Raw genomic sequence first — 230,686 nt, 5'->3', positions numbered from 1 at the left:
ATCCCCGTGGTCGTCGTCCGCCGGCCACCGGTCCCCGAGGGGGGCGCGGTGGCCGGCAGCCCGGAAGAGGCCCTGGCCTGGCTGACGGATCAGCCCTCCGGGTAGCGGCGCGGCGTCCACACGATCTGCGTGCCGTCGCCCCGTCGCCCCCACCGGGTCTGCGACGACCCGACGATGAGGAGCGTGCGCATGTCCACCTCGTCCGGATCGAGGTCCCCGAGGCGCACCGTACGTACGCTCTCGGCCGGCCCGCCGACGTCCCGGCCGAGGACCACCGGGGTGTCCGGCGAGCGGTGTTCGAGGAGCAGGTCCCGTGCCTTGCCGACCTGCCACGTCCGGCTCCGCGAACCGGGGTTGTACAGCGCGAGCACCAGGTCCGCCGAGGCGGCGGCGGACAGCCGGCGGGCGATGACCTCCCACGGCTTGAGCCGGTCCGACAGCGAGACCGTCGCGTAGTCGTGGCCCAGCGGCGCACCCGCCCGGGCCGCCGCCGCGTTCGCCGCCGTCACCCCGGGCAGCACCCGCACCGGCACGTCCGCGTACTCCTCCTGCGACGCGACTTCGAGGACCGCCGTCGCCATGGCGAAGACTCCCGGGTCGCCGCCGGACACCACGGCGACCCGCCGCCCGCGCCGGGCCAGGTCGAGCGCGAACTCCGCCCGTTCCGACTCCACCTTGTTGTCCGAGCCGTGCCGTACCTGCCCCGGCCGGACCGGCACCCGGTCCAGGTACGTCGTGTAGCCGACCAGGTCGTCGGCGGCGGCCAGCGCCCCGCGCGTCTCGGGCGTCAGCCACAGCGGACCGGCCGGACCGGTGCCGACGACCGCCACCTCACCGTCGCCCGGGGCGCGCTCCGGGCGGGCGTCGATCCGGCTCGGCAGTACGGCGACCGCGAAGTACGGAACCGAGGCGGCGTCGGTGTCCGCCAGGTCGCCCAGCCGCTCCCCGGCCATGGTGGCGCGCTCCACATAGCGTGCCTCGGGCAGCCGGCCCGACGCCTCGAACGCCCGGCGCACGGCGGGGAAGGTCCGGCCCAGCTTCATCACCACCGCGGCGTCGGTCGCGGCAAGCCGGGCGGTCAGCTCCTCCTCGGGCAGGGTGCCGGGCAGGATCGTCAGGACCTCCTCGCCCTCCGCGAGCGGGGTGCCGAGCCGCGCGGCGGCGGCGCTGACCGAGGTCACCCCGGGGATCACCTCGGTGGGGTAGCGGTCGGCCAGCCGCTTGTGCATGTGCATGTACGAGCCGTAGAACATCGGGTCGCCCTCGGCGAGCACGGCGACCGTGCGGCCCGCGTCCAGGTGCACGGCGAGCCGGGCCGCCGCCTCGGTGTAGAAGTCCTCCATCGCGCCCCGGTAGCCGCCCGGGTGGTCCGTGGTCTCCGTCGTGACGGGGTAGACCAGGGCCTCCTCGATGTGGTCGGCGCGCAGGTGCTCCGCCGCGATGGACCGGGCGATGGACCGCCCGTGCCGGGCGCTGTGGTAGGCCACGACGTCCGCCTCGGCGATGACCTCCGCCGCGCGCAGGGTCATCAGGGCGGGGTCGCCGGGACCGAGCCCGACGCCGTAGAGCCGTCCCGCCCGCCGCTCGTCCGGCTGTCCCGCCCGCTGCTCGTCCGGCCGTCCCGTCTGCTGCTCGCTCACGGTCACTCTTCCTCGCTGGCGATGGCGTTGAGCGCGGCGGCCGCGATGGCGCTGCCGCCGCGCCGGCCGCGCACGATGAGGTGGTCGAGCCCCGACGGGTGGGCGGCCAGGGTGTCCTTGGACTCGGCGGCGCCGACGAACCCCACCGGGACACCGATGACGGCGGCGGGGCGCGGGGCCCCCTCCTCGATCATCTCGAGCAGCCGGAACAGGGCGGTCGGCGCGTTCCCGACGGCCACGACCGCCCCGTCGAGCCGGTCCCGCCACAGTTCGAGGGCGGCCGCCGAGCGGGTCGTGCCCAGCTCCTTCGCCAGCCCGGGCACCGCCGGGTCGGACAGGGTGCACACCACCTCGTTGTCCGCGGGCAGCCGCTTGCGGGTGACCCCGCTGGCGACCATGGCCACATCGCACAGGATGGGCGCCCCGGCACGCAGCGCCGCGCGGGCGCGGGCGACCGCGTCGGGCGTGTAGCCGAGGTCGCGTACGAGGTCGACCATCCCGCAGGCGTGGATCATCCGGACCGCGACCTGGCTCACGTCCGCGGGCAGCCCGGCGAGGTCCGCCTCCGCCCGGATGGTGGCGAAGGACTGGCGATAGATGGCCGGTCCGTCCTTCTCGTACTCGTACACAGTGGTGTCGCTCTCTTCTCAGGGCGGGGGGTCGGACAGGAAAGTGTGGGGAGGCAGGCGGATACGGCGATCAGGTGTGAGGAGCACGGGCCGCCGTCACGGCGTCCGCCAGCGCGCCGGGGTCGTCGGCGACGCGCACCGGGGCCTCGCGCTCGCCGTCCCGTACGACGGACACCCGGTAGCCGCCGTCCGGTCCTGCGAGGACGTCGACCCAGGTACCGCGCGGGTGCCCGCACCGCCGCTCGCACCCGGACCAGTGGACGGGCAGGGCGTGGTCGGGCGACCCGGCGTGCAGGGCTGACGCCGCGTCACCCCGTACATCGGCCAGGGACTTCGCGCACCCCGGCCGCCCGATGCACGCGTTCACGCCGGACCACGGCGAGCCGGGCCCGGTGACGAGACCCGTAGCCTCCAACGCGTCGAGCGCCCCGGACACCCGCTCCCGCCGGACTCCGGGCACGACGACTCCGCGCCACGGGGTGAGCCGCAGTTCGCCGGCGCCGTGGTCCCGGGCGAGGTCCGTCAGCGCCCGCCACCGCACCGCGTCCGCCCGCCCGAGGGGCAGCCCGACCGACAGCGCGTCCACGGCCCCGGGCCCCGCCACCACACCGGGTGCCGGGGGAGCCCCGGCCGGTACCGGTACGGTCCTGAGGGCGACGAGCAGCCCCGCCGCACCCAGCCTCCGTACCACCTCGGCGAACAACGGACCGGCACCCCCGGAGAGGTCGGCGACCCGCCACGCACCGGAACCGGCCGCCGCGGACAGGAACACCGTCGCCGCCAGCAACGCGGCGCGCGGCGCCTCGTCACCCGGAATCCGGGCCACCGACTCCAGCGCCCCGATGCGCAGCTCCGCGTCCCCGTCCGCCCGTGCCCGCAGCGTCACATCGGCGCCCAGCGCGTCCACATCGCCGCGCCCGTCGTCCAGCGCGAACAGGAACCGGCCCGACAGGCCGACCGCCTCCTCGCTCGCGCACACCAGCGCGTCCAGCGCGGACAGCCACGGGCGGACATCCCGCTCGCCGCGACCGTCGAGCCCGGACAGCGGAGAGGCCACCACGTTGCGGACCCGCTCATGCCGCCCGGAGGGCAAAAGACCCATTTCGTACATCCGGGAGGCCAGTGCACCCCCGCACTCCGCGTCCAGGCCGCGCAGCTGCACATTGCCGCGCGAAGTGAGATGCAGCTCACCATCGCCCAGCTCCGCGGCCAACTCCCGCAGCGCGTCCGCCTGGTCCGCGCCGAGCACGCCACCGGGCACCCGGACCCGTGCCAACGCCCCGTCGTCCGCCCGGTGCAGGCGCAGCGCACCGGGGCAGGCGTCGCCGCGGGACCGGAAACGGGCGTCGTCGGGCTGGGCGAAATGGGGGGCTGGGGGAGGCATGGCGGCGAGCATACCGACCATCTCATCCGATCCGTATGACCCGTCGGGCGCCCCGGCCCGTACTATGCCTGCGGGGCCCGTCTTCGCGGACGGACCCCGGCGGACCTCCGGGTCCGTCGTCGCCACAGACGGCGACAGGGGAGGAAGCCCGGTGCGATTCCGGCGCGGTCCCGCCACTGTGAGCCCGGCCCCACCAGGCCGGGCGAGTCAGGAACTCCCTTCCCCGCACGTTCGGCAGGTCCGAGCAGGGGAACTCGACACCGCCCGGGGCGTGGACACCCCGAGGAAGGCCAGACGCCGCATGATCCTGCTCCTGTCGACGTCCGACACCGACCTGCTCAGCGCCCGCGCCTCCGACGGACCGGTCCGCTACCGGTACGCGAACCCCTCCCGCCTCCCGCTCCAGGACCTGCCCGCCCTCCTGGACGGCACCGACCTCGTCGTCGTACGCCTCCTCGGCGGCATCCGCGCCTGGCAGGACGGCCTCGACCAGCTCCTCGCCACCGGCCGCCCCGTCGTCGTCCTCACCGGCGAACAGGCCCCCGACGCCCAGCTGATGGCCGCCTCAACCGTCCCCATCGGGATCGCCGCCGAGGCGCACGCCTACCTCGCGCACGGCGGCCCGACCAACCTGGACCAGCTGGCCCGCTTCCTCTCCGACACCGTCCTGCTCACCGGCCACGGCTTCGAACCCCCCGCCGCCGCGCCCTCCTGGGGCCCGCTGGAACGCACACCCCGCGAGACCCCGGACGGCGCCCCCACGGTCGCGGTGCTCTACTACCGCGCCCACCACATGAGCGGCAACACCGCGTTCATCGAGACCCTGTGCCGGGCCGTCGAGGCCCAGGGCGCCCGCGCCCTCCCGCTGTACGTCGCCTCGCTGCGCACCCCCGAACCCGCACTCATCGAGACCCTGCGCGACGCCGACGCGATCGTCACCACGGTCCTCGCGGCCGGCGGCACCCGGCCCGCCGAGGCGTCGGCCGGCGGCGACGACGAATCCTGGGACGCGGGCGCGCTCACCGCGCTCGACGTGCCGATCCTCCAAGCCCTCTGCCTCACCGGCTCCCGCACCGACTGGGAGGGCAACGACGAGGGCGTGTCCCCGCTCGACGCCGCCAGCCAGATCGCCGTGCCCGAGTTCGACGGCCGCCTGATCACCGTCCCGTTCTCCTTCAAGGAGATCGACGAGGACGGCCTGCCCGCCTACGTCGCCGACGACGAACGCGCCGCCCGCGTGGCCGGCATCGCCGTACGGCACGCCCGGCTGCGCCACATCTCGAACGCCGAGAAGCGCGTCGCGCTCGTGCTGTCCGCGTACCCGACCAAGCACTCCCGTATCGGCAACGCCGTCGGGCTCGACACCCCGGCCAGCGCGGTCGCCCTGCTGCGACGACTGCGCGAGGAGGGCTACGACTTCGGTACGGAGGAAGTCCCCGGCCTCGCCTCCGGCGACGGCGACGAGCTGATCCACGCCCTCATCGAGGCGGGCGGCCACGACCAGGCATGGCTCACCGAGGAACAGCTCGCCCGCAACCCGGTCCGCATCCCCGCCGCCGACTACCGCCGCTGGTACGCCACCCTTCCCGCCGAACTCCGTGAGGCGGTCGAGGAGCACTGGGGCCCGCCGCCCGGCGAGATGTTCGTGGACCGCTCCCGCAATCCGGAGGGCGACATCGTGCTCGCCGCCCTGCGCCGGGGCAACCTGCTCATCCTCATCCAGCCGCCGCGCGGCTTCGGCGAGAACCCGATCGCGATCTACCACGACCCGGACCTGCCGCCCTCGCACCACTACCTGGCCGCCTACCGATGGATCGCCGCCCGCGCCGACGACAACGGATTCGGCGCCGACGCGATGATCCACCTCGGCAAGCACGGCAACCTGGAATGGCTGCCCGGCAAGAACGCGGGCCTGTCCGCCTCCTGCGGCCCCGACGCGGCCCTCGGCGACCTCCCGCTGATCTACCCGTTCCTCGTCAACGACCCGGGCGAGGGCACCCAGGCCAAGCGCCGGGCGCACGCCACGCTCGTGGACCACCTGGTGCCGCCGATGGCCCGGGCCGACAGCTACGGGGACATCGCCCGCCTCGAACAACTCCTGGACGAGCACGCCCAGATCGCCGCCATGGACCCGGCCAAGCTGCCGGCCGTCCGCGCCCAGATCTGGACCCTGATCCAGGCCGCGAAGCTCGACCACGACCTGGGCGTCGAGGACCGCCCGGAGGACGAGGGCTTCGACGACTTCATCATGCATCTGGACGGCTGGCTCTGCGAGATCAAGGACGTCCAGATCCGCGACGGCCTCCACGTCCTGGGCGCCGCGCCGACCGGGGCCGCCCGCGTCAACCTGATCCTGGCCATCCTCCGCGCCCGCCAGATCTGGGGCGGCACGACGTCCCTGCCGGGCCTGCGCGAGGCGCTGGGCCTGGACGAGTCTGCGGCGACGCGCACGGACGCGGACGCGGTGGAGGAGCAGGCCCGCGCCCTGGTCCAGGCGATGGAGGACGCGAACTGGGAGCGGTCGGCCGCGCGCGGGGTCGCAGCGACCGCACCCGGCCCGTCGGCAGGGGGCTCCGCCCCGGACCCCGCCGCTCAATCGCCGCAGGGGCTTGATTCCGTCGCCGCCATCCTCGACTTCGCCGCCGAAGAGGTCGCCCCCCGCCTGGCCAGGACCACCGACGAACTGGACCACTGCGTCCACGCCCTCAACGGCGGATTCGTGCCCGCAGGGCCGTCCGGCTCACCCCTCCGGGGACTCGTCAACGTCCTCCCCACCGGCCGGAACTTCTACTCCGTGGACCCGAAGGCCGTCCCCTCCCGCCTCGCCTGGGAGACCGGCCAGGCCCTCGCCGACTCGCTCCTCACCCGCTACCGCGCGGACAACGGCGACTGGCCGGTGTCCGTCGGCCTCTCGCTCTGGGGCACGAGCGCCATGCGGACCGCGGGCGACGACGTCGCGGAGGCGTTCGCCCTCCTCGGCGTGCGCCCGGTCTGGGACGAGGCCTCGCGCCGCGTCACCGGCCTGGAGGCGATCCCGGCCGAGGAGCTGGGCCGCCCCAGGATCGACGTCACCCTCCGCATCAGCGGCTTCTTCCGCGACGCGTTCCCGCACACCATCGGCCTCCTGGACGACGCCGTGCGGCTGGCCGCCTCGCTGGACGAGCCCGCCGAGCTCAACCACGTACGGGCGCACGCCCAGGCCGACCTGGCCGAGCACGGGGACGAGCGCCGGGCCACCACCCGTATCTTCGGCTCGCGCCCCGGCACGTACGGCGCCGGGCTGCTCCAGCTCATCGACTCCCGCGACTGGCGCACCGACGCCGACCTCGCCGAGGTCTACACGACGTGGGGCGGCTACGCCTACGGCCGCGACCTGGACGGCTGCCCGGCCCGGGAGGAGATGGAGACCGCGTACAAGCGCATCGCGGTCGCGGCGAAGAACACCGACACCCGCGAGCACGACATCGCGGACTCCGACGACTACTTCCAGTACCACGGGGGAATGGTCGCCACGGTCCGCGCGCTGCGGGGCACCGCCCCGGAGGCGTACATCGGGGACTCGACCCGCCCCGAGACGGTCCGCACGCGCACGCTGACCGAGGAGACCTCCCGGGTCTTCCGCGCCCGGGTCGTCAACCCCAAGTGGATCGAGGCGATGCGCCGCCACGGCTACAAGGGAGCCTTCGAGCTGGCCGCGACCGTCGACTACCTCTTCGGTTACGACGCCACGACGGGCGTGGTCGCGGACTGGATGTACGACAAGCTGACCGAGACCTACGTCCTGGACCCGGCCAACCGCGCCTTCCTCGAACAGGCCAACCCCTGGGCCCTGCACGGCATCGCGGAACGTCTCCTGGAAGCGGAGTCGCGCGGGATGTGGGCCAAGCCCGACCCGGCGGTGCTCGAAGCGCTGCGCCAGGTGTTCCTGGAGACGGAAGGAAACCTGGAGGGCGAGGAGTAGGTCCTCAGCCGGCGGTCCCGGGCTTCACACCCCAGACGTACACGACGTCGTCGAGCGCGAGCAGATCCCACAGTTTCGCCGCGTCGTCCACGGTGAGGTTGACGCAGCCCGCCGACCCGCCGCCGTCGTACAGGTCGCCCGGGTGCCCGTGCAGCGCCTGACCGCCGTCGAAGAACTGCGAGTACGGCATGGGGGCGTCGTCGTAGAGGTCGGAGACGTGGTCGCGGTCGCGCCAGTAGATGGTGTGCCGGCCGGGCCGCGTCTCCTCCGCGTCGCGGCCGGTGCGGATGGGCACGGGCCCGAAGACGACCTTCTTCCCCTTCTGCACCCACAGCAGTTGGCGGTCCATGTCGACGCAGGCCACCCGGCCGCTCTCGACGGGGCAGTTCCCGGCGGCGTTCGGATTCGGCGTGGCTTCGACCACGAGCATCGCGCGGTACGTGCCGAGGTCGGCGAGCCCGTCCGGGTGCGGGCGGCCCTGCTCGGTCTGGAACGACCGGATCGCCCGGCAGTCCGCGTCGGACTGACGGCCGTCCACGGGCAGTCCGAGGTGCTGCTCCAGCTGCCGCTGGTACGGCCCGGCCGGCGCGGTGCACGCGGCGTCGCGGCCGGGCGACGCGGCCGAGGGGGCCACGGTGCAGAGCAGCGCCATGGCCGTCGTGGCGACGGCGGCACCGATGAGGCGGTGGGGACGGGACACGGCCGGACCTCCTGCGGGATCAACGGGAACGGTGTAGTGCCGAGCCAAGCAGCGAAAACGCCCGGCCGCCCACGAGTGGGCGGCCGGGCGGGTGACCGTGTCAGCCGCGAGCGGCCTTGTGCGTGTCGTCCTTGCAGTCCTTGCCCTTGCACGGCTCACCGCGGTCGTTGGCCAGCTCCACGGTGACGCCCTCGGAGCTGTTCTCCGCGGTCACCTCGAACGGCCCCGAGACGGGGTTCGCCGGCAGGACGTAGCCCTCGGGGACGGCGATCTCGCGGAGGTAGTACTCACCGAGCGGCAGGTCGTCGAACGTGCACTGCCCCTCCTCGTCGGTGGAGCAGCCGGCGTCCGCCAGGGTGTCGGGGTTCGCCCCGCCCGTCTGGAGCCCCGGCACGTCGTTGCTCTCGCGCCACAGCTCGAAGACGGCCCCGGGCAGCGGCTCGCCGTTCTTCGCGTCCGTCTTGTCCAGCGTCAGCGAACCGGTCACCGGCGGTACGGGCGTCCGGCTGTTGACGGCCTCGACCTCGACGCCGTCCTCGGCGTTGTCCTCGGTGAGGGTGAGGGGTCCGAAGACGTTGGGGTCGGGGAGGTCGTAGCCGTCGGGGGCTTCGGTCTCGCGCCAGTAGTAGGTGCCGGGGATCGTGGTCGCGGTGCAGACGCCGTTGGCGGGGGTGGTGCAGTCCGAGACGTGGGTGTCGGGGTCGGCGCCGTTGGTCTGGAGACCCGGGGTGTCGTTGGTCTCGCGCCACAGCTCGAAGTCGGCCCCGGCCAGCGGGGCGCCGGTGTCACCGTCGATCTTGTGGACGCTCACCTCCCCGGTCACGGGCGGTACGGGCGTCCGGCTGTTGACGGCCTCGACCTCGACGCCGTCCTCGGCGTTGTCTCCAGTGAGGGTGAGGGGTCCGAAGACGTTGGGGTCGGGGAGGTCGTAGCCGTCGGGGGCTTCGGTCTCGCGCCAGTAGTAGGTGCCGGGGATCGTGGTCGCGGTGCAGACGCCGTTGGCGGGGGTGGTGCAGTCCGAGACGTGGGTGTCGGGGTCGGCGCCGTTGGTCTGGAGACCCGGGGTGTCGTTGGTCTCGCGCCACAGCTCGAAGTCGGCCCCGGCCAGCGGGGCGCCGGTGTCACCGTCGATCTTGTGGACGCTCACCTCCCCGGTCACCGGCGGTACGGGCGTCCGGCTGTTGACGGCTTCGGTCTGGACGCCCTGGTCCGCGTTGTCCTCGGTGAGGACCAGCGGCCCGAAGACGTTGGGGTCGGGCAGTTCGTAGCCGTCCGGGGCCGCGGTCTCGCGCCAGTAGTACGTGCCCAGGGTGGTGGTGTCGGTGCAGAGGCCGTCCGCCGGGGTGGTGCAGTCCGAGACGTGGGTGTCGGGGTCGGCACCGTCGGTCTGGAGGCCGGGCACGTCGTTGGTCTCGCGCCAGAGCTCGAAGTCGGCCCCGGCCAGCGGGTCACCGGTCTCGGCGTCGGTCTTCAGCACGCCCACCGCGCCCGTCACCGGCTGCGGACCACCGCAGTCCGGGAGGTCGCCGTTGAACGGGTAGGCGTGGAACTCCACCCCGGCGCTCTCGCTGGTGTGGGTGAGCGAACCGGTGGTGAAGAACCTGCCGTTCATGCCGGGCAGGCTCACGGTGCTCATGGACGCCTGCTCGCCCACCAGCACGCTGCCCTGGAACTGCCCGGACCCCTCGAAGGACGCCGTGGTGGCGTCCGGCAGGTTCCACAGCAGCCGCTCGCGGTACTGGCCCAGCGTGTCGCTGCCGCTGGTGGTGTTGATGACGCGGTTCTCCCCGATCACGTTGACCAGGATCGTCGCGTCAGCGGGGATGCCCTCGAACTCGATGGACTGGCTTCCGTTGGGGGAGTTCGGGTTGACCAGGTCGAAGTCGACGTTGAACACCTGGAGGCCGGACGTCCCGTCGCCGGTGAACAGCGTCCGGTAGCCCTCGTTGACCGCGGTTCCGGTGGGCGTCCGGGTCTCGCCGTCCGGCCGTGCGTAGCACTGGCTGGCCGCCGTGAGCTCGTCGCGCAGACCCACGTACGGGGCCGTCGCGTCGTCGTCCTGGATGGTCCTCCCGGTGACGGTCCCGGTCAGCTCGCCCGCGTAGCGCACGGTGCCCAGCTCGTCGACGAGACCGCCCGTCGTGTCCAGGGTCTGTCCGGCGGCGATGGTCACGTCCCCGCCGGCGGCCAGGAAGTCCGAGTCGACGGGAGGCGCGACGCGCGACCCCACCCCGACGATCCCGAGGTTGTACAGCCCGCCCGCTTCCGCGTCCTTGTCCTGGTCGAAGTCGTCGAGCACGACGACCCGGCCCTCGGCCTCCGCCGCACGCCCCCGGACGAGGAAGTCGTCGCCCACGAAGATGTTGATCGCGTCGTCCCGGCCCGCGATGTCCCCGTTGTTGACCGGCGGGAACGGGTCCGGGCAGTCGCCCGGCACACACGGCCCGAGACCCCCGGGCAGCGTGGCGGCGGCGGCCGGCGTCGCGCCCAGGCCGAAGGTGAAGGCGGGGACGACGGCCGCCAGGACGGCACAGGCCGCACCCGTGGTGCGAGCGCGCGAACGCAGCGCGGCTAGGCGCTGGGGCATGGGTTTCATGGCGGCATCCTGGGCGGCCGGGACCCCCGCTCCGCGCGCGCGACACGAGGCGTTGCGCCATGCGGCGGGGCGGGGGCACCCGGACGGCGGGGCGGTTGCGGCGGGAGGCGGGCCACCCGGCCCCCGCTCAGCCGGGACCGCCGCTCCCGCCCCGTTCAGGCCGGGCCGGTCCAGAGCTGGTTGTCACTGCCGTAGCAGGTCCAGAGCTGGAGCCGGGTGCCGTTGGCCGAGCTGGGTCCGGTCGCGTCCAGGCATTTCCCGGACGCGGGATTCACCAGCTCGCCGGTGCTCCGGTGCTGCCAGACCTGCGCCCCGGAGCCGTTGCAGTCGTAGAGCTGCACCTTCGTGCCATTCGCGGTTCCGGCCTCGGTGACGTCCAGGCACTTGCCGAGCGCCCTCAGCGTGCCGTCGGAGCCGGCCGTCCAGCGCTGGGCCCCGGAGCCGTTGCAGTCGTAGAGCTGGACCGCCGTGCCGTTGGCGGAACTCGCGCCCGCCACGTCGACGCACTTGCCGCCGTAGCCGGTGATCCGGCCGGTGGCGCCGCCGGGCGGGGTGACCGGGCCGCCGTCCTGCCCGGCGGCCCAGGCGATCTCCTGGAGCAGGAGCTGGTTCTGCCGGTCGCTGGCGAAGGTGGAGGAGAGGGCGGTGTCCGTCGCGTAGTCCATCGCGTTGTGGCCGAAGTTGTTGTAGACCATCCGGTAGTCGCGGTTCGACCACACGATCGGGTAATCCCCGCTGTACCAGGTCTGGTTGGGGTCGGTGCCGATGGGGAACGTCGACGGAGCCATGGACGCGAGGACGTCGATCGCGGGGTTCTTCCGCAGGTCGTTCTGCCAGCTGTACCACTCGCTGACCGACGAGGTGATGGTGGCAGGAAGCCCCGCCGTCGCCGGGTGCCCCGGGTCGTCCACGCGCAACGTCTCCTGCGTGGGGCCCCAGGTGTTGGACCGGAAGGTGCCGGTGCCGAGGAAGGTGTTGTGGTACCAGGGCCAGTCGCTGGTGTCCGTGGTGAACGCGGACACGTGGAATCCGACGAAGCCGCCGCCGTTGCGCACGTACGTCTGGAAGGCGGAGCGCTGCGAGGCGGTGTGCGGGTAGTCGTCGAGGAACATCACGACCTGGTAGCCGGCCAGTTCGCTGCTGTTGAGCCGGTTCCAGTCGGTGGTGGCGGTGTACGTGAAGCCGTGGGCGGCGCCCTGCTGGGCGAACCAGGTGTTGGCCTCGTGGTCGAAGCTGATGTGCGCCGCGTCGTACGTGCCGTCGTAGAAGGCCAGCACCCGGAACGTGCCGGCGGCGGGGGCGGAGTGGGCCGGGGCGGTCTGCAGGCCGAGCACGAGGGCGGCCAGGGCGAGGATCCGGAGCAGGAGTGCGGTGCCGTGTCTGACGCGCATGGGGGACTCCCGAGGTGAGCGGTGGAGAGCGCAGCGGCTGAGCAGACCGGAGTCTGCGCGTGTACACGACAGCCCGTCAAGGCATCTGTCAGGAAACTTTCCTGGCAGAAAATCGCGCATAACTCGAACGCTGCACATCGGTGCAGCTGACCTGCGAATTCAAGAGACGTACGAGGGTCCTGCGGTTTCCCGCGAGCATGGGCGAAGTGTCTACAGAGGGTGAAATACCGGGCCATGCACAGGGGTTGACGGGTGGTCGGTGGCGCCTCTAGCTTCACGGCTTGAAATAAGGCCGGACGTGTTTCCTGTCATGCCCCTGACTACTCACTCCCCGCCCGCCACAGGAAGGCCCCCCATGCCTCATCCGCCCCACCGCCGCCGCAGACGGCGAACCGCCCCCCTGGCCATGGCGCTGTCCGCCACGCTGGCCGCCGCCGGGGCCCTGGTCGCCCTCGGCTCGGGGACCGCCGGCGCCGCGACCCCCGGCGCCCTGACCAACACCGGCAACGGCAAGTGCCTCGACGTCACCGACGGCTCGACCGCCGACGGCACGCCCGCCCAGATGTGGACGTGCTACCCCGGCAGTCAGAACCAGAGCTGGACCCTGAACAGCGACGGCTCGCTGACCGCGAGGGGCAAGTGCCTGGACCTGGCCGCGAACGGCACGGCCAACGGCACCGCCGTCCACCTGTGGACCTGCTACGGGAGCGTCGCCACCCAGAAGTGGCGGCTGACCTCGGCCGGTGACCTGGTCAACACCGCCGCGGACAAGTGCCTGGACATCAAGGACAACAGCAACGCGGACGGCGCCCGCCTCCAGGTCTGGGACTGCGCGGGCACCGGCAACCAGAAGTGGAGCTTCTCCGGCGCGGTGGACCCGACCGATCCCACGGACCCGCCCACGGGCGACGACCCGGACCTCGGCCCGAACACGGTGATCTTCGACCCGTCGATGTCCGCGTCGGCCATCCAGTCCAAGCTCAACAGCATCTTCAGCCAGCAGCAGTCCAACCAGTTCGGCTCCCAGCGCTACGCGGTCCTGTTCAAGCCGGGCACGTACAGCGCGGACGTCAACGTCGGCTTCTACACCCAGGTCGCCGGCCTCGGCCTCTCCCCGGACGCGGTGAACATCAACGGCGCCGTCCACGCGGAGGCCGACTGGTTCCAGGGCAACGCCACCCAGAACTTCTGGCGTGACGCCGAGAACCTCTCCGTCACGCCGACCGGCGGCAGCGACCGCTGGGCCGTCTCGCAGGCGGCACCGTACCGGCGCATGCACGTACGCGGGAACCTCAAGCTGGACGACGGCGGCTGGTCCAGCGGCGGGTTCATCTCCGACTCGAAGATCGACGGCCAGATCCAGTCCGGCAGCCAGCAGCAGTTCCTGACCAAGAACACCAAGATGGGTTCCTGGTCCGGCTCCAACTGGAACATGGTCTTCGTCGGCGACCAGGGCGCACCCGCCCAGTCCTTCCCGACCTACACCACTGTCGCCTCCGCCCCGGTCAACCGTGAGAAGCCCTTCCTGTACGTGGACGACGCGGGCGCCTGGAAGGTCTTCGTCCCCGCCGCCCAGACCAACGCCTCGGCCACCACCTGGAGTGGCAAGAACCAGGCGGGTTCCTCGCTCCCGCTGGACGACTTCTACATCGCCAGGCCCGGCGCGAGCGCGGCCGACATGAACGCGGCCCTGGCCGCCGGCAAGAACCTCCTCGTCACCCCCGGCGTCTACCACCTCAACCAGACGCTCAACGTCACCCGCCCCGACACCGTCGTCCTCGGCATGGGCCTCGCCACGCTCATCCCGGACAACGGCCTCACCGCGCTGACCACCGCCGACGTGGACGGCATCAAGATCGCGGGCGTCCTGGTCGACGCCGGTACGACCAACTCCCAGACGCTGATGCGGATCGGGCCCGACGGCTCGTCGGCGAACCACGCCGCCAACCCCGTCACGCTCAACGACGTGTTCTTCCGCATCGGCGGCGCGACCGTCGGCAAGGCCACCCAGTCGCTGGTCGTCAACACCAACCACACGATCATCGACCACACCTGGATCTGGCGCGCCGACCACGGCAACGGCGGCACCGTCGGCTGGAACACCAACACCGCCGACACCGGGCTCGTCGTCAACGGCCAGAACGTCACCGCGTACGGGCTGTTCGTGGAGCACTACCAGAAGACCCAGGTCGTCTGGAACGGCAACGGGGGCCGCACGTACTTCTTCCAGAACGAGCTGCCCTACGACCCGCCCAACCAGAGCGCCTGGAAGAACGGGAACACCAACGGCTACCCGGCGTACAAGGTCGGCGCGTCCGTGACCAGCCACGAAGCCTGGGGCCTCGGCAGCTACGCGTACTTCAACGTCAACCCGTCAGTGGTCGAGGACCATTCCTTCGAGGTGCCCCAGACCTCCGGCGTGAGGTTCCACGACATGGTGACCGTCGTCCTCGGCGGCGCCGGAACGATCAGCCACATCATCAACAGCACCGGGGCGGCGGTCACGCCCAGCAGCAACGTCGCGTACCTCACCACCTACCCGTAGACCGGAGGGACCCCCATGCCCAGATCCCGCAGCAGATGGCTCACCACCCTGCTCGGCGTCGTTCCCCTGGCCGCCGCCGGCCTGGTCGCCACGGCCGCCGCTCCCGCCTCCGCCGCTGCCAACCCCGGCCCCGGCTTCCCCGCGCACTACGCCGCTCCGTACGCGGAGATGTGGAACAGCCCGTCCAGCCTGATGAACGCGTACAACGCGACCGGCAACAAGTACTACACGCTCGCCTTCATCGTCAGCCAGGGCACCTGCAACGCCACCATCAACGGCGACACCCCGGTCACCGACTCCGGCTGGAACAACGCGATCAACAGCCTCCGCGCGGTCGGCGGCGACGTCATCGCCTCGTTCGGCGGCGCGAGCGGCAGCGAACTCGCCTCCTGCGGCACGGTGTCCGCGATGCAGGCCCAGTACAAGAAGGTCATCGACCAGTTCAACCTGACCCGCATCGACCTGGACATCGAGGGCGGCACCCTCGACAACACCGCCGCCAACGACCGCCGCAACCAGGCGCTGGCCAACCTCCAGAAGGACTACGCGGCCCAGGGCCGGAAGCTGGATGTCGACTTCACCCTCCCGGTCAGCCCGAGCGGCCTCGAATCCAACGGCATCGCGCTCCTGAAGAACGCCAAGAGCCACAACCTGAACGTCAACCTGGTCAACATCATGACCATGGACTACGGCCCCGCCATGGACATGGGCCAGGCCGCGATCAGCGCCGCGAACGGACTGCACAGCCAGCTCGGCCAGATCTGGACCGACAAGTCCTCCGCCCAGCTGTGGGCGATGGAGGGCAACTGCCCGATGATCGGCGTCAACGACACCGCCGCCGAGGTCTTCACCGTCCAGGACGCCCAGGAACTCGAAGCCTTCGCCGCGAGCAAGGGCATCCAGGAGCTCACCTTCTGGTCCCTGGGCCGCGACAACCAGGGCCAGAGCGGCACCCCGCAGAGCACCTGGCAGTTCACCAACACCTTCAAGGCCATCACGGGCGGCGGCGGCCCCGTCGACCCACCGGCCGGCACCACCGCCATCAAGGGCTACGGCGGCAAGTGCGTCGACGTCGCCGGCGCCAACAGCGCCAACGGCACCAAGGTCGACCTGTACACCTGCAACGGCACCTCGGCCCAGCAGTGGACCCGCAACGGCAGCACCTTCCGCGCCCTCGGCAAGTGCCTCGACGTCGCGGCGGCGGGCACGGCCAACGGCACCAAGGTCCAGCTCTACGACTGCAACGGCTCCGGCGCCCAGTCCTGGACCACAGGCGCCAACGGCAGCCTGGTGAACGCCGGTTCGGGCAAGTGCCTCGACGTCACGGACTGGAGCACCACGGACGGCAACCAGCTCCAGATCTGGACGTGCGGCGGCACGGCGAACCAGTCCTGGACGCTGGCGTAGCACCTGTCGCCCCGGTCCGGCGCGATCGGACTCACCCGCAGCGGTGATGCCGATCCCGCCAGGCCCGGGGCGACAACCCGTACGCGTCCTTGAAGACCTTGCTGAAGTGGGCGGCGTTCACGAAGCCCCAGCTCCGCCCGATCGCCGCCACGGTCCGCACCTGCCCGGCAGCCCCGGCCAGCTCCCGCTTGCACGCCTCCAGCCGCCGGGCCCGTATCCAGTCCCCGAGGCTGATCCCCGCCCGGGACAGCACGGTGTACAGATGCCGTACGGAGATGGAGTGCGCGGCCGCGATCCGCGCCGCCGAGAGGTCGGGCTCGACCAGGTGCTCCCGGATGTAGTGCGTGATCCGCAGGGCGAGCGTCGCCTCCATCGGCTCCTTCGCCGTCGCGGCGTCCGCGTGCCGGGAGGCCAGGGCGGCGCGCAGCAACTCCACGCTGGGCGCCAGCACGGCCTCGGCGCGGTCGCTGCGGTGCAGTTCGTCGCTCCGGGCGAGCTGCGTGAAGTACGTGTACGCCAGCCGTGCGAGCGGGTCCCCGGCGCCGAACGTGAGCGTGGTGGTGTCCCGGATCAGCCGGTCCGGCAGCGCGAGCGCGGAGAGGGGCAGCCGCAGGAAGTGGTGGTCGACCCCTTCGTCGAAGAGCAGTGTGTACGGGGCGTTCGACCGGAACACAGCGAACTCACCGGGCCCGACGACGCATTCGCGCCCGTTCTGTGCGCCCATGCTGGTGCCCGTCACTTGAAGGCTGAGGAAGAGCGAGGGCTCCTCGTCCTTCCGTACCAGCCGCTCGGTCCGCCGTAACGTCACCGCCGTCGACCGGGCCGATGACACGCGCAGCGCTCCGACCGACCTCACCTCCATCCGGGCCCGGATCTCCCCGTCGGGTGCCCGGTGATCGATGTCCACCGGCACCACGGAGTCCCACACCGCGTGCCGGATGATCTCCTCGCGGTCCCGCGGCGGTATGTACGCGGTGTCCAACGCCGGACTCATGTGCGCCCCCTCGACATGAACGGTCGCAGACGAGTGTGGAGTACACGCTCCCATGGCGCAACGGCTGTGGCGCGGGATGCGCGTGTGCGCTCCGAGGCGGCGCACTCCTGGCAAAGAGCCGTGCACGGCGGGCGAAGTCGGCCACCGACGGCGACCCTAAGGTCCCTCAGCGAGACCATCACGCACTGCCGAAGCAGGAATGGGAGCCCGATGTCGCTGAAGACCAAACTCACCGCAACCCTGTTCGCCCTGGGTGTCGCCGCCGCCGCGCTGCCCCTGGCGGCATCACCGGCCCAGGCCGCCAGCATGTACGGATGCAGCTACCCGAATGTCTGCCTGTACAAGGGTTCCTATACGTCGGGCACCATTTGGGGCCGCTACCAGGACCCGGGCTACCAGCCGATGCCGACCGCCTACCGGAACGTCACGGACGCGGTGGTCAACACGCGTAACGACGACTCCGTCTGGCTGCTCGACACCGGCCCCTCCCCGGACCGGTACATCTGCATTCCGCGGAAAACCGCCGTGAACCTCGGCGCCTACGCCCACCCCAACGGCGGTACGTGGGCGAACGACGTCGACGTGATCAACATCTGGCAGCCGTCCGACAACGGCCTGTGCAGTGGCACGACCCAGGTCCGCCAGGGCAGCAAGCCGGACGGCTGGCGCCCCTGACCCGATACGCGCACGGAAGAGCCCTGCCGGTCCGCCTCGGCCCGGCAGGGCTCTCGTGCGTACAAGGGAGACCTGTACTACTTGGCCGTGGCGAGTCCGACGAACCCGGCCCAGGCGTTCCGCGATACGTGGAGGACGGGTCCGGCCGCGTCCTTGGAGTCACGTACTGCACGGCTCCGCAGCTGGCTGCGCGCTGGGGCTGGTACCCGAGGACGCAGGCACCGGGGAAGACGGTATGGGCGAAGCACGAGATCTCCGCCGCGCGGACAGGCACGCGCTGAGACCGTGCCCGCGCTACGTTCACTGGATGCGAAAGCCTTCGGAACAGGTTCCCACGCTCCTCGACGGCCCGGCCGTCGACGTTTCCGGCGCCCATGAGCTGCTCCTCGGCTATCTGGAGTGGTACCGCGAGGCGTTGATGCGGAAGCTCGCCGGGCTCTCCGACGACCAGCTCCGTACCGTTGTCGCACCACTCGGATGGTCGCCACTCGGACTGGTTCAGCACCTCGGCTGGGTCGAACGACGCTGGTTGCGTTGGGGGTTCGTCGCGGAGGAGGTCGTCGCCTATCCGCCGGGCGGGGACGCCGAGGAGTGGACGGTCGCTGTCGGCACCTCCGCCGCGCAGGTCATCGCCACCTACCAGGCGGAGGCGACCGCCGCCAGATCCGCCGCGGGATCAGCGGACCTGAACGACAAGGCATCCCTCGGGGGCCGCTTCAAGACGCCCGCCCAAGCGCCCACGCTCGGGCGGATTCTTTTCCACCTGCTCCAGGAGTACGCCCGCCACCTCGGCCACCTCGACATCGCGCGCGAGCTCATCGACGGCCGGACCGGCGAATGAGCCGCCCACGCGCCGGCCCCGGCCTCGGTCCGGACGAAGTCGCCTTGTGGCTGACGTAAGGGAAGCTTCTACGGTCCTGGGACAGGGCCGGAACCACCGGCTCGGTACGGCGAGAGCGCGGGGTGAAGGCGATGGAGTGGCCGACCGCCGAGGTGGCCCGGATGTCCGGGGTGACCGCGCGGACGCTGCGGCACTACGACGCGGTCGGCCTGCTGCCGCCCGCCCGTACGGGGGCGGGCGGGCTGCGGTACTACGGCGAGCGCCAGCTCCTGCGGCTGCAGCAGATCCTGGTCCTGCGGGAGCTGGGGCTCGGGCTGGAGGACATCGGCCGCGTCCTGGCCGAGCAGGTCGACGCGGTGGAGGCCCTGCGCGGCCACCACCGTCGGCTGCTGGCCGAACGGGACCGGCTCGACACGCTGGCCACCACCGTCTCGCGCACGATCGCCGAACTGGAACAGTCCAGGAAGGACGACGCACCCATGACCATCAACCGACCGGAGAACCTGTTCGAGGGCGTACAGCCGACCCAGTACCAGGAGAGCCTGCGCGACTTCCCCGCCCACGCCGAGCGGGTCGCCCAGCACGTCGCCGCGATGAACCCGGAGGACATCGAGGCCGGGCAGCGCGACCGCACGGCCCGGATGATCCGCCTCGCCGAGCTCCGGGCCGCCGGGCACACGGCCGACTCCGCGCCGGTCCAGGCCGAGACCGACGCCCACTACCGGCTGCTCTCCGCGCTGCGACCGGTCACCGCCGACGAGCACCTGGCCATGGGGCGCTCCATCGTGGACAACCGCGAGTGGCGGGCGGCCTACGAGGCGATCGCCCCCGGCCTCGCCGCGTTCCAGCGCGACGCCGTCGAGGCGTACACGGCCGAACGCCTCACCTGAAGACGGACGGGGGCCGCCCCGGCGGACAGGGCGGCCCCTCGGAGCCGTAAAGCCAGACGCGGGGCCATGTGCGACGATCGCTCGAATGACGGGCGTGAGCGGGGATTTCGAGCTGTCCATGGGCGAGCTGCGCGTCGTGGCGCGGTACGCCGCCGAGGCGGCGCAAGGCGTCCTGGCGGTGTTCGAGGACGCCCACCCCGACGACGGCAGGCCGCGCGCCGCCCTCGCGGCGGCCCGGGAGTTCATCGACGGCGCGCCCCGGACCAGGCTCCAGCGCGTCGCGTCGATGGACGCGCACCGCGCGGCGAGGGACGTGGCCACCGAAGCCGCACGCCTCGCCGCGCAGGCGGCGGGCGACGCCGCGTCCGCCGCCTATCTGCACCCCATCGCCAAGGCCCACCAAGTCGGCCACATCCTGCGGGCCGCCGCGAACGCGGCCCGCATCGCGGAGATCGAGGCGGGGGAGGACCCCGAGGCCGGGAACCGGGTGCTCGAAGGGGCCTGCGAACGGGCCACCCCCGCCCTGATCGACGTCCTCCGCCGCTACCCGCCCGCGCCCGGCGGCGGGAGCCGCGCCGCGCACCTCATGGCCGCGCTGGACGCCTCCCTCCGCCGGACACCGTGACCCCGTGCCCGTGTCTCCCCTCAGCAGCTGACGCTGCCCCGCCGCAGGGCGTGCCCGCCGTCGTTGGCGTCGTCGGACCAGTACACCGGCTTCGACCCCGCCACGCACGCGTCCGCGCCTGCCAGGGCGAAGCCCTCGTTGTTGTAGTTCGGCATGCCCGAGGGGCGGTTGTACGTCGTGGTCGGGGCGAACACGCCCGTGGTGCTGACCGCGAGGGTCTGGTGGCGACCGTCGCAGGTGTCGTCGCAGACCGCCCAGAGGCGGGACGCCTGGGGCTCCCACTGGAGCTCCATCACGCCGGACAGGCCACTGCTGAAGGAGGCGATCCGGGTGTACGAACCGGAGTCGGCGAGGACGTAGCCGTACACCATGCCCGTGCCCTCGACGCCGACGAGGAAGACGCCGTCGCCGTGCGCGCCGTAGTGGGCCGGGTCGTACGCGGCGCCCGTCGAGGCGTCCTTCAGACCGGCGCCCGTCAGCGACGCGTCCGGCACCCAGGTGATCGCTTCGAGGCCCAGGTTGGAGCCGGTCGAGGGGAGGTCCGAGGTGAGGTTCCACTCCTTGGTGGCCGTCAGCGACGTGCCCGTACCGCTCACGTCGTACCGCAGCACCGACAGGCGGCTCGTGCCCGAGGCGTCCCCGTTGCGCTCGCTCGCGACGAAGATCCCGCCCGGGGTCGCGGTCACCCCCTCACTGTCCGGGCTGCCGGAGCCGCCCGGGAAGCGCAGGGACTTGCCCGAGGACCAGCCGTTCGCGGTGTCCGGCTTCCAGCCGCCGGACCCGTCCGACACCAGGCGCCACAGCGTGCCGCTGTTCTGCGCCGCCCACAGCACCCCGCCGTCCTGGTAGAGGCCGCTCAGGTCCTCGCCGAAGACGTTCAAGCCGTCCGCGGTGGCGACCGCGCTGCCGCCCGGCCACGCCACGGGGGTCGTCGGGCCCCCACCCGTACCGCAGTCGTTCGCGGCGCCCAGCGTCACCGAGTCCGCCTGCGCGAAGGACCCCGTGCCGTCGCCGCAGCGCGACCAGGACGGGTCCGAGTGCTTGCTCCACGAGAAGCCGTCCACCTGGGTCTTGCCGTCCGCCAGGTACAGCCGGGCCTGGTCCGCCGAGCCCAGCCCGAACGCGCCGCTGACGTCGAACGCCCGGAAGCCGCCGGGTGCCAGCGCCGTTCCGGAGGGGATCGTGTACGAGTGGTCCTTGTCGTCGTCCTTCAGGATCCAGCCCGACACGTCGACCGACGCGGTGCCCTTGTTGTACAGCTCGACCGAATCGTTCACATCGCCGGTGGTCACCACCTCGTTGATGCGCACGTCGTCCGCCGGGGCCGCGTGTGCCGCCGGCACACCGGTCAGCGCCCCGGCGGCCAGCAGCGGCGCGACGACGAGGAAGCGGGCGAGAGCGCGGGGCCGCCGGGAGCGGGAGGGCGATGTGGTCACGGAATCCATCCTGAGGTGGTCGTCGGGCGGGCGGCCCGACGTTCTCGGCCCAGCCCGAACGTGATGCCCCCTTCCGGGAGATGGCTCGCGAATGCCGGGCGAATTCCGTGGGGCCGGGACCCAGGAGGACGCCGCCCTCCGATCCCGCGAAGTGGCCTCCCGCCAGTCGGCCGTCCAGACCAAGGGCTACCTCGAGATAGTCCTCGATCAGCTGAATGCACGGTGCACTCCACACCGGGAACTAGGTTCCACACCGGAACCCTCCGAGTGCACCGCTGAGTTGGTGCAAGATGGCATGGTGTCAAGCCTCCGCACCGACCCTCGTACCTCCGCTGCTGTCCGCGGCAGCGGCTGGGTAGGCAACTCACCACAGGCCGAGCAGTTGCTGACGCATCTGGCGCCTGGTGAGCGGGTCGAGTCGCTTTTCACCACTCTCCGGTTCCACGGTGCGCTGACCGGCCGGCGTCTCCTCCTGTGGAGGGGCGCCTTCAAGGTGGAACGCATGGAACTGCGCCGTCCCCTCACCGTTCTGGGGACTGGGAGCCAGTCGCGGTTCGTCGAGGCGGTCGTGCTCGATGGCCCAGAGGGGGCGATGGAGCTCAAGCCCCTTTCGCCGTTGGTGGCCCGTGCTTTGATGGACGCCGGTCGGCCTGGCGGTGACGACGGCCCGGGCACTTCTCCGTACCTCCCGCAGGGCGACAGCGACGCCTCCGGGTTCCCCCGAGCACACCCGGGGAATCCCGGCCGGGCATCCACACCTCCGCACGCGAAGGAATGCACCGGCTCCCAGGAGAGGCTGTTCCGCGGGAGAGCCATCCGCACATGGCAGGACGCCGAGCTCGCCGCCGTCGACCACATGCGCAGTATCGGATTCGCCGATGCACAGGTGACAGGTTCCGGCGCGGACGGGGGTATCGACGTGATCGCCCACGATGCCATCGCGCAGGTGAAACACTACGGTCAGCCGATCGGTGTCGGCCCCATCCGAGAACTGCGGGGGGTGGCGGACGCGCACCATCACCTGCTGTTCTACGCGTCCGGTGGCTATACGGCCAGTGCCCTGAGGTTCGCGGACGAGAGGGGGATCGCCCTGTTCTCCCTTGTGGAGCCCGGCCACATCACTCCAGTGAACGCGGCAGCGTCTCGGCTGACTGCTCGCCGTGACCGGACCGCCGGGTGGATCCGGACGACGTCCAGCGAGGATCAAGTGGCTTCCGGACGCCGTCAGTTCCCGGACTCGCGCGCGATCCAGCGCGCTGCTGAGCTGGAGGCCCAGCGCCAGACCGTGCGCCGCCTGATCACCAGCGTCCGTGTGCTGACGAGTGTGGTTCACGCGCTGCCGTCCAATCGGTATACCAAGGACCGCATCAAGACACTGAACGCAGCGCACAAACTGACGGAGCGAGCGGAAGTCCTCCTCGCCAAGTCGCAGGCGGACTTCCAGACCCACGGCGGCCGGAAGCGACTTATCGCCATGGCCGACGAGAAGGCCCGCGAAGCTGCCCTGAAGCTGGGGATGCGAGTCTGAGGGCATGGCAGGCAGGAGATTCCGTCGTCCGCATGGCGCATCAGGGGCTTGACCGGAAGGCCTTCTCCCTGGTGCGCAGCGCGAGTCCCACCGGGCATGGAGGCTCTGCTGCTGAGGCAGATCTGGCCCTCCCGGCGGCGAGTGGACGGTTGATCGACGTCTGAACCGAACTCGCAGAAGTTCGTGGGACCCAGGGTGGGTACCCTGATCACTTCTTCGACTTCTGCAGCCGGGTGGCAGGGACGCGTTTCCTCCCCATCTCGATGATCAGGCCGGCGGCCTTGAACGTGAGGTTGAGGGCGACGCTGTCGGGGACCTGTTGGTCGGGGCCGAGGTGTCCGGTGATGTAGTCGCCCATCTGGACATTCGGGTCCAGCCGCCTGAGGACCATGTAGGCGATGGACTCGGCCTCGACCTCGTTGCGGGCATGGGCCGTGGCGCGTTCCTCGTCCGAGCGGGGCCGCGACCGACGATCGGGCCAGGTCTCCCCAGGACCTGCGCCGAGGTGTCCGCAGAACAGGTGCCCCAGCTCGTGGGCCAGCGTGGCGTACCGGTCCAGCAGGGGCAGATTCCGGTTGACCTCGATCTCGAACAGCGTCGGGTAGGTCTCCGGTCGATCCCCGGGCCTGCTGCCAGAACGCCCTACGGAACCGCCGGACCTGCTCGGGTACGTGCGCCCGCAGGAGGAAGCCGCGTGGTCGACCAAGGTCAGCCGGATTCCCAGCGGCGCCAGGTTCGACTTCGTGTGGTGCCAGACCTCGGCGACTTCCTTCTCACCGGCCCGCGATGACACCGACACAGGGGCGGTGACCTCCTTGGGCAGTGCCCGGGCCCCCGGCAGGGCTTCTGTGTCCCCGACGTCGTAAACGAGCATGTAGGGCCCGCGGGGTTGGAAGATCAACAGCGGTTGTGCGCCGGGTCTGAGTACCCGCCGGTACTTCGACTTCCACTCGGAGGAGGACAGTACGTAACGCGCGCCCGGCCTCTGGATATGGACAACCATCGCATTGAACGGGGCGTACCGTCTGAAGCGTCCGACGAACTCGAGCATCCGCACGTAGTCGGCGGACGAGCGATAGCGCTGGGCGCCTCGGACGAGATCGTCGATCGACGCCTTGGCCAGGTCCGCCTGAGAGACCTCGACCTCCTCGTCCCAAGGAAGATCCAGCCCGAACTGGGCGATCACCGGTTCTTCGTGCTCCAGCGGAATCTCACGCAGCCGCTTCCAGGCCGCGAGCTGTTTTCCGGCCCAGCCGGGTTCGACCATGTGCGCGAAGGACAGCAGCCCGGTGACATGAGCGTCCAGCGCGGCCAGATCTCCGAACTTCTGATGATGGCAATGCTGCACGACACCGAACGACGCGGCCCCTCGCACATGTTTGGTGATGCGGCGCTTGTACGCGCGCGTCAGGCGAGGAGTCGGGCCGTCGACGACGATGCCCAGTACGCTTCGGCGAGCACCGGGTCGAGCCACATAGGTCTTCTTCGCGTTGAGTCTCATGCCCAGCGGTTCCAGGGCCCTCTTCACCTCGGCGACGAGACGGTCCACGCGATCGTGGCTCACGGGACCACGGCTGGAGAAGTACATGTCGTCGCTGTAGCGGGTGTAGCGCAACCCCAGGGACTCGGCCCGGTGCGAGACGACCTCGTCGACGTCGCGCATGACGATGTTCGACAGATACCCACTGGTGGGAGCGCCCTGTGGCAGGAAACCCTCGCGGGTGTGCCTGTGGACCAGGGCGGGCCGGCGGACGGAGAAGTGCTGCCCGGTGGTCTCCAGGTACACGTCGCGGTGGCCGGTGCCACGGTTCGTCCAGGTCTGGTCCGACGCAGGCGGTGACACGGTGACCAACCGGGCCGTGGTGTAGGCACCGAAGGTGCGGCCGACACGGCGCAGGCCGATCTCCGGGCAGCCGTCGTTTCCCACGAGTTCGATTCGGTACTCAGGCCCCGCCGTGCGGGGCCACGCGTCCTTCAGAGCCGCGTGGACATGCCGCTCCCGGATGCTTCCGAAGAAGTCGGCGATGTCCAGGCGGAACACTGTGTGGGCCCGCAGATGGACTGCTGCGCAGTCCACGACCGAGCGGCCCCGCCGATACGCGAACGCGGCCGGGTGTGGCTGGAACCTGGCTGGAAGAGCGCCCAGACGGACCAGGATCTCCTGCTGCACCCACGCCAACCGGGGGATGGGGGCATGCAAGGTCCGCAGCCCGCCACGAGGCTTGGGTATCCGGTGCTCTGCGTACGGGTAGATCGAGCCGCTGACCACCGCGCGGAGGAACTCCGCGGGGCTGAGATCCGCGTAGTCGTCTGCCGTCGTCATCGAACCGTCCCGTCCCCCGTCAATGAGACGCAAGCCGACGAGCCTCACCTTGAGCTGTTTCACCGCCCCTGTACGGGCGGCCGCTGTATCCCTCCGCCACCCTGTGACAAGCACAGGGCTCGACCCCGAACATCCGGTGTGATCAGCACCCGGACGTCAGGACCGGAGGGCCCATCGCAAGGGATGGGTTCCTGAGACCCGTCGACTGCGCTGAGGAAGATCGTAACTGCCCGACGTATCGACCCCACCGGTTCAGGTCACCTGACGAAGCATCGAACTCGCTGGCTCCCTGCAGCGTTGGGCAGGAAGGATTCCCTCATTGGTTGTGAGCTCGGAGGTTCACAGATGCGGGCTGCTGACAACGTGGCCCGGACGGACGTGCCACCGGGTGGGTGGGGGACACATTCCCACCGGGCGGAGCACGGGCAGCGAGCCACAGGCCACGTTCGCCGGCGCGGTCGGAGTGACCCGGCCCACATCGGGCTGAGGTGTCGTGCCCCTGGGCTCAAGGGGCACGACACCCCACCCCTCAGATGTCCCGGAAAAGACTCGGCAGCCCTGTGAGCTGCGCAGACTCGTGACGCAGGGTCTCTGACCTGGGGAAACACCCTTTCCTTTCTTTCACCCTCGTACCCCTTGATGCAGCCGAAAGTCCCAGGAAAGTCCCAGAGGAGTCCCACGCGCGAGTCGCTGTAATGACAGAGGCAGATGTGCCGCCATGCGGGGCGGAGTGGAGCGTCACGGCCGGGGAGGGGGCGGTCAGGACGCCCCTCCGTGCCCGTCAAACGCCGCGCTCTGTTGAGTCGGTGGCCCATGGCTGCCTGGTGCGCGTGCTGCAGAGAGAAGGTGCCGATAGGAGAAGGGCGCTGCCGCAGACTTGAAGTGCACAGGCTCCGGAGGCCGTCGGCGTTTCCGGCGCCTTCCCAAACCAGTAGCTTAGATGGCGGCGTGTCAGGGGCTCGGTCCCGCGTATATCCCGTGAAAATGAAATGTTCTGTTTGTTTGCCGTTCTGTGTCGTTGTCCTTGCGTCGAGGTCCCGCGGCGCGACGTGGCAGCCGTCACGAAGGCCTACCACGCGCGAGGACGGACGGCCCCGTCTCGGGTGCTCGAAATGTCGCGGTGACCAAGTGCTTCCGAACGCCCGGAACGCGGCTGCCCGCCGGGCGGCCGTCGGGCCGGACGCCGTTCGAGCGCTGGCCGCACCCGAGGGAGTGCGCGGCCTGTCCGCGGCCGAGGCTACTTCCGGCCAGGTGTCCATTTCATGCCGAGCCGGTACGCCCGGGAGATCACGTCCTGGACGCCGGGGCCGTCCGCCGGCGTGAACCAGCGCACCTCGCGTTCGATGACGAGTTCGCCCTTCTGTCGTTTGATGAGGGCGATGGCACACGCGTGCGCCATCGGCGGACACTCGTCCAGAATCACGCGGAACCGGTCACCGCGGTCGGAGGTCAACGTCACCACCGCGTCGAGGCCGCGGAAGTCGCCGGATCCCTCGTAGATGTAGACGAAGAGCAGGAGCTTCTGGAAATCGGCCTGGTGGTCCAGGTTGATGACGAGGTTCTCTCCCGTCTCCCGGGCCCCGGTCCGGTCGTCCGAATCGAGGGCGACGTAGGGGGAGCGGTCCACCGCGCCGAAGGCGTTCCCCAGCGCCTGCACCACGGTCTTGGAACCGTCGGTACAGCGGATCATGCAGCCGAGGTCGAGGTCCACCGTCCTGGCCGAGGCCGCGCGCAGCGAGGCCCGGATCCGGCCGAACAGGCCACGCGCCTCGCCGGCCGCCCGCTGGGCGGCGGCCTGTGGCGAGGTCCAGTTGAGGTTGACCTTGATCAGCCCCGAAGTCACGCCGTGCTTGTCCAGGGAGACCGTGTGCGAAGTCTTCGTCAGGTCCACGGCGGTGGGCTTGCTCATACGGCACCTTTCCGAAGAGGGAGGGCGGGGGACGACAGTACAGGTGGAGGCACGGGATCGCAGAGGGGCGGCCGGAGGGCTGCCGGTAGGACCGGGAGGGCGGCTCGAAGAACCGGAGGCATCGACTCGTGGGGGTGGCGCCGTTCTGATCTCTGGAGTCGTCCGGCCTGACGACCTCTAACATGAGGGTCGTCGGAGGGGGCCTGGGCCGGAGCGGAGCACGGAGAGTCGTGGGCGGTCTTACGGAAGCGACGCTGAGGGCGCTGGCCGGGGGGGCGATCGTTCGAACGTGGACTCGGTTATGTGGATGAGGTGTCCGGAGTCGAGTTCGGTGACGGCTGGATCAGAGCGTCGGTGCGCGGCACGGAGCGGTACGAGGTGGAACTGCTCCTCGGTGGCAGCAGGAAGCTCGCAGGCACGTGTGACTGCCCGTACGGCCAGGAGGGCAACTTCTGCAAGCATCTGGTCGCGCTCGGCTTGACGGTGATCGCTCGGGGGGCCGACCTGCCCCGCCTGAGGAAGGCGGCCAGGGGCCGGACCCGAAGCCTCGAAGCCTGGCTGACCGGCCTGTCACGGGGCGATCTGCTCGCTCTCGTGCGGGAAGAGGCGGCCGAGGACCGGAGCCTGCGGAGGCGTCTGGAACTGCGGGCGGCGACCGCCCACGGTGACATGGCCGGGATCCGTTCCCGTATCCGCGAGTTGCTCGACATCGGCCCTTTCGCGCAGTACGGCTACGTCGAGTACGCCGATGCCCGTGCCTACGCCGACCAGGCCGGGCAGGTGGTCACCGCGATCCGGTCGCTGACGGCCTCCGGTCGGGCGGCTGATGCGACGACCCTGGCTCAGGAGGCGATCGGCCTGCTGGCCTCCGTGGTCGAAGGTGTCGACGACTCCGACGGCCGACTCGGCCAGGTCGGCGCCGATCTCGCCGACGCCCACCACGAGGCCTGCCGCGCGGCCTGCCTGGATCCGGAGGAGCTCGCGCACTGGCTGGTGACCCATGCCCTCGACGAAGCGGCCGACCTGACGGACTTCGACCCTCTGGATTACGGGGACGTGCTCGGGGAGCGGGGGACGGCCGCTTTGCGCCGGTACGCCGCCGAGGCATGGCAGGCGAACCGCACCGGCTGGGCCGAGAAGCACCTGATGCGGCACCTCGCGAAGTCCGGTCGGGACGTCGACACGGTGATCGCCGTGCACGCCGCCGACCTCGCCCCGGACGGCCACACCCACCTGCTCGTCGCCCGCGAACTCGACGCCGCTGGCCGTACCGCCGAAGCCCTGGAATGGGCCGAGCGCGGCATCCGGGAGGCCGAGGACCTGACCGGCGTCGACACCGCCCTGGTCGACCACCTTGCCGACCGCTACACCCGCACCGACCGGCTTGCCGACGCTGTCACCCTGCGCCGTGACCACTTCGCCGCCCGCCACACTCTGCTCACCTACCAGCAGCTACGTGTCGCAGCCGTGACCGCCGACTGCTGGCTGACCGAGCGGGAGGAGGCACTGGAGCTTCTCCGCGCCGATGTCGAACAGGCTGGCGCATACGGTGGCCGGGTCCTCGTCGACGTCCTGTTGGACGACAAGGACCTCGACGCCGCCTGGCAGGCAGCCCACGAGCACGGCGCCCACGACGGCCAATGGCTCACCCTTGCCGACCAGTCCCGCCCGACCCGCCCTGCGGATGCCCTTCCCGTCTACCTTCGCCTGGCCGCCCGCCTCGCACGCGAGACCGGCAACCGCGCCTACGAACAACTCGTCAGCCTGCTCCTGAGCATCCGCGACTGCCACCACCGCCTCGGCACGCCGGACGACTTCACCACCTATGCCGCCGACCTGCGCGCCGCCCAGAAGCGCAAGCGGAATCTGATGCGACTGATGGGCGACTGTGGGCTATGACTCGCCAGCATGTCATGTTGACATCGTCAACGAACCTCGCTGTTGTTTACGATTGAACTCTCGTGTACGCTGCTCGCGGGGCTGGGGGTCTGCCCGCGTCGCGAGACGGGGCGTTCTCCCGTGGGGAGTCGTGTGCTCGCAGGGCCACGCGAAAACGCAAGGGAATGGGCTGTGGCGACGGAGATGATCGCGGGGCGGTTCCGGCTCCTGGGGGCTGTGGACTCGGGCAACATGGGCGAGGTCCACAGCGCCGAGGATCTGGAGGCCGCTCCAGGCGACGCCGATCGCGTCGTGGCGGTCAAGCTGATCCTCCGGCGTCGGTCCGGCCTGCAGATCGACACGCACGGCGACGCCAAGACCGTGGAACGGTTCGCCCGCGAGGTCCGGATCATGCAGACCTTCGCCCGGCACCCCAACCTCCCGCGTACGATCGCCGGCGGTGTGGACGACACGAACGGCGGCCTGCCCTACCTCGCGATGGAATTCCTCGACGGCCATCCTCTGGCCGACCTGGTCGCCGACGAGCCGCAGCTGCCGATCTCCTGGGCGGCGGCCATCGCGGCGCAGATGGCGGAGGGGCTCAAGGCCGCCCACGTCGAGGGTGTCGTGCACCGCGACCTCAAGCCCCGCAATGTCATGCTCACCCGCGGTGGCCTCGTGAAGGTCCTCGACTTCGGCATGGGCCGGATCGTCGACGACCCGGACGGTACCAAGCTCACCAGCACGGGTGTCACCGTCGGCACCGCCCGCTACATGGCACCCGAGCAGTTCCAGGGCGGAGCCGTAACCCCGGCGGCGGACCTCTACGCCCTCGGCTGCGTCCTGTACGAGATGCTCCTCGGCGTACCGCCGTTCGTCGGCACCTCCGCGTACGAACTCGGCGAGAAGCACGTCCGTCAGGCACCGAACCCGGTCCGGCTGGTCCGGCACGACGTCCCCGAGGCGCTCGCCCGCCTGGTCGACCGCCTCCTCGCCAAGGACCCGGCGGACCGCCCCGAGAGCGCCGCCGCCGTACGGGACGCCCTGCTGCCGTTCGTCGCGCCCGCCGAACCACTGCCCGCCTGGCGCGAGTTCGACCCGGTGGGCTGCCTCCTCCAGAGCCGGTCCGCGCTCTCCACGTCCACGGCGCGGCAGGCTCCGGCCGACCAGCCGCCCGCCCAGACCCGCCCACACACGTCCGGTATGGACGTCTTCGGCGTCCACCGGGACCTGATCGACGAGTACCGCGCCTTCACCCAGGGCGGCACGATCATCCGTGACGAACGCGTCGCCGACTTCGTCCGGCGCGACCTCGACGCCAAGTCCCAGTGGCCCAACCCGTGGATCTCCCTCAACCCCTTCTTCGACTCCGCCGGCACCGTTGCCGAGCTCGTTTCCCAGGGCGTCCTCCACCCCGAGTGCGCGCGGATCTTCCAGGCGAAGAAGGCCAGGGGCGGCACCGTCTGCGACGGCCGCCCGCTCACCCTCCACCAGCACCAGCGCGAAGCCGTCGACGCCGCCCGGTCCGGGGCGTCCTACGTCCTCACCACCGGCACCGGCTCGGGCAAGTCCCTCTCCTACATCGTGCCCATCGTCGACAAGGTCCTCAGGGACCGGGAGACGGAGCCGCGAGGGACGGCCAAGAGAGTCCGCGCGATCATCGTCTACCCCATGAACGCCCTGGCCAACAGCCAGCTCAAGGAGCTGGAGAAGTACCTGAGGGACGGCTACGGCGCAGGACGCGAGCCCGTCACCTTCGCCCGCTACACCGGCCAGGAGGACGACGCCGCCCGCAGGGAGATCCGTGACAACCCGCCGGACATCCTGCTCACCAACTACGTGATGCTGGAGCTGATGCTCACCCGCCCCGACGACCGCGACAGCCTCGTCCGGATGGCCAAGGGCCTCGAATTCCTCGTCTTCGACGAACTCCACACCTACCGAGGCCGCCAGGGCGCCGACGTCGCCCTGCTCATCCGCCGCGTCCGCGAGGCGTGCCAGGCCGACCGTCTCCAGTGCGTCGGAACCTCCGCCACCATGTCCACCGAGGGCACGATCGACGAGCAGAAGAGCGTGGTCGCGGGCGTCGCCTCCAAGCTCTTCGGCACGAGGATCCGCACCGAGCACGTCATCGGCGAGACCCTGGTCCGTGCCACCGACCCGGCCCCCGACACCGTCCCCGCCGAGCGGCTGCGTACCACCGACGCGCCCCGTGCGTACGCGGACCTGGTCCGAGACCCGCTCGCCCGCTGGATCGAGACCCGCTTCGGCCTGGCCACCGACACCCTCACCGACCGCCTCGTCCGCCAGAAGCCCGCCAAGATCGAGGACGCGGCCGAGGACCTCGCCCGGGAGAGCGGCGTGTCCGTCGATGACTGCGCCGCGGCTCTGCGCGCCACCCTGGAGGCCGGCTCGCAGGCCCGTCACCCCGTCACGGAACGCCCCCTCTTCGCCTTCCGCCTCCACCAGTTCCTCTCCAAGGGCGACACCGTCTACGTCACCCTGGAGGACCCGGACAGCCGCCACCTCACCCGTGACTACCAGCAGGTGCAGCCCGGCACCGACGGCAAGCTCCTCATCCCGCTGGCCTTCTGCCGGGAGTGCGGCCAGGAGTACCTGACGGTGTGGCGCACCGAGAAGGACGGAGAAGTCCGCTACGAGTCCCGCCGCGACACCTCCGCCACGGGCGGCAGGGCCGGCGACGGCTACCTCTACGTCGGCCGCCCCTGGCCCCGCTCGCTCGACGAGGCCGTCGCCGAGCGCAAGCTGCCGGAGTCGTGGCTGGAGCTCGACGACCGTGGTCAGGAAGTCGTCAGGAAGTCGTACCGCGAGCGAGCGCCCCGCGCCGTGACCGTCGACCCCTACGGGTACGAGGGACGGGGCGACCTGGACGCCGCCTTCATCCCGGCCCCGTTCCGCTTCTGCATCCAGTGCTCGGTGTCCTACGAGCAGCCGCGCGGCAAGGACTTCGCGAAACTCGCGACCCTCGACCAGGAAGGCCGGTCCTCCGCCACCTCCCTGGTGTCGGCGGCCGTCGTCCGCTCCCTCAAGGCCGTTCCCGAGGAAGCCCTCGACAAGGAGGCGCGCAAGCTCCTCACCTTCGTCGACAACCGCCAGGACGCCTCCCTCCAGGCCGGCCACTTCAACGACTTCGTCCAGATCACCCAGCTGCGCGGCGCGCTCTACCGGGCCGCCCTGGACGCCGGGGAAGAGGGCATCCACCACGAGGAGCTGGCCACCCGCGTGGCGAACGCCCTCGCCCTGGACCCCGTCGAGTACACCGGCCAGTCGGACCTGCCGCCCGCCCTCGCCCGCAACGCGGCCAAGACCCTGCGTGACGTCATCGCCTTCCGTCTCTACCTCGACCTGGAGAGCGGCTGGCGCATCACCATGCCGAACCTGGAGCGGACCGGTCTGCTGACGATCGACTACGCGGACCTCCAGTGGGTCGCCGAGCGTGACGAGCGCTGGCAGGACACGCATGCGGCGCTCCGCGACGCCGACCCCGCCCTGCGCGCTGAGATCACGCGGACGCTCCTGGACGACATGCGCCGCGAACTCGCCATCGACGTCCAGTACTTCCGCGACGACTTCGACGCCCTCCAGCGTGCCAGCGAGGAACGCCTCATCGACCCGTGGGTCCTCGGCAGGTCCGACGCGCCCAGGGTCAAGACCGCCTACCCGCAGCCCTCCAGCCCCGGCATGGACCGGTCCGGGCACTTCCTCTCGGCCCGCGGCAAGTTCGGCAAGTACCTGCGCCGCACCGCACCCACGGTCTTCGACGTGCGCGACGGCGTGAAGCTGGACAACACCGATCTCCAGAAGATCATCGAGGACCTGCTGAAGGTGCTCGCGAAGGCCGGCCTGGTCACCGAGGTCAGCGCCGCCCCCCAGCGCGCCGGCCGCTTCCGCGCGCCGACCGGTCCCGCCGCCACCGGCTACCGGATCTCCGCCGCCTCCCTCATCTGGCGGGCCGGCCCCGGCGAGTCCGGCGCCCACGACCCCCTCACCCGCACCTACGCCAGCGGCGACGGGCCGCGCGTCAACACCTTCTTCCGTGACCTCTACCGCAACGCCGCCGCCGAACTGTCCGGCCTGTTCGCCCGTGAGCACACCGCCCAGGTCGACCCCGCCGAGCGTGAGCGCCGCGAAGAAGCCTTCAGCAAGGCCGAACTGAAGCTCCTCTACTGCTCCCCGACCATGGAGCTGGGCGTCGACATCTCGTCCCTCAACGCGGTCATGATGCGCAACGTGCCGCCCACCCCGGCCAACTACGCACAGCGCAGCGGACGCGCCGGCCGGAGCGGCCAGCCCGCCCTCGTCACCACGTACTGCGCCACCGGCAACAGCCACGACCAGTACTACTTCCGTCGCTCCGAGCGCATGGTGGCGGGCGCCGTCGCCCCGCCGCGCCTCGACCTCGCCAACGAAGACCTCGTCCTCTCCCACCTCCAGGGCATCTGGCTCGCCGAGGCCGGGCTGAAGCTCGGCCGGGCCATTCCGCAGATCATCGACATCGCGTACGACGAGAGCCTCGGCCGCCCGAACCCGGCGCTCCACCTCCACGACGACCTGTACGCGGCCTCCCGCGACGCCGACGCGCAGGCCCGCACGGTGGCGGCGGCCCACCGGGTCCTCGGCCCGTTGCTCGCCGACTTCGCCACGACCGTCTGGTGGGACGAGCGCTGGATCGAGGACCGCGTCCGGACCGCCCCCGACCGCTTCGACCGCGCCTTCGACCGCTGGCGAGACCTCTTCCGGGCCGCCCTCGTCGACCAGTACGTCCAGAACAAGCGGGTCCTCGACCACACCCTCACGGAAGGCGACCGGCGGCGCGCCGTCGCCCGCCGCAAGGAGGCCGAGACCCAGCTCAATCTCCTCAAGAACGAGACCCCGGACAGCAGGTCCGTCCTCTCCGACTTCAATCCCTACCGCTACCTCGCCTCCGAGGGCTTCCTGCCCGGCTACTCCTTCCCCCGCCTGCCGCTGGCCGCCTACATCCCGACCACCGGCCGCCGCCACGGCGACGGCGACTACCTCCAGCGCCCCCGTTTCCTCGCCATCCGCGAGTTCGGCCCCGGCGCGCTGATCTACCACGAGGGCGCCCGCTACCAGGTGACCCGCGTCCAGCTGCCCCCGGACTCCTCCGGTGACATCGCCACCACCGCGGCCACCCGCTGCAAGCACTGCGGCTACCACCACGATCCCGAGCAGCGCGCCGACGTCTGCGACATGTGCAAGGAGCCGCTCGGCGCCGCCGCCTACAACCTGCTGCACCTGCACACCGTCTACACCCAGCGCCGGGAGCGGATCTCCTCCGACGAGGAGGAGCGCCGCAGGGCCGGATTCCGGCTGGAGATCTCGTACCGCTTCCAGGACCACGGCATCCGCAAGGGCCGCCAGGACGCCCACGTCTCGGACCCGGCGGGCAGTCTCGCCACGATCTCGTACGGCGACTCGGCCACCGTCCGCATCACCAACAAGGGACGGCTGCGCGCCAAGGAGAACGAGCAGGACGGCTACTGGCTCGACCCCGCAAGCGGCCACTGGATGAACGAACGCGATGCCGCCGAGGCGTCCGGTGACTCCAGCGAGATGCCGGTCATCGACCCGGACGGCAACGAGAAGCGCCGCAAGAAGCGAGTCGTCCCCTTCGTCGAGGACCGCCGCAACATCCTCGTCGTCACCCTCGACGAGCCGCTGCCCGAACCCATCGCCCTCACTCTCATGTACGCCCTGGAGCGGGGCGTCGAGGCTGCGTTCGAGCTGGAGGACTCCGAGCTCACCAGCGAACTGCTCCCGCCCGACGACGGTCCCCGCAACCGCTTCCTGCTCACCGAGGCCGCGGAGGGCGGCGCCGGAGTCCTGCGCCGCCTCCAGGCCGAGCCCGGAGCGCTCGCCGTCGCCGCCCTCCGCGCCCTGGAGATCTGCCACTTCGACGAGCACGGAGTGGACCGGGCCAAGCAGCACTGCGCCCGCGGCTGCTACGACTGCCTGCTCACCTACGGCAACCAGCTCGACCACGCGGCGATCGACCGCCACACCGTCGTCCACCTGCTGCGCCGCCTCGCCTCCGCCGTGTCCGAGCCCGACGGGCGGGGCGAGTCCCCGACGGAGCAGCACCGGCGGCTCGTCGAGGAGCTGGGGCGAACGGCCCCGAAGCTCGCCGACACGCCCGCCGACGATGCCGACGACATGGCGAACACTCCCCTGGAGCAGACCCTCGTCAACTGGCTCAGGGACCACGGCCTGCGCCTGCCCGACGAGGGCCAGACCCTCGTCGGCACCGTCCTCCCCGACTTCGTCTACCACCTGCCCGGAGTCAACCTCGCCGTCTTCGTCGACGGGCCGGACAGGGAGGAGGACGCCACCCGGGACGAGGACGCCGAGGAGCGCCTCTACGACGCCGGCTGGGGCGTCGTCCGCTTCCCGGCCGACCCCGCCGACTGGGACGCCGTCGTCGCCCGTCACGCCCGCTACTTCGGCGGCCCCGCCGCCTCCTGACCACGGAACCGACCGACCGCCCGAGGACCCCGAGGACTCACCCGATGACGCTCACCTACTCCGCCGGTTCCCTGGTCACCGCCCGAGGCCGCGAATGGGTCGTGCTCCCCGAGAGCGCCCCCGACATGCTCGTCCTGCGCCCGCTCGGCGGTTCCGACGACGACATCGCCGCCGTCTTCCCCGCCTTCGAGGACGTCAGCGGCGCCGAGTTCGCCCCGCCGTCCGCGGCCGACCTCGGCGACCACCGCGCCGCCGGACTGCTGCGCTCCGCCCTCCGCATCGGCTTCCGCTCCGGCGCCGGCCCCTTCCGCTCCCTCGCCGGCATCGCCGTCGAACCCCGCGCCTACCAGCTCGTCCCGCTCCTCATGGCGCTGCGGCAGAGCACCGTACGACTCCTCATCTCCGACGACGTCGGCATCGGCAAGACCGTCGAGGCCGGCCTCATCGCGAGCGAACTCCTCGCCCAGGGCGAGGCACGCGGCCTTGCCGTCCTCTGCTCGCCGGCCCTCGCCGAGCAGTGGCAGGAGGAGCTGCGCACCAAGTTCGGCCTCGACGCCGAACTCGTCCTCGCCTCCACCGTCTCCCGCCTGGAGCGCGGCCTGGACCTGGGGCAGTCGCTCTTCGACAAGTACCCCCACGTCATCGTCTCCACCGACTTCATCAAGTCCACCCGCCACCGCGACGACTTCGTCAAGCACTGCCCCGACCTGGTGATCGTCGACGAGGCCCACACCTGCGTCGTCGCCGACGACACCACCTCCACGCAGAACCAGCTCCGCTACGAGCTGCTGCGCCGCGTAGCCGAGGACGCCGAGCGTCACCTGCTCCTCGTGACCGCCACCCCGCACAGCGGCAAGGAGTCCGCCTTCCGCAACCTTCTCGGCCTGGTCAGGCCCGAACTGGCAGGCACGGACCTGGACTCCGACCGGGGCCGGCGACTCCTCGCCCAGCACTTCGTCCAGCGCAAGCGCGCCGACGTACGCCAGTACCTGACGACCGAGGACGGCCTCGGCGACGACAGCCTGGCCGAGCGGACCGCGTTCCCGTCCGACCGCTTCTTCAAGGACGAGACCTACAAGCTGTCACCGGCCTACCGCGCCCTCCTCGACGACGCCATCGCCTATGCGAGCGAGCGCGTCGAGGCCGCCGGCAGCCAGGGCAAGCGCGAGGCCCGTATCGCCTGGTGGTCCGCGATCGCCCTGCTCCGCTCCCTCGTCTCCTCCCCCCGCGCCGCCGCCCAGACCCTCCGTACGCGCTCCGCCGCCGCGGCCGCCGCCAGCGCCGAGGAAGCCGACCGCTTCGGCGCGCCCCTCACCCGTGACGCGGCCGACAGCGACAGCCTGGAGGGCATGGACGTGGCCCCCGGCGCCGGGACCGACGACGCGGGCGCCCGCCTCGCCGAACTCGCCGGCCGGGCCGCCGCCCTGGAGGGCCCGGAAGGCGACCTAAAGTTGAAGGCCCTGGTCAAGCACCTCAAGGCGCTGCTCGCCGACGGCTACCACCCGATCGTCTTCTGCCGCTACATCCCCACCGCCGAGTACGTCGCCGAGCACCTGGGCGGCAAGCTCGGCAAGAAGACCGTCGTCCGCGCCGTCACCGGCACCCTCTCGCCCCAGCAGCGCATCGAGCGGATCGAGGAGCTGGCGGAGGAGGCCGGGCAGGACCCCGCCGCCCGCCGCGTCCTCGTCGCCACCGACTGCCTCTCCGAGGGCGTCAACCTCCAGCACCACTTCGACGCCGTCGTCCACTACGACCTCGCCTGGAACCCCACTCGCCACGACCAGCGCGAGGGCCGCGTCGACCGCTACGGGCAGCAGCGCGACGAGGTCCGGGTCATCACCCTGTACGGCAGCGACAACGGCATCGACGGCAAGGTCCTCGACGTCCTCATCAAGAAGCACCGCCAGATCAAGAAGGACCTCGGCATCTCCGTCTCCGTCCCCGACGAGACCTCCTCCGGCGTCACCGACGCCATCGTGGAGTGGCTGCTGCTGCGCGGCCGGGAGGGGGAGCAGGGCACCCTCTTCGAGGCAGACTCCTTCCAGCAGAGCTTCGCCGACCTGGAGGCCGACTGGAAGTCGGCGGCCGAACGCGAGACCCGCTCCCGCTCCCGGTTCGCCCAGCGCTCCATCCACCCGGAGGAGGTCGCCCGCGAGGTCCTCGCCATCCGCGACACCCTCGGCCGCGCCGACGAGGTGAACGACTTCGTACGGACCTCCCTCGCCGCCCTGGAAGCCCACCTGGTGGAGGCGGGCGACGGCTCCGGCGACTTCACCGCCGAGGTCAGCGGCACCTCCGCCGGCCTGCGCGACGCCCTCGCCCCCGTCGTCGGAGCCACCGCCGTCGAAGGCGCCCGCCCCATCCCGTTCCGTACGACCTCGGCCGTGGCCCGGGGCGAGGCCGCCCTCGTCCGCACCGACCCCGTCGTCGGTGCCATCGCCGCCCACGTCCTGAACTCCGCCCTCGACAGCCAGGCCGACGGCCGCCGCCCCGCCCGCCGCTGCGGCGTCGTCTCCACCCGCGCCGTCGACACCCGCACGACCCTGCTCCTCGTCCGCTACCGCTTCCACCTCACGCTGCCCTCCCGGCAGGGGGAGAAGCAGCTCGTCGCCGAGGACGCCCGCCTCCTCGCCTTCCAGGGCTCCCCGAAGAACGCCGTGTGGCTGCCCGAGGACCAGGCCCATGCCCTCCTCACCGCCCAGGCCGCCGACAGCGTCGACCCCGACCACGGCGAGGCCATGGTGACCCGCGTCCTCGGCCAGCTCCCCGCCGTCACCGACCACCTGGAGCAGTACGGCGACACCCTCTCCGCCGAACTCCACGAGTCCCACCGGCGGGTCCGCCGCGCCTCCGACGAGATCGTCCGGGGCCTGCGGGTCACCGCCCAGAAGCCGGCCGACGTCCTCGGCGTCTACGTCTACCTGCCCGCCGCGTCCGGAGAGGCCGCCGTCTGATGTCCGCCACCACCCGCAACCAGGTCTTCTCCGCCGTCCACACCGTCGGCGGCCTGCTCCCCGCCGACATGCTGCTCCGCATCGCCGACGGCAAGGACGTCAAGGGCTCCGCTCCCGCCGACTACCAGGTCATCGGCGCCCGCTCCGTACGCGACGAGGCCGAACGCCACTGGGACTACCTGAAGTCCGTCTGGCGCGAACTGCGCGAGAAACTGCCGGTCGCCCCGGACGCCGAGAACCCGGCCGACCCGACCGGCCTGGCCGTCTCCCAGTGGCTGGAACCGCTCTTCGCCGAGCTGGGCTTCGGCCGCCTGACCCCGATCGGTGCCACCGGCATCCCGGCGGACAGCGACCCCGACCGCGTCTTCCCCATCAGCCACCGCTGGAACCACGCCCTCCTCCACATGACGGCCTGGAACGCCGACCTGGACAAGCGCACCGGCGGAGCGGGCACGGTCCCGCCCCAGTCCCTCGTCCAGGAGTGCCTGAACCGCACAGAGGCCCACCTGTGGGGCGTCCTCACCAACGGCCGCCGACTCCGGATCCTGCGCGACTCCAGCGCGCTCGCCACCGCCTCGTACGTCGAGTTCGACCTCGAAGCCATCTTCGACGGCGAACTCTTCAGTGAGTTCGTGCTCCTGTACCGCCTCCTGCACGTCTCCCGCTTCGCGGTGCCGGAGGGCGCGGCCCCGTCCGCCTGCTGGCTGGAGAAGTGGCGTACGGAGGCGATCGCCTCGGGCACGCGCGCCCTGGACCAGCTCCGCAAGGGCGTCCAGGAGGCCATCACCACCCTGGGCACGGGCTTCCTGCGCCACCCGGCGAATACGGCCCTGCGCGAGGACACGGACGTCAAGGCCCTCCACGGGGCGCTGCTGCGACTGGTCTACCGCCTGCTGTTCGTCTTCGTGGCGGAGGACCGCGATGTCCTGCACGGCCCGGAGGCGACCGACCAGGCCCGGGACCGCTACACGACCTACTTCTCGTCGGCTCGTCTGAGGCAGCATGCCCACCGCCGCCGGGGAACGGCCCACGGCGACCTCTACCAGGCCCTCCGGATCGTCCTGGACGCCCTCGGTGACGAGAACGGCCGCCCGGAACTGGGCCTGCCGGGCCTCGGCGGCATCTTTGACGAGACGGAGACGGACGCCCCACTGAAGGGCCTGTCCCTCTCGAACGAGTACCTCCTCACGGCCGTACGCCACCTCTCCCAGGTCCGGGACGCGGGCTCGCGGCGGTGGCGCACGGTCGACTACCGGCACCTGGACGCCGAGGAACTGGGCTCGATCTACGAGTCCCTGCTCGAACTGGTCCCGCAGCACAGCGCGGCCGACCGCACCTTCGAACTGGTGGAGCTGGCCGGCAACACGAGGAAGACGACGGGCTCGTACTACACCCCGTCCTCGCTCATCGAGTGCTTGTTGGACTCCGCCCTGGACCCGGTCCTGGACGACGCGGTCAAGCGCGGTGAGCAGACGGCGAGCGCGGCGGGTGACCCGGACCCGTCGGACGCGATCGTCCGCGAACTCGTTTCCCTCACGGTCTGCGACCCGGCCTGCGGCTCGGGCCACTTCCTGGTGGCGGCGTCGCGGCGGATCGCGAAGCGGGTGGCGGCGGTACGGGAACGTAACCCGGAGCCCACGCTTGAGGCCGTCCGCCACGCGCTGCACGAGGTCGTGGCGCGGTGCGTCTACGGCGTCGACCTCAACCCGATGGCCGTCGAACTGGCCAAGGTGTCGCTGTGGCTGGAGGCCCTGGAACCGGGCAAGCCGCTGGGCTTCCTGGACGCCCACGTGAAGCACGGCAACGCGCTCATCGGGGCGACACCGAAGCTGCTGCGGGGCGGGATCCCGGACGAGGCGTTCAAGCCGATCGAGGGCGACGACAAGAAGTACGCCAAGACCCTGGAGAAGCAGAACAAGGCCGAACGGGGCGGCCAGCGGGGCCTCTTCGACCTCGGGGGCGAGGCGAAGATCGCCAACACGGTCTTCGCGACGGGCCTGCGCCGCATCACGGGTGCCGCCTCGGATACTTTGGCCCAGGTGCGCCGCCAGGAAGCCGCCTACCAGGATTGGGCGGAGTCGACGGAGTACGTCCGCGCCCTGCACGTGGCCGACGCCTGGTGCGCCGCCTTCATGTGGCGCAAGAAGGCCGACGCCCCGATGGCGGTCACGGAGGAGGTCTTCCGGAATCTCCAGGACCCGTCGTCGGACGCGGCCCCGCAGTCGACGCACGACGAGATCGTTCGGCTGCGGACGCAGTATGGCTTCTTCCACTGGCACTTGGAGTTTCCGGAGGTGTTCTCCGTCCAGGAGTCATGGGCGGGGGCCGATGAAGCGACGGGGTGGGCCGGCGGCTTTGACTGTGTGGTTGGGAACCCGCCGTGGGAACGCATCAAGCTGAAGGAGCAGGAGTTTTTCGCACAGAGGGACGTCAACATTGCGACGGCTCCCAACGCGGCAGCCCGGCGGGCTCTGATTGCGGAATTGCCCTCAGTGAGGCCCGAGTTGGCGGCGGAGTTCGGAGTGGCCAAGCGGCGTGGAGACGGCGAGGCTCGCTTCATCCGGGATTCGGATCGATACCCACTCACTGGCATCGGAACGGTGAATACGTATGCCGCATTCTCGGAGGCGGGTCAATCTATCACGGGCTCGCGCGGGCGCATGGGTGTAATCGTTCCGACGGGAATCGCGACGGACGTGACCACACAGTACTTCTTCAAGGACCTGGTGCAGAAGGGCTCGATCGGGGCGCTGTACGACTTCGAGAATGCGGCGCCGGTCTTTCCTGGCGTGCACCGCTCGTTTAAGTTCAGCGTTCTGTCCCTGGTGGGCCGGGCCCTGCACGAGCCGGCAGCCCGGTTTGCCTTCTTCCTCCACGACCCGGCAGAGCTGGATGACGCGGACAAGACGTTCACGCTGACTCCTGAGGAGATCGCCCTCCTCAATCCGAACACAGGAACCTGCCCGGTCTTCCGTTCCCGCCGCGACGCCGAGATCACTCTGGGCATCTACCGTCGAGTTCCTGTCCTGATTGAGAGGGGGGACTCGAAGGGGAACCCTTGGGGTGTGGAGCTTGGGCGCATGTTCCACATGACCGACGATTCGCACCTTTTCAAGGTGCGTCCGGATCTCGAAACTGATGGTTGGCATCTAGACGGAAACGTCTTCAGGAAGGGCGAGGCATTGATGCTTCCCTTGTACGAAGGGCGGATGGGGCATCAGTTCTCCCATCGGTTTGCCGATTCCACCGGATCTCACGAGTCCTCCCTAAGTGAGCTGGGAAACCCTGGATTTGTCGTGCAGCCGCAGTACTGGGTGTCGAAGGAAGATACCCAAGCGCGTATCGCCCGTCGCAGATACGGCTGTACGTCCGCGCTGCTTGGACATCGAAGGGTTGCCCGGAATAACGATGAGCGTACGGGAATCGCCACCCTGATTCCTTGGGGTGCGGCATCTTATGGATGGACCATTTCGTCTGGACCTTCGGCGTCTCGTCTCGCGCTTCTATCGGCAACGTTCAATTCATTTGTCTACGACTACGCACTGCGGAATAGTTTCAGTCAGCCAAGTATTCCGCAAACCACCTCCGAACAAGTAGCTGTGCCGGGTCCTGACCTGCTCGGAGCTCACACTTTGTTCGTTGTGCCGAGAGTGCTGGAACTGAGTTGCACGGCGGACGACATGGTGGCGTTCGCCCGCGATCTCGGCGACACCGGCGCCCCCTTCATCTGGGACGAAGACCGCCGCACCGTCATCCGTGCCGAGCTCGACGCGCTGTTCTTCCACCTCTACGGCATCACCCGCGACGACGTCGACTACATCCTCGACAGCTTCCCCATCGTCAAGCGCAAGGACGAGGCCAAGTACGGCACCTACCGCACCAAGGACCTCATCCTCGCCGAGTACGACCGGATGGCGGCGGCCGGCGTCAGCCTGACGACGCCCCTCGTGGACGGCGAGAACTACACCTCCACCCTCACCCCGCCCCCGGGTCACGGCCCCCGCCACCCGGCAGTCTGACGCGCACCACGCCTACGCGGCCCGGACCGGCGGAGAGTACGACGGTCCGGGCCGCGACTCGAAAGGAGTGACCATGGATGACGAGATCCAGCTGATCCGGGACGGCGATGGCCTGGCGGTCATCGGGGATCAAGCGGCGGTCGAACGCTTCCTCATGTCGGAAGGGCTGCCGTCGCAGGCCCTGCGACCGCGCCCGTTCCGGTCCGCCCTCGGCAACGCGGCTGGATTCGCACAGACGGGTTCCGACATCGCCGCCAACTCGGGCCGCTGGGTGAAGCTGACCAGGGAGTCCGCGCGGCGCATGGACAAGTACGGGCTGAGGGAGAGCGCCAAGACGGGTTTCAGCACCGGCGTGCTGAAGGGCGACAAGGGCCAGATCAAGGGGTTCGTCGAGTTCGCGAAGGGGCGGGGACCCCTCCGAGGGAACCCGGCGCAGATGGCCAACGTCGCAGCGGTCATGGCGCAGCTCGCGATGCAGCAGGCCATGGACGAGATCACCGACTATCTCGCCGCGATCGACGAGAAGCTCGACGACGTGCTCCGCGCCCAGGAGGACGACGCGTTGTCGAAGATGATCGGAGCGGAGCTCGTGATCGAGGATGCCGTGACCATCCGGGACGAGGTCGGCCGGGTCTCCGACATCACGTGGTCGAAGGTGCAGGCCACGCCGGAGACGATCGCGACGACTCAGGCGTACACGCTCCGCCGACTCGACGCGCTCGCGGAGAAGATGGAACACAAGGCCAAGATCGGTGAGCTCGCCTCGGCGGCCGAGCAGGCCGAGTCCAAGGGCAGGCAGTGGCTCGCCGTCCTGGCACGTTGCTTCCAGCTCCAGGACGCGATAGCCGTGCTCGAACTCGACCGGGTACTGGACACGGATCCGGAGGAACTGGACCGGCATCGTGAGGGGATCCGGATCGCCCGGCGGAATCGGCTGGAGCTCATCTCGCGGAGCACCGAGCGTCTGGTGGCCCGGATGAACGCGGCCGCCGACGAGGCTAACGCGAAGGTGCTGCTGCACCCGACCAAGTCCCCGGCCGTGGTCCGGTCGAGCAACCAGGTCGTGGCGGGCGTCCACGACTTCCACGGGCGGCTCGGGATCGAGTCCGGTCGCCAGTCGTCTGAGGCGAGACGATGGACGGTCGCGGCGACTGAGGTGCGGGACAAGGCGCTTGAGACAGGCGCCAAGGGGCTTGGCGCCGCCAGGAGCCTCGGCAACGAGACCCTCGACAGGGCCAGTTCGGTCAAGGACAAGATCGCCGACGGGATCGCCGAGCGAGCGCGCCGCCGGCGTGGGGACGGGAACGGCGACGAGAAGGAGCGCGACACGGAAGGCTGAGCGAGCAGCGCCGACCGCGCGGGCTCCCGCCCAACCGCACCAGCGACCCTCTCTGCTTCGCACCCTCGACCCCGATGAGCCTCGAAACAGCCCCGCCCGCCCCGGACGGGTGCGCACCTCAGGAGTCTTCTGCCATGATCCCGCCCAAGCCTACCGACGAGCCCGCCTTCCCCGCCGCTCCTGTCGCCGCGCCCGCCAGAGGCCGGCTGTCCCGGCGCGCCGCCGTGCTGCTCGCCGTCTGGACGGTCGTGGTCGCCGGGGTGTCCTCCGCCGTCACCGTCGCCATCGTGGGCAACGGCGGCGCCGAAGTCACCGGCACCGCCGCACCGACGTCCAGCCCATCCGTATGGCAGGACACGCGCACGTACCCCGACGACGCCGCGCAGGGCCCGGAGGAACTGGCCAGCCCGTCTCCCACCGCCAAGAGCTACGCCATGGGGGAGAAGGCCAAGAGCAGTGGCGCGACCGTCGTGGTCAAGAAGGTTCGCGAGTCCGCGACGGTGACCATCAACGACCACGACTCCGAGACGACGAAGACCCTCAAGGCAGGCGCGGAGGCGAAGTACGTCATCGTGGAAACCACCGTCTACAACGACGGGACCGAGTCCTTCGACCCTGCGTGTGCCGATGGGATCTCGCAGGGGCTCATCGACGCCGAGGGCCGGAATTTCGACCCCATCGAGAACCAGTACCAGGTCAAGGGCAACGAGAAGGCGTGTAGCGGTGAGGAAGTACAGCCGGGGTTCAAACGTGACGCGGTGTTCGTCTACAAGGTCCCTGCTGACGCGCGCGCCGTCCAGTGGGCGTTCTCCGGTTCCGAGGGTCGGGTCCCGGACGACCTGGCCATCGTGACGATCACCGGCACCAGCTCCAGCTGACCATCCGTTCTCCCGCGCCCTGACCCACCGCCCGCCCGGAGCCGCGCCATGACGCCGTACGCCAACGAGGAAGACACCCGCAAAGTCCAGACGGCCGTCCTCGGGCGCGCCGACTCCGACGACCCCGTCTTCCTTCCGTACGACCACGACGAGTTCGACCTCTTCATGCGGGGCCGTTCCCGTGACGACTTCTACTGCGGCACCCTCCTGGGCGGCTGCGGCAAGAAGCTCAGTGCCAAGCGCTACACCGAGAAGAAGTGCCACTTCGCGCATCGCCCACCCGTCCACTGCCGCCGTACCGCGAACGGCGAGTCCAGCGCCGACCACCTCTACATCGGCCAGGCCCTGACCTGCTGGCTCGCCGGACAGAACCGGCGGAATGCCAAGGCGTCGTACCGCACCGTCGAGGACAGGCCGGGCGGGACCGTGGACTTCCGGCTGTCCGGCGGGCGGCAGCTGATCCGCGTACAGATGGCCCGGCTGGGTCTGCACCCGTGGCGGCAGGAGGCGGAGAGCCTCGCCCGGGGCGCCGACCATGTCGAGTGGCTCTTCGGACCGGACAACATGCTGGCCTACGACCGGGTGGAATCCCACGGGTACGCGATCCGCGTCGAATGCCGGACGGTCGGAGTCACGCGCGAGGTGCGGATCGGTACGCAGCTGCCCGGCAACACCGTCGAATGGACAACGCTGGAGGAGTGCGTCCTCACCCGCCAGGGGATCGTCACCCCCAGCCTGGTGTCAACGCCACAGGGAATCGTGCCGCGAGGATCGACTGGAGCCATTGCTTCCGCCGCTTCCGTCACGCCGCCGATCGCTTTCCGCCTGGCCGACGACACCGTGGCCTTCACCGGAGCCATGGCCAGGACCGACATGAAGTCGCCGACCGGCACACCGGGCAGCGTCTACGACGCCGACATCCAGCCTCTCGGCTCGGCAGTGGCCCGGGCACGGATCGTCCTTCCTCACGCCTCGACGACGCCCAACCCGTCGAGGGTGTACGTCCTCCGGGAGCGCGTGACCCTGACCCCCGTCGACGCCACGACGACGGACACGCCCGCGTGGCTTCTCACCGCCGCTCAGACGCGACGCCTGGACGCTCGGGAAGCGGCGGCCTGGAGCGAGCTCAGACCGCCCCAGCCGGCACCGGCGCCAGCCAAGCTCCTTCCGGTCGAGCCGCCGACCGCGCCTCCGGGCCCACGGCTCGACGACCGTGAGATCGTGGCGTCCTTCCGGGAGACGTTGGAGCGGACCGCCCGCGCACAGGGCCGGATCACCTGGGCCCAGCTTGCGGGGAAGGCGAAGGCAAACCCCGAACTGTTCACCTCGGAGCACCGGCGCAGGCTTCTCATCGCGCTCGACTTCCCTCGCGCCGAGGACAAACCGGTTCTTTCCTCACTCCTCAGGTCGGACGACGGTGACGTCCCGTCCTTCTTTGCCGCTGTCCTCACCGGTCTGGGCTGGGCGCCGGGCCTCCCGGGGAATCAGGTCCGCCACATCAACGAGACGGAACGGCGACGCACCTACGAGCTCTTCGGGGCCAGCCCCGTCACTGCCCCTCCGGCGCCGCCCGCCTCCCCGGCGGCCCCCCGGCCCCAGCCCGTGCCACAGCCCAGGGAGCCGGTGAGCCGACCACGGGCGGTCGCGTCCCAACCGGCCCCGGCGACCGGTCTTCCGACCCTCCAGCTCGTGCTCGCCCTACGCGAACATCTCAAGGCTCGAGCGAGGAACGGAGCCGACGACATCACCTGGCGGGAGCTCTCGGCCAACACGGGATTCGACTTCGGCGCCCTGTCGGACGAGCGGCGGACCAACCTCCTCTTCCGTGTGGACGAGCCCCTCAAGGGCCACGACCTCATGTACGCCGCTCTCGTCGTGACGGACGCGGGCAAGCCGCTGCCGTACTTCCCCGAGATCCTCAGGAGTCATGGGCGTCCGGTTCCCGGGCTCCAGAGCGAGGCTCATCAGGCCAGGCAACTGGAGGCCGACCGCATCCGTGACGCGTACACGAGCGGCGCGAACCGGTCGAGGGCAACGCAGACGGCGTCACCCGCTGTGGCCCCGGCACCCGCCCCCATCGGGAGCCCTGTCGACACCTCTGTCGCGGCCGCCCTCGGAACACTCACGGGGCTGCGCTGGCGATTCGACCACGCCCGGGAGGCCGGCGACCTCGCCGAGGCCAAGCGCGCCTGGCAGGCGGCAGGCAAGCTGTACGGTACGAAGCTGCCTCGGGCGGAGCAGGCCGAGCAGTATCCCCACCTGCGCGCCATGAGCGAGTGGGTGCGGGGGCGTGAGAACGAGATCGTCCAGGCGGATCTCCGGCGGATGTTCGATGATCTCGGGCGGCGGCAGGAGCCCAGTGAGGCCGAGGCCCTTCGGGAGAGCATGGCGCGCGCGAAGGAGCTCAAGCGGAAGCACCACGGCAAGCTCCCGCAGGACCTCCAGGACGCGTACCGCGCCTGTGCGGAACGACTCGCCGCGCTGCTCGCCGTGCCGTCCGGCGGCGACCCGAAGGGACCGCAGACGGAGGACGCGTCATCCCGGCCGGACGAGACCAAGCTCGCCGAACTCGCGGCCGTCGTGCGCTCCCTCCTGGAGAACACCGCACGGAACGGGGCCACCCTCACGTGGTCCGCGATCCGTCACCGGCTGAGCGGGGAACTTCCTCACCTGCACCCCGACGATCAGGGGCAGGTGCTCGTACTCACCGACGCGAACACCCCGGCAGACGAGCCGCTCCTCTCCGCCCTGGTCACCACGAATAACGGGGATCTTCACCCGCTGTATCGGCACGTGGCCTTCTCGCTCGGCCGGGAGACAGCCTCAGGTCCGGACGAGCTCCACGCACGGTGGCAGATGGATGTCCTTCGGCTCTACGGCATCTGGAAGCACCGCTGACTTACTGGTGGCGGAATGTGAGAAATTCCGAAAGTCGGAGGCTCGCACTTTCGTCATTCCCTGAGTAGCCTGGATGACGAAGAAGACAGGGGATGGAGAGAGGGAGGTCACCCATGGCCGCGGCCACGTTCCATGCCAGCGTGCGCGACAAGGGGCAGCTGACGCTGCCCGCAGGGGTGCGCGAGGCGCTGGGAGTCTCCCCAGGCGACGAGCTTGAGTTCGCGATCAACGACGCGGGTGTCGTCGAGGTTCACGGACTGAGGAAGATCCGCACCGACCAGGCATGGTTCTGGACGGAGCGGTGGCAGGCCGGTGAGCGCGAGGCGAGCGAGGACATCGCGGCCGGACGCACGACCCGCCACGAGGACGTGGACGAGATGTTCGCGCACCTCGGCAATGAGAACTGACCCCGACCCCTGGGAGGCCTGATTGCCGACTTTCGAGACGACCGCTCGCTTCGACCGCGACTTCAAGAAGCTCCTTCCGGAGGAGCGGGCGCGGTTCCAGGAGACCATTCGGGACAAGTTCGTACCGGATGTGACCAGCGGACGGTTTCGGCCCGGCCTCCGGGTCAAGCCGGTCCAGGGAGTGCCCCTCCCTGCCGGCGCGCGTCCCGTCACGGAGATGACCTGGGCGCCCGATGGGCGTGCCACCTGGCAGTACGCGGACGAGGTCCGCGAGGGTGAGCCGCACATCGTCTGGCGCCGGGTCGGCGGACACGAGATCTTCGATCCCGGTCCTGCCTGAGGGGCGGAGGGGCGTCGGGCGGCGGATGCCGGCCGACGCCCCTCGTGTGGTCCCCGGGCTCACAGCCCCGGCGACTGAGGCAGGCTGTGTACCGTCGGCCGAAGCGTGCATCGCAGGGCAGAATGAGCCCGTGAGCGACGAAGACGTGGACCTGGCCGACCTTCTGGGCACCCGGGAATCCGCATGGCTGGAGTTCAAGCGCACGCCCAAGCGCGAGGGCAGGCGCGGGGACGCCATCGCCAACGCGGTGTGCGCCATGGCCAACGACCTGTGCGGTCGTGGTGGCGGTGACATCCTCGTGGGGGTGGACGACAAGGGCATGCCCGTTGATGACGTCGATGTGAGCGATCAGGCGCTGCTCCAGCTCACCGAGATCCGGGACTCCGGCCTCATCCTCGACCGCCCGTCCCTCACCGTCGAACGGGCCGTCTACCGGGGCCGGCCCGTCGTCCGGCTCCACGTGACCGCGTCCGCGACCCCGCCGGTGCGATTCGACGGCGTCATCTGGGTCCGTCCGGGCCCCACCACGCGGAAGGCCAACAGGGAGGACGAGCGGGTCCTCACGGAGCGCCGTCGTGCCAAGGACCTGCCCTTCGACACGCGCCCCCTGGAGCTGGCACGCCTCGACGACCTGGATCTGGACGTGTTCCGGCAGTCGTACCTGCCGTCGATGGTCGCCCCCGACGTCATCGAGGAGAACGGCCGGCCCGTCGAACTCCAGCTCTCCTCGCTCCACCTCGCCACCCCCACCGGCACGCCGACCACGCTCGGCGTCCTGGCCGTCGGACTGGATCCGACCAGCCAGGTTCCCGGAGCCTACGTCCAGTTCGTCCGCTACCAGGGCACCGACCTGGACGCCCCGATCGCCGACGAGCAGGAACTCCGGCAGAACCTGGTGGGGCTGTCGGCGCGTCTGGAACCCCTCCTGCGCAGCAACCTCCGTACCCGGCTCGTGGAGGACGGCTTCCGGGAGACCCCGCGCCCGGACTACCCGCTGGAGGCGCTGCGCGAGCTCTGCATGAACGCCCTCATGCACCGCAACTACGAGACGTCCTACGCGCCGACCCGGATCGTGTGGTTCGACGACCGGATCGAGATCACCAACCCCGGCGGCCCTTTCGGGCAGGTACGGGACGACAACTTCGACCGCGTCACCGACTACCGCAACCCGTCCCTGGCCGCCGCGTTGAAGGGCCTCGGGTACGTGAACCGGTTCGGCCGCGGTATCGGCCGCGTGAGAAGGGCACTGGAGGACAACGGTAATCCGCCCGCCGAGTTCCAGGTGGACGATTCGTCGTGGGTCGTCGTGATCAGGAGGGCCGCATGACGTCGATCGCGCTGTTCAACAACAAGGGAGGCGTGGGAAAGACCACCCTCACCTACCACCTGGCCCACATGATCCGGCGCCTCGGCCTGAGCGTTCTGGCCGTCGATCTGGACCCCCAGGCCAACCTGACCTCCATGTGTCTGGACGAGACGGAGATCGAGGATTTGTGGGAGAACCCCTCCGAACTCATCAACCAGGGGGCGGCGAAGGCGGGACTTCCCGGCACAGGGCGGGTGCGCAGCGGACAGACCATCGCCGACGCCGTCCGTCCCATCCTCGAAGGGACGGGCGACATCGCGGCCGTCGAGCCTGTCGAGCTCCAGCCGGGGCTCTGGCTGTTGCCGGGAAGCCTCGACCTCAGTCGTTTCGAGGACAAGCTGTCCAACGAGTGGTCCCGCGCTTACGCGGGTGACATCGCGGCGATCCGTACGTCCACGGCGTTCCACCGGATCATCGAGCTGGCCACCCGGACCGTCGGGGCGGACGTCGTGCTCATCGACGTCGGCCCCAACCTGGGGGCCATCAACCGCGCCGCCCTGATCTCGGCCGACACGGTGCTGATGCCGCTGGCCGCCGATCTGTTCTCGCTCAAAGGCCTCAGCAACCTGGGGCCGACGCTGCGCCAGTGGCGTGCCGACTGGCAACAGCTCGTCCTGCCCAGGGTGCCCGCGAACATCTCCGCGCCCCGGGCGGAGATGCGTCCGCTCGGGTACGTCATCATGCAGCCGGAAATGCGGTTGGACCGGCCGGTCAAGGCGTACGAGCGATGGCTCAAGCGGATTCCGTGGGTCTACTCCTCAGCCGTCCTCGACGAGGTGGAACCCACCCGCGAGGACGACCAGCACCGCATCGCGACCATGCGTAACTACCGGAGCCTGATGCCTCTGGCGCACGACGCCCGGAAGCCGATGTTCGACCTGAAGCCGGCCGACGGCGCCCTGGGGAGCACCCAACAGTACGTGAAGACCTGCTTCAAGGAGTTCCAGGCGCTGTCCCGCGGGGTACTGGCGAGGATCGGCGAGCCTCTGGGGGAGGCTCACCCGACCGCACCGGCGGACAAGCGCTGACACCTCGTCGCGAACGACACGAACCGCGTCCACCCCTCGCGGCCGACCGCGAAAGGCTGGCGCTCCCCTTGACACCACGACCGCAGAAACAGGCGCGGCTCGGACCCTTTCCGACGCGAACCTCGCCGACCGGAACCAGGCGTACCCGACCGGCGCTCGGACCCGTCGGAGTGTCGGCGCCGTTAGCCTGTCGGCATGACGGAGCGTGTCGTTTCCGGCCGCGCGGACGGCCTGATCACCGTGGACGCCGCCGACGCGCTGTGGGTCGGGCTGACGGCCGGCGGCGCCGTGCCGACGGCTTCCGGGGCGTTCACCCGCTCGCCCGCCCGTGCCCGGACGGGGTACGTCCTGCTCGGGAGCCGCGTGGTCGCGACGGTCAGGGTGGGCGGCGGTCGGTGGGGCGTCGCGGAGCGCGAGGTGCGCCGGGCGGCCGCGGAACTGAACGCGGTGGTCATGGACCGGTGGGACCTGGTCCGCGTCGGCCCGTTCCGCGGGGCGCCGGTGCCGGAGCCTGAGCCGGAGCGCGACGAGGAGACGTCGTTGCGCTGGCGGTGGCGCGTCGCCGAGGAACTGGGGGAGCCGGGCGGCCCCGGGTGCGGGACACGGCACGAGGCCGGCCGGCCGTGTCATCTGACGGGGATCGACTGGCGACAGCTACTCGTGGAGCACACTCCCGACGGGACCCGGCGGACGTGGTGGCTGCCGCGCGGAGTGGTGAGGCTCCTCGACGCGGCCGAGCACGCCGAGACGCGGTGGCTGCGAGCCGCGCGGACCCGCGAGACGGGCGCCGCCGCGACCGAGCCGCGCTCCCGCCCCCGGCGGGCCGGGGACGCCGACGGGCGGCGAGCGACGAGCCCCGAGGGCCCCGCCGCCTCACCGCGCCCGTACGGTAAGGAATTCGAAGGCCAGTTGTACTCGGTGCTCAGCAGGAAGCCTGGCATCGCCAGGAAGGTGGCCGAGTGGTTGTGCGCCGTCTGCGGCGGCGCGCCCGCCGCAGTGCTCGACCACTGCCACGAGCACGGCTACGTCCGCGCCACCGTCTGCCAGTCCTGCAACACGCGGGAACGCCCCGATCATCTGTACGCCAACGACGTCCGCGTCGCGAACCGCTACACCCGCCTCTTCCACACCGACGCCAGCGACTGGCTCCGCCACTGGCACCGCTGCACCGGCTGTCGCGCGCGCACCACCCTGCCGCTGCCGCACCTCGCCGCCTGGACCGCCTTCATAGCCTGCCGGCCACTGCGCCCGACCCACCGGGCCCCGGGCGGACGTCAGCCCTGCGGCACCCTGCGCGTGTCCTGGACGGGCAGTCAGAACGCGCCCCAGTCCTGCCTGTTCAGGGTCATGGTCGATTTCTGTCCCGCCGGCGAGCATCGTGTCCTGGCGCGGGTCCCCTACCGTGAGGCCGCCGAGCGGTTCTCCGGCTGGCTGGCCGAGACGGCCCCCGCCGTGGCCGCCGCGTCCGGCCCCGACCGCCTGGACGGCCTCCCCGCCCAGCCCCGGCCGGTCGTCGTGGACCCCGGCGGCGAGGGCCTGGGACTGTTCTGAGCCGAAGAGCCGCCCGCCGCGTACGGCGACGGGCGGCTCCCGCGTAACACCGGGCGGGCGTGCGGCTCAGTCCTCTGCCGCGTACCGCACGAACCGCGTCCACCCCTCGCGGCCGACCGCGAAGGGCCGGCGCTCGTCGTCCTTGGAGTCCCGGACGTGGACGGCCTGCGGGGTGACGGCGACCTCGACGCAGCAAGGCGGGTTCCGGCGTGACGCCGGGACGGCTCGTCAGAGTCCGCAGGAGCGAGAGCCCGCACTGCGTGGCGAGTTGCGCCGTGGTGAGGGACTTCTTGAAGCCGGCCCGGTCCGAGCCGGTCTTCGGTATGACGGTCCAGGCCATGAGGCGCAGGCGACCCCTTCCGGCGGGCACGGCCTCGATGCCTGCGCGGCGGCGGCCGTGCAGATTGGCCAGGAGGGCGGGCATCTCGGGAACCACCGACGGCTGGTGGAGGACCAGATCCCGCTCACCGTTGTCCCAGCGGGTGTCGTGCAGAGCGAGTTGAGGCCGACCGGGCTGGACGAGACGCCATTCCACGGCGGTCCCGTTCTCCGTGGATCCGGAGCAGGTGGCTCCGTGGCGCGTTGCGCGGGTGCCTGACCGCCACAGGGTTAGTTCGTCCGTGAGTCTCATGGCGTTGAGGGTCTCCTCAAGAGGTGCGGCCGTGCGGCCGTCTGACTGTCACTCATGCCGCCCGGATCCGCGATCGTACACAGATTCGCATGAAGTGTGGCGGAAATACCCGTTGACGGCGTCAACATATCTGCGCCACTCTGGGGCTCCCGGGTTCGGACTCCGCCGTCGCACCCGCCGCCTCCCGTGCATGGAGCCACACCGTGAGCGACCAGCCCCACCCCTCCCTCCGCGACCTCGTCCTCCAGCGCCTGGCCGCCGCCGGCCTGGAGCCGGAGACGGCGGATCTGCTGCGCGACCTCTTCCCCGGGACTCGGGCCGGAAGTGCCTCCCGAACCGGTCCTCTCTTCCTCCGCTCCATCACGGCCGCCGGATGGCGAGGCATCGGCCCGGAGACCACGCTCGGCCTCACCCCCGCACCGGGCCTCACAGTGGTAGCCGGACGCAACGGCTCCGGTAAGTCCAGCTTCGCCGAGGCCGCCGAGATGGCACTGACGGGCGACAACTTCCGCTGGCAGGACCGTACTCAGATCTGGCGGCAGGGGTGGCGGAACCTGCACGATCCGGCGGCTCCCCGTGTAGAGGTGGAGTGCCGGCGCGACGGTGCCGACACGCCCGTCACCGTCCGCAGGAGCTGGCACGGCGACGGGCTGGGCGACGCACGGGTGGCGGTCCACCGGCCAGGCCTGCCCGGCGGAGAGCTGGGCGAGGTCGTCGGCGCGGAGGAGCTCGCGCTGTACCGGCCGTTCCTCTCGTACAGCGAACTCGGCGCCGTGATCAACGGCCCCATGACCGCCCTCCATGACGGACTCGCCCAGATCCTCGGCCTGGAGCAGCTCTCCGAGGCCTACAAGGAGGCGGGAGCCCGCCTCAAGGCGATCAAGGACGGCGAGAAGAAGGCCACCGACCTGGCAGCCACGGTCCTCATCGAACTGCGGGGCTCCGGCGACCCGAGGGCCGTCGCGGCCGCGGAGGTTCTCTCCGCACGCCGCCCGGACCGCGAACGCGTTCGCACCCTCCTCGCCACCCGGCCCGAGGGCGACACCGCCGAACTCGAAAGGCTGCGCGGGCTCTCCACCCTCGAAGGGCCTGATCTGAGCGACATCAGCGGTGCTGTGACGCGGCTGCGGGAAGCCGCGGCCCGGGCCGATGACGAGCGGTCCGGCTCCGCCGAGGACGCCCGCCGTCTCTCCGACCTCCTGGAGCGGGCGCTCGACCACCGGCGGCGGACGCGGACCGCCGACTGCCCCGTCTGCGACACCCCCGGACTGCTCGACGACGACTGGGCGGTGCGCGCCCGGGAGCAGGTCGAACGGCTCCAGCACGAAGCCGCGGAAGCGCAGTCCGCGCGTGACGACCTGCGCGGCGCCATCCGCGCCGTCCACGATCTCGTCCAGCCCGTCCCCGTATGGCTCCGGCCGGAGGACTCGCCGCTCGCCGCCCTCTGGCGGGAATGGTCCCTGTGCCGGAGCGCGACCGACCCCCGCCCGCTGGCGGATCAGGTCGAGCGCCTTTCGGCCGCCCTCGCCGACGCCTGCCGGCAGGAGAGCGAGAAGGCGGCCCGCCTGTTCGCCGAGCAGGACGCCGGCTGGCGGCCGCTCGGGGTGCGCCTCGCCGAATGGCTGGCCGTCGCCGACCGGGCCGCCGAGGCCGCATCGCTCGGCAAGCGACTCAAGGACGCGCAGACCTGGCTCAAGAAGGTCACCGACGAACTCCGCGAGGAGCGGCTGCGCCCGTTCGCCGACCAGTCGCAGACCATCTGGAAGCTGCTCTGCGAGCGCAGCAGCGTCACGCTCGGCTCGATCGGGCTCACGGGGACGGCCAACCAGCGCAAGGTGAAGCTCGACGTGTCCGTGGACGCCATGGACGCGCCCGCCTTCGGCGTGATGAGCCAGGGCGAACTGCACTCGCTCGCCCTCTCGCTGTTCCTCCCTCGCGCCACCCACCCCGACAGCCCCTTCGGGTTCCTGGTGATCGACGACCCGGTGCAGTCCATGGACCCGGAGAAGGTCGAGGGGCTCGCGCGGGTCCTCCACGCCTGTGCCCAGCGCCGCCAGGTGATCGTCTTCACTCACGACACCCGCCTCCAGCAGGCCATTCGCCACCTGCGCATCCCCGCGACGATCATGCAGGTCTCCCGGCAGACCGACTCCGTCGTCAAGGTCACCCGCACCGACGACCCGGTCTCCCTCGCGCTGAGCGAGGCCCGGGCCGTCGCCAAGGACCCGAACGTGCCGCAGGACGTCGCCGACCGGGTCCTGCCCCAGATGTGCCGTGGCGCCCTGGAGGCCGCCTGCCTGGAACCCGCACGGCGCCGCCTGCGGGCCGAAGGCCACGGCCACGCCGACGTCGAGGCCAGGATCGGCAAGGCACACAAGCTCACCGAACTCGCCGCGCTCGCCTTCTACGACAGCACCATGGAGCCCGTCCAGGTCCTCGCCGCCGTCGCCCAGGACCACGGTCCCTGGGCCCGCGCGCTCATCGAGCGGTGCAACGCCGGCGCCCACCAGCTCCTCACCCCGATCGGCGACCGCATGGACCTGGTCCGGGACACCGAGCGCCTTGCGAAGGCGGTGCGCGGCCGATGACCCGTACCCCCGACGACCTGGCCGCGGCCGCCCGTCATCTGCTCCTCCCTCCCCCCGGTGTTCCCCACACCCTCGCGCCGGGACTCCGCGCCCGAGCCGCCGCCGCCCTGCTCCGGCTGGCCCTGGACGAGGCCATGGACGGCTTCTGGCGGCGGGTCAGTCCCGCCATGGCGCACAGCCGTGGCCGTACCAAGGCGCTCTGCCTGGAGTGGTACGCCCCGTGCTCCGTGGCCCGTCAGTGGTACGCCGTGTGGTCCGCGCTCAGCGCGGCCTGCCACCACCACACGTACGAACTCCCGCCCACCCCGGGCGAGGTCAGGGCCTGGCACGACGACGTCGTCGAACTGCTCGCCGCCCTCCGCCAAGGGCCCGAGCGGACCGAAGCCTGACCGGTGCACCGAAAGGACCACGGCATGGACACACGCCGCTACCGCATGGTCGTCACCAGCGGCCTCGACTACGTCAGCACCGGCGCGCAGGTCGACGCCCGGCTCCGGGACTGGCTGCGTGAACCGCCCAAGAACTACGACATCCAGGCGTTCGCGGAGGGACGCAACGAGATAGCCCGGGGAGTCACGCTCGACCACGACTCGGCGACCGGCACCGGCGGGGCGTACGGGCGTTGGCGCCTCCGGGAGACCGCCCCGGACGGCACCTGGCAGACGACCCTGGTGATCAGGCAGACGGAGAGCCGGCCGACCCGCGTACAGCTGGACGTGGAGCACCTTCCCGACGATCCGGACACGTTGCCGACGCCCGCAAAGACCCCCCGCCTCGCGGCAAGCCTGCTGGACGTGCTCCAGGCCCGCGACGGGCTCGCGGACGTGACCCGGATGCCACAGGTCGTCGAGGCGGCCGACATCGACTCCGTCATCGACGAGTTGTGCGACGCGGAGCGCCGTCTACCGATCGTCATGGCCACCGCCCCGAACGGGGCCGACTTCGATGTCTGGCTGGAGCGGACCCTGGACCCGCTGGTCCGTCCCCTGGCCGGCCTCGCCATCCTCTACGCCCTCGCGCCCGGGGCGGACAACCGCTTCAACCGGCTCATGGAGTACCACCGGGTGTACGGCGGCGGCATCCGGACCTTCCTTCCCGGTGTGGACCCGGCCTGGGCGGCCGACGGCCAGCGCCACCGCGTCATGTCGCACCGGGTCGTCGCCGAGAATCCGGCCCGGGCCCGCCGCCTGCTCGCCCAGCTTCCCCAGGGCCTCGCCACCCGGGCGCCACTGCCGCCCGAGCTGGACGCGGTACCCGTGTTGCGCGCGCGTACCAAGGAGAGCTCGGGCAGCTCCGAGCTGGAGCGGCTGAGGGACGAGAACCACGCCCTCTTCGAGATCCTCGAGGAAGCCGGGCGCGAGCAGCGGGTACGGGCCGACGAGATCAGGGACCTGAAGAACGAACTCCAGCGCGCCAGGAGCGACGAGATCACGCTGATCGCCGAGTACGACGAGCAGTACCGGGAACTGCACGAGAGCCGGGTCCAGCTCGTCACCGTGCAGAAGCGCCTGCTCGCCCTCGGCGCCGCCGAAGCCGCGTACGCCCCGGACGACGGCGGTCCCGCTGTCCCCGAGTCCTTCGCGGAGATCCTGGAACGGATCGAGGAGATGCCTCGCGTGCACTTCACCGGAGCCAGGAAGATCACCCTGGAACTGGACGACCAGGCGTACGGTTCCTCCTGGGTCCGCATGGCCTGGGACGCACTGCTGGCGCTTCGGGACTACGCCGACGTCTCGGTCGACGCCCCCGCCGACGGCGCGGCCTTCCATGACTTCAAGCAGTGGTGCGAGGACGCTCCGGGCGGCAGGCACGCGATATCGCCCCGTAAGGTCGTGCGCGACGAGTCCAGGACGGTGAAGACGAACAACGCCTGGCGCAAGGAACGGACCTTCCCCGTCCCGGAACACGTGGATCCAGCCTGCCGGCTGTTCATGGGCGCGCACGTGAGGATCGGCGGCGGCAACACCGTCGCTCCACGCCTGCACTACCACGACGCCGCCCGCGCCGAGCACGGGATCTTCATCGGATACATCGGGCCGCACCTCACCAACACCCTCACCTGAGGTACGGAGCGGGGCTAAGGTCCTTCTCGGCACCGGCCTTCGGGCATATGCCCTGCCCGTGTCCAAGGACTCACCGGAACGAGGAACGTACGTGAACCAGGAGTGTGCGTGAACGAGGACAGCGGCAACCCCGCCGAGTACCCGGAGTTCCGGCTGCGGCTGCCCGGCGGGGACGGCATCGGGCGGGCGGTCGGCGTCCTCCTCGACGCCGTCGGCACCAACGGGAGCCGCAAGTTCCTGGTCCGGGCCGGTTCGCCGGCCCGGGAGCACGTCATGCCCTCGTTCCCCAAGCACTTCAGCGGCACGTTCAAGCGGCGCGAGGAGCTGAGAGCCGCCGGAGTCCTCGCGCCGTCCGACCGCTGGCCCGGCTGGCTGGAGCTGACCGCTGACGTCGAGTGCGGATCGCCGTCCGCCGCCGCCGAGATACTCGTCGGAGCCCCGCGCAACGGCTGGGAGGAGTGGCGCACCGAGGCGGGCACACCGCTGTCCGACTTCATGGAGGGCATGCGTTCCGGGCCCAACCGTGCCTGGCTCGTACGCGGCTCGAACGTGGCGGGCAGTGACCTCGTCCACCGCCTCTGGCTTCCCGAGGGCAGGGTCACGCTGTCGGCCTCGCGGCTGCGCCAGGGAGTGGCGCAGGGGGCGAGCAAGGAGCGGCTGAGAGCGTTCGTCGAGGAGGACTACGGGACGACGGCGACCTACAACCAGAAGCTGGAGCTCGTCGACGAGCTGTACGCGTTCCTCTCCTGGATGAAGCCGGGCGACACGGTGTGCGGCATCTCGGGGGGCCGCCTGTACGTGGGTGAGATCACCGGAACGGTCGAGCAGACCGCCTCCGAAGGCGGCCGCTCCAACCTGCGCCGCCCCGTCGACTGGCAGAGCAGCGGGTACGCCTACGACGAGCTTCCCGAGGAACTCCAGCAGAAGCTCTCGGCGCAGCACGACGTCGTCGACCTCACCTCCGTGCAGGCCCTCATCGACGGACTCGGCCGTACCGACGAGGAGCTCGCCGACGAGGCCGTGTCCCGGGAACGCGACCCGAGCGAGACCGTCCCGGCCCTCGCGGCCCGGCGTGAGCTGGAGCTTCCCGAGCCGGGCCAGGCCCTCGCCGACGAACTGCTCGTCCACGACGTGGAGTGGCTGCGCGAGGTGAAGGACCTCCTCTGGGACGAACGGCAGCTGGTGCTCTACGGACCGCCGGGCACGGGCAAGACCCACCTGGCCCTCAAACTCGCCGAGTTCCTCGGAGGCGGGCCCGAACGGGTCAAGCTGGTGCAGTTCCATCCGTCGTACGCGTACGAGGACTTCTTCGAAGGGTTCCGGCCGAAGGAGGACCCCGACACCCGGGAGGTCGCCTTCCGGCTGACGGCGGGCCCGCTGCGGGAGCTCGCCGACCTCGCCTCCCGCGAAGGAAACCGCCACATCCCGCACTTCCTGATCATCGACGAGATCAATCGTGCGAATCTGGCCAAGGTCTTCGGAGAGCTCTACTTCCTCCTGGAGTACCGGAACAAGTCGGTCCGCCTGACTTACTCGGGCGACGACTTCGCCCTCCCGCCCAATCTCTTCGTCATCGGCACGATGAACACCGCCGACCGCTCCATCGCCCTTGTCGACGCGGCTATGCGACGGCGCTTCGCCTTCGTGGAGCTCTCGCCGCGTACCGAGCCCACCCAGGGGCTGCTGCGCCGCTGGCTCGCCGCCCAGGACCGCGGCCCCGAGCCGGCGGACCTGCTGGACGCGCTCAACTCCCGCATCGACGACCCCGATTTCCGTATCGGCCCCTCGTACCTGATGAAGAAGGCGGTCTACCGGGAAGGCGGCCTCGACCGCACCTGGCGCACCAAGATCCTTCCGCTCCTGGAGGAGCATCACTACGGAGAGGGAATCGACGTTGCCAAGACCTACGGTCTCGAAGCCCTTCGCGCGAACATCGCACCGGCTGCCGGCCCGGGTGAGCCCGACGCGTGACCGGCATCCAGCTCGTCGAACACGCCCCGCACACCACCCATGACCTGCCGGCGGCCATCGGCCGGGCACTCGCCGCCTCCCGGATCGTGGACGCGGCGCCCGACCCGTACCGGACCGGGGGGTGGCGGCTGCGCGCGGGGAGCAAGGTCGGAGCCTTCGTGGTCAGGGCCCCGGGGGAGGACCCCGTCACCCTGAGGATCACCCCGAAGGTGCCGATCGCCCATCTGTTCTTCCTCCTGGGGTACACCCTGAACCCGCGGATCCACCAAGAGGGCACGGTGGAGGTGTCGGCGCACACGGAACTGGTTCCCTTCTTCTCCCAGACCTACGAGAGGGCGCAGGAGCGAGCCCTGAGGCAAGGAGTGCTGCAGGGGTACCGGCATACGGAAGAGGCGTCCCCTGTCCTTCGCGGTCGGCTCAGGGAGACCGACCAGGTGCGCCGTCGCCACGGACGGCTGTTTCCCCTGGAAGTGGCCTACGACGAGTACACCACCGACATCCCCGAGAACCGGCTGTTGCGGGCGGCGACCGAGCGGCTGCTGAGCCTGCCCCACGTCCCGGCCGGAGTACGGCGGTCCCTCCAGCACCAACGGGCCCGGCTCATCGACGCCGAGCCCCTGCTGCGCGGCGCCTCTCCGCCCCGGTGGCGGCCGAGCCGTCTGAACCTCCGCTACCAGCCCGCGCTGCGGCTGGCGGAGACCGTCCTGCGCCGCGAGTCGCCCGAGCACCTGCCGGGTGACGTCACCGTCGACGGATTCCTACTCGACATGAACAAACTCTTCGAGGACTTCGTCTGCATAGCCCTGCGTGAGGCCCTCGCCGCGTATGGCGGACACTGCGCGCTCCAGGCCAAGGGAGTGCATCTCGACGCGGACGGGACCATCCGCATGAGGCCGGATCTCCTCCGGTACGGGGACGACGGCCGCCCGCTGAACGTGGCCGACGCCAAGTACAAGGCGCGGAAGCCCGACGGTTTTCCCGACGCCGACCTCTACCAGATGCTCGCCTACTGCACGGCGCTGGGTCTTCCCGAGGGGCATCTGATCTACGCCAGGGGCGGCGCGCTTCACGCCTCCCACCGTGTCCGGAACGCGGGGATCGTCATCCACCAGCACGTCCTGGACCTGGAAGGGCCGCCGGCGGAACTGCTCGGGACGGTCCGGGACCTCGCCCGCCTGATGGCCAGGGGCGCGGAACCCGCATCCCCCTAAGATCGTTTCGGTCGCGCCGCACGCCACGAGGTAAGGAGCCCACCGTGCCCCAGCTCGCCTTCGCGAACAGCTTCTGGGAGAGCTACGACGTGCTGGAGAAGCCCGTCAAAGCCGGAGTGCGCAAGGCGATGGCCAAGTTCCAGCACCTCACTGTCGCGGAACTGTACGCCGACAAGGGGCTTCACCTGGAGTCGGTGGACAAGGCGCGCGATCCACGGATGAGGACCATCCGGATCAACGACTTCTGGCGGGGAGTGGTCCTCGCCCCGGACGACGGCAGCGATGTCTTCCTCCTCGTCAACGTCGTGCCGCACGACGACGCCTACAGCTGGGCGGCTAAGCGGCTCTACACGGTCAACACCGCCACCCGCGGCCTGGAGGTCCGCAACGTCGTCGCCATCGAGCAACTGACGCCGGCCCTGGAGCGGGCGGCGGCTGCGGCCCCCGTCCTGCTCTTCGCCTCCCACTCGGACACCGTGCTGCGGGAACTCGGTATCGATGTCCAGGTGTTGCGTGCCGTGCGCACGATCACGGATCAGGCACAGCTGGACGCGTTCGGCACCCTGCTTCCCGAGGACCAGTTCGAAGTCCTCCAGTTCCTCGCGGAGGGTTTCAGCCCGGAAGAGGTCTACCGCGATGTCGTCACCGCACGGCGGCCCGCCGACGTTCCTGAGAACCCCGCGGACGACCTCGCGTCGGCGATCCTCCGCACCAGAAGCCGCATCACGCTCGTGACCGGGCCGGACGAGCTGGCCGAGATCCTGGAGAAGCCCTTCGCCGCTTGGCGGATCTTCCTCCACCCCTCCCAGCGGCGCGTCGCCTACCGCGTGTCCTACGGCGGACCGGCCCAGGTGACCGGAGGCCCGGGCACAGGCAAGACCGTTGTCGCCCTGCATCGTGTCAAGCACCTGCTGTCCCGCTCCGAGGACAGCCGGGTCCTGCTCACCACGTACACCAACGCGCTCGCGGCGAGCCTGCGCGAGAATCTCGCGCTGCTGCTCGACGGCGATGAGGCGCAGCTTCGCAGGGTCGACGTGACGACGGTGAACGCCTACGCGCATCGAGTCCTTCATGCAGCCGGCGGCCGGACGCCGTCCCTCGTCGGAGACCGTGAGGAGCGGCAGATCTGGCAGCGGGTCGGCAAACGTCTCGGCCTTCCGTGGCCGGAGCGGTTCCTCGCCCAGGAATATCGCCACGTCGTACTCGCCCAGGACATCGGCACGCTCGACGCCTACCGGGGCGCGGCGCGCAAAGGACGCGGCTCGGCGCTGCCCGTAGCCCAGCGAGAGCGGGTCTGGGAGGCGATCGAGCTCTTCCGGTCCGAACTCTCCGCCCGAGGCGGCCGCACCCACCTCGAAGTCTGCGCCGAGGCGGCACGGCTACTGGCGGCGCGACACGCCTCGGACGGTCATGACTACCACCACGTGGTCGTCGACGAGGCGCAGGACCTGCATCCGGCCCAGTGGCGTGTACTGAGGGCCGCTGTACGGCGCGGACCCGATGACCTCTTCATCACCGGTGACCCCCATCAGCGGATCTACGACTCCCGGGTCAGCCTGAGCTCACTGGGGATCGGGGTGACAGGCCGGAGCAGTCGGCTGAGGGTCAACTACCGCAGCACGGAGGAGATCCTGAGCTGGTCCACCGGCATCCTGAACGACGTGGCTGTCGAGGATCTCGGCGGGGACGGTGTGGACACCCTCCTCGGCTACCGTTCCCTCCTCCGTGGAGGCCGGCCTCATGTCATAGGACACGCCACCGAACAGGCTGAGGCGGACGCGATCGTCGAGCGGATCGAGGAGTGGATCGGCCAGGGCATGCGTGCCGAGGAGATCGGGGTGTGTGCCCGGTTCCACCTGCTCCTGGACAAGGTGTACGACAGGCTCGCGGCTCGGGGCATTCCCGTGGTCCGGGTCAAGGAGGCGCCGGGGGCGGGAGCGGCAGGAGTGCGCCTTGCGACGATGCACGCGATGAAAGGGCTGGAGTTCCGGGGCGTCGGTGTACTCGGCGTCTCCGACGGCGCGCTTCCCTTCGCCCGCGAGGTCACCGCGGCGGCGACGGACAGACTGCAGCACGCGACCGATCTGCTGCGCGAACGGTGCCTGCTCTTCGTTGCCTGCACACGGGCCCGAGAAGCGCTGCACGTGTCCTGGAGCGGAAAGCCCAGCCCGTTCGTTCCCCTGGCCGCCGAACTCACCTGACCGGTCGGCCTGTCACTCGCCTGAGTCGCCCGCATGGGGGACGAGGGCGCCGCTGGTCAGTCCGTCCCTGGCCAGAGAGGCCGTCCTCTGCCCCAGTTCCGCCAGCTTCGTTACGCGCTCCTCGAACTCCTGGAGTGTGCGGAAGACCGCTCCGTAGCGACGCTGGTCGGCGACCGCCATCTGCGGGATGCGTGCCGCTCGCGCGTCCACCCGATGCGTACCGCTGGCGCTGGTCGAGCGACGGACATTTGACACGCTCTGAAGAAAGCCGCGCAGGTAGTCCGTATCGAGTTGAGGACTCGTCGAATGGGGGCCGCCGGCATCCGTCTCGATCAGACCCGCCCGGGACAGTTCAGCGAGGCTGACCGTGGCCGTGTCCAGAGAGTCCTCTCCTGCCCCCTCTCGCAGAGCGGGCAGGAGGGCACCCAGCGCATGGAGTTGCTGCTCGATCTGTTCGCGCAGGGACTGGTACTCCGCTCGGAAGTCATGGGCGGAACGGTGGACGTGATGGCCCGGAGTGAGATCGACGGTCTCGTCGAGAAGGTCGATGAGGGGGACGTCGACGATCTGGTCACCGATGGGTTCCAGTGGTCCGTCCGGCTCGTTGCCTGTCAGGTCGATCATGCGCACGTGCGACGGAGCCGCGTCGTCCGGCTTTGGGCGGCGGAGGGTCCAGAGCAGTACGGGGACGGAGTGCGAGGAGGCGACTCCGCCAGGCAGTGCGACGACCTGGACGAGGATTCCCCGCCGCACGAGCTCTGCCCGGATCCGGCGCCCCGCCTTGCGGTAGGCCGTGGAGGCCGGCATGACGATCACCGTGCGACCCCCGGGGGCGGTGTGGGCGTAGCAGTGTTGGAGCCAGGCCAGTTCCCCCTCGGCCTTGGAGGGCGTACCGAGCTCCCAACGCGCGTCGAGGAGCAGCTCCTCACGCCCCCAGTCGGGGCCGGAGGCAGGCGGTTCGCAGACGACGAGATCGGCGCGGAGCGAGGGCCAGGCATCCGCCCGCAGTGAGTCACCCGCTTGGATCACCGCATCGGTTCGGCCGGTCAACTCGGCTCGAAGGCCGGCGAATCGCGCTGCTGCCGGGTCGATCTCCTGCCCGCGAACGACCGTACCGTCGGCGTCTCCCACGGCCATGAGAAGGACCCCGATACCGCAGGCTGGGTCGAAGACGGTAGCGCCATCAGTGACCCGGCCCGCGAAGTGGACAACCGCCCGGGTGACCCGTGCGGAGGACACCTGGTCAGAGCCGCTGCGGCGGGCCGAGTCCTGGAAGCGCTCGACAAGTCCGTCGACCGCGTGGGCCGTGGAGGCGTTCTTTGCCAACGAGGTGACGAGCGCGGCTGCCGCGGAATCGAGACCGGACGGATTTCCCGTCGAGAGGAACTCGGCGACCGAAGCCAGGCCGCCGATCATGTCATCGCCGAACGACGCGCGGAGCGCCTGCCAGAGCCGGACCTCGTCGGAGACGTCGTGGCTCTTCCGCTGGGTTGCCAGCCATGTCCGTACGTCGGCAAGGGAGAACAGCGGCGTGCCCGGACTGCCTCCCGCCGGGGCGGGGAAGTCCGTGTGGCGGCGCCTCCAGTTCGACACGGCAGCTCGCGTGACGCCTGCGATGCGTGCGATCTCGGCCCCGGTGATCAAAGGGTCTGCTGCACCCGCTTCATCCCTCATGAGTCAACCGTACACGCCGCTACAGACGCGAGTTAGATAGTGAGCGTTGACGACGTCAACGTATCTTGAGGGGAGTCATCTTCTTCCCTTGCGGAGGGCGAGCAAGGGATCGGTCAGACCTTGATCACTGTGACGCGTCCACCGCACAGGGCGATGAGGTCCTCGGGGTCGGAGGTGAGGATCGTGACAGGCCCCGGTGAGGCGAGCGCGGTGGCGGCGAGCATGGCGTCGATGGCGTACTTGTGGCCGTGCAGGTCGGCGTCGGCGAGGAGGGCGGCGGCGTGACGGGCGATCGGTTCGGTGATCGGCTCCACGACGAGACGGGAGAGAGTCCACTCCAGGGCCGGGCGGTTGATGCGGGGGTGGACCACCTCGACGAGGGTGGCCGCCGAGGTGATCACGCGCAGGTCGTCGGCGCGGGCCAGGGCGAGCCAGGTGGTGACCGTGCGGTCGCGCAGGACGGCCTTCGCCAGCCCTTCGCTGTCGAGGACGAGGGTGCCGCCGGGGACCGCAGGGGAGCGGGTCACGCTGCGCTCGCCCCATGCTGGTTCTGCTCGCGACGGGCCTCGGCGAGCTGGTCGCGCAGGGACTGGATCTCGTCGTCAGTGACGGGCCCGTGCTCGGCCTCGGCGACGGTGATGAGTTCGTTGAGGTTGTCGCGTTCGATCTGGCGGGCGACGGCGGCGGCCACGTAGGCGGAAAGGCCGGAGAGGCCGCTGCGGGCCTTGGCGGCTTCGGCGATGTCGCGCGGCATGGTGATCGAGTACTTCCCGGTGGGCTCGCTCATGCTACTTATCCTACCCTTCATCCTCCTGGTGGGGCTTTCTTGGCTGGCATGGGAGCCGCAGGCGGCACGTTGACCTGGAGAGAGGCGGTGGTCGTCATGCGGAGTTCGGCAGGCCAGGTGCGAAACGCACCCGGACGGCGCGGGCCGAGGGTGGTGAAGCCCCGGCGGGGGCCGGCGGCCGGCGATGGAGTGGATGTCAGGGCTCTGGCCGACGAGCTCGGGGCCTCGTTGGTCCGAGCCGTCAGGGAAGCCGCCGCTGACGACTTCGGCCGGGTGAGGAGCGGGCGCGGTGTGACCACCATCAGCTGGTACGCCTTCGCTCTCGAATACTGGAGGTGCGCTGGGGCGGGTTCCCACGAAGACCCGGAACGAGACCAACGACGCCCTCTGCTCCATCACCGGGGGGCTTGACCCCCTGTTCTTGGACACCCGAGGCACTTGGATCCTGATGGCCCAGAAGAACAGATGCCCCGTGGTCATGACCCGACGCCGCCACTCACGCCTCGGACAGCGCAGCCCGATCCCTGCGAGACAGCGTCCGGAACGACATCAGCCACGCTGGCTCCGGCCGCATGACTCGTGTCCGGGACGCAGGGGCAAGGCCCACCCGTGCCTGCCCCTGCCAGGACTCCCTCGGCCCGCGCCTGTTCGGTGAGGACAGTGCCGTCAAGTCAACGCCCGTCTGGAAGACGGGCGACACGACCGACTGATCCGACCACGCTGTCCGACGGCCAGGCATCCACGCCCACGCCCCGCCCCGGTTACGCTGTTCGCGGGCGTGTACGGCGTGGGCGTAAAGTCCCAGAGAAATCCCAGAAAGCGTGCCTCACCTCCTGATGGTGCGCATTGACGCAGGTCAGAGAGGTTTCGTTAGCCATTACCTGACGATCTTTCAGATGTCCCGGAACTCATATACAAAGCTTCTGACCTGCGTAAATTACACCTCTTGGAGATCATCTTGCACGGTTGTTGCACAAGCCGAACGGAGCAAGAGTCACGCGGCCTTGGTGTAGGCGCTCCGGACCGCGATGCGGACCTTGGAACCGGCTCCCACGACCCGGTGCACGTATTTACGCAGGGTGAACGCGGGATCGGCGTGTCCGAGGCGGTCCGCGAGCGTGTACACGTCTACCCCGCCGTTGATCATCATTGATGCGTACAGGTGTCGGAGCGCGTGCATCATCACGTCGCGGGACTTCTCCCAGCGTCGTCCCTTCGCGTCGGGCTCAAGGGGCTTGATGAGGCCGGCCGACGCCAGGGCGGGCTTCCAGCGGTATGAGTTGAACCAATTCGACTGAATGGCGGTCTTCTCCCGGGTGTAGAAGATCAGCCGCACGGTGACCGGGTCGCCGCCTTTGCTGCCCCACGGTCGGGTCACCTCGACCGGCGGGTACTTCCCCATGTGCTCGCGCAGGGGGATGGCCACCTCGTCGGTCAGCTCAACCCACCGGTCCTTCGAGTCCTCGTCGTTTCCGCCCTTGGGCAGGGCGTATACGAGGAACGAGCCTTCGTGGACTACTTGCCGTTGCACGTGCACCATGGCGCCGTCCGGATGTGTCCAGTCGATATCTTCTGGTGACAGGCCGAATATCTCTCCTTGCCGAAGGCCCAGGCCGCGACCGCAGTCAACAAGTGCTTTGTAGCGGTCAGGAAGTTCGGCACGGATCTTCTCGGTGTCCTCCCACGTCAGGGTCAGCTCTGCCCGGCCGCCCCCTCCTCGCTTCGGCTTGGCGTCCTGCACTGATTTGGCGAGGCAAGGATTTTTGTGTATCAGGCTGTCGTCCACGGCCAGGTCAAAGACAGCCCGAAGATTGTCGAAGACCAGGCGCAGCGTGGAACTTTCGAGCAGCCTGCGGCGGTCGTGCAGCCAGTCCAGCAAAGACGAGGCGTTCACGTCCTTTACGCGCATCTTCCCGACTGCGGTAGGAACGACGTGCAGGAGAATTCGCTCCTTGTGGCGTCGGTAAGTTCGTGGATTCTTGTGTTCGTGCCCCTTGAGCCACGTGAGGGCGAGTTCACCGACCCTGACCTCACCGGCGCGAGGGTTGATGTACGAGCCGTCGTCCACTCCGGACCGCATCTTGGTCTCGTGCTTGCGGGCTTCGACCTCGGTGCGGAACAGCTCCGTCTGCTGGACATCTTCCCGGTTGCGCCATCGGGCCTGCCACCGCTTCCCCGTCCCGTGATCCCGCGTCGGAACTTTGCCGTGTTCCTTGCAGGTCGACTCCCCGTCTTTCGGGCGCGACTTGTGCCAGCGGTCGTACGGCATCAACTAACTCCTAGTTTCCAATGGGCCTTTGAGTCTATTCGTGGACTCTCCTGAATCAGGGCCATCGTCGACGGCGAGATCGGGTGCCCGTTCAACGAGCCCTAAGTGAATTGGATGTTGATCCAGGCGAGCCGAAGATGTCAAATGCATTCTTGGGGTCTTCGCGACAAACGGTGCAGAGCGGTAGAGAAGATTTCACCTAGGTGAATGCTCGCTGAGGGTTCGGCGAGCCCTCGCCGAACCCTCAGCGAGCATTCACCAATGTTTTTCGAGAGTTCGCAAGAGTTGCAGGCGTTTCGTCGAGAGGGCCTCTGTTTGGTCCGGCCGGAATTTAGTGCAAACGTTCCACGTGCCACCACGGCGGAATACCGCTCACGTGGTTCTTTCCTGCCCGCTTCGAATCGTTCTGGAGTGCCCATGCGTCGAACCAATGCCCATGCGGAAGAAGCCGCCAGTGGCGCGGGGGACCGTTGCCCCTTGGCGAGCGCGGAGGAGCTGGCCGATTTCCTGGGCGTACCTCTGAATACGGTCTACATATGGAATCACCGACACCAGGGTCCGCGAGCCCACAAGGTCGGCCGCTATTTGCGCTACCGCTGGTCGGAGGTAGAGGCATGGCTGGAAGCTCAAACGGTAAATCGAGCGACCTGATCGTCCCTCGGGCAGCGCTGAAAGTCCCTGGGATGGAGAGACAGGGGGATGGCCCGCGGGGAACCGCCATGCATCGCCGTTCGCGGCCGGGCGAGCATTCTCGTGCTGAGTCAACGGCGTGGCGGACCTCCGTCCGCACCTCGGGAGGTGTATAGGAAGAGGCCAGTGCGGACGGCGCAGTCCGCAGGGTGAGGCCGAGGTGGTCGATGGCGGGCGGGGCGCATGAGGAGCTGGCGCAGTACGGCCAGCTTGGTGATCTGGGTCTTGAGTTGCTCCGATGCGTCGGTCGTCAGGTGGCAAGATCCCAGGGATTCCCACCGCCCGAAGGTCATGCCGCGTGGACGGACGAGGCCGTCGACGAGCTCCTGTTCGAGATGATCAGCAGGAAGGGCGAGAACTTCCTCCTAACCTGCTTTCTGAAGACGGTCGACGACGCTTCCCTGGAGAGGATGTTCTTCACGTCGATCAGGAATTTCCTGATCGACGAAGCCAAACGTACCGAGCGGGGAAAGCTGCGGCGGCGCTTCGCTGCGCGCCTTGGCGCGGACAGCCGGTTTCGCGCGGTGGCTGGTACTTCGCCCCGATGGGCCCTGACCTCTCACCCACCCGGCGCCGTCTGGCAAGGCGATCTAGATGAACTGGTCAAAGCCGCCTGGGAAGTGCGTGGAGTATGGATCACTGCCTGGAACCACTCCGGGCCGACTCCCAGGGAAACCGTGCGCGCCCTGATGGCCGTACTCACCGGAGTGCTGGAGGCAGCAGGTGGAGCGGTCCGGGAGGAAGAACTGGCCAAGGTTCTTGAAGCCCGCTTCGAGCTGCTCTCTCCTGCCGAGTACACGACGCTGTACGCGGATGATGGCGAGCTCATCGACTCTGCCACCGGTCAGGAACACGGGACCGTTCCCGTGGAGGCCGAGACCGTAGCCGGGGAAATCTGGGCGGACATGTCCCCGCAGGAGCGGAAACTGCTGTCGTTCCTGGAGGACGATCCGGCGGAAGTCTCCGTCCTGCTTGGACTCGGGCGCCGACAGACGTCCGCGATCATGGATGCGCTGCGTCAGAAGCTCATGCTGGCTCTGACTGCTGCGGGTAGTGATCCCCGAGAGGTAGCCGCAGCGCTGCTGCGCCGCAGCAGTGAACCCCCCTGACGTTCGGCGAGTGACGTCGTTTGTCCATAGTGGGAACAGACCGCTGAGAGGAATGGGGGCCGCCCGATGAGCCAGGCATCGAGCAGCGCATATGAGCGGCTTCGCGCTGCAGCCGCCCAGCTGCATGTTCCCGATGCGGTCCGTACCGTGGCGGCGGCGGTGCCGGGTGATCCCCGACCGGGCCAGATCTGGCGCGCTGTGTGGGAAGGCGTTGTCGAGGTTGTGGCTATCACGGCGGTCGATGACACCACGGTGCACGCCTTGCCGGTCTCCCTGGAGACGCGCTTCAACGATCCCGACACGGTGCTGCTGCCCGCCGAGGCTTCCACCCTGGAGCAGCCGCTTGCCCTGTGGTGCGGTCTGGGCAGGCGTCTTCCGTGGTATGTCCTGGACCGGCAGGTCAGTGGGCTGTCCGTTCCTTTGGAAGCCGACGGCTCACCCGCCCCGGATGCCTCTGGGTACCGCTATGGCAGCCCCCTTCCCAGCCCCGCATCGCAGGCGGCCGAGTTCCGCTCCACCCTCGCCGACACCATGGACGTGCTGGCGACGGCGCGCTGGGCGCCTCGGGGCAGCGGCGGTCTGCCTGCCCTGCTGAAGCAGTGCGGCCTGGGCCCCACCGAACTGATCCATCGCTTGAGCATCAGGCCACCGCGCGCCCTCGCGCTGCTGCGCGCGCAGACACCTCTCACCCCGCCCGAAGCTCACCTCCTCGCACCGACCCTGGGCATGTCTGCGGACGTGATCCTGGCTGCCAATCCGCCGTTGCCTGACCGTTTGGTACACGAGCTGAGTCGCCCCGCCCGCCGCGAACAGATCCGTCGGCTCGCCCACCTCACCGGAACCGCTGAACAGGAAGCCCGCCGACAGGCACTCTTTGCCACGCTCACACTGGCAGCGCGTCAGGAGCGCCCTGCGGAAGCGGACTGGCCTGCTCGGGTAGACCGCTATTTCCACGTGCACCTAGGTTCGGAGAGCGAGTGATGGACTACCTGCGCCGCGCCGCGGCCCGTACCCAGGCCAAGGCCATGCTCACCGTCCTTCAGCGCGACCACCCCGGCGCTGCCCAGCGGCTGGGCGACGGCGCCCTTGACGAGCTGCGGCAGTGGCCCGGCCTTCAGGTCAGGGACGTACCCGACGATCGCTCTGGCGGCGGCTGCAGTGTCTCCGGTGCCTATTTCGCCGGTACTCCCGCCGTCCTCGCCGTCGCCACCTCTGCCAGCCTGGCCCGCCGCGAGTTCACCGGTCTCCATGAGCTGGGCCACCACCTGCAGCAGACCGTGGTGGAGCTGATGGACGTCCTGCTTGCCGAGCCCGACGGTGGCGCCGCTCTGGAGGATGCTGCCTGCGATGCCTTCGCCGCCGACATCCTCCTGCCCGACACACTCACCGATCGCCATATCACTGCCGTCGGCCCCACGGCGGACGCCGCAGTCGCACTGTGGCGGGTGAGCAATGCCTCCCGTATGGCGGCGTGCGTGAAAGCCAGCGAACGTCTCCCAGCTCCCGGTCACATCCTGCTCCTCGACCGCGACGGCATCCTCGCCTTCGGCGCCTCCCACGGCCTGCCCCCACTGCGGCGCGGCAGCGACCAGAGCCAGGTCCCGGTCCTGCGCACGGCCTTGTCGGGCCAGGGACACGCCGAGGGACGTGGCCGGCTTGCCTACCGTGACGGCGCCGTCGCCGGTGAGGAGCTGTACCTGCAGACCGCGGCCATGGACGGCTACGTCCTCGCCGTCGCCGTCACCGACCTCGCGCCGTGGAGGACCTTCGCGCCCTCCGTTCGATACAACGGCCCCGAGGCCGCCAGCTATACCTGCGCACACTGCGGGGAGGACTTCACCTCCTTCGCCCGCGCCTGCGCCCGCTGCGAGTCTGCCCCGTGCCCCGACTGCGACCGCTGCGGCTGCGACCGCAAGGTGTTCGAGCGCCAGTGCACGGCCTGCTTCGTCGTCCATCCGGCGGCCATGTTCGACGGCGCCAGCAGCCGCTGCCGCGACTGCGACTGAACTCTCGTCACACCCGTCGCACTACCGCCGAGTTACGTCGTCTGTCCCCTGTGAAGGCACCCACCCCGGGCGCCTCACCACGTACGGGACCCCGGAGCCGGCACCGGGCACCACGATCTACCCGGCCGGCAGAAACGAGCACGACAGCACGATGAACGACAGCACCAAGAACGCCTTCGATGCCTTCGACGAGGAACTCAACCTCGATGGCCGCGAGCGTAAAAGCGCCCAGAAGCGGCACAACGAGATCACCGAACACCTGGTGAACGCTGGCCTGGCCATCGCCACCTTCCTGCAGGGCAGCTTCGCCCGTAAGACGATGCTCAAGCCGCTCAAGGACGTCGACATGGTCATCCGGATGCATCCGCGCCTGGAGAAGGCCCTGCGTCAGCCCGGCGGCCCGGCCCACGCGATGAGCCTCATCCGCGAGGTCATCACCGAGAAGTACCCCGACGCCCTCTTCGACGTGGATGACGCCCCTGCCCACGCCCTCCAGGTCACCTTCGCCGAGCTGGACTTCACCTTCGACCTGGTCCCCGCGCTCGACGTTGAAGACAGCGAGATCGTCCACATCGCCGACAGGGAGAACGACACCTGGGAGTGGTCCAACACCCGTACGCTCAACCGGATCATCAGCACCCGCAACCAAGCCACCGGCGGACGGTTCGTCCACCAGGTCCGCATGCTGAAGTCGTTCAAGAAGGGCAACCCTGTCCTCGACGACACCTGCGGGCTGCTGTGGGAGGCCTTCGCCTACGCGGCCGTCACCGGCCCGCTTGAGCACTCCCAGGCCCTCGCCACCACCCTGGCTCAAGCTGCCCAGGCGGTCACCCACCCGGTGCTCGACCCGACCGGTGTTGACGACCTCACCGCCGAGTGGACGATCGACGAGCGCAACACGTACGCCACCACGCTGGCCGCCACCGCCCGACGGGCGGCCGAGGCGCGACGTCTGGAAGAGGACGGACAGCACGCTGCGGCCATCGAGATCTGGCACACCTTGATCGGAGACCCGTTCCCACAGTCCGAGTCCCAGAACGCTACCGACGCGCTGCGCGCACTGGCGGCCGGCAGCATCACCTCCACCGGACGCGCCGTCGTCTCCCCGCGCGGGCAGCAGCCCGCGCGACCGGCCCGGTCATGGCGTACCCGCTGAAGGCGGTGCTCGCCGACCCCGGCGCAGCCGCCGACCACCTGTTCCACGCCGATACCGTCTACGGCGTGGAGCAGGCGGCTGGCCGCATCGGTCCGGGCGGAGCCGCGCTCCTCGAACTCACCTTGCGCCCGCTGCCCGCCCTGGAACGCGAGAACTACCCCACCGAACGTGTCCGCCTCGTCATCCGACCCGACTACACCGTGCACGCCTTCCCGCTCGACTCGGCCGACCGTGCCTTCAAGCACCGCAACCCGCCGCCGCTAAGGGACTTGTGCCTGCAGTACCCCAGCGATGACGCGGCCCTGCGCTGGATCCCCGAGGACGGCCTGGAAGCGCTGATCACTCTCGTTCACCGACATCTGCTTTACGAAGAGGCTTGGCGCCGCTCCGGCACCTGGCCGGCCGAAGACGCACCACATGGCCAACCCGCCCACGGCACCCACCCGCTGCGTACCGCCGAGACACAACAGGAGGCTCGCCGATGGGCCCGGCACCCTTCACCGCACCAGAAACGGCATCCACATCTGTGATCACGATCCTCGCGCTCGTCCTGGGCTCCTCCGTCGTCGCGGGAGCCCTCGGACACATCCTCACCGGCCTGCGCGCTGGAGCGACCGTCCGCCGAGACCGCTACGCCGCCGCGGTGAAGGTTCTGGTCGCACGTATCGAGTACCCCTACCGGATACGCCGCCGCACCAGCGACGATCCCGAGGTCCTGAGCACGCTCGCAATCACCGGACACGACCTCCAGGAGACCCTCGCAGAGAGCCGCGCCTGGATCGCGACGGAGAGCACGGTACTCAGTGAGGTATTCGACAACTGCCTCACCAACCTCGACGCTGCCTTCAAGCAGGCCTGTCGCGATGCCTGGAACGCCACACCTGTCACCGCCGCCGCCGAGATGAACCTGGGCGGCTTCGGGGTGGGGAACCAACAGCACATCGTCACCACGATGGAGCGCGCCCTTGGCTACCGCTTCGGGCTCCGACGCCTGATCCCTGTGTTCGTACTTCGGCGCCTTTTCAGGCGACTCCAGCTACTCCGGGCCTGATGCGCGATCCGGTTCCCTACGGCTCGCTGGTTTCGCACGAGGGCTGATGAACGATGACTGGCTTGCGTTCCCGTACGCGATCGATCCCGACACATTGAACAACTGATCGTCCGAGCGGTCTGCTGGGCAACGAATCGCCAAGCCCTGCCGGTAACTACCTCCCGCCCGCCTTCGTCGGACTAGTGGATAGGGTCGCGGTACCCGAGCTGGAGAGGTAGCCGCATGGATCCCGAGATCGTGATCGCGCAGACGACGAGTGACGACGAGGAGCAGGCGAAGACCCTCGCCAGAGGCGCTGTTGAGAGCAAACTGGCGGCGGGCGTCCACATCGATGCGCCCATCACCGTCTTCTACTGGTGGCAGGGGAAGGTCGAGGCGGCGCAGGAGTGGCGGATCTCCTACATGACGTCGTCGGATCGCCTCCCCGCGCTAGAGGCATGGCTGCACGAGAGGCACCCGTACGACGTCCCCCAGTGGGTCACGCTGCCTGTGACCGGAGGGTCGGAGGCGTACCTGTCCTGGGTCGTCGACGAGACACGCCCGGGGTAAAGGCCCCCACTACAGCGCCTCACTCTCACCGAGCCTGCGCTTCGACGCTTCACAGCGTTGCGAACGTCAGCAGGTGGCTGGCCAGGTCATGCTCAGTGTCGGGGAGCCCGGCAGCGATGGCCTGAGCCCGCTGCCGGCCCATGGTGTTGGGCTTCGACTCCACCGCTGCGGCGAACTGGTGCGCTACGTAGGCCCCGCGATCTACGTCACCGCCGCGCAGAAGGGCGGACGCCAGGTCACCCAGGACGACCACACCGGACTCGGGTAGTTCACCGCCGAGGCGCTCGACTGCGGAGTCGGCCGTGGTGGTCAGCTCCTGACGCTTGAGTTCGCCGTAGACCGAGAGAGTTAACGAGTCCATGCGGTATGGCGTCACGAAGCGGACCCACGCCTGCTCGCTCGAATGGTCGGCGAAGTCATAAGCGAACTTGGCCTGGTCGAGAGCACGAAGGGCGCCAGCGTCATCGCCTGACTGGGCGGCTTCCTCCGCGTACCGGCCCAGAGCCCACGCTGCGGCGGTTGCGTTGCCACGTCCGCGTACGTCCTGAGCTGCCTGCGAAAGCATCTCCAGCGCCTTCGCTGGACTGGGGGCACCGTAGCTCGCGTAGCCCAGAGCGAGAGCGCGCAGCGGAGGGTGTCCAGCCCTTTTCGCGCACTCCGAGGTCACTCCGTAATAGGAAGTGGCCTTGTCCTGCTGGCCGAGGTCCCAGGCGACCCACCCAGCAAGAGCGGCAGTCTCCCCGGCCGCGATGGTCAGGGCTCGCTCGTGGGCTCCGGCGCGGGGAAGGGCTGCGGTGATCGCGTCCAAGTGCGCCTCGACGCGGGACTGCAGGCTGAGCGCACTCTCGTTCAGCTCGTCCACGTACAACGTGGCGGCATGATCAATAAGCACCGCCGCAGACTCAGGGTCGATCTTGGAACCCTTGCTGAGTGCGTAGGCCAGTCGGCCCCAGGGCTCGGCAGCCGCAGCCGCACCGACGACTGCGCCTCCCAGCAGCGTTCGGCGTTTCACGTCGTCCAGGTCCTCCGCCTCGGCCTTGTTCTTCTCTCGCCGCCTGGCGCGGGCGGCTTTCGCCTCGCGCAGCAGCGGCTCCAGCGGGACGCCACAGGCCAAAGCGATGTTCCCCAGGGTGTGGTCCGTTGGAACGTTCGTACCGTTCTCGTACCGGTTCACCTCCCGGCGGGTCACCGTTGCCCGGCCGGAGGCGGCGTTGATCGCACCAGCCTGCTCGTCCTGCGACCGATTCGCGTTACGCCGCAGGTGACGGAGCAACTCGGCAAATGGATCCACCGCCATGAGTCTGACCCCTATCCGTGGGAGAGAGCCAATACTCTCCTCAACTCCCCCCTGGTTTTCCCCCCTTGACAAAGTTTTCCCCCTCCGGTTTCCCCTGTCCCGGATCGCGCAGCCACGGTGCGATGTGCTCATGACCACGCACCGGACAGCAACGTCGCCCCGACCTCTGGGCGACGACGGTGGCGCCCACGCCGTCGTCGCCTCGACCGCTCGGTGTCCGCTGGCCTCTCACGTCTTCGAGATGGCCATGGAGCCGGTAGATGTGCACGTCGCTCAAGCGCGACGAACGACGGCCACCGTGTTGAAGCACTGGTCGTTGCCGGAGACGCCGGTAGAGGAGGCCCGGCTCGTCGTCTCGGAGTTGGTGTCCAACGCGATCATTCACGGTTCCGGGGACGTCCGACTGCGACTGCGACACGACGAGCACGAGCTTCGAATCCGAGTCACCGACGACAGCACGGCACCGGCGAGGCGACGACGTGCGAGTGCCGCCGGCCTCGGCGGTCGAGGGCTGCACCTCGTCGCCTACCTGTCGCTTCGGTGGGGCCTCGCGGACGGCGGCCGGACGACGTACGCGGTCATCCCCACTCTCACGGAGGCACCCCCATGTCGCCGCACAACGCAGTCAAGCACGGAGCCGACGTGTTGAGCCTCGTCGCCTTTGATCGGGGGCGAGAGAAGCACACGGGCGGTGGGACGCCGACCGCTGGCCGTGACCACCCGAGCTGGCCTCGCACCTCTGCCCAGGTGAAGGGCCAGTCCCGAGCTGGCCAACTCCGAGGCTTGCGCCAGCACTTCTACCGTCAGACCGTCGGCGCACAGGCCGATCACCCGCTGCGCGTGCTGGCGTACAGCCTGGTACCGAGTCCGAGGGCCCGACCTGACGAGGACTGGGGGACGCTACAGGCTGAGGCCGACCAGCTCGGTTACGCGATCGCCGCCCGGCTCCACGATGTGGCGGTCCCGGTGACCACTACGTACTTCCCGGCATCCAGTGCGAGCCAGGGCGTCTACACGCCGCCTTGGGATCGACCTGGTTGGCGGGAAGCCGAGCGGCAGCTCCGAGAGGGCTTGGCCGACGGCGTGCTCGTCCTCGACCGGCACAACATCAGCTCCGATGACGACGAGTACCACGCCGTGATCAAACACCTGGGTGAGCACTGCCGTGCGTTTCTCCACCTCGTGATCTCCGAGGAGCCCGTCGCGCCGACTTGAAGGCGTCCGCTGCGCTGGATGGACAGGAAGGGCTGGGGCTGGCGACAGATCAGCGCGCAGGTCGCCCTGATCGTCACCGTGAGCGTCGTGCTCGTCTTCACCTTCAAATACCTGACCGAGGGCTGACCATGACTTTCGAGGGACACATCGATCGTGCGCCGCGTCTCCTTCCGCACCGCGAGCAGGGCGAAGCGCTCCTCGCCATCAGGGAGGCCGCCCCTTCGGCATCCAGCGAAGAGGGGATCGACCTCTTCGCCGTGCCCGCTGGTGAGGTTCAGGAGCGTGGCTTCGACCTCTCGCGCCTTCACCGGCTCGCGCGCCTGCCGGCCGTGCCGGACGGATCGACCTCGCCTTCGGCTGACGGCCCGCCGGACGCGGCCTGACTCTCCTCAAGCGAGCACGACGGCGACCACCACTGCCCCGGATGCCGCCGCCGGTTGCCACACCGCCCCATCCATCCTCGAGTAAAGGTCGCAGATGAACCGTCCCGTTCTCGCTCTGGCCGCCACCATCGCCCTCGCGTCCGCGGTGCACGTCGCCCAGCGTCGCCAGCAGCACCGCCAGTCCCTGGAGTTGGCAGTGCACCAGGCCCACGGCCGCATGCTCGAAGTCGCGACCACACACCCGGACTTGGACTCGATCTGGGTGCGTAACCATCCCGATCACGTCAAGGACGACGAATCGGGTCCGCTCCTGATGTGCCAGTGGTGGCTTGAGTTCTGGCGCACGGGCCTCAATCTCAGGGTGTTCACCCCCGCCGTCCTGCGGCAGAACGCGCGGAACTTCATGCAGGACCCGACGGCCCTCAAGGCGTGGGCCTTGACCCGCCACGGGCGTGCTCTGCAGTCCCGGGGGCGATGGGACCGCTTGCACGTGGCGCTGCTCGACGCGGCGTTCGAGGAGGCCGGCGGTCCGTCCCAGTACCCCGAGTTGGAACTTGCCCCGGCTTCGGCCCTCTGAGGCACGACGACACCCTGACGAGAGGATGATCATGACCGTTCCCGCTTGCGGATCGCCACCCGCTCCGGCCGCGCCGAGCGCCCACGGGTCGCGCGCTCTTCTCCTCGACCTCGACGGGGTCCTGCTCGACACGCGTCCCGTGATGAGGAAGGCGTGGCAGAGGGTCCAGGAGATCCACGGCGTCACGCTCCCCTTCCGTGACTACGAGCGCCACCTGGGTCGCGAGTTCGGGGACATCATGGAGCGCCTGGGCGTGACCGATGCCGAGGCGGTCCGTAGGACGTACGAGGCGGAGTCCGTGTCCACCGCGCACCTCGCGGAGGAGTTCGCCGGCATCGTCGAGACGCTCCACGCCTTCGTGGCCGCCGACTGGCGGCTGGGCGTCGTGACGTCCAAGCACGTCGACCGGGCGGCCCCCCTCCTCGCGCGCCTCGGGTGTCCCTTCGCGACCATCCGCACGCCCGCCGGCGCGGGCCGGACGAAGCCGGCCCCGGACCCGCTCCTCCTGGCGCTGGTCGACCTGGGAGTCGACCCCGCCTCCGCCGTCTACGTGGGTGACATGGCGGTCGACCAGGAGTCGGCCGCACGCGCCGGCGTCCCTTATGTGCACGCTGGGTGGGGCTACGGGCAGCCGACGGCTCCCGCCCCGGAGACGGTCTCGTCCCCCAGGGAACTGCTGAGCCTCCTCCCCGCCAAGCAGCTCGTCGAGGGGAGCACGGTGTGAGCCCCCGCACCACTGGTGGCCTCGGCCTGGTCCGCTCCTCCAACGTCGGGAAGCCGACGTGGACTCTCGTCGGAACCGGCGTTCTGGCGCACGCGCGAACCGACCACATCCATACGACGGACCTTGATGCGACGGCCGTCGACAAGCAGTTACTGCGCTCCGGCGTCGAAGACGTCGTGGAGGCCGTCGACCGCTACAGCGCCAAGTGGGCCGCCACCCCGGGCGGAGCCGACTGGCTCCACGTCCAGCACGTCCCCGTGCGACGCTTCGTCGCCGAGATCGTGCGCAAGCTCCTGGCCCTGAACTCCTGGGAACCGTTCGCCTCCGCCCCGGGGCCCGTGACCCTGGCCCGGTACGAAGGGCTCGTGGGACTGCGTTCGAGCAGCTCGCGTGAGTACCTGGCCTACACCGTGACGTGGTCCGGCGTCGCGTACGTGCTCGGTGCTGCGGCACCGCACAACCCGACCCGCTCCGCCCAGCTCCGGAACCGCACCCGGACGGGTACGGCGAACACGGAGCCGAGTCCGCTCCCCTCGGATCTCGGACGGCGGGACGTTCTGGCGCTGTCGTGGACCTCCCGCCACGCTGCCACGCTGACCCCGGTTCTCGCCGAACTGGCGCGCGGCGGGCAGAGGAGCCTCCTGCTCGATCTCGCCACTGATGCCGCCGAGCGGTGCAGCGCGGGACCGGCAAGGGGTATCGAACTGCGCTCGGCCCCGAGCGACCTCTTCACCGTCTCCGGCACTGCCGAGGGCCTCCACCGTCCCGACGACGAGCACGTCGTCCAGGTGGGAGGCCACGGCATCCAACTTGCCCGGATCGTAAGGCTCTTGTCCGTACTCTTGGAGACGAGTGGGGGCTGCACCCAGCCGTCGTGGCGGACGGTGGTGCGGGCGGAGAGCTGGCTCGACGACATCCTGTCGACCACCAGACCGCACACCGTCCTGCTGAGCAACGACACCAGCCCCCTGGGCGTGCTGGCCGCGCATGCCGCCGAGCGGCACGGAGCGAACTCGGTGCACGTCCAGCACGGGGCGTGGACGGCGGAATCGGTCGCCTGGCCGGCCCTGCACAGCCGCGACATCATCGTCATGGGCGAGCGGGACCTCGCCCTGGGCCGAGGGTGGGCGCGCCACCCCGAGGCCGAGGTGCACGTACTCGGACAGCCCCGCTTCGACGTCCTCGCCGGTCTGAGCCGCCAGGCACAGCGGCGGTACCTGGAGAAGCTGCTCGCTTCGGGGGGCCGACGTGGGCCGACCCGGATCGCGGTGTGGGCATGCCAGCCCTTCAACCCCGGTCACCTCAAGTGCCACGCGGACCTCCTCCTGAACGGGCTTGCCGAGGCGGGCGGCGACTGGGGGCTCGTCATCGCTCCACACCCGGCACAGGGCGCCGACGCCTTCACCGCTCTGGTGAAGCGGGACGGCGGGCCGCCTGTCGCGGTGGCCGATCCCAGGGTCGGAGCCCGAGGCTGCCTCGCTGGTGCTGATGCAGTGGCGAGCGCGTACTCGACGTGCGGGATCGAAGCCGCGCTGCTGGGCATCCCGATCCTCGAAATCGGCCCGCCGGGCGAACGCACCCTGGGCCTGGCCGGTCACGGACTCGCGACCCGGTGCGAGGCCGCCGGGGACATCGCCGAAGCGCTCTCCGGCGTGCGCGGGGGCCCCGCGTCGATCCCGCGGGCATCCCTGGACGCGGTCTGCCGGTGGCGCGGAGACAGTGCCGCTCGGATTGCCCGGCTCATCACCGACCGCGCCACCTCCGGCCCGAGGGCCGACGACTCCACCCACCACCACCCGGGCGCCGCTGCGTCGCCCAAGGACGAAGGAGCATCCGTCCGATGACATCCCTCACGGCCGACAGCATCGCCGAGCTGTTCTCCGGCGCCGTCACGCTGGCCAAGTCCGGCGAGAAGATCAGCCCCCGGGGCATGGCCACCCACGAAGTCCGCGACGTGCACCTGCTGCTCACCCAGCCGCGCGCCCGCCTGCTCTACGCCCCGCCCGCCCGCATCGTGAACCCGGCCTTCGCCGTCGCCGAGACGGTCTGGCACCTCTCCGGATCCGACGCGCCGTGGATCTTCGACTACAACAACCGGCTGCGGCAGTTCGCCGACGAAGGCGTCCTCCTGGGGGCGTACGGCCCCAGGATGCGGAACTGGGCCGGCAAGGTCGACCAGCTCTCCCGCGTCGTCGAAATCCTCCAGGCCGACCCCGACTCCCGGCGAGCCCTGATCCAGCTCTACGACCCGGCCCAGGACGCCGCAGGGCACAAGGACGTGCCCTGCACCCTCGGATTCCGGTTCCACCTGCGCGCCGGCCGCCTGCACATGGCGACCACGATGCGCGGCCAGGACGTATGGATCGGCATGCCGTACGACGTGTTCTTCTACACCGTGCTGCACGAGCTGGTCGCCGGATGGCTCGACGCGGAACTCGGCGAGTTCCACCTGCACATCGGCTCGCTGCACATCTACGACGAGCACATCGAGCAGGCCGACGCGCTCACCTCGCTTCCGGCGAGCGAGATCATGCCCGACCTGCGAACACCCTGGAACGGCTTCGACGGCCTGCTCGACCAGGTCGAGGCCCGTGATGTGACCGGTCACCCCGGCTGGGACGCGATGGCCGAGACTCTGCGCAGCTACCGGCTGTGGAAGGACGGCAAGCGCGAGCAGGCGTGGCGGGCGGCCGACACGATCGACGGGCCCCTCGGCCAGGCCCTCACCGCCTGGTACGGAGAGCTGGAGCGGCGCTCGACCAATCGCGCCGCCACGGCCGGGGCAAGGTGACCGCCGCCATGAAGCGCACCCCCTCCGTGATTCTCGGCCTGTGCTCGTACACCCACGATTCGTCGGCAGCCCTTCTCGTGGACGGTGAACTCGTCGGCTTCGTCGAGGAGGAACGCCTCTCCGAGCAGAAGCACACCAAGCTCTATCCGGCCCTCGCCGTGGGATGGCTCCTCGACCAGGCCAAGCTGAGCGCCGGCGACGTGGACGCCGTCGCCTACAACTTCCAGCCCGTCCGCTACCTCGCCGAATCGCCCGCCGCTCTGCGCATGGCGCTCTCGCCGATGACACACGACCGGAGCCTGGCCCGCGCCCACGGGTTCGCCAAGGTCGCCCTGCGAACCCGGCGTCGGCTGCGCGTCCTTGGCAGCCAGTTCCCCTCGGCCCGCGTCACACCGATCCTGCACCACCGAGCCCACCAGCTCACGGCCTTCGTCGCCTCCGGCTGGGAGGAAGCCGCCGTGCTCGTGGTCGACAGCCTCGGCGAGCGGCAGACCACCACCATCGCCCACGGCCACAGCATCCAGCGCCCCCGCCTCCAGCCCATGGAAGCGATCAACGACCCGGCCTCCCTCGGATACGTGTACGGCGCCGTCACCGAGCACCTGGGCTGGAGGCGTGGCGACGAGGAAGGCACCGTCATGGCGCTGGCCGCTCTCGGCGACTCCGCCCGCTTCCGGAACCTGTTCACTACGGCCGTCCGCACGACGGCCACGGGCTTTCGAATCCACCCCGGCTACTTCCCGACGCGCACCCTCACCTCGGGATACCCGAGGACGTCCCAGCGGTTCATCGCCGAGACCTGCCCTGAGCGGCACCCGAGCGAGCCGCTCACCGACGTCCACCGAGATCTGGCGGCTGCCCTCCAGGAGCGGACCGAACAGGTGATGGTTCACCTTGCCCGCCGTGCCCGTGCGCTCACCGGCTCCCGGCGTCTGTGCGTGGGCGGCGGCGTCGCCACGAACTGCGTCAGCATCGGGAAGATCGTTGAGGCTGGCATCTTCGACGAGGTGTTCGTCCCGCCGGCACCCGGAGACGCCGGAACCGCCATCGGGGCCGCCCTCGCCGTGCACGTCGATGGGCGCAGCCCTCGCCCGGTCGCCGGCATCGCCCGCCACTGTTACCTCGGCCCCTCCTACGAGGACCAGCCCCTCGACCTGACCCCCTGGCCCGGCCTCCACCAGAAGACCCTCGGCATCGAGAGCGCCGAGTTCCTCGCCGACCAGCTCGCCCACGGCATGATCGCCGGACTCTTCCAGGGAGGGGTCGAAGCCGGACCGCGTGCCCTGGGCAACCGCTCGATCCTCGCCTCCCCACTGGAACCCGGCGTCGTCGAGCGGCTGAACGCCACCGTGAAGTTCCGCGAGCCGTTCCGGCCCTTCGCCCCTGTGGTCCCCGCCGAGCGCGCCGCCGAATTCTTCACCCTCGGCCAGCCGGCCCCGTACATGTCCATGGCCTCCGGGGTGACAGACCTGACGCGCGAGCGGGTGCCGGCCATCGTGCACGCCAACGACACCTCCCGCCTGCAGACCGTCACCCCGTCGCAGAACCCGTTCATGCACGCGGTGCTGACCGCCTTCGGCCGTCGGACCGGCATCCCCGTGCTGATCAACACCTCCCTCAACGTCAAGGGCAAGCCGATCTGCGGGACACCCGAGATGGCCCTGGACTGCCTGGCCAACTCCGGTCTCGACGCCCTGCTCCTCGAAGGGCGGTGGATCACCAAATGAAGATCGGATACAGCTTCTGGGGATTCCTCGGCAACGGCATCACCGACACTCCCGACGGAGGCCGCAGCCACCGCCGCCCCTTCATCGACGCCCTTCTTGCCCGCGGTCACGAGATCGTCTTCCTCCAACCCGACCGCGACCGCCTCGAAGCCGGTGACGACCTCGGCGGCGCGTACACCTTCGACGACGGCCTGCCCGGCATCGACGCCCTGTTCCTGGAGTGGCGCTGGGCGATCCCCGGCCGCAACACCACCGTGTGCGGCAGCGAGGGGCACACCTGCGACCTCCATCGGCAGGCCCGGCTCATCAACCACTACACGGCCCGGCACCGGACATCCACCGTCATCTGGGACAAGGACCGCACCCTGCGCGCCGAGAGCGTGTGGCGCCGCACGGCCCACACCCGTGTCTGCGAGGCCGCGCTCACCCCGACCCCCGGCGCGCACTCGCTGCTTTTCCCCGTCGCCGAGGACCTCCTCGCCCAGACCGATCCCCTCACCCTCGCGGCGCGGCCTCGGGATCTCGCGCTCGGCTATGTGGGCAACCAGTACGACCGGGACGAGCCCTTCGACCGCTTCTTCGCCCCGGCCGCCGCCCGCGTCGAGCACTTGGTCGCCGGGAAGTGGACGAAGACCGGCCGCTGGCCGCACGTCCGCTTCGCGGGCCGGATCCCGTTCGAGGATGCCGCCGACGTCTACGGCCGGTCCCTGGCCACGGTGCTCATGCTGCCCGAGCGGTACGCCGCGGTTGGGCAGATGACCCAGCGCATCTTCGAGGCCGTGCTCGCCGGATGCCTGCCGCTGGCCCCGGCGGACATCCGCTTCGCCGACCGGTTCGTCCCGAAGGAGCTGGTCGTGCGCTCAGGCGACGACGTGCTCGAACGCCTCTCCTACCTGCGCGAGATCGCCGGAACCGAGCAGCACGCAGCCCTGATCGCCGCATGTGTGGACCGGCTGCGCCTGTTCGGCCTGTGCAAGCAGGTCAACACCCTGGAGTCCGTCCTGCACGGCCTCCTCCAGGCCACCGCGACCGAGCGGGGAGCTGCCTGATGCAGACCGCTCGATCGACCACGGCGCGCGGATCCTCCGGGCGCGTCCCGGAGGATGGGTCCGCCGGACACCCGAACCTCTCTACGCTGGAGCACCATGAAGAAGGTCGCCATCGTCGGCTGCGGAGGCAGCGGCAAATCCCACGTGGCCCGCGAACTGGGCAGGATCCTCGACGCCCCGGTGACACACCTGGACGCCGCGTTCTACGACGACGAGTGGAACGCGTTGCCCATGGACAAGTTCACCGACGTGCAGCGCGAGCTGGTCGCGCAGCCGCGGTGGGTGATCGACGGCAACTACAACTCGACGCTGCAGGTACGGCTCGAAGCCTGCGACACCGTGGTCCTGATGGACGTGTCGACCGTGGCGGCGCTGTACGGGATCTTCTCCCGGCAGATCCGGCACGGCGCGGGGCACAAGGGCAACGGGGTGCACAACCGCATCCACTGGGGCGTGATCAAGTACGTCGCCACGTACCGGCGCAAGATGCGGCCCCGCGTGATGGCGAAGATCGAGGAGTTCGGCTCCCGCGCCGATGTGGTGCTGCTGGCCAACCGGCGCCAGACGCGCCGCTGGCTACGGAGGGTCGCCGCCGAGCAGTCCTGACCGGCCAGCGCCCCCGGTCAGGGGGTGCGGCATGAACGAGTCCAACCCGTTCCTGGACCCCGTCCGGCAGCCGGAGCTGTACGGACACGCCTCACGGCTGGCCGGGCGGACCAGCGCCCTGATGCGGGCCAAGACCGCCGGACACCCGGTGCCCGAGACCATCGTCAGCCTGGTGCAGACCCATCACGCCCGGCCGGACCGGCTCGGCGCGGTGCTCGACATCGGATGCGGTCGCGGCACGAGCAGCCTCATCCTCGCCGAGCGGCTCCGGCCCGAGCGCGTCGTGGGCCTGGACGCCGCCCCCGCCCTGCTCGCACAGGCGCGCGAGCGCGTCAGGAACCTGCCCGACAGCACGGTGGAGTTCGTCGAAGGCGACTTCCACGACCTTCCTCTGCCCGACAGGTCGAGCGATGTCGTCGTCGCCGCGTTCTGCCTCTACCACTCGCCGCGCCCCCAGGACGTCGTCGGACAGATCGCCAGGGTCCTCGCCCCCGGTGGTGTGGCCGTGCTCGTCACCAAGGGCCTCGACAGCTATCGGGAGATGGACCAGCTGGTCGCCTGCGCCGGTCTCGATCCGCGTGCCGCCCAGCACGAAAGCCTGTACACCGCAGCCCACAGCGACAACCTGGCCGACATCGCCGCCTCCTCGCTCGACGTGATCGCCGTCCTGGACGAGGAGCACGTCTTCACCTTCGACGGCCACGATCACTCGGCGCAGTACCTGGCCACCAACCCCAAGTACGACCTGGCGCCCGGCTTGTACGGCAACCCCGGTGCCCTGGCGGCGACCCTGCACGAGTTCCTTCCCGACGAGCCGCTGACCACCCGGTCCCGGATCACCTTCGTCGTCGCCCAGCCGAACGATGGGCGGATGGCATGACCCTCGCGCCCTTCACCAAGCCCTACACGAAACCGGAGCGTGCGGCGGGGGCGGTGCGCCACTACCAGTGGCTCACCGAGCACGCCAAGCCACTGCGGCAGCCGGCGCTCCTCACCGTCCGAGCGAACAGCCTGACGTTCGAACGGATCGAAGGTCGCTCGGTGCGCCCGGACGACCTCCCGCGCGTCGCGGTACTGCTGGGTCACGCCCACGGTGCTGCCTGGGCCAGCGATCTGCGGTCCGCTTCGCTGCACATCCCGCACCACTTCCGGGACGGGACCAGGTTCGACGACTACCTCGGCCCCCGGAATCGCGCCCTGCGGCGACGCCACGAACAGGGCTACCTGCCGAACAAGGCCGCGTTGCACGCGATGTTCGGCCTGCTGGAAACGACGGCCCAAGGGCCCTGCGCCTTCTACAAGGACAGCAACCCCCGGAACTTCATCGTCACCAGAAGGGACATCATCGCCGTCGACACCGACGACCTGTCCCTGGCCCCGATGGGCTACGACCTCGCCAAGCTCATCGCGACGCTCCACCTGACCTACGGGCCGCTTCCGGACCAAGCCGTCACCAACGCCCTGCTCGCGTACAACGCGGCAGCTCTACGACACGACGCCCGGCTGGGAACGACGGACCGAAACCAGCTCGACAGCTCGCTGGCCCTGCACGCCGTGCTCACCGCCCCGTACATCGGTCGCAACGGCTACCGCTACAGCCTGCCCCTCCGTTTCAGCCACTGAGGAGCCTCATGATCACCACCGAACTCGTCTTCGTCCGGCACGGCCAGGCCCAGTGCAACGCCGACGGCCTCGTCGGAGGCCCGCGCACCTGCACCGGCCTGACCAACCTCGGATATGCCCAGGCCGAACAGGCCGCACGCCGCCTGGCCACCGAGCACCTGAAGAAGCCCTTCGACGTCATCTACACCGGTCCGCGGATCCGTCTCGTCCAGACCGGCGAGATCATCGCCCAGACGCTCCAGATCCCCGTGCACCACGACGACCGACTCGACGGCCCGGTCCACGGCGACGCCGATGGCCGGCCCTGGGACGCGGTGAAGACGGCCGCCGACGGCGGGCCGCACGCCCACCCCGACACACCCTGGGCCAACGGCTCCGACACCTGGAACGGATTCCTGGAGCGCGCCAGCAGGAACCTGAGCCAGCTCATCGCGGAGAACCGGGACAAGCGCGTCGTCTTCGCGGCCCACGGGGAGACGGTGATCACCGCGCACACCCTGCTGCTCGGCATCCCGATCGGCTCGCCCGCCGGATTCACCCACAACCACGCCTCCATCACCCGCTGGCAGCACCACCGCAACCGCCTGGGCCAGAACCGCTGGATGCTCGACCGGCACAACGACACCGAGCACCTCAGTCTCCTCACGCCGGAGCCGACCCCGTGATCGCGACCTCGCGCGACCCCCGAATACAACTGGCGCACCACCTCCTAGGCGCAGTCGACATCGCAGCGGACCCCGCGCTCCCGCCCCGCGTCATACGCCTGGTGGCCGACGGCGGGCGTCAGTTCATCGCGAAGCAGCACGCCGAGCGAGACCGGTACGCCGCAGAACTCCACGCCTACCGGACGTGGGTCACCCATCTGAGCGGCCATGCCCCAGAGTTGGTCGGCCGGGACAATGCCACCCGCACCCTGCTGCTCACCGCGCTCGCAGGCCACCGCGCGGACACCTTCGCTCCGGGCTCACCCGAGGAGGAGGTGGCCCACCACGAGGCCGGGCACGTGCTGGGCAAGCTGCACCGGGCCAAGGCCATGCCCCTGGGCGGTGCCGTCGGCGCTTCGCTCGCCGAGCGGTTCCACGGGTGGATCGGCCGGGCCGTCCACGCCGACCTGCTCGACGCGGCCGAGGAGAACCTGCTGAAGCACCACGCGGTGATCCTGGGCACCAGCCAGATGGACAGCGCGATCTGCCACCTCGACTACCAGCCGCGCAACTGGCTGCTCGGCGACACCTTCGGCATCTTCGACTTCGAGCACATGCGACGCGACGCCCGGGTCCGCGACTTCGCCCGGCTCGAATTCCGACGCTGGCAGGCCGCACCCCACCTGCGCACCGCCTTCTTCGACGGCTACGGACGCTCCCTCAACGACACCGAACGCCGCCTCTTGGAGTCTTTCGGCGCCATCGAGGCGGCCACAGCCCTGGTCAAGGGCCACCAGGAGAACGACACCGCCCTCAGCGCACACGGCAGAACCGTCCTGTCCCGGCTCGCCTGACCAGACCCTTAGACGACACCCCTCTGGAGATCCCCGTGCCACAGCACGAGCAGCCCCTGACCAACGCTTCCCTCCGACGGGCCGTGGTTACCGGCTCCGCCGGATTCATCGGCTCCCACCTCGCCCACGCCCTTGTTCAGGCCGGCACCACCGTGATCGGGGTGGACCGCCGAGACCCGTCCTCCAACCCGACGGCCGCCGCCAACCTCGCCGCGCTGCGGGGCCGTCAGGGATACCACCACGTCACGGCCGACCTCCTCCACTGCGCGATCGAACCGCTCCTGATCGACGCCGACACCGTCTTCCACCTCGCCGGCATCCCCGGGGTACGGCCCTCCTGGGGACCGCAGTTCGGCGACTACCTCGCGTCCAACGTGTTGGCCACCCACCGCGTCCTCGACGCCTCCACCCGGATCGGCGTCCCCCGACTGGTCGTCGCCTCCTCGTCCAGCGTCTACGGACCGACCGACGGCGACGCGAGCCGCGAGACCGACCGCCCCAACCCCGCCTCCCCGTACGCCGTGACCAAGCTGGCCGAGGAGCAGCTCTGCCTCGCCTACGCCGAGCGCCCCGTCGGCCCCGAGGTCGTCGCCCTGCGGTACTTCACTGTCTACGGCCCCCGCCAGCGTGCCGACATGTTCACCCACCGTGCCCTGTACGCCGCCCTGACCGGACAGCCCCTGCGCCTGTACGGAGACGGCCACCAGCGCCGCGACTTCACCTACATCGACGACGTGGTCGCCGCCACGATCGCCGCCGGCACCGTCCCGAACGCGCACGGTGCCATCAACGTCGGCGGCGGCTCGAACGCCTCCCTGCTCGACGTGATCAACATCGCCAACAGTCTCACCGGCCGCGAGATCCAGCTCCACCAGGACCACGTGCGCAACGGGGACGTGATCTTCACGCGTGCCGACCCCGGCCGTGCCGGAGAGGTCCTCGGATGGCAGCCGCGCGTCGACCTCCACAGCGGACTGCGCGCCCATATGCAGGCGCTGGCCGCCCCGGTGCCGGACTACAGCCGTGCCGCATAGGCGACCCCGTCGGATCATGAGAGGAGTGCTCATGGAAACCCCCGAGCGGGCACGGCTGGATGCCTTCTTTCGGAGGATCACCGCGCAGTTCCCCGCCGGGCAGGCGATCACAACTCTGGTCGTCACCCACCTGCTCCCGGAACGCCCCGCGTTCTTGCGCGCCATGGCCGCGGTGTCCACGATCGGCGCCGTCCTCCCCAAGCCTCGGTCGATCCACCAGCTGACCCTCGACACCGTCCGCCGCACCCTGCCGGTCCACGACCTGAGCCGGGAGCGGTTGACCGACGAGACCCACGCCCTGCACTACCTGGAGGACACGGCCAGCGGCCAGGACATCGTCCTGGTCGACATCGGCGGCTACTTCGCGGCCAGCCTCGACACCCTCGTGGAGAAGTTCTCCGGCCGCATCCTCGGCGTCGTCGAGGACACCGAGAACGGGCACCAGCGGTACGCGGCCCTCGGCTCGCTGCCGTGCCCCGTCGTGTCCGTGGCCCGCTCACCGCTCAAGGACTGCGAGGACCACCTCGTCGGCCGGTCCATCGTGTTCTCGACCGACGCCCTCGTCCGCGCCCGCGGGGACATCCTCACGAGTCGCAGCGCCTGCGTCATCGGCTTCGGCAAGATCGGTCGCTCGATCGCCCAGACTCTGCGCGCCCAGGACCTGCGCGTCACCGTGTACGACAACGACGCGGTCAAGCGGGTACAGGCGCACGCCCTTGGTTTCCGCACCAGCGCGTCTACCACCGAGGCCGTCCGCGACGCGGAACTCGTCCTGTGCGCCACCGGCAATCTCGCCCTCCGGCATGAGGATTTCGCAGCCCTGCGCAACGGCGCATACCTCGGATCGGTGACGTCCTCCGAGGACGAGCTCGAACTCGGCAGCCTCGACGACCTCTACGAACGCCACCCCGTCGGACCCCAGTTGACCCGCTACGAGGTCACCGGCCACTACTTCTACGTTCTCGCCGACGGCGGTGCCGTCAACTTCGTGCACGGCGCCGCCGTCGGCACCTACATCCACCTCGTTCAGGCCGAGATACTCGCCGCCACCGGCGCGCTCAGCCACGCGCGATTCCAACCCGGACTGCACGAGATGCCGGCGGCCGACCGCGACGCCATCGCCAAGACCTGGCTCCGCCACTTCGAAAGGTGACCTCGTTGCCCCCCTCCACCGAACACATCCGCGCCGCCACCGAGGCGTACCTCGCCCGCCACTCGGACGAACGCGGCAACCTGACGATGCTCTTCGCAGCCCTCGACGGCACCGACGATCCCACCAGCCGCAAGACCTTCCCCGCCCATGTGACCTGCAGTGCCATCCTCTTCAACGGCGAACGGGAGGTCCTCCACGTCCTGCACAAGGCGACCAGGAAGCTGCTGGCGCCCGGCGGGCACAACGAGCCGTCCGACCAGCAGCTGCGCGACGCCGCCCTGCGCGAACTCCACGAGGAGGCTGGCATCCCGCCCACTGCCGTCGTCCCGCTCGTTGGCTATGAGGACGTTCCCCTCGACATCGACGTGCACGCGATCGACGCGAGCCCGTCCAAGAACGAGCCGGCGCACCACCACGTGGACTTCCGCTGGGCCTTCCACCTCGGCACCGGACACGCGGTGACCCTCCAGGAGGAGGAGGTCGACGGCTACCAGTGGCGGCCGTTCGCGGCCGTCACCTCGTCGACCGTCCGCGCCAAGATCGCCCAGCTCACCTGAAGCCCCGCTCGTACTGACCACCAGGAGGACGCCGTGGCCGCCACCACAGCCAGACCGACCGGCGCCGGACCGCGTCGGTACATCGCCGTCATACCCTGCCGCTGGGGCGCCTCCCGCTTCCCCGGCAAACCACTGGCCCGCCTCGGCGACCGGCCGCTGCTTTGGCACGTCCACCAGCGCTGCCTGGAGGCCAAACGCCTCGACGGAGCCATCGTCGCCACGGACGATGCACGCATAGAAGCGGCGTGCCGCGAACTGGGCATCGACTGCATCCGTACCGGGGAGCACCTCACCGGCACCGACCGCGTCGCGGAGGTCGCCGAGCACCTGCCGGCCGACGGGTACATCAACGTCCAGGGCGACGAGCCGTTCCTCTCGCCGACGGCCATCGACGACATCTCGGAGGCCCTGGAGTACTCCCCGGCGGACACCTTCGCCGTGAATGCCTACACCGAGTTGGACGACGTCGGCGACGTGTTGGACCACAACGTCGTCAAGGTCGTCGTCACGGCGCGCAGTGAGGCACTCATGTTCTCGCGTCAACCCATCCCGTACCCGAGGGGAGACCGGCCGAAGTACCTGCGTCAGCTGGGTCTCTACGGCTTCACAGCCCATGCTCTCCAGCGCTTCCGCCAGCTTCAGCAGGGGCCCTTGGAGCGTGCGGAGGGCGTGGAGATACTGCGCTTCGTCGAACACGGCCATGCCGTGCGGATGATCCCTGTCCGAGACGACGGTGTGGCGGTAGATACCCCAGAGGATCTCGCGCGAGCCGAAAGCATTCTCGGTCGTCGCGGTTGAGTCATTCTCTCGCCCGCAACCGCGCTTACTCGCGGGGCGGTTGAAAAACCCCACTATCAACTACGCAAGCAAGGTGACGGGTTAGCTGTGGAGCGCTGAATATTCGGCGGCGACCTAGCGCAGCGCTCACGGCGGCCCACTCTCCGGAGGAATTTCAAGATCAATATTGGAGCGAAGCAGCTTTTTCGATCTTGAATGGAGATAGTGATCTGCCGCACTCGGGTGACCTTCGCAACATCTCCTTCTCGCGTGATCGCTTAATCCCCCTTGTACGCTTAGGCGCGACAGCGCGTGCGGGTCGCCCGTCGCGCGCATCGACCACGGGCTGCCGCCTGCTAGCGCCTCGCGTACGCGCCTAGGTGTGGGGTTTACAGTGAGCAGAATGGAGAGACTATGCCTTGGCGTAGGGATCCTTCACGTCGCGACCTCGTGAGGGAATGCGAGAAGAAGCTCGCTGATCTCCCTATACCAACCCCTTTCAGCGTTGAGACGCTGGTGGGCAATATGGAAGGGGTTCTAGGGCGTGAGATCCAGTTGGTTCCGCTGGATGACCCCGACGGGGGCCTCGGAACAGCTTGCGGTCTGCGGGTGAAGACCCCCGAAGTGACCATCATTCTTTACCGGCGTCGCTCTAGTCGAAATCGAACGGAACACATCATCCTCCATGAGATCGCGCATGAGTGGATGGATCACGGCACCTCTTTGACGGCTGCCGAGATCGAGCGTTACGTACCTGAACGCATTCGGCAAGAAGTTCTTCGGCGTTACCCGTCGGCCTTGGTTCAGGCGCGCGTTGATTTCGACAGCCACGAAGAGAAGCAGGCGGAGCTTTCGGCCTCACTGATCAAGCGGCTGGCCCGTCGTCAGTCGGCAACCGGGGACGACGTAATCAGCCTGCTGGAGTACTCCCTGGCGCACCCGGTCGCTCCACCGCGACGGCGGCGGTAGTACAGCAATTATCGCAATGGCCACCCAGTAGTCAGTTCGCGCCCTGTAGAGCCCGCATGCGGCGGCAGGTGCGGCATGCACAGATATTGACTGATCCCGTGTTCGACTTCTTCAAATACTTCACTGCGGCAGTCATGACGCTGATATCCATCTGGCGTTTTCCGGCTGTCAGATATGGCGATGCGCACCGCAGGGCACTGTGGGGTGGCTACGCCGGATTCGCGGTCGCTCTGTGCCTGTACACCCCCGCAGCGATGGACGCGGTCGACCGCATTCCTGTTGTCGATCTCAGCGCTCTACTTCGGCACTTCGCCAGCACCGCAGCGATCATGGCGGCGCTGACGTACGTAGCCACCAGCTACGGCAAGACTGCTGAGGCAGTCGTGCCCAGACACGTGGAGTTCTCACGATGGGTCGCCCGAGCCTCCTACAGGGCCGGAGCGGTGGGTGTAATTCTCCTCGCGGTCCTGTTCTTCACCGTGGTGAAACGAGATCAGCAAAGCGAAGACTTCCTCGTTGACCATGCCGGGCAATGGGGCGTCGCTCTCTACATGACCGTGTTCTATTTCTTTCCGCTTGTCACCACTGCCGTGTGTGGCTATCAGTGGACTAGGGCGGCGCGTCGAGCCGAGAGCACGAGTATGCGCATCGGTCTGGGCTTGATGGGTTTCGCGATGTGGATGGGGCTCATCCACACGATAGCCAGAATCTCTATTCTGTGGATCGCCGTAACATTTCCTCTCGGCGAATCGACGGTGAGGTTCCTTGTCGATGCCACTGCAATCTGGATGAACCTTCTCTTCGTTATCGTTGCCGTAGGGGCAAGCATTCCGACAACCCGTGCGGCAGTGGCACGCTGGAAAACGTTCCGCACCCTGTACCGGATCTATCCCATATGGTTCGATCTGGTTGAAGCTTTTCCCGGAACAAGTCTGTACCCGCCTGGACGGCGAGTAACTGAACTCCTACAGTTGCGCGTGCCTATCGACGTCCGTCTGGACCGATGGACGCAAGATATCTCTGACGCCTGCGAGAAGCTGCGTTACTACGTTCCGCGTAATCTCATGTTCGCCGCAGAAGACATGGCCTCCGCGCAACCTGATCCTGAGCCCGTCGCAGAGGCGTACTGGATAAAGGCTGGACTCCTCGCGTCTAACGCCGAATCCGCCGAACCATCCTCGGCTGCCCTTCTGCGAGAAAAACCGTTCGTCGACACTGATAGTGAAGCAGCCTGGTACGAGCGAGTCAGCGCGGCTTATTCACAGATCACCGAAGATCAGGCGCGGGAAGTTCTCGATAACTCCCTGACGCTAGAAACGGATGCTCGGTAGTAGCTCTGGGATGGCACGTAGAGCGGTGACTGGTCGGTGTTCGCGGCGTACGCGACTAGCTACTCATAGATGCGATCTTGAATGGCTTCGTGAGATTCGGCACCACCGAGCCCTAGCCGCCACTGGTACCGTTGGCAGCGCGGACATAAGGTTTTGCTCCGCCCCGTAAGTGCACTTCCTGGCCTGCGATGCGCAGCAGCTTCTGCGAGCGCCGTGTGCGCCGGGTCCACGGCGCTCTCCGGTCTGGACGAGCGTCCGAGATATCAGCGATGGAGTTCCCCGCATGTCCAACCGCCGTACCGGCCTCATTCTTGATTTCGGAGGCGTTCTCACCACCCCCCTGCTGCCCGCCGTGCTGGCGTTTGAGCAGCGCGAAGGGCTCCCCAAAGGTGCCTGCCTCACCGCCCTGTACGCGGACCCGGAGGGCGTCCGGATCACCAGTGATCTGGAGCGCGGTGTCGTGTCCCAGAACGAGTGGAACGAGTTCGCCGGCAGGATGCTGAATGTGCCGGCGGACGGACTGATGGGGAGGATCTTCGGTGACCTCCGTCCTGAGCCGCTGCTGATCAACGCAGCCGCCGCAGCTCGCCGGGCCGGGATCAAGGTCGGCATTCTGAGCAACTCCGTGGGCTTGGCGCCGTGGGATTTGTACGAGGGCTACGAGCTGGAGAAGCTGTACGACGTCGTCGTGATCAGCGAGCACCACATGATGCGCAAGCCCGACGCCGAGCTGTTCGAGATCACGCTCAAGCTCATGGGCCTGCCCGCGGACGAGTGCATCTTCGTCGATGACACCGAGGCGTACGTGCAGGCAGCGGAGCAGCTCGGCCTCGCCGGAGTGCATAATCAGAACCCCGAGCAGACGGTCGCGACCCTGTCCGAGCTTCTGGGTGTCGACCTGACCGCTTAGAGCACCGTCGAGTTTCGCCTGAACGTAGGGACTTCGGCTCCGCCCCCGCAGGGGCGAGCCGAAGTCCCTACGCGTTTCAGGTCTGAGGTCTGTCATGACCTGGTCAGGCTGGGGGGTCGAGGGTCGCCACGAGCCCGAAAGAGCTAGGGGGGAACTGCTGCGCCCGCCTAGACCGGCAGGGTCACTCCTTGTTCGGAACCTCGGACAGCTTGTGTCTTAGTTCTCCTACGAGCCGATTGATGTCGGCCATCGCCTTCATCGACAAGATCTCGCTGCCGCGTGCGGCCAAGCCCAGGACCTGTCCCTGACGGATCGAGCCGATGAAGCGGACAGCCTCCAGGAACTCCTGGACCATGGGACTCAGTTCGGCGTCATCGCCGAACAACCAGTGCGGAACCTGGAAGGCGTCAGCCAGGCCGGCGCGCACTTCATCCGGTGCCGCGGTCGCCGCGCCTTCACGCAACTCCTTGATGTCGTCGGCGGTGATAGCTGCCCCTGGCGCGTGCTGATTCACGAGCCGCGCAATGTCTGCATCGGACATCGCCGTCTCATCGGTGGAGCCGTACTGCAGGAGAAAGTTGATCTTTTCGCCGATGGTGCGCGGTGCGGTCTGTTGATCGTCACTCGGGGGGGTGGGCCGCACGCCGAACGAGCGATCCTGGGCCGCGAGGAGTTTCTCCTCGGTCACCCCGTACGCCGCCGCCAGCGGCCGGATGTAGCTGGCGTTGAGCCTGCGCCGCCCGGACTCGGCATTGGCTACCGGCGCCCGGCTTGCGCCGAGGACCTCTGCGGCTTCTGCCACGCTGAGACCGGCGTCGCACCGCAGGAGCTGCAGGTCGGGAGGCCCCTCGTGAGGGAACAGCTCGTCGAGAGGCTCATCGAGCGCCGTCGCGATCGCAGGCAGCTTCTCGCCCTTGGGAAAGTCCTTGCCCGATTCCCATCGTGCGACGGTGGCGCCGCTGACGCCTACCAGCTCGCCCAGCTCCCTCTGATGCATGTCCCTTCGCCGGCGGGCAGCGCGTACGAGGCTGCCGTCGAACTGACGTGGGGGCACGGGGACTCCTGCTGCGAGGTGGCTATGGGCTTGGTGTCGGGTCAACTGTAAGCCAGGGTTGATGCATTTCTGAAACTGACGTACGTTTCCGTATCGCACCTGTCGATCAGGCCCAACTCTACGGTGCCGACCTCTGGGGGACCCCTGTGCATATTCCATTGCCATGAGCGCTCACGCAACAGGCGTCATACGTGCTTCCGGGCGAGGCCGATCGCTGTGGGCGTCACCTGCGTGGACCCGGCCAGCGCCGGGTGGGCTGACCGCAAATGATCTTCCGGGCAACGGGATGGACTTGCCCGCGGGGTCTGCATATGTTCGTCGTCCCACGCCGGGCAGGGCCCGGAAAGGGGTCGATGACCAGCGGAAAGGAGACGGGACGGATGCTGGCATACGACCCGTGATCTGGCCTGGAAACTGAAACCGGCGCCGGGGAGCTACCAACTCCCAAGCGCCGGGCTGGCACCCCGAGGGCGCCAATTACACATCTCGCGGGCGGCAGGGCTTCTTGCACGAGACCGCCGCTCCGCGCTCCTACGAACAACGGAGTATCGCATGCTCGCCATGCCGAGCGGAACCCCTGCCTGCCCGGACGACGGCCGTCCGCAGCGCCTTGCCGCCCAGCTCGCCGACATGATCCCGGGGGCGGCCACGATCCGGGTCAGCCTCACCGACCCGACGCAAACGTGGCCTCGTCTCCACGCCGTCGCCAAGGACGAGGCCGGGAGGACCCTGGAGCTGGGCCGCCCGACCGCCAGGATCGCGGCACGCTGGATCCTGCGGGTCTGGCCGGAGGTGGACTGGATGCGCCCGCACATCTTCTGCCTTGCCGACGCCACCCTGACCCGCAGCGACCTGGTCGCCGCCGAGCGGGGACGCTGACATGGCCCGGATCCGAACCGTCAAGCCGGAGGCGTTCACCTCCGAGTCGCTCGCCGAAGTGACCGTGGCGGCCGAGCGGACCTTCTTCGGCCTGCTCACCCAGGCCGACGACCATGGTCGCCACCGGGATAACGCCGCGATCATCGCGGGGCTCCTCTGGCCTCTGCGCGCCGAGCACACCTCAGTCCACGTCGAAGACGACCTCCACCAGCTCGCGAATGCCGGACTGATCTGCCGATACAGCGGATGCGACGGCCGCCTCTACCTCCACATCGTGACCTGGTCCGAGCACCAGAAGATCGACAAGCCGAGCCAGTCGCGCCTGCCCTCGTGCCCGCAGCACCAGGCTGCCGACCGGTGCGCACCCTGCAAGGGCTCCTGCACCCGGAGGGCGGAGGGCTCGCCCACGGCTCCCCGAGGACTCGCCGAGACCTCGGGGAGGGCACCCCGAGCCCTCAATCTGCCTGCCTCACCCGCCCCGACGGTTCCGGAACAGGCAGACGGGCCAGCCGTAGACCGACAGGAGGCCGCCGACGGAGACGTCAGCGCACCTGGACGCACTGGAGTTAAAAGTGCAGGTCAGAGGGTTTTCCCCGACGGCTCCTCGACCCTTCCCCGAAGCCTCCCCGAAGGCTCGGCGCCTGGATCTAGGATCTTGGATCCTGGATCTCTTGTCCCTACGGGGCGCACAGCGCCCGCAGCCGGCATCTCCGCCAAGGATCTCGTCGGCGAGTACGTGGCCGGGTGCGACCAGCGCCCCCCGAGCGACGTGATCGGGCACCTCGGACGGATCATCAAGAAGCTCCTGGACGAGGGCATCGCTCCGGTGCACATCCGGGCCGGGCTGGCGAATTTCACCGCCAACCCCAAGCACCCGAGCGTCCTGACCAGCATGGTCAACGAGGCGATGAACGCTCGCCCCGGCGGTTTGGCGCGGCCGGGAATCCGGCCTAACGTGCCCGCCCACCAGGCGTGGACCAACCCGGCCAACGCTTCCGCCGCCTACGCCGAGGAGCTGTGATGCACACCCGTCACCGCGAACCGCAGCTCCTCGGCAACGAAGGCACCCTGGAGCGCATGGCCCGGATCCTGGCCGCCCGCAACATCGACCCGGCCGACGCCGCCGCGCTCCCCGACGACCCCGAGCCGTTCTCCCCGCTCGACGCCCTCCTGGCCGGGATGCCCCCGCGCTACCAGGCGGCCGTCGCCGACCACCCGAGGGTCCTGGACTGGGTCGCGGAGGTCACCGAGGCGGCCGTCGCCCCCAGCCGAGGAGCCCGACGACAGGTCACCACCGGCCCTAGCTTGCTGATGGCCGGGGTCGTCGGCGCGGGCAAGACGCACCAGGCGTACGGCGCGGTCCGAGCGCTGGTGCAGAGCGGGGTCGGCGCGCGCTGGCGGGCGACCACCGCCGCCGACCTCTACGCCAATCTCCGCCCCCGGCCCGGGGTCGACAGCGAGCGGGAGCTGGCGGCCGTCAGCCGGTGCCCGCTGCTGATCATCGACGACCTCGGCGCGGCCAAGGCGAGCGAGTGGGTCGAAGAGATCACGTACCGGCTGATCAACCGACGGTACAACTACGAACTCCCCACGCTGATCACGACCAACCTGGCGATCAAGGACCTGCGTTCCTACCTCGGGGACCGAGTCGCCAGCAGGCTCGCGCAGATGACCACCCGAGTCGAGTTCGAGGCCGTCGACCGCAGACGCCACAGCGCCGCCGCCTGACCCTCCACAGGCCACCCCGCCGGACCGCGCCCTCGCACCGCCGTCCCCCCGGGCACCTACCGCTAGCGCACCTCTCCGCCGACGCCCCTGCGCGCGGAGAGCGATCGGAGCACCCCGCATGACCAGCACGATGAACGGCCCCGCCCAGCACCGTCAGCTCGGCGACCAGTCCTGGCAGGCCGACGCCGTCTGCCAGAGCACCGAGTACAACCCGGTGGACCCCGAAGTCTTCTTCCCCGAACCCGACGAGACCGCCAAGATCGCCACGGCCAAGGCCCTGTGCGGCCAGTGCCCGGTCCGGCGCACCTGCCTGGACGCCGCTCTCGAAGGGGGTGACACCGACGGGATCCGTGGCGGCCTGACGGAAGAGGAGCGCGGGCCGCTGCACGACAAGCTCGCCAGCCGCCTCGACTACAGCCGCGTCAATGCCACCATCGCCGGACGCGACGTGCACCTCACCCATACGGAGCGCCGCGCGGTCGAGTACGCGGCCTACCGCCACGGGGTGAGCGAGCAGCGCCTGGCCTGGCTTCTGAAGGTCACCGAGGAACACGCCAAGAAGCGATACCGAGAGATCCGCCGGGCCGAGCGCAACCGAACCCTGAACCAGCCCACCACGAACACCCCACCCCCCGAGACCAGCGGCGAGCGCCTGATCCGCGACGACTTCGGGACGGCGGCATGAACACCGCAAGCGCGCCGAAGACGGCGCACATATCCGGGTGGGACCGCGCGGCTGTCGTGGCCCTCGGGGGCGCGGGATGCGCGCTGTCGTATGACGCCCTGCAGCAGATGGCCGTCGCCATCCACATCCGAGGCTTCCTTACCTACCTGTTCCCCCTGGTGATCGACGGGTTCATCGCGTACGGCATCCGAGCCCTCCTGGTCCTGCGGGACGCACCGCTCCGCGCCCGGCTCTACGTCTGGGCCCTCTTCGGCTCGGCCACCGCCGCCAGCATCTGGGCGAACGCGCTCCACGCGGTCCGCATCAACCAGGACACGGTCGCCGGCACCGGCCTCCAGCTCGGCGATGCGGTGGTCGCGGTGCTCTCCACCATCGCCCCGCTGGCCTTGGCCGGAGCGGTCCACCTCTACATCCTCATTGCCCGGGGCCCGGTCACGGACGCTGACCGACAGAACCTCGGTGAGCCCGGTCACCTCGGTCAGACCGACCGAGGCGACGCCATCGAGGTCACCCGGACCGACCGGGCCGGTCAGCAGCGGTCAGCGGTCGGTCAGGTCAAGCCCGGTCAGGCGGTCACCGCGCTGACCGACCGGCTGCCGCTGTCCCCGGCCGACGAGGACACCGCCACGCGGTCAGTGACCGGAGACGCGACCCCAGCCGCCAACGGCCAGTCGGTCACCGACCACCACCACCGGAGGCACGGTGCCCCTGACCTGCCGGGACAGGTGGACAAGGGGCGGACGGGCGCTGACCGCCCCGACGGCGCTGCCCCGGTCGGTGATGGCCAGGGCAGCCCGGCGGCGGTCAGTGCCCCGCCGGTCACCTCGCCGCCGGTCACTGACCGGGCCGCTCAGCCGACTGGTGGCCGGCGACCTGACCCGGACACCGAGGAGCTGCTGAAGATCGCCCGGTCGGCGGTCAGGGCCGAGGACAAACTCACCCGCAAGGTGGTCGCCCAGGCGATCCGAGGTCAGCAGATTCCGCTGTCCAGCGACACCCTGACCGCGCTGATGGCCCAGCTGCGCGAGCAGCACCGCCAGCCGGTCACTTCCTCCCGGCGCTGACCGAACCTCCACGGAGTGGGTGACCGAGCCGGTCACCCCGGCCGGTCACCCGCTCCGCATGTCTCCGAGACATCCCGCCACAGCAGAAGCGGAGAGCATCCGATGCGCACTCACCCGGCCACGCCCGCCGAAGTCGACTCCTGGCTGACCGTCCTGCACCAGCACGGACACCTCCACCGCGCCCAGCCCGGCCCCGACACCACCTGGATCGTGCAACGCGAGCAGCACGACCGGCCCTGGACCCTGCACCACCCCGTCCTGGCCATGGACTGGATCGAGGAACTCGTCCGCGAAATCCAGCAGCAGGACCCGGAGACGAGCCGGTGAACACCAACGACCCGGTGGCCACCTCCGATGGACAGCAGCGTGACCCCACCACGGCTCCTGGCGGAGCAAGCTATCGCGTACGACGGTCCTACGGCCCGACGTACGCACTTGCCCCCGCCCAGGAGGGCGGGGGAAGCCCGGCTGGTCCCCGAGCGAGGGCGCTCGGGGACCAGCCGGGCAACCGGCACCAGAGGGCGCCGGTCACCGGGGGAAAAGAAGATGACCCTGCCGAGCCCGAGCAGACGAGCCCCAGCACGCCCGCCTTCCCCGACCGCACCCCACGCCGCCGCAGCCGTAACCCGAGTGAGCGCGCCCGCAAGACGACCACCCGCCTCTCCGACACCGAGAAGACCGAGATCAGCGACGCCGCCACCCAGCGCGGCGTCACCGTCGCCCGCTTCCTCGCCACCGCCGGCCTGAGCGCCGCCCGTGGACACGCCGCCGTGCACAGCAACGACCAGCTCGACGCCGCCATCGACGAACTCGCCGCACTGCGCACCGCGCTGGCCCGGATCGGCAACAACATCAACCAGATCGCCTTCGTCCTCAACAGCGGCGGCCACCCGCGCGCCGGTGAACTCGAACACGCCCTGGGCGTGCTGACCGGACTTCTCGCCCGAGTCGATGACGCGGCGAACGACCTGGTGACCAGGCGGCTCTGATGGTTCCCGACATCGGGCGCGGCTCCCGCACCCACGGCCTCCTCGTCTACCTGTATGGCCCCGGACGGCGCGAGGAGCACACTGACGCGCACCTCGTCGGCTCCTGGGACGGCTTCGCCCCCGACCCCGGCCGCGACACCGGCCTCGACCCCGACCCGAAGGTCACCCTCGCCCGGCTCACCGCCGCCCTGGACCTGCGGGTCAAGCAGGCCGGCGACCGCGCGCCCGCCAAGCACGTCTGGCACTGCTCGGTCCGCACCGCCCCGGGGGACCGGCGGCTGGACGACGAGGAGTGGAACTCCGTCGCCCAGCGCATCGTTCACACCACCGGCATCGCACCGGACGGAGATCCCGACGGCTGCCGGTGGATCGCCGTCCGCCACGCGGAGGACCACATCCACATCGTCGCCACCCTCGTACGCGGCGACCTGCGCAACCCGCGCCTGAACTACGACTTCAACAAGGCCCAGGCCGAATGCCGCCGCATCGAGAAGGAGATGGGCCTGCGGCGCCTGAACGCCGGCGACGGAACCGCAGCGAAGAATCCCAGCAGCGCTGAGAAGTTCAAGGCCGAGCGCACCGGCCGACCGGAGACCTCGCGCGAGACGCTCCGTGAGGCCGTTCGTCGAGCCGTGGCGGGAGCGGATTCGGAGGAGGAGTTCTTCACGCGCCTTCGAGAGGCGGGGGTGCGGGTGAAGCTGCGGCACGCTCCCTCCGGTGACGCGCTCGGCTACAACGTGGCCCTGCCCGGCGACCGCAACCGCGACGGAGACCCGGTCTGGTACCCCGGCTCCAAACTGGCCCCCGACCTCTCCCTCCCGAAGATTCGCCTACGCCTCACCGACGGGGCCGCCGAGCCGAGCGCGCCCGCGGTCGGCGCTGACCGGACGAACTGGTCACCGCCCGCCCGTCAACGACGCAACGCCACCGTCATCGCCGAGCGCTCGGCCACACTCCTGGAACGCGACGAGGACGGCGACGCCGCCGCACAGCTCGTCGGCGTCGGAGAACTTCTCGACGCGGTGGCCCAGACCTCACCGGCCACCACCCGCGCCGAGCTGGCCGCCGCAGCTCGCGCCTTCGAGCGGGCGACCCGCAGTCATGTCCGCGCCGAACGCGCCGACACCCGGGCTCTCCGCTCAGCCGCCCGGGGCATCGTCCAGGCCGGCGGGGCGCTCGGCCGAGGCGAGGACGGCGGCACCACCGCGATGCTCGTCTCCACCCTCGTCCTGGTCACCCTCGCCGCCGCCCGCTGGCACTCCGCGCGCGGACATGCTCAGCAGGCCCACGCCTCCCGACAAGCCGCCGCGCACCTGCGTACCGCCTACCGGCAGGCCGCTGCCACCCCGATGCGAGTGCTGCAGGACCAAGGTCGGGCCCTTCCAGAAGCCCAACGCCGCACGCACGAAGCCACCCTTCGCGCCGTCCTGCCGGAGAAGGTCGTACGGGCACAGGGCACGGACGCGAGGACCGACGCCTTGATCGCCACCCTCACCCAGGCCGAGTGGGCAGGCCACGACGCCGAAGCCCTCCTGCGCCAGGCCATCGACATGCGCGAACTCGACAGCGCCGACGACGTGAACGACGTCCTGGTCTGGCGCCTGCGGCGCATCGCCCAGCTCCCGGCACACCCAGGCGAAGGTGCCCCTCGTCCGCAGGCCGCCACTCGCCAGGCCACCACGCTGAGCAGCCGCACCAGCGAACGGAACGCGACGGCAGCCGCACCGCTCGGGACTGTTCAGGACCCCAACCGCCGCTCGCCGGGTCGCTGACCAGGTCGAACCGGTAGTCGACCACCGACCACGCGGACGCCGCGAAATGTATGGACAGCCGGTCTACCGGCTGTTACGGATGAAGACAGGACTGACAACCGGGAGATGACGCTCGTGCTCAGAACCACCACCCGAACCACGGAGCCGGCACCCGCGCTGCCCGTCCTCCCCACTGGTACCAACCCCCTGCTGCAGCTCCAGGCCGAGACCCGGCCCGCCGACGGACCCGGGGCGATTCGCTGCGTCGGCCACTCACGCGAACTCGCTCTCGGCGGCATCCCCGCGATGTGCTCCGCCTGCCGTGCCCGACGCGACTGGCTGCTCATCAACCACGGGCGCAACGTCTGGGTCCGCTGCCGATGCGGCAACCAGTGGCTCGAGCCCGAGATCAGCCGCGCCGACTTCGACGCCTTGGTCGGCGGCCCGCACGGGACGACCTACCCGAGTGTCGAGGCGGGCTTGGCCGCGCTCGGGTTCGACGGCGTATTCGCCGGTATCTACCTGGAGTAGGCGAGCACCGGAAGGAATAAGCGGCGGCTGGGGGCACCAGCCTCCTGGTTCGCCGCTTCTGATCTTCAGCTGCTGGCGGGCGCCGGGTCGGCAGCCTGAGCCTCTGCGAAGGTGCCGTAGTCGGTCGATCGGTCTAGCAGGCTGAAGTCCATGTCACCGGCGGTGAACCGGCTGGTGTAGTAGTGCCCGGTCGCAGTCTTGGGCCGGAGACCGGTTACCGCTATTCGACAGGCCCCTTCGTGCCGCGGGCTTCGATGCTGGTGCCCCACGCGGGGTGTGTTGTCGTACAGGAATCCGATCTCGGCAGTTCCCGAGTTCTCAGGGGCGCCGATGGTGGCGTTGCTCGACCGCGAGGTGCTTTCCTTCGTGCGGAGCGTGGCGTGCAGGCTCCAGAAGGTTTGCTCGATCGTCATGTACGTAATGATCGGACCCCGGTTCCCTCCCTCCGGGATGTGGCTCTCCGAGCTCGGGACAAGCACTACCCGCCAGGTACCCGTGACCCAGGCACGGCCGGTGAAGCGGTGGATGACGGGCCAGCGCCAGGCCCACTTGTCGAACACGACAGTGCCGTAGCCCACGAGGGCCGGGATGTACGCGAAGAGGTACCGGAACTCGGACGGGTACAGGCCCAGGACGACCAGGACGACCGTGTAGAGGGTGGCGGCGATGGTGGCGCCGGCGCGGATGGTGGTCGCGGTGTTCATCGTCAGCTCTCGTAGTTGAGGTAGTGCCACGCGCGCTCGATCAGCTCGCGCGCGTCCTTCTCCGTCCACTTCTGGCCCTCGCCGAACACCTTCTTAATCCCGTTCGGCTCCACCATGCGCAAATAGCTGAACCAGGCCCCCGTGAGTTGCTGATAGACCTCCCGCAGGCTCTCGCGGACCACAGCGTCCAGGCTGCCATCGAGGAGCAAGACGTTGTCCGGGACGTTGTAGATCAGGCACTCGGAGAAGTAAGACGGAAGGGCCTTGATCACGCCCTCGGCAGCGAGGTCGTTCTCGACGTTCTTCAGCACCCGCACCACGAACTTGTACCGGTACTTGGTGTTGGTGTTCTTCGTGCGGCCGTTGACCAGCTGGAGCTCGGGCCAGTTGATGACACGCTTGCCATTGCGCCCGTAGACGACGCTGCCCACATACTCCCCGCCGGGAGCCGTGGTGTCGTAGGCCACCCACTTGAAGCATGGCACCACGTCGATGCTGGGACGGCTGCCCACAACCTCCGGAACGTACACGGCGAGGTTGTGGTCCGTGTCCACCCAACCGAAGTGGTTGGTGAGCGCGTCCTCGGCCTCCTGGCGGAGCCTCTGCCGGGTCCACGGCCCCGCGTACCTGGCTGGCTGTCCAAACCACCAAGCCGCCAGCCCCTCCGTATGGATGGGGTCATTGAGCTTCACCATGATGTCGACGTCGCTGTCACCGCGGACGTTGGTGTTGTTGGGGTACGAGCCCTTCGACGCGACCGTGATGTCGAGTCCCTGGAACGGTTCGTGCCGGAGCACTGCCTGTTTCACCATGCGCTCGGCGCGCTCCAGCCGGAGCTGTTCGGAAGCACCCGGGGGGTTCTTCCATTTGTTGATCAAAGCGATCCGCTGTTCATACGTCAACTGCCTTGCCACGAACGCCTCCAGGCTCCGGCGCGCCTGCGCCTTGCAATAGCGTACGAGCGGGCACTGACAGCGACGCTGGACGACCGACGCCGACGGCGTCAGATGGCTCACCGACCGGACGACCGGCTCTGTTGCCGGGTAGCGACAGAGCCAGACGCCCCCGAGAACCGACGTGCCACCGTTCAGCACGCCACGAGCCCCGGGGAGTCAGCCCACCACTTCCCCGGGGCCCGGCTCTTTGAAGTCACCCCTCTCATCGCCCCGACGCTCGCAGTGTCAGGAGACCGCGGCCAGGGGGGGGAACACGGTCGGAGATCTCCGGTAGATCTGAGGTATGAACCTCAAAGACCTCAGCTCGCTGATGGAGCGCCGTCAGGACGGCGGCCTCAGCTTCGAACGCTTCCGATCCGACCCGGCATTGACCGCACTGCGGTGGCCGGACGCCGTGCTGAGGGACTTCCTGTTCGACCATGGCGACAACGGCACCTTCGCGGACGACTACGGAAACCTCGATCTGACCGCGATCACCTGGACGCTGGAGACGATCCCGTCCGCGGACTTCCACACCATGCCGACCGGTGAGAGCGAAGTCGGACTGATCGAACACTTCGCCAAGAACCCGGTGCATTGGGTCGCAGTGCGAGCCCCGGAAGTCGGCAGGCACTGGGAAAATCACGGGACGTGGTTGCGCCCGCCGCTCCTCATCGACCGGGGCCTCTTGGCCCCGGTGAGCAGCGGATTGCAGGTACTGGAGGGCCGAACTCGCGTCGGCGTCCTGCGTGGCCGCCTCCGCGAGCAGCTGCACGTCGCCGCCGAGCACCAGGCGTGGGTGGGGCGGTCGTGAGGGCTCACCGCGCCCGCTGCGAACACCAAGTGCTTTTCGAAGAACTGCGGATGAATGAGAACGCGCCTGTGCCCGGCCCGCGCCGGGACCTGGCGATGCACAAGGACCGGTGGCCCTCGGGCTGGGAGCATGTCTCGCCCTGCCAGGTTTCCCGCTGACCATGCTGATCGGGACCAGGAGCCAGCCCCGTCGCCAGAACGGCTTGGGGTGGCCTGCAGCTCTCGATCAGACTTCGGCCAGTCGGTTAGAGAGGTCGAGGGCGTCGGTCGTGAAAGAGAGGGCGGCGCACAGGCCGGTCACCTCGTACAGGGTCGGCCGAACTAGGCGCGGCCAGTCGTCCGGGGCGCCGGGCCAGGAACCGAGGAGCACCTCGGCCGTGGTCAGCCCCAGGTACGTCGTGACGTCCCAGCCGCTGCGCGAGGCGGGCTCCCAGCGCAGTCGGATGCGCCCGAGGGGAAGTTGGGGGGTCTCGGCAGCGAGCCAGGTGATGTCGAGGGGGCCGTCGGGGCGGGCGGAGATGCGCTGGAGAAGCGCGCTGTGCACGCCGTACGGCATGGGGCGCGCGGCGACATCGTGCAGCGCGGGGCGCGAGAGGGACGTGATGGAAGCCTCCGTGGTGGTAGGGACGATCAAGCCCAGGTGAGGGCGTCGCGCGCCCCCACCGGGAGGTAGTCCTCCTGGCCGTCGTCGGCGATGTACGCCCTGCCGTCGCGGACGACGACTTCGGCTCCGACGAAGTGGGCGAAGGGGAAGTCGGGGTTGATGGCGAGACGGACAGGCAGGTTGGGGTTGAGTTCCTGGAGCTGGCGGAGCAGGTGGCCGACGGTCAGATACTGAGGCAAGAGAAACTCCAAGGGCAGTGGGGGGACGGGGCCGGAACTAGCGCGGTGCACGGGACGGGCCGCCGTCGGCCCGCCCGCGGTCCGGTGGTCAGCGCGAGGAGTGGGTGACGAGGGCGGCGAGGAATCCGGCGACGGCCTCGGAAGGGGTATGGACACCGAACTCCTGGACCCACACCTCGCCGTCGGCGGGCAGTACCTGGACGCGCCATACGATCTCGCGCGCCCAGGCGGAGGGGTCTTCGGGAAGCCAGCCGACGTAGACGCCGCCGTCCGGGCTGGTCATGTGGATGTTGGCCTCCGGGGTCTCGGTGATCGCCCAGCCGAGACCGTCCAGGAGGTCGAGCACTGGAGCGGCGCAGTGGTCGGAAGAGAGCCAGTGGAGGTCTTCCACGGCGGGGTGGACGACGGCGGGCAGGAGGGTGGCAGAGGCGTTCACGGTTGGACGATCCCTTCGTTGACCTGCGGCTTTCCCAACACCCGTACGTTGGCATGCGGCATGCCGAAGTGCGTAGTCGTTTCTCCGCAGATGCCGTCTGCCGTGGGCGAACTGGAGGCCACCAGCAAGCGTTGGCGGGACGGAAATGGATCGGCGTCCGCAGTTGTCCTACCTGGGTTGCGGCGACGGACCACACGACGGTGAAGGGGGAGCAGGGGATGGCCGAGGCGAGCAGACACTGGGACGGCGCCGGGCTGGAACGCAAGATCCGCGCCGCCGGACGGCCCTGGACCGTGGGCGACATCGCGATGGTTGCCGACGGCCAGTGGGAAGTCGGCGCACAGCCCGACCACTGGCCGGACGAGGAGATGGTGGAGCATCGGGTCGCCGAAGGCCGGCGAATGGAGCTGACGATGGAGGAGCTGGCCCGCGCGGTGGGCCCCCGGGACGAAGAGGACCACCACGACGAAAATCGGAGCTAAGCGTTCAACGTCGGGGCCCCGCTGTGGGCGCCGACGGCCCGACGACGGCCGCCGGAGAGGATGGATCGGGCGTGGCCCCCGGGGCGTGCGGCGTCTGCGCGGAGCGGGCGACAGCGGCCTGTGCCAGCCGAACCGCCGGTGCCTCAACCTCGGGCGCGGCGGCCTCCCGAGCCTCCACCACACGTCGGATCGCCTGGAGGTACGCACGGCTTTCCGCGTGGGCGACGCGGAGGCTGACCGCCGTTTCGGTGATCCGGTCGAGTTCGTAGAAGTCAGGCACGTACCCATGCCGGGACAGGGCGTGAAGACGGTCCTGGTGAACGGTTACCGCGTTGTCTGTGATGGCCAGGGCCGCGCGGGTGTGCATGGCGCAGCGCAGGAGCGGGTCCTCGCTGGGGCGGCGGACCCCTACGACCTCAAGAGCTTCGATGGGCTGGCCCCAGGCGTTCTCGATCATGGCCGTGGCCTGGTCGAGCATGTTGGAACTCCTGTTGGGCGGGGACGGTCGCGAGTGGAGTGCGGCTTTGGGCAGGAGTCAGCGTCCGCGCCGGGGCGTCGGCGAGCTGGCCGGCAGCCGGGCAGAGGTCGCAGGCACGGGGTGTCCCGTCCGTTTCTGCGCCGCCCCCGTGGAGCGGCTCTGCGCGGCCATCACCCGGAGGTCGGCTGCTGTGCGTGGTGCCCGCGCGGCACGGTGTACGGCCTGGGTGACCGCGGTGCGGCGTACGTCCAGCGGAGTCGGAGCGCGCGAGACCTGAGCCTCCGGGATCGACGTGACCGAAGCGACAGGGGTCATCGTGACCAGGTGCTGCATACGCCGGTCGACTTGGTGGCGTTCGCGGACCACGGGGGTCGACTTCGCCATCACAGCGGCGGTTGCGGCGATCAAGTGGGACGGGGCGCGGGCCGTGAACGTCGCTTCGGTACGAGTGCCCCAGCCCGGCGGGCCAGCCCACAGCTCAACGGTCGTGCGGTCGGAGCCGTAGCCGCGCCGATCGATAAGGATGCCCGCTTGGTCGTCAGGAGCGATGATCTCGACGGTGCCGAGTTCAGCAGCTCCGTCAAGGTTCCAGCCGGCATCGGTCAGCGGCCCGACGGTGTCCCTCCAAGGGACGGTTGGCCCTGTCAAGAAGCGGCCGAGGGTATCGGAAGCGATGGCTTCGTCGTAGTCCTGGACCAGTGCGGCGGTGAGGCCGGCGACCATCTCGGCCGGGGTGACGTGGTTGAACGTCGCCGTCCAGCGAGGTGCCGAGAAGGCGTCCTCGGCTGCGCTGATCTTCCACAGTTCGAAGTCGTCGCCGAACCAGCCGATCCGAATCCGTTGGTCGGGAGAGGTTACGAGGAGCTGGCAGGGGCCCTCATCGAGGTACTGATGGGGCCAGTGGGTGACGGGCGCGAAGCCAGCCTCGCCGGTCCCGTTGGAACCAGCCAGATACATGGGCCTGACCAGTACCTCTTGGTACCGGGTCGGGTCATCAGGGGCGTACATGGTCGAGTCTCCGGAAGCGAAGGAGGAGAACGGATCCGCGTATGCAGCGGCGGGAGCCGCCGGAGCGCACGCGGATGCCGTAGTGGCGGCGAGTGGCCTCTAGTTCTCACCCCCGTCACCGGCCCCGGCCCGGCGCCGACTGAGCGGTCACGGCCGCCGGCACCCGCGGTTCCGGCTGAGGCGCGTGGCTGAACATGACGTTCGACGCGGCGGCGCTCCGTCGTAGAGCCGCCGCGATCCGGGCGCTGTCGGCTCCCGCCCCCAGCGGAATGCCGACGTGGGTGCGCGTGGCTGCTGCTGTCGGACGAGGTGCCGCTGTTCCACCTCGCAGCGCGAAGGGCTGGCTCCAGTGCTCGACACGCGCAGACGGCCCCCAACGCCTGGCCGGCATCGGTGAGCACGTAAGGGTCTCCGTGCCGGGAGCCCGTCCGCGTGACCAGGCCATCGGCCTGAAGCCGGACAAGTCGCTGGCGTGCGAGGCCGTAGTCCAGACCGGCCGCCTCGGCGATGTGAACGAACCGCATCTGGCCGTCAGCCGAGTCGAGGGCCTGAATCACGGCAGTTGAGTGCCGATGATGCAGGCGGCGCAGCGCGTCCTCGACACGCTCGGCTTCGGCCTTCGGCTCCTGTGTCACGTGGGTACGGGACCAGTCCGACACCGTGCGGAGCACGGGGGCCAGTGACGTGCCGAGTCCGCTGAGCCGGTACGGCGCCGCCCGTCGGTCGTAGCCACGGACCACCAGTCCGTCGGCGTGCATCGTGGCCAGCCGTTTGCCGACGAACTGCTCGCTGACGAAGGGGAGCCGGGCAGCAACATCGCGGACGCGCATGGGGCCGTTCACCTGGGCCAGGGTCATCGCGGTCCAGGCGGTCCACTTGGGTCCGATCCGGGTGAGAGCCTCCTCGACGCGCTGGGCGTCGATGGAAGCGAAGGAGAAGGTGGGAGGCAGGCCGGGGGTAGGCATGGTGGTCCTTTTCGGGATGAGGTCAGCGTGAGCGGGGGGCCGCGAGGGAGGTCCTGGCGGCGGGCGCGGCGACCGAGTCGGCGAGCGTGCCTGACGTGGTCTGCGTGGTGGTGCGGCCAAGGGCGGCGGACACCCGTGAGGTCGTCGCGCGACCAGCACGCAAGGCGGCTTCCCCTTGCGAAGTGAGCGAGAGGAGCTGGCCGGGCCGGTACACGTTCTCGGTGGCGTCCTGATGCAGTAGCCCGTCGGCGACCAGCCGCTGCACGGTCTGTGGGAAGACCGCCGGGTCCCGCCGATGGGCCTTCTCCCGCGAGATGAAAGGGTCCTCGCCAATCGCGTTGCGACGAAAGCGAACGCCCCCGGTCGCAACGGCTTCAAGGGCTACCAGCCCGCGCTCCCCGGCGACGGCCCAGTCGTCGTTCCGGTCGGGCCTCGTCTTCTGGCCCTGCCCGTGGCCCTTGTTGGTCGCGCGTTGTGCAGCCTCGGGCGAGGAAGGAAGCCGGCGGTAGGCGGACAGGGACTCGACGAGCTGGCTGTACGCCCGGTCTTGCTGCGCCAGAACGTCTCCGAGTTCGGGGAGTGCGGTCCGCAGCAGCGCGTACGACACCTGGGCGCGGCCGACTTCACCGCGACCAGCACCTTCGAGCAGCCGCTGCGACCGCCGGACCGCGACGAGCACGCTCTCGTGTCGCTCGTCCAACGCCGCCGCGGCTTCGATGACACGCGTAGCGGCCTGGTGCAGCGGTTCCCCCGGGCCAGGCGCGAGAGCGGGCACGCTGACGTCCCCGACACCGAGCACTTCGACGACGAGATAAGGCCCAGGGTGTGTGTCTGCGTCGTACGGGTTCACTCCGTCGCCTCCATCCGGTCGAGCAGGGAGCGGACCAAAGCGGGCAGGCTCCCGGGGTCGTCGCCGAGCCGCGGGCGGTCGCTCGCTTCGCGGAGGAGATCAGCGTCATCGAGCAGGCCGCTGGAGATCTCCATGCAGGCGTCGGTGATCCGGGCGGCGGCGAGCAGCGACAAGGAGAGAACCTCGACGTAGTCGGCCGGCGCGAGGCCGGCGGCCTCGGCTGCATTCCGAACCGCCTCCAACTCAAGCGCACTGAAAGCGAAGTCGAACTCGTCGTTCCGCTCGGTTCCGCCGGTCGGGGCGACGATCGGTGCGCAGGGCTCCGTGGGGATGCCCACGTGGTTACAGATCTCGTCGACCGAGGAGGTCAGTTCGGCGAACGACTCGGTGAGCCACCCCAGCGCGGAGGCGTATGAGGCCAGAGCGAACAGGCCCGCCGAACCAGCGGGGCGTGGCTCGGCGGCCAGGAAGCCCTCGAACCGGTCGTTCAGCCCGGTGATCACACGGGGCCCAGCGGCCAGCGGCCCCAAGACGGGATGCAGGTAGGAGCGGGCGGCAGCCGTCGGGTACTCGGCGGCAGGGATGCCGCCGACGTTCTGAGCGGCCTCGGTGAGGAGATCCGCCAACTCTGAACGGATGAGCGCAGTTCGGTCGTTGGTCATCGCTGGGCGGCCTTTCGAGGGGCAGTGGCCGAGGGCGGCGCTGTTGACGGGGTAGTCGCGCGGCCTGCTGTCGGCCGTTCGGCGGTGAGCGTCGAGCGGGACCGGGCGGCCTGCACGCGGGCCTCCGTGGCGGAGGCCGGGCCGACCTCTTGCTGGGGGCCGGTCCGCAGGTGGGCCGTGCGGTAGACCGCGTAGTCCTTCCGGCTGCCAGCGGCTACGAGGTAGATCTCGCGCTTGTGAGTCGAGGTCGGTGGGGCCTGACGGAACTGGATGACCAGCCGGTAGGCGACCTCCGGGTCGACGTACACCTTGTGGAAGCCGGCGAGTCGGCCCTTCAAGGGCAAGCAGTCGTCGCTTCCGTGGACCAGGTTCTGCAGCTCCAGCAAGGCCAAATCACGAATTCCAGCGGGGAGTTCGCGCAGGTCGGTGATGGCGTCAGGGTGCGCGGCGAAGGCGAAGCGGGCGCGGCTCACAGCAGCCTCCCCTGGGCCGCGCGCTGAACCGGCACCGCCGCGGTCGCGCGGGGCGCGTCGAGACCGGTCTGCGGTGTCGGAGAGGTACCGGCGGACCGGGAGAGGGCGATACGGGCGATGCGGGCCCGGACGACAGCACCGTTGTGGTCGCTGTACTCCGGAGGCTCGGGCAGCGGTTCGCTGCGCTCGTCCAGCCAGGTCTGGGCGACGCCGACGTCGGGGAAGGCGCCCTCGCGCATCGTGTACGTGCCGGCATCGTGGTTCCACTCCTCGAAGAAGAGGCGAACCGGTGCCTGGGTGGCCTGGGCGTCGTTGACGAGTGTCCACGCCTCGCTGGGACGGTCGTCGGAGGTGTAGGTGTCGAGGACCTCGTAACGGGTGCCCGACTTCTGGATCTGCTGTTCCACCTGGACGGTGAGGTCGTCGGCGGGCTCGATGTAGTCGCCACCGCGCAGGGCGATCCGGTCGAGCGGGCAGCCGCGTTCTGCCAGCCAGTTCTGGGCGAAGGACGCCGTGGCGTGGTGACTCGTCTCGAAGGTGAACGTGGACTGCCGCAGATCCCGAGCGACAGCGATCGCAACGAGCTGTGGCTCGCCGGGTATCCCCCAGGTGACCGATCGGTCGTGGGCGAGGACGAAGCTGTGTGAACCGTTGGGCTTGGTGTGGTGCTGGGACAGCACCGTCAAGTCGCCAGACCAGAGGGCCTCCATCGCCTCTTCGGAGTCGTCGTCGACCGGCGCGAGATCGTCGAGGTCGAAGTCGAGGACGTTGTTCACGCCGCCACGCCCGACTGCTCGGGCGCCGGGGTGGCCAGCACACGGTGGTTGGGTCGCGTTGCGCTGGTCGTGCAGGCCGCGAAGGGTCCGTCGGGCGCACGCAGGTGCGCCAGAGTCTGGTCCAGGTGGTCGCGGTGCCAGGTCGACGGGCCGGACAGGCCGGCCTCCGTGTCGGTGAACTGCTGCCAGGCGAGCCAGAGCGCGTGCAGCCGCGCGACGGCCTCGGGGTGTTCATACCAGTGCGCGCACCAGGGACGGCTCGTGCTGATCTCCCGGCCGTACACCGGCAGAAAGAGGTAGTTCACCCAGTCGCTGAGGGCGGCGAGTTCGACGGCGTACGCCTCGCCGCCCAGAGCGAGGATGAACACCGAGGCGGGGCCGTCGGCCTGCTCGCTGTCGGCCGCCTCGATCTCCGGAACACCGTTCATTGGCTGGCTGCCGGTGAATTCGGGTTCGGAGCCGAGGCGGTCGAGGATGACGCCGTGCTGCCTGACCTCGGCCATGGTCTTGGCGAGGGTGCTGGCGAGGTCGTCGAGGTCTGCGTCCGGGACGCGGTACGGCTCGGGGCCGGGGGCGGTCGGGCTGGTGTCGGCCATGAGGGTGTGCTCCATCTGTGAGACGGCGACATGCCCGAGAGGATCCGGAGAATCTGCGGTTTGGTCCGGCCGGAAGAGCGCGGTAGTGGAGCGCTATCGGCTGGCGCAGCGGTGACAGCGGGGGGAGGGCGGTGCCAGCAACTGCAAGGCAAGCGCGGCCTGTTGCGGGACGACGCCGTTGCCGAGTGCGGTGAGCTGCGCGGGACGGCCGAGCCCCGGAGTCGCGGTGACCCAGCCGGCGTCGAGGCCCTGCATCCACTCCACGAAGTCCGAGCGGAGCCGTCCGGCCGCGTCCGTGGGAGCCGGAGCAGGACGGGTGAGCCTCTCCCATCGGGTGATGGCGGATCCGTACGCTCCCCATCGCTGGTCCGCGCCCCTGCCTCCGGCGTCTCCTCCGCCCAGAGGGGCAGGACCACCGCCGACAAAGGAGGTCGCCATCCCTTCCCGGGGCGGCGGCCCGGGGCGCCCGTGTCGCTGGCCCTCGGCGTGGGCACCAGAGACGCCGCCGCGCTGGGCAGGGTCATGTCGCCATTGCTGTGCGGCTGGTTCGGCGAGCCCTTCATCCCGTCCGACGCCTTCGGGGTCGGCAGCAGCAGCCACTCGACCTCGTCGGCCAGGTTCGGACCGTGCCCGCCGCTCTTCCGCTTCGACGGATGCTGCGAGCCGCCGTTCTTCCCGATGTTGCTGGTCGGCGTCTTCAGCAGGGTGCCCGGCGGGCCATGCGGCGAGGAAGGTCCGCTCGCGGCGGTGCGGGGCCCCGACGTCGGAGGCGCGAAGCACGAGCCACTTCGCGTCGTACCCGAGGTCGGCCAGGGATCCGAGTACGGCACCGAGTGCCCGCAGAGGAGGCTGACCTGCGGTGTCTCCCAGACACCACGGACAGAGTTCCACGTCGCCAGGGGAACCGGCGGGGGAGGTGAGGAGGCCGCGCACATTCTCGATCACAACCAGGCAGGGTCGGAGGGCCTCGACCGCACGGGCGACATGCAGCCAGAGCCCGGAGCGGGTCTGGGCGTTGAGTCCGGCCCGGCGGCCGGCGACGGAGACGTCTTTGACAGGGGAAACCGGCCGTCAGGACGCACACCCGACGGGCGGTGGACCAGTCGACGGCGGTGATATCGCCCAGGTTGGGGACGCCGGGCCAGTGGCGGGCCAGGATGCGTGAGGCGTTCGGGTCGACCTCGGCGTGCCAGGCCAGGGTGCCGCCGAGAGCGGCCTGCACGCCCAGGTCGAGGCCGCCGTACCCCGAGCAGAGAGACCCGATCAACGGAGAGCGCAACGGGGCGGCGGGGCTCGGGTCCAAGGCGCGTAGGTACGGCGCGGCTGTGGAGACGGGGTAGGTCAAGGCGAGTTCCAGGGGCAGAAGTGGGCTGGTGGGAGGGCGTCTCACGGGTGGCCGCGCGAGGGTGGTCGGCGTGCTGAAAGCGTGGGGAGGCGGCTGGCCGGGGCTGAGGGTGACGCGGCTGGGCGGGGTGTGCTGCGGGCGCGGGCGGCCTTGACTCGGTCGGGCGGCGGATCGCCCGCCGGCGCAGCGGGTGCCGTGGCCTTCGGAACCGGACCGCCGTTCGCGGTAACCCAGCGGGTGCGGACCTCGTCGAGAGGATCGAGCGCATGCAGGGCGTGGTTGATCAGCCGACCGGGCCCCAGAACCTCGTCCTGGGCCAGGGTCCGGATAGCTCGCGCCGAGGCGGCGGCGGTGCGGGTCACGGAGGAGCGCATCACCCGCTGCCCGAACCAGTCAGCGCTGCCGGGGACCATGCCTTCGCACACCGAAGCCAGCTGCTCGCTCGACACAGTGCCGTCGGCCAGCAGACCGCGTCGCTGGGCCTCCCAGAGCAGGGTGATCCGGTCGATGGGTTCACCCCGGTGGTGCAGCGCGCCCAGGCACCGGTAGAGCTGCCCGTGGGCCGGGTCGGCGAAGTCTCCCGGTCGCAGCCAGGCCACCACCTCGCCCATGGCCCCCGGCTGTTCGGCGAGTACGGCCAGGAGGAACCGCTCGTCTTCGGCGACCTGGCCGCTCTGTGCGGGAGGCAGGGTGTCCGTGGCGGCGGAGGGCCCAGCGGTGGGTGGGACCGGTCGAGGGTCGGTTCCCCAGCGACGCGCAAGATCGGTGAGTACGCCGGCCAAGGCGTCCGCCGTACGCAACGCTCCCTCGACCTCGCCCTGGACGGCATCGGCCCGAGCCGCCTGGTGAAGACGGATCGCATGCTGGGCGACGGTCCGGTGAATCGCCCCCTCCAGCACCATGCGGCCGTACACCGGGGCGTGCTCGGTTCGGGGACACGCCTGGATCAGGGTGTGGGCGTACGCCGCGGTCAGCCCGCGCACGTGCTGTCCGGCCTCCCCGACCGCGTCGGTCACCCACGACAGCGGCAACGGACCGTCGGCCGAGAGCGCGGGGTGTCCGTCGTCGCGCAGCTTGCGGAGAGCGTCGAACAGCGCCTGATGGACGGGCCGATAGAAGTGGCCCGCAGCGAGCCACTCCAGGTGCGTGAGCTGCTCGGGGGCGAGGAGCACGGCTCCGAGGACCGCCTGCTCGGCACTCATCAGCGGGTTCACCGCATGCCGCCGGGATCAACGGAGGGCGTCTCGTCTTGCCGGATATGGAGGTTGGCGACTGCCCGGTCGGCAGCGGCCATCGACAGGGCGAAGTCGTCCAGGGCGGCGGTGAAGGCAGGGTCGGAGGCGGGGATCGAGCCGGCCCCGCCGTCAAGCCACCACCGGCCACCGCGCAGAACGACCGGGGCGTGGGCCAACCGCCCCTGCTGTGGTGTGGGCGCGCTCATGCCGACAGCCCAAGATCATCCTGGCCGATGCTCTTCGCGAGGGCACGCTCGGTGATCGCCTTCGTGGCGCGAGCGGAAGCCGGGCCGACCACCTTGGCGGAGGGCTCCTTGTACCAGGGCTTGAGGTTGAGCATGGCGACCCGGATGCCGGTGGCCAGCAGCAGCACCTTGCCCTTGGGCAGGGCGCGGATGGCGTCCGGCGGCAGGATCCGCTCGGTGCGCATGCTCACCGAAGTGGACTTGCCGCCCTCGCTCGTCGACACCGAGGTGGTCTGGACGTCGTGGTCGCCCACCTGACGGCTGAGCCGGTCTGCGAAGTCCGCGTCGTCGATGCCCGATCCGATGATCTTGATGGTGGCGGCGGAGTACAGGGCGTCCATACCCGCCTCGCCCCAGCACCGCTGGCCCTGACGGTAGGACTGCAGAATCGTCATCGGGATGACGCCCCGGCTGCCCAGGTGCGAGTACAGGTCGGGGAGGTCGCTGATGCGGCACACGTTCGCCGCCTCGTCGAGGACACACAGGGCGGGCGGGTCGAGCCGTCCGCCGGAGCGCTCGGCGACGATCACTGCCGCGCGCATCACGGCGTCGGCCGCCGCCGCGATGATCGCGGACGCACTGCCGCCGCCGTCCTTGCTCAGCAGGTACAGGGTGTCGCGGGACGTGGCGAAGGCGAACGGCTGGAACTCGGGGAGGTCATCGTTCGGGGTGACCCAGGCGGCGACGTCCGGGTCGAGCAGGCAGCTCGCGTACTGCCTCGCGGTCTCATAGATTCCGTCGCGGGTTTCGGTCGCGCCGGAGACGGTGCCCTGGAGCTGGGCGGCGACGGCATGATGGCCGGCGTCGGTGAGCAGGTCCACTGGGGTGCGGTCGGCCGGCATCGCGAGCCAGGCCAGGACATCGGTGATCGGCCGTCGGTGGGACGCGGCGGCGAGGAAGAGGGCGCCGAGGGTGTTACTCGCGGCGGTCGACCAGAAGTCGGAGCCGCTGGACTCGTCCACACTCGCGGTGACGAAGTGCCGCGCCAACCTCTTCGCCCCGGCGAGATCGCGGGCGTCAGCGAGGATGTCCCACCACATCTCGCGCGGGTGGTGGGCGATCTGCTGAGGATCGAGGGTCCAGATCGTGCCGACCTCGGCGCGGGCGTCCACCGTTGTGGTGAAGGCGTCGTTCGCGGCCTTGTTACTGGTGAGCAGGACTGGACCCGGTGCCGAGAGGATCGCGGGTATCGCCAGCCCGGACGTCTTGCCGGAACGCGGGGCCATGATCGCGACGATCACGTCCTCCCAGGACGCGCGGACCTCCGCACGACTGGGATCCAGGGTGCCGAGCAGGATGCCGCGGTCAGCGGGCAGGACCTCTTTTACTCTCCCGGCCGCTCAGGCTCGGGCGCAGGCTCTTCGCTTTGTCGACGATCTCCTTGTCCAGCAGCGGCGCCAGGTCCGCTTTGCGGGCGAGGCCGGACTTGGACCCGGCACGCCAGCGCATCCACAGCACCGCAGCGGTGAGGATCAGGGCCACGGTGAACAGGCCGGGGACGACGCGGGCACCGACCATCAGCATGTTGGTGCTCAAGGTCGGCCACAGCACCTCCGGGTGCAGCAGCGCGTCCGTGGCGCGGAAGGGGGCCCATGTCCCATTCCCGACAGCGGTGTTGGTGAGATTTCCGGTCAGCCAGGCGAGGGAGGCGAAAGCCATGGCGGCGCCGAGGATGCCGAACAGGAGGTAGAGGAGCGCGTCCGACCCAGTGGTGGTCGAGGGCGCGCTGGTGCGCTGGGATGGCACGGCGGTTCCTTAGGTGTGCGAGCGGGCGGGGGCGGGGCGCGCTCGGCTCTCGTGCAGCACATGGGGGTCCTCCTGCAAGGCCGAAGCGGAACGTTTCAGCGGGGCCGGCCGGCAGGATGAGGCGCGGAGGAGGCGCTGCGGTGGTGAGTCGAGCGTGGGCGGCGCGACGTACTGGTTGCCGACGGCGAAGAGCGCGGCCGGGGTCACCGTTGGGGGGTTGAGGCGCGCGGCGGGTGACCCGTGGTGCTCAAAGGCGCCGGCTGGGAACTGGACGCCGAGGAGACCTTGGCCTGGTCCGCCGCAGGAGAAGTGGCCAGAGCGGCACCACGGTGATCACGGACGGTCCGTGCTGCGGCGTAACTCGTCGAAGCGGTGCCGACGCGGCGTAGTTCGGCCTCGGAATCGACAAGTTCAGACTGGGCTGAGCTGACGAACTCCGAGGCGAAGCCGAACCGGTCAGCGAGCGCATACGCGTCGTCGTCCAAGTCGTTGACCTGTTCTCCAGCCGCTTCCAGGGCCTCCCGGAGCCGCTCCAGAGCACCGTGCTCGGAGTGAAGGAGGTGGTCAACTGCGCGCTGAAGGCTGGCCCCGTCTTCGGCCGCACGGATCTGGTCCGTGATGCCGAGAAGTTCGGCTCCTGCGGCGTAGGACCCGAGGGCATGCACCGGAGGGCTCATCCGGGCGGTGTCGAGAGAGGGCGGAAGGGTGACGTCATAGCGAGCGGCTCGAAGCATCTCGGCCGCATGGGTGGCGATGGCGACCTGCTCGGCGAGCGGAGTGGTGGTGGGAAGGCGATGGCGTCGGCCATGCCAGTCGTCGATCTGCTTGAAACCGGCGTGGCGGAGGAGCTGTGCGGAGAGGTCATCGGTAGCGCCCTTGGCAACGACGCTGCCGCTGAACTCGGACGTGATGGTGATCGAGGTAGGCACGGAATTCTCCGGGGCAGAGAGAGCGAAGGACCCGTTGGAGGTGGGCCAGTGGGCAGAGCGTCCGGCAAATCCGGGGTTTGGTCCGGCCGAGAATCGCTGGTAGAGACCGCACGGTGGCGATCAGCCGGGTGCCCCGCCGCAGCAGGGCACCTGGGCGGTCAGAAGAAGGGATTCTCTGTCGGCCGGTCGGCCCCGGTGGCGGCTCGGAGCAGTTCGGTGAGGTCCTCGGGCTCGGACGACCTCTGGTCTACGCCGTACCAGCCGCCGTTTGGGCAGGCGGTGTGGAAGCCGTCGCGGCAGATCGCGCAGGTGTTATCGGCGAACGCGAACGGCGAGACGACGAAGTCGCCGCGCTTGAGGCCGCGGACCTGCGAGCCGGTCTCCTCGACGACGCCGAGGAACTTGTGGCCCATCGGAGCGCCCTCGGCACTCTTGTCCATGGAGCGGTAGGGGGGCAGGTCGAGGTCTGCAGGGAGCCGCCTACGGTGAAGGAACCGGCATGCTGATGGAGAGGAGTCCGCTGTGGTCACGTCCCCGATGCCAGTTTGTCGCCAGTCGGAGGCTTCAGGAGTCGGCTAAGAGGGTGCGGGTGACGCTCAGGGCGAGGTAGGTGGTGAAGGCGTCGTGGTCCACGGGTTCGGTGGCGAAGTCGGGGCCGTGTGCGGTGCGCGGAACGACGCAGGCGGAGAAGACCGTGGCGAAGTACTGCCGTACGGCGGCTTCCGGGTCCGGGTGGGGGATGTGGTCGGATGGTGAGCAGTCGGGCGGTGAAGGCGTCGCCGTGGGCCTGGACGTGAGCACGGCCGCGGCGGAGGACCTCGGGATGGGCGCCGGAGAGCAGCACGACGGGTTTGAGGAACGCGGCATGCTGGCGGAACAGGGCGGTGAGCTCCGTGACCACCGCCGTAATCAGCTGGTCGGTCGCCAGATTGCGCCAGGGGTCCGGCGCCGTCAGGACGCGATGGCCGGCGGCGATGCGGGCGATGCCGTGTTCGTAGACGGCGAGGAAGAGGGCGTCCTTGCTGGAGGTGCGGTCATACAGTGCACGGGGCGGCACCTGGGCCTTCTCGCACAGGGCGGCGATGGTGAACGCCTCGTAGCCGCCTTCCTCGATCAGGGTGACCCACGACGGTGCCGGGCGCGGCGGCGTCGATCTCTTTGCGCAGGCGGAGCAGGAGGGCGACACAGAGCAGCCCGGTGCCCTCGACGGTTATGTCCGGCGCGGGGATGTCAGGGTTCATCGGTGGTAGGCGGTGGCGGCGACGGCGGGCAGGAGGGCGAGGGAGAGGATGCCGCCGGTCAGCGCGAGGGTGGGGTAGCTGGTGGCGGCGACCATGATGCCGGAGGCCATGCCGCCGGTGGCGCCGGCGATGGCGATGGAGACGTCGACCAGTCCCTGGGTCTTGGCCCGGGTTGCAAGTGGCACGGTGTCGGTGATGATCGAGGTGCCGGATACGAGCCCGAAGTTCCAGCCGAGGCCGAGCAGGGCCAGGGCGAGCGCGAGGAGCGCGACGGAGCCGCTGGGCGCGGCGGCGGCGAGGATGCCGGCGGCCAGCAGGGTGGCACCCGATGCGGCGGCGATCTTCATGCGGCCGTAGCGGTCGACGAGCCAGCCGGTGAGGGGTGAGGGCAGGTACATGGCGCCGATGTGGATGCCGATGACGAGGCCGGATGCGGCGGTGGAGTGGCCGTGGTCGTGCATGTGGACCGGTGTCATCGTCATGATCGCGACCATGACGAGCTGGGTGAGGATCATGACGAGCGCACCGAGGGTGACGCCTCCGCGGCTCTCGCTGGTGTCGGCGGTATCGGCGGCGGCCGGGTTGGCTGCAAGGTCGGATTCCTTGTCCTGGGCGACGGTTCGGGCCAGGAGCAGCGGGTCGGGGCGCAGCCAGAGGGCGAGGACGAGGGCGGCCAGTGCGTAGGCGGCGCCGGAGATGACGAAGAGTCCGGCGAGGTGGGGTATGCCGAGGGATTCGGCGAGGGTGCCTGCGGGGGCGGCGAGGTTGGGTCCGGCGACGCCGCCGAGGGTGGTGGCGACCAGGACGGTGGACACCGCGCGGGCGCGGTGTCCGGGTGGGGCGAGGTCGGCTCCGGCGTAGCGGGCCTGGAGGTTGGTGGCGGTGCCGGCGCCGTAGACGAACAGGGCGAGGAACAGCAGGACGGGATTGTCGAGGACGGCGGCGGTGATGACGCCAGCAGAGCCGGCGGCGCCGGTGAGGTAGCCGGCGGCGAGCCCGGGGCGGCGGCCGCGGGCTTGGGAGATGCGGCCGACGGTGACGGCGGTGAGGGCGGAGCCGGCGGTGAACAGGGCGCTGGGCAGTCCGGCGAGGCTGGTGGTGCCGAGCATGTCCTGGGCGAGGAGGGCGCCGACGGTGACGCCGGCGGCGAGCCCCGCGCCGCTGAGGATTTGGGAGGCGACCAGGACGCGCAGGATCCGCCGCTGGGCGTGGACGGGATCGGATATGAGTCCCGGCGTTGCGGCGGGTGCGGCGTTGGTCATCTCTCTCCTCATGTGTGAGCCCGCCGGCCCCGGACGGGAGCTTGCGGCCGGGCGCGGTTTCGTACGGCGTCAGGCCGGTGGCCTATCTGCTGGGGGCTGTGACGTACTGGGTGGTCCCTTTCACGTCGGCGGACGCGGCGAGGATGGCACGCGCCGCGCGTTCTCCGGAGGCGAGGGCGCCTTCGATGTGCCCGGCATGGCTGGTAGCCGTCTCGGTCGTCGCCCAGTGCAGCCGACCGTCGAGGGCCGGGCGCTGGTAGAGACGATGGCTGAAGAGTGAGTAGTCGGCGAGGCGCTGCACGGTCGACGGGGCGGTCCACCGCTCGGTGCTCCAGTTCTGCACATGCAGGGCCACCGGGGCTCCGGCGGGCGGGCCGAAGAGCCGGGCGAGCTGAGTGATGGCGTCCTGCTCGAAGCCGGGGCGGACGGTGCGTGCGTGGGCGAAGCCGAACAACGCGGCGGGCTTGCCGTCGGGCCCGGACATGTCGTGGATCTCCTGGAGCGGGCCGGTCCTGCTGAACGCCGCACCTGCGAGCCCCTCCTGGCGCCAGAACGCGTCCGGGTAGTGGGCAACGACCTTGACGGCAGCACCCATCCACACGGGGGTGGCCCGGGCCAGGTGCACGAGGTCGGCGGGGAGGGCATCGTGGAAGTCGATGCGCTCCAGGGCCAGGGCCGGAGGGACGGCCAGGACGACGTGCCTGGCATGAAGGGTGCCGGCCGGGGTGAGCACGTCGAGGCCGCCCTGACCGGCCGGGTGGATGGCGGTGACGGGCGTGTCCAGCCGAAGAGCTTCGGTGGGCAGCGCGGCGGCGAGGGTGGCGGCGATGCTCTGTGCCCCGGTGGCGAAGCGGCGGGAGGGGGCGCCGATCAGGTTGCCGGTGAGGCGGCGGATGCCGGTCGCCTCCTGGAGCATCGTGTCGCCGGCGAGGTGCTGCTCGAAGATGGCGAGGCCGCTGCGGGCAGCCAGGTTCCGTACGCGATCCTCGCCGTCCCAGAACCAGGTGGCTCCCAAGTCGAGCGCCCGCCCCGGGTACTCGACAGGGGTGGAGAGCAGGCGTCCGCCGACGCGGTCGCGGGCCTCCAGGACAACGACGTCGCGGCTGGCGGTGTGCAGAGCGTCGGCTGAGGCGAGTCCGGAGGCGCCGGCGCCGATCACGATGACGTCGTGGGCTTCCTGGTGGGACATTGTGGCTCCATTCTGAGCAGGCTGAACCCCCGTAGTCGTCGGTGGTCGCGGCATCGGGTGGAAGACAGGGTGGAGTACCGCCCGCCGCGTGGCCGGGGCGCGCGGCGTGGCGAGGGGGCCCGCTACTCGCCGTCGGAGGTTTCCAGGACGATGCGGAAGCGGGGAGCGCCGGAGCGCAGCCGGGTGACGGCGTCGTCGGCCTTCTTCAGCGGCATCTGCTCGATCATCGACCGGACACCCGTGGTGACGGCGAAGGCCATGGCTTCTTCCGTCTCGCGCGGGCTCCCGGTCAGGTGCCCGGTGAGGGTATGACCGTTCATGACCAGCCGGGCCGCCGGGACGGTGACGGATCCCGCGTCGACGCCGACGAGGGTGAGCTGCCCATGCGTGCGCAGCCCGGTGAGTAGTTCATCCACGGGGGCGGTGGAGGAGGCGGTGTAGACGATGAGGTCGGCGCCGCCGAACTCCTTCAGGACGGCTCCGGGCGCGTGGGCGTCGCTGTTGACGTAGTGGCGGGCACCGAGCTCACGGACGAGGTGCTCGCGGTCACGGCCGCGGGTGATAGCGACGGTCTCGTAGCCGAGCTTCACAGCGAACTGGACGGCGAGGTGGCCCAGGCCGCCGACGCCGAAGACGGCGACCCGTCCTCCGGCGCGGATACCGGCCTTGCGGATCGCGTTGAAGGTCGTCACTCCGGCGCAGCCGAAGGGGGCGGCGTCGACGAGGTCGAAGCTGTCGGGGATGCGGGCGAGAGCGTCGGCGGGCACGGTGATGCTCTGCGCCCAGCCGCCCGGGTAAGACAGGCCGGGGATCTTGCGTTCGGCGCAGTGGACGACGTCGCCCGACCGGCAGTACACGCAGTGGCCGCAGCTTCCGCCGAACCAGCCGACCGCCACCCGGTCGCCGGCCGCCCAGCCCTCGACCTGGTCACCGGTCTCGGCGATGACACCGGCGACCTCGTGGCCGGGGGTGACGGGGAAGACGGTGTCCTCGCCGGTGGCGGCGGCCGTTCCGATGTCGGCGTTGCACACGCCGCTGGCCACCACCGACACGCGGACCCACCCGGCGGGAGGCGGGACCGTCTCGGCCCCCATGGGGTGCAGGGGTCCGCGGGGCTCGGTAACGACCATGGTCACGGCGCTGTCCGACATGGTGCCTTCCGTTCCGAACAGCGATGCTCATAGCTGCTGTTTATGCTGAATGAGTAGGAGCCCCACCGTAGGCAGAGGAAATGCCGCCCGGTAGGGGACATCAGTGAATGGAACGATAAGCCGTGGCTATGGCAACAGACCGTCTGAATCTTGAGGGGCTCCGCTATGCGCAGGCGGTGGCGGAGACCAAGTCGTTCAGTGCCGCCGCACGCGCGTACGGGGTCACGCAGCCCGCGCTGTCGAACGGGATCGCCAAGCTGGAGGAACGCCTGGGCGGCAAGCTGTTCGAGCGGTCGCCGCGCGGTGTGACGCAGACCGCGTTCGGCATCCGGATCCTGCCGCTGATCGAGCGTGCCCTGACAGCGCTCGATGCCATCGGAGCGGAGGCCCGACGCCTGAACGAATCCGGTGAGCAGAAGATCCGCATGGGGCTCTCCCCGCTGATCGGATCGCACCTGGTCGCCAGGGCGTTCAGCATGGTCCAGGGCCTTCCCGCGCCCCGGGACCTCGTGCTGCGCGAGGCGAACATGCAGGAGCTGCGGGAATGCCTGCTGGCTGGCCAGCTCGACATCATCCTGATCCCGGCCGTGGCCGCGATGCCCCGCTTCGAGCACCGGGTCATCGACGTCGAGCCGATCGTCGTCGTCACTCCCGACGCGGCGGAGGCGACCCCCGTCGAACTCACGGAGGCCGGCAAGGAGCAGTTCATCCTCGTCCCCGACACCTGCGGCCTGACCACCTTCACCACGCGACTCTTCCAGGCGCACGAGATGCCCCTGAACACCTATCCGGGTGAGGCCGCCAGCTACCGGGTCCTGGAGGACTGGACGAAACTCGGCTTGGGCTCGGCGTTGGTTCCCCGCTCCAAGCTCACCTCGCCCGACGTCTGCCACCGCCCCCTGCACGACGAGGGCCGCGAGGTGCAGATCTCCTTCGAAGCGGTCTGGAGCACCGACTCCCCGCTCGCCCCGGACCTGCTCCGTCTCGCCGACAGCCTCGCGGCCACCCGCCACTAGGGCCATACGCGACGCTTATACCTTGATTCAGTGTGGTCCCCTACCGGACCTTGCTGGGGATGCCTAACGTGGCAGGCAGGTTGCGGGACTCACCGCACCGCCCCCTCCCTGTCAATCGAGTGAGGCATAACCATGGCGTATCTTCAGATCACACTGCAGGTGGACCCGGCCCACCGCCCCGCAGCCGCGGGCGTGTACGAGAAGTACAAGCAGCCGTTCCTCGACACCGCCCCCGGCGCCCTCAGCAAGGAGCTCCTCGTCCGCGACGAGGACGTCCAGGTCCTCCACGGCTTCCGGAGCGTGGCCGACGCCAAGACGTACCTGACCAGCGAGCTGTTCACCCGTGACGTCGTCGGCGGCCTGTCCCCGCTGCTGAAGGCCGACCCCGACGTGCGCGTCTACGACACCGTCTGAGGCCCGGTCGTGCACGAGCTCACGGCGCTGCTGCGCGAATACGACCGCGCCCGCGTCTACACCGACGAGCTGTGGAAAGACCTCAGCCCACACGAGGTGACCTGGCGCCCGCAAGAGGACTCCAGCGCGATCGGCTGGCACCTGGGTCACCAGGCTCATGTCGCCCACTTCATGATCCGCAACCTCACCGCGGCCGAGCCCAGCCCGGACCCGGAACTCGACGGGCTCATGGACTCGGCGAACCCGGAGAAGTTCCGCGGCGCGCTGCCCACCGTCGAACGGCTCACCACGTTCCGCGACACCGTCGCCGAACGTGTCCACGCCCGCATCGGTGACATCGCCGCCGGCCGGGTCGGCGCCCCGACCCAGCTGACCGTCGTCGCAGGCCACCTGCTGCTCGCGCTCATCAATCACGAGTACCAGCACGACCAGTGGATCAGCGAGGTCCGTGCCGACCACCTCGGCCGCACGCTGCCGCCCGACCCGGCCTCGGATTGGCTCAGCCGCATCGACGGCTACCTGGTCTGCGACCCCCACGTCTGACCGCCTGCACCTCTGTTCTGGCGAAGCCAGCAGCAATTCACCACCGGCAACGACCCGATCTCAACGCGGGCCGGTGCCCAGTCAAGGAGCACAACGTGAGTGATGTGCGTGTCACCCCCTGGCAGGACGACAGCCTCCCCGCGCCCCCGCCCGAACTGCTCGCGGGAATGCAAGCGCGCAGGCCGGGCGGTGAGCTGATCGGCATCGACCGTGTCCTGCTGAAGAGCTTCCCGCTTGCCACAGGATGGAACGGGCTGCTGGGTCGGGTCCGCGCCGAGTTCGACCTGGCACTGGAATACCGCGAACTGATCATGCTGCGCGTGGCCGTGCTCAACCGCGCCGAATTCGAGTGGGGCGTCCACTACCCGGCCTATCTGCAGGCAGGCGGCACGGAAGACAAGTGCGAAGCCCTCAAGGGAGATGCCGCGGACAGCGGCATCTTCAACAAAAAAGAGCTCGCCCTGCTCGCGCTGACCGATCAGTCCACCCGACAGGTCGAGGTCGATGCCGACGTCATCGACGAGGTCAAGCGTCTGTTCGGTGAAGCCCAGACGGTCGAAGCGGTCGCCACTGTCGCGGCCTACAACATGGTCTCGCGCTTCCTGGTGGCGCTGGCCATCTGACACCCCCGTGCGCGGGAGGCCGTGAGCCCGACCGAGCACCGCGGCTACCGAGTCTGCCACTGCCCCCTGACCACCCTCACCCCCCTTCACGGCACTACCTGCTACAGGAGCACCACATGTCCAGCACCACCCTCGACTTCACCGGCCAGAAGGTCATCGTCATCGGCGGCACCAGCGGCATGGGCCAGGCCATCGCGGCCCAGGTCCTCGACGCCGGCGGCACCGCCGTCGTCACCGGCCGCACCCAGCCCAGCGCCGATGAAGCCGTGACTGCTCTGTCCGCCCGCGGGCAGGTCGTCGGCCTGGCCGCCGACCTCTCCGACCCCGCGGCCGTCGACCGCCTGCGCACCGTCCTCACCAAGGAGCACGCCGACGCCACCCTGCTGGTCAACGCTGCCGGCGTCTTCGCCCCCAAGCCGTTCCTGGAGCACACGGCCGCAGACTACGACCGCTACCAGGACCTCAACCGCGCCTTCTTCTTCCTCACCCAGACCGTTACCGCCAACATGATCGAGCGCGGCACGAAGGGCGCAATCGTGAACATCGGCTCCATGTGGGCCCACCAGGCCATCGCCGCCACCCCCTCCTCGGCGTACTCGATGGCCAAGGCCGCACTGCATTCCCTGACCCAGCACCTCGCGATGGAGCTCGCCCCGTACGGCATCCGCGCCAACGCCGTCGCCCCCGCCGTCGTGCGCACCCCGATCTACGAAGAGTTCATCCCCAAGTCGGAGATGGACTCCACGATGGACGGCTTCGACTCCTTCCACCCGATCGGCCGCACCGGTACCACCGACGACGTCGCCGCCACCGTCGCCTTCCTCCTGTCCGACCAGACCACCTGGGTCACCGGTGCGATCTGGGACATCGACGGCGGTGTCATGGCCGGACGCAACTGACCCACACCGTCTGGTGCACAGACGTCCTCGTGGCCCGGAAGGCCGGCCGCGTGCACTCCAGCCGATGGGTACGGCACCGGCCCCGTCTCAGGCACGGCGCAACGGTGCACCCTCTACGCGTTTACGAAAAAACCCCACCCATGTCCGTCATCAACGACTTCGACGTCCAGGCACTCAAGGACACCGAAGAGCTCATCGCCCTCGTCGAAAGCCGCTCACCCATCCGAGACACCCTGATCAGCCCGGTTGACGTCCTCACCACGCTCGCCTGAGCACAGGTCAGACACCCTGCCACGACCTGTCCCTACGCCGCCTCGAAGAGGCAGGGGCGGGTCGTCGCCGTACACACTCTAGGCGGGCGGCCTTCAGGCAGAGGCCGCCCACCCCTGCGGGGCCAATTGCTCGGCGGCGGCACGCCCTGAAGCGCCAGGCCCGGCTGCGATACCGGGCAGTTGTCCTCCTGGCCGACTCTCCGGGCCTCCGGTTCATGCCGGTCAGCGGCCGGGCACCTGCGTGAGAACTGCATCCATACCGGCACGGCGGGCGATGTCCACGAGGGCGCGGGTCATGACCGGTGCGGGATCCCGTTTGGCGACCACGAGTCCCATGGGCACCGCGCGGGTCGGGCTCACCAGGGGGACGGCCTGCATCCCGGCGGGCACGCCGAATACGTGCAGCCAGGAATGCGGTACCACGCTGGCCCACCGGCCGGTTCGGACGTGAGCGAACATGGAGGCGATCGAATCGGTCTCCACGCGCGGCCGGACCGGTGCGCCGATCTCCTGGAAGACGGTGTCCAGTACTTTGCGTCCCTGCATGACCGGATCGAGCAGGCAAAGGGGCTGCTGCGCCGCCTCGGCCCAGGTGATCTCGCTGAGCCGTCCGGCGCCGGAGGGCGGCTGGATCAGCAGGACGTAGCGCTCGCGGTACAGAGGTACGCACTCGAACCGCTCGGGAATGGTGTGGCCGAGGTAGGTGATGCCGGCGTCGATCTCGTAGCTCTGCAGTTTGTCGAGGATTTCCGTCGCGCGCAGGTCGGTCAGTACCTGGACGGTCGTCAGCGGGTGCTGGGTGCAAAACGGTTCGGTGAGCAGGGAGACGACCGTCGAGGCGGTGGGTACCGAGCCGATGCGCAGCCGTCCGCTGAGTCCGTGGCGCAGGGCTGTGACCTCGCTTTCCAGGGCGTCGCGGTCGGCGAGCATCCGCTGCGCCCAGAGCAGGATGCGCTCTCCTTCGGGGGTGAGCCCTTCGTACTTGCGCCCGCGGTGGACGAGGGGGACGCGCAACTCGTCCTCGAGTTTGCGCAGCCCTTCGGACAGGGCCGGCTGGGAGACGTAGCAGGCGTCGGCGGCACGGGCGAAGTGGCCCTCGCGGGCCAGGGCGACGAGGTATTCGAGTTGGCGTAGCAGCACAGGACGGGTCTACTGCACACCGCTCGCACCACGCCAGTCGACACTGTCGGCCCGACAGATGCCAGGCCACCGGCTCTTCCCGGTTCCACGGGCCGGGTGGCCTCGCGTGATAGGCGGCGCTTGTCGTGCGATCGAAACGACTGCTTTGACCACGGTTGGACCACGCGGCCACAGTGCATGCGGGGCACGCCCCGCAGACCATGCTCGGGGCCGCTGACCTTCCTCGGTGTCCCCGCTGTCGGCCAGCATCCACGAGCGGTGAAGAAGGCGGTCCGATCAATGAGCGCGAGCGAAGACCCGGGCGAGGAGCGTCTTTCCGTCACCCCGCCCAAGACGTGGGCGACCGGCGTGCCCGGGGTCGCGCACGCGATCCAGTACTCGCTGCAGCAGACCTCGCCGCGGCGCACCGCGCTGACGCTGCTGAACATCAACCAGACCAAGGGCTTCGACTGCCCGGGATGCGCCTGGCCCGAGCCCGCACCCAACCAGCGCCACCGCAACGAATACTGCGAGAACGGCGCCAAGCACATCAACGACGAGGCGACCTCCGCCCGCATCACCGCCGACTTCTTTCGCCAACACCCCATCTCCGAACTGGCGGGCAAATCCGACTACTGGCTCAACCAGCAGGGCCGGCTCACCGAACCCATGGTCAAACGGCCCGGGGCCGACCACTACGAACCGATCGGCTGGGACGAGGCGCTGGACCTGCTCGCCGACGAACTGCGCGCCCTGCACTCCCCGGACGAGGCCCTCTTCTACACCTCGGGCCGGCTCAACAACGAGGCGGCGTTCCTCCTGCAGCTGTTCGCCCGGGCTTTCGGCACGAACAACCTGCCGGACTGCTCCAACCTGTGCCACGAATCCAGCGGCGCCGCTTTGAATGAGACGCTCGGCATCGGCAAGGGCAGCGTGAGTCTGCAGGACATCCACGACGCCGACCTGGTCTTCGTCGTGGGACAAAACCCCGGGACCAATCATCCGCGGATGCTGTCCTCGCTGGAGCAGACCAAGCGCAACGGCGGCCAGGTGGTCGCGGTCAACCCGCTGCCGGAGGCCGGACTGCTGCGGTTCAAGCACCCGCAAAAGCCCCGCGGGGTGATCGGGCGCGGAACCGCGATCGCCGACCAGTTCCTGCAGATCCGCCCCGGCGGCGACCTCGCCCTGTTCCAGGCACTGAACCTGCTGCTCCTGCAGGCCGAGGACCAGGCCCCGGGCACGGTCCTTGACCACACCTTCATCGACACCCACACCACCGGCTTCGACGCCTTCGCCCAGCACACCCGAACAGTGGCGTGGCCCGAGGTCCTGGACGCCACCGGCCTGACCCGCGCGGAGATCGAAGACGTCCACCAGCGCGTGCTGAAGAGTAAGAAGATCATCGTGTGCTGGGCCATGGGCCTGACCCAGCACAAGCACGGCGTGCCGACCATCCGCGAGGTCGTCAACTTCCTGCTGCTGCGCGGCAACATCGGCCGGCCCGGAGCGGGCGTGTGCCCGGTGCGCGGGCACAGCAACGTGCAGGGCGACCGCACCATGGGCATCTGGGAGCGGATGCCGCAGGCGTTCCAAGACGCCCTCGGGCGGGAGTTCGCCTTCACCCCGCCCGCCCACCACGGCCTGGACGCGGTGGATTCCATCCGCGCCATGCGCGACGGGCACGCCAAGGTGTTCCTCGGCGTGGCCGGCAACTTCGTCCGTGCCACCCCTGACAGCGACCTCACCGAAGAGGCCATGCGGCGCTGCCGGCTCACCGCTCACATCTCGACCAAACTCAACCGCTCCCACACCGTCTGCGGCGAGATCGCGCTGATCCTGCCCACCCTGGGCCGCAGCGACCTCGACATCCAGGCCGGCGGCGAGCAGTTCGTCACCGTTGAGGACTCCATGAGCGAGGTGCACGCCTCCCGCGGCCGCCTCGCCCCGGCCTCCGCGCACCTGCTCAGCGAGGTCGCCATCATCTGTCGCCTGGCCCGCCGCACCCTCGGCGCCCAACCCCCCATCACGTGGGAGGACTTTGAGGCCGACTACGGCACGATCCGGGACCGCATCGCCCGGGTGGTCGAGGGCTTTGAGGACTTCAACACCCGGGTGGCACGCCCCGGCGGCTTCCGGCTGCCTAACCCAGTCAACGAACGGTGCTTCCCGACCCCGAGCGGCAAGGCCGTCTTCACCTCCAACGCCTTCGAGATGCTTAAGGCACCCGCAGGGCACCTCATCCTGCAGACGCTGCGCTCGCACGACCAGTGGAACACCATTCCGTACGCCATGAACGACCGCTACCGCGGCATTCACAACGGCCGCCGGGTCGTCCTGGTGAACGCCGCCGATCTGCAGGATCTGGGGCTTGCGGACCGTGCCGAGGTCGACCTCGTCAGCGTCTGGCGCGACGGCGTGGAGCGCCGCGCCCCGGGCTTTCGCGTGGTCGCCTACCCCACCCCTCCCGGTTCCGCCGCCGCCTACTATCCGGAGACCAACGTCCTGGTCCCGCTCGACAGCGTTGCTGACGTCAGCAACACCCCCACCTCCAAAGGCGTCGTCGTACGCCTGGAGCCGGCACGAGTGCGGGCGGCTGTTCGGGCGGGGTGACCCGCGGCGCCGGCTGGAAGCCACCGGGCGTGGCCAGATGGGCCTGTGTCCGGGCGGCGTGGCCGCGTACGACGCCGCAAGGCGCTGCACGGCGGCCATCCACCCCAGGCCATCAGTCGGGTATCCCGGGCGGCGGCCGGCTCTGTCGGTGCACGCCGTGGCGGTGCCCGCGGCGCGCTGCCACGGCGTGCACCGACAGGTGAAGCAGGCGGCCGCGGGGGAGCACTCTGCCGATCTTGTGCCCACGCCCGGTGGCCGGGGATCGTCATCGAGGCGGCGGCGTCCGTGGGGCAGATGTGGCGGGCTGTGCCGTGTGACGGCGGGGGACCGACGCCCGCGATCGGCTCCGCACCCTGGCCGCTGCCTACGGCAACCTTACCTTCGACGCCCCCAACTCCCCGCGTTCACAGAGTCGTTATGCGCAGCCCGGCCTCCGCGAACTCTGTGCCCGAGCACTTCGCGAACGCGGACGCGCTGTCGAAGTCGAGCACCTCCACGTCCACCTGCCTCGCATACTGACGGCGCCGCAGTGCAGCAGGCGCCGGCAGCTCACCTACGCGTCGCGCCAGGCATCGGTGACACAGCCGGTCTCGAAGTGCCACCACCCGTCCGCCTGGCCGCGGGCGAGCAATGCCTTGATCCCACCGAGGTCCGCATCGGCCGGCACGGTGTAAGCGACCAACGGGAACTCCTCACTGAAGACCTCACCGCCCAGGCCGAACGGCGCCAGCCGCTCGTGCACAGCCTGAGCGCTGCGCCCCAGCGGGCCGGAGGGGACGGGCAGGATGCGGATGGTGCAGTTGTCCGACGCCTCGACCCGCTCCTTCGCCCAGTGGACCCCGTCGGTGTCCGCCACGAACCGCACGATCTCGCCCTCGGCCACCCCGTCCTGCAAGAACGGGGCGTTCTCCACCTTGGCCGTATCACCGCTCAGTCGCGTGGCCCACAGCCCCTCAGTGTCATAGGGAAGCCAGCCGTCACGCGGCACAAACCGGTACCACACCTTGATCCGGTTGCTTCCAGCAGCGGCGGGCCCGGCCGGGGTCATAGAGGTCACCGTCCAGATGATCGCGCAGCCACCTGCACGCCTCGAACCCGGCCCCGTTCCCGTGACCCGGAAGCGCGGCGCCTACAGCTGGTTGACGGGTTCCCGGAAGGAGCCCGGGGTCTGTCCCATGACGCGGCGGAAGGAGTCGATGAAGGCACTGGAGGTCGACCAGCCGCACTCGAGGGCCACCTGGCTCACCGAGCCTCCTTCGGCGAGCCGGGTCATGGCGTGGAACAGCCGGGCGTGGGTGCGCCATTGCGGGTAGGTCTGGCCGAACTCGGACTTGAACAGCCGGGCCAGGGTCCGTTCGCTGGCGTGGGTCAGCCGGGCCAGCTGCGGCAGCGAGTACGCCTGCTCCAGGTTCGCCTGGACCAGTTCACACGCGGCGCGCAGGCGGGGGTCGCGGGGCGCGGGCAACCGCAGTCCGGTGACCGGGGTCCGGCGTATCCGGTCGAAGAGCACGCGCCGCAGGTTGTCGGTCTCCTCGGCGGGCAGGCTCTCGTCGGTGACGGCCTTCAGCACCTCATGCACCAGCGCGTCGACGGCGATGACCTCCGGTGCCCTGGCTCCGCGGTCCAGCAGTCCGGGCCCGTCGGAGGTGAACAGGTGCAGCAGGGTGTCGCCGTAGGTGCGGTGCTCGTGCTCGATCCCGGCGGGGATGATCAGCGCCCGGCCCGGTGAGGCGACCCAGGTGCCGCGCGCGGTGTGGATGGCCATCAGGCCCGAGCTCACGTAGATGAGCTGGTACTCGTCGTGCCAGTGCAGCGCGATGTGGATGCCGGCGGGGTAGCGTTCCGTGCGCGCGCCGACGTGCGGGCGGTGCGGCTGCGGCGGCAGCGCATCGGTGTGCGGATGCGGCCCGCCTTTCACGGCTGTCACCGGCAGCCCTCCCATCGGTCCGGGCCACCGTAACCGCCCTGGCAGAATTTCGATACTTGGTGACCGAACAGCAGAAGTTTTCGCGGGGGTGCGACTGCCAGGCTCGCAGGTATGAAGAAGAACATTCACCCGGTGTCCCCGCCGGGGCCCGGCCTGTCGCAGACGCCCGGGCGCCCCGCCCGACACCCGCACACCGTGATGCTCACCCTCGCTCTGTTCCTGACCGGCTTCGGACTGCGCAGCGCGGTGGCCAGCGTCGGCGCCGTGCTCGGCGACATCCAGGACGCGCTGTCCGCCGGCACTACCGGCATCAGTTTCCTCACGACGCTGCCCGTGCTGTGCTTCGCCGCCGCCGGGATCGCCGTGCCGGTCCTGGCCCGCAAACTGGGACTGCACCGGTCGCTGCTCATCGCCCTGGCGGTGTCGGTGATCGGCCTGCTGTCGCGGGCGGTGACGTCGAGCTTCGCCGTCTTCCTCGTGCTGTCGACGCTGGCGCTCGCCGGCGCCGCAGTGGCCAACGTACTGCTGCCGTCGCTGGTGAAGACGCACTTCCCCGACCGTGTCGGCCCCAAGACGTCCGTCTACGTCGTCGCCCTGAGCCTGGGCACTATGGCCTCGGCCGGACTGACGGAGCCGATCGCGAGCTTCTTCTCCACCTGGCGCTGGGGCCTGGCGGCCTGGGCTGTGCTGCCGGTGGTGGCCGCGATCCCGTGGATCCTGGCCCGACCGCAGCGCACCGCCACCGCCGCGGCGGCCGCCCCGAAGGCATCCGGTACCCGCCCGGCGCTGCGTGACCTGATCAAGAGCAGGACCGTGCTGGCCCTCACCCTCTTCTTCGCATCGCTGTCCGCCCTGGCCTACATCGCCTTCGGCTGGTTCGCCCTATACCTGAGCGACCTCGGGATCGCCAGCCACGTCGCCGGCACGATGGTCGCCGTCCTCGCCGGAGTCAGCATGCCGGTCTCGGTGATCATCGCCCGCATCAATCCGCGCCACTACCGGCTGGTCGTCATCGTCCTCGGGTGCTGCTTCACCGCGTCCCTGGCCGGACTGGCGCTGGCGCCGACGTCCGGGACCTGGCTGTGGATGATCCTGTTCGGGATCGGCAACGGACTGTTCTCGCTGAGCCTGGCTTTCATCGGGATGCGCGCCCGGACACCGGAGACCACCGCGGCCACCTCCGGGGTGGTGCAGGGCATCGGCTACCTGTTCGCCGGTGCCGGCCCCATCCTGTTCGGCCTGCTCAACGCGTGGACCGGGGGATGGACTGGCTCCCTGGTACTCCTCTTCGTCCTGGTCGGCCTCACCGTCGTGAGCGGCATCGCCGCCTCACGCCCCCGGTTCATCGACGACGACCTGCCCACGGCGCCCGAGCCGGCAGCACAGCACGGCGTAGCCGGCACCTCCTGACAAGCGCCGGCCCCGCGCGGGACACAGTGCCCCCCGGCACACCGGGGTAACACGCCGCCCCGCACGCCGGGACGCACCCCCGTAACGGACCGTTGACCTAGAACGACCACGCGTCGGACGGCAACGTCCGGCCGCAGCACAGCTCGGAGAGATACACCATGGCCTGGGACAGGTTCGTAGGCACCTTCCTCAGCAAGGCAGAGCTCACCAAGGGCATCTTCCGGGTCGAGTTCGCCATCACGGCAGACCGCCCCGGCTACGGCTACGCGCCCGCCACACCCGGCGATGAGTCGGTCGGCCTGTACTTCGCCGAGGAAGGCCACCTGCTCGACACCCGCCCCTCTCACGCGCCCCACGCGCACGGCGGCTGGGAGGTGATCGAGGACAACCGCAGCATGGGCCGGCGCAACTTCACCGTCCGCTCCTTCGACCCCGACACACGCGTCATGGCGATCGATGTCGCCCGGCACGGAGCCGGGCCCGCGATCGAGTGGTTCGACGCCGCGCAGCCGGGGTGGCGGCTGCTGATGGCCGGACCGCGCTGCTGGCACCGCCCGCCCGGGGCGGCGACGGACCACTACTACCTGCTCGCCGACCTAGCTGGGCTGCCGGCGCTGGCCCGCATCCTCGCGGCGACCGCGCCGCACATCCGCGTGACAGCGCTGGCCGAGGTACTGGACCCCAGCGATCTCGAGTACCTGCCGGACCACCCCCGCCTGGAACTTCTTCCGCTCGTCGGCTCGGGCAACGGGGTGGCCGACAGCCGCCTGCTGGACGGCCTCGCCGCGCTGCCGCCCCCTGCCCCGGCGTCCTACCAGTGGGTGGCCGCCGAAGCCGGGCAGGTGCGCGCCGTGAAGAAGTATTTGCGCACCTGCGGCCTCGACAAGAACAACTGCGTAGCCCTCGGCTACTGGAACGCCACCGAGCACTAGCCACCCGCCCGCGAGGGGCTGGCGATCACGGGTGCCGCGACACGCGGCAGCGCCGGTCAGCCGGGGATCAGCTGGGCGGGGCGGCGGCCGCGCGGTCCGCCGCGCGCATCGTGGTCCGGTAGGCGCCGGGGGTCTGTCCCGCGGTGCGGGTGAAGGCGTTGACGAACGCGCTGGTGGTGGCCCAGCCGCAGTCCTGGCCCGCCTCGGTGACGGTGGCCCCCTCGGCGAGTTTGATCATGGCGTGGAAGACGCGGACGGTGGTGCGCCACTGGGGGTAGGTCATGCCGAACTCGGTGCGGAACAGACGCGTGAGGGTGCGCTCGCTGGCGCCGCAGTGCCGGGCCAGCCAGGTCACCGTCCGCGGCTGGGTCAGATCGTCCTCGGCCAGCGCGCAGGCCTGGGCGAGCCGGGCATCCTGCGGGGCGGGCAGGACGAGCGGCTGGATGTGGGAGCGGCGCAGCCGGTCGCGGATGACGGCCTGGATGCGGCCGGCCTCCTCCAGGGGCAGGCCGGGCTCGCTGCAGGCGATGAGGAGTTCCCGCAAGAACGGGCCGACAAAGACCATGGTGGGTACGTCACCGGGCAGTGGCGGGTCGTCGGTGGCGAAGCCGAAGGTGTGGACGCGGCTGGAGCCGTACACCCGGTGCTGGTGCCAGGTGCCGGCGGGCACCCACATGGCGCGGGCGCTGGAGATCACCCAGGCCGCCTCCTGGGTGCGGACCGCGAAGACACCGGAGCTGACGTAGATCAGCTGGTGGAAGAGGTGCCGGTGCCGTTCGATGGTGTGGCCAGCGGGGTGGTGGTCCCACGTGCTGCTGGCTTCCGCCGGAACCGGGTGGCTGTTTGAAGACATCTGCTCGCACTTTACCGGGAACCGCCACCCGCTGCCGCGCGGTGCTCGGGGCGCATCCGGCCACCGTCCGCGCGTGGCGGGCGTAGCCGGTGGCGGTTTTTCGACACCGGACGGCCAGTTTAGGGAAGCCTAACCTTAATGCTGGTTGGCAGGGTGTGCTCATGAGCAAAGCAACACCCACGCGCCCGGCCGACATACGGGACCACTCCGGTCCCGCGCCGCACCGCGTGGCCAGGAAGGTCTTCGGTGCGGCCATGGACACCCGCCCGCTGGCCGTGCCCGCCTACCGCCGTTTGCTGGCGGGACAGGGCCTGTCCTACATCGGGACCGCGATCACGACCGTCGCGGTGCCGCTGGAGGTGTACCACCTCACGCGCTCCTCCCTCTACGTCGGTCTGACCGGCCTGGTGGGCCTGGTCCCGCTGGTGATCTTCGGCCTGTACGGCGGTGCCGTCGCCGACCGCGTCGACCGGCGCCGCCTGTACCTCGCCGCGTCCGCCATGACCTGGCTGGTCACGGTCGGCCTGTTCGCGCAGGCCCTGCTGGAGACGGGCTCCGTGGGGCTGCTGCTGGTGCTCGTCGCCGCGCAGAGCGCGGCGTTCGCGGTGTCCTCCGCGGCGCGCGGGGCCATCATCCCGCGGGTGGTGCCCGGCGAACTCGTCTCGGCTGCCAACACCCTCAGTCAGACCGCCGGAAACCTGGGCCAGGTCGCGGGCCCGCTCATCGCCGGTGCGCTGGTGGCGCTGCCGCACGGCTACGCCGTCTGCTACGGCCTGGACGCGCTGCTGTTCGCCGCCCTGCTCTACGCCGCCGTCCGGCTTCCCCCGATCACAGTGCAGCAAGACATCTCCACGAGCAGCGGGGTGCGCATGGTGTGGGAGGGGCTGCGCTTCATCGCCTCCCATCCGGTGCTGTGGATGTCCTTCGCCCTGGACATCGCGGCGATGGTGCTGGCCATGCCGACCGCCTTGTTCCCCGAGGCCGCCGCCACCCGCTTCCACGGCGGGGCCGGCCTGCTCTACTCCGCCATCGCCATCGGGGCCATCGCCGCCGCCGTCTTCAGCGGCTGGATCGGCAAGGTCCGCCGCCAGGGCGTGGCGCTGACCGGTGCGGTGGCCGTATGGGCGCTCGCCGTCGCCGCGGCCGGCCTGACCCGCACCCTGTGGATCGCGGTCGCTCTGCTGATGTGTGCCGGCGCCGCCGATCTGGTCAGCGCCGTCTACCGGCAGACCATGCTGCAGACCTACGCCCCCGATGAGATGCGCGGCCGGATGCAGGGCGTGTTCACCGTGGTCGTCGCGGGCGGCCCGCGCCTGGGAGATCTGCGGGCCGGCGCCATGGCCTCTGGCGCCGGCCTGACCCTCGCCTGGTCCGGCGCGGCCCTGGCGTGCCTCGTCCTGGTCGTCGCCGCCGCCCTCACCGTGCGCGCGTTCTGGAACTACACCACCCCCGCCCCGCCCTGCACCGGCGCCCTCCAGCCCGCCACCGACTAGCACCCCACCTCACCCGCCGGTGCCTCAACCTCAAGCGCCCCGGGGTCTTTCCGCCTGCCCAACGCCGCCGTGACACGGGGCCTTCGAGTACACGAGGCAGTCCTCCATGACACACGACCACCCAGCACCGCATCGCCGAGCCGGCACCGCGATGCACGCCGAGCACATGCGCGTGTCCTACGACCGGCGCAAGGTGTTGCACCAGGCCGCTCTGACCCTGTGGCCGGGGAAGGTCACCGCGCTGGTCGGCCCCAACGGCAGCGGCAAGTCCACCCTGCTGCGGGCCCTGGCCCGCCTGGAGCCCGTACACGCAGGGGCCCGCATCACCCTCACCCCGGCACACGGCCGGCCCGCCGACGCCCTCGCCCTGCCCCCGCGCGCCTTCGCCCGGCAGGTGGCTTTGATGCCGCAGATGCGGCCCGTCCCCTCCGGCCTGGACGTGCGCAGCGTCGTCGAGCTCGGACGCCATCCCTACCGGGGACCCTTGGGCGGGCGCGATGCGCAGGCGGCCCACGCCGTGCAGCGGGCCCTGGAACTCACCGGTATCGCCGACCTCGCCGACCGGGCCGCCGACCAGCTCTCCGGTGGCCAGCTGCAACGCGTATGGCTGGCCTCCTGCCTGGCGCAGGACACCGACGTGCTCCTGCTGGACGAACCCACCACCTATCTCGACCTGCGCTACCAGGTCCAACTCCTGGACTGCGTCCGGGAGCTGGCCGACGAGCACAACATCAGCGTCGGCGTCGTCCTGCACGACCTGGACCAGGCGGCCGCCGTCGCCGACGAGATCGCGCTGCTGTGCGACGGCCGCCTGCGCGCCACCGGCCCCCCGCACACCGTGCTGACCTCCCAGCAGCTGACCGAGGTCTACGGCATCCGCATCGAAACCTCCACCGACCCGCTCACCGGCCGCCTGCGTACCCGCGCCGTCGGCCGCCACCACCTGCGCCACGAAAGGGCCGACACCACCCGATGAACAAGATCCTCACCCTGGGCGCGGCCGCCCTCGCCTCGGCCCTGCTGCTGTCCGGCTGCGGCACCACCCAGCCCACCACCGACGCCGCCGGCCGGCAGGGCAGCAAGGTCACGCTGACCGACGCCACCGGGCACCGCATCACCCTCGACCACCCCGCAACCAAGGTCATCGCCACCGAGTGGATGCCGGTCGAGGACCTGGTGACGCTCGGCATCAACCCCGTGGGCATCTCCGACATCAAGGGCTACACCCGGTGGAACCACTCCGCGCCGCTGCGGACCAAGCCCGCCGACATCGGCACCCGCGGCGAGCCGAGCATGGACACCATCGCCCGCCTGTCTCCCGACCTCATCGTCGCCACCCAGACCCTGTCCAGCGCGGCCGTCAAGCAGATGCGCGCCATCGCCCCGGTCCTGGTGCTCCAGGACGGCGATCGCAGCGACCAGGTCGGCCGCATGATGACCAACCTCGACCAGCTGGCGAAGGCCACCGGAACCGCTGAGCAGGCGACCAAGGCGAAGAAGGACTTCCACGCCAAGGTCGCCAAAAGCCGCCAGGCCATCGCCGACGCCGGCCTGCAGGGCACCAAGGTGGCCAACGCCGACGGCTACAAGACCTCCAACCAGATCAGCATCCGCGCCTTCACCAGCGGCTCCCAGGTCGGCGCCATGAACGAGCTGATCGGGCTCAAGAGCGCCTGGGCGCTGAAGCCGAAGGAGAACAGCGGACTGGTCACCACCGACGTCGAGGCCCTCACCCGGCTCGGCGACGTCCCCTTCCTCTACATCCCCTGGGCGGGCAAGGAAAACGACCTGTTCAAGCAGCAGATGACCCACAACGCGCTGTGGAAGTCCATGCCCTTCGTCAAGCACGACAAGGTGCACCGACTGGACGACACCATCTGGCAGTTCGGTGGCCCCCGCTCGATGGGCCGCTACGCCCAGGCGGTCGCCCAGGCACTGACCGCATGAGCGTGCAGACGGCCAAGCGGGCCGAGGCCCCTGCGGCCGCCTCCGCCCCGGCCCGCTCTCGCCTCCGTGCGGCCCCGGCCCCGGTCCTTGTCACCACCCTGACCGGTGTGGTCGCCGCGCTGGCCGTCATCAACATGTGCCAGGGCACCGCCGACGTCGGCGCCGCCCAGGTGTGGGACGCCCTCACCGGTGACACCGGCCGCACCGTCACCTCCGTCGTCTTCAACTCCCGCCTGCCCAGGGCGCTGGCCGGGATCCTGGTCGGCTTCTGCCTCGGCGCGGCCGGCGCGGCCCTGCAGCGGGTCAGCCGCAACGTCCTGGTCTCCCCGGACACCCTGGCCGTCTCCAACGGCGCCTACCTGGCGGTCGCGCTCACCACGATCACCGGCCTGTCGCTGCCGTTCATCGCCTCCACGGCCGTGGGCCTGGCCGGCGGCCTCGCCGCCGCCGTCCTCGTCCTCGCCCTCGCCGGACGCCGCGCATCACCGGTACGGCTGGTCCTGGCCGGCAGCGCGCTCGCGATGGGCCTGGGATCGGTCATCTACGCGCTGCTGCTCTTCTACCCCAAACAGGCCCAGGGCCTGTACCAGTGGGGGCAGGGCAGCATCAGCCAGGACGGCTTCCCCGGGCTGAGCCAGACGCTGCCGCTGGCCCTGATCGGCCTGATCGGTCTCATCGCGCTGGCGCACCGGCTCGATGCCCTGGCGCTGGGGGACGACGCGGCCAGAGCGGTCGGTGTCCCCGTCACCAGCACCCGCATCCTGGTGGTGGCACTGGCCTGCCTGCTGGCCGCGGTCTCCGTCACCCTGGCCGGACCCATCGGCTTCGTAGGGCTGGGCGCCCCGGCCGTGGTCCGGTTCCTGGCCCGCACCAGTACGTCGCTGGTCAAGGCCCGGCTGGGCATCCCCGTGGCCGGGCTGACCGGCGCGGCTCTCGTGCTCGGCTCGGATGTGGCACTGCGCGCCCTGCTGCCCGCCGACACCGCCGTCACCGTGCCCACCGGCACCATCACCAGCCTGATCGGCGGCGCCGCGCTGATTGCCGTGGCGCTGTCGCGGCGCAACACCCTGCGCTCGACCACCAGCACCGAACGGCTGCGCCTGGTCAGCCGCCGCAGGTTCGCCGTGATCACCGCGGGCACCCTGGCCGCCCTCGTGGCCATCACCGCGGCGGCCGTCCTGCTGGGCGACGCCACCCTGCTGGGCGGCGACGTCGTCAACTTCGCCCGCCACCAGGCCCCGTCGGGCATCACGTTCATCCTGAACACCCGCATCCCGCGGGTGCTGGCAGCCCTGCTGGCCGGGGCGGCGCTGGCGCTGTCCGGCACCCTGGTGCAGGCCGCCACCCGCAACCCGCTCGCCGAACCCGGTGTCCTGGGCATCTCCGGCGGCGCGTCCCTGGGAGCCGTCTCCCTCCTGACGGTCCTGCCCGCGGCCGGCGGATGGGCGCTGTCCGGCGCCGCCTTCGCCGGGGCGGTGGCCGCCGCCCTCCTGGTCTTCGGCCTCACCGCGCGCAGCGGCTTCGCCGAGAACCGGCTGGTCCTGGTCGGCATGGGTACCAGCACCGTGACCGGGGCGCTGGTGGGTCTGGTCATCACGCTGACCGACCCGGCCAACGCGGTCAAGGCGCTGACCTGGCTGTCGGGGTCGACCTACGGCCGCACCCTGGCCGACACCCTGCCCGTCGCGGTCATGCTCGGTGTCGGGGCGGTGTTCGCGCTGTGCGTTCACTCCTCGATCGACCTGATCGCGCTCGACCAGGACACCCCCCGCTTGCTGGGCGTGCGCCTGACGCGTCAGCGCCTGGCCCTGCTGGCGGTGGCAGCGCTGCTGAGCGCGGTCGCCGTCGCCGCGGCCGGCACCATCGTCTTCGTCGGGCTCGTCGCACCGCACGCGGCACGCGCCCTGGTCGGGCGCCGGCACCTGCGGGTCATCCCGACCGCGATCCTGCTGGGGGCCTGCCTGGTCGCCCTGGCCGACCTGGTCGGACGCTGGGTCATCGCCCCCGGTCAGCTCGGTGCGGGCATCACCACCGCCTTGATCGGCGCCCCCTACTTCCTCTATCTGCTCATCCGGAGCAGGACCTGACGGCGTGAGAGGAGCGCCGGGCACCGCGGCCGCGATACGGCAGGGCCGTGCCGCCCGCCCGGCAGCCCGCGGTACGGCAGCCTGCGGGGCGTCGGCTCACTGCGGGCGGCCGGGCTGTGTCGGCGCTGCCAAGACCAGGGGAGCGAGGTGGGCGCGGGCCAGTTGCTGGGCGCGCCCGCTGTTGCGTTCCTGGATGGCCTCGACGATGGCCGCGTGCTGGTCGACGAAGGCGCCGAAGTCCTCCGGCGCGGTCGTCTCGCGTACCGAGCGCTCCGCCCCGTCGTGGATGGCCTGGTAAAAGTGGGCCAGGATGGTGTTGCCGGCCGCCTGCACGATCGTGCGGTGGAACCGGGTGGACAGCTGGGTCAGCTCCTCGCCGTCCTGGCGGGCCAGCGCCGCCCGCGAGGCCGCGATGATCTCCTCCAGCACGGCGATGTCGCCGGGTGCGGCTCGCACGGCCGCCAGTGCGGTGGCCTCGCTCTCGATGGCCAGCCGGACCTCCAGCACCGTGGTCAGGTCCTCGCCGCCGACGTAGCGGGTCAGCACGGCGTCGAGTTCGGTGGTGGCGCGCACGAAGGTGCCGCTGCCCTGGACGGTCTCCAGCACCCCGACGTGCACCAGCGCCTGGACGGCCTGCCGGAAGGTGATCCTGCTGACGCCGTACTCGGTGGACAGCTCCGCCTCCGTGGGCAGTTTCGCGCCCACCGGCCACCGGCCGGCCTGGATGTTGCGCTGCAAGATGTCGATCAGCTGGCCGACCAGGGCCGAGCGCTTGGGCGCCTCGCTGGCGTGCGTCATGTGCGTCTGTCCTTCGCGTCGCATCCGCGTGTCGTTGTGAGGCGGATCTGTCGTTCCCCACCGGATTGGGTTGCCCTTTAGTCTACTCGCGCTGCACAATAGGGTTGCTCTTTTACTCTTTAGCTCTTAGGAGGAGGTTCCGTGGTAGCCACGACGTCACTGTTCAAGCGCAACGCCATCGCGGGGTGCCTCATCGCAATGACCGCGATCGGCGCCCTGACGGCGGCCTACGGGCCGTCCATCCCCGCATTCAAGGACCAGCACGGCATCAACGACACCGCCGCCGGCGCCGGGCTGGCCATGCAGTCCATCGGCGCGGTCGTCGGCATCCTGCTCAGCCAGCCCCTCATGCGCCGCCGCGGCAACCGGACCGCCCTGGCCGCCTCGATGGGCCTGGTCGCCGCCGGCGCGGTGATCGTCGCCGCCGCACCCACCTGGCCCCTGATCCTGGCGGGCGCCGTCATCACCGGTGTGGGACTGGGCGGCTGCGACGTCCTGATCACGCAACTGCTCATCGTCGGCACCGGCGCCCGCGGCCCGGCCCTGGTCAACATCGCGCACGCCTGCTTCGGCCTGGGCACAGCCGCCGCCCCCGCGCTGATCGCCGCGGTCGGGGCCGCCCAGTACCGCATCGTCTTCGCCGTGATCGCCGTGATGGGCCTGATCGGCGCGGCCACCCTCAAGGGCGTGGCTCCCTCGCCGGGCCCGCACGAGCTGGTCCCCAAGGCCGGGCAGCACACCCACCACAGCCCGCGCCGCCGGGGCCTCGGCGTGGCCGTCGCCTTCGGCTTCCTCGCCCTGTACGTCACGCACTTCGGCGCCCAGTCCGGAATCGGCAACTGGGAACCCACCGTCCTGGCCGACCAAGGCTTCACCGCATCCGGCGCCGCGCTGGCCACGTCCGGCTTCTGGCTGGCCATGGTCGCCGGCCGGTTCGTCGCGGCCGCCCTGCACCGGCGCGTCGGCCTGGCCCCCCTCGTGGTGGCCAGCTGCATCGGCATGACCGGCGCGTCCGCCCTCGCCCTGCACGGCTCGATGACCGCCTGGGCCTACCTGCTGACCGGCTTCTTCATCGGCCCCATCTTCCCCAACGGCCTGACCTGGATGGCGACCACCGGCCACGCCCACGGCAACCGGTTCGCCTACGTCATCGCCGCCTCCATGATCGGCATGGCCCTGGCCCCCGTCGTTCTGGGGGCCGTCATCGGCGCCCACGGCACCACCGCCCTGGCTCCGGCCATCCTCGCCATTGCCGCGCTCACGCTCGCCTCGAGCGCACTGGTGGCCGCGCTCACCCGCACGCGCCGCCCCCGCCCCGGCCACGAGATCACACCCGAGCAGGATCTGGCCGCCGACGCCTCCCGCGCCCGCGAGCACAGCCCGCACTGACCCCAGCCGCACGCGCACGATCCGCAGGCCGGCACCACGACACCGGAAAGGAGCAACTGCCCCGATGCGACCAGCGATGCTAAGCCGCCGCCTCCGGGCTGCGCTCCGGCCCGGCCTGCGCCTCGCGCGCCTCGCGCGCGGCGGCCCGGTAGAAGCCGGGCGCCGTGTCACCGCACAGCGAGCAGATGGCACGGTCCTCATTGGCGGGGTCGCGGTCCATCTCGTAGGCGACGTAACTCTGCGCGCAGCGTGCGCACTTGATGCGGGCCGCCCACGCGTCCTCGACCTCCTCACGCAGGTCGCCCGGGCGGACCAGGACGGCCCTGCCCACCGGCTGCCACCGATCCAGCAGCGCGTACAGGGCGGCGGCGAGGGGGAGGACGATGATGATCGCCCAGGTGGCACCGAAGTCTCCGGCGAAGGCCAGCAGCAGGACGCCGACCGCGGCCGAGCACAGCCACGACGTGAGGCCGGCGGGGTTGAGCAGCGTGAGGCGGCCGGGCCGGAACTCATCCGCCGCCGCCGACGACGGCGCGGTGCGCGAGCGCACGATGTGCACGCACGCGATGGCCACCCACGCGGCCACGAACACGGTCTGGTAGTTGAGCGCGGTCAGCAGGAAACCGATCACGTCCGCCAGCATCAGGACGTAGACCAGCACGCCCGCGACCGCCGCCCAGACATAGCGCGGCCTGAACCAGCGCAGCGCACGGCTGCCGAACGCCTGCAGATTCAGCGACGCCACATAGAAGTTGGTCGTATTGATCCGGCTCTGGGTGACCCACACGAGCAGCACCCCGGCGAACCCCATCAGCGAGATCAGCGCGAAGACCGCCGAGGTCTCCGAGAACGCCCCGCGGATGTCGATCGTCTGCGCCAGGAACAGCCCGGCCAGGCCGTTGAGCACGAACGTGACCAGCCAGAACGGCAGGCCGAAGGTGACCCGCGCGTGATACGTCGCGTGCTGCGTACGGGACATCCGGGCGAAGTCCCACAGATACATGATGAAGACGAGCTGGCTGAGGTAGCCGCTGAAGGACAGCACCCAGCCCGGCCCCACAGTGGTGACCGGGCGGGCGGGCATGTAGGAGATCCAGGCGGAGTCGTAACCGAACTCGGCGACGGCCCACACCACGGCGGCCACGATGCCGACGACGTAGACCGGCAGCAGCCAGGCGTTGAACTTGTCCAGCCACACCCTTACGCCGCCGAAGGCGAGCGCGACCGCGACGGCGACCGCGAGCAAGTACCAGACCGGCAGCGGCAGCGTGCCGACGTACTCGTGGAACGCGATCGAGATGATCGACGTCTCGAACGCGCAGTAGTACAGGGCGGTCACCGCCACCAGCAGGCTGACCAGCGCGCCACCCCAGTAACCCATCAGCCGGCGGCTGAACATCGCCAGACTCGTCCCGGTCCGGGCCGCGTAGGGCACCACGATGGCGGCCGCGACGGAGATGACGACCGCCGCCAGCACCATGCCGATCAGGGTGTCGCGCACCCCGACCGCAAGCGCCAGGGTCTGCGGGAAGACCAGCCAGAACATGGCGCTGAACACCGACAGCCACGCCATGGACAGCGAGCCGCGCGAGCTGCGCCAGCTGCGGGGCACCACATGCCCCGAGAAATCGTCGGTGGCGGCAGCCTTCAGCACCGCCGGGTCATCGTGGAAGGAGACCTCGAAAGAGGGGTTGCTCATGTGTGTCCTCGCTGGGTTCCAAAACCTCAACCGGATGCGCTCGAAGCAGGAAGGAGCGCCGAACTGGGCGGGTGCCGTACGCCCGAGAGCCGCGGCGGCCGCGGGGCCGCCGGGAGGCCGCCCACTGGCGAACCTATTTAGACCAGTGAGGACCATTGGTTGTTGGGGCGAGACGGTACACCGGCCCCCCGGGCCTGTCGACCATCCGGTGAGGAAAAGCCCGCGCGGCACCGCCGCCCTGCTTGCGCGGCCCGGCGGCCGGGCCGGACGCGTCGCCGCTTCCGCCGACGGGCAGGCATGCGGCGGCGCACGGGCGCAGGATCTGGCGGTGAATCAGCGACGTGGGGGCGTCAGCGGCGCGGGCCGGTCACAGGCTGTGGCCGAACAGCTCGCGCGAGACGTGCTGCAGGTGGGCGCGCATGCGCAGCCGGGCCTCGTCGGGGTCTCGCTCCTCGATCGCCCTGACGATGGCCTCGTGCTCCTTGCAGTAGTTCTGCTGCAGGCCGGGACTGTAGGTGCGCTGCTTGAGCCGGCCCCACACCGGCTGGTGCCGGCTGTCGATGAGCAGCCGGCTCGTCTCCACGATCAACGGATTGTGGGTCGCGACGGCGAAGCTGTGGTGCAGGAGCGTGTCCCAGTGCTCGAACTCCGCGGAGCTGGCGGCCTGCTCGCCCTCCTGGTGACAGCGCCGCATCTCCCGCAGGTCCTGCTCCGTGGCGGAAATGACGGCGGTGGGCAGGAACTCCGGCTCGAGCACCAGACGCGCCTGCATGATGTTGACCGGACTGGGCGCGCCCGCCTGCGCGGCCGGCTCGGCCTCCGTGCCGGGCGCGACGAAGGTGCCGCGCCCCACGTGCCGCACGACCACACCCTCGTCCGCCAGGGACTTCAGCACAGACCGGACCACCGCTCGACTGGCTCCGGTCGACGCGGCGAGGTCGCGCTCCGTGGGCAGCTGGGCGCCAGGGGCAAGCTTCTCCTCGCTGATCACCTGCGAGATGTGCGCACGGACCACCGCCGCGGGCCCCACTGCCTGCACCCCTGCCACCTCCCCGGAACAACCAATGCGACCCATCGCGGCCGCCACCGTCTGCTTCTGCTGGAGGACCGGCATGCAGCCCCTCCTCCTGAGCCCAGGAGCCTAGCAGGCGAGCCCCAGGCCAGCGCGCGACATCCCGGCCCGAGCGCCCCCTGCAGGAGGCGCGTTCCAGCCGCCGACGCTCCCCTCCGCCGCAGCGCCGACCGGTCGATGGGCAACCCGGTCGACCGCAGTTCCACCGTCGCCGGCGACGGTGCCCCGCCTGCTGGCCGGGTGCCGGAAAACCGCTGCTCGCAGGCTGCCGCTCAGGGCGGCGGGCGGGGGGCCTGCCCCGTGCCGGGCGACGGAAGGGGGCTGCTGCGCAACCGTTGACGGCCAACCAATCGATACCTATGGTGAGCCGAAGGTTCACATTGGTTTCGCGCAACCGGAGGATCAATGCGCTTCGCGCGCTCACAAACGGAGAACTACGGGCCGGTTCTGTGCGTACTGGACGAACAGGGCGCCGAGCCCCGCATCGTGTGGGACGAGAAGAACCAGCGGCCCTACACCCGCCTCCAGGAACTCGTCGGACTCTCGGGCGACGAACTCGCCCGGCTGGCCACCCGCCCGGGACCTCCCGGCTGGAAGCCGCTGGCCCCCCTCGTGCCGGACCGCAACATCTTCTGCGTCGGCCGCAACTACGCCGACCACGCCGCCGAGTTCGCCCGCAGCGGCTTCGACGCCACGCACTCCGCCGGCGTCGCCGAGGTGCCCGACAAACCCGTCATCTTCACCAAGCCGGCCCATTCCGTCATCGGCCCCGGCCAGGAGATCGACCCGCACACGGACATCACCTCAGCCCTCGACTACGAGGGCGAGATCGGCATCGTGATCTCCAAGCCCGGCTACCGCATCCCGCGGGCCGACGCCCTCGACTACGTCTGGGGCTACACCCTCATCAACGACGTCACCGCCCGGGACATGCAGCGCGACCACAAACAGTGGTTCCTGGGCAAGTCCCTGGACACCTTCTGCCCGATGGGCCCCTGGGTGACCACGGCCGACGAAGTCGACCCCGACAAGATCACACTGCAGACGTTCGTCAACGACGAACTCCGCCAGGACTCCGACACCTCCCGTCTGATCTTCGACATCCCGGCCATCATCGAGACCCTCTCCGCCGGAATCACCCTGCAGCCGGGCGACGTGATCGCCACCGGTACCCCCCAGGGCGTCGGCATCGGTTTCAACCCCCCGCGCTACCTCCAGCCCGGCGACGAAGTCGTCATCAAGGCCAGCGGCCTGGGAGCCCTGCGCAACACCATCGCCCACCCCACCCCGGCACACACCCCCACAGGAGGAGCCACCCAGTGACCATCAGGCAATACCCCGTCCACGTCGAGGCGGACGGCAAAAGTGTGCAGACCCGCGTCCTGGACGCAGGATCGGGCAGCGACCTCGTCCTGTGCATCCACGGCGTCGGCTCACGGGCCGACCGGTTCACCCCCCTGCTCGAGCCCCTGGCCGCCCAGGGCTACCGCGTCCTCGCACTGGACCTGCCCGGCCACGGCTTCGCCGACAAGGGCTCCCTCCCCTTCACCGTCCCCTACTGCGCCGACATCGCCAGCAAGGTCGCCGCCCAGTACGCCCACTCGCGGCTGACCGTCATCGGAACATCCCTCGGCGGCCAGATCGGCGGCTACATGGCACGCAACTTCACCACCCCGGTGCACCGCCTGGCCATGGTGGGAACCCTCGGCGTCGTCCCGCTCGACGAGAAGGAGGGCGCCAACATCAGCCAGGTCATCCTCAAGCAGCGCGGCGTCGAGGACTGCCGACGCAAGCTCACCGCCCTCATCCACGACAGCGCGCGGGTCACCGACGCCTGGGCCCTGGAGGAATCTAGGATCAACAACTCCGCCGGCGCCGACGCCTCCTTCGACGCCATCGGCCGCCACTTCGAAGGCCCCATCAACGACCACCTCATCGCAGCCGACGCCCAGCGCCTCGCCGACCAGGGGGCACCCGTCGGAATGATCTGGGGCAGCGAGGACACCATCGTCTCCGCCGAGACCGGGCGCGCCAGCATGGACCGCCTGCCCGACCTGCCCATGGCCTGGATCCGCGACACCGGCCACGCCCCCTACTGGGAGCGGCCGGCCGCCTTCATCGACGCCCTCAACTGGATCTTCGCCGACACCGCCACCCGGCACGGCCGCGAACGCACCTTCTGAACGCCCACAGCCCACCCAGGCTCGCCAGCGACCAGCCACACCCCACCGAACAACCCCATCCTCTGAACGGGAGCACCCCATGTCCGTGAAGTTCACCCCGCACATCCCCGACCTCGGCAAGCTGTACGGCGCCTACTCGCCGGCCTCGAGCGGGACCGGAACCGTGCACTCGATCGCCGGCCAGCTGGGAGGACTGCCGGACGGCTCCCTGCCCGGCGACGGCAGCATCTACGCCCAGACCAAGCAGTCCTTCGCCAACGTGCAGACCGTCCTCAACGGCATCGGCCTTACCTTCGCCGACGTACTGCGCTTCAACACCTTCATCGTCGACCGCGCCTCCATCCCCGAGTTCATGGACGCCCGCCGGGAAGTCTTCGCCGAGATCTACCCCAACGGCGAATACCCGCCCAACACCCTCGTCCTCGTCTCCGGCCTCGTCGAAGAGCAGTTCAGCGTGGAGATCGAAGCACTCGCCATCGGCTAAACCCAGCGGCCCACCGCGAGCGGGCGGCGCCCACGCTTCTCCCCAAGCAGTCGGCACCGCCCGCCCGCGGACCCGCCCCACCTGTACGCCCGGTGCGTTCGAAGCGACCAGCAAAACCGCAAGCCCGAGACCCCCGCACCACGGAGGCCCCGGCGGAAAACGGCAAAGAGCAGGAGTTGGACAATGGCGAAGCAGTGGATGTTGATCGAAGGCGGGGACGTCATCACCGGCGATGGCTCCACCATTCTGCGCACCTGTGACGTCCTCGCCGAAGGCGACCGGATCGTCAAGTTCGGCAGCGTCGACGCAGAAACCGACATACCCCGCGGTGTCACACTGCAGCGCATCGACGCCCGCGGCAAAACCGTCATGCCCGGACTGATCGACGCGCACTGTCACATGACCTACGGGCTGGCGCGCACCGAAGAAGAAATCAGCATGTACACCCCGGCCGAGCTGCGCACCCTGATCGCCGCGGCCAACATCGAAAAGGTGCTGCACGCCGGGGTGACCAGCATCTCGCAGCCCGGCGGCTCCTTCTACATCGGCGTCGGCCTGCGCGAAGGCATCCGGCAGGGGCTCGTGCACGGCCCCCGCATGACGACCGCCGGCCGGTACCTGACCACGAGCAACGGCCTCACCGACTGGTTCCCGGACACCACCGGCAACCCGGAGGCCAGCACCGGACGGCTGACCAACACCGCGGACGAGATGGTCTCCGAGATCCGCCACCAGGTGAAGAACGGCGTCGACCTGATCAAACTGGCGGACAGCCCGTTCGGCGAATTCCAGGCATTCAGCAACGACGAGATGAAGCTGTGCGCCGACACCGCACACCGCTTCAACCGGCGCATCACCATCCACGCCCGGGGCTCGGACGAGGTCGGCGCGGCCGTCGACGCGGGCTTCGACCACATCATGCACGGCAACATGATGACGGACGAGGTGATCGACAAGCTCGCCCAATCCCAGATCCCGCTGATCCCGACCCTGCTGTTCATGCACCACATCGTCGAGTTCTCCCACCTGTCCGGGATCCGCCCCAGCATCGCCGAGGCGACCAAGCGCATGAACGAGAAGACCATGGACTCGCTGCACCGGGCCCATGCGGCCGGCGTCAAGTTCGGCATGGGCACCGACAGCGGCTTCGCCGTCGTCCCCTACGGCGAGTTCCACGCCCGCGAACTCGAACTCCTCGTGGAATACGCCGGGATGACGCCCCTGGAGGCCATCCGCGCCGGCACGCTCAACAACGCCCCCATGGTCGGCCTGGAGGGCGAGGTCGGCGAGGTCGCCGTCGGCAAGCTCGCCGACCTGATCGTCGTCGACGGCGACCCCAGCGTGAACCTCAAGCTGCTCTACACGCCGGGCAAGATCACGCATGTCGTCCTCGCCGGCGAACTGCAGACCTTCCCCGACGACATCCGCACCCGTTTCCTGCGCAACAACTACCTGCCGCACGACTACGGCTTCGAGGTCATGTCCTACGAGCGCGCCTTCGAGGGCGGCGAACGCCCGGTCACCCAACTCGACTGGAGCACCGAGCAGCGCGAGGACCTCGTCTCGGACCTGCAAAAGCGCGAGCACGAGGTCGCGGCCGCCGCCGAATAGCGCACCGCACTTCCAGCGGTCGGGGCCGGACCCCGACGCTTCACCGCCCGGCCGCCGGGTCAACCCGGCGGCCGGCCACCCCCCAACCTTCGCTCGACACCTCGCAGCACACCGCACAACGTCCCAGACCAGACGCAACCGTTGACAGCTCCGCCCCGGCACGGCCGCCCCCGCGCCTGTGCCGTACTCAACACCGCACTCTGACGGCTCCACCCCGATCCAGGCACTTTCCAACGCATCTTGGAGGTCTACGGATGGCACCGCGAACCGCAGAAATAGCAGGAGCCGGCCTGGCCGGTCTCACCCTGGCCACCCGGCTCGCCCAACTCGGCTGGCACGTACGGCTGCACGAGCGCAACGACGAACTGCGCATGTACGGCGCCGGAATCTGGCTCTGGGAAAGCGGCCTGCAAACGCTCGAGACCCTCGGGGCCTTCGACCAGGCCACCAAGCGGGCACGCACCATCCGCGAATGGCGCATCGCAGACCACCGCGGCAAGCCGCTGATGTCGCGCTACACCGGCCCCGGCGACCGCATGCTCCTGCCACCCCGGGCCGACCTCTACGCCGCTCTGATCGCCCGCGCGGAGTACTACGGCGTCGACATCGTCACGTCCTCACTGGTCACCGGAATGTCCGCGGACGGCCGAATCGAGTACGCCAACGGCAAAACGAGCCGCGCCGACCTGGTCGTCGCCGCAGACGGCGCGTACTCCCGCCTGCGCGAATCGATCTTCTGCACCGCATGGATGGACTTCGGCAGTCAGGCCGGCATCCGCATGCTCATCGACCGCTCCGACGACCAACCCGACGACACGATCATCGAGTACTGGCACGGAGCACGGCGCCTGCTGTTCAACCCCTGCACCGACGAGCAGGACTACATCTTCCTCAGCGCCCCGGTCGGGGACGACCGCGCCGGACGACTCCCCGTCGACCGCGATCTATGGGCCGCGGACTTCCCTGCTGTCGCCGACCTCGTGCACCGCTTCGCCGAAGACGGCCGGTGGGACCGCCTCGTCAACGTCCGCTGCCGACGCTGGAGCGCCGGCCATGCTGCTGTCCTCGGCGACGCCGCCCACGCCATGCCGCCCAACCTTGGACAGGCCGCGAACACCGCCTTCATCAACGCGATGGCCCTCGCCGCCCTCGCGGAACAGAACAAGGACATCACCACCGTGCTGCCCGAATGGGAGCGACGACAGAAGGCCATCACGGACCATGTGCAACGCTGGTCCTACTACTACGGCTTCGTGCTCGGCCACTGCCCGAGCCCATTGCTCGGAACCCGCGCCCGCACGCTCGGGCGCCTGTCCCAGACCCAGTGGTTCGACCGGAACCTCAACCGCGGCGCCCGGCACCAGCCAATGGGTTCCCTGGCAGTCCACTGACCCGCTCGGCCGCCTGGAAGCAGAGACGGCCCCCAGGCCAGGGCTGCGCCTCCCGACTGCTTCTGCCTTGCCGCCTCGTTTGACGCGACGTATGTGCGCCACCACACGTCCGCATCTTGCTGGCCACCTGGTCTTCGTGCGCCCGGGCATGGGGATAGGCAGACCAAAGCAGACCATTGCCCGGGTCGCGACGGCAACGATGACGCCTTCGTGGGCGAGAACCTCGGCCACGAAGGCGGCCATCGCGAACCCGACCCGGCCGCCCCGCGGGGGGAGCGAGCGCTACGTACGAACGGGTGCATCAGGCGGGTCAGGCGTCCGGGCCGTCGTCTGACATTTTCTCGTCCAGCACCCGCAATAGTGCGTGCATGTTGAGCAGGGCTGGCAGGACGTACTCCTGGCGCACGGAGGCGTAGGGCCCGGCTACGGCCGCCCGCCCCCAGGCCCGCTTCGACATGAGCACCCATGCCAGCCGGCGCAAACTCGACGCCGTCGAGCAACTCGCCGTCTTGGCCGAGAAGGCCGGGCACACGCTGATCGAACTGGCCGTCGCCTTCGTCATCAACCACCCCGGTGTCACCTCGGGCATCATCGGCCCGCACACCATGGAGCAGCTGGAGGCGTTCCTGCCGACCGCGGACATCACCCTGTCCGCCGACGTGTTCGACGCGGTCGAACCGGATCGGACTGCCTACAACTATCGCCGACGCCAGCGCACATGCCTACAGAAAAGCGGATGGCCTACACATCGTCGGGACGCGACATCAGTCCTGCGCCGGCGAGGTATCCGGCCTGAGTCCCTGCTACCACCGACCCTGGTGTGGGGCACTCCGCAGTTCCGAATAGCGTGCTGTACCAACAACGGCCATGCAAGGGCCTTCTTGGAGAGTTGGATCAGCGGTCGCGGGAGTACGCGATGCGGGGGTCAACCGGCCGGACCGCTGCTGTGGTGACGGCGGAGGCGGGGACCGGCGCCCTGCCCGGGATACGGGCGCGGGCTGGGCTGGCGGCGAGCGCGGCGGCGCTCAACGGAGACGCGCGAGCGGGACCATGGCCGCGCTCCCTATCGGCGGCCGGCGTCGCAACAGAGCGGGTCCGGGCCGTCACCTCTTGAGCGAGACGGGGCTGCACTGCGACTTGGAGCCCCGAACGGTGCAGGGCCACCGTGGCGTCGGCGACTTTCCCCAGCGCCTCGACGCGATCGGTGGTCGCGGGGAGCGTGTAGACGTCCAGGCTCGAGTTGTGCCGCCAGCCGTCCTCCACCAGCGCGAGCGCGCTAAGGGCGGAGACACGGTCGTCGAGGGCTGCGATGATGCCGAGCTGCGGGTGATCGGCGAAGGCGACGTCTGGTTCACCGAGCGGACCGCGGTCGCGTACCTGTGCCGTGTCGGGCGCCAGTGCAGGGTCAAGCGCGGCGTCCACATCGACCTGGTAGCCGGCCTTGCGCAGCAGCTCGATGGCCCGCCTCGTACGGCCGTGACCGTCACGGTTTTGGTCGGCCAGCGCGTACAACGTCGCCTGGTCGGCAACGGGATGGAAGTCGAATCCCCTTAGCATCCAGGAGCTGGCCGCGAGGTTCTTCGGGTTCGCGGCGACGATGCCGTGGACAGGGTGGTGGCCGAAGGCCAGGTCGGGCAGCACATCGTAGTGGCTGGGCATGGGAGATCCATCCGAGGCGGGTGCGGTTGCAGGTGCGGGCGACGGGCGGATCAGTTCTGGTGGTGCGGTGCACGGAGGACTCCTGGGCGGTTACAGGTGCGGGCGACGGGCGGATCAGTTCTGGTGGTGTGGTGCACGGAGGACTCCTGGGTCGCGGTCGGTCAGAGTCGGGGAGCGGATGAGGGACGAGCCGGCGACGGTGCGGCCCGCGCGGAAGACTCCGTCGGCGGACCGGTCGGGGGCACGCGCTGGCCGATCGACGGTGAAGGGGTGAGAGCGACACGCGCCCGGGATGGAGCGGAGCCGGGTGGGAGCACGTTGGCGGCGCGCTCCTTGCCGGATCGTTCCTGCTCCTGGCGTGGCGGTACGCCAAGCTGGTCCAGGCGGGCGTCGACGGCGGCGAGGAGATCCGGCACGCTGCCGCCGTGGCGTGCATGCGGACCGTTCGGCTCGGAGTCGTAGATCACTTCGTAGACGGCAGGCTCGACGGATCGGTGGCGGGTGACCATCCAGCTTTCCGAGGACTCGGGGTGCGGCTCCTGTGGGGGCGAGATGATCAGCGAACTACCGTCGGGAAGCTCGGCGTGGACGATGTAGTCGTTGAGGCCGTACTCGACGGTGCACTCCAGGCCGCGCTGCCCGAGCATGGAACAGAGGGCGGCCTGAAGGTGCCGCGGATCGGATGCGGAGGGCGGGGGCGGGCCGTCGCGGTGCATGGAGTTCTCCGTTGCGAACGCCCCGCCGGACGGTGTGAGCCGCCGGGAGTGTGGGCTGGGGGAGTGCGGTGATCCATGAGGATCCGGTGATCGGGCGTTTTGGTGCGGCCGTGACTGCGCGCTAGGGATCACCGCGACTGACCTGGAGCCGGCGGATGCGGCGCCGGGGGGACTGAGGGAGAGGCGGGTGACGCAGCAGGGGTGTTGTGAGGGGACCGGGTCAGGGCGACGCGCGCCCGTTCGGTCTGCGCCGGCCGTTCGGTGTCCGCCCGGTGAGCGAGGAGTTCGCCTATACGCACCAACGCCGGTCCCTGATAGGACAGTTCGTGTGCGTAGTGCCAGCCTTCGGTGTTGCGGTGCTCCTCGGCGCGCTCCTGGTAGAGGTGGAGCACGCTCGGTTGTGAACCGTCCATGAGCGCCATGACGCCGTCCCACTCGTGCCGCAGCTCCTCCGCCCGGAGAAGGGTGGTGTCGATCCCGCGCAGCCGACGGAGGTCGTCACTGATCGGCCCCTCGACGTAGTCGGGGCCGTCGGCGGCGGCGCGGACCCCGGCCAGCACTTCGGGTCCGTGGTCGAGGAACACCTCGGCGTGCTTCCACGCGTCGGCGTCCCGCTTGACCTTCCCGTCCCCGTAGACCTTGTCGTCCAGCGGCCAGCCGTCCGCGTCGCAGAGGGAGCCCGAGACTGCATCCCACGCGTCGGACGCCTCGTTGATGCCGGCGGCGGCCGAGGCCAGTGCCGGGAGGTGCCGTCGCCACGCCAAGGGCTCTGCGACCTGCGGCGGCTGGTCATCATCGGAGAAAGGAGAAGTAGAAGTAGCAGACATGATCGATCCCTTTTGCTGAGCTGGGCGTTGGGCTACGCCGCCATGCGGGCGTCGGTGTCGAACAGCTCCCGCTCGGCCGGGTGGAGGATGTGCTGGGTGATGAAGCTGCGACCGGCGACCTTCCACAGGCCCCGGCCCTTGGTCAGGGCGGACACTGCCTGGGTCTCGACACCGGTCAGGCCGAGCAGGGATGCGGCGGCAGCGAGCTGGTCCGGCTCCTGGCGGTAGATGATGCGGGTGGAGCAGTCGGCGAGCAGGCCCTCGGCCAGCACGCGACCGCGCGAGCCGGCGTCGCCCGCCGAGAGCAGGTCCGACAGCCGGTGGATCACCATCAGGTTCGCGATGCCCAGCCCCCGTGAGAGCTTCCATTGGCTCTGCATCCGCTCCAGCAGGCCGACGTGCCGCATCAGCCGCCACGCCTCGTCGTAGATCACCCAGCGTCGACCGCCATCGGGATCGGACAGGGCTGACTCCATCCACGCGCTCGCACACGTCATCGCGAGCACCAGCGCTGTGTCGTCGCCGGAGCCGCCGAGACGGGAGAGGTCGATGGACAGCATCGGTGTGGTCGGGTCAAACGACACCGTGGACGGGGCGTCGAACATGCCGCTCAAGTCGCCGTGCACAAGGCGTCGCAGGGCGTGGGCGAGATCCTGGGCGGCCGAGCCGAGGTGTCCGGCCTGGTGGCCGAGAGCCTGGTCGAGGCGTTCGGGGGAGCCGAGTACGTGCGCGATCTCGCCGAGCAGCGGCACCGTGCCCTGACCGATGGCATCGGCGACGACCAGGTCCAAGGCGAGGTCGAGAGCGGTGTGTTCCATCGGCAGCAGATCGCGCTTCAGCACGGTACGGGCGAGGCCGGCCAGGAGCAGCAGCCGGCGCTTGCGGACCTCCGTGCACCAGTCCTCCTTGCTGACGGAGGCGGGGCGGGCCGGGGCATCGAGCGGATTCAACCGGCCCGGGAGCCCTGGACCCAGGGCGATGCTGTAGCCGCCGAGGGCCTGCGAGACGCCGGTCCACTCTCCCTTGGGGTCGCAGGGGATGTAGACGCGGTAGCCGTGGGCGATCGACCGGGTGGCGATCGACTTCGCCAGCGCCGACTTGCCCATGCCGATGATCCCGGCCAGAACTGCGTTGGGGTTCGTGAAGCCTTCGATCCGGCCGCTGTTGTAGAGCGAGAACGGATCGAAACAGAAGGCCGCCTCCGCGTGCACATCGCGGCCGATGAACACCCCTTCGGCGCCCAGGCCGCCCTCGGCCACGAACGGGTACGCGCCGCTGGCTGTCGCGGTGGTCATCCGGTGGGCGGGCAGGTCGAGCTTGCCGCCGCGGGCGGACGCCGGACCGGGGCGACCCGCGAGCGGATAGGTGGGCCGCAGATCCGGGTCGAGGGTCTGCTCGGCGCGGTGCTTGGGCGGGCTTCCGGCGAGGCGTGCCTGGCGGCGAGCCTCGGTGAAATCGGCTCGGGCGGCCCGCTGCTCGGCGCGTGTCGTCTTATGGGGCACGAACAGGGGGGAGGCACTGGCGCGGGTACGGGGCATGACGTTTCTCCAGGTGAGGGATGGATCAGCGGCGGACGAGGCCGGTGAACGGGGCGTGCAGGTCGGCCGGGGTGGTGCGCCGCCGCACGAGATGAGCGGTGCGCTGGTGGCGCTGGCAGATGGTCAGTTCCGGTGCGCCCTCTGGAAGGCCGGTCTGGCACGCCTCCGGTTCGGGGACCTCGCCGGAATCCGGGCGGGGTGCCGCGTGGTAGGCGGCGTGGAGGTGCTCGGCGGCCTGCCAGATGCGGGTGCGGGCGGTACGGAGCTGGTCGCCCTCGATCGCCACGAGCTGCCCGGTGCGACCGGCGTGGGCGTCGAGCAGCCCGTACAGCGAGACGAGGTGGGCGTGCAGGGCGTCCAGTTCGGCCCGGGTGGTGACCAGCGGGCTGCCCGGGATGTTGAGCGCCCGGTGGAAGTCGAGTGCGGCGGTGGCGAAGGGCACGAAGTCCTGCGCGGTCGGGCTGGTGGTGCGGGACATGAGGGTGCTCCTTCGAAGGGAAGGGTCAGGCAGCGAGCGCGAGCGGCAGGGCGGCGGCGGCGAACGCCTCGGCCTGCTGCCAGGTCAGCGGCCGGAGATCGAGCTGGGCGCCGACAGCGGCGGTCTCCACGACGGCGCAGGCGGTGCGCAGCTCGTCCTCGGTGTCGGCTGAGACGGTCAGCAGACCGGTCAGGGCGACATCGGCGTGCCCGGCGATGAGCTGGCGTTCGCGAGACTTGATGTCCTGGTACTCGAGTGAGTCCGCCTCGGAGTCGACCTGACCGCGCCGGGCCCGTTCGGCGGCGTCGGCGATCACGCTGGACTTCTTGCGCTGCACGTCGCGCAGGGCGGCGTCGAGGTTCTTCGGCTCATAGGAGAGCGACAGCGTGCGCCGGACGCCGCCGGTGAAAAGGAGCTGGTGCAGGAACCCGGCCGACGTCTCGGTGCGCGGCCAGTTCTCCACCCAGTAGGTGGCGTGCACGGCGGAGTCAGTGGCGATGTGGTCCGCCTTTTCGACGACCACGACGGGGCCGGCAGCGGCGGGCTCGGCCTCGGGGCGACCGGCCGTGGACCAGCGGTCGAGTGTCGCCAGCGCCTTCGGGTCGTAGGAGGTGCGCACCACGGCGGCGATCTCGCGGGCTGTGAGCCAGCCCGTCGGGGTGAGACCGGCGGTCCGCGCCGCCTGGTCGAACGTGGAGGTGAGCTGGGCGAGGACACTGAAGGCACCGGTGAGACCGCCACCGGCCTGGTTGATCAGCCGACGGGCCGCCTTGGTGTCCAAGGACACCGCGACGTACGCCTCGTGCGGGGCGGCTGCGGGGCCGGCGCTCTGGATCAGCTCGTTGTAGATCGCGCCGGCCATTGGGGTGTCGGGTCGGCCGTGCTCTTCCCAGTAGCGGCGCAGCGCGTCGCCGGAGTCGGGGATGGTGCGCTCGATCACCTGGATGCGGGCGATCTGTCCGGTACGGGCGAGGGCCGCCAGCGCGCGTCCCCAGCCGCCGACGTTGGCCTGCTGGGTGCCCGGGTCGAGCAGGGCGTAGGCGCGGGAGGAGACCTTGACCACCGCGGTCAGCGTCCCGGTGTGCGGGTTGTGGACGGCGCCGTACTTACCGTCGGGAGCGGTGGCCACGCGCAGGCTGGCGGCAGTGCCGGGAAGGTGCAGCAGCCCCTCGCGGGTCGGCCGGCGGGAGGGCCGGGTGAGCCAGACGAGCTGGCCTCGCATCCGGCGCAGCGCGTAGCGGACGACGATCGGGGCCCAGTCGGCCAATGCGCGGCCTCGGTGGCGGACGAAGACGAGCAGGGCGATGACCGCCCACAGCGGTATGAGCTGGAGAGCGCCGACCACGCCTCGGGCGAGGATGACGGTGAGAAGGAGAAGGCCGGTGAGTCCGGCGACGGCCAACTGCGGGACGGTCAGGCCGAGCAGGACGCCGCGCCTGCTGCGGTGGGGAAACTTCACGGTGGGCGTGGAGGACTGGTCCTTGCCGGACATGGTGGTTCCAGACGGTGGGAGCGGGCGGAGGACGGGGCGCGCGGCGGTCTTCTGGACGTCATGGCGAAACCTTCCTGTTGATCGGGCAGAGGCGGGGGCAGGCCGTGGAGTGCGGCCCGCCCCCGGGGATGTGGGTCAGGAACCCGACGGCGGCTGGGTGGGATACACCCAGTTGCTCGGCGTCGGAGAACCGGCGGCCGACGGCGTGGGGCCAGCAGGCGGCATGGAGGTCATGTTGCCGCGCGGAGCCGCTGCGGCTGCGAGTTGACCCGAACCGCCCGAGACGCCATGGGCAGTCGATTCGGACCCATCCGGTTCGTCCTCGCCGGGCCGGGTGATCAGCGGCGGGATCCCGGGGCGCTGGATCAGGGCACGGCCCTTGTCGCCGGAGGCGTTGGGGTCCTCGCCGTACCGGAAGCGGGTCTGCTGCTTGGGCGGCCCAGCGTCGATCCCCTCCTTGCTGAGGTTGGTGCCCGAGGGGTTGATACCGGAGGCGACGCCATCGGTCCCTGCCCCGGGGACCTGGTTCGGCCCCTGCGGAGCGGGGGTGCCGGTGCTGGCCCGCATCGCGAGGCTGCCCACGGTCTTGGCCGCTCCGGCGGCGACTGCCATGCCGGCGACGCCGGTACGGTGCATGTCGTCGTGACCACCACCATCGCTGGCCCAGTGCACGAACTTGTACGTCGCGTAGGGGCAGAGCAGCACCAGGACCATCACGACGATGCCGGCCATCGCGTCGGACAGGGCCGCCATCCCGTCGCTGGCGTCGGTCTTGCCCATGGCGGAGACGCCGATGAGGAAGACGACGGTCATCAGGAGCTTGGAGACGATGAGGGTGCCGGTGGCCTCGATCCAGCCGCGCCGCCACCGCTTGGCGACCTCCCAGCCGCCGCCCGCCCCGGCGAACACGGCGAGCGCGACCATGATCAGGACGCCGACCTTGCGGGCGACCATCACGCCCCAGTAGAGGAAGGCGCCGATCGCGCACCCGAAGGCGACCAGCGCGGGCACACCCCAGCCGAGGCCGTACATGGCCCCCATCTGATCGACCTTGATCACACGGCGGATCGCATCGTCGATCGAGGTGTTGGCGGCTTTGAAGAGGCCGTCGGACAGCGCGTCGACCACGGTGATGGCGACGGTGGTGAAGGCGATGGCGGAGAAGCTGAACAGGACTCCGGTCATGGTGCCGAACGCCGCCTTGGCGAGTGCGCGTTCGTCTCGGCGCCAGGCCGCGGTCATGAGCTGGATGCAGAAGATGCCGACGGTCAGGGCGAGGCCGATGGGCAGCAGCAGCTCGTAGTTGTCGCGGAACCATCCCGCGTTGAGGTCGATCGCCGTCGTCTTGTTGACGGCCTTGGCGGCCAGGTCGGCCGCGCTGGACGCCAGCTCACCCGCCGACTTCGCGATCCACGCGCCGAGACCGTCGGTGACGGTGCCGGCGGGGTTGGTGGCGAAGTCGACAGCGCCGCACACCTTGTCCATCAGCGGGAAGTCGCAGACTCCCATGGGTCGTACCTCCGTTCTGGGGCGAGGGTCAGGGAGCGACGGACGGCATGACGCCGACCAGAGCGCAGGGGTGGTTGGGCCGGCACTGGACCGCGAGGGTGGTGGAACGGCTCTCCGCGCCGCCGGCGGCCGAGCCCTTCCAGCGAATCGACTGCTTGCCGGAGACCGTGACGGCGTAGACGTACGCCTGGGTGATCGCCCCGGGGTCGTCCTGGAGGGCCTGGGTGAAGGCGTGCGGGAAGTGGCCCTCGTTGATCTTGGCGGTGGCTGCCTGCTTGTTGGCGGCCATCTCCTTCCACAGCACGGCCGAGGGGACCGCCTGGTCGACGGAGGCCGGATCGGCGTACTTCGACTCCGTGGTCAGCCAGCCGCGCAGCGCCTTGCGCAGCTCGGGCTGCGAGTACGCGTGGGTGTCGTACGACCACAGCGCTGCTGCGGCGGCCTTGCCGTACGTGATCGGGTCGTGGGTTTTCGGCGGGACGGGGAGAGCGCGGGGTCGGGTGTGCGGCCTGGACGGTGCCGCGGACGACGAGGAGGCCGTGGGCGAACTCGACGGTGGCGCAGGAGTATCGGAGGGGCTTCGGCTCTCGCGGGTGAGGTATGCGGCCAGGCCGGCGAGGGCGACGAGCACCGCCAGGACGGCAGTGCCGAGCAGCGCCCGGCGGCGCACGCGAGATGCGCCGCCGGGGTGTGTGGAGTGCTGAGCCATCAGTGGACCTGCGTCCCGAGCGTCGAGAAGAAGGCCACCACGCCGTTGGCCGCACCGAGCAGAAGGGCCGCGCCCGCGCTGACCAGCACGCCCTTCTTCCCGTTCGCCTCCGCCTGGTGACCGCCCGAGTGATGGCCCCAGGCCCATACGCCCGCGCTGACGGCGAGGGCGCCGACCACGGCGATGAGCCCGAAGAGGTTGATCGAGCCCATCACCTGCTTGAGGACGTTGAGGCCGGGGAGTCCGCCCTCGTTCGGCTTGATTCCGGGGTCGTAGGCGAGCTGTATGACCTGGTCAGCGAGATACATGGGAACTCCAGTTCGAGGGAGCGCAGCGCCAAAGCCCGGCGGGGCGAACAAGCGGTGCGAGGGGGGAGGCGAGGAGGGGGAGGAGCGTCGGTCAGACGACTCGGCGGGCCGCGAGAATCCGCGATTTCCAGGACGCGACGGTGGTGATCCGTACGACGTCGCCGGTGTGCGGGGCGTGGACGATCAAGCCCTGGCCGATCGCCATCCCAACGTGTTCCGGTACGGCGGCCGTCCCCTCGGTGAAGAGGAGGTCGCCCGGCTCGAGGGCATCGACCGAGACGGCCTTGCCGTCCTTGACCTGCGTGTACGTGGTCCGCGTCAGGGTGACCCCGGCGGCCTTGTACGCGCCCTGCATCAGGGAGGAGCAGTCGCAGCGGCCCATCGGGTTCTTGCCGTGGGAGTCGGTGCACGTGCCGCCCCACTGATACGGCGTGCCGAGCTGGCCGAGCGCCCACCGGATCGCCGTCTGCACCTTCGGCGGCGCGGAGGCGGGAATCTTGTACTCGTCCGGCAACGCGCCCGCCGGGATGGTGCCGAAGTCCGTCCCGTCGCCGTCCGCCGAACAACCCCCCGCGGAATCGGGAGAGGGGCTGCCGGTGTCGGCAGAACCGGACGGCGACGGGCTCGGCGATGCACCGCCGGCCTCCTGCAGCAAGGGCGCGATGGCCTTCTGCAGCGCGGTGGCCAGCGGCTCCCACTTGGCGTACGCCTCGGGGAAGCCCGACTTCTGCACCGCCTGGGCGGCCTGGGTAACAGAGAGGGACTGCCACCCGGAGACCTTCTTGAGCCCCTCGTAGAACTTCGTCGAGGCGTGCACCGGGTCAAGGATCTGGCTGGCCGTGCCCCAGCCCATCGACGGCCGCTGCTGGAAGAGACCCAACGAATCGCGATCGCCGTAGGTCAGGTTCCGCAGGCCGCTCTCCTGCAGCGCGGTCGCCAGGGCGACGACCTGCCCTCGGGCAGGGATGTTCATCGCGACACCCGTGGCCTGGATCGTCTTGGCGTTGGGCACCTGGTCGGCAGGCGCGTCCAGGCCCGGCACGGAGACCGAGCCCTTGTCGCCGCCGTCCAAGATGGCCTTCACCTGCTTGGCGACGGCGGAGGTGTCCACACCCTGTGCACCGTCGGTCGAGCACGAGGCCGAGGCGGTCCCGGCACCGATGCCGAGAATCGGCAGTGCCAGCAGGAGTGGTCCGGTGGCGCACAGACCGACGAGGGCTCCCGTCGTCTTCTTCACGGCCGCCGCCGTTCAGCACGAGGGCGGTGCGAACCAGACGACGGAGGTGGGTCGGGGCGCGGGTGTGTCAGGGCATGCTGCATCGCAGCGGCTCCTCGGTGTTCGTAGGAGGCGCGGTGCCGACTTCTCGTGCAAAGCCGTCGGCACCGCGCCGATGTGCATCCGCCTCTCGGCGGGCCCAGGTCAGAGGAGTTGGTAGCTCCACGACGCCGGTTTCAGGTCACGCGCGGCAGCCAGCCGCGCTCGTAATCTCAGGCAGTGCACGTGGGCCTCCTCACGGCGCTCGCGGGCAGATGGGCAACATGCCTTCGACGCTGCTCGATTGGACGAGACAGCACGGATAAGCACAGCTCAACGGGGGTGGAGCAACGCTCCTTCCCGGTGGCACGGCGAGACAGTAGACCGGGATTCCGGCCGCACCAAACGACTGCCATCCGAGGGCTCAAAGCAGGGAGCCACCTCGTTAGGTGCGGCCGAAATTCACCGTTAACCTCCGCTGCAACCTCGCACCGGATGCGCGCCGTTGAGCGCTGCCCGGAGCAGGTCCAGACTCCGCCGCGCCCGAATAGAGGCCCTCCCCATGAGCTACACGCTGCACCGAGGCGACGCCCTGACCGTCCTGAAGTCCCTCCCGGACGAGAGCGTCCAGGCGGTGATCACCGATCCGCCGTACAACTCCGGGGGCCGCACCAGCTCCGACCGAACCGGCCGTACCGCTCGCGCCAAGTACGTCACGAGCAACTCGGCACACGACCTCGCCAACTTCCCCGGCGAGAACCGCGACCAGCGCTCCTACCGCTCCTGGCTGACCGAACTGCTCACCGAGGCGTACCGGGCCTCGACCGAGCACGCGGTCGCCATGGTCTTCACCGACTGGCGACAGGAGCCGACCACCTCCGACGCCCTGCAGATGGCGGGATGGACCTGGAGCGGCACGATCCCGTGGATCAAGCCGTCCAGCCGCCCCCGCAAGGGCGGGCCGAAGCAGGACTCGGAGTTCATCATCTGGGGCGTCAAGGGCTCCCTCGACAACACCCGCGACCTCTACCTGCCGGGGCACTACATCGCCTCCCAGCCCCGCAAGGGCCGGGTTCACATCACCCAGAAGCCCGTCGAGGTCATGCAGCAGCTCGTCCAGGTCTGCCCCGAGGGCGGCACCGTCCTCGACCCGTTCACCGGCAGCGGCTCCACAGGGGTCGCGGCCCTGCGCGAAGGACGCCACTTCGTAGGCGTCGAGCTGTCCGCGCACTACGCCGACGTCGCCGAGGAGCGGCTGCGAGCCGAACTGACGAAGGACGACTTCGAGCTGGCCGGACCGGAGGCATGAGCGTGAGAGCGCAGAGAGGCCAGGGCCGGCGGCCCACAGACGCCAGAGGGGCGGCTGGAGCGTCGACTAACCGATGCACCAGCCGCCCCTCCTGTTACGTCAAGCCGCCTCGAACGCCCGCCGGATCAGCGGCGCCGCCTTCTCCAAGTCGGCTGCCGAGACGACGCGGACCTCCAGGTCGCCGGTCCCGAGGTGTCCGATACCGCGCATGTCCCGGGTGAAGCCCTCCTCCAGCTCGACCGTGTCGGGGTCGAGTCTGAGGTACACCAGGATCGCTTCGTGCTTCGGCCGGAAGATCACCGACGCTACGTTCACCAACCGCCGGTAGGCGATGTAGTGCCGCAGGGACGCCACCTCCACCTCGCCCCATGCCGTGAGCGCCTCGTCCAACTCCGCGTACAGGTCCCGCAGGCACTCCGGCACCGCTCCTCCGCCCGCAGGCGGAGAGACCGCCGAAGCCGTCGGCACGCTGTCCGCCACGGGTGCCCGCTCCCGGCCCCGGCGAGACGAGGCAGCGCTCGGGAAGCCGGTCGCGGAGTCCACGAGCAGCAGCCCTAGCAGGCCACCGTCGAAGATCCGGTAGCGCACTAGGTCGATCCGCTCGGGCAACCTCTGCACCGCCACCCGGTCGTGATGCGAGAAGCCCGCCGCGATGCAGATCATCCGCGGACGACGCCAGTCGACGGACTCAGCGACCTCCGCCCCCAGCACCTTCCGCACGAGCGCCTCGAACTCGTGGTGCGCCGACTCCAGCCAGGACAGGTAGGAGACAGCCTGGGACATCACCCCGCTGTCCGAGCCCTTCTTGAACTCGATCACCACCGGGCTGCCGTTCTCATCGAGTCCCAGGGTGTCGATCCGCCCCCGGTGCCAAGGCCCGGTCGGATACTCCGAGGCCAGGAAACGGACGCCCAGCATCTGCTCCAGGCCGGCCTCGACCCGCCGCTGCAGCTCCACCTCCAGCGCAACCGTCGAGCCGGCCAGCTCGACGTCCCGTCCGTTCGCGTCCTGCCGGAACATCATTAGCTCGGCCACCAGCGCCCCCTCCCGCGATCTCTGCAAGGAAGCCAATCGCGCGAACGCCCTGGTTATTCCACTTCTAGCTGGCCGGACCGTCTGGTGGGGTCAGGCTTCACGCTGAGGAGTAGCGGAAAACGCCTGGCTGACGGCGGTGAAGACTGTGACTGAGTGTTCTACTTTGTTCTGATCGCTTCTCCGTGACGGCAACGCCATCAAGTCTGGACGCGTTCAGGGCGGCCAACCACCATGCAGCCACCTGAGCAGCGCGGGACCGTCACGTCGGCGGGAATAGGGCGCCTACATCGTCTGCGGTGATTAGTCGCCCACGAGAGGGAGCGAGCAGCTTGCCCAGCCAGCCATCTTCTTGTGGGAGGAGCGCCTCGATCCTCGTACGCGCGTCACCGCGCGCTTCGGCGTCGTTATCACCGCATAGCCCGTCGTACTTGCGGAGCCGGTCGGCCAACACGTCGTAGAGCCGCACAGCCGCAGCGTGGTTAACCAGCACAATCTTGTCGTGGGCTGCTTCGGCAGCATCGTCCTCGGTAGCGGTCGCCGGGGTGAGTAGGCAGCCGATGACGCGGGTCTTCGCAGAGCGCCTCGTCTCGACCTCGATCTGACCGAGCAGCTGGTTCACGTCACTGCGGTTCAGCGGATGGGGCTCCCCCTTCGGAACGGTTTTGACTTCCCAGACGCGACGTTCGGCCCGCTTGACCGTGGACCACGTCCAGCGGCAGTCAGTGGCGCTCTGTTCCCACTTGGGTGGGCGTTCGCCGCTGGCGCCCACGAGACGAGCAAGGCTGGTCAACCCTTCGCATTGCTGATCGTGGCTACCGATGAGCGAGGCGCGTCCGTCAGACAGCATGCGGTTCAGCCGACCACCGGTTTCACGACGCCACTCGTCCCAGGCAAGGAAGAACCGGTCGGTGTCGTCAGCGGTGTGTTCGGAGCCTTCGAGGTCGGCGACGGTGCGAGCCAGGCGGAGGAACCAAGTGGTCCGGGGCCCGCCAGCGGTGGCGTCCTTCAGCGCCCTACGCGCGGCGACCCGATCTTGTGGGCGTCCACGGTCGAAGTGGGCATGGGCCTCCACATAGCGCCAGAACGCTGCATGCTCGGTTTCTCCAGCCAAAGCAAGTTGGGCGGCTGCTTCACTCGCTTTCTTGGCCGCTCCCGCGTGGTCGCCGAGCCAGAGATCGGTCGCTGCGGAGACCTCGGCGTCGGCGCTGGAGACGTCGCTGCTCCCGCTGGCGCTACGGCCGGGCCGAACCTTGCGACGCGGCCCCGCCGGGGCCGTGGTGTCTGCATCTGCCAGCAGTTGCGCGGCTGGTTGCCAGAAGGTCGTGCAGGCACGCAGGGTGCCATCCCAGCCCCGGTCGTAGATCTCCAGTGAGGCACGGATGGTGGGTTCGGTGCCCGTGGGGATCGACTTGCGGACTGCCGGGTCAGCGAGCATCTGGGCGAAGCTGGGGTCCAGCCCAAGGTAGAGAGAACGGTCGGTCGGTTCGCGATTGGCACGGCCCAGGGCCTGGGTGACTCGCTGGCCGACCCGGTGGCGCATAAAGCTGGCGTCGCCGAGATAGGCAACGACGAAACGTTCAAACTCGCTGCTTGCCTGCGGGACTGTGGTGATGATGACCAGCTTGCACAGGTCGCCAGCGAGGTCGAGTCCGTCGTAGCGGCCAGCGGTGATCAGGTGCCCGGCCGCGACTCGACTCCAGGTGTCAACCATCGAGTCGTCTCCGGGACGGAGACGGTAGACATGGTGCCCGCTGGCGGTGAGGGTCTCCTCAAGGGTGTCCGCCTCGGCGTGGCTGGCGCACAGCCAGGCCGCTCGGCCTCCGGCCGCCTGGGCTTGGGCGAGAGCCCAGCCAAGGACGTTCTGGGCGAAGGCAGGTTCGGCACTGGGATTGAGCACCAGACGTCGTGCGCCGGTCGCGCTAGACGGCAGCGGCGACGCGGTAGTCAGGCGGGTGACCGGCCCGCCGCCGACTCGCCGCTGGAGGTCGTCCATCGAGCCGAGGGTGGCCGACAGGTAGATCCGCTGCTTGGCCCGGCTGTACTGGGTATTGAGCGCAGTTGGGGGGTGGTAGGGGCGGATTTCGATGCCGGAGGGTCCGATCAGGATGCCGCATCGGGTGAGGTGGTCGCGGACTGTGGGCCAGACATACATCGCCTCGTCCCTCAACTCGCGATCCGTGACGAGAGGCGATGCCTCGATGGCATCGCGTGCCGGACCTGTGATCGCATCCCAGTCGCTGAAGGACAGCAGCTCGGGTGGGGTGCCGGGTCGGGCGGAGCCGTCGAGCATCGCGCTGAGTCCGGGGTATGCATCGGTGTGAGCCGCCACCAGCTCACAGATTGTTTGGTAGAGCTGGCGAGCAGGGCCGGGTATGTCGGGGATGCGTAGGGTCTGCAAGCCGCTGAGGGGTTGCTCTGCGAGATGGGCGTCGTCAAAGATGACCAGGTCGGCGGGCTGTGGAACGGGCCTGCTGTTGAAGTAGACCCAATAGTTCATGACACCGACAGCCTGGGCCTGGTGGAAGTCGTCGAGCTTGGCGCCGCCGTAGTCCTTCGAGGCAAAGCGGACAACATCTAGTCCTAGCGCTTCGGCTTCCTCTTCGACCCGCTCGGCGAGTTGGCGGGTGCCGGCCAGGTAGGCCACTGACCACCCGCGGGTGAGGGCGTGATCGGCGATGAGCAACGCCAGCAGCGTCTTGCCTTCACCCGTGGGCATCTCGATCGCCAGATCTGGCGTGTCGAGGTGCTGCTCCGCGTATGCAGCGAGGACCTGGAGCTGACCAGGCCGAAGCTGAGTGAACCTCCCCGATCTGAAATCCGTGAGGTTCTGTTCGAAGTCCGGCTTCGCAGCGTATGCCACCGTTCACCCCTCACTCGTAGAGTAAGAACTCTACGGCGCTGGCGGTAACTCCGCGCTGCTCTCGTTGGCTGACCCGGGCCTCGGCGGGCCCGGCGTCGAAGATGTAGCGGGCCTTGTCGAGATGGAACCCGGTGACCTCGCCGAGGGCTCCGGAGTTGTCGGCGGCCCGGGCCGCCTGTCCGGGCCCGGCGAGTGCGGCCGCCAGCCCGACGAGGGCCACGGTGACGAGGGACCTGAGGCGTCCAGAACGCCCGAGCGTGCTCGATGTTGATCGCATAGGCAGGTTTTAGCGCAGAAACGAGCACGGCACTAGGGTGCGAGAAAGCCCCTCCGGCGATTGAGGAGCGGGGCCAAGGGCGGCGCCCCGTGACCTCAACCCCCTCGCTCTGGAGGGGCATTTCGGAGAACGAACTGCTCGGGGCCCTAGAGCGCGACCTCGAGTAGCGCGTCGACGGCATGACGAGGTCCCGGTGGCGAGCACTCTCCGTGAAGGCTGACGATCGCTCAGGCGTCCCTGACGCCTCGTCACCAATTCAAGATCATCTTGCACGTACGTTGCACGAGATGATGAAAAACAGCGATGATCAATGGAGGGTTGTGCAAGTGTGTAACAGCAGGTCAGAAGGCATTTAGGAGTGTCGTGCCCCTCATCTCCTAGGGGCACGACACTCCTACCGATCAGATGTCCCGGAAGATCTCGATCTGCGCCCCCACCGAGTTCAGCCGCTCCGCCAGTTCCTCGTAGCCGCGGTTGATCACGTACACGTTGCGCAGCACCGACGTGCCCTCCGCCGCCATCATCGCGAGGAGGACGACCACCGCCGGGCGCAGGGCCGGGGGGCACATCATCTCGGCGGCGCGCCAGCGGGTGGGGCCCTCGACCAGGACGCGGTGGGGGTCCAGGAGCTGGAGGCGGCCGCCGAGGCGGTTGAGGTCGGTGAGGTAGATCGCGCGGTTGTCGTAGACCCAGTCGTGGATCAGGGTCTGGCCGTGGGCCGAGGCCGCGATGGCCGCGAAGAAGGGGACGTTGTCGATGTTGAGGCCGGGGAACGGCATCGGGTGGATCTTGTCGATCGGCGCCTCCAGTTTGGAGGGGCGGACCGTCAGGTCGACCAGCCGGGTGCGGCCGTTGTCCGCCGCGTACTCCGCGGTGCGGTCGCAGTCGACGCCCATCTCCTCCAGGACCGCGAGCTCGATCTCCAGGAACTCGATGGGCACCCGGCGGATCGTCAGCTCGGACTCCGTGACGACGGCGGCGGCCAGCAGGCTCATCGCCTCGACCGGGTCCTCGGAGGGCGAGTAGTCCACGTCCACGTCGATCTCGGGCACACCGTGCACCGTGAGGGTCGTCGTGCCGACGCCGTCCACGCGTACGCCCAGCGCCTCCAGGAAGAAGCAGAGGTCCTGGACCATGTAGTTGGAGGAGGCGTTGCGGATGACCGTGGTGCCGTCGTGGCGGGCGGCGGCCAGCAGGGCGTTCTCGGTCACCGTGTCGCCGCGCTCGGTCAGGACGATCGGGCGGCCGGGCGTGACGGAATGGTCCACCCGGGCGTGGTAGATCCCCTCGGTGGCGGCGATGTCCAGGCCGAAGCGGCGGAGCGCGATCATGTGCGGCTCGATCGTCCGCGTACCGAGGTCGCAACCACCCGCGTACGGCAGCTTGAACGCGTCCATGCGGTGCAGCAGCGGGCCGAGGAACATGATGATGGAGCGGGTGCGGCGGGCGGCGTCCGCGTCGATCGCGTCCATGTCGAGCCGGGCCGGCGGCACGATCTCCAGGTCGGTGCCGTCGTTGATCCAGCGGGCGCGCACGCCGATGGAGTTGAGCACTTCGAGGAGGCGGTAGACCTCCTCGATACGGGCCACGCGGCGCAGCACCGTGCGCCCCTTGTTGAGCAGCGACGCGCACAGCAGCGCCACGCAGGCGTTCTTGCTGGTCTTGACGTCGATGGCGCCGGAGAGGCGGCGCCCGCCGACCACGCGCAGATGCATGGGACCGGCGTAGCCGAGCGAGACGATTTCGCTGTCGAGTGCTTCACCGATGCGGGCGATCATCTCAAGGCTGATGTTTTGATTGCCGCGCTCGATGCGGTTCACCGCGCTCTGGCTGGTGCCGAGCGCCTCGGCGAGCTGGCTCTGCGTCCAGCCCCGGTGCTGACGGGCGTCACGGATGAGCTTGCCGATACGTACGAGGTAGTCATCTGACATGCCGAAAGGCTATCTCAGATATGAGATTGCACTCGCGTGGGGGTGTGCCGTTCGGGTGAGAGTGGTGTGCCGGAGGGGGCGGGGGAGTGAAGGGCGGTGCCGGAAACTCCCTCGCGGCCGGGGCCCGTCGCTCGTAGGGTCCCACCTCATGGATTCCGCCGCCACGCACGTGCTCTCCGTCAACATCGGCCGCCCCCGCCCCAACCCCTGGAAGGGGATCAGCGCGACCGGCATCGACAAGCGGCCCGTCGACGGGCCGGTCGCGGTGACCGCCCCCGGGCCCAAGGGCACCGGCGCCGTCGGTCTTGCCGGTGACCGGGTCTACGACGTGAAGCACCACGGCGGCACCGACCAGGCCGTCTACGCCTACGCGCGCGAGGACCTGGACGGCTGGGAGGCCGAGCTCGGCCGGCCGCTCGCCAACGGGGTGTTCGGCGAGAACCTGACCACCCTCGGCGTGGACGTCAACGGCGCCCTGATCGGGGAGCGGTGGCGGATCGGGCCGGACGTCGTCCTGGAGGTGTCGTGCGCGCGGATACCGTGCGGGACCTTCCAGGGCTGGCTGGAGCGGGACGGCTGGATCAAGCGGTTCACGCGGGCCGCCCTGCCCGGCGCGTACCTACGGGTGATCGAGCCCGGTGAGATCCGGTCCGGCGACCGTCTTGCGGTCGTGCACCGGCCCGCGCACGAGGTGACCGTCGCGCTGGAGTTCCGGGCCACGACGCTGGAGCCGGAGCTTCTGCCGCGCCTCCTCGTCGCCGACGCGCTGCCCGACGAGACGAAGGAGGCGGTCCGCCGCCGCACCGCGCCGTAGCCACGCGCCCGTCAGGCGAGCAGCCGGCAGTTGTCGAAGTGCGTGCAGCCGCAGGCGAGGCAGTCGGCGACGACGTTCCGCAGGGTCCGCGTCTCCGTGATGAGCCGGTCCGGTTCGGGGGCTTGGGCTCCGCGCGGCCCTCCTGACGGCCGCTCCGGTGGGCACCGCGCCGGGCGGCCCGCTCGTGGCCGCCCTGGGACCCGGCGGGTACTGGCCGCGGCGGGGGCGGCGACGATCGCCCTGGCTCTGGTGGCCACGGCGACGCGGGCCCGGGGTACGCGCCGGCCGGGAGGGGACACGGGGCTGTTCCGTCGCGGCGAAGGCTGAGCGATTCTCGTCGACGTCCGAGTGATGCGCGTGGGCTCCCGGGCGTCCTACTCGATGTCGCTCGATCGCTCGGCGGAGTGGGAGCGTCGATGCGCTGCGACTCGCTCGCGGGTCGCGCACCGGCGTGAGCAGTAGCGGCGTTCCGGACCGCTGCCCTGGGTGACGAAGACGTTCCGGCAGCTGGGTGAGGCGCAGATCCTGCCGGGCGGGCGTTGACGATCCCAGACGAGGACGGTCAGGGCCATGCAGGACGAGGCGAGGAGCCACTCGCCCCAGGGCGCGTTGTCGTCGCGGTCGAGATGGGGATGCCAGGGAGAACTGCCGCCGTGCGAGGTCAGGCGGAGCGGTCCGGTGTGTTCCTGCAGGAGGCGGTTGAGGGTGGCCGCGGAGCCGTCAGCGTGCTCGGCGGCGAAGACGTGCCGCAGCAGTGCGGCGGCTGCGCGCATCGCGGCGACGTCGCGGGCGGTGAGGTCGATGGGGTCGGTCTCACCGTATGCGCGGAGCACGTCGGCGACTTCGGCCGGGTCGGGGTGGTCGTCGGCGAGAGCGTTGATCAGGGCAGCGGTCCGTCGGGCTGTAGTCAGCACGGAGTGCCGGGTGGACCAGTCGTCGCTGTGGGAGAGCACCTGCGGAATGTAACGCATCTTGCTGAGTTTTGAGTTACTTCCGTAACGTCTTGTGAATGAGAAGGCGTTACTCACTGCGTGTGTATCTCGCCGGAGCAGTGGCAGCTCGTTCCGGGGACGAGATGTCAGGACCGGCGCTGATGCTGGCGGGATTCGCTGTGGCCGGATCGGCTGTCGAAGCGTCGCTGCTGCTTGCGGGCATCACGATCTCTGCCGCCGTCGGCGGGCCGGTGCTCGGGGTGCTCCTCGACAGGGCAGGACGGCCGGGGCGCCTGCTGGCCGGGGCCCTCGTCCTGTATGCCGCGGGGCTGGGGATGATTCTCGCGGGACTGGGACGGTTGCCGTTCGGCGTCACGATGCTGATCGCCGTGGTGACGGGGCTGCTGGGGCCGGCTCTGTCGGGCGGATGGACGGCTCAGCTGCCGCGTCTGGCGCTTGGCGACCGCCTGCCGCGGGCGAACGCGCTCGATGCCATGACGTTCAGTGGGGCGAGTCTGGCCGGTCCGGCTCTCGCCGGTGGCGTGGCGGAGGCGTTGGGGGCTTCGTCGGCCGTGGTGGTCTCCGTGGCGCTCATTGCCTTGGCGCTGCCCGCCGCGTGGATGCTGCCCACGCGTCCCGGCCGGGTGCGGGAAACTCGGACGACCTCGCTGATCAGCGACCTCGCCGCCGGAACGCGGGTCATCGTCGGAAGGGCGGCTTTGGCCCGGGCGACCCTCAGCTCAGTTGTCTCCTGTGTCGCCCAGGGCATGCTGATGGCGTGCGTCCCGCTCCTGGGCGAGCGTGTCCTGGGCGGAGCCGGCCGCGGCGCGGTGCTGCTCTCCTGCGTGGCGGTCTCCGCCCTGGCGGCCAACGCCGTACTCGCCCGGTTTCCGCGTGCAGTCGCCCCCGACACGATCATCTGGGTCAGTGCCCTTGTCCAGGCTGCCGCACTGGCCTTGGCCGCCGTGGGGTCCCCCTTCGTGCTCATCGTGGCCGTACTCGTAGCGGGGATCGGTGAAGGCCCCCAGCTGGCTGCCTTGTTCGCAGTGCGTCACCGGGAGGCACCGGATCACCTGCGAGGCCAGATCTTCACCACGGGCGCCAGCCTGAAGATCACCGGATTCGCCCTGGGGGCAGCGGTTGCCGGACCACTGGTGACGTGGTCGCTTCCAGGCGCTCTGACACTCGCGGCGAGTGTGGCGGTACTCGCGGCACTGGCCTTCTTCGCGGTCCCGGCGGCGACCGCCCACTCGTCCGCGGACGGCACGCTCTCGCTCGAGCGTCCTCGGGGGAAGGGCTGAGCTGTCCCGGATGGGAAACGGACGGGAAACGAGCATGACCTCGCTGCCGAGCACCAACGACGTGTCTCTCCATGGACGTGGATGGATCAGCTCTCTCCCGCAGACCTGGCAGGCCACGGTCTGCTGCCTGTCCGGCCTCGGGTGCCGCCGCCGACGGACCTTCTGGCGGCGGGCCTGTGACTGGTCTGTTGGTGACTGATGCCGAGGGTGGGTGTGCCGCCCTCCGCGCAGTGCGCGCGGTCGAGGGTCGCGCGCCGGGCGTCGGGTCACGGCCGGTCACGGCGGCCGGACGGCTCCGGCTGGGGTGGGGCCGCGGCAGCCGGTTCCGCTGGTCGCGGACGCAGGCGTGGGGCGTGGAGAAGGGGATCGAGATGCCGTGGTCGTCCATGAGCGTCTTCAGATGTCCTCCGCACTGACGTCCCGCATGATCATCGGGGCGATGATGTGCCGGCTCGTCGCCCACATGGCCGCCCGTCGTCACCGCGGCGTACCAGCCCGCGCAGCCGCGGTCCACTTTGGTCCACCGGAACCCGCCTACGGGCGGTACGTCCTCGAACCGGAGACCCCGTCCGTAGCCGATGCAGTGCGACGACGCCGACCGATGTCGAGGAAGTCCAGGTCACAGGCGCTCAGCAGGGGATCGCCGTACGCGCGTGCCGGTTCCCCCACCGTCTCCCCGGACGGTCAGCCTCAAACGGTCACTCGGCCTTCGGCGAGAAAACCTGGCGGTCACCCATCTTCGGTGACAACGCCCCACCTTCGCTGCGAGAGATCACGGGGCGCCCGGACATGACCCTTCCGCGGTCATGTACTAGAGTTATCTCGACATCGAGATATATGCCGAAGGCGCACAGCGGGCCGCCGGGGGTAAGGGTTACCTAACTAAGCCTTACCTTAGCGGATGGTCCGGTGGTCCGAGGCGGCACCACGCGGCGCCCGCCGTGGTGAGGCGCGGCGCGGAGTTACGCGCACATTGATGAAGGAGACTGTCGTGTCGGCGAACAGCTTCGACGCCCGCAGCACGCTGCGCGTGGGCGACGAGTCGTACGAGATCTTCAAGCTGGACAAGGTCGAGGGCTCCGCGCGCCTCCCCTACAGCCTGAAGGTCCTGCTGGAGAACCTGCTCCGCACGGAGGACGGCGCGAACATCACCGCCGACCACATCCGCGCGCTCGGCGGCTGGGACTCCCAGGCGCAGCCCAGCCAGGAGATCCAGTTCACGCCGGCTCGCGTGATCATGCAGGACTTCACCGGTGTGCCCTGCGTCGTGGACCTCGCGACCATGCGTGAGGCCGTCAAGGAGCTCGGCGGCGACCCGGAGCGGATCAACCCGCTCGCCCCGGCCGAGCTGGTCATCGACCACTCCGTCATCGCCGACAAGTTCGGCACGAAGGACGCCTTCGGCCAGAACGTCGAGCTGGAGTACGGCCGCAACAAGGAGCGCTACCAGTTCCTGCGCTGGGGCCAGACCGCGTTCAGCGAGTTCAAGGTCGTCCCGCCGGGCACCGGCATCGTCCACCAGGTCAACATCGAGCACCTGGCCCGTACGGTCATGGTCCGCAACGGCCAGGCGTACCCCGACACCCTCGTCGGCACCGACTCGCACACCACCATGGTCAACGGCCTCGGCGTGCTGGGCTGGGGCGTCGGCGGCATCGAGGCCGAGGCCGCGATGCTCGGCCAGCCGGTCTCCATGCTCATCCCGCGCGTCGTCGGCTTCAAGCTGACCGGCGAGCTCCCGGCCGGCACCACCGCCACCGACCTCGTGCTGACCATCACCGAGATGCTCCGCAAGCACGGCGTCGTCGGCAAGTTCGTGGAGTTCTACGGTGAGGGTGTGGCCGCCACCTCGCTCGCCAACCGCGCCACCATCGGCAACATGTCGCCGGAGTTCGGCTCCACCGCCGCGATCTTCCCGATCGACGACGAGACCCTCAACTACCTGCGCCTGACCGGCCGCGACGCCCAGCAGGTCGCCCTGGTCGAGGCGTACGCCAAGGAGCAGGGCCTCTGGCTGGACCCGGCCGCCGAGCCCGACTTCTCCGAGAAGCTGGAGCTCGACCTCTCCACGGTCGTCCCCTCCATCGCCGGCCCGAAGCGCCCGCAGGACCGCATCGTCCTCGCCAACGCCAAGGCCCAGTTCGCCCAGGACGTCCGCAACTACGTGGACTGCGTGGACGAGGCGGGCAAGGAGTCCTTCCCGGCCTCCGACTCCCCGGCCATCGGCGCCTCCGGCCCGACGAACCCGGTCACCGTCACCGCTCCCGACGGCTCCACGTACGAGCTGGACCACGGCGCCGTCACCGTCGCCGCGATCACCTCCTGCACCAACACCTCGAACCCGTACGTCATGGTCGCCGCGGCGCTCGTGGCGAAGAAGGCGGTCGAGAAGGGCCTGACCCGCAAGCCGTGGGTCAAGACCACCCTCGCCCCGGGCTCGAAGGTCGTCACCGACTACTTCGACAAGGCGGGCCTGACCCCGTACCTCGACAAGGTCGGCTTCAACCTCGTCGGCTACGGCTGCACCACCTGCATCGGCAACTCCGGCCCGCTGCCGGAGGAGGTCTCCAAGGCGGTCAACGAGCACGACCTGGCCGTGACCTCGGTGCTCTCCGGCAACCGCAACTTCGAGGGCCGGATCAACCCCGACGTCAAGATGAACTACCTGGCGTCCCCGCCGCTGGTCGTCGCGTACGCCATCGCCGGTTCGATGAAGGTGGACATCACCAAGGACGCGCTCGGCGTCGACCAGGACGGCAAGCCCGTCCACCTGTCCGACATCTGGCCCTCCGAGGCCGAGGTCAACGACGTCGTGGCGAACGCCATCGGCGAGGACATGTTCAACAAGTCCTACCAGGACGTCTTCGCGGGCGACGCCCAGTGGCAGGCGCTGTCCATCCCGACCGGCAACACCTTCGAGTGGGACTCCGAGTCCACCTACGTGCGCAAGCCCCCGTACTTCGAGGGCATGACCATGGAGACCTCGCCGGTCGAGGACATCACCGGCGCCCGGGTCCTGGCCAAGCTGGGCGACTCGGTCACCACCGACCACATCTCCCCGGCCGGTGCGATCAAGGCCGACACGCCGGCCGGCCAGTACCTCACGGAGCACGGCATCGAGCGCCGTGACTTCAACTCCTACGGCTCGCGCCGTGGCAACCACGAGGTCATGATCCGCGGCACGTTCGCCAACATCCGCCTGCGCAACCAGATCGCGCCGGGCACCGAGGGCGGCTTCACCCGCGACTTCACCCAGGCGGACGGCCCGGTGTCGTTCATCTACGACGCCTCGCAGAACTACCAGGCGGCCGGCACCCCGCTGGTCATCCTGGCCGGCAAGGAGTACGGCTCCGGCTCGTCCCGCGACTGGGCCGCCAAGGGCACCGCGCTCCTCGGCGTCAAGGCCGTCATCGCCGAGTCCTACGAGCGCATCCACCGCTCGAACCTCATCGGCATGGGCGTCCTGCCGCTCCAGTTCCCGGAGGGCCAGACCGCCGAGACCCTCGGCCTCACCGGCGAGGAGACCTTCTCCGTCACCGGCGTCACCGAGCTGAACGACGGCACGACCCCGCGTACGGTCAAGGTCACCACCGACACCGGCGTGGAGTTCGACGGCGTCGTCCGCATCGACACCCCCGGTGAGGCGGACTACTACCGCAACGGCGGCATCCTGCAGTACGTGCTGCGCAGCCTGATCCGCAAGTAGGGATCGGCGGCAGTACGGCGAGAGGGCCGCACCCCCGGTGACGGGGGTGCGGCCCTCTCTCATCTTCTGAGAAGAACTGCCGAGTGCGTCAGAACAGGAACTTGTAGCCGTTCCAGCCGCTCGTGCCGACCAGCTTCTTGGCCTTGTACGGGGCCGCGGCGTTGCCGGTGCCGGTGTACAGGTACAGCTCGCCGCCCTTGCGGGCGATGAGGTCGGTCTTGCCGTCCTCGTTGATGTCACCCGGGGAGACCAGGCGGTCGTACGTGTTCCAGCCGCTGCCGATCTTGGTGCGCTTGGCGAACGGCGCCTTCTGGTTGCCGGTGCCCTTGTACAGCCACAGCACGCCGGACTTGTCGCGGGCGACGACGTCGTTCTTGCCGTCGCCGTTCAGGTCGCCGTTGCCGGCGATCGCGCTGTAGATGTTCCAGCCGTAACCGGCCTTGATGCGATTGGTGACGGTGCCGTCGCCGTACCCGAGGTAGACGTACAGGTCGCCCTTGGTGTCGACGGCGAGCATGTCACCGCCGGCGGCCCCGCCGATCTGGCCGGGGGAGATGATCTTGCTGTAGATGTTCCACCCGTAGCCGATCTTGACCGCGGACCCGTCGAACTTCAGGTAGCCCATGTTCCCGTTGTCCTCACGGAACCAGAGGCCGTCGCTGTCGCCGTCGTTCTGGTGGTCGACCTGCATCATGGCGGAGACGCCGGTCCAGCCCTGGCCCTGCCACTCGCGGGCGGTGAGGCCGCCCTTGCCGTTCGGGCCGTACGCGTACGCGGTGCCCGCGGAGTTGACGGCGTAGAGCCAGAAGTGCGGGTTGGCGGTTGCCGCGGCGGGAGCCGCCGAGGGCTGGTCGGCCGAGGAGCCGAGCGAAGGCTGCGGGGCGTCGGCGGCCACGGCGGAGGTGCCGGTGGCGACGAGGGCGGCGGTGAGCGCCGCGGCTGCCGCGCGAGCGGCTATGCGCATGTGGTGCCGGCCAGTGGTTTTGGCCACAAGTACTCCATGGATCGTGAAGTGGGGGCGGCCCGCCGCACGTTGGCGGCGGGCCACCGATTCACGGAGATCGTGTCACGGTTTCGTACGTGAAACCTGCACGTTTCGTCATGACTGTGTAACCACTGTGACCGCGTGACCGGCTCAGAAGAAGAGGCGGTACGTGTTCCAGCCCGAGGTGCCGATGATGGCCTTCGGCTTGTACGGGGCCGCGGCGTTGCCGGTGCCCGCGTACAGGTACAGCTCACCCTTGGCGTTGCGGGCGACCAGGTCGGTCGTGCCGTCCATGTTCAGGTCACCGGCGGCGAAGAGGGTGTTGTACGTGTTCCAGCCGCTGCCGATCTTGGTGCGCTTCTGGTACGGCGCCTTCTGGTCGCCGGTGCCCTTGTACAGCCACAGGACGCCGGACTTGTCGCGGGCGACGATGTCGTTCTTGCCGTCGCCGTTCAGGTCGCCGTTGCCGGCGATCGCGCTGTAGATGTTCCAGCCGTAGCCGACCTTGATGCGCTTGGTGACCCGGCCGTCGCTGTAGCCCAGGTACAGGTAGAGGTCGCCCTTCCCGTCGCGGGCGAGCAGGTCGCCGCCCTCGGCGCCGCCGAACTGGCCCACCGAGACGACGGTGTTGTAGATGTCCCAGCCGTAACCGATCCTCTTCGCGGGGGAGTTGTCGGCGGCGTAGAAGTAGATGTTGCCCGAGGTGCCGAGCTGCCAGCGGCCGTCCGCGAGGTTGTCCGCGTCGGTGTCGGCCTGGCCGACGAACTTGAGGTCCGTCATGCCGGACTGGAACTTGACGCGCGCCGAGAGGGTGCCGTCACCCTGCGGCGCGTAGGTGTAGGCGGTGCCGGAGCTGTCGAGGCCCTGGAGGCCGAAGAGGGGCGCGTCACCGACCTCGGCGGCGGAGGCGGAGGCGGCGGACGCGCCGGTGACGACCAGGGCCGCGGTTATCGCGGCGGCGGCGAGACGGGCGGCAGCCCGTCCGGGCCGACGGCCAGAGATCTTGGCCACGTGTGTTCTCCATGGATGGTGGGACGAGGCGTGACGCGCCGCGGGATACGGGGACACGCCACGGAATTGAGGGTGATCCTTTCACGACTCCCTCACGTCTCCAAGGGTTTGTCGAAATGAGGCCAACACAGCGTCTTCGCCCCGGTATGCGGACACCGCGAAGGCTCCGGACGCCCTTCGTCCGCGGCGGCATGCGTACACCGCCGTGTGCCGGGCAGGCGGAAGTCAGCTTCCCGAAACCAGTCGGACAGCGGTAGAAGAGGAGTTGTCGTGTCATTTCTGTGGGCCATCATCGCGGGACTCATCATCGGTCTGCTGGCCAAGCTGGTCGTGCCCGGCCGCCAGCCCATCCCCCTGTGGCTGACCGTCCTGCTCGGCATCGTCGGCGCCGTCGCGGGCAACGCCCTCGCCACCGCCTTCGGTGTACGCGACACCGGGGGCATCGACTGGATCCGCCACATCTTCCAGATCGGCGTCGCCGCGGTGCTCATCGCCTTCATCAGCCCGATGTGGGCCCGACGACGCGCCTGACCAGCCACCCCCGTACGACGAACGCCCTGCCCACCGCGCACAGCGGTGGGCAGGGCGTTCGTCGCGTCGCTCAGGCCCGGTGCGCCGCGATCAGCGCCTGATACCAGCGGTAGCTGTCCTTCGGGGTGCGCTCCAGGGTGTCGTAGTCGACCCGGACGATGCCGAACCGCTTCGCGTACCCGAGCGCCCACTCGAAGTTGTCCAGCAGCGACCACACGTAGTAGCCCCGCACGTCGACGCCCGCGTCCATCGCGGACCGCAGCGCCGCCAGATGCGTCCGCAGGTACTCCACCCGGTCCGCGTCCCGCACCGCGCCGTCCGGCTCCACGGTGTCGTGCTCCGCCGAGCCGTTCTCCGTGATGTGCACCGGCGGCAGCGCGTCCCCGTAGGTGTCCTTCAGCGCGGTCAGCAGATCGGTGAAGGACTCCGGGACGACCGGCCAGCCCATCGCCGTCCGCCGCACGTCCGGGTACTGCCCCTCGGTGTACCGGTTGTCCGTGGCGACCCGCAGCGCGGGGTCCGGCTCGCGGTGCGGGGCGTCGGCCACCACGATCGGGCGGTAGTAGTTGATGCCCAGGAAGTCCAGGGGCTGGGAGATCAGCTCCAGGTCGCCGTCGCGCCGGAAGTCCTGCCCGGTGATCAGCTCGCCCCAGGTCTCCTCCTCGGTGGCCGGGTAGCGGCCCGCGAGGATCGGCTCCGTCCACACCAGGTTGTGCTGGGTGTCCGCGCGGACCACCGCGGCCCGGTCGGCGTCCGTCGGGGCGGCCGGGACGTTGCGGTCCAGGTTCAGGGTGATGCCCGCCTCGCGGACCCCCGCCGCCCGCAGCGCCTTCATCGCCAGTCCGTGGCCGACGAGCAGGTGGTGCGCGGCGGCCAGGGCGCCGCGCCCCTCCTTCGCGCCGGGGGCGTGCCGCCCCACGGAGTAGCCGAGGAAGGCGCTGCACCACGGCTCGTTGAGGGTGATCCAGCGCGGCACCCGGTCGGCCAGGCGCTCGGCCACGATCTCCGTGTACTCGCCGAACCGCTCGGCCGTCTCCCGTACGCGCCAGCCGCCCCGGTCCTCCAGGGCCTGCGGCAGGTCCCAGTGGTAGAGGGTGGCGGCCGGCTCGATGCCCGCCTCCAGCAGCTCGTCCACCAGCCGGGAGTAGAAGTCGAGGCCCTTCGGGTTCACCGCACCGGAGCCCTCCGGCAGGATGCGCGACCAGGCGATCGAGAAGCGGTACGAACCGACGCCCAGCTCCCGGAGCAGCGCCACGTCCTCGCGGTAGCGGTGGTAGTGGTCGCAGGCCACGTCACCCGTGTCGCCGCCGTCCGTCTTCCCGGGCATGTGGCTGTACGTGTCCCAGATGGACGGACCGCGTCCGTCCTCCCGCGCGGCGCCCTCGATCTGGTACGAGGCCGTGGCCGCGCCGAAGACGAAGCCGGGCGGAAAGACCGGGAACTCACTCATGGATACCCCTACTTGACCGAGCCACCGGTGATCCCGGCGGCGATGTACTTCTGCGACAGGACGAGCAGCACCGCCGCCGGCACCGCGGACAGCACGGAAGCGGCCATCACCGAGCCCCAGTCGCCGACATGGGCGCCGATGTACTGGTAGATGCCCAGCGTGATGGGCTTGACGTCGTCCGTGGTGTTCAGCGTCAGCGCGAACATGAAGTCGCTCCACGCGTACAGGAACGAGAACAGTCCGGCCGTGATCAGCGAGTTGCGGCTCATCGGCAGCACCACCTGGACGAACGTCCGGAACCGTCCGGCCCCGTCGACCTCGGCGGCCTCGATGACCTCGCGCGGGATCGCCACCATGAACGACCGCATCAGCACGATCGCGAACGGGATGCCGAGCGAGGCGTCGGCCAGCATCAGCCCGGCGTACGAGTTGACCAGGCCGAGATCCACGTACGCGCTGTACAGGGCGTTGGCGATGACGATGCCCGGCACCATCTGGGTGATCAGCGTGCCGAAGACGATCGTCCGGGTGCCGCGCAGCTTGAACTGCGCCAGCCCGTACGCGGCGGGCGCCGAGATCGCCAGGCAGATCACGACCGCGCCCAGCGCCACCGCGAGCGAGGTCAGCAGGTTGCCGCCCTGGTCGGTGAGCGCCGAGCGGAAGCCCGACAGGTCCAGGCCGTGCGGGACGGGGTCGACCTCCAGCAGTCCGGATTCCGGCTGGAGCGCGGTGTTCACCATCCAGTACAGCGGGAACAGCATCACGCACAGCACCAGGACGCCGAAGATCATGGCGCCCCAGCGCCGCTTCGGCCGGCCGCTGGTCGGCGTGGGCGCGGCGGGGGTACGCACGGTGGTCGCCATGCCGGTCACTTCCCCTCGTTGCGGTTGGCCCGCAGGTAGAACACCGCGAAGACGGCGGAGATCAGGATCAGGATGTTGCCGACCACGGCACCGGCCCCGAAGTCCAGCTGGACGAAGGAGTTCTGGTACGTGAGGGTGCCGAGGGTCTGGGTGGAGTCGGCGGGTCCGCCGTCGGTGAGCGCCAGGATCAGGTCGAGGATCTTGACCGTCGACATGAAGCCGAGCACCAGGACCACGGTGATCACCGGCCGCAGCATCGGCAGCGTGATCGAGCGGAACGTCCGCCAGGCGGAGGCGCCGTCCAGCGAGGCGGCCTCGTACAGCTCCTTCGGGACCTCCTGGAGGCCGCCGTAGAGGATCACCATGTTGAACGGGATGCCGATCCAGATGTTCACCAGGATCACCGAGATCAGCGCCATGCTCGTGCTGGTCAGCCACGGGGTGTCGCCGCCGAGGCCGACGGTGCCGAGGAACGAGTTGAGGACGCCGGTGTCCTGGTCGAGGATGCGCCGCCAGACGACGCCGGAGACGACCATCGGCACCAGCCACGGCAGCAGGATGAGCGACCGGAGCACGCCGTTCAGCGGGAAGCGGCGGTTGAAGAAGACCGCGAGGCCGAGGCCGATGCAGAACTGCCCGATCAGCGAGCCGATCGTGAACAGGATGGTGTGCCACAGGGCCTTGCCGAAGAGCTCGTCGTTGAAGACCTTGCTCCAGTTGTCCGTTCCGTTGAACGGGGACTTCCCCGTGAAGAACGTGGACGGCGAGTAGTCCTGGAAGCTCATCACGATGTTGCGGACGAGCGGGTAGCCGAAGAACAGCGCCATGAAGATCACGGCGGGGGCGATGAAGCCCCACTGGGCGAGGCGCCGGCGGCGCCGGACGCGGGCGGGGTTCGGCGGCTTCGCGGTCTTCTCGGCCGTGAGCGCCGGGGCGGCGGTGGTGGTCGACATGGTTCGGATACCTCAGTTCCCGCTCGTCGCGCGCTTCTGGGCGCGGGTGAGGGCGGCCTCGCTCGACTCGCCGGTCAGGGCGGACTGGAACGCGCTCTGGAGCGCGAGGGAGACGGACGACCACCGCGCGCCGAGTTTGGCGGTACGCGACCGGGCCGTCGCGACCTGGTCGGCCAGGGCGTCCAGCTCCGGCACCTTCGTGCGCCACTCGGCGGCGGCCTTCTCGTTGGCCGGGACCATCCAGCTGTTCAGCGCGTAGGTGATCTGCTCCTGCTCGCCGGACATGCAGCCGATGATCTTCGCGGACATCTTCTCGCGCTTCTCGTCACCGGTGTTGGGCACGGTCAGTACGCCGCCGCCCAGCGGGCCCACCGAGTCGTCCCCGGCCTTCGGGACGGGGATCTCGGCGATGCCCCAGTTCAGCCCCTTCTTGGAGTTCAGCGTCTCCACCTGCCAGGGACCGTTGATCATCATGGCCGCGTTGCCCGCCATGAACTGGTCGTTCACGTCGGCCTGGGTCCAGTTGACCGTCGACTTGGACAGGGAGCCGTCCTTGAGGAGGCTCTTCCAGTAGTCCAGCGCCCCGGCCACCTCGGGGGTGTCGAGTTTCGTCTCGTCGCCGCCGTTGGACCACATGAAGGGGGTGAACTGGAAGACGCCGTCCTCCGCGCCGCCCGCGCTGAGCGCCAGTCCGTACCGCTTGCCCCGCGTGAGCTTCTTCGCGGTCTCGCGCATCTCGGCCCAGGTGGTGGGGACCTTCAGACCGGCCTTGTCGAGGGTGTCCTTGTTGTAGAAGAGCGCCAGCGTGTTCACCGTGCGCGCGGCTCCGTAGTACGTCCCCTCGTACGAGCCGAAGTTGACGATCCCCTCGGGGATGTCCGCCGTGGTCAGGCCGAGGTCCTTCAGCGGGATCAGCCCGCCGGCCTCGGCGAACGTCGGCATCTCGGAGGCGTCCAGCTGGAGCACGTCGGGCAGCGACTTCGAGGAGGCCATCCGCAGCGCCTTGGTCATCACCTGGGAGGCCGGGACGCTCTGCTGCTCGATGGTCACCCCCAGCTGCTTGCTGCACCGGGCCAGCGTCTGGGCGTCCCAGCGGTGGTACGACTCGTCGGTCGAGGAGTTCAGAACGGTGTACACGTCCGGGTCCCGCTGCTGGCCGCAGCCCGACAGGACCACACCGCCGATCAGCGCGGAAACGACGGTGAGCGGGACGGCGACCCGTGGGGTGAAGCGGTTCGACATTCAGCTGCCTCTTGTCGGCAAGGGCCCGGGCGGCTGCGCTGCCGTCCGACCGATTTGTTTGCTGCCAGTACTAATACGTCATGGGGGCGCAGGTTTTCTAGACCGTCCTGGTGACGTGCACGTCACACAGGGGCAACATGCCCGGTCGCAAGGGGTTCGAGCGCCGGTGATCAGGCGGATTCGCAGGTTCCGAACGGTGAATCGAAGCGCTTCGAAAAATATTTGTTTTGTGTACGATCAAAATCAGGACCCACAGGAACGGACCCCCCATGAAGTTCACCGACGGCTTCTGGCAGATGCGAGACGGTGTCCACGCCTCGTACGCCACAGAACTCCGCGACCTCCGCCTCGACCGCGACCGCCTCACCGCCTACGCGGCGGTCCAGCGCGTGACCCGGCGCGGGGACACCCTGAACGCCCCGCTGATCACCGTGGAGGCGTACGCCCCCGCCGAAGGCGTCATCGGGGTCCGCGTCACCCATCTGGCGGGCAAGCGCCACCCGGGCCCCGACTTCGCCCTGCCCGGAGCCACCGGTGACCCCTCCGCCGCCACCCGCGAGGAGGACGGCGGGGCCGCCGAGCTGACCAGCGGGCCGCTCACCCTCCGGCTCCCCGCCGGAGGCGGCTTCGGCCTGGAGTTCCGGGACGCCGACGGGCGCGTCCTGACCGCCGCCGGACGCAAGGGCACCGCCTTCGCCACGACCGGCGACGGCGCCCACCACATGTTCGCCCAGCTCGCACTGGGCGTCGGCGAGACGATCCACGGGCTCGGCGAGCGCTTCACCCCGTACGTGAAGAACGGCCAGGTGGTCGACATGTGGCAGGCGGACGGGGGGACCAGCAGCGAGCAGGCGTACAAGAACGTCCCGTTCTACCTCTCCTCGCGCGGCTACGGCGTCTTCGTCAACCACCCCGGGAAGGTCTCCTTCGAGGTCGGCTCCGAGGCGGTCGGCCAGGTGCAGTTCAGCGTCGAGGACCAGACGCTGGAGTACTTCGTCGTCGCCGGACCCACCCCCAAGGAGGTCCTGGCCCGCTACACCGCGCTGACCGGCCGCCCGGCCCTGCCCCCGGCCTGGTCCTTCGGCCTCTGGCTGACCACCTCGTTCACCACCGCGTACGACGAGGCGACCGTGACCTCCTTCGTGGACGGCATGGCCGAGCGGGGCATCCCCCTCTCCGTCTTCCACTTCGACTGCTTCTGGATGCGCGAGTACCAGTGGTGCGACTTCGAGTGGGACCCGGACGTCTTCCCGGACCCGGAGGGCATGCTCGCCCGGCTCAAGGACAAGGGCCTGCGGATCTGCGTCTGGATCAACCCGTACATCGCGCAGAAGAGCCCCCTGTACGCGGAGGGCGCCGCCCAGGGCTACTTCGTGCGCACTCCCGAGGGCGACGTCTGGCAGTGGGACAAGTGGCAGGCCGGCATGGCCCTGGTGGACTTCACCAACCCGGAGGCCACCGCCTGGTTCCAGGCCAAGCTGCGCACCCTCCTCGGCCAGGGCGTCGACGGCTTCAAGACGGACTTCGGCGAGCGCATCCCCACCGACGTCGTCTGGCACGACGGCTCCGACCCGGAGCGCATGCACAACTACTACACGCATCTGTACAACAAGGCCGTCTTCGAGCTGCTGGAGAAGGAGCGCGGCCAGGGCGAGGCCGTCCTCTTCGCCCGCTCCGCCACGGCCGGCGGCCAGCAGTTCCCCGTGCACTGGGGCGGCGACTGCTGGTCCTCCTTCGAGGCGATGGCCGAGTCCCTGCGCGGCGGCCTCTCACTGAGCCTGTCCGGCTTCGGCTTCTGGAGCCATGACATCGGCGGCTTCGAGGGCACCCCGGACCCGGCGGTCTTCAAGCGCTGGCTCGCCTTCGGACTGCTCTCCTCGCACAGCCGGCTGCACGGCTCCTCGTCGTACCGCGTGCCGTGGGAGTTCGGCGACGAGGCGGTCGAGGTCGCCCGGCGCTTCACGGAGCTGAAGCACCGCCTGATGCCCTACCTGTACGGTGCCGCCGTCGAGGCCCACCGCACCGGCGTCCCCGTCATGCGCCCGATGCTCCTGGAGTTCCCGGACGACCCGGCCGCCCGCACCGCCGACCGGCAGTACATGCTCGGCCCCGACCTCCTGGTCGCCCCGGTCTTCAGCGAGGACGGCGAGGTGGAGTACTACGTCCCCGAGGGCACCTGGACCCATCTGCTCACCGGCGAGACCGTCACCGGCCCGGCCTGGCACCGGGACACCTACGGCTTCGACGGCCTCCCGCTGCTGGTCCGGCCCGGCGCGGTCCTCCCGCTCGGCGCGGACACCTCCCGGCCCGACGGCGACTGGACGGACAACCTCCAGCTGCGCGTGTACGCCCCCGAGGGCACCGGCGACCTCCACCGCACCGTGACCGTCCCCGGCCTCACGGGCGCCCCCGCCGCCACGTACGAGGTGGTCCGCGAGGGCGGCGCACTCCGGGTCACCGCCGACACGGACCGGCCGTACGAGGCGGTGGTCGTCACGCCCGGGGCGAGCGCTCCCGCGATCTAACCCAGGCGGTGAACGCCTCGACCGCGTCCACCACCGCGTCGAAGCGGAGCGAGTGGTACAGGTCGAAGGCGTGGTGCCCGCCGCGCAGCTCGGCGTAGACGACCGGGCTCTCGGACGCGTCGCGCAGCCCCTCGGCCACCTCGCGGATGCCGGCCACCGGCACCAGCGGGTCCAGATCGCCGTGGACGATCAGCAGGGGCGGCGCGTCCGGCCGGGCGTGGCCCAGCGGCGACGACTCGGGGCCCTGGTGCCAGTACGCGCCCAGGAAGCCGTTCAGCACGACGACCCCGCTGACCGAGGTGTCGGCGTCCTCGAAACCCGGCTGGAACGCGGGGTCGTCGGAGGTCAGCGCGGCGATCGAGCCCATGTGGCCGCCCGCCGAGCTGCCCGCCACGAACAGGCACGACGGGTCGGCCCCGTACTCCTGGGCGTGCTCCCGCGCCCAGGCGATCACCCGCTTCAGGTCGATCATGTGCTCGGGGTGCCGGACCTGCGGCTTCAGCCGGTAGTTGGCGCTGATGGTGACCCAGCCCCGGCTCGCCAGCCGGTACAGGAGCGGCAGTGACTGGCTGTTCTTGTGGCCGCCGGTGTAGCCGCCGCCGTGCATGTGGATCAGCATGGGCGCACCCTGTGGGCGGGCCCGGTGGTGGTACACGTCGAGCAGATTGCGGCGCCCCGCGTCCCCGTACGACAGGTTGGCCACGCGTCGCACGTCCCGGCGGCGCTTGAGGACCGGCACGAACAGGACGCGGAGCCACGGGGGCCGGCGCCGCAGCCCCTCGGCGAGGTCCGCGTCGATGGCGGCGCGCCAGCCCTCGCCCAGCCCCTCGGTCATCGCGCGCTCGATCCGGTCGCGCTCGCCCCACGCGCGGTGGGCGATCACCGCGAGCCCGGGCGCGGTCACGGCGGCCAGCGCGACGACCCCCCAGGCGCCCGGCGAATCCATGACGTCGTCCTGGGCGAAGGCCATCACCGTCGGGACCAGCAGCATCCAGAAGAAGGCGGCGAACGGCAGCTCGTTGGCGGCCAGGCCGAAGAAGTAACTGGGGCGGCCGAGCGGGTGCTCCCACGGCACCGGTCTGAGCGCCCACCAGGTGCCGATCGCGACGATGAGCACGGGGACCAGATATCCGACAGGCACGGCACCTCCTGGAACGGCAGCCGGGCCTGCCTACTCGTGCGCGCCCCCGGTCGGGGGCGGCGCCCGCCAGTCTTCCCCGACGGCCGGAAGGCATCAACGGCGGGACTGGTAACGTCTTTTGACTCTGGGCTAAAGAATCCGGGGGCCGGGCGTGGAGATGCGGGAGATCGAGATATTCCTGACGCTCGCGGAGGAGCTGCACTTCAGCCGCACCGCCGAGCGGCTGGGCGTCAGCCCCGGCCGGGTCAGCCAGTTGGTCAAGAAGCAGGAACGACTCATCGGCGGCCCGCTCTTCGACCGCACCACCCGCACCGTGCGCCTCTCGCCCCTCGGTGAGCAGCTGTACGAGGCGCTGAAGCGCGGCCACGAGCAGATCACCCAGGGCATCGAGGCCGCCAGGGCCACCGCCCGGGGCACCCGGGGCACCCTGACCCTCGGCACCATGGGCCCGTACGCCCTCCAGATCAAGGACACGCTCGACCTCTTCCAGGCCCGCCACCCCGACGCCCGCGTCCGGCACCGCGAGATCCAGCCCGCCTCACCGCTCGACCTGCTCCTGTCCGGCGATGTGGACATGGTGTACGTATGGCTGCCGGCCGACGGCCCCGGCCTGAGCGTCCTGCCTACCGCGCACACCTCCGCGCTGTTCCTGATGGTCTCCGCCGGCCACCCCTTCGCGGAGCGGGAGTCCGTCTGCCTGGAGGACTTCGGCGACTGCGCCGTCGTCGAGGGCGGCTCGATCCCCTCCGCGATGGAGGAGGCCCTCAACCCCCGGCACACCCCGTCCGGGCGCCCGGTCCGCCGGGGTCCGCGGGTCACCACGTGGCAGGAAGCGCTCAGCGTCGTCGCCTCGGGCCAGGCCACCGCCGCCGTACCGGCCGAGACGCCGGACTTCTACGCGTGGCCCGGCCTGGCCTTCGTCCCCATCCGCGACGCGCCCCCCTGCCGGTGGGCCCTGGTCTGGCGGACCGCCGCGGAGTCACCGCTCATCCGGGCGTTCGCCAAGGCGTCCCAGGACGCTGCGTCTCCGTACGGGCGCGCCCGCTCCACCGCCCCCGGCCGGAATGCGAGGGTGGACCGGCGGGTTAGCGCCTGTACAGAACATGAGCGGTAACAGCACTGAGAGCGGATGGCCTTCACATGGGCGAGCTGATCCTGATCCGGCACGGCGAGACCGAGTGGTCCCGTAACGGGCGCCACACGAGCCACACCGATCTGCCCCTGACCCCCCTCGGTGAACGCCAGGCCCGCGCCCTGGCCCCCCTGCTCGCCGACCGGTCCATCGCGCTCACCCTCGTGAGCCCCCTGGTCCGGGCCCGGCGCACCGCCGAACTCGCCGGGCTCGCCGCGCCCCGCATCACACCGGAGCTGCGCGAGTGGGACTACGGCGGCTACGAGGGCATCACCACGGACGAGATCCGTCGCACCCGGCCCGCATGGAACCTCTGGACCGACGGCGTCGGCGCCGGTCCCGAGGCCCATCCCGGTGAGACCCCGGCGGAGGTCGGGGACCGGGCCGACCGGGTGCTGGCCGAGGTCGCGGAGGCGGCCGGACGCGCCGGGGACGGGGACATCGTGCTCGTCGCCCACTCCCACTTCCTGCGCGTCCTGACCGCCCGCTACCTGGGCCTGACCCCCGCCGAGGGCACGCTCTTCCAGCTGGCCACGGGCGCCGTGTCCCGGCTGGGCCGGGAACACGGCAATCCGGTCATCACCGCGTGGAACGTCACGCTGCCGGAGAGCCTGTTCCCGGCGGCGGTCCCGGAGACACCGGAACGGAGCTGAGAACGCGGACGGCCGGCAGCCCACGGGGAGCTGCCGGCCGTCCGCGTACGCGGGGCCAGGTCAGGCGATCAGCTCCACCTCCGCGAGCGAAGCCGCACCGTCGAACACGAGCCGGTAGTGCGCGTACGAGCCGGGGGACTTCACGGAGAAGGCCCGTGTCTGCTTGTCCCAGGTGAAGGACTGGCCGGACCGCTGGTCGAGGTCCTTCCAGGTCTTGCCGTCCGACGAGCCCTGGAGCACCCAGCCCTTCGGCGCCGTCGCCCTGGCGGCCGAGGTCAGCGTGTACTGGACGCCCTTCGTGGCGGACGGAACGGGCAGCTCGACCGTGGCGGCCGTGCCGGTGGTGGCCGAGGTGTCGTCGAACAGCGGGCCCTCGCCCCTCAGCACGTCCCTCCTCGGGGACGGCACCTGGTCGTCCTTCGTGATGGAGACCGGCGCGGCGTCCTTGCCGGTGCCCCAGGCGGACGGCTTCGGCCCCATGGCGAAGTCCAGCGTCCCGCCCTTGGCCAGCAGGTCGTGCGGCAGCGAGGTGGAGGTCCACTTCCTGCCGTTCACCTTCAGGCCCTGGACGTAGACGTTCTTCGCGCTGTTCTTCGGCGCCTTCACGACCAGCGTGCGGCCGTTCTCCAGGTGCACCGTCGCCTTGGTGAAGAGCGGCGAGCCGATCGCGTACTCGCCACTGCCCATCACCAGCGGGTAGAAGCCGAGCGAGGAGAAGAGGAACCAGGCCGACTGCTCGCCGTTGTCCTCGTCGCCGTGGTAGCCCTGGCCGATCCCGCTGCCCGTGTACAGCCGGCCCAGGACCTCGCGGACCTTCTCCTGCGTCTTGTACGGCTGCGATGCCGCGTCGTACATGTACGTGACGTGGTGGGCGACCTGGTTGCTGTGCCCGTACTGGCCCATCCGTACGTCACGGGCCTCGGTCATCTCGTGGATGACCCCGCCGTAGCTGCCCGCGAACTCCGGGGTGCCGGTCTCCGGGGTGGCGAAGTACGTGTCCAGCTTCTTGGCGAGGCCGTCCCGGCCGCCGTAGAGGTTGGCCAGGCCCTTGCTGTCCTGGGGAGCGGTGAAGGCGTAGCCCCAGCCGTTGGTCTCCGTGTAGTCGTAGCCCCAGACGCGCGGGTCGTAGAGGCCGGACGGCAGCCGCCAGTCGCCCTTGGCGTCCTTGCCCTGGAAGAAGCCGGCCTTGTCGTCGAACAGCTCCACGTAGTCGCGGGCCCGGTTCATGAAGTACTCGGACTCGTCCTTGTAGCGCTGCTCGTGCGTCTTCCGGTAGAGCGCCTCGCCCATCTTCGCGATGCCGTAGTCGTTGACGTAACCCTCCATCGACCAGGACATGCCCTCGTGGGTCGTGGTGTCGGCGTACCCCTTGAACGGGGACGTCTCCATCCCCTTGCGGCCCACACCGGAGCTGGGCGGGACGACCGTCGCGTTCTTCACGGCCGCGTCGTACGCCGCCTTCGCGTCGAACTTCACGCCCTTGACGTACGCGTCGGCGAACGCCACGTCCGAGGAGGTGCCCGTCATCAGGTCCGCGTAGCCCGGCGAGGACCAGCGGGAGATCCAGCCGCCGTCCTTGTACTGCTGCACGAAGCCGTCGACCATCTCACCGGCCCTCGAAGGCGTGAGCAGCGAGTAGGCCGGCCAGGTCGTCCGGTAGGTGTCCCAGAAGCCGTTGTTGACGTACACCTTGCCGTCGACGATCTTCGCGCCGGTGTGCGTCGGGGTGTCCGAGCCGGTCTGCGGCGAGAAGGGGGAGGCGTACTTGTCCTTGCCGTCGACCTTCTCGGAACCCGAGTTCGGGTAGAGGTAGAGCCGGTACAGGCTGGAGTACAGCGTGGTCAGCTGGTCGGCGGTGGCGCCCTCGACCTCCACCTTGCCGAGCAGGTCGTCCCAGGCGTCCCGCGCCTTGCCCTCGACCCGGCCGAAGGAGCGCGAGGCGGGAATCTCGGCGGCCAGGTTCTTCTTCGCCTGGTCGACGCTGATCAGCGAGGTCGCCAGGCGAAGGCCGACCGTGCGGTCCTTGCCCGCGTCGAACCGGAGGTAGCCGGTGACGTCGTCACCGCCGCCGCCCGAGAGCTTGCCGCTCGCGGTGACCGGCGCGTCGAAGACGCCGTACACGAACAGCCGCGTCGCCCCGGTCGAGCCGCCGCTCTTCACGTCCGAGAAGCCGGTGAACGAGCTGGTCGCCGGGTCCAGGGTGAGCCCGCCGTCGTTGGAGACGTTGTCGAAGACGATGCTCGCGTCCCTGCCCGGGTACGTGAACCGCATCCGCGCCGCGTGGTCGGTCGGCGTCATCTCGGCCTTGAGACCGTTCTCGAACGTCACGCCGTAGTAGTGCGGCCGTGCGGTCTCGTTCTCGTGCCTGAACGGCAGCGCGCGGGCCGTGCGCGAGGCGTCCGGGGTACCGGAGGCCGCCGACGGCATCAGCTGGAAGGTCTGCCGGTCACCCATCCAGGGGCTCGGCTCGTGGCTCGCGGCGAACGCCTGGAGCGTGGGCAGGTTGTCCTCGTTGTTGCCCCGCGCGTAGTCGTAGAGCCAGCTGGTCGAGCCGGCGTTGGTGACCGGTGTCCAGAAGTTGAACCCGTTGGGGACGGCCGTCGCCGGGAAGTTGTTGCCGCGCGAGAAGGAGCCGCTGGAGTTGGTGCCCCGGATGGTGGAGGCGTAGTCCGCGAGGTGCGCCTTGCGCTTCTCCGGCTTCGCGGGCGCGATCTTCAGGTCGTCGATCCAGCCCTGGAACTTGGCCGGGCCCTTGGGGGAGTCGTACGCGACCAGGACGCGGTCGACGGTCTTCCCCGCGGCGACCGTGCCGATGCCGGCCTCGACCTTGTTCCACTGGTTGACGTAGAGCCGTTTGGCGTCCGCCTGGCCCTGCGGCGTCAGCAGCCCGCCGTTGGTGTCGGTGGCGTGCAGGTCGCTCAGGTAGGTGCCGTCCGTGAAGGCCAGGTCCACCGCGACGTGCGTGGCCGGGTAGGACAGGTCCGTCTCGCCCATCTGCGGGTAGACCAGGTAGGACAGCTCGGTGTCCCGGGTGATCCGGGTGTTCACGTCGAACACCTTGTTGTACGAGTACGCCCGGCCGTCCGCCTGGTGGGTGCCCGCGTACCGCAGCGCCTTCGTGCCGGTGAAGCCCGCGCCGGCCTTGGCGGTGGGGGAGCCGGAGGGGCCGTTGCTGATCTGCGTGCGCATGTCGGAGGGCGCGGGGGCGGAGGTGTCGCCGTCGGAGAACTGGACGTCGGCGAGCTGGGTGGCGTCGGTGGCGCCGTTGTTCTTCGTGACGTCCAGGCGGAAGTGCTGGTACGCCTTGTCCGCCTCGAAGTCGTACGACTTGGTCTGGAAGCGCTCGCTGAAGGTCTGGCCGGTCCGGGTGTCCAGGTCCGTCCAGGTCTTGCCGTCGGCGGAGCCCTGGAGCGTCCAGTCCTTCGGGTCGCGCTCGTCGTGGTCGTCGGCGGAGGTGAGCGCGTACGTCACGACCTTGACCGGTTCGGTGAGGTCGAACTCCAGCCAGGCGGTGGGCTCGAACGACAGCCACTTCGTCCTTGACTCGCCGTCGACGAGGTTCTCCTTCACCTCCCCGCCGCCGGTGTTCTCGTCGCTCGCGCGGACGGCGGTGACCCGGTCGGTCACATTGCCCGGTATTCCGGAGGAGAATCCGCCATCGACGCCCGATGACCGCTTCTTTCCGTCGGGGTCCTCTTCTACGGAATTGCGCCAGTCCGGCTGCTTTTCGTCTTCTTCGAAGGACGTGCTGAACGTCCGGTCACCCGTGGGCCGTTGGCTCCTCGGGCCTGACCCGGCCGATTGAGCGGCGGCCGCCGTGGGGGCTGTCACGACCACCACCAATGAGGCCGCGATCAGTGCTGCCGTGCTGCTTCGTCTCGTACGAGAACGGTGTCGGGGGTGCATGCCGAGCCATTCCTTCCGGGGGAAGAGTGCGCTTGGACAACGTTGTCATGAGGTGCGCAGGAACAAGTAGGGAGCGAAGTGGCAGGTGGTGTCAAGGAGTTGGATCAGAGCGGTTCGGTGAATCGACCGGAATGCGGAAAACGTTACATCCGAAGGGGGGCGCGGAGTGCCGAGGTATCCGCGAGGTCTCAACTCGGGAAAGACTGCCGTCCAAACTTGCTTTCGATCTTGCTCAGTTGGCGGCAAGTGGACTATACCTGTCGGCGTCCGCACAGCTTGGTTCACCGGTTGTGCGGCTGGGGGACACGGGGCAGGACGACGCGACGCCGCAAGCGCGTCAACTGTCCGGTTCCCCGGCGCCCCCCACGGCAATGGTTAGCCTGAAATCTGTACCACCCAAGCGCAACTGACCGCGGTGGCGTGGCCCTTCGCCGAGGCGAATGACGACGGGGCGACCGGTATACACCGCCTGAGTCCTGGAGAAGGCGAGGACTTGAGCATGGGATCCACTCTCGGCGTAGACCGTCGCGGTCTGATCAGGGGCGTCGCTCACCGCGCCGTACATCTCGCAGCTGATCACCATAGGCGCCGCTGAGCGGCTCCGAAACGACGGCGCAACACCCCGGGCGTGCTTCTCCGTCGATATCCCGCGCGGTGACCCCACCAGAAGTCGCGCTCACGGAGAAGTGCGGCAGGCGTGTCGCCGACGTGGCCCTGAGGGCAGAACACGCAGTGAAACCCAGCAAGATCGAATCGATCAGTGAGGATGCAGAGATGACGACTCGTACCGGGTCCCTTGACAGGCGGACGTTCCTGAGAGGGGCGATCGCGGCAGCGGCAGTGGCGTCGATGGCCACCGCGTGCAGCTCTCCCTCCTCCGAAGGCAGTGACCAGGGCGGCACGAAGGGCGAGACCTCGGCCAAGAACCCGTTCGGTGTCGCCAAGAACTCCAAGGTCGAAGCCTGCATCTTCAACGGCGGCTACGGCACTGACTACGTCGGTTACGCCAACAAGGTCATGGGCAGCCAGGTCGCCGGCGTCACCGTCCAGGTCAAGCCGGTCGTCGACATCGCCCCGGAGCTCCAGCCCCGGTTCGTCGGCGGCAACCCGCCGGACCTCATCGACAACTCCGGTGAGGACCAGATCGGCTTCCTCAGCATTCTCGACCAGCTCGAAACGCTGGACGACGTTTTCGAGGCCAATAACTACGAGGGCAAGAAGATCGCCGACACGGTCTACGCCGGCGTCAAGGAACCCGGTACGTTCAACGGCAAGTTCGTCGGGCTCAACTACGTGATGACGGTGTACGGCGTCTGGTACTCGAAGTCGCTGTTCGACGCGAACGGCTGGACCGCGCCGAAGACCTGGGACGAGGCGTACGAGCTCGGCAAGAAGGCCAAGGCGAAGGGCAAGTACCTCTTCGTCCACGGCAAGGAAGCCGCGACGTACTACCAGACGCTGCTCATCGACTCCGCGATCAAGGAGGGCGGCGACGAGGTCCGGATCTCCCTGGAGAAGCTGGAGGCGGACTCCTGGTCGCAGAAGCCCATCCAGGACATCCTCAAGATCATGGAGAAGATGGTCAAGGAGGGCATGTTCGTCCCCGGCGGTTCCGGCACCCAGTTCCAGAAGGCGCAGGCGTCCTGGAGCAACGACCAGAAGGCTCTGCTCTACCCGACCGGCGGCTGGATCGAGAACGAGATGAAGCAGGCCACCAAGGCCGACTTCCAGATGACCGGTTTCCCGGAGATGGTGCTCAGCGCCAGTCCGAAGATGCCCTACGAGGCGGTTCGTGCCGCCGCGGGCGAGCCGTTCATCGTTCCCAAGAAGGCCAAGAACGTGGCCGGCGGCAAGGAGGTCCTGCGGGCGTTGCTGTCCAAGGAGGGCGCCGCCAACTTCGCCAAGACGAAGCTGGCCCCGACCATCGTCAAGGACACCGTGCCCGCCGACGGCTACGGATCCACGGCGCTGGTCTCGCAGTCGAAGATGCTCGCCGACGCGGGCGAGAACATCTTCGACTACAAGTTCGTCAACGCCTACGGGATCAACACCGACATGCTGGTGCCGTGGAACTCGTTCCTCGCCGGTGACCTCGACGCCGCGGGCCTGACCAAGGCGCTGCAGAAGATCTCCGACAAGATCCGGAACGACGACTCCATCGAGAAGTTCGAGGTCAGCTAGCATCACCATGAGTGACATGATCACCAAAACCGAGACCGTGAGCGGCCGGTCGACACCGGCCGCTCGCGGCGGGCGTCCCCGACGCCGCAAGCTGACCTTCGACCGGGTGACCTTCTTCCTCGCGTTCCTCGGTGTCCCGTTGGCCGTCTTCGTGACGTTCGTCCTGATCCCGTTCGTTCAGGCGATCTTCTGGGCCATGACCGACTGGCGCGGCTTCAGTCCGGACTACAACTTCATCGGGCTGGACAACTTCACCAAGATGTTCCAGGACGACGTCTTCATGAAGGCGTTGCGCAATGTCGCGTTGCTGGCGGCCTTCGTACCGCTGGTGACGCTGACGCTCGCCCTCGGGGTCGCGGTGGCCATCACCCTGGGGGGTCCCAGCAAGGGTCCTGTCCGGGGAATCCGGGGAGCGTCGTTCTACCGGGTCATCTCGTTCTTCCCCTACGTCGTGCCGGCGATCATCGTCGGCCTGATCTGGGCGCAGATGTTCGACCCGAACGCCGGTCTGCTCAACGGCATGCTCACCAAGCTCGGGCTGAGCGGATTCAAGGAGTTCGCCTGGCTGGGCGAGGAGTCGACGGCGATGCCGGCCCTGATGTTCGTCTTCGTCTGGGGACTCGTCGGGTTCTACGCCGTGCTCTTCATCGCCGCGATCAAGGGAGTCCCCGGCGAGATGTACGAGGCGGCCAAGATCGACGGAGCCGGCCGGCTCCGCACGACGGTCTCGATCACTCTGCCGGCGATCCGGGACACTGTGCAGACGGCGTACATCTACCTGGGTATCGCCGCGTTGGACGCGTTCGTCTACGTACAGGCGCTGTTGCCGAACGGCGGACCCAACAACTCGACCCTGACGATCAGCCAGCGGCTGTTCAACGTCGCCTTCCGCCACGGGCAGTTCGGATATGCCACCGCGATGGGGGTCGTCCTCGCCGTTGTCACCCTGGTGTTCGCGTTGCTGGTGTTCACCGTCAACCGCCTGACCGGCGGTGGCGAGGACAAGAAGAAAGCGCGTGGGTCCAAGGCTCGGCGTGCGGGACTCAAGGGAGGTGCTCAGTGAGCGCCGTAACCGCCGACCGGAAGCTGATGAGAGGCGCCGCGGGCAGCGACCGCAGATTCGCGGCACTCTCGCACTTCCTGCTGATCCTGTGGTCCGTGATCGTGATCGTGCCCATGCTGTGGGTGCTGGTGTCGTCGTTCAAGTCGACCGGCGAGATTCTTTCGTCGCCGTTCACGCTGCCGGATCACTGGAGGCTCGAGAACTACGCGCACGCGTGGAGCGACGCGAACATCGGGAAGTACTTTCTGAACTCGGTGGTCATCGTTGTCTCCGCGCTGTTCCTGGTGATGCTGTTGGGCTCGATGTGCGCCTATATCCTGGCGCGGTTCACGTTCCCCGGGCGCCGGCTGATCTACTACGTGATGCTGGCGGGGTTGACCTTCCCGGTATTCCTGGCGATCGTGCCGCTGTTCTTCCAGCTGCAGAACCTGGGGCTGCTGAACACGCGGCTGGGACTGATCCTCACCTACGTCGCATTCGCGCTGCCGTTCACGATGTTCTTCCTCTATTCGTTCTTCCGGTCACTGCCGCATGACGTCTACGAGGCCGCGTTGATCGACGGTGCCGGCGACTGGCGGGCGTTCTTCCAGGTCATGCTGCCGATGGCCAGTCCGGGCATGGCCGCGGTGGCGATCTTCAACTTCCTGGGATTGTGGAACCAGTTCCTGCTGCCGGTGGCGCTCAACACCGACCAGAGCAAGTGGGTCCTGACTCAGGGAATGGCCGCCTACGCGTCCTCGCAGGTCTACGACGTCGACTACGGTGCGCTGTTCGCGGCGATCGTGATCACGGTGGTGCCCGTACTGGCCGTGTACGTCGTCTTCCAGCGCCGGATCGCCGGTTCGGTTTCGCAGGGCACCTTCCGCTGACACCTGCTGTCCGACACCCGAAGTGCCCCGGCGGATCACTCCGCCGGGGCACTTCGCCGTGCGGACCAGGCACCGCGGCGGACCTGTTCCGCGTACCGGGCGTCGAGTTCACGGGGGTGGGTACGCAGCCCTCGCCTCCTGGCCGAGAGGGCCGGCAAGGGCGCGCAACCTCTTCGTGACCTGAACGATCAGGTGATCGCTCCGGCGGAGCACGCCCGGATCGCCCCGCAGCCGCTGACCCGCCGGGCTCCGGCCGTGAGCAGGGCGGCCGGGGCGGGCGACCCCGAGGCGCCGGAGATCGTACGGAAAGGAGCGCGCCACCTCGTCGCCGCGGCAGCACGCGTACACCGGTCCGAGAACCCGGGCGTGTTCGCCGGATCCGTGCTGACCAGCGAAGGGAGCCCTCGCTCGGCGGTACGACAACTGCTCACCGAGCAGGGGGGACGGACCGGTCCGTACGGCGGGCGGCGACGCCGGGGCGGCCGCTGGGACGGCTGCGGCGAGGCCGTGGACCCGGTGGAGGCGCCCGTGCACGCCTCACCGCACGCGACATTCACCGGCGTCCATCCGTCCATAGCGGCTTTCGCACCCGCCGCGCTCGTCTGACCTGCGCTTCTGCCTCAACTGTGGTCGGAGGCGGCGCCGCTCAATCGCGCCTTCCCCTGCTCAAGGTCTTGACGGATCGGAACCCCAAAGGCTCATCTTAGAGTTCACATGTTGGAGATAGGGCGGGGTCTCATGGCTGCGATCCCGCGCGGGGGCGGCCGTCGTGCCGTCCGGCAAAGGCAGGAGTGAGTGAGTCGATGGAGACTCCGGGGTCGCAGACGTCTCTGCATCGCGCCAACCTTGAGCGGGTCGTGCGCGCCGTACGCATGGCTGGATCGCTCACCCAGGCGGAGATCGCCAGGAGCACGGGCCTCTCCGCGGCCACCGTCTCCAATATCGTTCGTGAACTGAAGGACAGCGGCACGGTCGAGGTGACCCCCACCTCGGCGGGCGGCCGCCGGGCCCGCAGCGTCTCGCTCAGCGGGGACGCGGGCATCGTGATCGGCGTCGACTTCGGCCACACCCACCTGCGCGTGGCCGTCGGCAACCTGGCCCACCAGGTGCTCGCCGAGGAGTCCGAGCCGCTGGACGTCGACGCCTCGTCCGCCGAGGGCTTCGGACGGGCGGAGCAGCTGGTCAACCGGCTGATCGAGACCACCGGGATCAGCCCCGGCAAGGTCATCGGGGTGGGACTCGGTGTTCCCGGCCCGATCGACGTGGAGTCCGGCACCCTGGGCTCCACGTCGATCCTGCCGGGCTGGACGGGCATCAACCCCAGCGAGGAGCTGTCCTCGCGCCTCGGCGTGCCGGTGTACGTGGACAACGACGCCAACCTCGGCGCGCTCGGCGAGCTGGTGTGGGGGAGCGGCCGGGGGGTCAGGGACCTCGCGTACATCAAGGTCGCCAGCGGTGTCGGCGCCGGTCTGGTCATCGACGGCCACATCTACCGGGGCCCCGGCGGCACGGCCGGCGAGATCGGCCACATCACCCTCGACGAATCGGGCCCGGTCTGCCGCTGCGGCAACCGCGGCTGCCTGGAGACCTTCACGGCCGCGCGCTACGTCCTGCCCCTGCTCCAGCCCAGCCACGGCCCGGATCTCACCATGGAGCGGGTGGTCCAGCTGGCCCGCGAGGGCGATCCCGGGTGCCGGCGGGTGATCGGTGACGTCGGGCGCCACATCGGCAGCGGGGTCGCCAACCTCTGCAATCTGCTGAACCCGAGCCGCGTGGTGCTGGGCGGCTCGCTGGCGGAGGCCGGGGAGCTGGTTCTGGGACCCATCAGGGACTCCGTGTCGCGTTACGCCATTCCCAGTGCGGCCCGGCAGCTGTCCGTGCTTCCGGGGGCCCTGGGCGGCCGTGCGGAGGTGCTGGGCGCGCTGGCGCTCGTCCTGAGCGAGATGGGGGATTCAACCCTTTTGGAGAGCACCCTCCCTGCGGCCACTCCTGCCTTCACTTAGATAACGAATGGCACCGTTGTCATCTCGTTAAGGATTTACTCCTTGACGCCGCCCTCGCGGCCGAGTTGACTTCCAGCCACCTCGGCCGCGACGTTGCGGCCTCGTCAGGGAGGCAAACCCCCAATGAACGCAATGACGCGACGCATCGTCATAGGCACGGCCGCCGTTTCGATGGCCGTCTCCCTCGCCGCCTGCGGCAAGGCCGGCGACGACAAGAAGGACTCGGCGGACTCGGGCAGCAAGACCAAGATCGGTCTGCTGCTCCCGGAGAACAAGACCGCCCGCTACGAGACGCTGGACAAGCCGCTGTTCATCGACGCGGTCAAGAAGGACTGCGCCGACTGCGAGGTCGTCTACAACAACGCGGGCGGGGACGTCGGCCAGCAGAAGCAGCAGTTCGAGCAGCAGATCGCCGACGGCATCAAGGTCATCGCGATCTCCTCGGTCGACGCCGAGAAGTCCGCCGCGTGGGTCGCCGGCGCCCACAAGAAGGGCGTCAAGGTCGTCGCGTACGACCGCGCCATCGCCGGTGCCGACGCCTACGTCAGCCACGACAACGAGAAGATCGGCCGGCTCCAGGGCCAGGCCGTCCTCGACGCCCTCGGCTCCAAGGCCGCCAAGGCCAACCTCGTCATGATCAACGGCGACGAGAAGGACCCGAACGCCGGTCTGTTCAAGAAGGGCGCCCACGCGTCCCTCGACGGCAAGATCAAGATCGCCTACGAGGCGTCCGGCGAGTGGGACCCGAAGATCGCCGGCGAGAAGATGACCGCCGCCATCTCCTCGGTCGGCAAGGGCAAGATCGACGCCGTCTACTCCGCCAACGACGGCATGGCGGGCGGCATCATCACCTCCCTGACCAACGCCGGCATCAAGGACATCCCGGTGGGCGGCCAGGACGCCGAGCTCCCCGGCATCCAGCGGATCATCGCCGGTACGCAGACCTTCACGATCTACAAGTCGCCGAAGCAGCTGGCCCCCGAGGCCGCCAAGTTCGCCGTCAACCTGCTCCAGGGCAAGGACATCGGCGCCCAGGGCGAGACGGACGGCGTTCCGTCCACGCTGCTCGAGCCGACCGTGGTGAACAAGGACAACATCCAGTCCACCGTGATCAAGGACGGCATCTACAAGGTCGCCGACGTCTGCGTCAAGGACATCGCCGCCAAGTGCACCGCGCTGGGCATCAAGTAGTCCCTCCACGCGCCAGGGCCGGCCGGCCCTGGCGCGTACGGGTCCGGTCCGCCCCGCACGGCGGATTCCGCCCGCCCCCCTGACTGTCCGGCCCCGGCCGGCTCACACCCCGCTTCCGGCCGGGTGCCGGACACTCACCCCCCAGTGCTTCCCGTATGTCGACGCTGCCCTCGCGGCGCGGCGTCTCCGCCGGTCAGGCGGCACATCCCCGCCGGTCAGGCGGCGAAGGAGATGGTTCACGTGTCAAAGACGCCCGTGCTGGCGTTGCGTGGAGTCTTCAAGCGATTCGGAGCGGTCCAGGTCCTCTCCGGTGTCGATCTCGAAGTCCACGCGGGAGAAGTGGTCGCCCTCGTCGGCGACAACGGTGCCGGAAAGTCCACGCTGGTCAAGACGATCGCCGGCGTGCACCCCATCGATGAGGGCGTCATCGAGTGGGAGGGCGCGAAGGTCGACATCAGCCGTCCGCACGACGCCCAGAACCTCGGCGTCGCCACCGTCTACCAGGACCTCGCGCTCTGCGACAACCTGGACGTCGTCGCCAACCTGTTCCTCGGACGCGAGATCAAGAAGGGCGGCGTCCTCGACGAGGTCGCCATGGAGAAGCGGGCCCAGGACCTGCTGTCCACCCTCTCCATCCGCATCCCCAGCGTCCGCATCCCGGTCGCCGCGCTCTCCGGTGGCCAGCGCCAGGTCGTGGCCATCGCCCGCGCCCTGGTCGGCAACCCCAAGATCGTGATCCTGGACGAGCCCACCGCGGCCCTCGGCGTCGAGCAGACCGCCCAGGTCCTCGACCTGGTGGAGCGGCTGCGCGAGCAGAACCTCGGCGTCATCCTCATCAGCCACAACATGGCCGATGTGAAGGCCGTGGCCGACAAGGTCGCCGTGCTGCGACTCGGCCACAACAACGGCGTCTTCCCCGTGGCGACGACCAGCCACGAGGAAATCATCGCCGCGATCACGGGCGCCACGGACAACGCCGTGACCCGCCGCAAGTCCCGCAGCGCGGAGGCATCCAAGTGAGCAACACCAACGAGACTCCGGCCAAGGTCCCGGCCCAGGCGGAGCCCGCCGAGGCCCCCGCGCCGGCGGAAGGCGCGGTCCGGGTCGTCGACCCCCGGCTGCTCGTCCGCGAGCAGGGCTTCAAGGGTTACTGGACCGAGTTCAAGCGCAAGGTGCGCTCGGGCGAGATCGGCTCGCTGCCCGTCGTGGTGGGCCTGATCATCATCGGCATCGTCTTCCAGGCCGAGACCGGCAACTTCCTCACCTCGTACAACCTCGACCAGATCACGCTGTACGCGGCGGGCCCCGGCATCATGGCCGTCGGCATCGTCTTCGTCCTGCTGCTCGGCGAGATCGACCTCGCGGTCGGCTCCGTCGCCGGTCTCGCGGGCGCGGTGTGGGCCGTCCTCGGCACGGACATGCCCGACGGCCTCGCCATCCTGCTCGGCATCCTCTCCGGCACGGTCATCGGCGCCTTCCACGGCATCGTCTTCGCCAAGATCGGCGTGCCCGCGTTCGTCGTGACCCTGGCGGGCTTCCTGGGCTGGGCCGGCATGCAGACCTGGGTGATGGGCGAGAAGTCCACCATCACCACCCCGCTCGGCAGCTTCGTCCGCGACCTGACCAGCTATTACTTCGAGGACATCGCCGCCGCCTACGGCCTCGCCGTGGTCGTGATCGCCGCCTTCTACCTCACGCAGCTGCGCGACGCGAGGCGCCGCAAGGCCGCCGAGCTGCCGCACCGCCCGCAGAGCGAGATCATCCTGCGCACCGCGCTGCTCGCCGTCCTGGCCCTCCTCGCCGCGTACGCCTTCAACCAGGAGCAGGGCCTCCCGCTCTCCCTGGTGATCTTCCTCGCCATCCTGGTCATCACCGACTTCGTGCTCCGCCGCACCACGTACGGCCGTCAGGTCTTCGCGGTCGGCGGTGGCGTCGAGGCCGCGCGCCGCGCCGGCATCAACGTGTCGTGGATCCGCATCTCGGTGTTCATGATCTCCGGCACGCTCGGTGCGGTCGGCGGTCTCTTCCTGGCCTCCGCGACCGGCGGCGCCGACCGCTCGCTCGGTGGCGGCAACCAGCTCATGATGTGCATCGCCGCCGCCGTCATCGGCGGAACGTCCCTGTTCGGCGGACGCGGCAAGGTCTGGTCCGCGCTCCTGGGCATCCTGGTCATCCAGTCGATCGTCCAGGGCCTCAACCAGATGAACCTGTCGTCCAACGCGATCCAGTACATGATCACCGGTGCGGTGCTCCTCATCGCCGTGATCATCGACTCGGTCTCCCGCAAGACCCAGAAGACCGCGGGCCGCGGCTAGCGACACCGCAGGCCACGCGCCGTACGCACCACCCGCCGGAGCCCGGCGCCCCCACCGAGGGCGCCGGGCTCCGGCACGTACCGGCGGACAAGGGGCAGCACGCCCCGACTCCCGCTTCGGGGGGAGGCCGTTAGACTCATCGGATCGGCATGCTCGACCAGCACAATCGCAAGGAGGCACGGTGACACAGCCGCGCGAAGCGCGTCACGCACGGGCGGTGGTGGGCGACGGATGGGATCTGCTGACCCGCATCGGCGGACCGCGTGACCTCGACCGGCTCACTCCCGAGCAGCTGGAGCAGCTCGCCGAGGAGATCCGGACGTTCCTGGTCGACGCGGTCTCCAAGACCGGCGGCCACCTCGGACCCAACCTCGGCGTGGTCGAGCTCACCATCGCCCTGCACCGGGTCTTCGACTCGCCGAAGGACAAGGTCCTCTTCGACACCGGTCACCAGAGCTACGTGCACAAGCTCCTCACCGGCCGCCAGGACTTCAGCCGGCTCAAGAGCAAGGGCGGCCTCTCCGGCTACCCCTCCCGGGCCGAGTCCGAGCACGACGTGATCGAGAACTCGCACGCCTCCACCGTCCTCGGCTGGGCCGACGGCCTCGCCAAGGCCAACGAGGTCCGCGGCAAGGACGACCACGTCGTCGCGGTCATCGGCGACGGCGCGCTCACCGGCGGCATGGCCTGGGAGGCGCTGAACAACATCGCCGCCGCCAAGGACCGCCCCCTCGTCATCGTCGTCAACGACAACGAGCGCTCCTACGCGCCCACCATCGGCGGCCTCGCCAACCACCTGGCCACCCTGCGCACCACCGACGGCTACGAGCGCTTCCTGGCCCGCGGCAAGGACCTCCTGGAGCGCACCCCCGTCGTCGGCAAGCCGCTCTACGAGACGCTGCACGGTGCGAAGAAGGGCCTGAAGGACTTCATCGCCCCGCAGGGCATGTTCGAGGACCTCGGCCTCAAGTACGTCGGCCCCATCGACGGCCACGACATCGAGGCCCTGGAGTCCGCCCTCCAGCGCGCCAAGCGCTTCGGCGGCCCGGTCATCGTGCACTGCCTCACCGAGAAGGGCCGCGGCTACACCCCCGCCCTCCAGGACGAGGCCGACCGCTTCCACGCCGTCGGCAAGATCCACCCCGACACGGGCCTGCCCGTCGCCACCTCCGGCCTCGACTGGACGTCGGTGTTCGGCGAGGAGATGGTCAAGCTCGGTCACGAGCGCGAGGACATCGTCGCGATCACCGCGGCCATGCTCCAGCCGGTCGGCCTGACCGGGTTCGAGAAGGAGTTCCCGGACCGGATCTACGACGTCGGCATCGCCGAGCAGCACGGCGCGGTCTCCGCGGCCGGCCTCGCCACCGGCGGCCTCCACCCGGTCTTCGCGGTGTACGCCACCTTCCTCAACCGCGCCTTCGACCAGGTCCTGATGGACGTCGCCCTGCACCAGTGCGGGGTCACCTTCGTCCTGGACCGGGCCGGCATCACCGGTACGGACGGGGCCTCGCACAACGGCATGTGGGACATGTCCATCCTCCAGGTCGTGCCCGGCCTGCGGATCGCCGCCCCGCGCGACGCCGACCAGGTCCGCGCCCAGCTGCGGGAGGCCGTCGAGGTGGACGACGCGCCCACGGTCGTCCGCTTCTCCAAGGGCGCGGTCGGCCCCTCGGTCAAGGCCGTCTCCACCGTCGGCGGCATGGACGTGCTCCGCGAGCCCGGCGCCGCCCGGCCCGACGTGCTGCTGGTGTCCATCGGCGCGCTCGCCCCGATGTGCCTGGAGATCGCCGACCTGCTCGACGCCCAGGGCATCTCCACGACCGTGGTGGACCCCCGCTGGGTGAAGCCCGTGGACGAGGCCCTGGCGCCCCTCGCCGCGCGGCACCGCGTCGTCGTCACCGTCGAGGACAACAGCAGGGCCGGCGGCGTCGGTTCCGCGGTCTCCCAGGCGCTGCGCGACGCGGACGTCGACGTGCCGCTGCGCGACTTCGGCATCCCGCCGGTCTTCCTCGACCACGCCTCCCGCAAGGAGGTCATGGCCGAGATCGGGCTGACCGCCCCGGACATCGCCCGCCAGGTCACCGGCCTGGTCGCCAAGCTGGACGGGCGCTACGAGCCCGGCGCGGGAGACCGCACCGTCGCGGAGCGCGTCCGGGACTGACCCGTACCCCGCCTCGGCCGAACGGGCCGGTCGTACCACCCTGACGAGTGGGACGACCGGCCCGTTCGCGTGAAATCCGGCCGTGGCAGGCGTGCCGCGAACGGGTGAGGGGGCCGGGTCCGGAACATGGCGTGCACGACGAGTGCGTGGAGGTACGCCGGTGAGCACGCAGCAGGACCTGCCCCCGAGCGGGAACGGGCTGTTCAGGACCAAGACGGTCGAGCAGTCCATCCGCGACACCGAGGAGCCGGAGCACGCCCTCAAGAAGTCGCTTTCGGCCCTCGACCTGACGGTCTTCGGGGTCGGCGTCGTCATCGGCACCGGCATCTTCGTCCTCACCGGCAAGGTCGCCAAGGAGACGGCCGGGCCGGCCACCGCCCTCGCCTTCGTCGTCGCGGGAGTCGTCTGCGCGCTGGCCGCCTTGTGCTACGCGGAGTTCGCGTCCACCGTGCCGGTCGCGGGGTCCGCGTACACCTTCTCGTACGCCTCGCTGGGCGAACTGGTCGCCTGGATCATCGGCTGGGACCTGGTGCTGGAGTTCGCGCTGGGCACGGCGGTGGTTGCGGTCGGCTGGTCCGGCTACGTCCGCTCGCTGCTGGACAACGCGGGCTGGCACCTGCCCGACGTGCTGGCCGGGCCGGACGTGGCGGACGGCTTCGGCTTCGACATCCTCGCCTTCGCCCTGGTCCTGGTCCTGACCGTGATCCTGGTGCTGGGCATGAAGCTCTCCGCCCGGGTCACCACGGTGGTGGTCGCCGTCAAGATCGCCGTCGTCCTGATCGTCATCATCGCGGGCCTGTTCTTCATCGACGCCGGCAACTACTCGCCGTTCATCCCGGACGCCGAGCCCCAGCCCTCCGGGTCCGGGTTCGACGCCCCGCTGGTCCAGCTGATCTTCGGCTACGCCCCGACGAACTTCGGCGTCATGGGCATCTTCACCGCCGCCTCCATCGTCTTCTTCGCCTTCATCGGCTTCGACGTCGTCGCCACGGCCGCGGAGGAGACAAAGCTGCCGCAGCGCGACATGCCGCGCGGCATCCTGGCCTCGCTGCTCATCTGCACCGTGCTCTACGTCGCCGTGTCGATCGTCGTCACCGGCATGCAGCACTACACCGAGCTGTCGGTCAGCGCCCCGCTCGCCGACGCCTTCAAGGCCGTCGGACATCCCTTCTACGCGGGCGTCATCAGCTTCGGCGCCGCCGTCGGCCTCACCACGGTCTGCATGATCCTGCTGCTCGGCCAGACCCGGGTGTTCTTCGCGATGAGCCGCGACGGTCTGCTCCCCAGGTTCTTCTCCAAGACGCACCCGCGCTTCCGCACCCCGTACCGCCCGACCATCCTGCTCGGCGTGATCATCGCCGTCGTCGCCGGGGTGACCAGCATCAACGAGCTCGCCACGCTGGTGAACATCGGCACCCTCTTCGCCTTCGTGGTCGTCGCCCTCGGCGTCATCGTGCTGCGCCGCACCCGGCCGGACCTGCACCGCGCGTTCCGCACGCCGTGGGTGCCGGCGGTCCCGATCGTGTCGGTGGCCGCCTCGGTCTGGCTGATGCTCAACCTGCCGGCCGAGACCTGGCTGCGGTTCGCGGTCTGGATGGTGATCGGTGTGGTCATCTACTTCGCGTACGGGCGCTCGCACAGCCGGGTGAACCGCGAACGGGTCTGACGCTCAGACGCCCGGCCGCACCGTACGCGGCCCCGCGCACCGCGCCCCGTGTGCCTCGACCCGCCCGCGCAGCTCCCGGTCGGCGGTGACCACCACGCAGGGGCGGGACGCGGCGGCCCCCGCGGCCAGCTCGGCGATCAGGTCGTCGCCGCTGCCCGGCGCCGCCTCCACCCGCACCCCGGGAACGGACGCGACGTCCCGGGCCCGGCCCTCGACCACCAGCACCAGCTCGACGGGGCCGGGCGTACCGGGCAGGCCGTCGGAGGCGTAGGACACCAGCGAGTCGCGCAGCCGCTCGGCCGCGCCCCGCCGGTCGCGCCACCAGCCGTCGGGGACGGACCCGACGACATTGGCGGCGTCGACGATCACCAGGGGCAGCGGATTCGGCATGGGGCCAGCCTGTCACGCCGGGGTGCCCCGAAAGCCCGCGCAAGCGGTCCGGACGCGGTGATTCCAAGGGTTCGAACGGTGATTCTATGATGGGTGCTCCCCGCCTTCCGGATGCCGGTCGAGACACAAAGCCGCAGATCGGGGGCGGACCATCACGGAAGGAAGACGCCACGACATGCGAGTCAGGTCGAGACGTGCCCAGGGGAGCGCCTCGGGCAAGGACGACGACGCCCTGCGAGACGTCGAAAGCGCCCGTGGGACCGGCGAGACCCCGGTCGACGGACGCTGGCTCGTGTGTGGCAAGGACGGCAGACTCACCGCCTACGCCCGCAACGAGGACGGCCTTCTGCGCTGGACCGAGGAACGCCCCGGCGGCCCCGGCTGGCAGGGCCCCGAGTTCTTCCCGGTCCCGGCCCTGACCCACCTCGGCGTCGCCCAGGGCCCGGACGGCTACGTCCACTTCATCGGCCGCCGCACGGTGCACGGCGACGAGGAGCAGCCGCAGGTCGACCTCGTGCACGCCACCCAGTACCAGACGGGCCGCCCGGTCACCTCCTGGCGGACCGTGGGCAATCCGTACAAGGACGGGGACGAGCGAGCCGCCCGCATCGGTCCGCCGGTCGTCGCCGTCGCCCCGACCGGCCTGGTCCACGTCTTCGTCCGCAACGCCAACGGCGGCATGATGCTGCGACGCGAGGCGAAGAGCGGCAAGTGGGAGGGGTGGAAGGACCTCAGGGGCACCCTGGGCAAGGAGACGATGGCCGTCTCGGTCGCCGAGTCGGGCCGCATCGAGCTTCTGGTCCCCGGCAACAACAAGGCCATGCGGTGGGCCCAGACCGAGCCCGGCGGCGCCTTCCAGAAGGGCGACAACCTCAACATCAAGATCGCCGGCGGCGCGGTGAGCGTGCTGGAGACCGCGCCCGACCGCAACACCTTCTACTGGACCGACGCCACCACCGGCACCCTGGTCGCCCACCGGCTCGACGCCCCGCCCCTCACGATCGGGGACACCGCGGCCGAGGGCCGGGTCGCCGTGCTCCGCGCCGAGCTGGACGACTACGACTGCACGGTGCTCGCCCACCGCACCCGTGACGGCCGCGTGCTGCTCGCGGCCTGCGGTACGGAGAACGAGGCGGGCGGCCTGTGGTGGGCGGCGACGGGCGAGCGCACCTCGGCACCCCCGGCGTTGGCGCTCGACGGCGCGGGGCGCGTGGTGCTCGCCATGATCGGCGAGCGCGGCGGGCTGTACGTGGCCCGGCAGAACGACGAGCCCGGGCTCGCGCTGGGACCCGCCCAGCGGGTGTGACGCGTGCACGGCCCCGGGAGCGTTCCCGGGGCCGTTGCCGTGCCGTCAGCCCTGGCCGAGCGCCGGCGACTTCTTGGCGGACTCGGGGATCGGGGTGTCCTCGCGGATGGCCTTCCACAGCGCCTTCGCCCGCGACTCCACGGCCACGACGCGGTTGTGGTCGATCTTGTCGTACTCGACGGGGAGCATGATCGTCTCCATCGTGTCCGGGTCGACCCCGTTCATGGACCGGGCGAACTTCGCGAGCGAGGTGAGCGAGGCCAGCTCCTCGTCGGTGGTCAGGGCCGCCGTGGCCGAGTTGGCGATCTTGTAGGCGCTCGTCGGGCTGCCCAGCAGGTCCTGGCTCTTGACCTCCTTGAGCAGGCCCATGAGGAACTGCTGCTGGAGGCCGATGCGGCTCAGGTCGGTGCCGTCGCTGAGGCTGTAGCGGGTGCGGACGAACTTCAGGGACTCGGTGCCGTCGAACTTGTGCGGCCCGGCGTCGACGTTCAGCCCGGTCTTCTTGTCGTGAATCGGTTCCTTGACGTCGATGTTCACACCGCCGATGGCGTCGACGAGTCCCTTGAACCCGGCGAAGTTGATCTCCAGGTAGTGGTCGATGCGCACGCCGGACATCTTCTCGACGGTCTTGACCACACACGCCGGACCGACCAGCGAGTACACGGAGTTGAACATCACACGGTCCTTGGTCGGCACCGTCGAACCGTCCGCCTTGGTGCACTCGGGACGGGTCACCAGGGTGTCGCGCGGTATGGACACGGCGACGGCCTTCTGGCGGCCCTCCGGAATGTGCACGACGAGCGCCGTGTCGGACCGGGCCCCGCTGACCCCGGCCCCGCCGCCCAGCTCCTTGTTCTCCGAGCCGGCCCGCGAGTCGGACCCCAGGACCAGCAGGTTCTGCCCGCTGGTGGGCAGCTTCTCGGGACGGTCCTCGCCGAGCGCCTTGTTGATGTCGACGCCCTTGATGTTGCCGTTGAGGTGGCTCCAGAACCACCACGCGGTGCCGCCCACGGCGACGACGAGGACCAGGGCCGACACCAGGATCGCCCGCCGTATCCGCTGGCCCCGCGTCCGGACACGCTTGCGCCCGCGGCGGCGGGGGGTCTCCGGGGAGCTCCCCCGGCCGGGGGTGGTGTCGTCTTGGCTCATCCTGAGTGAGTCCTCACAGCTTGTGGCCTGGTCAGGGCGCAGGTGATGGGGGTGGGACTCGGGTGGGGGGTGAGCCGGTCCTCGTTTTCCCGGGATGAGAACTATAAACAGTCGATCAGGTGTACGTACGAAGGCTGTGGCGTAACTGTGACAGACCGGGCGGTCGAGTCAGCGGGTGACCGGTTCGGGGCGACATCGATCATGTTTGTCGGAAACCATCAGGCATCGGAATGCTATGAGTGGATTTCCTGACCGAAGCGGGAGTGCTTATCTTCTTGGGAGCCGGGGCAACCGCACGCCCGGTTCCCTAAGTGAGGAAGGCGGGCGCATGGCACGCAGAGGGGGGCGTCGGCCGGAGCGCGGCAGGCGGGCACAGGATCGTGTGGGCGCCGCTCGGGCGGGTGACGCCGGCGGCGTGGCCATCGTGGTCGCGAGCCCCGGGGACGCCGTGGAACCTCTGGCCTTGCAGCGGAGCGGCCCGTCGGTCGACGTCGTCTGCGCCCAGCCCGGCACCCCGGAGGAGCGGGCGGCGCTCGACCGCGCCATGGCCGGCGCCGCGGACCGCGGCGTCCGGGTCTCGGGTGAGCCCTGGGTCATCGACGCCGAGCCGGGGAAGACCACCGCCCGGGTGCTCGAGGCACTGCGTCACCTGCGGCCGCTGCTGGTGACCACCCTGGACCCCGACCCCGAGCACACCTCCCTCGACCCGGAGGCCAAGGGCCCGGTCGTCACGGAGCCGCCTCTGCGCGGCAGCGTGGCGCGCGCCACGATCGCCGCCGCCCGCCAGTACCAGCGGGAGTGCGGTTCGCCGGTGTTCGTACGGTGCCACCGGGCGGGCGTGCCGGCCACGCTGGGGCCCCGGGCGTGTGAGCGTCATCCGCTCCCGCTCCGCTGGCTCGTCAGGGGCATGGACGGCAGGCTCTCCGCCTATCTGCCGTCGGCCGCGGGGGTGCTGCGCTGGACCGAGAGGCGCGTGGGCGGGAACGAGTGGACCGGCCCGGAACTCCTCGAAGGACCCGATCTTCTCCCCGGACTCGAAGTGGTCCAGGATGCCCAGGGCTATGTGCACCTCTTCGGCCTGGTCCGCCGGAAGGGGCCGGGCGGCACGGACTGGGTCGAGGTGGTCCACACCACCCAGTACCAGAGCGGGCGTGCGCTGGGGGCCTGGCACTCCGTGGGCAACCCGAACGGCAAGGACCCCGGCAAGAGCCGCGAGGTCGGCTTTCCCGCCGCGGCCTTCGACGCCAGTGGTGACCTCGCCGTCTTCGTACGCAACTTCGGCCACAGCGTCAGCGTCCGCCGGCAGGGAACGAACGGGCGGTGGAGCGGCTGGCAGCACCTTCGCGGGGTCCGCGTCGCCGACGAACTCGTCGCGCAGCCCGGTGGTTCGGGCGTACCCGAGGTCTGGGCCAGGGCGAGGGACGCGGCGGCCGCCATCCGCTGGCACCGCGATGTGCCGTCGGGCGAGTGGACGCTGGACGCGACGGGATCGGTCAGCCCGGCCCCCGGCACCCTGTCGGCGGCTCCTGAGGCGGGGTCGGTGCGCTACCGGTACGCGGGGAGCAACGAGGTCTGTGTGCAGGTGCCGGGGGCCGGTGCTGTGAGCCTGGGCGGGCCGGACGGCATGGGGCCGGTGGCCGGGGTCGCCGGCGTGGACATCCAGGGCTGGGGCTGCACGGTGCTGGCGCGGTCGGGGGAGTCCGGCGCGTGCCTGGTGGCGGCGCATGCGGACGGGCGGCCGGAGAGCGGCGTGTGGTGGTTCGACGTGGGGGAGACCTCGGTGGTGCCGCCTGCCGTGGCGGTCGACGGCCTCGGCCGTGCGGTCGTCGCGGTGCTGGGGGACGACGGGCGGCTGCGGATCACGCGCCAGGAGCCGGGCGACGCAGGTCTCGTCTTCGCCCAGTGGACCGTGATCGCCGGGATCTGAGCTGCGGCCCGGAGACGGTTTACATGATCACGTGTGACCGTCTTTGATGGTTTCAAGTTTGACCACGCCCTTGGTAAGGTCTGATCCTGTCTTTATGTGGATCACAAGTGAAGATCCTGTGTCCACTATGTGAACGCCCCTTGATTGCGACTTTTGCAGGCCGATGGGGCCGCGTTGACCGCGTGAGTCGTGAGTGTCTGAGGGGTTATGGGGAAACTGTCGCTGCGAGCCGTTCAGAAGCTGACGTGCAAGAAGCGCGATGCCTGGTGGACCGTCCTGCTGGTCGACCCGGTCGCGACGCGCATGCTGATCGTGATGGCCAAGTTCAAGTTCATCACCCCGAACCGGGTGACCTGGTCGGCGCTGTTCGTCGGCCTCGGTTCCGCGTACTTCTTCCTCAAGGGCGACACCGCCTCCCTCGTCATCGGGGCCGCGCTCTACCATCTGAGCTTCATCCTCGACTGCATCGACGGCAAACTCGCCCGTCTCAAGGGCAACGGCACCGTCTTCGGCGGCTGGCTCGACTACGTCTTCGACCGCATCCGAGTCCTCTTCTGCGCGCTCGCCCTGATGGGCGGACAGTACCTGAGCACCCACAACGAGCTCTACCTGCTCGCCGCCCTGGCCGTCGTCTTCCTCGACATGCTCCGGTACGTCGACGCCCTGCAGATCTACAAGATGCGCATGTCCATGCGCATGAAGATCGAGAAGGTCACGCTGGAGCGCAAGGCGCTGGAGGAGGAGCAGGCCCGGAGCGACGCGGCCGACACGGAGGCCGACCAGCCCAAGGTGGTCTTCATCGAGGACCTGCTCCGGGAGAACCCGGGCGTCGAGGCCGAGGTCCTCAAGCAGCAGGCCGGCGAGGTGGTCGACCTGCACGCCCAGTTCCGCAACCGCTTCCCCTGGTACACGCGGTTCCGCCAGGCCCTGCTGCGCAGCCGCATCCGGCCGCACCTGATCAGCGGCATCGAGTTCCAGATGTTCATCTTCATCGTGGCGCCCCTGATCGGCCGGATCCTGTGGACGACCGCGATATCCGCCGCCGCGCTCGGCCTCTTCGAGCTCGTGATCATGTACAAGTTCTGGCTGTCCACCCGTGACTTCACCCGGCTCATGGAGAAGCTCGCCACCGAGCCCTCCAAGGCCGGCGTGATCGCCGAGAACCTCCACCGGGGACGCCACCGCCGGGCCGGCGGTCTCGACGAGGAGCGGCGCGCCGCCCTGGCACAGCAGTTCCCGGTCCCCGAGCAGGACGACGACCTGGGCTTCCAGCCCTACCCCCAGCCCTATCCCCACCATGCCCAGGACATCGAGACGCAGCAGCTCAGGACGCTGCCCTACTGGGTGGAAACCGAAGGTTCGGTGCGATGAGTCCGGCAGTCGACCCGGCGGCCTACACGGTCTCCGTCGTGGTTCCCGCGTACAACGCCGCCGCCACCTTGGGCCGGGCCCTGAAGTCCGCGCTCGCCCAGACGCACCGGAACGTCGAGGTGATCGTCGTCGACGACGCCTCGGCCGACGGGACCCTCGACGTGGCGCGGCAGTTCGCGGCGGCCGACGGGCGCGTACGGATCGTCGAGCGTCCGCAGAACAGCGGCGGTGTCGGGGCACCGCGCAACAACGGCATCATGAACGCCACGGGCCAGTACGTGATGTTCCTGGACGCGGACGACGAACTCCCCCTCAAGGCGTGCGAGGAACTGCTCGCCTCGGCCGTCGTCACGGGTTCGGACATCACCGCCGGGCGCGCCCTGCGCGTCAACCTCAACACTGAGGAGACCACGGTCTGGCAGCCGCAGCTCTACGCCTCCCCGCGTACGGTGGCCGGGCTGCGCGCACTGCCCCAGCTCTTCGACGACCCGATCGCGGCGGGCAAGCTGTACCGGCTCGACTTCCTGCACAACCACGGGGTCCGGTTTCCCGAGGGCGTCTACTACGAGGACACGTACTTCTCCACGCTGGCCAACTACTGGGCCGGTTCGATCACCTTCCTCACCGCCCCCGTGTACCGCTGGATGTGGGAACGCGACTCCTCCGCGCCCTCCATAACGAACCGCCGCGGCGAACTGCGCAGCATTCAGGACCGGGTCGCCGTCCACCAGTACACGGACTCCTTCCTGCGCCAGGTCGGGGAGGACGAACTCCTCGCGCACAAGGCGGTGAAGTTCCTCTCTCACGACCTGCATCTGTACGCGCGCGAACTGCGCTCGGGCGACGAACGGTACCGGCGGGGTTTCGCCGCTGTCGTGGGCCCGTACCTGCGCTCCCTGGGGCCCTCCGTCTACGAGCTGTGCGGCGTGCTGGAGCGGGTCCGCGCCTTCTGCCTCATGCACGGGCGGGTGGACCTGGCGCTGTCCGTCTCGGACTACGCGCAACGCCGGAGCGTGCTCAGCTCGGACCTCGTCGAGCGTGACCAGCGCGTCTACTGGTCCGAAGCGCTGCTGCACCTTCCCCACGCGGAACGCTTCCTCGACGTCACGGACCTCGACCTCGTCGGCAAGCCGCTGACGGACGCGCGGCTGTTCAACCAGGCGACCGAGGTGGAGATACGGGGCGATGAACTCCACCTGTCCGGATACCTGCTCAATCAGTTCGGCAGGTTCTCCACCGGCGGCAAGATCGAACTCAAGGCCGTGCTGCGGCTGCGCAGTACCAAGAGGGACCACGTCTTCCCGGTCAACGCGGTCGAGACGGACGACCACCGTGTGCACTACCAGTCGGTCCTCGACCTGAAGGGCAGCGTGGGGGCGGCGACCGGCGAAGGAGTCTGGAACCTCTTCGTCCAGGTCCGCCACGCGGGCGAGCGCGCCACCACGACCGTGGCGATCCACGGCATCGACATCACCCGGGAACGTTACGAGGGCCCGACCGGAACGTACGAGATGTACGAGACCGTCAGCGGGAACGTCGCGCTGCGGCCGGAGACCGGGGAGCGTACCGCCCTGGACACCCGCAGGGGAACTCCCTGGAACTGGTGGCACGGCGCCGAAGCCCCGCAGCGGGTGTCCCAGCCCGGTCCGTACCAGGCCGCGGTCGTCGTCCACTGCCACAACGACGAGCACCATCTGAACGAGTCACTGAGGTCGCTGGCGGCCCAGAGCATGTTCGCCCAGACGCAGATCGTGTTCGTCGACGACGGTTCCACCGACCGTACGGGCGAGTTCCTGCACAACTTCGTCGCCTACTACCGCAACGCCTCCGTGCTCCGGCACCCCCCGCAGGGCGCGGCGGCAGCCTTCGAGCACGGCCTCGCCGAGGTCGTCGCCCCCTACGTGCTGTTCGCCAGTGGCCGCGACATTCTCGGTGCCGACAGTCTGCGACAGCTCACCGAGTCGGCCGTCAAGCACGACGTCGATGTGGCCATCGGGAACTACGACACGTTCCCCGGACCGCGTCGCAACGCCAACGAACCGTGGAAGCGGTACTTCGGCGGGGGCGCCAAGGGCCGGACCGACCTGGTGACCAAGGCTCCGCACATGCTGTTCTCGGTCGACCTCGGGAACAAGCTCTTCCGCGTCTCGATGCTGCGTGACCACGGGATACGGCCGTCGGACGGCGGCATGTTCGTCGAGACGTGGGTCAGCATGCTGGCGCTGGCGACCGCCCGGACCTTCAGCATGGTCGACCGGTACGTCTATTTCCAACGCGATCCCGCTCAGAACGACTCGCTCTTCGACGTCGACTGGAACGACCCGGTCAAGGTCCGCCAGCGGCTCCGCCTCAACCGGTACCTGCTGGACTACGCCGAACGGCTGGAGGAGCCCATGGCGCTCCTGGTCCAGCGTTTCGTGGTCCGCTCCTACCAGCCGTTCCTGCGCAACTACCACCGCATCATGAACCGCACGGAGATCGCGGACGTCTTCGAGGACCTGTGCGCCGTCTACGCCCGGATCCCGGAGAAGGTGCTGCTCCAGTACGTGACGCACCCCGTGTCACGGATCCAGCACCACGCCGTCCGCACCGGCAACTTCCCGCTGTTCTGCGACCCGTTCTCCAAGCCCGAGTACGAGCCGTCGCTGCAACTGGACGAGACGGGCATGTACCGGCGGCTCGCGGCCGACGGCGTCGCGTCCAGCCTGCTGCGGGTGGAGCGCCAGAAGGCCGTACTCGAAAGCGTGCGCTACCGGGACGGCGAGCTTCAGTTCGAGGGTCTGATGACCCTGACGGGCGTCGACATCTCCCAGCTCTTCACGAACCGCATCGAACTGATTTGCACGGACGGGACGAGGAGCGTGGCGATCCCCGCCGAGCAGGTGTACCGGCGCGACCGGTGGCGGGTCAGGAACGAACGGGACTGGTTCGGGGGATGGCGCGCGGCGGCGGCGCCGAAGGCGCTCGCCGGACTGGCCGGCCGCGACCTCACGGTGGTCCTGCGCTTCCACGACGGCGACCGTCACGTCGACGCTCCGGTCGGAGCACGGCTGATGCTGCATCGGTTCAAGGGCATGCGCAGGATCGGCCGCGACTGGCTGTGGCTCGGAGTCGGCGAGGACGACTCCATGGTCTTCCGCTACTTCACCGGGGCGGGCCGGAAGCTGCGGGGCCGGCTGTGGCATCTGCGGCGCCAGCTGCGGTCCGCGCTGCCCGGCCGACCGGGCTGGCGTACGCGCCTCGCCTACCTGCTGAGCTATCCCCGGCTCCACCGCAAGAACATCTGGATCATCGGTGAGAGGGCCGACACCGCGCAGGACAACGCCTACCACCTGTTCCGGTGGATCAGGGAGAACCAGCCGCGCCGGAAGGTCTACTACGCCATCAACGGGGACGCCAAGGACCGGGCCAAGGTGGCACCGTACGGGCACGTCCTGGACCGCACCTCGCGCAAGTACCGGATGTATCTGCTGCATGCCAAGCGGCTCATCAACCCGTACGACCTGGAGGCGTACCTCGGGTTCCCCGAGCTCAGCAAGAGCTCCTTCCTGCGGGGCTACGGAGACCTGCTGAACTACCGGAGGGTCTTCCTCCAGCACGGGGTCACCTACAACGACGTGGCGCCCTCGGTGCACCAGCAGGTCACCGACGTGGACCTGTTGCTGACCGTGGGCGAGGCGGAGCGCTCGTACTTCGCCGAGCACTGCGGATACGGCTACGCCCGGGTCGCGGCCGCGGGCTTCCCGCGGTTCGACGCCCTGCAGCCCGTGCGTTCGGGACGGCCGAGGGTGCTTCTGATGCCCACCTGGCGGAGAGACATCGTCGCCCCTTCGTACGACAGGGCGGCCAAGGCGAAGATCCCGTTCGCCGCGTCCGACTACTTCCGGTTCTTCTCGACCCTGCTGCGCGACGAGCGCCTGCTGGCCGTGCTCGAACAGTGCGGGGTGGAACTGGAGTTCATGCCGCACTATGAGATCCGCCCCTATCTGCACCACTTCCGCATCGACCATCCGTCGGTGACCGTGACCGGTGACGGACGGGACGTGCAGCTGGCCATGCGCGAGTGTTCACTCCTGGTCACCGACTACTCGTCGGTCTTCTTCGACGTGGCCTACATGGGCACCCCCATCGTCTACACGCCGTTCGACGAGGAAGACTTCTACGGCAACCACTACAAGCGCGGCTACTACGAGTTCGAGCGCGACGGGTTCGGCCCGGTCTGCCGCGACGTCGACGCGACGGTGCGGGAGATCATCGCCACGATCGAGCGGGGCTTCGCCGTGGAGCCGCGGTACCGCGCCCGGGTCGACGCCTTCTTCGGCCGCCGGGACACGAGCAACTCGGAACGGGTCTTCCGGGCCATCGACGAACTGGAGGGGGCGGTCGAGAGCAGCTGGGCGCCGGACGCGCCGTCGCGCACGCACAGCGCGCTCGACGGCGGCGCGGACCTCACCGGCACGGACCGTCACGATCGGGACCCCAGCAGGGAGTGGGCGTAGTGCCGCGGACGCGCACGGTCTTCCTGGCCGGTGACTCGAGTGTGACCCGCCGGCAGCGCAGCTTCGCGCCCATGGCGGGGTGGGGCCAGACACTGCCCCTCTTCATTCCCTCCGCCGAGATCGTCAACTGCGCACGAGCCGGAGCGAGTTCACGCAGCTTCATGGAGCGCGGCAGGTTGGCCTGGCTCCTGCGGGAGGCCCGGCCGGACGACCTGGTCCTGTTGTCGTTCGGGCTGATCGACATGAAGCCCGGCCAGGGCCGACACACCGAGCCGTTCCGTGACTACCGGGCTCGCCTGAGCCAGTGTGTGGACGCGGTGCGCGACCGCGGAGCCCACCCGGTCCTCGTGACCAGCCACGAGCGCAGGGTTTTCGACGCGCAGGGCAACCTGCGGCCGCTGCTCGGGATGTACCCCGTGGCCATGAGGGAGGTCGCGGCGGACAAATCCGTACCGCTGATCGACCTGAACGAGTGGAGCACGCGTTGGTGGCGTGAGGCCGGTCCGGACGGCACGCGGCAGATATTTCTCTACCTCGCCCCGGGGGAGCACCCCAACTACCCCGAGGGCGTGGCCGACAACACGCACCTGCGCGTCGGCGGAGCGATCGAGTGCGCGCGCTTCATCGCCCGTGAACTCCGGGACCGCTCGATGCTGGAAGCGGACTACTTCGAGAACCTGGAACGTCCTTGCTTCTCCCCCGACAGCGTGGAGTGGCTGGATGACGATGTCTTCGGCGAACTGGTGCGGACCCGGACCTTGGAGGTCGTCGAATGAATGACTGGTATCCGCTCGCCCGTATCCAGGTCGCGCACCCGGAGCGCCCGGGAGTCTCGGCGCTCATGGAGCTCCACGCCGACGCGGACCCCGAGGCCCCCGTGGTGCCGGGCCAGGACATCGCCCTGCACCTGCAGATACTGCCCGCGGGCGGCCCCTACCGCGCGTACGGCTACATCTTCGACGACATCGTGGCCGAGCACGCCACCATGGCCCGGCTGCAAGGGCTCGGACACCTCCCCAACGGCCGGTTCGCGACGTACGCGAGCGGAAACGAGCCCCGGGCGGTGACCGCCGTCCTCACGGTGAACGACGACGCTCCCGAGGGTGCGGTCCTGCTCCCCAAGGTGTGCGTCGGCGTGATGTCGTACGCGGGCGAGAAACTGGTCTCGTCCGCCCAGATCACCGACGCGGGCTTCCGGGTACGCCGTGCCTGGGTGCCCGGCCGCAGCCTGTCCATCCCGTCCGGCGGCTACGCCGTCATCGGTCCCGACCGCGACGCTGCCGCGGCGGGCCTCCGGGTAGTCGGCGTGGGGCTCCCACAGGCGGGTACGGTGACCGCGGCGCCGGACGGCAGCATCACCTACACGGGAGTGCCCGGAGCGGCCGGCTACGACCGCTTCTCCGTCTGTTACGAGAACGCGCGGGGCCACCGGAACTGGTCCGAGGTGACCGTGTACGCGGGGGACATCGGCAGCAACACCGGGTTGCTCCCGGGCGCCCTCGCGGGATGAGGCGTCGGCTGTTCCTGACCGCGGCCGGCGGCTTGGCCCTGAGCGGTTGCGACACCGCGCCGGCGCCGAGGCTCCGCCCTCCCGCCCGCCGAACCCCCTCCGTCGGCCCGCTTCCCCCCGGCGTCCGGTACGAGGAGCACACGGTCCGTCTCCCGGCCGGCCCCGTGCGCCACCAGGTGCTGTCCGTCGCGCCGGACGCGGCGGTCACGCTGGGCGCGGTGCACGGCGCCCGCCTGGACACGGCGGAGACCGTGCGGTCCATGGCGCAGCGGGCCGGGGCGGTCGCCGCCGTGAACGGTTCCTTCTTCGACATCCGCACCAGTGCGGTCTTCAGCGGCTACGACGGGGACCCGCTCGGGCTGTACGTCGAGAACAACGTACTGCTCAGTGAGGCGGCGAGCGGACGTACCGCCCTGGTTCTGGGAGAGGACGCCGTCCCCGGACGCATCACCGAAGCCCGCTCGGTGAGCCGCGTGGTGGCCAAGGACGGCGCTGCGCGGCTGATCGACGGCGTCAACCGGACGCCCGGCCGGATCGTCGGATGCGGCGGAGTCGGAGGCGACGTGCTCCAGGGGCAGCGGCACACCGCCCCCGCTCACAACAAGCTCTGCACCGACCGCGATGAACTGGTGCTGTTCACCCCGCAGTGGGGAACCGAGGCGGCCCGTGCGCCGGCCGGAACCGTCGAAGCCGTCCTCGCCGCCGGAGGCCGCGTGGTCCGTCTCCGCACACCGGCCGGAGGGCCCGTGCCGGCCGGCGGCCGCGTCCTGCAGGGGACCGGCGCCGCCGCGGCCTGGCTGCGCCGCCACGCCTTGCCGGACACCGTCCTGCGCATCACGTCGCAGGTCTACGACAGCGCGGGGCGGCGGCTGTCGGGGAAGAACCTGACCGTGCTCCAGGCCGGGCCCCGGCTGCTGCGCGACGGCCGCGTCGACATCAACATCGAGGCGAACGGGGTCTCCCCGACCGCGCTCTCCCAGCGCCACCCCCGGACCCTGGCGGGGTTCACTCGTGACGGGACCCTCCTGCTCATGACGGTCGACGGCCGTGACCCCGGCGCCAGCATCGGGGTGACCATGGCCGAGGCGGCTGAATTGATGCGCGCGTGGCGCGCCCACGACGCCCTGAACCTCGACGGCGGCGGTTCCACGACGATGGTCGTGCTGGGGCAGGTCCGTAACCGCCCCAGGGGGGCGGAGGGTGCGAAGGTGAGCGAGCGCGCGGTGGCCGACGCACTGGTCGTCGTGGCGGCCTAGGGCGTCACGCGGACGGGCCGTACGGAAACGAAATCCGTACGGCCCGTCCGCGTCACAGACGAACGCGTTACGCCGGAACGCTCGCCACGCCCGCCGCCAGGAACTTCTTGCCGTTCACGCGCTCCGAGACGCCCTCGCGGTCCAGGTACGGCGTGATGCCGCCCAGGTGGAAGGGCCAGCCGGCGCCCGTGATCAGGCAGAGGTCGATGTCCTGGGCCTCGGCCACGACGCCCTCGTCCAGCATCAGGCCGATCTCCTGGGCCACCGCGTCCAGGACGCGGTCGCGGACCTGCTGCTCGGTCAGGACGGTGTCGCCCTGCTTGAGGAGGGCGGCGACCTCGGGGTCGAGGACCGGGGCGCCCGAGTCGTACACGTAGAAGCCGCGCTTGCCGGCCTTGACGACCGCCGCCAGGTTCTCGGAGACGGTGAAGCGCTCCGGGAAGGCGCGGTTCAGGGTCTCGGAGACGTGCAGGCCGATCGCCGGGCCGACCAGCTCCAGGAGCACCAGCGGGGACATCGGCAGGCCGAGCGGCTCGATGGCCTTCTCCGCCGTCTCGACCGGGGTGCCCTCGTCGATGACGTTCTGGATCTCACCCATGAAGCGGGTGAGGATGCGGTTGACGACGAACGCCGGGGCGTCCTTCACCAGCACCGCGGTCTTCTTCAGCTTGCGGGCGACCCCGAAGGCGGTGGCCAGCGACGCGTCGTCGGTCTTCTCGCCGCGCACGATCTCCAGGAGCGGGAGGATCGCGACCGGGTTGAAGAAGTGGAAGCCGACGACCCGCTCGGGGTTCTTCAGCTTCGACGCCATCTCGGTGACCGAGAGGGACGAGGTGTTGGTGGCGAGGATCGCGTGGGCCGGGGCGACCGCCTCGACCTCCGCGAACACCTGCTGCTTGACACCGATCTCCTCGAAGACCGCCTCGATGATGAAGTCGGCGTCGGAGAAGCCCTCCGCCTTGTCCAGCACACCGGAGACCAGGGCCTTCAGGCGGTTGGCCTTGTCCTGGTTGATGCGGCCCTTGCCGAGCAGCTTCTCGATCTCGGCGTGGACGTAGCCCACACCCTTGTCGACGCGCTCCTGGTCGATGTCGGTCAGCACGACCGGCACCTCCAGGCGGCGCAGGAACAGCAGGGCGAGCTGGCTGGCCATCAGGCCCGCGCCCACCACGCCGACCTTGGTGACCGGGCGCGCCAGGTTCTTGTCCGGCGCCCCGGCCGGGCGCTTGGCGCGCTTCTGGACGAGGTTGAAGGAGTAGATCCCGGACCGCAGCTCGCCGCCCATGATCAGGTCCGCCAGGGCCTGGTCCTCGCGGTCGAAGCCGGCGGACAGGTCGCCGTCCTTGGCCGCGGCGACGATCTCCAGCGCGCGGTACGCGGCCGGGGCCGCGCCGTGCACCTTGGAGTCGGCGATGGCCCGGCCGCGCGCGACGGCCTGGTCCCAGGCGTCCCCGCGGTCGACCTCGGGGCGCTCGACCGTGACCGTGCCGTTGAGCACGTCCGCGGTCCAGACGAGGGACCGCTCCAGGAAGTCCGCGCCCTCGAAGAGCGCGTCCGCGATGCCGAGCTCGAAGACCTGCTTGCCCTTGAGCTGGCGGTTCTGGTTCAGCGAGTTCTCGATGATCACCGAGACCGCGCGGTCGGCGCCGATCAGGTTCGGCAGCAGCACGCAGCCGCCCCAGCCGGGGACCAGACCAAGGAAGACCTCGGGCAGCGAGAACGCCGGCAGCGCCTTCGAGACGGTGCGGTACGAGCAGTGCAGCCCGACCTCGACACCGCCGCCCATCGCCGCGCCGTTGTAGTACGCGAACGTGGGCACCGCGAGGGTGGACAGCCGGCGGAACACGTCGTGGCCGCCCTTGCCGATGGCCAGCGCGTCCTTGTGCTCCTTGAGCAGCTCGACGCCCTTGAGGTCGGCGCCGACCGCGAAGATGAACGGCTTGCCGGTGATGCCGACGCCGGTGATCGCGCCCTCGGCGGCCTCCTTCTCGACCTGGTCGATCGCGGCATCCAGGTTCGCCAGCGACTGCGGTCCGAAGGTGGTCGGCTTGGTGTGGTCCAGGCCGTTGTCCAGCGTGATGAGGGCGAAGCGCCCCGCACCGGCCGGCAGGTCCAGGTGGCGTACGTGCGCCTGGGTGACGACCTCGCCGGGGAACAGCTCGGCCGCACCCTTCAGAAGCTCGGTGGTGGTGCTCACTTGTCGCCTCCGGCGTTCTCGAAGTGCGGGTTCTCCCAGACGACCGTCGCGCCCATGCCGAAGCCGACGCACATGGTCGTGAGGCCGTAGCGGACCTCGGGGTGCTCCTCGAACTGACGGGCCAGCTGGGTCATCAGCCGGACCCCGGAGGAGGCCAGCGGGTGGCCGTAGGCGATCGCGCCGCCGTACTGGTTGACGCGGGCGTCGTCGTCGGCGATGCCGTAGTGCTCCAGGAAGGCCAGCACCTGTACGGCGAACGCCTCGTTGATCTCGAAGAGACCGATGTCCGAAATGGAGAGACCGGCCTGGGCGAGGGCCTTCTCGGTGGCCGGGATCGGCCCGTAGCCCATGACCTCCGGCTCGACGCCCGCGAAGGCGTACGAGACGAGGCGCATCTTGACCGGGAGGCCCAGCTCGCGCGCGACGTCCTCGGCGGCGAGCAGCGAGGCGGTGGCGCCGTCGTTGAGACCCGCGGCGTTACCGGCCGTGACGCGGCCGTGGGCGCGGAACGGGGTCTTCAGGTTGGCCAGGGACTCCATGGTGGTGCCCGGGCGCATCGGCTCGTCGGCGGTGACCAGGCCCCAGCCGGTCTCACCGGCCTCCGCGTTCGTGCGGCGCACCGAGACCGGCACCAGGTCCTGCTGGATCCTGCCGTCGGCGTACGCCTTGGCGGCCTTCTCCTGCGACCGCACCGCGTAGGCGTCGGCGCGCTCCTTGGTGATCGTGGGGTACCGGTCGTGCAGGTTCTCCGCGGTCATGCCCATGAACAGCGCGGACTCGTCGACCAGCTTCTCCGACACGAACCGCGGGTTCGGGTCCACGCCCTCGCCCATCGGGTGGCGGCCCATGTGCTCGACACCGCCGGCGACGACGACGTCGTACGCGCCGAAGGCGATGGAGCCGGCCGTCGACGTGACGGCGGTCAGGGCGCCCGCGCACATGCGGTCGATGGAGTAGCCCGGGACGGACTGGGGCAGGCCCGCCAGGATGCCGGCGGTGCGGCCGAGGGTCAGACCCTGGTCACCGATCTGCGTGGTCGCGGCGATGGCGACCTCGTCGATCTTCTTGGGGTCCAGGTCCGGGTTGCGGCGCAGCAGCTCCCGGATGGCCTTCACGACGAGATCGTCGGCGCGGGTCTCGTGGTAGATGCCCTTCGGGCCCGCCTTGCCGAACGGGGTGCGGACGCCGTCTACGAAGACGACGTCCCGGATGGTACGAGGCACGATGGCTCTCCTCCAGGGTGCGGGATGGCACTGCTGCGGGGCGCGCCCGGAGGCACGCCGCTCCGGTCATGCTACTTGCGGGTAACCAGACTGCCCACCCCCTGGTGCCGGAGCGGCGAAGGTCACACGCGGAAACTGCCCGGGGAGCACCCCTGCGCACACGGCGAATGGCCCGGACGGACTCGTTTTCGAGTCCGTCCGGGCCATTCGCCGTGTGCGGAACCTGGCGTGATCACGCCCCTGTCCTGTGCCGTCACCGGGGCCGTGTGCGTTACGAAGGCTGGGTCAGCGCCCGGTACAGCAGCGGGGCCACCTGCTCGATCTGCCAGTGCCGCGCGCCGTACCCGGCGAGCGCGGACTCCACCGTCTCCGGCGTCGGGTTCTTCGGCGGCTCCCAGCAGACCCGGCGCACCGTGTCCGGCGTGATCAGGTTCTCCTGCGGCAGGTGCAGCCGCTCCGCGAGCGCGGACACCGCGGCGCGGGCCGCCGAGAGCCGGGCGGCGGCGGCCGGGTCCTTGTCGGCCCAGGCGCGCGGCGGCGGCGGTCCCGCGAGGGCCTGCCCGGGCTGCGGCAGCTCCGTGTCGGGCAGTGCCTTGGCCCGGTCCACGGCGGCCTGCCACTGCTCCAGCTGGCGCCGTCCCATGCGCGGGCCGAAGCCGGTGAGGGCGGTCAGCGCGTGCGTGTTGGGGGGAAGCGCGAGCGCGGCCTCGATGATCGCCGCGTCCCCGAGCACCTTGCCGGGGGAGATGTCGCGCCGCCGGGCGATCTGGTCCCGGGTGTTCCACAGCTCCCGGACGACCGCCATCTGCCGGCGGCGGCGGACCTTGTGCATCCCGGAGGTGCGGCGCCACGGGTCCTGGCGCGGGGGAGCGGGCGGCGCCGAGGCGATGGCGGAGAACTCCTCCTGGGCCCATTCCAGCTTGCCCTGCCGGTCGAGCTCGTCCTCCAGGGCGTTGCGCAGGTCGATGAGGAGCTCGACGTCGAGCGCGGCGTAGCGCAGCCAGGGGTCGGGCAGCGGGCGGGTGGACCAGTCGACGGCGGAGTGGCCCTTCTCCAGCGAGTAGCCGAGGACGTTCTCGACCATGGCGCCGAGGCCGACGCGCGGGAAGCCGGCCAGCCGTCCGGCGAGCTCGGTGTCGAAGAGCCCGGTCGGCGTCATCCCTATCTCGCGGAGGCAGGGCAGGTCCTGCGTCGCCGCGTGCAGGATCCACTCCGTGCCGCGCAGGGCCTCGCCGAGCCCGGACAGGTCGGGGCAGCCGACGGGGTCGACGAGCGCGCTGCCCGCCCCGTCACGGCGCAGCTGGACGAGGTAGGCCCGCTGTCCGTAGCGGTAGCCGGACGCCCGCTCGGCGTCCACGGCCACCGGGCCCGAGCCCGCGGCGAATGCCGCGATCACCCCGGCCAGGGCTTCGTCGGAGGCCACCACCGGCGGAATGCCCTCGCGCGGTTCGAGCAAGGGGATCGGCGCCGGGGCGACGTCGTCCGGGGGAGCGCCCCCGGTGGTTCGCAGTGATGTGTCTGCTGCGGTCTCTTGGGCGTCGGTCACGTGTCAAGGGTATCTGTGTGTGCGCGACGCCTGCCGACGGAACGTTCCGTCGGCAGGCGTCGATGCACGTAATCCAGCCGGTTCCGTATGTCGCGCACCGGCCGGGGCGGAGGATCAGTGGATGATGCCCGTCCGCAGGGCCACCGCGACCATGCCGGCGCGGTCGCCGGTGCCCAGCTTGCGGGCGATGCGGGCGAGGTGGCTCTTCACGGTCAGGGCGGACAGCCCCATGGAGACGCCGATGGCCTTGTTGGACTGGCCCTCGGCGACGAGCCGCAGGACCTCCACCTCACGGCCGGAGAGTTCGCGGTAGCCGCCCGGGTGGCTCGGGGTGCCGGGGGGCCGGCGGTGCATACGGGCGGCGGTGGCGCCGATGGGGGCGACGCCGGGACGGGCCGGGTGGCCGATGTTGGTACGGGTGCCGGTGACCACGTAGCCCTTGACGCCGCCCGCGAGGGCGTTGCGCACGGCACCGATGTCGTCGGCGGCGGACAGGGCGAGACCGTTGGGCCAGCCGGCGGCTCGGGTTTCGGACAGCAGGGTCAGCCCGGAACCGTCGGGCAGGTGGACGTCGGCTACGCAGATGTCGCGCGGGTTGCCGACGCGGGGACGGGCCTCCGCGATGGACGACGCCTCGATGACGTCACGAACTCCGAGAGCCCACAGATGGCGGGTGACGGTGGAACGGACGCGCGGGTCGGCCACGACGACCATGGCCGTCGGCTTGTTCGGGCGGTAGGCGACCAGGCTTGCGGGCTGCTCGAGGAGAACGGACACCAGGCCTCCTGGGGAGTGGCGGGACGGGCCGGCTCGGGGATGAAGCCGGGGCGAACCGTGCTTGAAGGGTCATTGACTCCTTCGGCAGCAGACCCCTGCTCCTTTAGGGGAAGATCACCATTTGTTGAGTAACAATTCGGGCAAATGGGGTTCTCGGTCGATTCGGAGAGCGTTTTCCGCTGGCTGAAAGTGATCGCATGACGTGGCGTCACGGAAAACGGGACGGCCCGAAGGCCGCCCCGCCCGGGCCGGTCACGGCAGGGGTCACGGCGCCTGCGGGCCCCGGCGCTGTGGGAGCGTGACCACCGCCGCGTCGAGCGGGCCGGACGGCGGCAGGCCCGCGATCTGGCAGAGCAGGTCGCCCCACGCGACCAGGTGCGCCGCCGCGTCCGGTGCGCCGCCCAGGCCCTCGCGCGGGGTCCAGGAGGCCCGGATCTCGATCTGCGTCGCGGGACGCCGGGTCTCCAGCGCGCCGAAGTAGTGCGAGCCCGCCATGGTGACGGTGCCGCCGGCTTCCCCGTAGAAGAGGCCGCGGGCCTCCAGCGCGCCGGTCAGCCAGGACCAGCAGACCTCGGGGAGCAGCGGGTCGGCGGCCATCTCCGGCTCCAGCTCGGCGCGGACCAGGGTCACCAGCCGGAAGGCTCCCTGCCACGCCTCGTGGCCGGCCGGGTCGTGGAGCAGGACGAGCCGGCCGTCGGCGAGATCGTCCTCGCCGTCGACGACCGCCGCCTCCAGCGCGTACGCGTGCGGCGCGAGCCGCTTCGGCGGTCGGGTCGGCTCCACTTCCAGCTCGGGACGGAGCCGCGCCGCGCGCAGCGCGTCCACCGCCGAACGGAACGCGGACGGGGCGGCACCACCCTCCGCGCCGTCCGTGCCGTCAGCGCCATCGGATTGACCGGAGATGTGTCCCTGAGCCGCAGCCATGCGGGGAAGAGTAGGCGGAACGGGAGCTCCGTGCGCGGAAGGACACCCGTGCGGGGCAGGGCTCGTTGTCCGCGCGTGCGAAGATTCTGTGCGTGAGTGCCAACGACCGCCCCTCCGGGCAGCAGACGAAGACTTCCGCCACGTACGACTCGGCGTTCCTCAAGGCGTGCCGGCGCGAGCCGGTCCCGCACACGCCGGTCTGGTTCATGCGCCAGGCGGGGCGCTCGCTGCCCGAGTACCTGAAGGCGCGCGAAGGCATCCCGATGCTCGAGTCCTGCACGATGCCGGAGCTCGTCGCCGAGATCACCATGCAGCCCGTCCGCCGCCACAAGGTCGACGCCGCCGTCTACTACAGCGACATCGTCGTCCCGCTCAAGGCGATCGGCATCGACCTCGACATCAAGCCCGGCGTCGGCCCCGTGATCGCCGAGCCGGTCCGCACCCGCGCCGACCTCGCCCGGCTGCGCGACCTGACCCCCGAGGACGTCCCGTACGTCACCGAGGCCGTCCGGCTGCTCACCGCCGAGCTGGGGGAGACCCCGCTGATCGGCTTCGCGGGCGCGCCGTTCACCCTCGCGAGCTACCTCGTGGAGGGCGGCCCCTCCCGCAACCACGAGCACACCAAGGCCATGATGTACGGCGACCCGGAGCTCTGGGCCGACCTGCTCGACCGGCTCGCCGAGATCACCGGCGCCTTCCTCAAGGTCCAGATCGAGGCCGGCGCCTCGGCCGTCCAGCTCTTCGACTCCTGGGTCGGCGCCCTGGCCCCCGCCGACTACCGGCGCTCCGTGCTGCCCGCCTCCGCGAAGGTCTTCGACGCCGTCGCCGCGTACGACGTCCCCCGCATCCACTTCGGCGTCGGCACCGGCGAACTGCTCGGCCTGATGGGCGAGGCCGGGGCGGACGTCGTCGGCGTCGACTGGCGGGTGTCGCTGGACGAGGCCGCCCGTCGCGTCGGCCCCGGCAAGGCGCTCCAGGGCAACCTCGACCCGGCGGTGCTGTTCGCGCCGACCTCCGCGGTGGAGGCCAAGACCCGGGAGGTGCTGGACGCGGCCGCCGGCCTGGAGGGCCACATCTTCAACCTGGGCCACGGCGTGATGCCGAACATGGACCCGGACGCGCTCTCCCGCCTCGTCGAGTACGTCCACACCAGCACCGTCCGCTGAACCGGCGCGGAGGCGGGCGCCGCTCAGTCGGTGCCCGCCTTCCGCAGCACCGACACGGTCTTGCGGGCCGCCACCAGGACCGGGTCCCAGACCGGTGAGAACGGCGGGGCGTAGCCCAGGTCCAGGGCGGTCATCTGCTCCACGGTCATCCGGGCGGTGAGCGCCACCGCCGCCACGTCGACCCGCTTCCCGGCGCCCTCGCGGCCCACGATCTGCACGCCGAGGAGCCGGCCCGTGCGGTACTCCGCGAGCATCTTCACCGTCATCGGCCGCGCGTCCGGGTAGTAGCCCGCCCGGCTCGTCGACTCGACCGTCGCCGTGACGTACCGCAGGCCCACCGCCCGGGCGTCCTTCTCGCGCAGCCCGGTCCGGGCGATCTCCAGGTCGCACACCTTGCTCACCGCCGTACCCACCACACCGGGGAACGTGCCGTAGCCGCCCCCGGCGTTGGAGCCGATGACCTGGCCGTGCTTGTTGGCGTGCGTGCCGAGCGCGATGTGCCGGGTGTGGCCCGCCACCAGGTCCAGGACCTCCACGCAGTCGCCGCCCGCCCAGATGTTCTCGTGGCCCTGGACCCGCATCGCCAGGTCGGTGAGCAGCCCTCCGTGCGGCCCGAGCGGCAGCCCGGCCTCCCGGGCCAGGGCCGTCTCCGGCTGGACGCCGATGCCCAGTACCACGATGTCCGCCGGATAGCTCGCGTCGTCCGTGACGACCTCGGTGACCCGGCCGTCGTCGCCGGTCCGGATGGCGGTGACCGCCGCCCCGTTCACCGTGGTGATCCCGAGCCCGTCCATCGCGTCGTGGACCAGGCGCCCCATGTCCGGGTCGAGCGTGGCCATCGGCTGCTCGCCCCGGTTGAGGACGGTCACCTCGAAGCCGCGCTTCAGCATCGCCTCGGCCATCTCGACCCCGATGTACCCCGCCCCGACGACGACCGCGCGCCGGCCCTCCGTCCGGTCCAGGCTGTCCAGCAGCGCCTGCCCGTCGTCCAGGGTCTGCACCCCGTGCACCCCGGGCGCGTCCATGCCGGGCAGGTCCGGGCGCACCGGGCGGGCCCCGGTGGCGATCACCAGCTTGTCGTACCCGGTCCAGTACGCCTCGCCGGACTCCCGGTCCAGGGCGCGCACCCGCCGCCCCGCCACGTCGATCTCCGTCACCTCGGTGCGGGTGCGCAGATCGATGTCGCGGGCCCGGTGCTCCTCGGGGGTACGGGCGATGAGGTCGTCCCGGTCGGTGACGTCGCCGCTGACCCAGTACGGGATGCCGCACGCGGAGTACGAGGTGAAGTGGCCCCGCTCGAAGGCGGTGATGCTCAGCTCGTCCGGGCCCCTGAGCCGCCTGGCCTGGGACGCGGCGGACATGCCCGCCGCGTCCCCGCCGATGATCACCAGTCGTTCCGCCGCCATGCCGGTACCTCCGAAGCCTCCGCGAAAGCACCCACGCTACGGGGCGGCCCGGACCGGTGACGCGCTCACTCGCCCTCAGCGCCCCGGCGGCGGCGCAGGAACCGCCACAGCACGGCCAGGACGGCCGCCACGCCGAGGAACGGGGCAGCGGCGCCGATCGCCATGGCCAGCCAGCGCAGCATCGTCACGAAGGCGTGCCAGCCCCCGGTGACGGCGTCCGGGAAGCCCGGGTCGTCGTCGGCCGCCCCGGCCGCCGTCTCCGGTTCGGCCAGGTCGAGCGTGATGGTCGCCAGCGTCGTACGGTCCTTCAGGGACGCCTGCTGCGCGAGCAGCGACTCCAGTGCCGCCTGACGGCTGCTCAGTTCACCTTCCAGCGTGACCACATCGGCCAGCTTGCCGGCCCGGTCCATCAGCTTGCGGACCCGTGCCACGCTCGCCCGCTGGGTGGCGATCCGGCTGTCGATGTCCACGACCTGGTCGGTGACGTCCTTGGCCGCCGAGGTGCGCGAGACCAGCTTGCCCGTCCCCGACAGCTCCCGCAGCACCTCGTCGTACGCGTCCTGCGGGACGCGCAGCACCAGGTGCGAGGAGTCCAGCGCGGAGTCGATCCGCTCGGTGGTCTCCTTCTCGACCAGCCCGCCCGCGCCCTGCACCGCCGTACGCGCCCGGGCGGCCGCCTTCGGCACGTCCTTCACCTCCACGGAGAGCGAGGCGGTGCGGATGACGTGGGTCGCGGTGGGTGTCGGGTCCTTCTGCCGCTGCTTCGTTCCGGCCGAGTCCGCAGCCGGTGCCTCGGCCTTGCCGGCCGCGGCGCCGCCCCTCTGCTGCTGCGGCCCGGCGACGCCCCGGTCGGCGGCGCTGCTCGCATCGTCGCCGGACGCGCCGCAGCCGCTCAGGGCGAGCACGGCGGCC

The 230,686-nt window shown here is 69.9% G+C and carries 191 protein-coding genes, 7 pseudogenes and 1 riboswitch (1 of these 199 cut by a window edge); of the genes and pseudogenes, 114 read left to right on the top strand and 84 right to left on the bottom strand.

Annotated elements, in window-relative coordinates; genetic code table 11:
* Positions 1-105, top strand: the end of a protein-coding gene (locus G3I41_RS09165; protein WP_164399709.1) for a cobalt-precorrin-6A reductase. It extends 645 nt beyond the left edge of the window; only the last 105 of its 750 coding nucleotides appear in the window; its start codon lies beyond the left edge, outside the window; its stop codon occupies positions 103-105.
* Here the strand turns inward: G3I41_RS09165 and cobJ are convergent.
* The 3 genes from cobJ to cobG form a co-directional block, all read right to left on the bottom strand.
* Positions 90-1,532, bottom strand: coding sequence for a precorrin-3B C(17)-methyltransferase (gene cobJ, locus G3I41_RS09160; RefSeq protein ID WP_239081550.1), 1,443 nt, complete (start codon positions 1,530-1,532; stop codon positions 90-92). The two genes, G3I41_RS09165 and cobJ, sit on opposite strands and share 16 nt — an antisense overlap.
* 110 nt (positions 1,533-1,642) lie before the next feature.
* A complete protein-coding gene (locus G3I41_RS09155; RefSeq protein ID WP_164399707.1) occupies positions 1,643-2,269 on the bottom strand; it encodes a precorrin-8X methylmutase in 627 nt (208 codons plus the stop codon).
* A 70-nt stretch (positions 2,270-2,339) separates the two neighbouring features.
* On the bottom strand, positions 2,340-3,653 hold the full coding sequence (cobG, locus tag G3I41_RS09150) for a precorrin-3B synthase (RefSeq protein WP_239081535.1): 1,314 nt from the start codon (positions 3,651-3,653) through the stop codon (positions 2,340-2,342).
* Positions 3,654-3,793: 140 nt separating this feature from the next.
* A riboswitch (cobalamin riboswitch) is annotated at positions 3,794-3,870 on the top strand.
* Between the two features lie 84 nt (positions 3,871-3,954).
* On the opposite strand from cobG, the gene cobN reads away from it, so the two are divergent.
* Entirely contained in the window at positions 3,955-7,614 is a 3,660-nt protein-coding gene (gene cobN, locus G3I41_RS09145) for a cobaltochelatase subunit CobN (protein ID WP_164399731.1), read from the top strand.
* 4 nt (positions 7,615-7,618) lie between these two features.
* Here the strand turns inward: cobN and G3I41_RS09140 are convergent, their stop codons facing one another.
* The 3 genes from G3I41_RS09140 to G3I41_RS09130 form a co-directional block, all read right to left on the bottom strand.
* Positions 7,619-8,314 carry a L,D-transpeptidase gene (locus G3I41_RS09140; RefSeq protein WP_164399705.1) on the bottom strand — a complete coding sequence of 232 codons (696 nt, stop codon included), beginning with the start codon at positions 8,312-8,314 and terminating at the stop codon, positions 7,619-7,621.
* A gap of 100 nt (positions 8,315-8,414) precedes the next feature.
* Positions 8,415-10,910, bottom strand: a complete 2,496-nt coding sequence (locus G3I41_RS09135) for a choice-of-anchor A family protein (RefSeq protein ID WP_164399704.1) — start codon at positions 10,908-10,910, stop codon at positions 8,415-8,417.
* Between the two features lie 155 nt (positions 10,911-11,065).
* A complete protein-coding gene (locus G3I41_RS09130; RefSeq protein WP_164399703.1) occupies positions 11,066-12,301 on the bottom strand; it encodes a ThuA domain-containing protein in 1,236 nt (411 codons plus the stop codon).
* 406 nt (positions 12,302-12,707) lie between these two features.
* Here G3I41_RS09130 and G3I41_RS09125 point away from each other — a divergent pair, with 406 nt between their 5' ends.
* Complete coding sequence (locus tag G3I41_RS09125) at positions 12,708-14,846, top strand: RICIN domain-containing protein (RefSeq protein WP_164399730.1); 2,139 nt, start codon at positions 12,708-12,710, stop codon at positions 14,844-14,846.
* Between the two features lie 15 nt (positions 14,847-14,861).
* Positions 14,862-16,253 carry a chitinase gene (locus G3I41_RS09120; RefSeq protein ID WP_164399702.1) on the top strand — a complete coding sequence of 464 codons (1,392 nt, stop codon included), beginning with the start codon at positions 14,862-14,864 and terminating at the stop codon, positions 16,251-16,253.
* A 31-nt stretch (positions 16,254-16,284) separates the two neighbouring features.
* On the opposite strand, the gene G3I41_RS09115 is transcribed toward G3I41_RS09120, so the two are convergent.
* On the bottom strand, positions 16,285-17,247 hold the full coding sequence (locus G3I41_RS09115) for a helix-turn-helix domain-containing protein (protein ID WP_203600525.1): 963 nt from the start codon (positions 17,245-17,247) through the stop codon (positions 16,285-16,287).
* Between the two features lie 210 nt (positions 17,248-17,457).
* Between G3I41_RS09115 and G3I41_RS09110 the strand changes: the two genes are divergently transcribed.
* The gene (locus tag G3I41_RS09110) at positions 17,458-17,922 is read left to right on the top strand and encodes a hypothetical protein (protein WP_164399701.1); all 465 of its coding nucleotides are present in this window, start codon (positions 17,458-17,460) and stop codon (positions 17,920-17,922) included.
* A gap of 77 nt (positions 17,923-17,999) precedes the next feature.
* Here the strand turns inward: G3I41_RS09110 and G3I41_RS36725 are convergent.
* Positions 18,000-18,089: pseudogene (locus tag G3I41_RS36725) on the bottom strand (DUF397 domain-containing protein); the annotation flags it as partial.
* Positions 18,090-18,229: 140 nt separating this feature from the next.
* On the opposite strand from G3I41_RS36725, the gene G3I41_RS09100 reads away from it, so the two are divergent.
* From G3I41_RS09100 to G3I41_RS09090, 3 genes are all read left to right on the top strand, one after another.
* On the top strand, positions 18,230-18,763 hold the full coding sequence (locus G3I41_RS09100) for a DinB family protein (protein WP_164399699.1): 534 nt from the start codon (positions 18,230-18,232) through the stop codon (positions 18,761-18,763).
* 131 nt (positions 18,764-18,894) lie between these two features.
* The gene (locus G3I41_RS09095) at positions 18,895-19,653 is read left to right on the top strand and encodes a MerR family transcriptional regulator (protein ID WP_164399698.1); all 759 of its coding nucleotides are present in this window, start codon (positions 18,895-18,897) and stop codon (positions 19,651-19,653) included.
* Between the two features lie 85 nt (positions 19,654-19,738).
* A complete protein-coding gene (locus G3I41_RS09090; RefSeq protein WP_164399697.1) occupies positions 19,739-20,278 on the top strand; it encodes a putative immunity protein in 540 nt (179 codons plus the stop codon).
* A 20-nt stretch (positions 20,279-20,298) separates the two neighbouring features.
* On the opposite strand, the gene G3I41_RS09085 is transcribed toward G3I41_RS09090, so the two are convergent.
* Positions 20,299-21,714 (bottom strand): lamin tail domain-containing protein, encoded by a 1,416-nt coding sequence (locus tag G3I41_RS09085; protein ID WP_343242091.1) that lies wholly within the window; start codon positions 21,712-21,714, stop codon positions 20,299-20,301.
* Positions 21,715-22,216: 502 nt separating this feature from the next.
* On the opposite strand from G3I41_RS09085, the gene G3I41_RS09080 reads away from it, so the two are divergent.
* Entirely contained in the window at positions 22,217-23,242 is a 1,026-nt protein-coding gene (locus tag G3I41_RS09080) for a restriction endonuclease (protein WP_164399696.1), read from the top strand.
* A 208-nt stretch (positions 23,243-23,450) separates the two neighbouring features.
* Here G3I41_RS09080 and G3I41_RS09075 read toward each other — a convergent pair whose 3' ends face one another.
* Positions 23,451-25,628, bottom strand: coding sequence for an RNA-directed DNA polymerase (locus tag G3I41_RS09075; RefSeq protein ID WP_164399695.1), 2,178 nt, complete (start codon positions 25,626-25,628; stop codon positions 23,451-23,453).
* A 1,174-nt stretch (positions 25,629-26,802) separates the two neighbouring features.
* Entirely contained in the window at positions 26,803-27,474 is a 672-nt protein-coding gene (locus G3I41_RS09070) for a hypothetical protein (protein WP_164399694.1), read from the bottom strand.
* A gap of 230 nt (positions 27,475-27,704) precedes the next feature.
* On the opposite strand from G3I41_RS09070, the pseudogene G3I41_RS09065 reads away from it, so the two are divergent.
* The 12 genes and pseudogenes from G3I41_RS09065 to G3I41_RS09010 all read left to right on the top strand — a co-directional run bounded on the left by G3I41_RS09065 (position 27,705) and on the right by G3I41_RS09010 (position 52,636).
* Positions 27,705-29,373 (top strand): annotated as a pseudogene (locus tag G3I41_RS09065) (SWIM zinc finger family protein).
* A 183-nt stretch (positions 29,374-29,556) separates the two neighbouring features.
* Positions 29,557-35,856 carry a protein kinase gene (locus G3I41_RS09060; protein WP_164399727.1) on the top strand — a complete coding sequence of 2,100 codons (6,300 nt, stop codon included), beginning with the start codon at positions 29,557-29,559 and terminating at the stop codon, positions 35,854-35,856.
* A 44-nt stretch (positions 35,857-35,900) separates the two neighbouring features.
* Positions 35,901-38,810: a DEAD/DEAH box helicase gene (locus G3I41_RS09055; RefSeq protein WP_164399693.1), complete on the top strand. Its 2,910-nt coding sequence runs from the start codon at positions 35,901-35,903 to the stop codon at positions 38,808-38,810.
* A complete protein-coding gene (locus G3I41_RS09050; RefSeq protein WP_164399692.1) occupies positions 38,810-42,829 on the top strand; it encodes a DNA methyltransferase in 4,020 nt (1,339 codons plus the stop codon). Before G3I41_RS09055 ends, G3I41_RS09050 begins: the two co-directional genes overlap by 1 nt.
* A 73-nt stretch (positions 42,830-42,902) precedes the next feature.
* Positions 42,903-44,168 (top strand): hypothetical protein, encoded by a 1,266-nt coding sequence (locus tag G3I41_RS09045; protein ID WP_164399691.1) that lies wholly within the window; start codon positions 42,903-42,905, stop codon positions 44,166-44,168.
* A 134-nt stretch (positions 44,169-44,302) separates the two neighbouring features.
* Positions 44,303-45,046: a DUF4352 domain-containing protein gene (locus G3I41_RS09040; protein ID WP_164399690.1), complete on the top strand. Its 744-nt coding sequence runs from the start codon at positions 44,303-44,305 to the stop codon at positions 45,044-45,046.
* Between the two features lie 48 nt (positions 45,047-45,094).
* A complete protein-coding gene (locus tag G3I41_RS09035) occupies positions 45,095-47,944 on the top strand; it encodes a competence protein CoiA family protein (RefSeq protein ID WP_164399689.1) in 2,850 nt (949 codons plus the stop codon).
* Positions 47,945-48,057: 113 nt separating this feature from the next.
* Positions 48,058-48,351 carry an AbrB/MazE/SpoVT family DNA-binding domain-containing protein gene (locus tag G3I41_RS09030; RefSeq protein ID WP_164399688.1) on the top strand — a complete coding sequence of 98 codons (294 nt, stop codon included), beginning with the start codon at positions 48,058-48,060 and terminating at the stop codon, positions 48,349-48,351.
* A 22-nt stretch (positions 48,352-48,373) separates the two neighbouring features.
* Complete coding sequence (locus G3I41_RS09025) at positions 48,374-48,691, top strand: hypothetical protein (RefSeq protein ID WP_203600521.1); 318 nt, start codon at positions 48,374-48,376, stop codon at positions 48,689-48,691.
* Positions 48,692-48,821: 130 nt separating this feature from the next.
* Positions 48,822-50,018, top strand: coding sequence for an ATP-binding protein (locus tag G3I41_RS09020; RefSeq protein ID WP_030035947.1), 1,197 nt, complete (start codon positions 48,822-48,824; stop codon positions 50,016-50,018).
* Entirely contained in the window at positions 50,015-51,085 is a 1,071-nt protein-coding gene (locus G3I41_RS09015; RefSeq protein WP_164399686.1) for an AAA family ATPase, read from the top strand. The genes G3I41_RS09020 and G3I41_RS09015 overlap by 4 nt, the downstream gene beginning before the upstream one ends.
* Before the next feature lie 195 nt (positions 51,086-51,280).
* A complete protein-coding gene (locus tag G3I41_RS09010; protein WP_164399685.1) occupies positions 51,281-52,636 on the top strand; it encodes an endonuclease domain-containing protein in 1,356 nt (451 codons plus the stop codon).
* A 66-nt stretch (positions 52,637-52,702) separates the two neighbouring features.
* On the opposite strand, the pseudogene G3I41_RS09005 reads toward G3I41_RS09010, so the two are convergent.
* Positions 52,703-52,828: pseudogene (locus tag G3I41_RS09005) on the bottom strand (DUF397 domain-containing protein); the annotation flags it as partial.
* 642 nt (positions 52,829-53,470) lie between these two features.
* On the opposite strand from G3I41_RS09005, the gene G3I41_RS09000 reads away from it, so the two are divergent.
* The 6 genes from G3I41_RS09000 to G3I41_RS08975 all read left to right on the top strand — a co-directional run bounded on the left by G3I41_RS09000 (position 53,471) and on the right by G3I41_RS08975 (position 63,301).
* Positions 53,471-55,855: an AAA family ATPase gene (locus G3I41_RS09000; protein ID WP_164399684.1), complete on the top strand. Its 2,385-nt coding sequence runs from the start codon at positions 53,471-53,473 to the stop codon at positions 55,853-55,855.
* Positions 55,852-56,244 (top strand): hypothetical protein, encoded by a 393-nt coding sequence (locus G3I41_RS08995; protein ID WP_164399683.1) that lies wholly within the window; start codon positions 55,852-55,854, stop codon positions 56,242-56,244. Before G3I41_RS09000 ends, G3I41_RS08995 begins: the two co-directional genes overlap by 4 nt.
* 24 nt (positions 56,245-56,268) lie before the next feature.
* Positions 56,269-57,918: a hypothetical protein gene (locus G3I41_RS08990; protein WP_164399682.1), complete on the top strand. Its 1,650-nt coding sequence runs from the start codon at positions 56,269-56,271 to the stop codon at positions 57,916-57,918.
* 108 nt (positions 57,919-58,026) lie between these two features.
* Positions 58,027-59,889 (top strand): DUF4357 domain-containing protein, encoded by a 1,863-nt coding sequence (locus tag G3I41_RS08985; protein ID WP_164399681.1) that lies wholly within the window; start codon positions 58,027-58,029, stop codon positions 59,887-59,889.
* Positions 59,886-61,100 (top strand): restriction endonuclease, encoded by a 1,215-nt coding sequence (locus G3I41_RS08980; protein WP_164399680.1) that lies wholly within the window; start codon positions 59,886-59,888, stop codon positions 61,098-61,100. The genes G3I41_RS08985 and G3I41_RS08980 overlap by 4 nt, the downstream gene beginning before the upstream one ends.
* Positions 61,101-61,144: 44 nt before the next feature.
* Complete coding sequence (locus G3I41_RS08975) at positions 61,145-63,301, top strand: UvrD-helicase domain-containing protein (RefSeq protein ID WP_164399679.1); 2,157 nt, start codon at positions 61,145-61,147, stop codon at positions 63,299-63,301.
* A gap of 12 nt (positions 63,302-63,313) precedes the next feature.
* Here G3I41_RS08975 and G3I41_RS08970 read toward each other — a convergent pair whose 3' ends face one another.
* From G3I41_RS08970 to G3I41_RS08955, 4 genes are all read right to left on the bottom strand, one after another.
* Complete coding sequence (locus G3I41_RS08970; protein WP_164399678.1) at positions 63,314-64,975, bottom strand: N-6 DNA methylase; 1,662 nt, start codon at positions 64,973-64,975, stop codon at positions 63,314-63,316.
* A 113-nt stretch (positions 64,976-65,088) separates the two neighbouring features.
* Positions 65,089-65,502, bottom strand: coding sequence for a PIN domain-containing protein (locus G3I41_RS08965; protein WP_164399677.1), 414 nt, complete (start codon positions 65,500-65,502; stop codon positions 65,089-65,091).
* Positions 65,499-65,762 (bottom strand): CopG family transcriptional regulator, encoded by a 264-nt coding sequence (locus tag G3I41_RS08960; protein WP_164399676.1) that lies wholly within the window; start codon positions 65,760-65,762, stop codon positions 65,499-65,501. Before G3I41_RS08960 ends, G3I41_RS08965 begins: the two co-directional genes overlap by 4 nt.
* A gap of 994 nt (positions 65,763-66,756) precedes the next feature.
* A complete protein-coding gene (locus G3I41_RS08955) occupies positions 66,757-68,031 on the bottom strand; it encodes a tyrosine-type recombinase/integrase (RefSeq protein WP_027737760.1) in 1,275 nt (424 codons plus the stop codon).
* A 207-nt stretch (positions 68,032-68,238) separates the two neighbouring features.
* On the opposite strand from G3I41_RS08955, the gene G3I41_RS37635 reads away from it, so the two are divergent.
* The 8 genes from G3I41_RS37635 (at position 68,239) to cutA (ending at position 74,592) form a co-directional block, all read left to right on the top strand.
* Complete coding sequence (locus G3I41_RS37635; RefSeq protein WP_324773787.1) at positions 68,239-68,682, top strand: helix-turn-helix domain-containing protein; 444 nt, start codon at positions 68,239-68,241, stop codon at positions 68,680-68,682.
* Positions 68,683-68,888: 206 nt separating this feature from the next.
* A complete protein-coding gene (locus G3I41_RS08945) occupies positions 68,889-69,830 on the top strand; it encodes a hypothetical protein (RefSeq protein WP_027737761.1) in 942 nt (313 codons plus the stop codon).
* 66 nt (positions 69,831-69,896) lie between these two features.
* On the top strand, positions 69,897-70,811 hold the full coding sequence (locus G3I41_RS08940) for a hypothetical protein (RefSeq protein ID WP_027737762.1): 915 nt from the start codon (positions 69,897-69,899) through the stop codon (positions 70,809-70,811).
* Entirely contained in the window at positions 70,811-71,836 is a 1,026-nt protein-coding gene (locus G3I41_RS08935) for an ImmA/IrrE family metallo-endopeptidase (protein WP_203600519.1), read from the top strand. The genes G3I41_RS08940 and G3I41_RS08935 overlap by 1 nt, the downstream gene beginning before the upstream one ends.
* A gap of 151 nt (positions 71,837-71,987) precedes the next feature.
* Complete coding sequence (locus G3I41_RS08930; protein ID WP_027737764.1) at positions 71,988-72,992, top strand: nucleotidyltransferase; 1,005 nt, start codon at positions 71,988-71,990, stop codon at positions 72,990-72,992.
* Positions 72,977-73,522: a hypothetical protein gene (locus G3I41_RS08925; RefSeq protein WP_106959633.1), complete on the top strand. Its 546-nt coding sequence runs from the start codon at positions 72,977-72,979 to the stop codon at positions 73,520-73,522. The genes G3I41_RS08930 and G3I41_RS08925 overlap by 16 nt, the downstream gene beginning before the upstream one ends.
* Positions 73,519-74,043: a hypothetical protein gene (locus tag G3I41_RS08920; RefSeq protein ID WP_051351865.1), complete on the top strand. Its 525-nt coding sequence runs from the start codon at positions 73,519-73,521 to the stop codon at positions 74,041-74,043. The genes G3I41_RS08925 and G3I41_RS08920 overlap by 4 nt, the downstream gene beginning before the upstream one ends.
* A 222-nt stretch (positions 74,044-74,265) precedes the next feature.
* Positions 74,266-74,592 carry a divalent-cation tolerance protein CutA gene (gene cutA / locus G3I41_RS08915; protein ID WP_027737765.1) on the top strand — a complete coding sequence of 109 codons (327 nt, stop codon included), beginning with the start codon at positions 74,266-74,268 and terminating at the stop codon, positions 74,590-74,592.
* Between the two features lie 49 nt (positions 74,593-74,641).
* On the opposite strand, the gene G3I41_RS08910 is transcribed toward cutA, so the two are convergent.
* Positions 74,642-75,889 (bottom strand): helix-turn-helix transcriptional regulator, encoded by a 1,248-nt coding sequence (locus G3I41_RS08910; RefSeq protein WP_027737766.1) that lies wholly within the window; start codon positions 75,887-75,889, stop codon positions 74,642-74,644.
* A 130-nt stretch (positions 75,890-76,019) separates the two neighbouring features.
* Between G3I41_RS08910 and G3I41_RS08905 the strand changes: the two genes are divergently transcribed.
* From G3I41_RS08905 to G3I41_RS08805, 21 genes are all read left to right on the top strand, one after another.
* Complete coding sequence (locus G3I41_RS08905; RefSeq protein ID WP_203600517.1) at positions 76,020-76,538, top strand: ATP-binding protein; 519 nt, start codon at positions 76,020-76,022, stop codon at positions 76,536-76,538.
* A gap of 134 nt (positions 76,539-76,672) precedes the next feature.
* Positions 76,673-77,104 (top strand): hypothetical protein, encoded by a 432-nt coding sequence (locus G3I41_RS08900; RefSeq protein WP_239081534.1) that lies wholly within the window; start codon positions 76,673-76,675, stop codon positions 77,102-77,104.
* 128 nt (positions 77,105-77,232) lie between these two features.
* Positions 77,233-77,487, top strand: coding sequence for a hypothetical protein (locus G3I41_RS08895; protein ID WP_027737768.1), 255 nt, complete (start codon positions 77,233-77,235; stop codon positions 77,485-77,487).
* Between the two features lie 94 nt (positions 77,488-77,581).
* Positions 77,582-78,064 (top strand): DUF6082 family protein, encoded by a 483-nt coding sequence (locus G3I41_RS08890; RefSeq protein ID WP_027737769.1) that lies wholly within the window; start codon positions 77,582-77,584, stop codon positions 78,062-78,064.
* A gap of 31 nt (positions 78,065-78,095) precedes the next feature.
* Complete coding sequence (locus tag G3I41_RS08885) at positions 78,096-78,788, top strand: HAD family hydrolase (protein ID WP_239081533.1); 693 nt, start codon at positions 78,096-78,098, stop codon at positions 78,786-78,788.
* Positions 78,785-80,632, top strand: coding sequence for a hypothetical protein (locus G3I41_RS08880; RefSeq protein ID WP_027737771.1), 1,848 nt, complete (start codon positions 78,785-78,787; stop codon positions 80,630-80,632). Before G3I41_RS08885 ends, G3I41_RS08880 begins: the two co-directional genes overlap by 4 nt.
* Entirely contained in the window at positions 80,629-81,579 is a 951-nt protein-coding gene (locus tag G3I41_RS08875) for a thymidylate synthase (protein WP_027737772.1), read from the top strand. The genes G3I41_RS08880 and G3I41_RS08875 overlap by 4 nt, the downstream gene beginning before the upstream one ends.
* Positions 81,580-81,587: 8 nt before the next feature.
* Positions 81,588-83,306 (top strand): carbamoyltransferase C-terminal domain-containing protein, encoded by a 1,719-nt coding sequence (locus tag G3I41_RS08870; RefSeq protein WP_037794238.1) that lies wholly within the window; start codon positions 81,588-81,590, stop codon positions 83,304-83,306.
* The gene (locus tag G3I41_RS08865; protein ID WP_027737774.1) at positions 83,303-84,355 is read left to right on the top strand and encodes a hypothetical protein; all 1,053 of its coding nucleotides are present in this window, start codon (positions 83,303-83,305) and stop codon (positions 84,353-84,355) included. Before G3I41_RS08870 ends, G3I41_RS08865 begins: the two co-directional genes overlap by 4 nt.
* Before the next feature lie 96 nt (positions 84,356-84,451).
* Positions 84,452-84,961, top strand: coding sequence for a topology modulation protein (locus G3I41_RS08860; RefSeq protein WP_027737775.1), 510 nt, complete (start codon positions 84,452-84,454; stop codon positions 84,959-84,961).
* Positions 84,962-84,992: 31 nt separating this feature from the next.
* Positions 84,993-85,841, top strand: coding sequence for a class I SAM-dependent methyltransferase (locus G3I41_RS08855; protein ID WP_027737776.1), 849 nt, complete (start codon positions 84,993-84,995; stop codon positions 85,839-85,841).
* Entirely contained in the window at positions 85,838-86,584 is a 747-nt protein-coding gene (locus tag G3I41_RS08850) for a phosphotransferase (RefSeq protein ID WP_027737777.1), read from the top strand. Before G3I41_RS08855 ends, G3I41_RS08850 begins: the two co-directional genes overlap by 4 nt.
* Positions 86,585-86,592: 8 nt before the next feature.
* Positions 86,593-87,249, top strand: a complete 657-nt coding sequence (locus tag G3I41_RS08845) for a histidine phosphatase family protein (protein WP_027737778.1) — start codon at positions 86,593-86,595, stop codon at positions 87,247-87,249.
* 101 nt (positions 87,250-87,350) lie between these two features.
* Positions 87,351-88,082 (top strand): aminoglycoside phosphotransferase family protein, encoded by a 732-nt coding sequence (locus G3I41_RS08840; protein ID WP_343242090.1) that lies wholly within the window; start codon positions 87,351-87,353, stop codon positions 88,080-88,082.
* A gap of 35 nt (positions 88,083-88,117) precedes the next feature.
* Positions 88,118-89,116 carry an NAD-dependent epimerase/dehydratase family protein gene (locus G3I41_RS08835; protein WP_315904594.1) on the top strand — a complete coding sequence of 333 codons (999 nt, stop codon included), beginning with the start codon at positions 88,118-88,120 and terminating at the stop codon, positions 89,114-89,116.
* A 31-nt stretch (positions 89,117-89,147) separates the two neighbouring features.
* Positions 89,148-90,269 (top strand): NAD(P)-dependent oxidoreductase, encoded by a 1,122-nt coding sequence (locus tag G3I41_RS08830; RefSeq protein ID WP_027737781.1) that lies wholly within the window; start codon positions 89,148-89,150, stop codon positions 90,267-90,269.
* Positions 90,266-90,826, top strand: a complete 561-nt coding sequence (locus tag G3I41_RS08825) for an NUDIX domain-containing protein (RefSeq protein ID WP_027737782.1) — start codon at positions 90,266-90,268, stop codon at positions 90,824-90,826. Before G3I41_RS08830 ends, G3I41_RS08825 begins: the two co-directional genes overlap by 4 nt.
* Positions 90,827-90,859: 33 nt before the next feature.
* Entirely contained in the window at positions 90,860-91,624 is a 765-nt protein-coding gene (locus tag G3I41_RS08820) for a 3-deoxy-manno-octulosonate cytidylyltransferase (protein ID WP_027737783.1), read from the top strand.
* Between the two features lie 588 nt (positions 91,625-92,212).
* The gene (locus G3I41_RS36720) at positions 92,213-92,572 is read left to right on the top strand and encodes a toxin (protein WP_239081532.1); all 360 of its coding nucleotides are present in this window, start codon (positions 92,213-92,215) and stop codon (positions 92,570-92,572) included.
* 98 nt (positions 92,573-92,670) lie between these two features.
* Positions 92,671-93,903, top strand: a complete 1,233-nt coding sequence (locus G3I41_RS08810) for an MAB_1171c family putative transporter (protein WP_027737784.1) — start codon at positions 92,671-92,673, stop codon at positions 93,901-93,903.
* 283 nt (positions 93,904-94,186) lie between these two features.
* Positions 94,187-94,813, top strand: coding sequence for an HAD-IA family hydrolase (locus G3I41_RS08805; RefSeq protein ID WP_027737785.1), 627 nt, complete (start codon positions 94,187-94,189; stop codon positions 94,811-94,813).
* 181 nt (positions 94,814-94,994) lie between these two features.
* Here the strand turns inward: G3I41_RS08805 and G3I41_RS08800 are convergent, their stop codons facing one another.
* Complete coding sequence (locus G3I41_RS08800; RefSeq protein ID WP_027737786.1) at positions 94,995-95,867, bottom strand: helix-turn-helix transcriptional regulator; 873 nt, start codon at positions 95,865-95,867, stop codon at positions 94,995-94,997.
* 552 nt (positions 95,868-96,419) lie between these two features.
* Here G3I41_RS08800 and G3I41_RS08795 point away from each other — a divergent pair.
* The 9 genes from G3I41_RS08795 to G3I41_RS08755 all read left to right on the top strand — a co-directional run bounded on the left by G3I41_RS08795 (position 96,420) and on the right by G3I41_RS08755 (position 103,494).
* A complete protein-coding gene (locus G3I41_RS08795) occupies positions 96,420-96,746 on the top strand; it encodes a hypothetical protein (protein WP_027737787.1) in 327 nt (108 codons plus the stop codon).
* 1 nt (position 96,747) lies between these two features.
* Entirely contained in the window at positions 96,748-97,767 is a 1,020-nt protein-coding gene (locus tag G3I41_RS08790; RefSeq protein ID WP_037794244.1) for a hypothetical protein, read from the top strand.
* Positions 97,767-98,474, top strand: coding sequence for an ATP-binding protein (locus G3I41_RS08785; RefSeq protein WP_027737789.1), 708 nt, complete (start codon positions 97,767-97,769; stop codon positions 98,472-98,474). Before G3I41_RS08790 ends, G3I41_RS08785 begins: the two co-directional genes overlap by 1 nt.
* 118 nt (positions 98,475-98,592) lie before the next feature.
* A complete protein-coding gene (locus tag G3I41_RS08780; RefSeq protein ID WP_027737790.1) occupies positions 98,593-99,159 on the top strand; it encodes a WhiB family transcriptional regulator in 567 nt (188 codons plus the stop codon).
* Positions 99,156-100,223, top strand: a complete 1,068-nt coding sequence (locus G3I41_RS08775; protein WP_027737791.1) for a DUF2637 domain-containing protein — start codon at positions 99,156-99,158, stop codon at positions 100,221-100,223. The genes G3I41_RS08780 and G3I41_RS08775 overlap by 4 nt, the downstream gene beginning before the upstream one ends.
* Positions 100,224-100,325: 102 nt before the next feature.
* On the top strand, positions 100,326-100,550 hold the full coding sequence (locus G3I41_RS08770; RefSeq protein ID WP_027737792.1) for a hypothetical protein: 225 nt from the start codon (positions 100,326-100,328) through the stop codon (positions 100,548-100,550).
* Positions 100,547-101,212 (top strand): plasmid mobilization relaxosome protein MobC, encoded by a 666-nt coding sequence (gene mobC / locus G3I41_RS37630; protein WP_027737793.1) that lies wholly within the window; start codon positions 100,547-100,549, stop codon positions 101,210-101,212. The genes G3I41_RS08770 and mobC overlap by 4 nt, the downstream gene beginning before the upstream one ends.
* A complete protein-coding gene (locus G3I41_RS08760) occupies positions 101,212-102,984 on the top strand; it encodes a relaxase/mobilization nuclease domain-containing protein (protein ID WP_027737794.1) in 1,773 nt (590 codons plus the stop codon). The genes mobC and G3I41_RS08760 overlap by 1 nt, the downstream gene beginning before the upstream one ends.
* A gap of 105 nt (positions 102,985-103,089) precedes the next feature.
* A complete protein-coding gene (locus G3I41_RS08755) occupies positions 103,090-103,494 on the top strand; it encodes a hypothetical protein (protein ID WP_027737795.1) in 405 nt (134 codons plus the stop codon).
* A 65-nt stretch (positions 103,495-103,559) separates the two neighbouring features.
* Here the strand turns inward: G3I41_RS08755 and G3I41_RS08750 are convergent, their stop codons facing one another.
* Together G3I41_RS08750 and G3I41_RS08745 are read right to left on the bottom strand one after the other, a co-directional pair.
* Entirely contained in the window at positions 103,560-104,198 is a 639-nt protein-coding gene (locus G3I41_RS08750) for a hypothetical protein (RefSeq protein ID WP_164399675.1), read from the bottom strand.
* A 2-nt stretch (positions 104,199-104,200) separates the two neighbouring features.
* Positions 104,201-105,214 carry a nucleotidyltransferase gene (locus tag G3I41_RS08745; protein WP_158693694.1) on the bottom strand — a complete coding sequence of 338 codons (1,014 nt, stop codon included), beginning with the start codon at positions 105,212-105,214 and terminating at the stop codon, positions 104,201-104,203.
* A 223-nt stretch (positions 105,215-105,437) separates the two neighbouring features.
* Between G3I41_RS08745 and G3I41_RS08740 the strand changes: the two genes are divergently transcribed.
* Positions 105,438-105,947, top strand: a complete 510-nt coding sequence (locus tag G3I41_RS08740; RefSeq protein WP_027737798.1) for a hypothetical protein — start codon at positions 105,438-105,440, stop codon at positions 105,945-105,947.
* A 225-nt stretch (positions 105,948-106,172) separates the two neighbouring features.
* Here G3I41_RS08740 and G3I41_RS08735 read toward each other — a convergent pair whose 3' ends face one another.
* From G3I41_RS08735 to G3I41_RS08725, 3 genes are all read right to left on the bottom strand, one after another.
* The gene (locus G3I41_RS08735) at positions 106,173-106,490 is read right to left on the bottom strand and encodes an esterase (protein ID WP_315904595.1); all 318 of its coding nucleotides are present in this window, start codon (positions 106,488-106,490) and stop codon (positions 106,173-106,175) included.
* Between the two features lie 86 nt (positions 106,491-106,576).
* On the bottom strand, positions 106,577-106,789 hold the full coding sequence (locus tag G3I41_RS08730) for a hypothetical protein (protein WP_027737800.1): 213 nt from the start codon (positions 106,787-106,789) through the stop codon (positions 106,577-106,579).
* Positions 106,790-106,877: 88 nt separating this feature from the next.
* Positions 106,878-107,225 carry a DUF317 domain-containing protein gene (locus G3I41_RS08725; protein ID WP_027737801.1) on the bottom strand — a complete coding sequence of 116 codons (348 nt, stop codon included), beginning with the start codon at positions 107,223-107,225 and terminating at the stop codon, positions 106,878-106,880.
* A 218-nt stretch (positions 107,226-107,443) separates the two neighbouring features.
* Here G3I41_RS08725 and G3I41_RS08720 point away from each other — a divergent pair, with 218 nt between their 5' ends.
* A complete protein-coding gene (locus G3I41_RS08720) occupies positions 107,444-107,707 on the top strand; it encodes a hypothetical protein (RefSeq protein WP_027737802.1) in 264 nt (87 codons plus the stop codon).
* A 4-nt stretch (positions 107,708-107,711) separates the two neighbouring features.
* Here G3I41_RS08720 and G3I41_RS08715 read toward each other — a convergent pair whose 3' ends face one another.
* Together G3I41_RS08715 and G3I41_RS08710 are read right to left on the bottom strand one after the other, a co-directional pair.
* Positions 107,712-108,185 (bottom strand): hypothetical protein, encoded by a 474-nt coding sequence (locus G3I41_RS08715; RefSeq protein WP_027737803.1) that lies wholly within the window; start codon positions 108,183-108,185, stop codon positions 107,712-107,714.
* A gap of 57 nt (positions 108,186-108,242) precedes the next feature.
* Positions 108,243-109,193 carry a DUF317 domain-containing protein gene (locus G3I41_RS08710; RefSeq protein ID WP_027737804.1) on the bottom strand — a complete coding sequence of 317 codons (951 nt, stop codon included), beginning with the start codon at positions 109,191-109,193 and terminating at the stop codon, positions 108,243-108,245.
* 413 nt (positions 109,194-109,606) lie between these two features.
* On the opposite strand from G3I41_RS08710, the gene G3I41_RS37625 reads away from it, so the two are divergent.
* Positions 109,607-109,759, top strand: coding sequence for a hypothetical protein (locus G3I41_RS37625; protein ID WP_343242093.1), 153 nt, complete (start codon positions 109,607-109,609; stop codon positions 109,757-109,759).
* 120 nt (positions 109,760-109,879) lie between these two features.
* On the opposite strand, the pseudogene G3I41_RS37620 reads toward G3I41_RS37625, so the two are convergent.
* The 18 genes and pseudogenes from G3I41_RS37620 to G3I41_RS08625 form a co-directional block, all read right to left on the bottom strand.
* A pseudogene (locus G3I41_RS37620) lies at positions 109,880-110,023 on the bottom strand (hypothetical protein); the annotation flags it as partial.
* Between the two features lie 157 nt (positions 110,024-110,180).
* Entirely contained in the window at positions 110,181-111,008 is an 828-nt protein-coding gene (locus G3I41_RS08700) for a hypothetical protein (RefSeq protein WP_027737805.1), read from the bottom strand.
* Complete coding sequence (locus G3I41_RS08695; protein WP_027737806.1) at positions 111,005-111,670, bottom strand: hypothetical protein; 666 nt, start codon at positions 111,668-111,670, stop codon at positions 111,005-111,007. Before G3I41_RS08695 ends, G3I41_RS08700 begins: the two co-directional genes overlap by 4 nt.
* A complete protein-coding gene (locus G3I41_RS08690) occupies positions 111,667-112,143 on the bottom strand; it encodes a hypothetical protein (RefSeq protein ID WP_027737807.1) in 477 nt (158 codons plus the stop codon). The genes G3I41_RS08695 and G3I41_RS08690 overlap by 4 nt, the downstream gene beginning before the upstream one ends.
* Positions 112,140-112,919, bottom strand: coding sequence for a hypothetical protein (locus G3I41_RS08685; protein WP_027737808.1), 780 nt, complete (start codon positions 112,917-112,919; stop codon positions 112,140-112,142). The genes G3I41_RS08690 and G3I41_RS08685 overlap by 4 nt, the downstream gene beginning before the upstream one ends.
* On the bottom strand, positions 112,916-113,515 hold the full coding sequence (locus G3I41_RS08680; protein WP_027737809.1) for a DUF4913 domain-containing protein: 600 nt from the start codon (positions 113,513-113,515) through the stop codon (positions 112,916-112,918). Before G3I41_RS08680 ends, G3I41_RS08685 begins: the two co-directional genes overlap by 4 nt.
* 93 nt (positions 113,516-113,608) lie before the next feature.
* Entirely contained in the window at positions 113,609-113,779 is a 171-nt protein-coding gene (locus G3I41_RS36710) for a hypothetical protein (protein ID WP_239081552.1), read from the bottom strand.
* A 495-nt stretch (positions 113,780-114,274) separates the two neighbouring features.
* Positions 114,275-114,508 (bottom strand): annotated as a pseudogene (locus G3I41_RS37380) (DNA cytosine methyltransferase); the annotation flags it as partial.
* Positions 114,509-114,629: 121 nt separating this feature from the next.
* A pseudogene (locus G3I41_RS37375) lies at positions 114,630-114,737 on the bottom strand (DNA methyltransferase); the annotation flags it as partial.
* 164 nt (positions 114,738-114,901) lie between these two features.
* On the bottom strand, positions 114,902-116,074 hold the full coding sequence (locus G3I41_RS08670) for a DnaB-like helicase N-terminal domain-containing protein (RefSeq protein ID WP_027737812.1): 1,173 nt from the start codon (positions 116,072-116,074) through the stop codon (positions 114,902-114,904).
* On the bottom strand, positions 116,071-116,301 hold the full coding sequence (locus G3I41_RS08665; protein ID WP_027737813.1) for a hypothetical protein: 231 nt from the start codon (positions 116,299-116,301) through the stop codon (positions 116,071-116,073). Before G3I41_RS08665 ends, G3I41_RS08670 begins: the two co-directional genes overlap by 4 nt.
* Positions 116,298-118,086 (bottom strand): annotated as a pseudogene (locus G3I41_RS08660) (TraM recognition domain-containing protein). The gene G3I41_RS08665 and the pseudogene G3I41_RS08660 overlap by 4 nt, the downstream one beginning before the upstream one ends.
* Positions 118,087-118,289: 203 nt before the next feature.
* Complete coding sequence (locus tag G3I41_RS08650; protein WP_027737816.1) at positions 118,290-119,015, bottom strand: hypothetical protein; 726 nt, start codon at positions 119,013-119,015, stop codon at positions 118,290-118,292.
* A 158-nt stretch (positions 119,016-119,173) separates the two neighbouring features.
* Positions 119,174-119,455: an alcohol dehydrogenase catalytic domain-containing protein gene (locus G3I41_RS08645; protein ID WP_199787200.1), complete on the bottom strand. Its 282-nt coding sequence runs from the start codon at positions 119,453-119,455 to the stop codon at positions 119,174-119,176.
* A 124-nt stretch (positions 119,456-119,579) separates the two neighbouring features.
* Complete coding sequence (locus G3I41_RS36700; RefSeq protein ID WP_027737818.1) at positions 119,580-119,816, bottom strand: hypothetical protein; 237 nt, start codon at positions 119,814-119,816, stop codon at positions 119,580-119,582.
* A 436-nt stretch (positions 119,817-120,252) separates the two neighbouring features.
* A complete protein-coding gene (locus G3I41_RS08635; protein ID WP_027737819.1) occupies positions 120,253-121,518 on the bottom strand; it encodes an MFS transporter in 1,266 nt (421 codons plus the stop codon).
* Positions 121,519-121,600: 82 nt separating this feature from the next.
* Positions 121,601-122,707, bottom strand: coding sequence for an FAD-dependent oxidoreductase (locus G3I41_RS08630; protein WP_027737820.1), 1,107 nt, complete (start codon positions 122,705-122,707; stop codon positions 121,601-121,603).
* 122 nt (positions 122,708-122,829) lie between these two features.
* Positions 122,830-123,858, bottom strand: coding sequence for an alcohol dehydrogenase catalytic domain-containing protein (locus G3I41_RS08625; protein WP_064744828.1), 1,029 nt, complete (start codon positions 123,856-123,858; stop codon positions 122,830-122,832).
* Between the two features lie 128 nt (positions 123,859-123,986).
* On the opposite strand from G3I41_RS08625, the gene G3I41_RS08620 reads away from it, so the two are divergent.
* From G3I41_RS08620 to G3I41_RS37370, 6 genes are all read left to right on the top strand, one after another.
* Complete coding sequence (locus G3I41_RS08620) at positions 123,987-124,874, top strand: LysR family transcriptional regulator (protein WP_037794251.1); 888 nt, start codon at positions 123,987-123,989, stop codon at positions 124,872-124,874.
* 132 nt (positions 124,875-125,006) lie between these two features.
* Positions 125,007-125,288, top strand: a complete 282-nt coding sequence (locus G3I41_RS08615) for a hypothetical protein (RefSeq protein ID WP_027737823.1) — start codon at positions 125,007-125,009, stop codon at positions 125,286-125,288.
* A gap of 9 nt (positions 125,289-125,297) precedes the next feature.
* Complete coding sequence (locus tag G3I41_RS08610; protein WP_027737824.1) at positions 125,298-125,831, top strand: DinB family protein; 534 nt, start codon at positions 125,298-125,300, stop codon at positions 125,829-125,831.
* Between the two features lie 95 nt (positions 125,832-125,926).
* On the top strand, positions 125,927-126,454 hold the full coding sequence (locus tag G3I41_RS08605) for a carboxymuconolactone decarboxylase family protein (protein ID WP_027737825.1): 528 nt from the start codon (positions 125,927-125,929) through the stop codon (positions 126,452-126,454).
* A 116-nt stretch (positions 126,455-126,570) separates the two neighbouring features.
* A complete protein-coding gene (locus tag G3I41_RS08600; protein ID WP_027737826.1) occupies positions 126,571-127,353 on the top strand; it encodes an SDR family oxidoreductase in 783 nt (260 codons plus the stop codon).
* Positions 127,354-127,493: 140 nt separating this feature from the next.
* Positions 127,494-127,625, top strand: a complete 132-nt coding sequence (locus G3I41_RS37370; RefSeq protein WP_261411933.1) for a hypothetical protein — start codon at positions 127,494-127,496, stop codon at positions 127,623-127,625.
* 222 nt (positions 127,626-127,847) lie between these two features.
* Here the strand turns inward: G3I41_RS37370 and G3I41_RS08590 are convergent, their stop codons facing one another.
* Positions 127,848-128,765 (bottom strand): LysR family transcriptional regulator, encoded by a 918-nt coding sequence (locus G3I41_RS08590; RefSeq protein WP_027737827.1) that lies wholly within the window; start codon positions 128,763-128,765, stop codon positions 127,848-127,850.
* A gap of 279 nt (positions 128,766-129,044) precedes the next feature.
* On the opposite strand from G3I41_RS08590, the gene G3I41_RS08585 reads away from it, so the two are divergent.
* Complete coding sequence (locus G3I41_RS08585) at positions 129,045-131,354, top strand: FdhF/YdeP family oxidoreductase (protein WP_027737828.1); 2,310 nt, start codon at positions 129,045-129,047, stop codon at positions 131,352-131,354.
* Between the two features lie 553 nt (positions 131,355-131,907).
* On the opposite strand, the gene G3I41_RS08580 is transcribed toward G3I41_RS08585, so the two are convergent.
* Complete coding sequence (locus G3I41_RS08580; RefSeq protein WP_051351866.1) at positions 131,908-132,402, bottom strand: DUF4265 domain-containing protein; 495 nt, start codon at positions 132,400-132,402, stop codon at positions 131,908-131,910.
* Positions 132,403-132,483: 81 nt separating this feature from the next.
* Positions 132,484-133,281: a helix-turn-helix transcriptional regulator gene (locus G3I41_RS08575; protein ID WP_199787201.1), complete on the bottom strand. Its 798-nt coding sequence runs from the start codon at positions 133,279-133,281 to the stop codon at positions 132,484-132,486.
* 111 nt (positions 133,282-133,392) lie between these two features.
* On the opposite strand from G3I41_RS08575, the gene G3I41_RS08570 reads away from it, so the two are divergent.
* Together G3I41_RS08570 and G3I41_RS08565 are read left to right on the top strand one after the other, a co-directional pair.
* On the top strand, positions 133,393-134,691 hold the full coding sequence (locus G3I41_RS08570) for an MFS transporter (protein ID WP_051351867.1): 1,299 nt from the start codon (positions 133,393-133,395) through the stop codon (positions 134,689-134,691).
* Between the two features lie 158 nt (positions 134,692-134,849).
* Complete coding sequence (locus G3I41_RS08565; protein ID WP_051351868.1) at positions 134,850-135,623, top strand: siderophore-interacting protein; 774 nt, start codon at positions 134,850-134,852, stop codon at positions 135,621-135,623.
* 67 nt (positions 135,624-135,690) lie between these two features.
* On the opposite strand, the gene G3I41_RS08560 is transcribed toward G3I41_RS08565, so the two are convergent.
* On the bottom strand, positions 135,691-136,476 hold the full coding sequence (locus G3I41_RS08560; protein ID WP_027737831.1) for a helix-turn-helix transcriptional regulator: 786 nt from the start codon (positions 136,474-136,476) through the stop codon (positions 135,691-135,693).
* A gap of 161 nt (positions 136,477-136,637) precedes the next feature.
* On the opposite strand from G3I41_RS08560, the gene G3I41_RS08555 reads away from it, so the two are divergent.
* The 4 genes from G3I41_RS08555 to G3I41_RS08540 all read left to right on the top strand — a co-directional run bounded on the left by G3I41_RS08555 (position 136,638) and on the right by G3I41_RS08540 (position 142,003).
* Entirely contained in the window at positions 136,638-137,969 is a 1,332-nt protein-coding gene (locus tag G3I41_RS08555) for an MFS transporter (RefSeq protein ID WP_078514134.1), read from the top strand.
* Positions 137,970-138,135: 166 nt separating this feature from the next.
* On the top strand, positions 138,136-138,945 hold the full coding sequence (locus G3I41_RS08550) for an ABC transporter ATP-binding protein (protein WP_106959639.1): 810 nt from the start codon (positions 138,136-138,138) through the stop codon (positions 138,943-138,945).
* Positions 138,942-139,916 (top strand): iron-siderophore ABC transporter substrate-binding protein, encoded by a 975-nt coding sequence (locus G3I41_RS08545; protein ID WP_027737833.1) that lies wholly within the window; start codon positions 138,942-138,944, stop codon positions 139,914-139,916. Before G3I41_RS08550 ends, G3I41_RS08545 begins: the two co-directional genes overlap by 4 nt.
* Positions 139,913-142,003 (top strand): iron ABC transporter permease, encoded by a 2,091-nt coding sequence (locus G3I41_RS08540; protein WP_027737834.1) that lies wholly within the window; start codon positions 139,913-139,915, stop codon positions 142,001-142,003. Before G3I41_RS08545 ends, G3I41_RS08540 begins: the two co-directional genes overlap by 4 nt.
* Before the next feature lie 96 nt (positions 142,004-142,099).
* On the opposite strand, the gene G3I41_RS08535 is transcribed toward G3I41_RS08540, so the two are convergent.
* Positions 142,100-142,801, bottom strand: coding sequence for an FCD domain-containing protein (locus G3I41_RS08535; protein ID WP_051351869.1), 702 nt, complete (start codon positions 142,799-142,801; stop codon positions 142,100-142,102).
* Between the two features lie 141 nt (positions 142,802-142,942).
* On the opposite strand from G3I41_RS08535, the gene G3I41_RS08530 reads away from it, so the two are divergent.
* On the top strand, positions 142,943-144,190 hold the full coding sequence (locus G3I41_RS08530; RefSeq protein ID WP_064744829.1) for an MFS transporter: 1,248 nt from the start codon (positions 142,943-142,945) through the stop codon (positions 144,188-144,190).
* Between the two features lie 79 nt (positions 144,191-144,269).
* On the opposite strand, the gene G3I41_RS08525 is transcribed toward G3I41_RS08530, so the two are convergent.
* Both G3I41_RS08525 and G3I41_RS08520 read right to left on the bottom strand, forming a co-directional pair.
* Entirely contained in the window at positions 144,270-145,889 is a 1,620-nt protein-coding gene (locus tag G3I41_RS08525) for a cytosine permease (protein WP_027737835.1), read from the bottom strand.
* Positions 145,890-146,256: 367 nt separating this feature from the next.
* The gene (locus tag G3I41_RS08520) at positions 146,257-147,003 is read right to left on the bottom strand and encodes an FCD domain-containing protein (protein ID WP_199787202.1); all 747 of its coding nucleotides are present in this window, start codon (positions 147,001-147,003) and stop codon (positions 146,257-146,259) included.
* A 363-nt stretch (positions 147,004-147,366) separates the two neighbouring features.
* Here G3I41_RS08520 and G3I41_RS08515 point away from each other — a divergent pair, with 363 nt between their 5' ends.
* The 5 genes from G3I41_RS08515 (at position 147,367) to G3I41_RS08495 (ending at position 152,630) form a co-directional block, all read left to right on the top strand.
* Positions 147,367-148,284 (top strand): fumarylacetoacetate hydrolase family protein, encoded by a 918-nt coding sequence (locus G3I41_RS08515; protein ID WP_078514138.1) that lies wholly within the window; start codon positions 147,367-147,369, stop codon positions 148,282-148,284.
* On the top strand, positions 148,281-149,144 hold the full coding sequence (locus G3I41_RS08510; RefSeq protein ID WP_027737837.1) for an alpha/beta hydrolase: 864 nt from the start codon (positions 148,281-148,283) through the stop codon (positions 149,142-149,144). The genes G3I41_RS08515 and G3I41_RS08510 overlap by 4 nt, the downstream gene beginning before the upstream one ends.
* Before the next feature lie 79 nt (positions 149,145-149,223).
* Positions 149,224-149,628 carry a RidA family protein gene (locus G3I41_RS08505; protein WP_051351870.1) on the top strand — a complete coding sequence of 135 codons (405 nt, stop codon included), beginning with the start codon at positions 149,224-149,226 and terminating at the stop codon, positions 149,626-149,628.
* Between the two features lie 183 nt (positions 149,629-149,811).
* On the top strand, positions 149,812-151,239 hold the full coding sequence (locus tag G3I41_RS08500) for an amidohydrolase family protein (RefSeq protein WP_027737839.1): 1,428 nt from the start codon (positions 149,812-149,814) through the stop codon (positions 151,237-151,239).
* A 254-nt stretch (positions 151,240-151,493) separates the two neighbouring features.
* A complete protein-coding gene (locus tag G3I41_RS08495) occupies positions 151,494-152,630 on the top strand; it encodes an NAD(P)/FAD-dependent oxidoreductase (protein ID WP_027737840.1) in 1,137 nt (378 codons plus the stop codon).
* 310 nt (positions 152,631-152,940) lie between these two features.
* Here G3I41_RS08495 and G3I41_RS36695 read toward each other — a convergent pair whose 3' ends face one another.
* Positions 152,941-153,222 (bottom strand): hypothetical protein, encoded by a 282-nt coding sequence (locus G3I41_RS36695; protein WP_239081551.1) that lies wholly within the window; start codon positions 153,220-153,222, stop codon positions 152,941-152,943.
* Between G3I41_RS36695 and G3I41_RS36690 the strand changes: the two genes are divergently transcribed.
* Positions 153,140-153,583 carry an aldo/keto reductase gene (locus tag G3I41_RS36690; RefSeq protein ID WP_239081538.1) on the top strand — a complete coding sequence of 148 codons (444 nt, stop codon included), beginning with the start codon at positions 153,140-153,142 and terminating at the stop codon, positions 153,581-153,583. The genes G3I41_RS36695 and G3I41_RS36690 overlap by 83 nt on opposite strands.
* Here G3I41_RS36690 and G3I41_RS08485 read toward each other — a convergent pair.
* From G3I41_RS08485 to G3I41_RS08440, 10 genes are all read right to left on the bottom strand, one after another.
* A complete protein-coding gene (locus tag G3I41_RS08485) occupies positions 153,525-154,289 on the bottom strand; it encodes a hypothetical protein (protein WP_027737842.1) in 765 nt (254 codons plus the stop codon). The genes G3I41_RS36690 and G3I41_RS08485 overlap by 59 nt on opposite strands.
* A gap of 161 nt (positions 154,290-154,450) precedes the next feature.
* Positions 154,451-154,936: a hypothetical protein gene (locus G3I41_RS08480; protein WP_239081529.1), complete on the bottom strand. Its 486-nt coding sequence runs from the start codon at positions 154,934-154,936 to the stop codon at positions 154,451-154,453.
* A 197-nt stretch (positions 154,937-155,133) separates the two neighbouring features.
* Entirely contained in the window at positions 155,134-155,769 is a 636-nt protein-coding gene (locus G3I41_RS08475; RefSeq protein ID WP_027737844.1) for a hypothetical protein, read from the bottom strand.
* Between the two features lie 95 nt (positions 155,770-155,864).
* Positions 155,865-157,370, bottom strand: a complete 1,506-nt coding sequence (locus G3I41_RS08470) for an ATP-binding protein (protein ID WP_027737845.1) — start codon at positions 157,368-157,370, stop codon at positions 155,865-155,867.
* Positions 157,371-157,395: 25 nt separating this feature from the next.
* A complete protein-coding gene (locus G3I41_RS08465; RefSeq protein ID WP_027737846.1) occupies positions 157,396-157,848 on the bottom strand; it encodes a DUF6238 family protein in 453 nt (150 codons plus the stop codon).
* 25 nt (positions 157,849-157,873) lie between these two features.
* The gene (locus tag G3I41_RS08460; RefSeq protein WP_027737847.1) at positions 157,874-159,340 is read right to left on the bottom strand and encodes an SCO6880 family protein; all 1,467 of its coding nucleotides are present in this window, start codon (positions 159,338-159,340) and stop codon (positions 157,874-157,876) included.
* A 135-nt stretch (positions 159,341-159,475) separates the two neighbouring features.
* Positions 159,476-160,849 carry an ATP-binding protein gene (locus G3I41_RS08455; RefSeq protein WP_027737848.1) on the bottom strand — a complete coding sequence of 458 codons (1,374 nt, stop codon included), beginning with the start codon at positions 160,847-160,849 and terminating at the stop codon, positions 159,476-159,478.
* Between the two features lie 28 nt (positions 160,850-160,877).
* Entirely contained in the window at positions 160,878-161,558 is a 681-nt protein-coding gene (locus G3I41_RS08450; RefSeq protein ID WP_027737849.1) for a hypothetical protein, read from the bottom strand.
* On the bottom strand, positions 161,558-161,866 hold the full coding sequence (locus G3I41_RS08445; RefSeq protein ID WP_023421641.1) for a DUF6112 family protein: 309 nt from the start codon (positions 161,864-161,866) through the stop codon (positions 161,558-161,560). The genes G3I41_RS08450 and G3I41_RS08445 overlap by 1 nt, the downstream gene beginning before the upstream one ends.
* Before the next feature lie 91 nt (positions 161,867-161,957).
* Positions 161,958-163,103 (bottom strand): C40 family peptidase, encoded by a 1,146-nt coding sequence (locus G3I41_RS08440; RefSeq protein ID WP_027737850.1) that lies wholly within the window; start codon positions 163,101-163,103, stop codon positions 161,958-161,960.
* A 580-nt stretch (positions 163,104-163,683) separates the two neighbouring features.
* Here G3I41_RS08440 and G3I41_RS08435 point away from each other — a divergent pair.
* Positions 163,684-164,430: a site-specific DNA-methyltransferase gene (locus G3I41_RS08435; RefSeq protein WP_027737851.1), complete on the top strand. Its 747-nt coding sequence runs from the start codon at positions 163,684-163,686 to the stop codon at positions 164,428-164,430.
* Positions 164,431-164,529: 99 nt separating this feature from the next.
* Here G3I41_RS08435 and G3I41_RS08430 read toward each other — a convergent pair whose 3' ends face one another.
* The 4 genes from G3I41_RS08430 to G3I41_RS08415 all read right to left on the bottom strand — a co-directional run bounded on the left by G3I41_RS08430 (position 164,530) and on the right by G3I41_RS08415 (position 170,533).
* Positions 164,530-165,465: a DUF5655 domain-containing protein gene (locus G3I41_RS08430; protein WP_027737852.1), complete on the bottom strand. Its 936-nt coding sequence runs from the start codon at positions 165,463-165,465 to the stop codon at positions 164,530-164,532.
* Positions 165,466-165,724: 259 nt separating this feature from the next.
* Positions 165,725-168,325: a DEAD/DEAH box helicase family protein gene (locus G3I41_RS08425; RefSeq protein ID WP_027737853.1), complete on the bottom strand. Its 2,601-nt coding sequence runs from the start codon at positions 168,323-168,325 to the stop codon at positions 165,725-165,727.
* A 10-nt stretch (positions 168,326-168,335) separates the two neighbouring features.
* The gene (locus G3I41_RS08420) at positions 168,336-168,545 is read right to left on the bottom strand and encodes a hypothetical protein (protein ID WP_027737854.1); all 210 of its coding nucleotides are present in this window, start codon (positions 168,543-168,545) and stop codon (positions 168,336-168,338) included.
* Between the two features lie 458 nt (positions 168,546-169,003).
* Complete coding sequence (locus tag G3I41_RS08415; RefSeq protein ID WP_018100749.1) at positions 169,004-170,533, bottom strand: UDP-N-acetylglucosamine 1-carboxyvinyltransferase; 1,530 nt, start codon at positions 170,531-170,533, stop codon at positions 169,004-169,006.
* A 148-nt stretch (positions 170,534-170,681) separates the two neighbouring features.
* Between G3I41_RS08415 and G3I41_RS08410 the strand changes: the two genes are divergently transcribed.
* Complete coding sequence (locus G3I41_RS08410) at positions 170,682-171,347, top strand: MOSC domain-containing protein (protein ID WP_164399674.1); 666 nt, start codon at positions 170,682-170,684, stop codon at positions 171,345-171,347.
* Positions 171,348-171,358: 11 nt separating this feature from the next.
* Here G3I41_RS08410 and G3I41_RS08405 read toward each other — a convergent pair whose 3' ends face one another.
* Together G3I41_RS08405 and G3I41_RS08400 are read right to left on the bottom strand one after the other, a co-directional pair.
* Entirely contained in the window at positions 171,359-171,646 is a 288-nt protein-coding gene (locus G3I41_RS08405) for a hypothetical protein (RefSeq protein ID WP_164399673.1), read from the bottom strand.
* Between the two features lie 75 nt (positions 171,647-171,721).
* Positions 171,722-172,318, bottom strand: a complete 597-nt coding sequence (locus G3I41_RS08400) for a CGNR zinc finger domain-containing protein (protein WP_164399672.1) — start codon at positions 172,316-172,318, stop codon at positions 171,722-171,724.
* Positions 172,319-172,356: 38 nt separating this feature from the next.
* On the opposite strand from G3I41_RS08400, the gene G3I41_RS08395 reads away from it, so the two are divergent.
* Positions 172,357-173,580: an MFS transporter gene (locus tag G3I41_RS08395; RefSeq protein ID WP_164399671.1), complete on the top strand. Its 1,224-nt coding sequence runs from the start codon at positions 172,357-172,359 to the stop codon at positions 173,578-173,580.
* 991 nt (positions 173,581-174,571) lie between these two features.
* On the top strand, positions 174,572-177,286 hold the full coding sequence (acnA, locus tag G3I41_RS08390; RefSeq protein ID WP_164399670.1) for an aconitate hydratase AcnA: 2,715 nt from the start codon (positions 174,572-174,574) through the stop codon (positions 177,284-177,286).
* Between the two features lie 88 nt (positions 177,287-177,374).
* Here the strand turns inward: acnA and G3I41_RS08385 are convergent, their stop codons facing one another.
* Positions 177,375-178,250: a VCBS repeat-containing protein gene (locus G3I41_RS08385; protein WP_164399725.1), complete on the bottom strand. Its 876-nt coding sequence runs from the start codon at positions 178,248-178,250 to the stop codon at positions 177,375-177,377.
* Between the two features lie 171 nt (positions 178,251-178,421).
* Complete coding sequence (locus tag G3I41_RS08380) at positions 178,422-179,282, bottom strand: FG-GAP-like repeat-containing protein (RefSeq protein ID WP_164399669.1); 861 nt, start codon at positions 179,280-179,282, stop codon at positions 178,422-178,424.
* 270 nt (positions 179,283-179,552) lie between these two features.
* On the opposite strand from G3I41_RS08380, the gene G3I41_RS08375 reads away from it, so the two are divergent.
* Complete coding sequence (locus G3I41_RS08375; protein WP_164399668.1) at positions 179,553-179,813, top strand: GlsB/YeaQ/YmgE family stress response membrane protein; 261 nt, start codon at positions 179,553-179,555, stop codon at positions 179,811-179,813.
* Between the two features lie 70 nt (positions 179,814-179,883).
* Here the strand turns inward: G3I41_RS08375 and G3I41_RS08370 are convergent, their stop codons facing one another.
* Genes G3I41_RS08370 through G3I41_RS08355 form a run of 4 tightly spaced genes read right to left on the bottom strand, consistent with a single transcriptional unit; the run spans position 179,884 to position 184,321 of the window.
* Positions 179,884-181,263: a GH1 family beta-glucosidase gene (locus tag G3I41_RS08370; RefSeq protein WP_164399667.1), complete on the bottom strand. Its 1,380-nt coding sequence runs from the start codon at positions 181,261-181,263 to the stop codon at positions 179,884-179,886.
* Positions 181,264-181,271: 8 nt separating this feature from the next.
* On the bottom strand, positions 181,272-182,126 hold the full coding sequence (locus G3I41_RS08365) for a carbohydrate ABC transporter permease (protein ID WP_164399666.1): 855 nt from the start codon (positions 182,124-182,126) through the stop codon (positions 181,272-181,274).
* Between the two features lie 5 nt (positions 182,127-182,131).
* Entirely contained in the window at positions 182,132-183,079 is a 948-nt protein-coding gene (locus G3I41_RS08360; RefSeq protein ID WP_164399665.1) for a sugar ABC transporter permease, read from the bottom strand.
* 12 nt (positions 183,080-183,091) lie between these two features.
* On the bottom strand, positions 183,092-184,321 hold the full coding sequence (locus tag G3I41_RS08355) for a sugar ABC transporter substrate-binding protein (RefSeq protein WP_164399664.1): 1,230 nt from the start codon (positions 184,319-184,321) through the stop codon (positions 183,092-183,094).
* A 269-nt stretch (positions 184,322-184,590) separates the two neighbouring features.
* Between G3I41_RS08355 and yicI the strand changes: the two genes are divergently transcribed.
* Positions 184,591-186,846: an alpha-xylosidase gene (gene yicI, locus G3I41_RS08350; protein WP_164399663.1), complete on the top strand. Its 2,256-nt coding sequence runs from the start codon at positions 184,591-184,593 to the stop codon at positions 186,844-186,846.
* On the opposite strand, the gene G3I41_RS08345 is transcribed toward yicI, so the two are convergent.
* Positions 186,815-187,987, bottom strand: a complete 1,173-nt coding sequence (locus G3I41_RS08345; RefSeq protein ID WP_164399662.1) for an alpha/beta hydrolase — start codon at positions 187,985-187,987, stop codon at positions 186,815-186,817. The genes yicI and G3I41_RS08345 overlap by 32 nt on opposite strands.
* Before the next feature lie 157 nt (positions 187,988-188,144).
* On the opposite strand from G3I41_RS08345, the gene G3I41_RS08340 reads away from it, so the two are divergent.
* Positions 188,145-189,101 carry a LysR family transcriptional regulator gene (locus G3I41_RS08340; protein WP_239081537.1) on the top strand — a complete coding sequence of 319 codons (957 nt, stop codon included), beginning with the start codon at positions 188,145-188,147 and terminating at the stop codon, positions 189,099-189,101.
* Between the two features lie 26 nt (positions 189,102-189,127).
* Positions 189,128-189,772, top strand: coding sequence for a histidine phosphatase family protein (locus G3I41_RS08335; protein WP_164399661.1), 645 nt, complete (start codon positions 189,128-189,130; stop codon positions 189,770-189,772).
* 60 nt (positions 189,773-189,832) lie between these two features.
* Here G3I41_RS08335 and G3I41_RS08330 read toward each other — a convergent pair whose 3' ends face one another.
* A complete protein-coding gene (locus tag G3I41_RS08330; protein WP_164399660.1) occupies positions 189,833-193,399 on the bottom strand; it encodes a GH92 family glycosyl hydrolase in 3,567 nt (1,188 codons plus the stop codon).
* A gap of 1,053 nt (positions 193,400-194,452) precedes the next feature.
* Between G3I41_RS08330 and ngcE the strand changes: the two genes are divergently transcribed.
* The 10 genes from ngcE (at position 194,453) to G3I41_RS08280 (ending at position 207,127) form a co-directional block, all read left to right on the top strand.
* Positions 194,453-195,859, top strand: coding sequence for an N-acetylglucosamine/diacetylchitobiose ABC transporter substrate-binding protein (gene ngcE, locus G3I41_RS08325; protein ID WP_164399659.1), 1,407 nt, complete (start codon positions 194,453-194,455; stop codon positions 195,857-195,859).
* A gap of 16 nt (positions 195,860-195,875) precedes the next feature.
* A complete protein-coding gene (locus G3I41_RS08320) occupies positions 195,876-196,922 on the top strand; it encodes a sugar ABC transporter permease (RefSeq protein ID WP_239081528.1) in 1,047 nt (348 codons plus the stop codon).
* Complete coding sequence (locus tag G3I41_RS08315) at positions 196,919-197,791, top strand: carbohydrate ABC transporter permease (RefSeq protein WP_164399657.1); 873 nt, start codon at positions 196,919-196,921, stop codon at positions 197,789-197,791. The genes G3I41_RS08320 and G3I41_RS08315 overlap by 4 nt, the downstream gene beginning before the upstream one ends.
* Positions 197,792-197,983: 192 nt before the next feature.
* Entirely contained in the window at positions 197,984-198,397 is a 414-nt protein-coding gene (locus G3I41_RS08310) for a hypothetical protein (protein ID WP_164399656.1), read from the top strand.
* 197 nt (positions 198,398-198,594) lie between these two features.
* Positions 198,595-199,794, top strand: coding sequence for an ROK family transcriptional regulator (locus G3I41_RS08305; protein ID WP_164399655.1), 1,200 nt, complete (start codon positions 198,595-198,597; stop codon positions 199,792-199,794).
* A 132-nt stretch (positions 199,795-199,926) separates the two neighbouring features.
* Positions 199,927-200,985 (top strand): substrate-binding domain-containing protein, encoded by a 1,059-nt coding sequence (locus G3I41_RS08300; RefSeq protein ID WP_164399654.1) that lies wholly within the window; start codon positions 199,927-199,929, stop codon positions 200,983-200,985.
* 231 nt (positions 200,986-201,216) lie between these two features.
* Positions 201,217-202,005 carry an ATP-binding cassette domain-containing protein gene (locus G3I41_RS08295; RefSeq protein ID WP_164399653.1) on the top strand — a complete coding sequence of 263 codons (789 nt, stop codon included), beginning with the start codon at positions 201,217-201,219 and terminating at the stop codon, positions 202,003-202,005.
* Complete coding sequence (locus G3I41_RS08290) at positions 202,002-203,300, top strand: sugar ABC transporter permease (RefSeq protein WP_164399651.1); 1,299 nt, start codon at positions 202,002-202,004, stop codon at positions 203,298-203,300. The genes G3I41_RS08295 and G3I41_RS08290 overlap by 4 nt, the downstream gene beginning before the upstream one ends.
* A 181-nt stretch (positions 203,301-203,481) precedes the next feature.
* Positions 203,482-205,461 carry a 1-deoxy-D-xylulose-5-phosphate synthase gene (dxs, locus tag G3I41_RS08285; protein ID WP_164399650.1) on the top strand — a complete coding sequence of 660 codons (1,980 nt, stop codon included), beginning with the start codon at positions 203,482-203,484 and terminating at the stop codon, positions 205,459-205,461.
* A 160-nt stretch (positions 205,462-205,621) separates the two neighbouring features.
* On the top strand, positions 205,622-207,127 hold the full coding sequence (locus G3I41_RS08280; protein ID WP_164399649.1) for an amino acid permease: 1,506 nt from the start codon (positions 205,622-205,624) through the stop codon (positions 207,125-207,127).
* A gap of 3 nt (positions 207,128-207,130) precedes the next feature.
* Here G3I41_RS08280 and G3I41_RS08275 read toward each other — a convergent pair whose 3' ends face one another.
* Positions 207,131-207,517 (bottom strand): NTP pyrophosphohydrolase, encoded by a 387-nt coding sequence (locus G3I41_RS08275; protein ID WP_164399648.1) that lies wholly within the window; start codon positions 207,515-207,517, stop codon positions 207,131-207,133.
* Positions 207,518-207,692: 175 nt separating this feature from the next.
* Here G3I41_RS08275 and G3I41_RS08270 point away from each other — a divergent pair, with 175 nt between their 5' ends.
* Entirely contained in the window at positions 207,693-208,823 is a 1,131-nt protein-coding gene (locus tag G3I41_RS08270) for a hypothetical protein (RefSeq protein WP_164399647.1), read from the top strand.
* A gap of 45 nt (positions 208,824-208,868) precedes the next feature.
* On the opposite strand, the gene G3I41_RS08265 is transcribed toward G3I41_RS08270, so the two are convergent.
* Complete coding sequence (locus G3I41_RS08265) at positions 208,869-209,972, bottom strand: LCP family protein (RefSeq protein ID WP_164399646.1); 1,104 nt, start codon at positions 209,970-209,972, stop codon at positions 208,869-208,871.
* Positions 209,973-210,354: 382 nt separating this feature from the next.
* Here G3I41_RS08265 and G3I41_RS08260 point away from each other — a divergent pair, with 382 nt between their 5' ends.
* The 6 genes from G3I41_RS08260 to G3I41_RS08235 all read left to right on the top strand — a co-directional run bounded on the left by G3I41_RS08260 (position 210,355) and on the right by G3I41_RS08235 (position 220,535).
* On the top strand, positions 210,355-211,899 hold the full coding sequence (locus tag G3I41_RS08260) for a hypothetical protein (RefSeq protein WP_164399645.1): 1,545 nt from the start codon (positions 210,355-210,357) through the stop codon (positions 211,897-211,899).
* Between the two features lie 207 nt (positions 211,900-212,106).
* On the top strand, positions 212,107-213,270 hold the full coding sequence (locus G3I41_RS08255; protein ID WP_164399644.1) for a CDP-alcohol phosphatidyltransferase family protein: 1,164 nt from the start codon (positions 212,107-212,109) through the stop codon (positions 213,268-213,270).
* Entirely contained in the window at positions 213,267-217,769 is a 4,503-nt protein-coding gene (locus G3I41_RS08250) for a glycosyltransferase (RefSeq protein WP_164399643.1), read from the top strand. Before G3I41_RS08255 ends, G3I41_RS08250 begins: the two co-directional genes overlap by 4 nt.
* The gene (locus G3I41_RS08245) at positions 217,769-218,545 is read left to right on the top strand and encodes a rhamnogalacturonan acetylesterase (RefSeq protein ID WP_343242089.1); all 777 of its coding nucleotides are present in this window, start codon (positions 217,769-217,771) and stop codon (positions 218,543-218,545) included. Before G3I41_RS08250 ends, G3I41_RS08245 begins: the two co-directional genes overlap by 1 nt.
* Positions 218,542-219,279 carry an Ig-like domain-containing protein gene (locus G3I41_RS08240; RefSeq protein WP_164399642.1) on the top strand — a complete coding sequence of 246 codons (738 nt, stop codon included), beginning with the start codon at positions 218,542-218,544 and terminating at the stop codon, positions 219,277-219,279. Before G3I41_RS08245 ends, G3I41_RS08240 begins: the two co-directional genes overlap by 4 nt.
* Positions 219,276-220,535: a phosphodiester glycosidase family protein gene (locus G3I41_RS08235; RefSeq protein WP_164399641.1), complete on the top strand. Its 1,260-nt coding sequence runs from the start codon at positions 219,276-219,278 to the stop codon at positions 220,533-220,535. Before G3I41_RS08240 ends, G3I41_RS08235 begins: the two co-directional genes overlap by 4 nt.
* Positions 220,536-220,602: 67 nt before the next feature.
* On the opposite strand, the gene G3I41_RS08230 is transcribed toward G3I41_RS08235, so the two are convergent.
* From G3I41_RS08230 to G3I41_RS08210, 5 genes are all read right to left on the bottom strand, one after another.
* Positions 220,603-222,732, bottom strand: coding sequence for a 3-hydroxyacyl-CoA dehydrogenase NAD-binding domain-containing protein (locus G3I41_RS08230; protein WP_164399640.1), 2,130 nt, complete (start codon positions 222,730-222,732; stop codon positions 220,603-220,605).
* Positions 222,729-223,955: an acetyl-CoA C-acyltransferase gene (locus tag G3I41_RS08225; protein WP_164399639.1), complete on the bottom strand. Its 1,227-nt coding sequence runs from the start codon at positions 223,953-223,955 to the stop codon at positions 222,729-222,731. Before G3I41_RS08225 ends, G3I41_RS08230 begins: the two co-directional genes overlap by 4 nt.
* 271 nt (positions 223,956-224,226) lie before the next feature.
* Entirely contained in the window at positions 224,227-225,501 is a 1,275-nt protein-coding gene (locus G3I41_RS08220) for an HRDC domain-containing protein (protein WP_343242088.1), read from the bottom strand.
* 114 nt (positions 225,502-225,615) lie between these two features.
* Positions 225,616-226,278: a response regulator transcription factor gene (locus G3I41_RS08215; RefSeq protein WP_018100712.1), complete on the bottom strand. Its 663-nt coding sequence runs from the start codon at positions 226,276-226,278 to the stop codon at positions 225,616-225,618.
* A 264-nt stretch (positions 226,279-226,542) separates the two neighbouring features.
* Positions 226,543-227,202, bottom strand: coding sequence for a DUF3000 domain-containing protein (locus tag G3I41_RS08210; RefSeq protein ID WP_164399638.1), 660 nt, complete (start codon positions 227,200-227,202; stop codon positions 226,543-226,545).
* Positions 227,203-227,294: 92 nt separating this feature from the next.
* On the opposite strand from G3I41_RS08210, the gene hemE reads away from it, so the two are divergent.
* Complete coding sequence (gene hemE / locus G3I41_RS08205) at positions 227,295-228,368, top strand: uroporphyrinogen decarboxylase (RefSeq protein ID WP_164399637.1); 1,074 nt, start codon at positions 227,295-227,297, stop codon at positions 228,366-228,368.
* A 23-nt stretch (positions 228,369-228,391) separates the two neighbouring features.
* Here hemE and G3I41_RS08200 read toward each other — a convergent pair whose 3' ends face one another.
* Both G3I41_RS08200 and G3I41_RS08195 read right to left on the bottom strand, forming a co-directional pair.
* Entirely contained in the window at positions 228,392-229,774 is a 1,383-nt protein-coding gene (locus G3I41_RS08200) for an FAD-dependent oxidoreductase (RefSeq protein WP_164399636.1), read from the bottom strand.
* Between the two features lie 65 nt (positions 229,775-229,839).
* Complete coding sequence (locus G3I41_RS08195; protein WP_343242092.1) at positions 229,840-230,679, bottom strand: DUF4349 domain-containing protein; 840 nt, start codon at positions 230,677-230,679, stop codon at positions 229,840-229,842.
* Positions 230,680-230,686: the final 7 nt, after the last annotated feature.

Origin of the sequence: Streptomyces sp. SID9727, from assembly GCF_010550605.1 — a bacterium.
Taxonomy (GTDB): domain Bacteria; phylum Actinomycetota; class Actinomycetes; order Streptomycetales; family Streptomycetaceae; genus Streptomyces.
Note: the sequence above shows the minus strand (reverse complement) of the source record. Positions and strands in the feature narration are given on the sequence as shown.

What these genes read in the sequence shown, in the direction of transcription:
- cobG (WP_239081535.1), bottom strand. Translation starts at nt 3,653, where the DNA reads ATGCCTCCCCCAGCCCCCCATTTCGCCCAGCCCGACGACGCCCGTTTC.
- cobN (WP_164399731.1), top strand. Translation starts at nt 3,955, where the DNA reads ATGATCCTGCTCCTGTCGACGTCCGACACCGACCTGCTCAGCGCCCGC.
- G3I41_RS09135 (WP_164399704.1), bottom strand. Translation starts at nt 10,910, where the DNA reads ATGAAACCCATGCCCCAGCGCCTAGCCGCGCTGCGTTCGCGCGCTCGC.
- G3I41_RS09130 (WP_164399703.1), bottom strand. Translation starts at nt 12,301, where the DNA reads ATGCGCGTCAGACACGGCACCGCACTCCTGCTCCGGATCCTCGCCCTG.
- G3I41_RS09125 (WP_164399730.1), top strand. Translation starts at nt 12,708, where the DNA reads ATGGCGCTGTCCGCCACGCTGGCCGCCGCCGGGGCCCTGGTCGCCCTC.
- G3I41_RS09120 (WP_164399702.1), top strand. Translation starts at nt 14,862, where the DNA reads ATGCCCAGATCCCGCAGCAGATGGCTCACCACCCTGCTCGGCGTCGTT.
- G3I41_RS09115 (WP_203600525.1), bottom strand. Translation starts at nt 17,247, where the DNA reads ATGAGTCCGGCGTTGGACACCGCGTACATACCGCCGCGGGACCGCGAG.
- G3I41_RS09110 (WP_164399701.1), top strand. Translation starts at nt 17,458, where the DNA reads ATGTCGCTGAAGACCAAACTCACCGCAACCCTGTTCGCCCTGGGTGTC.
- G3I41_RS09100 (WP_164399699.1), top strand. Translation starts at nt 18,230, where the DNA reads ATGCGAAAGCCTTCGGAACAGGTTCCCACGCTCCTCGACGGCCCGGCC.
- G3I41_RS09095 (WP_164399698.1), top strand. Translation starts at nt 18,895, where the DNA reads ATGGAGTGGCCGACCGCCGAGGTGGCCCGGATGTCCGGGGTGACCGCG.
- G3I41_RS09090 (WP_164399697.1), top strand. Translation starts at nt 19,739, where the DNA reads ATGACGGGCGTGAGCGGGGATTTCGAGCTGTCCATGGGCGAGCTGCGC.
- G3I41_RS09080 (WP_164399696.1), top strand. Translation starts at nt 22,217, where the DNA reads ATGGAACTGCGCCGTCCCCTCACCGTTCTGGGGACTGGGAGCCAGTCG.
- G3I41_RS09070 (WP_164399694.1), bottom strand. Translation starts at nt 27,474, where the DNA reads ATGAGCAAGCCCACCGCCGTGGACCTGACGAAGACTTCGCACACGGTC.
- G3I41_RS09060 (WP_164399727.1), top strand. Translation starts at nt 29,557, where the DNA reads ATGATCGCGGGGCGGTTCCGGCTCCTGGGGGCTGTGGACTCGGGCAAC.
- G3I41_RS09055 (WP_164399693.1), top strand. Translation starts at nt 35,901, where the DNA reads ATGACGCTCACCTACTCCGCCGGTTCCCTGGTCACCGCCCGAGGCCGC.
- G3I41_RS09050 (WP_164399692.1), top strand. Translation starts at nt 38,810, where the DNA reads ATGTCCGCCACCACCCGCAACCAGGTCTTCTCCGCCGTCCACACCGTC.
- G3I41_RS09045 (WP_164399691.1), top strand. Translation starts at nt 42,903, where the DNA reads ATGGATGACGAGATCCAGCTGATCCGGGACGGCGATGGCCTGGCGGTC.
- G3I41_RS09040 (WP_164399690.1), top strand. Translation starts at nt 44,303, where the DNA reads ATGATCCCGCCCAAGCCTACCGACGAGCCCGCCTTCCCCGCCGCTCCT.
- G3I41_RS09035 (WP_164399689.1), top strand. Translation starts at nt 45,095, where the DNA reads ATGACGCCGTACGCCAACGAGGAAGACACCCGCAAAGTCCAGACGGCC.
- G3I41_RS09030 (WP_164399688.1), top strand. Translation starts at nt 48,058, where the DNA reads ATGGCCGCGGCCACGTTCCATGCCAGCGTGCGCGACAAGGGGCAGCTG.
- G3I41_RS09015 (WP_164399686.1), top strand. Translation starts at nt 50,015, where the DNA reads ATGACGTCGATCGCGCTGTTCAACAACAAGGGAGGCGTGGGAAAGACC.
- G3I41_RS09010 (WP_164399685.1), top strand. Translation starts at nt 51,281, where the DNA reads ATGACGGAGCGTGTCGTTTCCGGCCGCGCGGACGGCCTGATCACCGTG.
- G3I41_RS08995 (WP_164399683.1), top strand. Translation starts at nt 55,852, where the DNA reads ATGACCCGTACCCCCGACGACCTGGCCGCGGCCGCCCGTCATCTGCTC.
- G3I41_RS08990 (WP_164399682.1), top strand. Translation starts at nt 56,269, where the DNA reads ATGGACACACGCCGCTACCGCATGGTCGTCACCAGCGGCCTCGACTAC.
- G3I41_RS08970 (WP_164399678.1), bottom strand. Translation starts at nt 64,975, where the DNA reads ATGAGGGATGAAGCGGGTGCAGCAGACCCTTTGATCACCGGGGCCGAG.
- G3I41_RS08960 (WP_164399676.1), bottom strand. Translation starts at nt 65,762, where the DNA reads ATGAGCGAGCCCACCGGGAAGTACTCGATCACCATGCCGCGCGACATC.
- G3I41_RS08955 (WP_027737760.1), bottom strand. Translation starts at nt 68,031, where the DNA reads ATGCCGTACGACCGCTGGCACAAGTCGCGCCCGAAAGACGGGGAGTCG.
- G3I41_RS37635 (WP_324773787.1), top strand. Translation starts at nt 68,239, where the DNA reads ATGCTCGCTGAGGGTTCGGCGAGCCCTCGCCGAACCCTCAGCGAGCAT.
- G3I41_RS08945 (WP_027737761.1), top strand. Translation starts at nt 68,889, where the DNA reads ATGGCGGGCGGGGCGCATGAGGAGCTGGCGCAGTACGGCCAGCTTGGT.
- G3I41_RS08940 (WP_027737762.1), top strand. Translation starts at nt 69,897, where the DNA reads ATGAGCCAGGCATCGAGCAGCGCATATGAGCGGCTTCGCGCTGCAGCC.
- G3I41_RS08935 (WP_203600519.1), top strand. Translation starts at nt 70,811, where the DNA reads ATGGACTACCTGCGCCGCGCCGCGGCCCGTACCCAGGCCAAGGCCATG.
- G3I41_RS08930 (WP_027737764.1), top strand. Translation starts at nt 71,988, where the DNA reads ATGAACGACAGCACCAAGAACGCCTTCGATGCCTTCGACGAGGAACTC.
- G3I41_RS08925 (WP_106959633.1), top strand. Translation starts at nt 72,977, where the DNA reads ATGGCGTACCCGCTGAAGGCGGTGCTCGCCGACCCCGGCGCAGCCGCC.
- cutA (WP_027737765.1), top strand. Translation starts at nt 74,266, where the DNA reads ATGGATCCCGAGATCGTGATCGCGCAGACGACGAGTGACGACGAGGAG.
- G3I41_RS08910 (WP_027737766.1), bottom strand. Translation starts at nt 75,889, where the DNA reads ATGGCGGTGGATCCATTTGCCGAGTTGCTCCGTCACCTGCGGCGTAAC.
- G3I41_RS08905 (WP_203600517.1), top strand. Translation starts at nt 76,020, where the DNA reads ATGACCACGCACCGGACAGCAACGTCGCCCCGACCTCTGGGCGACGAC.
- G3I41_RS08895 (WP_027737768.1), top strand. Translation starts at nt 77,233, where the DNA reads ATGACTTTCGAGGGACACATCGATCGTGCGCCGCGTCTCCTTCCGCAC.
- G3I41_RS08890 (WP_027737769.1), top strand. Translation starts at nt 77,582, where the DNA reads ATGAACCGTCCCGTTCTCGCTCTGGCCGCCACCATCGCCCTCGCGTCC.
- G3I41_RS08885 (WP_239081533.1), top strand. Translation starts at nt 78,096, where the DNA reads ATGACCGTTCCCGCTTGCGGATCGCCACCCGCTCCGGCCGCGCCGAGC.
- G3I41_RS08875 (WP_027737772.1), top strand. Translation starts at nt 80,629, where the DNA reads ATGACATCCCTCACGGCCGACAGCATCGCCGAGCTGTTCTCCGGCGCC.
- G3I41_RS08870 (WP_037794238.1), top strand. Translation starts at nt 81,588, where the DNA reads ATGAAGCGCACCCCCTCCGTGATTCTCGGCCTGTGCTCGTACACCCAC.
- G3I41_RS08865 (WP_027737774.1), top strand. Translation starts at nt 83,303, where the DNA reads ATGAAGATCGGATACAGCTTCTGGGGATTCCTCGGCAACGGCATCACC.
- G3I41_RS08860 (WP_027737775.1), top strand. Translation starts at nt 84,452, where the DNA reads ATGAAGAAGGTCGCCATCGTCGGCTGCGGAGGCAGCGGCAAATCCCAC.
- G3I41_RS08855 (WP_027737776.1), top strand. Translation starts at nt 84,993, where the DNA reads ATGAACGAGTCCAACCCGTTCCTGGACCCCGTCCGGCAGCCGGAGCTG.
- G3I41_RS08850 (WP_027737777.1), top strand. Translation starts at nt 85,838, where the DNA reads ATGACCCTCGCGCCCTTCACCAAGCCCTACACGAAACCGGAGCGTGCG.
- G3I41_RS08845 (WP_027737778.1), top strand. Translation starts at nt 86,593, where the DNA reads ATGATCACCACCGAACTCGTCTTCGTCCGGCACGGCCAGGCCCAGTGC.
- G3I41_RS08830 (WP_027737781.1), top strand. Translation starts at nt 89,148, where the DNA reads ATGGAAACCCCCGAGCGGGCACGGCTGGATGCCTTCTTTCGGAGGATC.
- G3I41_RS08805 (WP_027737785.1), top strand. Translation starts at nt 94,187, where the DNA reads ATGTCCAACCGCCGTACCGGCCTCATTCTTGATTTCGGAGGCGTTCTC.
- G3I41_RS08795 (WP_027737787.1), top strand. Translation starts at nt 96,420, where the DNA reads ATGCTCGCCATGCCGAGCGGAACCCCTGCCTGCCCGGACGACGGCCGT.
- G3I41_RS08790 (WP_037794244.1), top strand. Translation starts at nt 96,748, where the DNA reads ATGGCCCGGATCCGAACCGTCAAGCCGGAGGCGTTCACCTCCGAGTCG.
- G3I41_RS08785 (WP_027737789.1), top strand. Translation starts at nt 97,767, where the DNA reads ATGCACACCCGTCACCGCGAACCGCAGCTCCTCGGCAACGAAGGCACC.
- G3I41_RS08780 (WP_027737790.1), top strand. Translation starts at nt 98,593, where the DNA reads ATGACCAGCACGATGAACGGCCCCGCCCAGCACCGTCAGCTCGGCGAC.
- G3I41_RS08775 (WP_027737791.1), top strand. Translation starts at nt 99,156, where the DNA reads ATGAACACCGCAAGCGCGCCGAAGACGGCGCACATATCCGGGTGGGAC.
- G3I41_RS08770 (WP_027737792.1), top strand. Translation starts at nt 100,326, where the DNA reads ATGCGCACTCACCCGGCCACGCCCGCCGAAGTCGACTCCTGGCTGACC.
- G3I41_RS08760 (WP_027737794.1), top strand. Translation starts at nt 101,212, where the DNA reads ATGGTTCCCGACATCGGGCGCGGCTCCCGCACCCACGGCCTCCTCGTC.
- G3I41_RS08755 (WP_027737795.1), top strand. Translation starts at nt 103,090, where the DNA reads ATGACGCTCGTGCTCAGAACCACCACCCGAACCACGGAGCCGGCACCC.
- G3I41_RS08750 (WP_164399675.1), bottom strand. Translation starts at nt 104,198, where the DNA reads ATGAACACCGCGACCACCATCCGCGCCGGCGCCACCATCGCCGCCACC.
- G3I41_RS08740 (WP_027737798.1), top strand. Translation starts at nt 105,438, where the DNA reads ATGAACCTCAAAGACCTCAGCTCGCTGATGGAGCGCCGTCAGGACGGC.
- G3I41_RS08720 (WP_027737802.1), top strand. Translation starts at nt 107,444, where the DNA reads ATGGCCGAGGCGAGCAGACACTGGGACGGCGCCGGGCTGGAACGCAAG.
- G3I41_RS08715 (WP_027737803.1), bottom strand. Translation starts at nt 108,185, where the DNA reads ATGCTCGACCAGGCCACGGCCATGATCGAGAACGCCTGGGGCCAGCCC.
- G3I41_RS08710 (WP_027737804.1), bottom strand. Translation starts at nt 109,193, where the DNA reads ATGTACGCCCCTGATGACCCGACCCGGTACCAAGAGGTACTGGTCAGG.
- G3I41_RS08695 (WP_027737806.1), bottom strand. Translation starts at nt 111,670, where the DNA reads ATGACCAACGACCGAACTGCGCTCATCCGTTCAGAGTTGGCGGATCTC.
- G3I41_RS08680 (WP_027737809.1), bottom strand. Translation starts at nt 113,515, where the DNA reads ATGGCCGACACCAGCCCGACCGCCCCCGGCCCCGAGCCGTACCGCGTC.
- G3I41_RS08665 (WP_027737813.1), bottom strand. Translation starts at nt 116,301, where the DNA reads ATGAGCGCGCCCACACCACAGCAGGGGCGGTTGGCCCACGCCCCGGTC.
- G3I41_RS08645 (WP_199787200.1), bottom strand. Translation starts at nt 119,455, where the DNA reads ATGGACAAGAGTGCCGAGGGCGCTCCGATGGGCCACAAGTTCCTCGGC.
- G3I41_RS08635 (WP_027737819.1), bottom strand. Translation starts at nt 121,518, where the DNA reads ATGACCAACGCCGCACCCGCCGCAACGCCGGGACTCATATCCGATCCC.
- G3I41_RS08630 (WP_027737820.1), bottom strand. Translation starts at nt 122,707, where the DNA reads ATGTCCCACCAGGAAGCCCACGACGTCATCGTGATCGGCGCCGGCGCC.
- G3I41_RS08625 (WP_064744828.1), bottom strand. Translation starts at nt 123,858, where the DNA reads ATGTCGGACAGCGCCGTGACCATGGTCGTTACCGAGCCCCGCGGACCC.
- G3I41_RS08620 (WP_037794251.1), top strand. Translation starts at nt 123,987, where the DNA reads ATGGCAACAGACCGTCTGAATCTTGAGGGGCTCCGCTATGCGCAGGCG.
- G3I41_RS08615 (WP_027737823.1), top strand. Translation starts at nt 125,007, where the DNA reads ATGGCGTATCTTCAGATCACACTGCAGGTGGACCCGGCCCACCGCCCC.
- G3I41_RS08600 (WP_027737826.1), top strand. Translation starts at nt 126,571, where the DNA reads ATGTCCAGCACCACCCTCGACTTCACCGGCCAGAAGGTCATCGTCATC.
- G3I41_RS37370 (WP_261411933.1), top strand. Translation starts at nt 127,494, where the DNA reads ATGTCCGTCATCAACGACTTCGACGTCCAGGCACTCAAGGACACCGAA.
- G3I41_RS08585 (WP_027737828.1), top strand. Translation starts at nt 129,045, where the DNA reads ATGAGCGCGAGCGAAGACCCGGGCGAGGAGCGTCTTTCCGTCACCCCG.
- G3I41_RS08580 (WP_051351866.1), bottom strand. Translation starts at nt 132,402, where the DNA reads ATGACCCCGGCCGGGCCCGCCGCTGCTGGAAGCAACCGGATCAAGGTG.
- G3I41_RS08570 (WP_051351867.1), top strand. Translation starts at nt 133,393, where the DNA reads ATGAAGAAGAACATTCACCCGGTGTCCCCGCCGGGGCCCGGCCTGTCG.
- G3I41_RS08565 (WP_051351868.1), top strand. Translation starts at nt 134,850, where the DNA reads ATGGCCTGGGACAGGTTCGTAGGCACCTTCCTCAGCAAGGCAGAGCTC.
- G3I41_RS08560 (WP_027737831.1), bottom strand. Translation starts at nt 136,476, where the DNA reads ATGTCTTCAAACAGCCACCCGGTTCCGGCGGAAGCCAGCAGCACGTGG.
- G3I41_RS08555 (WP_078514134.1), top strand. Translation starts at nt 136,638, where the DNA reads ATGAGCAAAGCAACACCCACGCGCCCGGCCGACATACGGGACCACTCC.
- G3I41_RS08550 (WP_106959639.1), top strand. Translation starts at nt 138,136, where the DNA reads ATGCGCGTGTCCTACGACCGGCGCAAGGTGTTGCACCAGGCCGCTCTG.
- G3I41_RS08545 (WP_027737833.1), top strand. Translation starts at nt 138,942, where the DNA reads ATGAACAAGATCCTCACCCTGGGCGCGGCCGCCCTCGCCTCGGCCCTG.
- G3I41_RS08540 (WP_027737834.1), top strand. Translation starts at nt 139,913, where the DNA reads ATGAGCGTGCAGACGGCCAAGCGGGCCGAGGCCCCTGCGGCCGCCTCC.
- G3I41_RS08535 (WP_051351869.1), bottom strand. Translation starts at nt 142,801, where the DNA reads ATGACGCACGCCAGCGAGGCGCCCAAGCGCTCGGCCCTGGTCGGCCAG.
- G3I41_RS08525 (WP_027737835.1), bottom strand. Translation starts at nt 145,889, where the DNA reads ATGAGCAACCCCTCTTTCGAGGTCTCCTTCCACGATGACCCGGCGGTG.
- G3I41_RS08520 (WP_199787202.1), bottom strand. Translation starts at nt 147,003, where the DNA reads ATGCCGGTCCTCCAGCAGAAGCAGACGGTGGCGGCCGCGATGGGTCGC.
- G3I41_RS08515 (WP_078514138.1), top strand. Translation starts at nt 147,367, where the DNA reads ATGCGCTTCGCGCGCTCACAAACGGAGAACTACGGGCCGGTTCTGTGC.
- G3I41_RS08505 (WP_051351870.1), top strand. Translation starts at nt 149,224, where the DNA reads ATGTCCGTGAAGTTCACCCCGCACATCCCCGACCTCGGCAAGCTGTAC.
- G3I41_RS08500 (WP_027737839.1), top strand. Translation starts at nt 149,812, where the DNA reads ATGGCGAAGCAGTGGATGTTGATCGAAGGCGGGGACGTCATCACCGGC.
- G3I41_RS08495 (WP_027737840.1), top strand. Translation starts at nt 151,494, where the DNA reads ATGGCACCGCGAACCGCAGAAATAGCAGGAGCCGGCCTGGCCGGTCTC.
- G3I41_RS36695 (WP_239081551.1), bottom strand. Translation starts at nt 153,222, where the DNA reads ATGATGCCCGAGGTGACACCGGGGTGGTTGATGACGAAGGCGACGGCC.
- G3I41_RS08485 (WP_027737842.1), bottom strand. Translation starts at nt 154,289, where the DNA reads ATGCCCAGCCACTACGATGTGCTGCCCGACCTGGCCTTCGGCCACCAC.
- G3I41_RS08480 (WP_239081529.1), bottom strand. Translation starts at nt 154,936, where the DNA reads ATGCTCGGGCAGCGCGGCCTGGAGTGCACCGTCGAGTACGGCCTCAAC.
- G3I41_RS08470 (WP_027737845.1), bottom strand. Translation starts at nt 157,370, where the DNA reads ATGCCCCGTACCCGCGCCAGTGCCTCCCCCCTGTTCGTGCCCCATAAG.
- G3I41_RS08465 (WP_027737846.1), bottom strand. Translation starts at nt 157,848, where the DNA reads ATGTCCCGCACCACCAGCCCGACCGCGCAGGACTTCGTGCCCTTCGCC.
- G3I41_RS08460 (WP_027737847.1), bottom strand. Translation starts at nt 159,340, where the DNA reads ATGTCCGGCAAGGACCAGTCCTCCACGCCCACCGTGAAGTTTCCCCAC.
- G3I41_RS08455 (WP_027737848.1), bottom strand. Translation starts at nt 160,849, where the DNA reads ATGGGAGTCTGCGACTTCCCGCTGATGGACAAGGTGTGCGGCGCTGTC.
- G3I41_RS08450 (WP_027737849.1), bottom strand. Translation starts at nt 161,558, where the DNA reads ATGGCTCAGCACTCCACACACCCCGGCGGCGCATCTCGCGTGCGCCGC.
- G3I41_RS08445 (WP_023421641.1), bottom strand. Translation starts at nt 161,866, where the DNA reads ATGTATCTCGCTGACCAGGTCATACAGCTCGCCTACGACCCCGGAATC.
- G3I41_RS08435 (WP_027737851.1), top strand. Translation starts at nt 163,684, where the DNA reads ATGAGCTACACGCTGCACCGAGGCGACGCCCTGACCGTCCTGAAGTCC.
- G3I41_RS08415 (WP_018100749.1), bottom strand. Translation starts at nt 170,533, where the DNA reads ATGTCAGATGACTACCTCGTACGTATCGGCAAGCTCATCCGTGACGCC.
- G3I41_RS08410 (WP_164399674.1), top strand. Translation starts at nt 170,682, where the DNA reads ATGGATTCCGCCGCCACGCACGTGCTCTCCGTCAACATCGGCCGCCCC.
- G3I41_RS08400 (WP_164399672.1), bottom strand. Translation starts at nt 172,318, where the DNA reads ATGCGTTACATTCCGCAGGTGCTCTCCCACAGCGACGACTGGTCCACC.
- G3I41_RS08395 (WP_164399671.1), top strand. Translation starts at nt 172,357, where the DNA reads ATGAGAAGGCGTTACTCACTGCGTGTGTATCTCGCCGGAGCAGTGGCA.
- G3I41_RS08385 (WP_164399725.1), bottom strand. Translation starts at nt 178,250, where the DNA reads ATGCGCATAGCCGCTCGCGCGGCAGCCGCGGCGCTCACCGCCGCCCTC.
- G3I41_RS08370 (WP_164399667.1), bottom strand. Translation starts at nt 181,263, where the DNA reads ATGAGTGAGTTCCCGGTCTTTCCGCCCGGCTTCGTCTTCGGCGCGGCC.
- G3I41_RS08365 (WP_164399666.1), bottom strand. Translation starts at nt 182,126, where the DNA reads ATGGCGACCACCGTGCGTACCCCCGCCGCGCCCACGCCGACCAGCGGC.
- G3I41_RS08360 (WP_164399665.1), bottom strand. Translation starts at nt 183,079, where the DNA reads ATGTCGACCACCACCGCCGCCCCGGCGCTCACGGCCGAGAAGACCGCG.
- G3I41_RS08355 (WP_164399664.1), bottom strand. Translation starts at nt 184,321, where the DNA reads ATGTCGAACCGCTTCACCCCACGGGTCGCCGTCCCGCTCACCGTCGTT.
- yicI (WP_164399663.1), top strand. Translation starts at nt 184,591, where the DNA reads ATGAAGTTCACCGACGGCTTCTGGCAGATGCGAGACGGTGTCCACGCC.
- G3I41_RS08340 (WP_239081537.1), top strand. Translation starts at nt 188,145, where the DNA reads ATGCGGGAGATCGAGATATTCCTGACGCTCGCGGAGGAGCTGCACTTC.
- G3I41_RS08335 (WP_164399661.1), top strand. Translation starts at nt 189,128, where the DNA reads ATGGGCGAGCTGATCCTGATCCGGCACGGCGAGACCGAGTGGTCCCGT.
- ngcE (WP_164399659.1), top strand. Translation starts at nt 194,453, where the DNA reads ATGACGACTCGTACCGGGTCCCTTGACAGGCGGACGTTCCTGAGAGGG.
- G3I41_RS08320 (WP_239081528.1), top strand. Translation starts at nt 195,876, where the DNA reads ATGATCACCAAAACCGAGACCGTGAGCGGCCGGTCGACACCGGCCGCT.
- G3I41_RS08305 (WP_164399655.1), top strand. Translation starts at nt 198,595, where the DNA reads ATGGAGACTCCGGGGTCGCAGACGTCTCTGCATCGCGCCAACCTTGAG.
- G3I41_RS08300 (WP_164399654.1), top strand. Translation starts at nt 199,927, where the DNA reads ATGACGCGACGCATCGTCATAGGCACGGCCGCCGTTTCGATGGCCGTC.
- G3I41_RS08295 (WP_164399653.1), top strand. Translation starts at nt 201,217, where the DNA reads ATGGTTCACGTGTCAAAGACGCCCGTGCTGGCGTTGCGTGGAGTCTTC.
- G3I41_RS08275 (WP_164399648.1), bottom strand. Translation starts at nt 207,517, where the DNA reads ATGCCGAATCCGCTGCCCCTGGTGATCGTCGACGCCGCCAATGTCGTC.
- G3I41_RS08270 (WP_164399647.1), top strand. Translation starts at nt 207,693, where the DNA reads ATGCGAGTCAGGTCGAGACGTGCCCAGGGGAGCGCCTCGGGCAAGGAC.
- G3I41_RS08265 (WP_164399646.1), bottom strand. Translation starts at nt 209,972, where the DNA reads ATGAGCCAAGACGACACCACCCCCGGCCGGGGGAGCTCCCCGGAGACC.
- G3I41_RS08255 (WP_164399644.1), top strand. Translation starts at nt 212,107, where the DNA reads ATGGGGAAACTGTCGCTGCGAGCCGTTCAGAAGCTGACGTGCAAGAAG.
- G3I41_RS08250 (WP_164399643.1), top strand. Translation starts at nt 213,267, where the DNA reads ATGAGTCCGGCAGTCGACCCGGCGGCCTACACGGTCTCCGTCGTGGTT.
- G3I41_RS08240 (WP_164399642.1), top strand. Translation starts at nt 218,542, where the DNA reads ATGAATGACTGGTATCCGCTCGCCCGTATCCAGGTCGCGCACCCGGAG.
- G3I41_RS08235 (WP_164399641.1), top strand. Translation starts at nt 219,276, where the DNA reads ATGAGGCGTCGGCTGTTCCTGACCGCGGCCGGCGGCTTGGCCCTGAGC.
- G3I41_RS08210 (WP_164399638.1), bottom strand. Translation starts at nt 227,202, where the DNA reads ATGGCTGCGGCTCAGGGACACATCTCCGGTCAATCCGATGGCGCTGAC.
- G3I41_RS08200 (WP_164399636.1), bottom strand. Translation starts at nt 229,774, where the DNA reads ATGGCGGCGGAACGACTGGTGATCATCGGCGGGGACGCGGCGGGCATG.